Source organism: Humiphilus diazotrophicus, assembly GCF_059726315.1.
The window spans coordinates 115,343-346,028 of sequence record NZ_AP040871.1; the positions used below are offsets into that span (position 1 = coordinate 115,343).

The 230,686-nt window shown below is 51.5% G+C and carries 184 protein-coding genes, 1 tRNA gene and 2 pseudogenes (2 of these 187 cut by a window edge); 108 read left to right on the forward strand and 79 right to left on the reverse strand.

Going from position 1 to position 230,686, the window contains the following annotated elements:
- Positions 1-604 carry the 5' portion of a PP2C family protein-serine/threonine phosphatase gene (locus tag AC6I7T_RS30555; protein WP_497795172.1) on the reverse strand. It extends 479 nt beyond the left edge of the window, so the window shows 604 of its 1,083 coding nt (coding positions 1-604); its start codon is at positions 602-604; the stop codon falls past the left edge of the window.
- Between the two features lie 458 nt (positions 605-1,062).
- Between AC6I7T_RS30555 and AC6I7T_RS30560 the strand changes: the two genes are divergently transcribed.
- From AC6I7T_RS30560 to AC6I7T_RS30575, 4 genes are all read left to right on the forward strand, one after another.
- Positions 1,063-1,230, forward strand: a complete 168-nt coding sequence (locus AC6I7T_RS30560; protein WP_497795174.1) for a ribbon-helix-helix protein, CopG family — start codon at positions 1,063-1,065, stop codon at positions 1,228-1,230.
- Positions 1,220-1,579 carry a hypothetical protein gene (locus AC6I7T_RS30565; protein WP_497795175.1) on the forward strand — a complete coding sequence of 120 codons (360 nt, stop codon included), beginning with the start codon at positions 1,220-1,222 and terminating at the stop codon, positions 1,577-1,579. The genes AC6I7T_RS30560 and AC6I7T_RS30565 overlap by 11 nt, the downstream gene beginning before the upstream one ends.
- A gap of 186 nt (positions 1,580-1,765) precedes the next feature.
- On the forward strand, positions 1,766-2,626 hold the full coding sequence (locus tag AC6I7T_RS30570; protein ID WP_497795177.1) for a class I SAM-dependent methyltransferase: 861 nt from the start codon (positions 1,766-1,768) through the stop codon (positions 2,624-2,626).
- A 485-nt stretch (positions 2,627-3,111) separates the two neighbouring features.
- Positions 3,112-5,028: a GGDEF domain-containing protein gene (locus AC6I7T_RS30575; protein ID WP_497795178.1), complete on the forward strand. Its 1,917-nt coding sequence runs from the start codon at positions 3,112-3,114 to the stop codon at positions 5,026-5,028.
- Positions 5,029-5,336: 308 nt separating this feature from the next.
- On the opposite strand, the gene AC6I7T_RS30580 is transcribed toward AC6I7T_RS30575, so the two are convergent.
- From AC6I7T_RS30580 to AC6I7T_RS30590, 3 genes are all read right to left on the reverse strand, one after another.
- On the reverse strand, positions 5,337-5,789 hold the full coding sequence (locus AC6I7T_RS30580; protein WP_497795180.1) for a hypothetical protein: 453 nt from the start codon (positions 5,787-5,789) through the stop codon (positions 5,337-5,339).
- Positions 5,790-6,783: 994 nt separating this feature from the next.
- Positions 6,784-8,526: a glycoside hydrolase family 13 protein gene (locus tag AC6I7T_RS30585; RefSeq protein ID WP_497795182.1), complete on the reverse strand. Its 1,743-nt coding sequence runs from the start codon at positions 8,524-8,526 to the stop codon at positions 6,784-6,786.
- A gap of 431 nt (positions 8,527-8,957) precedes the next feature.
- The gene (locus tag AC6I7T_RS30590) at positions 8,958-9,860 is read right to left on the reverse strand and encodes an aldo/keto reductase family oxidoreductase (RefSeq protein ID WP_497795184.1); all 903 of its coding nucleotides are present in this window, start codon (positions 9,858-9,860) and stop codon (positions 8,958-8,960) included.
- A gap of 118 nt (positions 9,861-9,978) precedes the next feature.
- Between AC6I7T_RS30590 and AC6I7T_RS30595 the strand changes: the two genes are divergently transcribed.
- Positions 9,979-10,566 (forward strand): TetR/AcrR family transcriptional regulator, encoded by a 588-nt coding sequence (locus AC6I7T_RS30595; RefSeq protein WP_497795185.1) that lies wholly within the window; start codon positions 9,979-9,981, stop codon positions 10,564-10,566.
- 161 nt (positions 10,567-10,727) lie between these two features.
- Here the strand turns inward: AC6I7T_RS30595 and AC6I7T_RS30600 are convergent, their stop codons facing one another.
- Positions 10,728-11,213: a DUF2000 domain-containing protein gene (locus tag AC6I7T_RS30600; RefSeq protein WP_497795187.1), complete on the reverse strand. Its 486-nt coding sequence runs from the start codon at positions 11,211-11,213 to the stop codon at positions 10,728-10,730.
- A gap of 96 nt (positions 11,214-11,309) precedes the next feature.
- Here AC6I7T_RS30600 and AC6I7T_RS30605 point away from each other — a divergent pair, with 96 nt between their 5' ends.
- The 5 genes from AC6I7T_RS30605 to AC6I7T_RS30625 all read left to right on the forward strand — a co-directional run bounded on the left by AC6I7T_RS30605 (position 11,310) and on the right by AC6I7T_RS30625 (position 14,838).
- Entirely contained in the window at positions 11,310-11,765 is a 456-nt protein-coding gene (locus AC6I7T_RS30605) for an Lrp/AsnC family transcriptional regulator (protein WP_497795188.1), read from the forward strand.
- 182 nt (positions 11,766-11,947) lie between these two features.
- Positions 11,948-12,880 carry a hypothetical protein gene (locus tag AC6I7T_RS30610; RefSeq protein ID WP_497795190.1) on the forward strand — a complete coding sequence of 311 codons (933 nt, stop codon included), beginning with the start codon at positions 11,948-11,950 and terminating at the stop codon, positions 12,878-12,880.
- Between the two features lie 16 nt (positions 12,881-12,896).
- Positions 12,897-13,226, forward strand: a complete 330-nt coding sequence (locus AC6I7T_RS30615) for a hypothetical protein (protein WP_497795192.1) — start codon at positions 12,897-12,899, stop codon at positions 13,224-13,226.
- 101 nt (positions 13,227-13,327) lie between these two features.
- The gene (locus tag AC6I7T_RS30620) at positions 13,328-13,753 is read left to right on the forward strand and encodes a pyridoxamine 5'-phosphate oxidase family protein (protein WP_497795193.1); all 426 of its coding nucleotides are present in this window, start codon (positions 13,328-13,330) and stop codon (positions 13,751-13,753) included.
- A gap of 278 nt (positions 13,754-14,031) precedes the next feature.
- A complete protein-coding gene (locus AC6I7T_RS30625; RefSeq protein WP_497795195.1) occupies positions 14,032-14,838 on the forward strand; it encodes a TIGR03435 family protein in 807 nt (268 codons plus the stop codon).
- Between the two features lie 175 nt (positions 14,839-15,013).
- Here the strand turns inward: AC6I7T_RS30625 and AC6I7T_RS30630 are convergent, their stop codons facing one another.
- From AC6I7T_RS30630 to AC6I7T_RS30650, 5 genes are all read right to left on the reverse strand, one after another.
- On the reverse strand, positions 15,014-16,315 hold the full coding sequence (locus AC6I7T_RS30630) for a metal-dependent hydrolase family protein (protein WP_497795196.1): 1,302 nt from the start codon (positions 16,313-16,315) through the stop codon (positions 15,014-15,016).
- 403 nt (positions 16,316-16,718) lie between these two features.
- The gene (ampH, locus tag AC6I7T_RS30635) at positions 16,719-17,966 is read right to left on the reverse strand and encodes a D-alanyl-D-alanine-carboxypeptidase/endopeptidase AmpH (protein ID WP_497795198.1); all 1,248 of its coding nucleotides are present in this window, start codon (positions 17,964-17,966) and stop codon (positions 16,719-16,721) included.
- Positions 17,967-18,108: 142 nt separating this feature from the next.
- A complete protein-coding gene (locus tag AC6I7T_RS30640; RefSeq protein WP_497795199.1) occupies positions 18,109-20,760 on the reverse strand; it encodes an ABC transporter permease in 2,652 nt (883 codons plus the stop codon).
- Entirely contained in the window at positions 20,757-21,104 is a 348-nt protein-coding gene (locus AC6I7T_RS30645) for a PadR family transcriptional regulator (RefSeq protein ID WP_497795201.1), read from the reverse strand. The genes AC6I7T_RS30640 and AC6I7T_RS30645 overlap by 4 nt, the downstream gene beginning before the upstream one ends.
- Positions 21,105-21,288: 184 nt before the next feature.
- Positions 21,289-21,918: a trimeric intracellular cation channel family protein gene (locus AC6I7T_RS30650; protein ID WP_497795202.1), complete on the reverse strand. Its 630-nt coding sequence runs from the start codon at positions 21,916-21,918 to the stop codon at positions 21,289-21,291.
- A 324-nt stretch (positions 21,919-22,242) separates the two neighbouring features.
- On the opposite strand from AC6I7T_RS30650, the gene AC6I7T_RS30655 reads away from it, so the two are divergent.
- Positions 22,243-22,641 (forward strand): (R)-mandelonitrile lyase, encoded by a 399-nt coding sequence (locus AC6I7T_RS30655; protein ID WP_497795203.1) that lies wholly within the window; start codon positions 22,243-22,245, stop codon positions 22,639-22,641.
- A gap of 210 nt (positions 22,642-22,851) precedes the next feature.
- On the opposite strand, the gene AC6I7T_RS30660 is transcribed toward AC6I7T_RS30655, so the two are convergent.
- Complete coding sequence (locus tag AC6I7T_RS30660; protein ID WP_497795205.1) at positions 22,852-23,811, reverse strand: AraC family transcriptional regulator; 960 nt, start codon at positions 23,809-23,811, stop codon at positions 22,852-22,854.
- Between the two features lie 268 nt (positions 23,812-24,079).
- On the opposite strand from AC6I7T_RS30660, the gene AC6I7T_RS30665 reads away from it, so the two are divergent.
- The 10 genes from AC6I7T_RS30665 (at position 24,080) to AC6I7T_RS30710 (ending at position 33,688) form a co-directional block, all read left to right on the forward strand.
- A complete protein-coding gene (locus tag AC6I7T_RS30665; RefSeq protein WP_497795206.1) occupies positions 24,080-25,138 on the forward strand; it encodes an NAD(P)-dependent alcohol dehydrogenase in 1,059 nt (352 codons plus the stop codon).
- Positions 25,139-25,239: 101 nt separating this feature from the next.
- Positions 25,240-25,569 (forward strand): carboxymuconolactone decarboxylase family protein, encoded by a 330-nt coding sequence (locus AC6I7T_RS30670; protein ID WP_497795207.1) that lies wholly within the window; start codon positions 25,240-25,242, stop codon positions 25,567-25,569.
- 67 nt (positions 25,570-25,636) lie between these two features.
- Positions 25,637-26,173, forward strand: coding sequence for a flavodoxin family protein (locus tag AC6I7T_RS30675; RefSeq protein ID WP_497795208.1), 537 nt, complete (start codon positions 25,637-25,639; stop codon positions 26,171-26,173).
- Between the two features lie 146 nt (positions 26,174-26,319).
- Positions 26,320-27,315, forward strand: a complete 996-nt coding sequence (locus AC6I7T_RS30680; protein WP_497795210.1) for an aldo/keto reductase — start codon at positions 26,320-26,322, stop codon at positions 27,313-27,315.
- A gap of 396 nt (positions 27,316-27,711) precedes the next feature.
- Positions 27,712-28,947: a cupin domain-containing protein gene (locus AC6I7T_RS30685; RefSeq protein ID WP_497795211.1), complete on the forward strand. Its 1,236-nt coding sequence runs from the start codon at positions 27,712-27,714 to the stop codon at positions 28,945-28,947.
- Between the two features lie 322 nt (positions 28,948-29,269).
- Positions 29,270-29,671, forward strand: coding sequence for a response regulator transcription factor (locus AC6I7T_RS30690; protein ID WP_497795213.1), 402 nt, complete (start codon positions 29,270-29,272; stop codon positions 29,669-29,671).
- A 22-nt stretch (positions 29,672-29,693) separates the two neighbouring features.
- Positions 29,694-30,713, forward strand: a complete 1,020-nt coding sequence (locus tag AC6I7T_RS30695; RefSeq protein WP_497795214.1) for a sigma-54 interaction domain-containing protein — start codon at positions 29,694-29,696, stop codon at positions 30,711-30,713.
- A 372-nt stretch (positions 30,714-31,085) separates the two neighbouring features.
- Entirely contained in the window at positions 31,086-32,273 is a 1,188-nt protein-coding gene (locus AC6I7T_RS30700) for a multicopper oxidase family protein (protein WP_497795543.1), read from the forward strand.
- Between the two features lie 145 nt (positions 32,274-32,418).
- Positions 32,419-33,030, forward strand: a complete 612-nt coding sequence (locus tag AC6I7T_RS30705; RefSeq protein ID WP_497795216.1) for a response regulator transcription factor — start codon at positions 32,419-32,421, stop codon at positions 33,028-33,030.
- Between the two features lie 277 nt (positions 33,031-33,307).
- The gene (locus AC6I7T_RS30710) at positions 33,308-33,688 is read left to right on the forward strand and encodes a hypothetical protein (protein ID WP_497795218.1); all 381 of its coding nucleotides are present in this window, start codon (positions 33,308-33,310) and stop codon (positions 33,686-33,688) included.
- 10 nt (positions 33,689-33,698) lie between these two features.
- Here the strand turns inward: AC6I7T_RS30710 and AC6I7T_RS30715 are convergent, their stop codons facing one another.
- Positions 33,699-35,432, reverse strand: a complete 1,734-nt coding sequence (locus AC6I7T_RS30715) for a PAS domain S-box protein (RefSeq protein WP_497795219.1) — start codon at positions 35,430-35,432, stop codon at positions 33,699-33,701.
- A 385-nt stretch (positions 35,433-35,817) separates the two neighbouring features.
- Between AC6I7T_RS30715 and AC6I7T_RS30720 the strand changes: the two genes are divergently transcribed.
- The 5 genes from AC6I7T_RS30720 (at position 35,818) to AC6I7T_RS30740 (ending at position 47,667) form a co-directional block, all read left to right on the forward strand.
- The gene (locus AC6I7T_RS30720) at positions 35,818-36,459 is read left to right on the forward strand and encodes an IS630 family transposase (protein ID WP_497788089.1); all 642 of its coding nucleotides are present in this window, start codon (positions 35,818-35,820) and stop codon (positions 36,457-36,459) included.
- 438 nt (positions 36,460-36,897) lie between these two features.
- Positions 36,898-39,993 (forward strand): glycoside hydrolase family 2 protein, encoded by a 3,096-nt coding sequence (locus tag AC6I7T_RS30725; protein WP_497795221.1) that lies wholly within the window; start codon positions 36,898-36,900, stop codon positions 39,991-39,993.
- A 353-nt stretch (positions 39,994-40,346) separates the two neighbouring features.
- On the forward strand, positions 40,347-41,717 hold the full coding sequence (locus tag AC6I7T_RS30730) for a DUF3863 domain-containing protein (protein ID WP_497795223.1): 1,371 nt from the start codon (positions 40,347-40,349) through the stop codon (positions 41,715-41,717).
- Positions 41,718-42,641: 924 nt separating this feature from the next.
- Positions 42,642-43,289, forward strand: coding sequence for an RNA polymerase sigma factor (locus AC6I7T_RS30735; RefSeq protein ID WP_497795224.1), 648 nt, complete (start codon positions 42,642-42,644; stop codon positions 43,287-43,289).
- Between the two features lie 664 nt (positions 43,290-43,953).
- Complete coding sequence (locus AC6I7T_RS30740; protein WP_497795226.1) at positions 43,954-47,667, forward strand: outer membrane beta-barrel protein; 3,714 nt, start codon at positions 43,954-43,956, stop codon at positions 47,665-47,667.
- Positions 47,668-47,796: 129 nt separating this feature from the next.
- Here AC6I7T_RS30740 and AC6I7T_RS30745 read toward each other — a convergent pair whose 3' ends face one another.
- The 3 genes from AC6I7T_RS30745 to AC6I7T_RS30755 all read right to left on the reverse strand — a co-directional run bounded on the left by AC6I7T_RS30745 (position 47,797) and on the right by AC6I7T_RS30755 (position 52,679).
- Complete coding sequence (locus AC6I7T_RS30745) at positions 47,797-50,067, reverse strand: glycoside hydrolase family 65 protein (protein WP_497795227.1); 2,271 nt, start codon at positions 50,065-50,067, stop codon at positions 47,797-47,799.
- Positions 50,068-50,392: 325 nt separating this feature from the next.
- On the reverse strand, positions 50,393-51,214 hold the full coding sequence (locus tag AC6I7T_RS30750) for an IclR family transcriptional regulator (protein ID WP_497795229.1): 822 nt from the start codon (positions 51,212-51,214) through the stop codon (positions 50,393-50,395).
- Between the two features lie 55 nt (positions 51,215-51,269).
- On the reverse strand, positions 51,270-52,679 hold the full coding sequence (locus tag AC6I7T_RS30755) for a hypothetical protein (RefSeq protein WP_497795231.1): 1,410 nt from the start codon (positions 52,677-52,679) through the stop codon (positions 51,270-51,272).
- 267 nt (positions 52,680-52,946) lie between these two features.
- Here AC6I7T_RS30755 and AC6I7T_RS30760 point away from each other — a divergent pair, with 267 nt between their 5' ends.
- The 4 genes from AC6I7T_RS30760 to AC6I7T_RS30775 all read left to right on the forward strand — a co-directional run bounded on the left by AC6I7T_RS30760 (position 52,947) and on the right by AC6I7T_RS30775 (position 61,218).
- Positions 52,947-55,562 carry a glycoside hydrolase family 3 C-terminal domain-containing protein gene (locus AC6I7T_RS30760; protein WP_497795232.1) on the forward strand — a complete coding sequence of 872 codons (2,616 nt, stop codon included), beginning with the start codon at positions 52,947-52,949 and terminating at the stop codon, positions 55,560-55,562.
- 119 nt (positions 55,563-55,681) lie between these two features.
- On the forward strand, positions 55,682-58,438 hold the full coding sequence (locus AC6I7T_RS30765) for a glycoside hydrolase family 31 protein (protein WP_497795234.1): 2,757 nt from the start codon (positions 55,682-55,684) through the stop codon (positions 58,436-58,438).
- Positions 58,439-58,461: 23 nt separating this feature from the next.
- A complete protein-coding gene (locus AC6I7T_RS30770; RefSeq protein WP_497795235.1) occupies positions 58,462-60,321 on the forward strand; it encodes a glycoside hydrolase family 2 protein in 1,860 nt (619 codons plus the stop codon).
- Between the two features lie 336 nt (positions 60,322-60,657).
- Positions 60,658-61,218 (forward strand): sigma-70 family RNA polymerase sigma factor, encoded by a 561-nt coding sequence (locus tag AC6I7T_RS30775; RefSeq protein ID WP_497795237.1) that lies wholly within the window; start codon positions 60,658-60,660, stop codon positions 61,216-61,218.
- Between the two features lie 3 nt (positions 61,219-61,221).
- Here the strand turns inward: AC6I7T_RS30775 and dinB are convergent, their stop codons facing one another.
- Together dinB and AC6I7T_RS30785 are read right to left on the reverse strand one after the other, a co-directional pair.
- Positions 61,222-62,367, reverse strand: a complete 1,146-nt coding sequence (gene dinB / locus AC6I7T_RS30780; protein ID WP_497795238.1) for a DNA polymerase IV — start codon at positions 62,365-62,367, stop codon at positions 61,222-61,224.
- Between the two features lie 198 nt (positions 62,368-62,565).
- Positions 62,566-65,214 (reverse strand): protein kinase domain-containing protein, encoded by a 2,649-nt coding sequence (locus AC6I7T_RS30785; RefSeq protein ID WP_497795240.1) that lies wholly within the window; start codon positions 65,212-65,214, stop codon positions 62,566-62,568.
- A 244-nt stretch (positions 65,215-65,458) separates the two neighbouring features.
- On the opposite strand from AC6I7T_RS30785, the gene AC6I7T_RS30790 reads away from it, so the two are divergent.
- The 5 genes from AC6I7T_RS30790 (at position 65,459) to AC6I7T_RS30810 (ending at position 69,208) form a co-directional block, all read left to right on the forward strand.
- Positions 65,459-66,304, forward strand: coding sequence for a hypothetical protein (locus tag AC6I7T_RS30790; RefSeq protein ID WP_497795241.1), 846 nt, complete (start codon positions 65,459-65,461; stop codon positions 66,302-66,304).
- 117 nt (positions 66,305-66,421) lie between these two features.
- Entirely contained in the window at positions 66,422-66,709 is a 288-nt protein-coding gene (locus AC6I7T_RS30795; RefSeq protein WP_497795242.1) for a hypothetical protein, read from the forward strand.
- A gap of 36 nt (positions 66,710-66,745) precedes the next feature.
- Positions 66,746-67,831 (forward strand): methyltransferase, encoded by a 1,086-nt coding sequence (locus tag AC6I7T_RS30800; protein ID WP_497795244.1) that lies wholly within the window; start codon positions 66,746-66,748, stop codon positions 67,829-67,831.
- Between the two features lie 275 nt (positions 67,832-68,106).
- Positions 68,107-68,754: a flavin reductase family protein gene (locus AC6I7T_RS30805; RefSeq protein WP_497795246.1), complete on the forward strand. Its 648-nt coding sequence runs from the start codon at positions 68,107-68,109 to the stop codon at positions 68,752-68,754.
- A gap of 100 nt (positions 68,755-68,854) precedes the next feature.
- Positions 68,855-69,208 carry a hypothetical protein gene (locus AC6I7T_RS30810; RefSeq protein WP_497795248.1) on the forward strand — a complete coding sequence of 118 codons (354 nt, stop codon included), beginning with the start codon at positions 68,855-68,857 and terminating at the stop codon, positions 69,206-69,208.
- Positions 69,209-69,266: 58 nt separating this feature from the next.
- On the opposite strand, the gene AC6I7T_RS30815 is transcribed toward AC6I7T_RS30810, so the two are convergent.
- The 3 genes from AC6I7T_RS30815 to AC6I7T_RS30825 form a co-directional block, all read right to left on the reverse strand.
- Positions 69,267-70,757 carry an alpha/beta hydrolase family protein gene (locus AC6I7T_RS30815; RefSeq protein ID WP_497795250.1) on the reverse strand — a complete coding sequence of 497 codons (1,491 nt, stop codon included), beginning with the start codon at positions 70,755-70,757 and terminating at the stop codon, positions 69,267-69,269.
- 174 nt (positions 70,758-70,931) lie between these two features.
- Positions 70,932-72,275: an Nramp family divalent metal transporter gene (locus AC6I7T_RS30820; protein WP_497795251.1), complete on the reverse strand. Its 1,344-nt coding sequence runs from the start codon at positions 72,273-72,275 to the stop codon at positions 70,932-70,934.
- Positions 72,276-72,351: 76 nt separating this feature from the next.
- A complete protein-coding gene (locus AC6I7T_RS30825) occupies positions 72,352-73,023 on the reverse strand; it encodes a metal-dependent transcriptional regulator (RefSeq protein ID WP_497795253.1) in 672 nt (223 codons plus the stop codon).
- A gap of 199 nt (positions 73,024-73,222) precedes the next feature.
- Here AC6I7T_RS30825 and AC6I7T_RS30830 point away from each other — a divergent pair, with 199 nt between their 5' ends.
- From AC6I7T_RS30830 to pgm, 3 genes are all read left to right on the forward strand, one after another.
- Positions 73,223-73,903 carry an HAD family hydrolase gene (locus AC6I7T_RS30830; protein WP_497795254.1) on the forward strand — a complete coding sequence of 227 codons (681 nt, stop codon included), beginning with the start codon at positions 73,223-73,225 and terminating at the stop codon, positions 73,901-73,903.
- A gap of 241 nt (positions 73,904-74,144) precedes the next feature.
- Complete coding sequence (locus AC6I7T_RS30835) at positions 74,145-75,788, forward strand: S10 family peptidase (protein WP_497795255.1); 1,644 nt, start codon at positions 74,145-74,147, stop codon at positions 75,786-75,788.
- 674 nt (positions 75,789-76,462) lie between these two features.
- Entirely contained in the window at positions 76,463-78,100 is a 1,638-nt protein-coding gene (gene pgm / locus AC6I7T_RS30840; protein ID WP_497795257.1) for a phosphoglucomutase (alpha-D-glucose-1,6-bisphosphate-dependent), read from the forward strand.
- Between the two features lie 114 nt (positions 78,101-78,214).
- Here the strand turns inward: pgm and AC6I7T_RS30845 are convergent, their stop codons facing one another.
- Positions 78,215-79,207 (reverse strand): LacI family DNA-binding transcriptional regulator, encoded by a 993-nt coding sequence (locus AC6I7T_RS30845; protein ID WP_497795258.1) that lies wholly within the window; start codon positions 79,205-79,207, stop codon positions 78,215-78,217.
- Positions 79,208-79,226: 19 nt separating this feature from the next.
- The gene (locus AC6I7T_RS30850) at positions 79,227-80,447 is read right to left on the reverse strand and encodes an MFS transporter (RefSeq protein WP_497795260.1); all 1,221 of its coding nucleotides are present in this window, start codon (positions 80,445-80,447) and stop codon (positions 79,227-79,229) included.
- 541 nt (positions 80,448-80,988) lie between these two features.
- Between AC6I7T_RS30850 and AC6I7T_RS30855 the strand changes: the two genes are divergently transcribed.
- Both AC6I7T_RS30855 and AC6I7T_RS30860 read left to right on the forward strand, forming a co-directional pair.
- Entirely contained in the window at positions 80,989-84,108 is a 3,120-nt protein-coding gene (locus tag AC6I7T_RS30855; protein ID WP_497795261.1) for a TonB-dependent receptor, read from the forward strand.
- 22 nt (positions 84,109-84,130) lie between these two features.
- A complete protein-coding gene (locus AC6I7T_RS30860) occupies positions 84,131-85,141 on the forward strand; it encodes a 4Fe-4S dicluster domain-containing protein (RefSeq protein WP_497795263.1) in 1,011 nt (336 codons plus the stop codon).
- 61 nt (positions 85,142-85,202) lie between these two features.
- On the opposite strand, the gene AC6I7T_RS30865 is transcribed toward AC6I7T_RS30860, so the two are convergent.
- From AC6I7T_RS30865 to AC6I7T_RS30920, 12 genes are all read right to left on the reverse strand, one after another.
- Positions 85,203-89,420, reverse strand: coding sequence for an FG-GAP-like repeat-containing protein (locus AC6I7T_RS30865; protein WP_497795264.1), 4,218 nt, complete (start codon positions 89,418-89,420; stop codon positions 85,203-85,205).
- A gap of 270 nt (positions 89,421-89,690) precedes the next feature.
- On the reverse strand, positions 89,691-90,497 hold the full coding sequence (locus AC6I7T_RS30870; RefSeq protein ID WP_497795266.1) for a DUF1223 domain-containing protein: 807 nt from the start codon (positions 90,495-90,497) through the stop codon (positions 89,691-89,693).
- 180 nt (positions 90,498-90,677) lie between these two features.
- The gene (locus AC6I7T_RS30875; protein ID WP_497795267.1) at positions 90,678-92,993 is read right to left on the reverse strand and encodes a xanthine dehydrogenase family protein molybdopterin-binding subunit; all 2,316 of its coding nucleotides are present in this window, start codon (positions 92,991-92,993) and stop codon (positions 90,678-90,680) included.
- Positions 92,994-93,009: 16 nt separating this feature from the next.
- A complete protein-coding gene (locus AC6I7T_RS30880; RefSeq protein WP_497795269.1) occupies positions 93,010-93,534 on the reverse strand; it encodes a (2Fe-2S)-binding protein in 525 nt (174 codons plus the stop codon).
- Complete coding sequence (locus tag AC6I7T_RS30885) at positions 93,519-94,271, reverse strand: hypothetical protein (protein ID WP_497795271.1); 753 nt, start codon at positions 94,269-94,271, stop codon at positions 93,519-93,521. The genes AC6I7T_RS30880 and AC6I7T_RS30885 overlap by 16 nt, the downstream gene beginning before the upstream one ends.
- The gene (locus AC6I7T_RS30890) at positions 94,238-94,567 is read right to left on the reverse strand and encodes a PadR family transcriptional regulator (RefSeq protein WP_497795272.1); all 330 of its coding nucleotides are present in this window, start codon (positions 94,565-94,567) and stop codon (positions 94,238-94,240) included. The genes AC6I7T_RS30885 and AC6I7T_RS30890 overlap by 34 nt, the downstream gene beginning before the upstream one ends.
- Before the next feature lie 429 nt (positions 94,568-94,996).
- A complete protein-coding gene (locus tag AC6I7T_RS30895; protein ID WP_497795273.1) occupies positions 94,997-96,730 on the reverse strand; it encodes a methyl-accepting chemotaxis protein in 1,734 nt (577 codons plus the stop codon).
- A gap of 1,955 nt (positions 96,731-98,685) precedes the next feature.
- Positions 98,686-99,123: a DoxX family protein gene (locus tag AC6I7T_RS30900; RefSeq protein ID WP_497795275.1), complete on the reverse strand. Its 438-nt coding sequence runs from the start codon at positions 99,121-99,123 to the stop codon at positions 98,686-98,688.
- Positions 99,124-99,296: 173 nt separating this feature from the next.
- Positions 99,297-99,926, reverse strand: coding sequence for a response regulator (locus AC6I7T_RS30905; protein WP_497795276.1), 630 nt, complete (start codon positions 99,924-99,926; stop codon positions 99,297-99,299).
- A complete protein-coding gene (locus AC6I7T_RS30910) occupies positions 99,923-102,994 on the reverse strand; it encodes a sensor histidine kinase (protein ID WP_497795277.1) in 3,072 nt (1,023 codons plus the stop codon). Before AC6I7T_RS30910 ends, AC6I7T_RS30905 begins: the two co-directional genes overlap by 4 nt.
- Positions 102,991-104,073 (reverse strand): LamG domain-containing protein, encoded by a 1,083-nt coding sequence (locus tag AC6I7T_RS30915; protein WP_497795278.1) that lies wholly within the window; start codon positions 104,071-104,073, stop codon positions 102,991-102,993. Before AC6I7T_RS30915 ends, AC6I7T_RS30910 begins: the two co-directional genes overlap by 4 nt.
- 525 nt (positions 104,074-104,598) lie before the next feature.
- On the reverse strand, positions 104,599-105,078 hold the full coding sequence (locus AC6I7T_RS30920) for a DinB family protein (protein WP_497795279.1): 480 nt from the start codon (positions 105,076-105,078) through the stop codon (positions 104,599-104,601).
- Positions 105,079-105,171: 93 nt separating this feature from the next.
- Between AC6I7T_RS30920 and AC6I7T_RS30925 the strand changes: the two genes are divergently transcribed.
- The 4 genes from AC6I7T_RS30925 to AC6I7T_RS30940 all read left to right on the forward strand — a co-directional run bounded on the left by AC6I7T_RS30925 (position 105,172) and on the right by AC6I7T_RS30940 (position 108,621).
- Positions 105,172-106,170 carry a helix-turn-helix transcriptional regulator gene (locus AC6I7T_RS30925; RefSeq protein ID WP_497795281.1) on the forward strand — a complete coding sequence of 333 codons (999 nt, stop codon included), beginning with the start codon at positions 105,172-105,174 and terminating at the stop codon, positions 106,168-106,170.
- 1,074 nt (positions 106,171-107,244) lie between these two features.
- The gene (locus AC6I7T_RS30930) at positions 107,245-107,535 is read left to right on the forward strand and encodes a hypothetical protein (protein ID WP_497795282.1); all 291 of its coding nucleotides are present in this window, start codon (positions 107,245-107,247) and stop codon (positions 107,533-107,535) included.
- A 237-nt stretch (positions 107,536-107,772) separates the two neighbouring features.
- Positions 107,773-108,003: a hypothetical protein gene (locus tag AC6I7T_RS30935; protein WP_497795284.1), complete on the forward strand. Its 231-nt coding sequence runs from the start codon at positions 107,773-107,775 to the stop codon at positions 108,001-108,003.
- 96 nt (positions 108,004-108,099) lie between these two features.
- Positions 108,100-108,621 (forward strand): AAA family ATPase, encoded by a 522-nt coding sequence (locus AC6I7T_RS30940; protein ID WP_497795286.1) that lies wholly within the window; start codon positions 108,100-108,102, stop codon positions 108,619-108,621.
- Here AC6I7T_RS30940 and AC6I7T_RS30945 read toward each other — a convergent pair.
- The 6 genes from AC6I7T_RS30945 to AC6I7T_RS30970 all read right to left on the reverse strand — a co-directional run bounded on the left by AC6I7T_RS30945 (position 108,557) and on the right by AC6I7T_RS30970 (position 112,500).
- Positions 108,557-109,786, reverse strand: coding sequence for an MFS transporter (locus tag AC6I7T_RS30945; RefSeq protein WP_497795287.1), 1,230 nt, complete (start codon positions 109,784-109,786; stop codon positions 108,557-108,559). The two genes, AC6I7T_RS30940 and AC6I7T_RS30945, sit on opposite strands and share 65 nt — an antisense overlap.
- Complete coding sequence (locus tag AC6I7T_RS30950; protein WP_497795289.1) at positions 109,783-110,112, reverse strand: hypothetical protein; 330 nt, start codon at positions 110,110-110,112, stop codon at positions 109,783-109,785. Before AC6I7T_RS30950 ends, AC6I7T_RS30945 begins: the two co-directional genes overlap by 4 nt.
- A complete protein-coding gene (locus AC6I7T_RS30955; RefSeq protein WP_497795290.1) occupies positions 110,109-110,681 on the reverse strand; it encodes an isochorismatase family protein in 573 nt (190 codons plus the stop codon). The genes AC6I7T_RS30950 and AC6I7T_RS30955 overlap by 4 nt, the downstream gene beginning before the upstream one ends.
- A gap of 49 nt (positions 110,682-110,730) precedes the next feature.
- On the reverse strand, positions 110,731-111,183 hold the full coding sequence (locus tag AC6I7T_RS30960) for a MarR family winged helix-turn-helix transcriptional regulator (protein ID WP_497795292.1): 453 nt from the start codon (positions 111,181-111,183) through the stop codon (positions 110,731-110,733).
- 264 nt (positions 111,184-111,447) lie between these two features.
- Positions 111,448-112,056 carry an FMN-dependent NADH-azoreductase gene (locus tag AC6I7T_RS30965; protein WP_497795293.1) on the reverse strand — a complete coding sequence of 203 codons (609 nt, stop codon included), beginning with the start codon at positions 112,054-112,056 and terminating at the stop codon, positions 111,448-111,450.
- A gap of 12 nt (positions 112,057-112,068) precedes the next feature.
- Entirely contained in the window at positions 112,069-112,500 is a 432-nt protein-coding gene (locus AC6I7T_RS30970) for a nuclear transport factor 2 family protein (RefSeq protein ID WP_497795294.1), read from the reverse strand.
- A 110-nt stretch (positions 112,501-112,610) separates the two neighbouring features.
- Between AC6I7T_RS30970 and AC6I7T_RS30975 the strand changes: the two genes are divergently transcribed.
- On the forward strand, positions 112,611-113,006 hold the full coding sequence (locus AC6I7T_RS30975; protein ID WP_497795296.1) for a winged helix-turn-helix transcriptional regulator: 396 nt from the start codon (positions 112,611-112,613) through the stop codon (positions 113,004-113,006).
- 186 nt (positions 113,007-113,192) lie between these two features.
- Here AC6I7T_RS30975 and AC6I7T_RS30980 read toward each other — a convergent pair whose 3' ends face one another.
- Positions 113,193-113,801, reverse strand: coding sequence for a TetR/AcrR family transcriptional regulator (locus AC6I7T_RS30980; protein WP_497795297.1), 609 nt, complete (start codon positions 113,799-113,801; stop codon positions 113,193-113,195).
- 91 nt (positions 113,802-113,892) lie between these two features.
- Between AC6I7T_RS30980 and AC6I7T_RS30985 the strand changes: the two genes are divergently transcribed.
- The 3 genes and pseudogenes from AC6I7T_RS30985 to AC6I7T_RS30995 all read left to right on the forward strand — a co-directional run bounded on the left by AC6I7T_RS30985 (position 113,893) and on the right by AC6I7T_RS30995 (position 116,164).
- Entirely contained in the window at positions 113,893-114,780 is an 888-nt protein-coding gene (locus AC6I7T_RS30985; RefSeq protein WP_497795298.1) for an NmrA family NAD(P)-binding protein, read from the forward strand.
- A gap of 121 nt (positions 114,781-114,901) precedes the next feature.
- Positions 114,902-115,645, forward strand: a pseudogene (locus AC6I7T_RS30990) (SDR family NAD(P)-dependent oxidoreductase).
- Between the two features lie 51 nt (positions 115,646-115,696).
- A complete protein-coding gene (locus AC6I7T_RS30995) occupies positions 115,697-116,164 on the forward strand; it encodes a nuclear transport factor 2 family protein (protein WP_497795300.1) in 468 nt (155 codons plus the stop codon).
- A gap of 170 nt (positions 116,165-116,334) precedes the next feature.
- On the opposite strand, the gene AC6I7T_RS31000 is transcribed toward AC6I7T_RS30995, so the two are convergent.
- The 5 genes from AC6I7T_RS31000 to AC6I7T_RS31020 all read right to left on the reverse strand — a co-directional run bounded on the left by AC6I7T_RS31000 (position 116,335) and on the right by AC6I7T_RS31020 (position 121,293).
- The gene (locus tag AC6I7T_RS31000; protein WP_497795301.1) at positions 116,335-117,159 is read right to left on the reverse strand and encodes an SDR family oxidoreductase; all 825 of its coding nucleotides are present in this window, start codon (positions 117,157-117,159) and stop codon (positions 116,335-116,337) included.
- Between the two features lie 89 nt (positions 117,160-117,248).
- The gene (locus AC6I7T_RS31005; RefSeq protein ID WP_497795303.1) at positions 117,249-117,815 is read right to left on the reverse strand and encodes a TetR/AcrR family transcriptional regulator; all 567 of its coding nucleotides are present in this window, start codon (positions 117,813-117,815) and stop codon (positions 117,249-117,251) included.
- A gap of 264 nt (positions 117,816-118,079) precedes the next feature.
- Positions 118,080-118,865: a hypothetical protein gene (locus tag AC6I7T_RS31010; protein WP_497795304.1), complete on the reverse strand. Its 786-nt coding sequence runs from the start codon at positions 118,863-118,865 to the stop codon at positions 118,080-118,082.
- Between the two features lie 398 nt (positions 118,866-119,263).
- Positions 119,264-120,391: an IS91 family transposase gene (locus AC6I7T_RS31015; protein ID WP_497795305.1), complete on the reverse strand. Its 1,128-nt coding sequence runs from the start codon at positions 120,389-120,391 to the stop codon at positions 119,264-119,266.
- Positions 120,388-121,293, reverse strand: a complete 906-nt coding sequence (locus tag AC6I7T_RS31020; RefSeq protein ID WP_497795307.1) for a tyrosine-type recombinase/integrase — start codon at positions 121,291-121,293, stop codon at positions 120,388-120,390. The genes AC6I7T_RS31015 and AC6I7T_RS31020 overlap by 4 nt, the downstream gene beginning before the upstream one ends.
- Before the next feature lie 900 nt (positions 121,294-122,193).
- Here AC6I7T_RS31020 and AC6I7T_RS31025 point away from each other — a divergent pair.
- The 3 genes from AC6I7T_RS31025 to tcmP all read left to right on the forward strand — a co-directional run bounded on the left by AC6I7T_RS31025 (position 122,194) and on the right by tcmP (position 127,058).
- Entirely contained in the window at positions 122,194-124,755 is a 2,562-nt protein-coding gene (locus tag AC6I7T_RS31025) for an ABC transporter permease (protein WP_497795308.1), read from the forward strand.
- A gap of 584 nt (positions 124,756-125,339) precedes the next feature.
- Positions 125,340-126,095, forward strand: coding sequence for a DUF5131 family protein (locus AC6I7T_RS31030; RefSeq protein WP_497795544.1), 756 nt, complete (start codon positions 125,340-125,342; stop codon positions 126,093-126,095).
- A gap of 69 nt (positions 126,096-126,164) precedes the next feature.
- Positions 126,165-127,058, forward strand: a complete 894-nt coding sequence (gene tcmP, locus AC6I7T_RS31035) for a three-Cys-motif partner protein TcmP (RefSeq protein WP_497795309.1) — start codon at positions 126,165-126,167, stop codon at positions 127,056-127,058.
- Between the two features lie 569 nt (positions 127,059-127,627).
- On the opposite strand, the gene AC6I7T_RS31040 is transcribed toward tcmP, so the two are convergent.
- Entirely contained in the window at positions 127,628-128,185 is a 558-nt protein-coding gene (locus AC6I7T_RS31040; RefSeq protein ID WP_497795311.1) for a hypothetical protein, read from the reverse strand.
- Positions 128,186-128,776: 591 nt separating this feature from the next.
- Here AC6I7T_RS31040 and AC6I7T_RS31045 point away from each other — a divergent pair.
- The 12 genes from AC6I7T_RS31045 to AC6I7T_RS31100 all read left to right on the forward strand — a co-directional run bounded on the left by AC6I7T_RS31045 (position 128,777) and on the right by AC6I7T_RS31100 (position 140,731).
- Positions 128,777-129,391, forward strand: a complete 615-nt coding sequence (locus tag AC6I7T_RS31045) for an amino acid permease (protein ID WP_497795312.1) — start codon at positions 128,777-128,779, stop codon at positions 129,389-129,391.
- Positions 129,392-129,905: 514 nt separating this feature from the next.
- A complete protein-coding gene (locus AC6I7T_RS31050; RefSeq protein ID WP_497795313.1) occupies positions 129,906-130,112 on the forward strand; it encodes a hypothetical protein in 207 nt (68 codons plus the stop codon).
- Positions 130,113-130,400: 288 nt separating this feature from the next.
- A complete protein-coding gene (locus AC6I7T_RS31055) occupies positions 130,401-130,802 on the forward strand; it encodes a hypothetical protein (protein ID WP_497795315.1) in 402 nt (133 codons plus the stop codon).
- Between the two features lie 149 nt (positions 130,803-130,951).
- Positions 130,952-131,740 carry a hypothetical protein gene (locus AC6I7T_RS31060; protein WP_497795316.1) on the forward strand — a complete coding sequence of 263 codons (789 nt, stop codon included), beginning with the start codon at positions 130,952-130,954 and terminating at the stop codon, positions 131,738-131,740.
- Positions 131,737-133,110: a TolC family protein gene (locus AC6I7T_RS31065; protein ID WP_497795317.1), complete on the forward strand. Its 1,374-nt coding sequence runs from the start codon at positions 131,737-131,739 to the stop codon at positions 133,108-133,110. Before AC6I7T_RS31060 ends, AC6I7T_RS31065 begins: the two co-directional genes overlap by 4 nt.
- Positions 133,107-133,487 (forward strand): hypothetical protein, encoded by a 381-nt coding sequence (locus tag AC6I7T_RS31070; protein ID WP_497795319.1) that lies wholly within the window; start codon positions 133,107-133,109, stop codon positions 133,485-133,487. The genes AC6I7T_RS31065 and AC6I7T_RS31070 overlap by 4 nt, the downstream gene beginning before the upstream one ends.
- A gap of 2 nt (positions 133,488-133,489) precedes the next feature.
- Positions 133,490-134,953: an efflux RND transporter periplasmic adaptor subunit gene (locus AC6I7T_RS31075; RefSeq protein WP_497795320.1), complete on the forward strand. Its 1,464-nt coding sequence runs from the start codon at positions 133,490-133,492 to the stop codon at positions 134,951-134,953.
- Between the two features lie 11 nt (positions 134,954-134,964).
- On the forward strand, positions 134,965-135,459 hold the full coding sequence (locus AC6I7T_RS31080) for a hypothetical protein (RefSeq protein WP_497795322.1): 495 nt from the start codon (positions 134,965-134,967) through the stop codon (positions 135,457-135,459).
- Complete coding sequence (locus AC6I7T_RS31085; RefSeq protein WP_497795323.1) at positions 135,456-138,761, forward strand: efflux RND transporter permease subunit; 3,306 nt, start codon at positions 135,456-135,458, stop codon at positions 138,759-138,761. Before AC6I7T_RS31080 ends, AC6I7T_RS31085 begins: the two co-directional genes overlap by 4 nt.
- The gene (locus AC6I7T_RS31090; RefSeq protein WP_497795325.1) at positions 138,754-139,572 is read left to right on the forward strand and encodes a lytic transglycosylase domain-containing protein; all 819 of its coding nucleotides are present in this window, start codon (positions 138,754-138,756) and stop codon (positions 139,570-139,572) included. Before AC6I7T_RS31085 ends, AC6I7T_RS31090 begins: the two co-directional genes overlap by 8 nt.
- Positions 139,573-139,581: 9 nt before the next feature.
- Positions 139,582-140,121 (forward strand): Fe-S-containing protein, encoded by a 540-nt coding sequence (locus AC6I7T_RS31095; protein WP_497795326.1) that lies wholly within the window; start codon positions 139,582-139,584, stop codon positions 140,119-140,121.
- 28 nt (positions 140,122-140,149) lie between these two features.
- On the forward strand, positions 140,150-140,731 hold the full coding sequence (locus AC6I7T_RS31100) for a hypothetical protein (protein WP_497795327.1): 582 nt from the start codon (positions 140,150-140,152) through the stop codon (positions 140,729-140,731).
- 570 nt (positions 140,732-141,301) lie between these two features.
- Here AC6I7T_RS31100 and AC6I7T_RS31105 read toward each other — a convergent pair.
- On the reverse strand, positions 141,302-141,595 hold the full coding sequence (locus AC6I7T_RS31105) for a hypothetical protein (RefSeq protein WP_497795329.1): 294 nt from the start codon (positions 141,593-141,595) through the stop codon (positions 141,302-141,304).
- A gap of 721 nt (positions 141,596-142,316) precedes the next feature.
- Here AC6I7T_RS31105 and AC6I7T_RS31110 point away from each other — a divergent pair.
- Complete coding sequence (locus tag AC6I7T_RS31110; protein WP_497795330.1) at positions 142,317-142,676, forward strand: hypothetical protein; 360 nt, start codon at positions 142,317-142,319, stop codon at positions 142,674-142,676.
- Positions 142,677-142,887: 211 nt separating this feature from the next.
- On the opposite strand, the gene AC6I7T_RS31115 is transcribed toward AC6I7T_RS31110, so the two are convergent.
- Entirely contained in the window at positions 142,888-144,183 is a 1,296-nt protein-coding gene (locus tag AC6I7T_RS31115) for a type II restriction enzyme NmeDI-related protein (protein ID WP_497795331.1), read from the reverse strand.
- Between the two features lie 45 nt (positions 144,184-144,228).
- Positions 144,229-144,390, reverse strand: coding sequence for a hypothetical protein (locus AC6I7T_RS31120; RefSeq protein ID WP_497795332.1), 162 nt, complete (start codon positions 144,388-144,390; stop codon positions 144,229-144,231).
- Positions 144,391-144,565: 175 nt separating this feature from the next.
- On the opposite strand from AC6I7T_RS31120, the gene AC6I7T_RS31125 reads away from it, so the two are divergent.
- Together AC6I7T_RS31125 and AC6I7T_RS31130 are read left to right on the forward strand one after the other, a co-directional pair.
- Complete coding sequence (locus AC6I7T_RS31125) at positions 144,566-145,654, forward strand: two-component system sensor histidine kinase NtrB (protein WP_497795334.1); 1,089 nt, start codon at positions 144,566-144,568, stop codon at positions 145,652-145,654.
- 20 nt (positions 145,655-145,674) lie between these two features.
- Positions 145,675-147,075, forward strand: a complete 1,401-nt coding sequence (locus AC6I7T_RS31130) for a sigma-54-dependent transcriptional regulator (RefSeq protein WP_497795335.1) — start codon at positions 145,675-145,677, stop codon at positions 147,073-147,075.
- Between the two features lie 362 nt (positions 147,076-147,437).
- Here AC6I7T_RS31130 and AC6I7T_RS31135 read toward each other — a convergent pair whose 3' ends face one another.
- The 13 genes from AC6I7T_RS31135 to AC6I7T_RS31195 form a co-directional block, all read right to left on the reverse strand.
- Entirely contained in the window at positions 147,438-147,785 is a 348-nt protein-coding gene (locus AC6I7T_RS31135; RefSeq protein WP_497795337.1) for a DUF5666 domain-containing protein, read from the reverse strand.
- A 16-nt stretch (positions 147,786-147,801) separates the two neighbouring features.
- Complete coding sequence (locus tag AC6I7T_RS31140; protein ID WP_497795339.1) at positions 147,802-148,419, reverse strand: c-type cytochrome; 618 nt, start codon at positions 148,417-148,419, stop codon at positions 147,802-147,804.
- 5 nt (positions 148,420-148,424) lie between these two features.
- A complete protein-coding gene (locus tag AC6I7T_RS31145; protein ID WP_497795341.1) occupies positions 148,425-149,090 on the reverse strand; it encodes a multicopper oxidase domain-containing protein in 666 nt (221 codons plus the stop codon).
- Positions 149,091-149,189: 99 nt separating this feature from the next.
- Entirely contained in the window at positions 149,190-149,609 is a 420-nt protein-coding gene (locus AC6I7T_RS31150; protein WP_497795342.1) for a hypothetical protein, read from the reverse strand.
- Positions 149,610-149,898: 289 nt separating this feature from the next.
- Positions 149,899-150,306 (reverse strand): hypothetical protein, encoded by a 408-nt coding sequence (locus tag AC6I7T_RS31155; protein ID WP_497795343.1) that lies wholly within the window; start codon positions 150,304-150,306, stop codon positions 149,899-149,901.
- 608 nt (positions 150,307-150,914) lie between these two features.
- Positions 150,915-151,916 (reverse strand): ATP-binding protein, encoded by a 1,002-nt coding sequence (locus tag AC6I7T_RS31160; protein WP_497795345.1) that lies wholly within the window; start codon positions 151,914-151,916, stop codon positions 150,915-150,917.
- Positions 151,917-152,102: 186 nt separating this feature from the next.
- The gene (locus AC6I7T_RS31165; protein WP_497795347.1) at positions 152,103-153,275 is read right to left on the reverse strand and encodes an IS4 family transposase; all 1,173 of its coding nucleotides are present in this window, start codon (positions 153,273-153,275) and stop codon (positions 152,103-152,105) included.
- Between the two features lie 72 nt (positions 153,276-153,347).
- Positions 153,348-153,908, reverse strand: a complete 561-nt coding sequence (locus AC6I7T_RS31170; protein ID WP_497795348.1) for a hypothetical protein — start codon at positions 153,906-153,908, stop codon at positions 153,348-153,350.
- A 373-nt stretch (positions 153,909-154,281) separates the two neighbouring features.
- A complete protein-coding gene (locus tag AC6I7T_RS31175) occupies positions 154,282-154,524 on the reverse strand; it encodes a hypothetical protein (RefSeq protein ID WP_497795349.1) in 243 nt (80 codons plus the stop codon).
- Between the two features lie 731 nt (positions 154,525-155,255).
- Positions 155,256-155,639: a hypothetical protein gene (locus AC6I7T_RS31180; protein ID WP_497795350.1), complete on the reverse strand. Its 384-nt coding sequence runs from the start codon at positions 155,637-155,639 to the stop codon at positions 155,256-155,258.
- A gap of 192 nt (positions 155,640-155,831) precedes the next feature.
- On the reverse strand, positions 155,832-158,540 hold the full coding sequence (locus tag AC6I7T_RS31185; protein WP_497795352.1) for an NHL domain-containing protein: 2,709 nt from the start codon (positions 158,538-158,540) through the stop codon (positions 155,832-155,834).
- A 302-nt stretch (positions 158,541-158,842) separates the two neighbouring features.
- Complete coding sequence (locus tag AC6I7T_RS31190) at positions 158,843-158,989, reverse strand: hypothetical protein (RefSeq protein WP_497795353.1); 147 nt, start codon at positions 158,987-158,989, stop codon at positions 158,843-158,845.
- Positions 158,990-159,392: 403 nt separating this feature from the next.
- Positions 159,393-160,610 (reverse strand): IS256 family transposase, encoded by a 1,218-nt coding sequence (locus AC6I7T_RS31195; protein WP_497795355.1) that lies wholly within the window; start codon positions 160,608-160,610, stop codon positions 159,393-159,395.
- A 240-nt stretch (positions 160,611-160,850) separates the two neighbouring features.
- Between AC6I7T_RS31195 and AC6I7T_RS31200 the strand changes: the two genes are divergently transcribed.
- From AC6I7T_RS31200 to tnpA, 4 genes are read left to right on the forward strand one after another with little or no spacing between them, the layout of a single operon-like run.
- Positions 160,851-161,132 (forward strand): hypothetical protein, encoded by a 282-nt coding sequence (locus AC6I7T_RS31200; RefSeq protein ID WP_497795356.1) that lies wholly within the window; start codon positions 160,851-160,853, stop codon positions 161,130-161,132.
- Positions 161,122-161,367, forward strand: coding sequence for a hypothetical protein (locus AC6I7T_RS31205; protein WP_497795358.1), 246 nt, complete (start codon positions 161,122-161,124; stop codon positions 161,365-161,367). The genes AC6I7T_RS31200 and AC6I7T_RS31205 overlap by 11 nt, the downstream gene beginning before the upstream one ends.
- A 28-nt stretch (positions 161,368-161,395) precedes the next feature.
- Positions 161,396-161,596: a hypothetical protein gene (locus tag AC6I7T_RS31210; RefSeq protein ID WP_497795359.1), complete on the forward strand. Its 201-nt coding sequence runs from the start codon at positions 161,396-161,398 to the stop codon at positions 161,594-161,596.
- Positions 161,597-161,639: 43 nt separating this feature from the next.
- Positions 161,640-161,810, forward strand: a complete 171-nt coding sequence (gene tnpA / locus AC6I7T_RS31215) for an IS66 family insertion sequence element accessory protein TnpA (RefSeq protein WP_497795361.1) — start codon at positions 161,640-161,642, stop codon at positions 161,808-161,810.
- A 138-nt stretch (positions 161,811-161,948) separates the two neighbouring features.
- On the opposite strand, the gene AC6I7T_RS31220 is transcribed toward tnpA, so the two are convergent.
- A complete protein-coding gene (locus AC6I7T_RS31220) occupies positions 161,949-162,509 on the reverse strand; it encodes a TetR/AcrR family transcriptional regulator (RefSeq protein ID WP_497795362.1) in 561 nt (186 codons plus the stop codon).
- Positions 162,510-162,878: 369 nt separating this feature from the next.
- Here AC6I7T_RS31220 and AC6I7T_RS31225 point away from each other — a divergent pair, with 369 nt between their 5' ends.
- Together AC6I7T_RS31225 and AC6I7T_RS31230 are read left to right on the forward strand one after the other, a co-directional pair.
- The gene (locus AC6I7T_RS31225) at positions 162,879-163,598 is read left to right on the forward strand and encodes an NADPH-dependent F420 reductase (RefSeq protein ID WP_497795364.1); all 720 of its coding nucleotides are present in this window, start codon (positions 162,879-162,881) and stop codon (positions 163,596-163,598) included.
- A gap of 90 nt (positions 163,599-163,688) precedes the next feature.
- Positions 163,689-164,107 (forward strand): annotated as a pseudogene (locus AC6I7T_RS31230) (nuclear transport factor 2 family protein).
- 678 nt (positions 164,108-164,785) lie between these two features.
- Here AC6I7T_RS31230 and AC6I7T_RS31235 read toward each other — a convergent pair.
- The 5 genes from AC6I7T_RS31235 to AC6I7T_RS31255 all read right to left on the reverse strand — a co-directional run bounded on the left by AC6I7T_RS31235 (position 164,786) and on the right by AC6I7T_RS31255 (position 167,671).
- Positions 164,786-164,959: a hypothetical protein gene (locus AC6I7T_RS31235; RefSeq protein WP_497795366.1), complete on the reverse strand. Its 174-nt coding sequence runs from the start codon at positions 164,957-164,959 to the stop codon at positions 164,786-164,788.
- Positions 164,960-165,051: 92 nt separating this feature from the next.
- The gene (locus AC6I7T_RS31240) at positions 165,052-165,720 is read right to left on the reverse strand and encodes a J domain-containing protein (protein ID WP_497795368.1); all 669 of its coding nucleotides are present in this window, start codon (positions 165,718-165,720) and stop codon (positions 165,052-165,054) included.
- Complete coding sequence (locus AC6I7T_RS31245) at positions 165,717-166,115, reverse strand: ATP-binding protein (RefSeq protein WP_497795546.1); 399 nt, start codon at positions 166,113-166,115, stop codon at positions 165,717-165,719. The genes AC6I7T_RS31240 and AC6I7T_RS31245 overlap by 4 nt, the downstream gene beginning before the upstream one ends.
- A gap of 169 nt (positions 166,116-166,284) precedes the next feature.
- Positions 166,285-166,857 (reverse strand): Mu transposase domain-containing protein, encoded by a 573-nt coding sequence (locus AC6I7T_RS31250; RefSeq protein WP_497795370.1) that lies wholly within the window; start codon positions 166,855-166,857, stop codon positions 166,285-166,287.
- A 232-nt stretch (positions 166,858-167,089) separates the two neighbouring features.
- On the reverse strand, positions 167,090-167,671 hold the full coding sequence (locus AC6I7T_RS31255) for a carbonic anhydrase (protein ID WP_497795371.1): 582 nt from the start codon (positions 167,669-167,671) through the stop codon (positions 167,090-167,092).
- 724 nt (positions 167,672-168,395) lie between these two features.
- Here AC6I7T_RS31255 and AC6I7T_RS31260 point away from each other — a divergent pair.
- On the forward strand, positions 168,396-169,019 hold the full coding sequence (locus tag AC6I7T_RS31260; RefSeq protein WP_497795373.1) for an HD domain-containing protein: 624 nt from the start codon (positions 168,396-168,398) through the stop codon (positions 169,017-169,019).
- A 516-nt stretch (positions 169,020-169,535) separates the two neighbouring features.
- Here AC6I7T_RS31260 and AC6I7T_RS31265 read toward each other — a convergent pair.
- The 6 genes from AC6I7T_RS31265 to AC6I7T_RS31290 form a co-directional block, all read right to left on the reverse strand.
- Entirely contained in the window at positions 169,536-170,165 is a 630-nt protein-coding gene (locus tag AC6I7T_RS31265; protein WP_497795374.1) for an HD domain-containing protein, read from the reverse strand.
- A 406-nt stretch (positions 170,166-170,571) separates the two neighbouring features.
- Entirely contained in the window at positions 170,572-171,399 is an 828-nt protein-coding gene (locus AC6I7T_RS31270; protein WP_497795375.1) for a helix-turn-helix transcriptional regulator, read from the reverse strand.
- Positions 171,400-171,567: 168 nt separating this feature from the next.
- Positions 171,568-172,434, reverse strand: coding sequence for a helix-turn-helix domain-containing protein (locus tag AC6I7T_RS31275; protein ID WP_497795376.1), 867 nt, complete (start codon positions 172,432-172,434; stop codon positions 171,568-171,570).
- 141 nt (positions 172,435-172,575) lie between these two features.
- A complete protein-coding gene (locus tag AC6I7T_RS31280; protein WP_497795377.1) occupies positions 172,576-172,827 on the reverse strand; it encodes a hypothetical protein in 252 nt (83 codons plus the stop codon).
- Positions 172,828-173,144: 317 nt separating this feature from the next.
- Entirely contained in the window at positions 173,145-173,807 is a 663-nt protein-coding gene (locus tag AC6I7T_RS31285) for a response regulator (protein ID WP_497795378.1), read from the reverse strand.
- On the reverse strand, positions 173,771-176,884 hold the full coding sequence (locus AC6I7T_RS31290) for a sensor histidine kinase (protein WP_497795380.1): 3,114 nt from the start codon (positions 176,882-176,884) through the stop codon (positions 173,771-173,773). Before AC6I7T_RS31290 ends, AC6I7T_RS31285 begins: the two co-directional genes overlap by 37 nt.
- Positions 176,885-177,026: 142 nt before the next feature.
- Here AC6I7T_RS31290 and AC6I7T_RS31295 point away from each other — a divergent pair, with 142 nt between their 5' ends.
- From AC6I7T_RS31295 to AC6I7T_RS31305, 3 genes are all read left to right on the forward strand, one after another.
- Positions 177,027-177,386, forward strand: a complete 360-nt coding sequence (locus tag AC6I7T_RS31295; protein ID WP_497795381.1) for a hypothetical protein — start codon at positions 177,027-177,029, stop codon at positions 177,384-177,386.
- Positions 177,387-177,557: 171 nt separating this feature from the next.
- On the forward strand, positions 177,558-178,382 hold the full coding sequence (locus tag AC6I7T_RS31300; protein WP_497795383.1) for an alpha/beta fold hydrolase: 825 nt from the start codon (positions 177,558-177,560) through the stop codon (positions 178,380-178,382).
- 398 nt (positions 178,383-178,780) lie between these two features.
- Entirely contained in the window at positions 178,781-178,948 is a 168-nt protein-coding gene (locus tag AC6I7T_RS31305; RefSeq protein ID WP_497795385.1) for a hypothetical protein, read from the forward strand.
- 480 nt (positions 178,949-179,428) lie between these two features.
- On the opposite strand, the gene AC6I7T_RS31310 is transcribed toward AC6I7T_RS31305, so the two are convergent.
- A complete protein-coding gene (locus tag AC6I7T_RS31310; protein ID WP_497795387.1) occupies positions 179,429-181,816 on the reverse strand; it encodes a tetratricopeptide repeat protein in 2,388 nt (795 codons plus the stop codon).
- A gap of 325 nt (positions 181,817-182,141) precedes the next feature.
- Here AC6I7T_RS31310 and AC6I7T_RS31315 point away from each other — a divergent pair, with 325 nt between their 5' ends.
- From AC6I7T_RS31315 to AC6I7T_RS31335, 5 genes are all read left to right on the forward strand, one after another.
- Positions 182,142-184,472: a glucosidase family protein gene (locus tag AC6I7T_RS31315; protein WP_497795388.1), complete on the forward strand. Its 2,331-nt coding sequence runs from the start codon at positions 182,142-182,144 to the stop codon at positions 184,470-184,472.
- 15 nt (positions 184,473-184,487) lie between these two features.
- On the forward strand, positions 184,488-188,258 hold the full coding sequence (locus AC6I7T_RS31320) for an outer membrane beta-barrel protein (protein ID WP_497795389.1): 3,771 nt from the start codon (positions 184,488-184,490) through the stop codon (positions 188,256-188,258).
- 250 nt (positions 188,259-188,508) lie between these two features.
- The gene (locus AC6I7T_RS31325) at positions 188,509-189,804 is read left to right on the forward strand and encodes a DUF3472 domain-containing protein (RefSeq protein ID WP_497795391.1); all 1,296 of its coding nucleotides are present in this window, start codon (positions 188,509-188,511) and stop codon (positions 189,802-189,804) included.
- A gap of 118 nt (positions 189,805-189,922) precedes the next feature.
- Positions 189,923-190,957 (forward strand): L-threonine 3-dehydrogenase, encoded by a 1,035-nt coding sequence (gene tdh / locus AC6I7T_RS31330; protein ID WP_497795392.1) that lies wholly within the window; start codon positions 189,923-189,925, stop codon positions 190,955-190,957.
- 59 nt (positions 190,958-191,016) lie between these two features.
- Complete coding sequence (locus tag AC6I7T_RS31335; RefSeq protein WP_497795394.1) at positions 191,017-192,201, forward strand: glycine C-acetyltransferase; 1,185 nt, start codon at positions 191,017-191,019, stop codon at positions 192,199-192,201.
- A gap of 149 nt (positions 192,202-192,350) precedes the next feature.
- Here the strand turns inward: AC6I7T_RS31335 and AC6I7T_RS31340 are convergent, their stop codons facing one another.
- On the reverse strand, positions 192,351-192,536 hold the full coding sequence (locus AC6I7T_RS31340) for a hypothetical protein (RefSeq protein ID WP_497795395.1): 186 nt from the start codon (positions 192,534-192,536) through the stop codon (positions 192,351-192,353).
- Between the two features lie 839 nt (positions 192,537-193,375).
- Between AC6I7T_RS31340 and AC6I7T_RS31345 the strand changes: the two genes are divergently transcribed.
- The 3 genes from AC6I7T_RS31345 to AC6I7T_RS31355 all read left to right on the forward strand — a co-directional run bounded on the left by AC6I7T_RS31345 (position 193,376) and on the right by AC6I7T_RS31355 (position 195,236).
- On the forward strand, positions 193,376-193,660 hold the full coding sequence (locus AC6I7T_RS31345; protein WP_497795397.1) for a hypothetical protein: 285 nt from the start codon (positions 193,376-193,378) through the stop codon (positions 193,658-193,660).
- Positions 193,661-193,688: 28 nt separating this feature from the next.
- On the forward strand, positions 193,689-194,141 hold the full coding sequence (locus tag AC6I7T_RS31350; RefSeq protein ID WP_497795398.1) for a hypothetical protein: 453 nt from the start codon (positions 193,689-193,691) through the stop codon (positions 194,139-194,141).
- A gap of 138 nt (positions 194,142-194,279) precedes the next feature.
- A complete protein-coding gene (locus AC6I7T_RS31355; protein WP_497795400.1) occupies positions 194,280-195,236 on the forward strand; it encodes an AAA family ATPase in 957 nt (318 codons plus the stop codon).
- A 106-nt stretch (positions 195,237-195,342) separates the two neighbouring features.
- Here the strand turns inward: AC6I7T_RS31355 and AC6I7T_RS31360 are convergent, their stop codons facing one another.
- Positions 195,343-195,555, reverse strand: a complete 213-nt coding sequence (locus AC6I7T_RS31360) for a pyridoxal-phosphate dependent enzyme (RefSeq protein WP_497795401.1) — start codon at positions 195,553-195,555, stop codon at positions 195,343-195,345.
- A gap of 1,368 nt (positions 195,556-196,923) precedes the next feature.
- On the opposite strand from AC6I7T_RS31360, the gene AC6I7T_RS31365 reads away from it, so the two are divergent.
- The 18 genes from AC6I7T_RS31365 (at position 196,924) to AC6I7T_RS31450 (ending at position 223,281) form a co-directional block, all read left to right on the forward strand.
- Positions 196,924-198,183 (forward strand): anaerobic sulfatase maturase, encoded by a 1,260-nt coding sequence (locus AC6I7T_RS31365; RefSeq protein WP_497795403.1) that lies wholly within the window; start codon positions 196,924-196,926, stop codon positions 198,181-198,183.
- Positions 198,184-198,311: 128 nt separating this feature from the next.
- On the forward strand, positions 198,312-200,657 hold the full coding sequence (locus AC6I7T_RS31370; RefSeq protein WP_497795404.1) for an arylsulfatase: 2,346 nt from the start codon (positions 198,312-198,314) through the stop codon (positions 200,655-200,657).
- Between the two features lie 456 nt (positions 200,658-201,113).
- A complete protein-coding gene (gene thiS / locus AC6I7T_RS31375; RefSeq protein ID WP_497795406.1) occupies positions 201,114-201,326 on the forward strand; it encodes a sulfur carrier protein ThiS in 213 nt (70 codons plus the stop codon).
- The gene (locus AC6I7T_RS31380) at positions 201,323-202,606 is read left to right on the forward strand and encodes a PLP-dependent transferase (RefSeq protein WP_497795407.1); all 1,284 of its coding nucleotides are present in this window, start codon (positions 201,323-201,325) and stop codon (positions 202,604-202,606) included. Before thiS ends, AC6I7T_RS31380 begins: the two co-directional genes overlap by 4 nt.
- The gene (locus AC6I7T_RS31385) at positions 202,590-203,402 is read left to right on the forward strand and encodes a HesA/MoeB/ThiF family protein (protein WP_497795409.1); all 813 of its coding nucleotides are present in this window, start codon (positions 202,590-202,592) and stop codon (positions 203,400-203,402) included. The genes AC6I7T_RS31380 and AC6I7T_RS31385 overlap by 17 nt, the downstream gene beginning before the upstream one ends.
- Before the next feature lie 3 nt (positions 203,403-203,405).
- Positions 203,406-203,801 carry a M67 family metallopeptidase gene (locus tag AC6I7T_RS31390; protein WP_497795411.1) on the forward strand — a complete coding sequence of 132 codons (396 nt, stop codon included), beginning with the start codon at positions 203,406-203,408 and terminating at the stop codon, positions 203,799-203,801.
- Between the two features lie 297 nt (positions 203,802-204,098).
- A complete protein-coding gene (locus AC6I7T_RS31395; RefSeq protein WP_497795412.1) occupies positions 204,099-206,432 on the forward strand; it encodes a ferredoxin-like domain-containing protein in 2,334 nt (777 codons plus the stop codon).
- A gap of 327 nt (positions 206,433-206,759) precedes the next feature.
- Positions 206,760-206,835, forward strand: a tRNA-Cys gene (locus AC6I7T_RS31400).
- A 19-nt stretch (positions 206,836-206,854) separates the two neighbouring features.
- Positions 206,855-207,925, forward strand: coding sequence for a sulfate ABC transporter substrate-binding protein (locus AC6I7T_RS31405; protein WP_497795414.1), 1,071 nt, complete (start codon positions 206,855-206,857; stop codon positions 207,923-207,925).
- Between the two features lie 112 nt (positions 207,926-208,037).
- The gene (cysT, locus tag AC6I7T_RS31410; protein ID WP_497795415.1) at positions 208,038-208,799 is read left to right on the forward strand and encodes a sulfate ABC transporter permease subunit CysT; all 762 of its coding nucleotides are present in this window, start codon (positions 208,038-208,040) and stop codon (positions 208,797-208,799) included.
- Complete coding sequence (gene cysW, locus AC6I7T_RS31415; protein WP_497795416.1) at positions 208,796-209,677, forward strand: sulfate ABC transporter permease subunit CysW; 882 nt, start codon at positions 208,796-208,798, stop codon at positions 209,675-209,677. Before cysT ends, cysW begins: the two co-directional genes overlap by 4 nt.
- Entirely contained in the window at positions 209,674-210,762 is a 1,089-nt protein-coding gene (locus AC6I7T_RS31420) for a sulfate/molybdate ABC transporter ATP-binding protein (RefSeq protein ID WP_497795417.1), read from the forward strand. The genes cysW and AC6I7T_RS31420 overlap by 4 nt, the downstream gene beginning before the upstream one ends.
- Before the next feature lie 401 nt (positions 210,763-211,163).
- Complete coding sequence (locus AC6I7T_RS31425; RefSeq protein WP_497795418.1) at positions 211,164-212,132, forward strand: LysR family transcriptional regulator; 969 nt, start codon at positions 211,164-211,166, stop codon at positions 212,130-212,132.
- An 86-nt stretch (positions 212,133-212,218) separates the two neighbouring features.
- Entirely contained in the window at positions 212,219-214,540 is a 2,322-nt protein-coding gene (locus AC6I7T_RS31430; protein ID WP_497795420.1) for an arylsulfatase, read from the forward strand.
- Between the two features lie 712 nt (positions 214,541-215,252).
- A complete protein-coding gene (locus AC6I7T_RS31435) occupies positions 215,253-216,374 on the forward strand; it encodes a sterol desaturase family protein (RefSeq protein WP_497795421.1) in 1,122 nt (373 codons plus the stop codon).
- Positions 216,375-216,655: 281 nt separating this feature from the next.
- A complete protein-coding gene (locus AC6I7T_RS31440) occupies positions 216,656-219,991 on the forward strand; it encodes a TonB-dependent receptor domain-containing protein (protein ID WP_497795423.1) in 3,336 nt (1,111 codons plus the stop codon).
- Positions 219,992-220,243: 252 nt separating this feature from the next.
- Positions 220,244-221,566, forward strand: coding sequence for a sulfatase family protein (locus AC6I7T_RS31445; protein WP_497795424.1), 1,323 nt, complete (start codon positions 220,244-220,246; stop codon positions 221,564-221,566).
- 41 nt (positions 221,567-221,607) lie between these two features.
- A complete protein-coding gene (locus AC6I7T_RS31450; protein ID WP_497795426.1) occupies positions 221,608-223,281 on the forward strand; it encodes an arylsulfatase in 1,674 nt (557 codons plus the stop codon).
- A gap of 120 nt (positions 223,282-223,401) precedes the next feature.
- Here the strand turns inward: AC6I7T_RS31450 and AC6I7T_RS31455 are convergent, their stop codons facing one another.
- Positions 223,402-223,803 carry a hypothetical protein gene (locus tag AC6I7T_RS31455; protein WP_497795427.1) on the reverse strand — a complete coding sequence of 134 codons (402 nt, stop codon included), beginning with the start codon at positions 223,801-223,803 and terminating at the stop codon, positions 223,402-223,404.
- Positions 223,804-224,408: 605 nt separating this feature from the next.
- On the opposite strand from AC6I7T_RS31455, the gene AC6I7T_RS31460 reads away from it, so the two are divergent.
- The 6 genes from AC6I7T_RS31460 to AC6I7T_RS31485 form a co-directional block, all read left to right on the forward strand.
- Positions 224,409-224,801 (forward strand): hypothetical protein, encoded by a 393-nt coding sequence (locus AC6I7T_RS31460; RefSeq protein ID WP_497795428.1) that lies wholly within the window; start codon positions 224,409-224,411, stop codon positions 224,799-224,801.
- A gap of 169 nt (positions 224,802-224,970) precedes the next feature.
- Positions 224,971-225,882 (forward strand): NmrA family NAD(P)-binding protein, encoded by a 912-nt coding sequence (locus AC6I7T_RS31465; RefSeq protein WP_497795429.1) that lies wholly within the window; start codon positions 224,971-224,973, stop codon positions 225,880-225,882.
- A 113-nt stretch (positions 225,883-225,995) separates the two neighbouring features.
- Positions 225,996-226,754 carry an SDR family NAD(P)-dependent oxidoreductase gene (locus AC6I7T_RS31470; protein WP_497795430.1) on the forward strand — a complete coding sequence of 253 codons (759 nt, stop codon included), beginning with the start codon at positions 225,996-225,998 and terminating at the stop codon, positions 226,752-226,754.
- Between the two features lie 221 nt (positions 226,755-226,975).
- Complete coding sequence (locus tag AC6I7T_RS31475; protein WP_497795432.1) at positions 226,976-228,442, forward strand: efflux transporter outer membrane subunit; 1,467 nt, start codon at positions 226,976-226,978, stop codon at positions 228,440-228,442.
- 74 nt (positions 228,443-228,516) lie between these two features.
- A complete protein-coding gene (locus AC6I7T_RS31480) occupies positions 228,517-229,605 on the forward strand; it encodes an efflux RND transporter periplasmic adaptor subunit (protein ID WP_497795433.1) in 1,089 nt (362 codons plus the stop codon).
- Positions 229,602-230,686 carry the beginning of an efflux RND transporter permease subunit gene (locus tag AC6I7T_RS31485; protein ID WP_497795435.1) on the forward strand. 2,044 nt of this gene lie beyond the right edge of the window, so 1,085 of the gene's 3,129 nt are visible here — the first part of the coding sequence; it begins with the start codon at positions 229,602-229,604; the stop codon falls past the right edge of the window. The genes AC6I7T_RS31480 and AC6I7T_RS31485 overlap by 4 nt, the downstream gene beginning before the upstream one ends.

Here is a 230,686-nt window from a genome sequence, read left to right on the forward strand (position 1 = left end):
TTTCGCGGGTGGTATCTTGTTCGCTTCGACCGAGGGCATTCCGAGCTGTAACGGATTGGGCTAGTCGGAGGTTGATCTTTTCGAACAACTCCGGAGTCGTCTTCCCTCTACGATCGAGTTCGGAGAGCATGAAGGCGTGGAAGGTATCGTGTACCGTCGAGGCAATCTTCGCAGAAATGATCCCATGCCCCTGGGCATCTACCAGCAGCACACCTGCAGTGGTATAGAGGTCTTTTAGAACCTCTGCGACCCGCACTTGCTCCGAACTGCGGGCATTTCTGTACTCAATCTCCATCCTGGGCTCATAATCCGGTCTGCACTTTAGCCATTCGACATGGTCATCGACAGAATTGCGGGGTAACTCGCCGGGCGGTAACGGTTCCAGATATTCTTGTGACAGCTCCAGTGCACGCTGGATGCGGGCATCTATGTCATAGCGCTGTTGGAAGTTGATGTATTCAAATAGGTCTCCACCAACGCTTTCTGCAGGAATGGAATTCCCATACATCTCGATTCCCGGTATACGGGGAATCGCTCCCTCGACCGGCATTAACCGTTTGCGCAGATACTCGTCGATGTTCAGTTCGCCGTAGGGGCTTTCCATAGAAGAATTCTATGGTAAGGGAGATGATCGGTTTCTGGCAGTTAAGTGCCAGATTGTTTGTCCCTGATCCCTATATTCTCGAGTTGATTGGCGGGGCGGCATTAGATATCTCAATCATTATCAACGAGTTACGATCTAATCATCTTTGCGGCGATTGGGGATAACGCCGTTGATTACCGCAATACAGATTATGCCGTTCTTTTCACCACTTAAGAGTTGCGAATGCATCGTGGGCCGGTTTAGAGCAAAACCAGCGTTACTATGTCCTATCCAAATTCCGCGATGTGCAGGTTTTCTCGACGGAAAACCTGCGTAGGGAGTTGTGGCTCGGGATACACCTACGCTGGTTTTGCTCTAGGCATGAAGTTCGGCTGACGTGTCGACGGCTCAAGGTCGTTATATCGAATACGTAAACTCCGAATCTTGACGTTGCGATGCTAGATTGCTAGCATGCTAGCATGTCGGACGACGTGAAACAGTTCAACGTATATCTGCCGGCCGAGCTGATTCGCGAGGTCAAACATCACGCCGTCGAGACCGAGCAGTCGCTGTCGGCAATTGTTGCGGAGGCGCTGCGCTCCTATCTCGACGAGTACCGGAGAAAACGGAGGAAGCATGAAAACTAAAGGCATCGACGGCATTCTGATCGAAACCCACAATTGGGGTAGCACTGTTGCCTTTTGGCGCGATCTGGGTTACGAACTCGAATTCGAGACCGATCACAACTCGGGCCGCCTGCGCCATCCGAATGGAGGTCCCTACATCTTCGTTGCTGAACGGCCGCACGATCATCCTCTTCAAGTCACGTTAGGTCTGGCTGTCGAGGATGCATCGCAGTTTACACCCCCTCATAGCGGCACTGTCGTACAGCCATTCGAGAAACAGCACTGGCCTGCTCTGCAAATGCTGCTAGCCGACCCCGATGGACGGAATATCGCCGTAGAAGCCCCATTGCAATCAATAAAGAAGCGTTAGCGCTTTTATGTTTGGGAATAGAGCAGAACGAACACAGGCGGGATCATTCCTCCGAAGTATCGGTCTCCTCTTTGTCTGCAATTGACAAACTAAGAGGGAAGGGAATGATTACACTTCCTCGTTCTGTGATCGAACACATTAAAGCCTGAATGTTCTGGAACTCGTAAACCAGAGGAGAAGTGGCTTATGCCTGATACGAGGATAGCGATGCCGGATAGCACGGCAGTACGAGTTGCTCTATGGCGGGCCATGCACGTACAGGTCGATTCGCCGCCACATGTAATTGAAGATGAGATCGGTTTGCAGTTGGTAGCTCCCGACGAGGGATGGCGTAGCCGCCCGGATATGGATCCGCATGCAACGAGCCTTTTCCGTGCTTCTATCGTGGCTCGTGCTCGCTTCATCGAGGATTTGGTCGTCGAACAGGTTAGCCAAGGTGTCAGCCAGTACGTCATCCTAGGTGCCGGGCTGGATACGTTCGTTCAGCGCAGACCGGAAATTGCCTCCCGCATGCTCGTATTTGAAGTCGATCAACCGGGGCCTCAAGCTTGGAAGAAACAACGCTTAATCGAACTTGGCTTTGGCATTTCGGAATATCTAAGATTTGTACCCATGGACTTCGAGGCGGGCGATACTTGGCGTCAGCGGTTGGATCCTGCCGGTTTCAATTCCGGTGAATCCGTAGTCGTGGCCTCAACCGGAGTCAGCATGTATCTCACCAGGGATGCCGTAATAGCCACGTTGCGCCAGGTAGCGGAACTCACTCCGCGAGCGACGTTCGCGATGACATTCTTGCTACCACTGGATCTCGCAGATCCCGAAGTACGACCGGGGCTTCAGCTGGCGGAGAAGGGCGCACGTGCAAGTGGAACACCTTTCATCAGCTTCTTTACTCCGGAGGAAATGGTGAGATTAGCTCGTGAAGCTGGCTTCAGAGATGCTCGACATGTGTCGGCAGATACTCTTGCCCAGCGTTATTTTGCCGATAGAGCAGATGGCTTTCGCCCGCCGAATAATGCGGAAGAACTCTTGGTGGCGGCTACCTAGTAGGTTCCAACACGAATGGTGTTGTGGCCTGTTAGCCCAGGCATGACATGTTTTTTCGAACAAAGCGATAGGCCCAGGTTGTTGGCGGCTGAGAATCAGCAATTGGAAGTCTGAAGGTGTCTGCTGACACTCCTACCATTTTACATGGAGGAGGCTTTGTCCTGGCCTTCTGTTTTACAGCGGAGGTGCTTTCGGCTAAAATCCCAGCCCGATTAACTTGATATGAACAGAGAGAAGTCTACAGGCTACTTTGTTTGTATTTTTTATGTTAAAACCTCAGTGCCTTGTGTCTACTATGATTACGAGTTGTATCTATAAACGCTACCGGCCCCGAGAGGTACGAATTCTGGACTACGCATGTTCTGTTGGTTCAGCTTCGTCTCCGGGATCTGACAGATTTCCCCTGTGCCATTGAATCTATATATGCCTTGAGGATATGAACCAATCCAAATTGCTGCATAAATCTGAATCTGTAAGCTGAGCATATGCCTTCATACATCTTCTCTCTTGCTCGTGTGGCTGTCATTGCGGTGGTTGTCTTCACCGCCTTTTGGGCAGATGCAGCGCAAGGGAGCACGAAGATCATTCCGAGCACTCCCATCGTCATTGAGGGACTCGGCAAGGGAACTGCCACCCTCCGTGGCCCTTGCCAATTCCATCTTGGTGATGATCGTGTATGGGCAAATCCCGCTTTTGATAGCTCTGACTGGGAGCAGCTCGCAACAGACCGGCCGTGGGTAGAGCAAGGTCATGCGCGTTACACAGGTTTCGCTTGGTACCGGTGTTCCATTGCGTTTACCCCTGCGCCCGGCATTTCATCGCAATTTTCGCTTCTAGTTCCGAAGATCAATGATGCATACGAAATCTATTGGAACGGGTCACTCATTGGGCAAAATGGCAAGCTTCCACCTCATCCGGTTTGGTACTTTTCCCAGTCAGCACAAGTCTTTGCGCTTGGGCCAATACAGCGAGGCATTCTCTCCGTGCGTGTCTGGAAGGCCCCTTTACTCTCGGATGATTCCGGCCATTGGGGTGGTTTTAGAACAGCAGCTTTGATCGGGAGCTCCGAAGCCATCGCCACCGCCAAAGCTGCTCTCGATTATCAGTGGTTGCGTAGCCAGCAATTTCTTTTTGGCGAAAATCTTCTCTGCGCTACAGTCGCCCTCTTGAGTCTCCTTCTCTGGTGGCGAAGCCCTGCTCGGGGTGTCCTGTTCTGGATGACAGGTTATGCCCTGATTCCACCTATTGGTCTCCTTCTCCTAGATGCTCACATCCAATGGCCCTACATTCTGGCGATGGGAACTGGACAATCCTTAATTTCCTTGCGTCACATATCGCTTTGGTTTCTCCTTCTCTGGCTTCTTCCACTGAAGGAAAATCGTGCGATAACCCGACTCACTCGAATTCTTGCTTGCATTTGTTTCGTCAATGGCACTTTGGACGGATTGCTAATTGCGGTCAGTTGGCAACCTCAGTGGAGCAGACTGGTTCAGACCGCTGATGGCGTTTCGGCCTGCATCAGTACTTTGCTTGAAGCTTTTCCTTTGATTCTAGCCAGCTATGCGCTCTTTAAGCGTAAGCAGCTTGATCTGGCTCCCTGGTTGGTAGCTGTTACGGCTTTCCTGGACGAGATGATTAATGTCGTTCGCAACGCACTCAAACAAGGCCGCCAATTCACCGATTGGTCTATTGCATCGAGTATTGACTCGCCGCTTTTCACTATCGGTGGCAGTGCGATCTCGGTGTACACGCTTACCGGCGCCCTCCTCCTCATTGCTATTGTTTACGCTGTTTATGTCAGTGTTCTCGAAGACCAGCGTCGTCAGGACGCGCTAGAACGCGAGAAGGTGGAACTGATGCGCGAAAGCAAGCGGATGCGCCACCATGCTGAGCATGACGGGCTGACTGGTCTTTGGAATCACCGTATCATTGTTGAGCGGTTGCAAGAAGAAATGAACCGTTCCCGACGAGAGAGGATACCACTGAGTGTGGTCCTGATTGATATCGATCATTTCAAGAAGGTAAACGATAGCTTCGGTCACTTGGCGGGAGACCTGGTATTGAAAGAGATCAGTACAATCTTTGCGCGTTTTCTGCGTCCTTACGACTGTGTGGGGCGCTATGGGGGGGAAGAGTTTCTTGTCATTTTGCCTGGTTGTGAAATGGAAAATGCGCTCATCCGTGCGGAACAACTGCGTTTGGCTATTCAGTCGGCGTGCATTATGGACGGAGAGACAATGCTACAGGTGACCGCAAGCTTTGGTGTAGCATCGGACTTTTCGCCTGATGATGAAGCTGAGGCTGTTATCCGAAGCGTCGATACAGCACTCTACCGGGCTAAAAGCAACGGCCGCAATTGCGTTATCCCTGCTGAAGGGAACGCGCCGCTTTGCGAAAGCTAACTATGTAGTTACCGCTAGCTTTTTTGATGATTAATCCCTATCTTCGTATGTAGCGTATTTTTAGCAACACTGTGAACTCCTTAGCAATTCAGGGCATTTTCGCAAAGTGTGGACCGAATTCCCGGAGGGATGTATGGCTTTTCTTTCAAAGAAAGCTGTACCTCACGGGGTGCTAGAAAGTTTACGGTATTACGAAACTGCCCTAGTATGGTTCATTAATGAACCATACTAGAGTGGCTACTCAGACATTTACCTTTGGATCTATATCAAGTCCAAACTGACTGACGCTAACGATCCGCAATTCTGTCTTACTTTGATGTATCACCTAAAAGTGAGGATTGCTCTGCGAATGCTTTTGCCGTTTGGGTCCTAACCTTTTTCACAATATTCGTCCACACTGGATTAGTCTTCGTGGAATCTCGCTTTCCATCGGCCATAGCTGCATCATACGCAGCCCCTTTTTTAAGTCCATCTTTGTAGGCCGGAAGTTCTCTTACCAGCTTGAAGGCCTCTGCGATTACGACCCCCACATCGTCTTTGAGTTCCTCCGGTACGTTAGCATAGACCTTTGGTTTATTCTCTTCTATCCACTGGAATGCGATTGGCAAAACCACCGAACTCACCCAGTCACCGTAAGCATTCAAAGCTTCCATTCCCGCAATCCACGACGGATGCGCTTCCCAATCCTGAGGAGCCTGGCGAAGCCGCGTCTCCTTGTTTTTAGGCACACAAAACCCACACAATTCCTTGACATGCTGCATGAACATTCTCCTTTTCTGATTACATTTTGGTTTTATAGAACTGTACGAAGGCAGTTACAGAAAATTGTTAAAGCTGTTGTTACCTGATTCTGAATAAAACCTGCAATACAGGCTCAGATAATCAGAGTACGTGGATTTTCCATAAAAGAGCCAGCTTCTATGAATAGTTTTCAGTGCTCAGATTCCGGATGCAAGAGTAGTACCCTAGCCCGCATTATTCATGAATAGCTGTCGGTCTCTGAAAAGCAGCAATGATGCACTTCTTTCGATTCCAGGATTTTGACCTCCAAACAGTCTGTCAGTCGCGGCCGAATGCGAAAACAGGGCTCAAGTGTGCATAGGAAGCGGGTTTCCGAGAATCCAGATCCGAAATTCATGAATAATGCAGGCTAGAGTATATAAATGCCTCCCGGGTGGGCGGCGCTTGGCTTACCCCGCGTCATCTTTAATATTGTTTATTAGGACCTTCTCCTGCGAATGATGCTTAGCAGGGATTATGCGATACCGATCGGTTTGCGGAACCATGCTTATCAACAGCTCCCGAAACAGAATTACTTTTTCTCGTCCGACTTCGCTGCTAGCGTCGTATGTGACAGCTCGACGTAGTGTTTATCGGCACAAGTTGTTTGCTACTTGAGTGATTCTTGAAAATGATTTTTGTCGACAATAGTGGCGTATGTGCTTTTGTCAATGAAGGGCAGTACTCTATCCTGATTTTGGAGATCAGTGGAGTTATATCATTTGTGTGTGGAGTTAAGTGGACGATGGAAACTTAATCTGAGAGATGTAAGCGAAATTCTGTCACCTTGGACAGTCATCAAAGTGAGGCCAGAACATTTTAGGTTTTGAAAACAAGACTCGATATTGGCATGCTCTTCTTATCAGAGATCGATCATCCTTGGCGACTCTTCGAATGCACCATCCTAAACCTAAAATGTTCTGGTGTTAAGTGATTTCGCTATAGCTTGCCTTCAGCGAAGGGAGGTCTTCGAACTTATCTGATCTCCAGCAAGATGGCGCCGTAGGCTGGAAGAACGATACGTTCGAGACTTCTCAACTCCTGTACCTGGGAGAAGTTGCTGAGAAGCATCTTTGCCTTCTTGGTTGATATACCATAGCTCGTGAGGTTAAATTTCACGTTTTGCTCCCGGTTGCTCATGTTAAGTGCGACCAGCAGACTGGATGCTTTCGCAGAGGACTGTGGGCGACGCAGGAAACTGAAGACGTTTGCATCGTCATTATTGATGGTTACAAAATCACCATATTTCAGTGCCGGCTCATTATGCCGCAGCTTCAATAAAGCTTTGTAAAAATTCAGGACACTTTGAGGATCAGTGGATTCGGTATCCACATTCACGGTACGTGCATAGGGTGGAACCGGTAGCCATGGCTTTACCTTCGGCGCGGTGAAACCGGCGTTAGGGATTTCGGAAGTCCATTGCATCGGTGTGCGCTCTCCATCCCGACCTTTATCCTTTGGCCAACCGGTAATCCCTACCGGATCTCGTACATCTTCTACTCGCTGCGGATCAGTGTTGTGCATTCCTATTTCTTCGCCGTAGTACATCTGCGGGGTTCCGCGTGGCGTTAGTTCCAGGACTGCCATCAGTTTGGCAATTTGATCGTTATGCTGTCCATCGCCATAGCGGTCCCATTGCCGCGCTTGATCGTGGTTGCTGAAAAAGTATTCCGGCCACCCGTGCGCGGGATTGTTTTCTACTTCGTTGAATAGCTGTTGGAATTTCGGTGCAGAAAGGGCGTTGACATCGGCAATCTGAAAATCCATTGGCAGTTGTATCTCATCACCCTTTGTGCCGTACATCTTGCTCAGTTCCGTGATCGTTGGCTCATCGGCCTCAGAGAGCAAGACTGGGTGCCCAGGATAGCTGTCCACAATCTTGCGAATCTCTTTGAAGATCTCATGAATTTCTGGGAGGTCGTCTGTATATTTGTGCTGAATATTGCGATCTCCAAAGGCGTTGTAGCCGGGAAGATACGGATCGTCATGCAATCCAGGGTCTTCGAATAGGCGTGAGACCGCGTCCAGGCGAAAGCCTGCGACCCCCTTATTCAGCCAGAAACGCAGTACGTCATACATAGCCTTGCGTACTTCCGGATTGCGCCAGTTTAGATCCGGTTGTTGAACATAAAAGTAGTGGTAGTAGTATTGGCCCGTTGTGGGATCGAGTGTCCAGGCCGAGTGTCCGAACCACGATTGCCAGTTGTTGGGAGGTCCTCCGTTTTTCCCGTCGCGCCAGATATACCAGTCTCGCTTCGGGTTTGTCCGGGATGAGCGGGATTCTTTAAACCAGGGGTGCTGGTCGGAGGTGTGGTTCAAGACCAGATCCATGATGACCCGGAGTCCTCTCGCTTTTGCGGCCTGCATCAATGAATCGAAGTCACCCATGCTTCCGTACTGCGGATCAATGGTTTCGTAATCGGCTATGTCATAACCAAAGTCGATCTGGGGCGAAGGGTACATCGGAGTAATCCAGATCGCATCAACTCCAAGATCTTTTAGATAGTCCAAACGGTGTTCGATTCCCTTGATGTCGCCGGTTCCGTTGTTGTCAGAATCTTGAAAGCTGCGTGGATAGATTTCGTAAATGACAGCATGCTTCCACCATTCATCATGAGTTGTGGCTGTTGTCGGTTGTCCCTTTGAGCTCCCCTGTTGGGCAAAACCGGATGGTGCAGTCAGCAGAATGGCGCAAAGTAGGAAGTAAATGAGTCTCATAAATCCCTCCCGTATACGCAGCATGGATATTCTTCCTGGAGAGATGCTCGGCGGTCAATTCAGAGATAAGGGCTGGCGAGATTTTTGTTTTTCAGTGTTTCTGAAGAGTCAGGGAGTTTTATGCAACCTGAATAGATTCACGATAGATTTTTCACTTGCCCAGAGCGCGAAGCGGGCCTGTTTATGGTGCAAAATAAAGGAGAAAGATCTCAACGCCCGGGTGGACTTGGCTTTCGTAATTTGTACCTAAGCATGTTGACTATCGGAGCGGCTTCGGATTCCGGTTATCCTCGTGTATTGCCGCTCTTTGACGGGCGATTGCGTCTGGGAGTTTGGAAACGATGGGCAGTGAGGCAAAAGGGGTGATCGACAGAGTCGATATGTCTTTCGAATCTCTGATAAATCACCCGCTTTGTCTTTGAAATCGAGGGTCAATTCGCTGTCAGCTCTGTCTTGTTGGCGTCGTTTGCTATAGAGTCGAGCTGGCTAACTACTTCGGTAGAAAGATCGATTTCAGCTGCTTGGAGGTTTTCTCTAAGATGCTGCAAATTTGCGGTACCTGGAATTAGCAGAATATTAGGACTGCGTTGGAGCAACCAGGCTAAGGCTAGCTGCATAGGAGTAGTTCCGAGAGATGATGCCGTATTGTCCAGAACAGAAGACTGTAGAGGCGTAAATCCTCCGAGCGGAAAGAATGGCACATAAGCGATACCTTGCATCGCTAGCTCATCAAGAAAGCTGTCATCGTCACGATGTGCAAGGTTGTACAAGTTTTGCACGCAGACGACTGGAGCGATCTTCTGTGCCTTTCGGAGTTGTGTAGGCGTGATGTTGCTAAGACCAAGTTCCTTAATCTTTCCCTGTTCCTTGAGTTCGGCGAGAACTGAGAACTCAGCCTCTATTGGTCCATCTGCTGGAGCTGCTAGTCCCCCGACGCGGAGATTGACAATATCGAGAGCATCTACCCCGAGATTGCGAAGATTATCGTGTACTCCGTCGATTAGCTCCTGGCGCGAAAGAGCTGGCATCCAGGATTTGTCCTCTCCCCGTCGTGCCCCGACTTTGGTTACAATGACGAGGTCCTCGCGATAGGGATGAAGCGCTTCTTTGATGATCTGATTGGTTACATGTGGGCCATAAAAATCGCTGGTGTCGATGTGATTTACTCCCGAGGCAACCGCTTCGCGCAAAACTGCGATTGCTTGATCCCGGTCGCGAGGAGGACCCCATACGTGAGGTCCTGCCAATTGCATCGCCCCATATCCCATACGGCTAACCTTCATTGAAGTTCCAGGAAAGGTAAAGGTCCCGCCGAGATGAACTGATTGTGTCATGTTACTTTCCTCCGCTGCTTGCTCGCGTTTTTCGCGATCGGATATTAGATGAAGGAAACTTCAGGTTAGGAGTTCGCATTTGCCCCGTCAGCGGTCAATCCTATTGGAGCCTCGTAAATTGCCTGTTCAGGCACGTTCGAATACCAGTGTACAGTCAATCCTTGATGCAACTATTCAGGTTTTGGTTAGTGTAGGAAAAGAACGCTTGACGACGACTCGCGTAGCACATCGTGCGGGTGTGTCCGTCGGAACCCTCTATCAGTATTTCCCGAACAAAAGTGCACTTCTTCAGGCAGCCTTAAGAAGGCACCTTGAGTCGGTTGCGGACCTGATGGAGCAGTCCTGTGCTGAAGAGAATGGCCATACTCTCTTCGAAATGGTGACGAGAATCGTGGATGCCTTTCTTGAGATCAAGATGAAGGAATTGAAGACTAGCGTGGCGCTTCACTCCGTGATGTCCGATATAGAAGGAGCGAAGATTGTGCAAGACATTGCTAAACGGATCAATCGAGCGGTTGTTTCCGCACTCGCAACCGCTCGTGAGCCGCTGCTAAAGGATCCACAACTGGTAGCTGCGATGATTCAATCGGCGATGGTTGGGGTAAGTCGAAGACTCATTGAGTCTTCCTCTCCCGGGAGACATTATGAGTCGCTGAAAAGGGAGCTTGCAGTTATGATGCGCGCCTATCTCGAAACGTGTTCTTAGCAAAATGCATCCTTGAGTCTGGCAGGAAGCGCTTTCGACGAATATGCGTTGCCGGTATCCCGTCCCACGGTGATGCCTAATGTGGTTACTCTCTCCTTCGCGAATCAAAAACGCATTGAATATGATTCCGGGGGAAGCACGAGAGGTTTTGCCGTTTTTTCTTATTGCAGCAAGCCTAATTTTTTCGTAATTGTGCTGATTGTCCTCTTTTCTCCGATCAACGCTAGACCGAGATAATCGATTTCTTCCGGAGCACAAGCTTGCATTTCAGAAACAAATTCTTCGTAGTTCATTGTTCTCTGGGCAAAAGCGGGGCAATCAACCACCTCACAGCAGCTCGATCTAGCCTTCTCTCGAATAGTCTTTAGTTCTTCAGGCAATGCTGTGAGTACCGGAATTCCAATGCGTGTAATACCCGCGTGAGATATTCCAGAATTGTCGCTCCATTGAGAGCCTACAATTTGCGGATAACGTTGGCCAATTGTGATTGAAAGGATTGCACAGGCGTTTACTAAGCGACCTATGGGCAAGCCTCTCTGCATGATCAGAACACATCGCTCCGGGCAATGAAGCTGCGAAGAATGATCGCGAGATTTCAGATTTTCTTTGATGCAAGGAGCCGTATTTTGCTCTAGAAATGTATCCATGGACTATTTATCTCTCAAGAGACTCACGGTAAGCGCTGAAAATGAGGCAAGCTGGATGATTTCAGTGTTTTCTTCTGTTCGGAGCCTTAATTGACGATGCCTACAGACAAAAATGCGGTGATAGATGCTATCGACCGAAGAATTCTTCGTGAATTGCTCGCGAATGCCCGGATAAGTTTTAGAGATTTAGGGAACAAAATACATTTGAGCCCTAATACAACAGCAGAGCGCGTCCGAAAACTCGTCGTTTCAGGCGTTATTCGAGGTTTTCATGCAGATTTCGATCAAGCCAAGCTTGGCCAATCTCTTGAAGCATACGTAGATGTCCGCTTAAAGCCGGGAACCAGCGCGAAGATGTTCGAGACAGTAGCTATGAAATTCTCGAGTGTTCTCAGCATGACAGCAATGACAGGGGCACTCGACTTTCGTCTCCGAGTTGCCTGCAGAGATCAGACAGATCTGGTTCAGCTCATTGAAGTTCTTCGCTCGAAGGCCGGTGTACAGGAAACGAATACCTCACTCATTCTCGGAGAGACCATACGATGGACGTGAGGCTGAGGTGCGATCCGCGGGATACCGTAGTATGGGTCTAAATATTAGCCGTGGTCATTATCCTGGGAATGTGTAGAGTCCTCGGGCAGTAATTGAATCGTACAAATTTGAAGAAATAGAAGATTTACTTCAAGCAATTATTTGATGTAAGCTGAGGCGCGCTTTAGGAGCAAGAGAACTAGATGAAGAAGCTTGCAGGAAGATCTCTTTTAGGATACCTCTGTACCGTCATTGTTTTCCTGTCCATTGGTTGTGCTAAGCCATCGGAGTATAAGGCTCCGGTCGGTAAATTTCGTGATGCTTCCAATGTCGTAATTCAAGCCACCAAAAGCTATTTAACTGAGATCAATAAAGTAGAGCGCGACCAATACATTTATGAGCATGCCAGCAAGATGCAGCAAATACAGCTGCGTGAAATTGAGCAAGTTCAGGTTTTCAGTAAGGAGGGAATAGCCGCAAGGCTGAAGGCGCTCGATGAGCTGTCCGACTATACCGAACTGCTCTATCAGCTGGCCAATAGCAGTGCTCCTCAGAACATCAAAACTCGAGTATCTGATCTACAGAAGGCGATGACCAATCTTTCCGGAGAGATAAAGACACTGACGGGAGAAGATGATAAACAGTTTAGATCCGCTGCAGATAAAGTATTGCCGATCCTGGGTGATATCTTGCAGTCTTTCGCCGAACAGAACATCGAGAGTGCGTTGAAGAAAGCAGTCAGCGCTGGTTCCAGTCCTGTTAATGAGTTGATCGGTGCTATTGAGACTGATGCCCAGCTTGCCTACGAACGGAAGAGGACCCAGTATTCGGCCAGACGCGTCGCACTGATCGACCAGTACAATCAGGAATTTCAAAAGGGTACCGCGGCGAACTCGGAAAAACTAAAACAATATGCCGATGCTATCTCTGCAGGAGAAGATCGCTGGGAGAATTTCTTGACTGCCCGCCCCGTAGAAGGACTGGAGGCGATGAAAAAGGCAAACGACGCCTTAGTGAAATTCGCTGCTACTCCCAGGCCAAATATAACTGATCTGGCAACCTTCGTGGATGCAGTGGAGTCCTTCGCCGATACCGCTAAACGGGTTGGACAGGCAGTACAGAATTTGCAGAAATGATCACAAGAGAAACACTATGACCAAGTTGGAATTGATCCAAATGATTGGTGATGTTATTACCGAGATCGATGTCGCGCGTGGGAGCTTATTGCCCAATGATCCTAACCGCATCCGCCTGGACGATCTTCGTCTCTTGCTAGATGATCGCCAGCGGCAGCTTTCCAAGGCTGTATTTGACGAGAATGGCGAGAAGTTCCAGGAAGCAACGAAAAAACTGGCAGAAATAGATTCGCAAATCGAGGGCAGCATCAAGAAATTGGAGGATATGGAAGCTATCTTTAAAAACATTCAACGCTTCTTGGATGCGGTTACAACTACGTTGACGGCTATCGCGCCATTTGCTTAGTTCAAAAGAGCTTCAAAGCTGCTGGAGTCCTTCGATCAGGGTACCAGCTCCTCCCATTTCTGACGGCTATTGATGTATCAAGATATCTCTGGAGACAGGAAATGGACTACGCTTCGTTGTTTTCGTTCATGTCTCGTCACCGCTATGGAGTCGTTTCAAGTATTTCGAAAGGCGGGATTCCTCAATCGGCATTAGTTGGAATTGCCGTTACCCCGGCTTTGGAAGTCATTTTTGATACTGTGAAGTCCTCCCGGAAATATGCCAATCTTGTTGAGCGATCATTCTGCTCCTTTGTAATCGGTTGGGAGGGGGAGCAGACTGTTCAATATGAGGGCATAGCCGCAGCGCCGACAGGCGAAGATCTTAAGAAATACCAGGCATCTTATTTCTCTGTCTGGACAGATGGACCATCGCGTCAAGCTTGGCCTGATATCGTCTATTTTGTTGTTCGCCCACGCTGGATCCGTTATAGCGATTTCTCTCAGAATCCGCCTCGCATTGAGGAACTGACGATTGCAATCAACTAAAGCATTTTCCCAAGAGGTAGACCAGATCTCGAATAGAGTGCTGCGTCTTCAGCTATCGCGATCCAAATTCTGAAATAACAAGCGTCGCGACTACGGAAGTCGCGGAGCGAGACCTCTATTCTGGAGGCGGAGTTATTATGTTTCCAACGTTCAAAGCGGATAGCAACAGCCGTTCTGTTCCCCCTTCGCAAAAAAGCACGAAGGATAGGGCTCGACATGTTAGCGAGAGCCAGATGCGGCTCAAAACCTGTTTTGATCATTGTTAGAGGAGCCAGATTATGAAGCAAGCAGCGCTGGTACGTTTCGCTGCGGGAATTGCAGTGTTGGGGGCCCTTTCGTCGAGCATCTCGATTGCACAGCAGACGCAACAGGCAAGGTCTTTGCAGTTTGAAGTTGCTGCCATCAAACCGGGCAGCCCTCAGCTGGGGGTTAATTCGTCGTTTTCGAATGGTGGACCTGGAGGGCAATTTCGGATGGTGAATATGCCTTTAAGGCAGTGGGTAAAGATGGGACTATCCGTTAGGGATTATGCTCTGAAGTCACCCTCGTGGCTCGATACAGCCAGGTTTGACCTGGATGCAAGAGTGCCTGCCAACGCGCCTCCTAACCCAAACACCACAGCCGAAATGATGAAGGCGCTCTTGATCGAGCGATTTGGATTGAAATGGCATGAACAGATCCAGAGCGTGCCCGGTTATGAGCTGGTTCCCGATAAGAAGGTCTTGATCCAACCTGCAGGCACGTTGGAACGACTGAAGGGTTCTGGAACGAGCTCCGGTCCCGGGTTGATTGGTGGCACAAATGTGCCGATTTCAGAACTTGCGGGGGCGTTGGGAGAGATACTCGGAAGACCCGTGGTAGATGCGACACACCTTTCCGGTGTATTCAGTTTCAGGTTGGCTTGGCGTCCGTCTGACAATGCGACTGTAGCCGCGGAGCGTCAATATGGAACCGATGTCGACAACCTTCCTTCTGCCGTATCTACAGCGTTACGGGAGCAGTTGGGGCTGCGGCTTCAGAGTGCCAAGGTTCCATCGAAAGTTATCGTCGTGGACTACATGAATCGCCAACCTACCAAGAACTGACGTTCCCTTTGTTGGCCACATTGAGTGGCTGGTGGGTGTGTTCTGATGCGGGTGATCCACACGGGCCTATTTCCCGTGTGTGTTCTTCCCGCTTGTCGTCACAAATTATGAGTGAGGTGTAGTAGTAATCTCTACAAATTACTTGTATCAATTCCACGATGTAAAGATTGCCGCATCAGTGTTCGTTTTTGTAAATAACGCCGCCTTTCATCACGAACTTTACATCCTGAAGCAGACGTACATCTTCTAGCGGATTTCCCTTTAGTGCAATCAGGTCAGCCCACTTGCCCGGCTCCAGTGACCCGGTTTTCGTCGACCAACCCATCAGGTCGGCTGCATTGATTGTTGCTGTCTGTAGGGCAGAGAGTGGCGCCATCCCGAGTTGATTTACATAGACGTCCAGCTCGTGGGCGTTCAATCCGTGAGGATAGACTGCTGAGTCAGTACCCATGGCAATCTTTACTCCTGCCTGCATGGCCCGCTTGATATTTGCCTTTGCGACCGAGGTTACGTCCAGCATTTTCTGGTGATAGAAAGGCGGGAGCTTGCCTGATGTAATCTGCCAATCTTCGAGATAAAGTGTCGGGACCAGATAAGTACCGCGCTTTTTCATCTCAGAGATTGCGGCATCGTTAATGTAGCTACCATGCTCGATTGAGTCGACTCCGGCCAGAGCAGCCCACAAAATGCCCTGAGCTCCATGGGCATGAGCGGCAACTTTGCGTCCGAGACGGTGTGCATCGGTCACAATGGCCTGCATCTCTTCAAGCGTGTACTGCGAGGCTTGAGGATCGTCTCCCTTACTCAGTACACCGCCAGTAGCACAGATCTTAATTACATCTGCACCGTACTTGATATTTTGGCGAACCTTTTGCTGCACGGCGGAAATACCGTCAGCTACTCCCTCATCGGTCAGGTGATACTTGAAAGGAAGCAGGTTGGTGTCGCAATGGCCACCGGTAATACCCAGCGCCGGACCGCTCACCTGCATGTGCGGTCCCGGTACCTGGCCTGCATCAATTGCATCGCGAAGGTCTACATCTGTGTATGCACTGGCGCCTACGTTGCGTACCGAAGTGATCCCGGCCATGAGCGTTGTTCGTGCATTTACGACGCCTGAGATAGCCTCCTTTGCTTCGGTCATAGTCAACTCGTGGTAAGGGTCGAAATCCGGATTGAAGGTTATATGCGTGTGTACGTCGATCAAGCCTGGCATGACTGTCATATCACCCAGATCCACTATCTGGTCACCGGGCTGTACCGGTGCCGAACCCGAGGGCACAATGGACTGGATCGTATCACCCGCTACTACAATCGTCTGAGTGTCGCTTACCTTCCCTGTTTTTACGTCGAGCACATGACCCGCACGAACCAGGGTTCGTTTGGTAGCTCCTGTTGTTTGTCCTTGAACTTGCAATGGAGTTGCACAAATTGCAATCGACAGCAGAACACCTGTAGCTATTTGCGTCACATTCATTTTTGTTAATCTCCATGATCTGCCCTGATCAGCCCGGAAGAGGTTCCCGGATGTTTATAAAAAGGCAATTTTGCGCATTGTCTTATTGATTATGTGTTGATCGCAATCAAAAAATCAGGGGCAGTAACGTGCACCTGGGGCTTTCGTATAGATCGGAAGCGGGATTTACGTGGTTATGCCCGATAGCAGTAGGAACTCCATCGTTGACAGCGACAAAGGAATAACCCTACTTCATGGATTTCTATAGAAGATAACGAGACTTCGATGCCTTGGTCTGCCAAAAAATCGTGAAGGCCTCGTTCTTCCGCACATTTTGTAAATAACAGACAAAATGGGGGCCCAGCGCTTTGATGATAGGGCCCCTCATATCGATTTCTGGTCTACACCGAACCTTTAGATGTTCTCAGCGACGGCGGTGTGGATGCAGGCCTACTTGCTTGACTACAGTCTTGTGTTTAACTGCAGGTTTATGTTTGGCTACAATTTTTGTTTCAGGTGGTGGAGGGGGGAGTGGTGGCAGACCTGCCGCCGCAAGTAGGAGCTTATTAGCGGCGTTAAAGAGATTAAAGTGAGGGTTACCAGCTCCTTCCGTAGCGGCGAGAAAGATGGCCGTGTTGCGAGAGTGGCTGATAGCGATGTAGGTCGAGAAGCCAGCACCGCCGCCCGTCTTTTGGACAATGTGCGAAGGCGAATCGATCGGTAGAATATGGATCCAGCCAAGCCCTAGACCTGTTGGCTCGCCGGCACGATCTAGTCCTTTCTGGCTGACAAGACTCGATGGAACGATGTAGACAGATTGTGCGGCAGGGTCTTGCGCCGGAATTCCTGAGCCTCCAGTTCGGAGCAGATATTTTAGCCAAATAGTCATATCTGCGGCTGTGGAGTAGAGCCCGGAACTTCCAGCTGTGGGTTCCGTGACCGTGCAAGGACCTTCGTCGTGTGTGCCGATTAGCAAACGATGGCATTGCTCAACATTCGGAAAGAAGGTCGTATGCCACATGTGGAGCGGATTGAGTGTACGCTCGGAGAGCAACGCGGCGTATTGCTTGTGTGCGGCTGACTGGAGTGCATCGCCAAGTAAGTCGAAGGCCACATTTGAGTAAAGCGCCGTACTTCCAGGAGTGCTACGAAGACGCTGATTGGACAGCCATTGCCAACGCGTGCGGTGGTTCGGATAGGTGAAGTGTGGAGTCCCGGAAGGTGCATTGCCTATTTCCCTGGGGAGGCCGGAGGTATGCGTTGCAAGATCGGCGAGCGTGATGGACTTAACCCGTTCAGGTACAGCAATGCCGGAGGGAGCAAAGCGCTGGAGCGGATCGTCGAGTCGCACAGTCTTGTCTGTAACCAGTTTGGAGAGGAGGTCGGTGGTGAAGATCTTTGTCAGTGAGCAGAGCCTCAGCAACGAATCCTGGGTCGGAATCTGATGAGAGTTGGGTGCCGTTTCACCGTATCCGCGAAAAAAGACCTGATTGTCACGTACAACTATGAGAACCATTCCGGTGGAACCGGATTGAAGAAAGAGATCTGACCCGATAGCGCCCACAGTCTGGAGATCGGGAAGAGGCGCTCTGGAAGGTGCCTGTGCAAAGGCTGAGAAAACCGGTAGCGCGAAGAAGACGAGCAAAATGCGTAGAACAATAGAACAATTCATTTTTCTTATTTGTAAGCTCTAGAGTACAAGACCAAGCGATACCGTGAAGGCAGAAATACAGTTCTCCAATGCTGGCGTACTGAATCGAGCAACCCGAATGATTGAAACGAATATTCTCAGATCAACTCTTTTTTAGTAAGGCTTAATCTTCCCGAATGAGCTTGGACAGATTGAGTGCCAGAGCTCGTCTTATTGGAATGGCAGATGCCACAAGTCCAAGAGCGATCATCGTCAATATTGTTCCAAATAAAACTATCGGGTCCCATGTGTTTGCTTGATACACAATTTTCTGCATTAAATGGTTTGTCGTGATTGCCGCCAGAAGACCTAGCATCGATCCCATTATGAGGAGAATCAAGGGTCGTCCTAGAGCTGCATAAATCACATGAGCCTTGCGTGCGCCCAATGCCATGCGGATGCCTAATTCTTTCATCCGGCGGCTTACGCTATAGGCTGCCATACCGAAAATCCCGGTTACAGCCAGCATCGCCGCCAAAGCTCCCAAGATCCCGAGTGATACCGTTGCAGTCCTCGCCGGGAAGAGTAGCCAATCCAGCTCATCAGTCCAGCTTCGCAGTGTCAAAGGGACATTCGGTTCTACGCTGCCGAGTGTGTGCCGCAGTGCAGCTGCAATTTCGTTCGAAGTCAGTTTCGATCGAACTACAAGAGTCATCTCGCTATCTTTGTTCTGTGCCAGTGGTACGTACATTGCAGGCATTGGAGATTCCGCGAGATCGTGGTATTTCCCTGTTTCCGTTACCCCAACTACTTCCATCAGTTTGTCTTTGAGATAGAAGTGCTGTCCGATTGCCGGAGTGTTGCCCCACATCTTTTGTGCGAAGGTCTCATTTACGATTGCTACTGCTGGAGCGTCTGCAGTGTCATGCCAAGAAAAATCGCGTCCGCTCAAGAGCCGGGTACCGGCTGCTTTCATATAGCCAGGAGAGCTTGCATATAACCGACTTTCCAGTACGGAGTTTGTCAGAATAAATTCCGTTGTTCCGGGGCGGAAAATAGGTAGACCTTTTGCTCCTCCGCCGATTACCTGGGAGTTGATGATTCCTACCGCGGTGACCCCGGGGATGTTTCTGGCCGCTTCAATCAGCTCTTGCTGTTTCTCCAGTGCTGCATCGTCTGTTTGTTTTGCCTGCTTCAGGTCCATGTGAGCCAGCATTACGCCTTGAATCTCGACACCTAGAGGAACCTGTAGCGCCCGTACTATGCCACGTGCTGCGACAAGGGAAGCTGTTACCAGTAGTGTGCAGATTGAGATCTGAAGTCCTAGAAGGAGATCGCGCAGAGCAAAACGACGCAGATGTAGGGATTCCTCCGTGCCATTTTTCATCGTTTGCAAGGTGCTGCTACGCCATGCCTGGCGTGCAGGAATCATTCCTATCAGCAGTCCGCTTCCCAGTGTGAATATCAGAGCGGCTAGGTATACACGGGCATCTAGGTTAATTGGTGGATGCTGGCCGAGGAAACTCCAATGGTCAAGCATCCTCAGTAATAGGTAGGCACAAACCAGCCCCGCCGCTCCACCTATGAGCGATACCAGGATGCTTTCCGTAATGAGTTGCCGTATCAGGCGACTTCGACTTGATCCCAAAGCTACCCGAAGTGCCAACTCACGGCTGCGGTCTGCGGCGCGTGCGGCAAACAGACTGGCAAGGTTGGTGCAGGCTGCAGCCAATACTAATAATACGAGTGCGGTAAGCCCGAAGAGAAATCCGCGAATAGCCTCCCCATCGTCACCCATAAGCCCAGGATGGATGAGGCGCATTTCCTGCCCCTTATCTGTAAGTGGATATTCTTTTGCCAATTCGGCAGCAATTGCATTCAAATTCTCTGTAGCTTGTTGTTGGGTTACCCCTGATCTTAACCGGCCAATCACGGTGACCGTTGTAGATGCCCGGTTATGTAAGTGATCCCAACCGTCTACCTGATCCCCATTTGCCATGGGGATCCAGTAGTCGGGCCGGCGGAACTTTTCTGTTCCCTGGAACTCAGCGGGAGCGACGCCGATTACAGTAAAGGGCTGGTTGTTGAGTTCCACGCTCGTACCGATCACACCTGGATCGGCCTGAAATATGTTTCGCCACAAGGCATCGCTCAATACTACATAAGGAGCGGATCCCGCACCGTGCACGTCATCTAAATGAAAAAAGTGGCCTGCTTCTGCCTGTACACCCAACAGATCGAAATAATTCCCGGTGACCTCATATCCGGAGAGCGCCTTGATTGCATTTCCGTGCCAGCTAAGTCCTGCATTGGAATATCCGTAAAATCCAGCTATGTCACTGAAAGTTGTGTTTCTCTGTCGAATGTCCTCAAAGGCTGGATATGATGTCGTAAGTAGTCTTCCACTAACCCTTGTTTTGGGGCGAATCTGATAGAGATTCTCAGGATTCTTAACGGCCAGAGGCCGGAGCACAATTGCATTCAATACCCCGAAGACGATGATGTTCGCGCCAATACCAAACATCAGCGTAATGAAGGCTACGATTGTGAAAGATGGAGATTTGCGAAGTACACGGAGAGCATAGCGGATATCAAGCAACAGCGTTTCAAGGAACGGCAATCCTTTCTCTGAATGATAGTCCTCGCGAATTGTTTCTATCGATCCGAACTTTAGCTTTGCTTGCCGATGTGCTTCCTCGGGAGACATTCCGGAGCAGATGTAGTCTTCTGTCAGTGCCTCGATATGGCATTCAATCTCTTCTCGAAGCCGTTCATCGTTACGATGGCGGAAAGTGAAATTGAGAAGACGTGTGACTATCCGATTCGGCGTCTTCATGACAGATCCTGTGCCTTTACTGCAAAGAAGCGAGCGATGATTTCCGAAGTCTGCTCCCAATTGCATCTTTCGGCTTCCAGAAGTTTGGTCCCAGCACGCGTAAGCCGGTAGAAACGAGCTCGGCGGTTGTTTTCCGATGGCCCCCAATCCGATGCGATGGCTCCTTCTTGCTCCAGTTTCAATAAGACGGGATAGAGTGTGCCTTGATTGACCGAGAGCAACTCGCCACTGATCTGTTCGATCCGTCGAGCAATTCCATACCCATGTAATGGTCCCAAAACGTCCAAAGTCTTTAGTACCATCAGCGTAAGCGTTCCTTGCTGAACATCCCTCTTCTGTTTCATCTGTAGTGGCATTGCTTTCATTTGGTTACCAACAGGAGAATGACATAGTTCTATTGGGAAAGCAACAGGTAGACCTAAACGATTGATAGATTGATGGTTGTTCTTGTTGATTGGCAATGCCATGATGTGAATTTGCCTATGGTCGCCATTCTGATTGTCTTTGGGAAAACCAATTGCATCTCGGTCAAGATAGCATCACTTTAGGCAGGTTCCAGTGCTGCCAAACGCTCACCACTCGCAGCGCGAAGCAAGTAACTCCACCTAGCGTTGCCGCCCAGGCAGGCGGTAATCCCAACCTTCGACCAATGATCATGGCAGCAGCTCCAGCCATGGCTGCAGTAGCATAAATATCGGCGCGTAGAACCATGGGAATTTTCGCTAACAAAATATCTCTTAATGTACCTCCGCCAACGCCGGTTATGGTGCCCAATAGGATTGCAATGAAGGGATGCATCCGATGATCGAGAGCCTTCTCTGTACCTGCTACAGAAAACAACCCCAGTCCTGCCGCATCGAGTATCAGAATGACTCCGCTGGGAACCTCTTGAATAAGGTGGTGGAAAAGAAAGACCATTGCGGCACCCAGGAAGGCCATAGCTGCATAACGCCAATCACGTAGCGAACTCGGAGGAACAGCACCAATTAGAAGATCGCGAATAATTCCTCCAGCTAATGCGGTGGCAAACCCGAGTACCAGAAGACCCAATAGATCAAGGTTGCTGGTGATGGCAGCAGTGGCGCCTTCTATGCCAAACAGAATGGTTCCAGACAAATCGACAACCAATAATAGGTTTGTGGCGTGATCTTTCATCATGACCTCTCAGTGGTGCCCTATTTGATATCTGTGAGTTATAAGTCTTTACCTGCCAGGCGGATCCAGGTCAACACTGTACGGTATGCCGATCGGACAATGCGAAGATCATAGTAATGTGAAATATTGTGTAGGCGAAGCTTTTCTTGTTTTCTCTATTCGAGCGTTCCTGGAAAAGGCATGTTCGGAGGATATCTACAAGTCGCAGGAGTTGGCATTTTTATATACGAGAAAAGATGCGGATCGCATGACTGCTTTAAAACAATAATTTTCGGCGCAGATAGATTCTCGTTATATCCATTAAATCCTAGATGAGGAATAGCAAACATGGAAATCAAGAGAGTTGGCACACAGCCTTCCATCCAGGGATCTTCTGAGTGGTTTACGGGTACAGTGAGGATTGATCCATTGTTTCAAGCACCTGATCCGGCATTTGTGCAAGCAGCAAGTGTCACATTCGAGCCAGGTGCACGAACAGCTTGGCATACGCACCCGCTTGGCCAAACCCTTATTGTTGCTGCAGGCTGTGGCTGGGCTCAGCGTGAAGGTGGTCCTGTTGAGGAAATTCGTCCGGGTGACGTGATTTGGTTTGCTCCGGGAGAACGACACTGGCATGGGGCAACCGCGACAACAGCGATGACGCATATTGCCATTCAGGAGATGCTGGACGGCAAAGCTGTCAACTGGATGGAACATGTTACTGATGAGCAATACAAAAGGCTATAGCGCAGTTCTTTCAATATGCGTCAACGAGTCCGGAGTGTCTTTCTCAATTTGACATGCATTGAGGGGCGCACTTCCAATACATCTGACCATACAAAATCTACGATGGGGTAAAACACTTCCATCCTCCAGCTTGGTTGTCTCGCTATGTGTCTCAAGAACATTGGGCGAAGGAGAGTTGTAGGCTCAATTTTGTTACGTTCTCGTCTAGCTTCAGATTTCTTCTAGATTGGGGCTTCCTCCAGAAATGGCGAGTCTGCGTGCTTTGACATCACGCATCGGGGGCTGGCCGAAGAATCGGCTGTACTCGCGATTGAATTGACTTGCACTTTCGTATCCGACTTCGAAAGCAGCGCTCGCAGCATCCAGCCCCTCATTTATCATTCGTTCCCGGGCGACATGCAGTCGAAGATGCTTTTGGTATTGAAGAGGGCTCATAGCGGTGAGCGTACGAAAATGGTGATGCAAGGTGGAGACACCCATTTGTGCCATCGCAGCCAATTCATCGACGCGTAGCGGTTTTGCATAATTGACCCGGAGCCAGGAGACAGCTTTGGAGGTCCGTTGGCTCTGTTCTCCGAGGGTCGCAATAGAGCGTAAGTGCTTTCCTTGCGGACTTCGAAGTAGACGATAGGTGATTTCTCTCAGAATCAGATTGCTGAGGAAGGGAATATCTTGTGGAGTTTTCAGAAGGTCTATAAGCCGGGAGCATGCGTTTATGAGTTCGGCAGAAGCTGTACCCACAGCCATTCCGCAAGTATCGAAAGACTCTTCCGGCATATGAAGATCTTCCTGACTAAGTATTCTGCGAATCTCTGGTATTTCCAGCTTGAGTATCAAGCCGAGAATCGGTCTCTCTGGAGTTGCCGCGACGACCTGGCTGATAACAGGCAGATCGATTGAAGTGAGAAGAAAAGTCGATTCGTTGCAGGTATAGGTTGTTTTTCCTAGGGTGATGCGCTTTTCTCCCTGCAGGAAGAAAATCAGACTTGGTTCATATGTAGCTGAAGTACAGACACTAGGCTCGCTACGTCGATAGAGGCTCAAAGATGGAATCTTTGTCTCCTGTACTCCCTCGTCCTCTATGTAGGCAAGACATTTACGTACCAATTCCGCCCTGAGCTCCTCCAGGTGCGGTTGCGTTTTCCCGTTTGTCTGACTTTGTTTTGCCACCCCTCACTCCTCCAAAGACAGCCTATCGCCGAAATTCCGATTCTGTGTACAAAATTCTCCTGGGCAAGAGAATTAGGCAAGAAAAAGGAAGGATCAGGATATCGCTCTAGAGCGGCTTTTCCGTATTCTTGGGAACGAAAGAACGGCCAGGATGGCCACTGCAAGAACGGCCTACTCTAAAATTTTTCTGTAGACCATGCCGAACCCAAATGGCTTTCCAGTTCTGGCGGATCTTGCCCAACGAATTTTTGCTAAGAGGTTTACACAAATGTACAACGCGAAAGCTTATTCTGCCGCCAGTGCGACATCACCGCTAGCCACTGCTACGATTGTGCGGCGTGATCCAACAGAACACGATGTGCAGATCGAAATCCTTTTCTGCGGTATCTGCCACTCCGATCTTCATCAAGTGCGAAATGAATGGAGCGGAGTGATGCCTACTGTCTACCCCTGCGTTCCAGGGCATGAGATCGTTGGACGCGTTACAAAAGTAGGCTCTGCAGTGAGCAAGTTCAAACCCGGAGACCTCGCTGCGGTAGGGTGCATGGTCGATTCCTGTGGGACCTGCTCTGAGTGCAAGGTTGGACTTGAACAATTTTGCCCAAGCCTCACCCTAACCTATAACCTTCCCGACAAGCATTTGGGAGGTGTTACCTACGGCGGCTATTCCGACAGCATTGTTGTGGATCAGAGATTTGTGCTTCACGTCCCTTCGAATCTCGATTTGGCTGGAGTTGCTCCGTTGCTGTGTGCCGGAATTACTACGTACTCTCCGATGCGGCATTGGCAAGTAACCAAAGGTAAGAAGGTCGGAGTCGTTGGTCTTGGTGGATTGGGCCACATGGGTGTGAAGTTCGCTCATGCATTAGGTGCTCATGTTGTTGTCTTTACAACTTCGCCAAGCAAGAAAGAAGATGCACTCCGCCTTGGCGCCGATGAAGTTGTTCTCTCGCGAAATGCAGATGAGATGAATAAACATATGGGGAGCTTCGATTTCATCCTCGATGCTGTGGCCGCTGACCATGACATCAGTGCTTATATCAATCTGCTGCGACGCGACGGAAACATCACTTTAGTTGGGGCTCCGGAAAAGCCTCTCCCTGTCTCAGCTTTCGGACTCATCATGGGAAGGCGTAGTTTGTCCGGTTCTCCGATTGGTGGTATCCCCGAGACTCAGGAAATGCTTGATTTCTGTGGACAGCACAATATTACCGCCGATGTTGAAGTCATTCCGATTCAGAAGGTTAATGAGGCCTATGAGCGCTTGTTAAAGAGCGATGTGAAGTATCGCTTCTCGATTGATATGGCTTCTCTCAAATCTGAGTAGAGGTTAAATCTGACTGCGTTTTCGGTTGCAGCTTTGCTATCCATGGAAAAGGTCGTCAGCCGAAACGCAGTCAATAGTTAATAGTTGAAGGATACAGAAGTATGAAGAGTGAACCACAATCCACTGCGGCTCAAAGAGCTATAGGCGATTTTTCTCCGGAGCTTGTTCGCTTAACGGATGATGTCTTGTTTGGGGAAGTTTGGGAGAGGGCTGCTCTCTCCAGGAGGGACCGTAGCCTTGCGACAATTACTGCATTGATTGCTCTACGGGCTTCAGAACAGCTTCCTTTTCATATCAAGAAAGGCGCAGAGAACGGCCTGGAACAAGATGAGATCGTAGAGCTGATTACGCATATGGCTTTCTATTCGGGATGGCCAAGCGCGATGTCTGCAATTGCTGTGGCAAAGAAGGTCTTTGCAGAGATTGATTAATCTCCTCGCCGAAGGTGGATGTGTATTTCGTATATCCAGCCCCGCCGGTTGGTAGAGAAAGTAAGATATGAGCAAAAAAGTACTGATTCTTTCCTCTAGCCCAAGGAAAAAGGGCAATTCCAATACGTTATGCGATCAGTTTTTAGATGGAGCAAAAGCAGCAGCTCACGAAGTGGATCGTATATTTCTTGCAGAAAAGAAGATCAATTATTGCACTGGCTGTTCTGCTTGCAGTAGAACCGGGAAATGTGTGCAGAAGGATGATATGGCACAGATCCTCGAGCGCATGGTAACAGCCGATGTGATTGTCCTGTCCACTCCTGTTTATTTTTATACGATGTGTGCACAAATGAAGACCCTCATTGATAGAACGGTTGCGAGATATACGGAGATTTCCAACAAGGAATTCTATTTCATCGTTACTGCAGCGGACACTAATCAATCAGCTTTGGATCGGACAGTGGAGGGATTTCGAGGGTTTACTTCCTGTTTGCATGGCGCGAAAGAACGAGGGATCGTTTATGGTACAGGTGCCTGGAATATTGGGGATATTAAATCCAGTTCTGCTATGAAGCATGCATTTGAAATGGGAAGAGCTCTATAAGCTTCAGCGGCGCCAAGGGCAGCGGATTTCGGATTTACATCATAGGACGAGATCTTAAGAGTGGTGTTCGCCTCTCTACCGATGAATATTACCGTCCATCTTTCGTTGCTCTATGCCGATCGTCGCACAATGCACAAGGAGGGGAAATGCGGAAGCGCAAATTAGGTAACAGCAATCTGGAAGTTTCGGCTCTTGGACTTGGCTGCATGGGCATGAGCTTCTCGTATGGTGCGGTTCACGATAAGCAGGAGATGATTTCTCTTCTGCGCACAGCTGTGGAACGAGGCATCACGTTCTTTGATACTGCTGAGGTTTATGGTCCATTTACGAATGAGGAGTTGCTTGGTGAAGCGCTTTCTCCCGTTCGCGATCAGGTAGTAATTGCTACCAAGTTCGGCTTCAATCTCAAACCGGATGGGAGCCCCGGGTGGCAGGGATTAAACAGTCGCCCTGCGCACATCAAGGAAGTTGCAGAGGCTTCACTTAAGAGACTCAAGACAGATGTTATCGATTTGTTCTATCAACATCGTGTCGATCCGGATGTGCCAATCGAAGAAGTTGCCGGGGCTGTAAAGGATTTAATTCAGGAGGGCAAGGTAAAGCACTTTGGCCTTTCCGAGGCGGGTGTGCAGACCATCCGTCGGGCACATGCTATTCAACCTGTAACAGCACTTCAAAATGAGTACTCTCTTTGGTGGAGACAACCAGAAGTTGAAGTGCTACCCACACTCGAGGCACTTGGTATTGGCTTGGTTTCTTATAGTCCTTTAGGCAGGGGTTTCCTCACCGGCAAAATGGACGACAAGACCGAGTTGAGTAGTTCCGATTTCCGCAGTACTCTTCCTCGTTTTACACCGGAGGCCCGGAAGGCAAATCAGGTTTTGGTCGATTTGCTCGGTACCATCGCAAAACAGAAAAATGCTACACCGGCACAGATTGCTCTCGCCTGGATACTTGCCCAAAAACCATGGATTGTTCCAATTCCAGGTACGACCAGGTTGGAGCGTTTGGATGAGAATATGGGATCCGTTGCCATTGAGCTTACGTCGAGCGATCTCAACGAAATCAATACCGCAGTTTCAAAAATTCCGGTGCAAGGGAATCGCTATCCCGAGCATTTGGAAAAAATGACTGGCCACTAGACAGTTTCGTGTTTATTCGAAACATATTAGAAAACGCCAAAATGCCGGCTCAAAGGGAGTCGGCATTTTGGCGTTTGGGCCCAGCAGGCAATTTTTCTACTTAGCCCAATTGTGACTGTGGAGCTCTCCCTCTGTCGCAACTGTCGAAGGTCCGACAATTGAGTGCCCGAAGATAGACAGTTTCGAAAATCTCTGTGCTCCTCATCGAGAGGCGAAATCATCAATCTGCTGAAAAGAGGGAATTTATTGCTTTGAGTTGTAATACTCAATTTTGGCAGAACGCTTGCTTAGACTCCAGCAGATCGCTATGAGGCAACAAACGGCTCTGCGGAAACCCGGCCGTTTATTCCTACTCGAAAGGCACCTATGATGAACGATCCAACAAGAGAAAGATCGATGCTTGAGCACCCCTCCCGACGTAACTTCCTGGGCCTTGGTTCGGTAGCTCTAGCTACTGCAGCGTTTACCAGTCTGGCTGCTAATGCGCAAACTAAAGAAAGCACGCAGAGAGCAGAACACGATCATTCTATTAGTGACCCTGGCCAAGAGAATAAGGCGCTACTAGCTGAGAACCCGGATTCTAATAATCCGCCTCCGACAGATCATGGAGATGTGGGCCCCATCTGGTATTCCTTCGATCTTGTCAAGAAGCGTGTGCAGGAAGGCGGATGGACCCATGAAGTGACCGAACGTGTGCTTCCTTCTTCGAAAGATATTGCTGGTGTCAATATGCGTTTGACGACTGGTAGCTATAGGGAACTGCACTGGCACACTGCAGACGAATGGGCTTATGTACTCTACGGCCATGCTCGGGTTACGGTGATGAATCCCGATGGGACGATGTTTATCGACGATGTCGAGGAAGGGGATCTTTGGGTTTTTCCTGCCGGGTATCCGCACTCTATCCAGGGGCTTGGGCCTGACGGTACTGAGTTTTTACTTGTCTTCAATCAGGGGAACTTCTCTGAAGATGGCACTATGCTTCTTTCTCAGTGGATCGCTCATACACCACCCGAAGTGCTTGCAAAGAATACCGGACTCGATGCCAGTGTATTTGCCAAAGCTCCCCAGCCTCCGCTTTATATTTTCCCGGGAACAGTTCCCGGTTCATTGGAGAAAGATAGGGGTGAGATTGGTGGAAGTGCGGTAGCATCCCGGTATCAGTACACTTTCAAGATGAAGTCGATGACTCCGACGAAATCAAGCAAAGGTGGAAACGTACGGATCGTTGATTCCCACATATTTCCAGCTTCGAAGCATATAGCAGCTGCTTTGGTGATAGTAAAGCCAGGCGGCATGCGTGAACTCCATTGGCATCCTAACGCTTCGGAGTGGCAGTTTTACATCGCTGGAAAAGGGCGAATGACTGTTTATTTCCCTGTCGATAATGCACGTACCATGGACTTCAATGCCAACGATGTTGGCTACGTTCCCTCCAATGCACCGCATTACGTGGAAAATACTGGAGACACAGATTTGGTGTTTCTAGAAACCTTTGCAAGCGAAGAATTTATGGATGTCTCGCTCAATCAATGGCTGCGGCGTGTTCCCAGCGAAATGCTCAAGGCACACCTCAATATCGACAAGGATTTGGCACTTAAGATCCCCGCGGAAAAGTTGGCCGTCATTTAACAGCTGGTGAATGCTGCTTTTCTCCACCCTGCGGGCAATGATTTATCCGCGGGGTGGATACGCTCCCAATTTCTCCTCGTAGAGCCTCTCTTCCTCTCAAAGTCTTAACTTGAATCATAAATACCTTTCTGGCGAGTAGCTGACTTCCACCTGTTTTCAAGATCGCTTCAAAATCAGTTTTCCTGCCAACCGCGCCCAAACCAAATTAAGATTACCTGGCCTTCCTGTACCGGTCTTTTCCAGGGGCGTGGAACGATACAAAGAGATAATTGGCAACCCTGACGGGGATAGCTACGATGAATGTGGATTGGAGGATTAGCCCGTGGGAGGCACTGTTCAAGGTTGTAAGGTGGCTGTCGTTGACGACGATCAGAGAATTTGTGAATCGATCAACGATCTGTTGGCTTCCGCCGGCTTTTGTTCCAGGACTTTTAATTCAGCTGTGGAACTTCTCAAAAGCAATGAATTGAAGTCCCTATGCTGTCTTATCACGGACGTACGGATGGAGGGAACCAATGGATGGGAACTGCAGAGACTGGTAGCGGCGCAATATCCTGACCTTCCCGTCATTATTATCACAGCTCATCACGATGAGCAGGCGCGGCAACAAGCTTTGACCGCCGGAGCTTTTAGCTTTCTCTACAAGCCTTTCGATGGTGAAGAACTGCTGGAGATTGTAACTGCCGCTATAACCCGACCTTACGATATACACCAATCCTCATAGTTTGCCTGAAAAGGATGTTGAGATGCTTTCGAAAACTCTGATTGGATCAAGCAAGGCGTTCTCTTCTGTTATCGATGAAATCTGCATGGTCTCTCCTCTGGAATGCGCTGTATTAATTCAGGGCGAGACCGGGACCGGCAAAGAAGTGGTTGCAAGAGCAATCCATGACAATGGTGCACGCCGTGATAAGCCATTTGTCGCTATCAATTGCCCGGCAATTCCTGCAACGCTTCTCGAAAGTGAGCTTTTCGGACACGAAAAGGGCGCATTTACCGGCGCAATCACTCAAACGTCTGGCAGATTTTTTGCCGCTCATGGAGGCACACTTTTTCTCGACGAGATTGGGGATCTCCCCCTCGAATTGCAGCCTAAACTGCTGCGTGTTCTTCAGGAGCAACAGTTTGAACGCATAGGCAGCACACGCACTACGCATGTGAACGTCAGAATTATCGCCGCTACAAATCTGAATCTCCAGGAAATGGTCGATGAGAAGGCTTTCCGGGCGGATCTCTTCTATAGGCTGGCTGTGTTCCCGATTAAATTGCCGGCGTTGCGTGACCGCAAAGAAGATATACCCTCTCTTGTCCGCCATTTTGTAGACCGGCTTGGCCCCAGAATGGGTCGGCGAGTCGAACACATCCCCGCCGATCTTCTGGAGAGGTTGGGCCAATATCATTGGCCGGGTAACATCCGGGAGTTGCAGAATTTTGTCGAACGTTCCCTGATTACCTCTTCTGGGGACACTCTTATGCCCCGTCCCGGTGAGCTTCAGGCTCTTGTTACTTCATCTCAATATAGAGAACCGATTACGCTTGCCGATGCTGAGCGCGTACACATCGAGCGGGTGCTCAATGAAACAAACTGGCGACTCAGCGGAAGAGACGGTGCTGCTACCCGGCTCGGTATTCCTCGTACTACCTTGATCTACCGTATGCAAAAGCTGGGAATTTCGAGGGCACCAAGAATCCCTGCTGAACATATTCGCGCGGGCTCCAAGCTTCTTAAGATCCGCGAAGTTCCCAATGTATTTGCAATCAGTTGAAGGCAATCAGCTCCGTGATTTGTATCTGGATGGATATCGAGGAATGATTTTGTGGCACACATATTCAAACGCGATTTTCGTTTTGGGCTATGTACTCTCGTCGTATTCCTAGTCTTTACGAATATATTTCTCTCGGGACAGTCTCGTGAGCTGCAACCTTCAAGAGTTCTTCTTGAACCTCCGGAAGTACGATCACCGCTTATCTTGTCAGCTGTGACTGATCCTGCTACCGGAAAGAGTGCTTTTTCTTTCAGAGACAAGGAGATTCCACCGGTGATTCGTACCGTTCCTGGTGGCCGTATCCAGATCAGCTATGAAAACCGGATGTCAAGGATCTCGTCGGAAACCTGTGTTGATGGCGTTTGTCACAACATGACCAATCTGCATTTTCACGGTCTCCATGTTTCTCCTAATGCGCCTCAGGATGATGTCATAACCATGATGGCTATGCCTGGGGAATCGCTGCGCTATGTTGTGGAGATTCCATCGGATCAACCGCCAGGATTGTACTGGTACCACACTCATCCGCATGGAGAAAGCTATCAGCAGTCGCTTGATGGAATGTCCGGTGCAATTGTAGTTGATGGAATTGAACGCTACGTCCCCGAAGTTACTTCGATGAAGGAGCGGATTCTTCTTCTTCGCGATCTCGTGATTGGAGAAGGGGATCAAGCTTTACGTAGTACAGTGAATATTCCTGCCGGAAAATGTGGAACAGCCAAAGAGCAGCCAGAGCGCATTTTTACTGTCAATGGTTTGCTTCGACCAAAAATTGAAATTGCTGCGGGGGAGAAGCAATTCTGGCGAATTGTCAATGCCTCTCCTGATTTATACGCAGATCTCATGGTTGATTCCGTACAGATGAAGGTGATTGCTCTGGATGGTATGCCATTGGCCTTTCACGATCCTAATCGCAAGAATGAAACAGTACAGCATGTCCTCATCGCCCCGGCCGGCCGTGTTGAAGTAATCATTGAAGGACCGCCAACCGGAGCTAAAGCCTCATTGCGGAGTCTTTGTATCGACACCGGGCCTGATGGGGACCCAAACCCCGAAATGATTCTTGCCGATCTCGTGCAACCACAAATTCCAGCTAAGCGTGGCAGTCATCCTCAGCAGAAGATCTCAAGTCAAGTACAGCCGGTATACAAGATTGCTCCCAAAGAGATGATGGAAAAGCTGAAGAAATATGAGCCTAGTTTCTCGGTAGTATTTACCGAAGACAAAAAGGGTTTTTATATAAACGGCAAACGTTATGATCCGAGCGATGGGCCGATGGCGACAGTTACAGTCGGTGAATACGCACATTGGAGAGTCATCAATCACACTCACGAAATTCATCCTTTCCATATTCATCAAGTCCATTTTCTTTTTTTTAGTGAAAACAGCTCAGCCATTCCACAGCCGGTGTGGATGGATACCGTCAATGTCCCTTCGGAAGGAAGTGTCGATCTCATTATGGATTTTACTGATCCAATTATTCGTGGTATGTCTATGTTTCATTGCCATCTGTTGAAACATGAAGATAAAGGGATGATGGCCAAGATTCTCTTTCGCTGAAATCAGATTGCTCCGGGATGGTATTTAAGAGCAACTGTTTGGCAAAATATCGCAGGTTGTGACAGATTAATGATGCAGTCCCGTAATTCCGGGGCAGTACTTTACGAATGTATTCTCATCTTGATTGAACAAGAAAGATTCCAAGATGCAGGCATCTCAACCAGTCGTGTACGTGCTTGATGATGATCCACGGGTGAGGCAAGCTCTTACCAATCTTCTAGAGTCCGCCGGCTATCATTGTGTCGTTTTTGAGAGCGCGAAAGACTATCTGTCATTCAAGCGTTCCGATAAATTTTCCTGCCTCATATTAGACCTCGATATGCCTGGCATGAGTGGTCTTGAACTGCAGAAAGAGATCTCCGGTATGGAAGCACCACCGATTATCTTTCTGACCGGTCATGGGGACGTGCCTTCCTCTGTTAAAGCAATGAAGGCCGGAGCAGCAGAATTTCTCTTGAAGCCGTTTGATGAAGAAGAACTTCTTTGTGCTGTGAATTCTGCTTTTGATCTGGATCGTGAGCAGCGGCGCAGGCGCGATGAGCTTAGTGATCTGAAAAGGCGGTATGAATCTCTTTCTCCAAGGGAGCGTGCAGTTTTGCCTCATATCGTATCCGGTTTGCTGAATAAGCAGACCGCGGCTGAGCTGGGGAAAAGTGAGATTACCATCCGCGTTCAGCGCGCACAAATTATGAAGAAGATGGAAGCACAGTCTCTCGCCGATCTTGTCAAGATGGCAACCAAGCTGGGTATCGATTGATTGGCAATCCTGAAGCATTCCCCGCCGTAGTATAGAGCACAAACCACAAAGGTTTTACGCCGTTTTCTAGCGAAATCCGGGAGTCCGGCAAAACCATTTTCTCGAGGAGGCAACTCAACATCCTGCTTGCGAATTCCACTGCTGGCAATGCTTATCGCCGAGCTATCTCCGGAAGGAAATATTTCTTCTAACCGATACAAAGAGATAATTGGCACCCAACATTCTTCTCGGTAGGATCGATCCTGTTAAGCAATCTCGTCAGCTCCGGGAGGTTGTTGTGATTACTTTAGTCGAAAAAAGCTCTGCAGTCCGACACGCATGCTATGAAGCCTTAATCGCCGCCGGCTTTCATGTTTCGGTCTTCTGTTCTGTCGAGAGCTTCGTCAATACTGGCGCGCTTTTTGGTACAGATCTACTTATTATCGGAAAGGCAAGTACTCCGTTGCACGAATGCGAAGCATTCTTGTGGGCAAGCAAGGTGCGTCCGGAATTAAAGGCTTACTGTCTGAATGGGAGATGTAGCGATCTGCGATATTTGTCGCAGCTATGTGAAGAGGCCGTTTGGGCGGCTAACTCTGATGCATTGTCGATTGACATTCATCATCTTGCGGTTCCTCTGATACATGGATTAGCAAAGAGCACAATTCTACAGGACTAAAACTCTGCTGTTATTGCAGGGCTGTAAACGCAGGAAGTGTAAACGAAAAGCTCATCCCATAAGGTGTATTTCGGACCGCCTGCAAGCGGCCGCTATGGGCTTCGATGATAGACTTGCAGATTGATAACCCCATTCCCATGCCATTTTCTTTTGTGGTGAAAAAAGTTTCAAAAATCTTGTCCAGATTTTCGACCCCAGCTCCCGTATCGACGACATCGGTTGCAACCGAGCCATCTCGTTCCTCAATGCGAATGGCGATGAGACGAGTCCTTTCGCAAATATCTTGTAGTGCATCTATGGCGTTGGAAACCAGATTAAGCAAGACCTGCTGAACCTGGATGCGGTCGGCAAAGACCATGGGCAGGTTAGGGACTATATCAACCTTAAGTGAAATTCCATGTCGTTCTGTTCGTCCACGGGTGAGAAGTACCACTTCATCCACAACCTGCCGAAGATCGAACGGGCCCTTTTCTGGAGCAGATCTTTTAAACAGAGTTCGAAGACTTTTTACAATTTCCCGCGCATCTTTGCCATCGCGAACCACCCTTTCGATGGACATCATTCCATTTTCAATATTAGGTGGATTTGCCAAAAGCCATCGGAGACCTGCCTGTCCGTTTGCAACCATCGCTGCCAACGGTTGACTAATCTCATGAACAATAGCTGCGGACATCTCAGAGGCCATTGCCAACTGAGCTGCATGCGACAACCGATTCTGAATCTGGCGCAAGGATTCTTCAGCGGCTTTTCGGTCGTGAATATCCGTCAATAAGCCATACCAGCGGAGGACCTCGCCTGTCGCAGTTCGCAGAGGTTGAACTTTGGTCTCAAACCACCGGTATTCTCCATCAAATCGCCTGCGCCGGTATTCCATGCTGTAGGGTTCTCCTTTTGCGAAGTTCTTCTCGATGGCGGCCAGAACCCATTCCCGTTCGTCAGGGTGCAAGGCCTTGACCCATTCTCCTTTACCAATTTCTTTGGAAGTTGTGCCAAAGTAGTTCATAGCTAGGCCGTTTACGTACTCTACTCGGCCATCGGGGTTTCGCGCATAAACCATTCCGGGAATGGTGTCGAGGATGAGTCTTAGCTCTCGTTCACTGTCTTCCATCTTTTCCTGTGCCTTCTTTCGGTCGCTGATATCACGCAGGAAAATAGTCATTTTCCGGTCAAAGTTTCCACAGGTAGCTTCGACGGGAACAAATGTGTCTTTTGAAGTGCGGGCTAGAAATTCTCCATGGGGTTGCTGGTCTGTTTTGAGGTCTGTCAGCAGAAATGAAGCAGGTTTTCCTTCGACGTCTGGAGCAGAGTATCCAAAAAGCCTGGTGAGAGAAGGGTTGGCAAATCGAATGATTCGGTCTTTATCTACGATCAGAATGCAGTCAGGGCAGGTTTCGGTCAGTAGCCGAAAATCTCTTTCGCGTTGGACTCTGGCTTCGTCAGAATGCCGTTTGGCGGAAATCAACTCCGTGGCAAATAGCATGGCAGTAACAAAAGAGATAAAGCGAACAAGAGAGCCATGGGCAATAGCGAGTTGATGTGTAGGTTGAAGGAAGAGCACATCAAAACAAAGCGCAAGCAATACGGCAGCAAAGAGTCCAGCTATCCTTCCTGCAAAAAGAGCGGTGGACATGGCCGCCAATAGAAAGGCTGAGGATGGGGAGTCAAAGCGTAGAGCAACCGGTATTGCAATTCCGCAGAACACGATAGCTAGTCCGATGTTCTTTAGTGCTGTTATTGTTTTCACAATATCTTCCTCTCTAGAGCATTTTTCGAATTAGTGTAGACTGAGCATGGCGAAACTCAGCGACAAGCAAAGCAATGGCGAAAGCCTACGAAGATGATCTGCGACGTAAGTTCCTAGCAGCCTATGATGATGGGAATGGGACGCTGGAGGAATTGGCAGAGCTATTTGGAGTAAGTGTAGGTTGGGCGAAGAAGGTTTCCAGCCAGCGGAAGCATAGTGGTCAAGCCGAGCGAGTTGTTCATCGTCCCGGGAGAAAACCACACGTCGGAGCCAGAGAGCAAAAGCAGGTAATAGCGTGGGTGGAAGCGGAGCCGGATTTAACGTTGGCTGAAGTGCAAGCAAAGTTGCACAATGAAGCAAGCGTGGAACTGAGCTTGGGGCGGATTTGGTTTCTACTTCGGAAACTGGGTTTACGGCTGAAAAAAAGTCGCTCTATGCCAGTGAACGCGATACCGAAGCGAACCGCCAGCGACGCCAAGAATTTGTCGCCAAGATCCAGGCGACAAGTCTGGAACGGCTGATCTTCCTTGACGAGAGTGGTGTGACAACTTCGATGACGAGGCGTTATGCCCGTTGCCTCGGAGGCACTCGTATACACGAATCTACTCCTGGAGGACAATGGAAAATCATGACCATCCTGGGAGCAATGAGTTTTCGTGGCATGGTAGCAACGATGACCATCGAAGCCGCTACCGATGCGGAGATATTCCTAGCCTATGTCGAACACATACTCTGTCCGGCACTGACAGCTGGCGATGTGGTGGTAATGGACAACTTGAGTTCCCATAAGGTCAACGGCGTACGGAGGCTGATCGAGGCCGCTGGAGCAGAATTGCTATACCTGCCGCCTTACTCGCCCGATCTGAATCCGATCGAAAAGGCTTGGGCTAAGCTCAAACAACTGCTTCGGGCTGCCAAAGCTAGAACCAGAGAATCCCTTGAGCAAGCTATAGCCGACGCTCTCAAGCTTATTTCCCCTGATAATGCTCAGGCTTGGTTCCGTCTCTGTATAAATGGTCTACACTAATTCGAAAAATGCTCTAACCGGAGTGATTGCCGGATTTTGGGCTCAGCTCTCGGACGGTCTGTACTTGACTGCATCAACGCATGCCACGATTCCAGCGTTTATTGCAAATCCATTGCAAGTTGAGGGCGCATAAGCTGAAAGAGCCATCAGAAGGCAACGCGTGTCGCGATCGACATCGGTGCATAAATCGTAAATTTCAGCACGTTATGCTTGGTATCTGACTTTGGTCTGATGACAAACTTCGGGCTGATGAATTAAAAGCAATTCAGACAGATGCAGAGAAAACTTATTCTCCGTATCGTCAGTCCGCTCTGTCTCAGATTCTGGATAGCTAGAGCGAGCTGATGGCAAGAACGGCATAAAATGCGCAATTCGTTTTGCGTATTTCGGGATCAATGTGTTTATGTCTATATCACACGAAGAGGGCTCTCTCAGATTATGCGCCGCTGTTTTTTTGTCATTTTCTTGATGATGTGTAGCTTTTGCGGGAATGCGCAGCGCTCCCGGTACAATTTCAATTCAGCTTGGCTACTATCGGAGGGAGACACTCCAAAGGCAGCCGATCCCCTCTTTGATGATTCCAAGTGGAAAACAGTTACGCTTCCTCACGCGTGGAACGAAGATTTTGCCTACCGTGTTTCCATTCACGATCAGCCCACAGGTGTCGCATGGTACCGCAAGCACTTCCGTTTGCCTGCGTTAGCTCACGACGGCCGTGTTTTTATCGAATTTGAAGGTGTTCGTCAGGCCGCCGAGGTCTTTCTCAATGGCCATCGTCTCGGTCTTCATGAAAACGGTGTTATGGCGTTTGGTTTTGATCTCACTCCTTATCTCATTCCCGGTGAGAATGTCATCTCCGTTCGCACTGACAATAGTTGGGAATATAGGGAAAAGGCTAGCAATTCGACTGTTCAATGGAATAACACTAACTTTTATTCGAATTTTGGTGGTATCAATAAGCGGGCCTGGTTGCATGTAACTCCGGCTGTCCATCAAACGCTTCCGCTCTACTCTTCCTTAGGGACTACAGGGCTGTATATTTGGGCTGACAATTTCGATATCCCTGCGCATGCCGCTACGATCCATATTGAATCGCAAGTAAGGAATGACAGCTCCGTTTCTCAAACGCTCCGTCTGCGTGCTCAAGTCTCGGACTTGAGCGGTAAGGCCATAGCCATTGCGACTTCAGATCCTGTTGTCCTGCCGCCCAATGCCACCCAGACCATCAGGACCAAAACTGTGGCGAACGATCTTCATTTCTGGAGCTGGGGTTATGGATATCTTTACAACGTTACTACGACACTACTGATCAACGGTAAGCCAACCGATGCCGTGATAACCCGCACTGGGTTTCGCCAGACTACTTTCCGCGACGGCATGATTTATCTAAACGGTCGCGTTATCCAGATTCACGGCTATGCCGCTCGCACGACGAATGAGTGGCCGGCTCTTGGTACCGACGTCCCACCGTGGGTTTCCGACTTCTCTAATGGCTTGATGGTCGCTGATAACGCAAATTTGGTGCGCTGGATGCATGTGACTCCTTCGAAGCAAGATATAGAGTCGTGTGATCGCGTTGGCCTTCTGCAATCCCTACCAGCGGGTGATGCTGAAGGCGATCCCAAAGGACGGCAGTGGCAGGCGCGTGTCGAGTTAATGCGCGATAGCATCATCTACAACCGGAATAACCCCTCTGTTCTCTTCTATGAATCGGGTAATAAGGGAATCAGCGAGGAGCATATGCGAGACATGCTTGCCGTTCGGGATCAGTTCGATCCGCACGGGGGACGCGCTATTGGGTCCCGCGAAATGCTTGCCTCTCAAACTGCCGAGTATGGTGGCGAAATGCTCTACATCAATAAGTCTGCGTATAAGCCGGTGTGGGCTCATGAATATAACCGCGATGAAGGAGCCCGTAAATTCTGGAACGAACAGACGCCCCCATTTCATAAGGACTCACCGCTTTATAACCGTAACCAGGATAGTTTCACCCTTGAGGACATCCTTCGGTGGGATGATTATTTCCGCGCGCGCCCGGGTACTGGAAGGCGTGTCTCTTCGGGTGGCGTCAACATTAGCTGGATTGACGAGAATTCGCATTTCCGGGGGGACAACAACTACCGTCGTTCCGGCGAAGTGGATGCGATGCGGATTCCTAAGGACGCCTTTTTCGCGCATCAGGTCATGTGGGATGGCTGGGTTAATCCGGAGCGTCCGCGGGTGCATATCACCGGTCATTGGAACTACCCTGCCGGTACAAAGAGAACACTCTATATTGTTGCAAATACCTCAACGGTCGAAGTCAAGCTGAATGGCAAATCGTTGGGCGTACAAAAGCCCACGCACGACTTCCTCTTTTGCTTTCCCGACGTATCCTTCGAATCCGGAATGCTTGAAGCAATAGCCTATGACGGGCAACATCATGTGGTTGCTACCGATAAGCTTGAAACAACAGGTGTAGCGGCTGCGATCCGCCTTACATTGCATACTGGTCCTGGCGGACTTCATGCCGACGGCTCCGATCTAGCCCTGGTCGATGCGGAGGTCGTCGATGCACAAGGGCGTCGCGTTCCTACCGCGCTCAACATGATTCATTTTTCGCTCTCTGGTCCAGCAGAGTGGCGTGGAGGTATTGCTCAAGGCTCGGCCAAACCTGTGCCGATCAATACTGCCGCGACAAATAATCATGGGCTCTCCTCGACGCCAATTGCTCCCTATCTGCATCAAGATAACTACATTCTTTCTCCCGATCTTCCTGTTGAGGGCGGTATCAACCGCATTTCAATACGTTCTACAACAATGCCTGGTCCAATCACGGTCACGGCAGAAAGTGAGGGCCTGCTGGCAGCACACCTTGTCCTGACTTCGTTGGCCATGAAGCAGGATAGTGGCTTATCGAATTGTGACGCTTCTGCAGTATTGCCCGTCAATTTGGAGCGCGGACCAACACCTGCCACGCCATCTTTCGTTGTAACTCGTACACCGGTCAGGATCGTTTCCGCTGTCGCAGGAACGAATACTTCAGATGCGGCGAAGTCCTATGATGACGATGAGACAACTGCCTGGACGAATGCTTCTGTGACTCGGTCCGATATTGATTCCGATGGCTTGCCGATTCGACATGCGGAGCCAGATATCAGGCTAGTTGAGGGAACGCTGGAGTCGGCCTGGATCGAATATACTTTTGGTGATCCAATTATCCCCTCGGAAATTGAGTTGAAGCTTGCCTCTTTCCGCCTTCGTCGCTATCCACTCCAAATTACTCTTGATGATGAGACGGTTTATCAGGGGACTACTTCCACTAGCCTTGGATATGTTTCCTTGCCTCTGGCTGCCACCAAAGCTGGAACGAAACTGCGCATTCGGCTTGTTGCTCCTTCGTTTGACATTCAGGAAACACATGCTTTGGTGGAAGTAAATGGAAAGATAGATCAAGCAGAACCAACGGCAAAACAGGGGAAACCCATCTTGGGTATTCTTGAAGCAGAGGTCTACACTAAGGCAGTTTTAGGTGATGTAGCGCCAAAACAATGAAGGTACTAAGTAGCCCGACGCCCTGCTCGATTGGGAAAGATAGCTCCACGGTTGTCTGATCGAGGTATTGCGTCGGGTGGGACAAGATTGTGAAGCTGAAAGCTGATTGCCTGTGCTCTGATTCGAAAACGGGGCTGATGGCCATTCCCTCCCGGAAGCGATATCGAACCTCCGCTTGATTGCGCTGGTTTTGATTTTGTGTGCGTCAATCGAAAGATGTTTTGCCCAACTGGGTATGGAGGGATATACCTGGTATTGCAAAATATGACAACGTTGGAACTTTGTCGTACGATTAGCTTTTTATATCGGTATTATGTGTTTGCGGGTAAAAAGCTCTGCTGAGGGGGCAATCAATGGGCAGTAAATGGAGCCGACGCGAAGTCCTTGCAGGTATTGGTTCAGCATCATCTTTGCTTCTGTGGGAAGCAGTCCAGCCCTCTTTTCTCCGTGCAGCGACCAGTGCGGCAGCTCTTACCGGCAGATTCCTTACCCATGTTTCGATAGTACGTGTAAATCAAGTTGAAGTGACTCCTACACGGTCAATTGGCGAGGACGAGAGCGCTGATAATAGTCCCGCACATATTCGTTCCCGACGGGATGCTTTTGCTCGCGGGTGTCCCGATGGCAAGATGACTTGGGCCATTTCATGGCTCGCGCTGAATGACGATAGGAAGGAGTATCAAGAAGCTCGGCGGTTGCTGGCCTCCTATCATGATCGTTATGGAGACGAGATCACTTTTATTCCCGGGGGCTTTTTTGCTCCAATGTATGACACCCGCGAACACAATCGGGAGACCATTCATAAGTCGCTTAAGCTGATCTCCGAGATGGTGGGGAACGGCTATCGGCCTCAGTGTATTGTGGCGGGATTTCTGGACGCAGAAAACCAGAGATTCCTTGCAGCGGATGAAGGTATTCATGTTTGTCAGGGGCAGATTTGGAGCCAGCATGGTATCGATCACGGAGATGGGGATGGAGGAATTTGCTATCCCTATTACCCCAGTGTCGAACACTATTTGAAGCCAGCACAAGGAAAGGCTGATTTCATTGACAGTGTTTGCCTGGATGGCTGGACTTGCGATTTTCTCTCGGCGCGGAAAGAAGGTGTTGGGCCCAAACATAATAGCAGACTGGGCGTAGGTCCGATTGAGTCTGTCGGCAACATGGGTACAACAGCTGGTCGCAAGGAGATGATGGATACCACCGCGATGCATTTTGATCGCGGGCACGCTTTGAATGGGTTCGGCTGGGTGACCTCGATATGGGAGGTTTCAGTAGGGCACGATGAAGATCTGACCTATTGGTTACAGGCGGTACGGGATCGATGGCCGGATACGAAGGTGATGACCGAGGGTTCGTTTGGTCTGGAATGGAGAAAGCACAATTCAAACAATACCAGGTTGAACTATCGATTTGACGCTAAGGGGACCGGTGCTCCTGGTTCAGAGCGGGAGCTGGAAATCGAATGGTTCATGAACGGCAACTTTCGTCTGGCCCTGTTGCATGATTGGACAAAGAATAGCTCTCCTCTCGTTATCGACTTTACCCGTTATGATTTGAAGGCAGAAGAGCCCAAAGGACTACAGCGAGATTGGAGTCTGATGAATGTGCTAAACCAGAAAGGGATGAGGCCTCAGGATAAACCGATTGGTCTGAGGGAACTCAGTTCTGAAGATCAGAAACGCATCTTTACCAAATATCCGAAGCTCAAAAATCGAGCCTGATTGGAAGGTATTTAGACTTCGGCTAATGGCGTAAGCTTGAGTTTTGGCTTTCGCGGATAACAGATATTTCAATATTCTTTCTGATCTTCTTTCCTGGAGCTATAGCTGTACGCAATATGCTTTCGGGACGCGATGGTTCTGGACTCCAGTTTTCCGCGCCGATAGCTTTTCCAAGGACTACAATCTCTAACTTTCCCCCGTAACCATCGGGTTCCTAATGGGTTACAAACTCCCAACCCAACTATCGATGCGAACAGCTTTCGGTATGCATCCCTCTACTAACAGGTGATTTCGGAGGGGGAAATTGCTAAGCCGTCATATCAAGCATCTACCCACGCTATATCGGCTGACAGTTGCAGGTCCTGTCTTGCTATCTGTCGGATTTGTCTAGCTCCATTGAATACTAATGAAGGAGAAGGCTCTACTCCAGCAAAGTGAGCCGACGCTTGTAATTCAAATTTGAACCCACAATATCCCGCCATTCATGCATATGGGCGCATACCTCGAAAGAGTTGTTTGACTATTACTACATCTAGGGACTCTAGATCAGAGGAAAAGCTCTACGCTTTTAATAGGTCATTTATCGGCGATGATGATGATTGAGCTGGCGAATATGACACCCTGGCGCACTTAGGTTTTTAGTGTGGGACCTCAAGGATCGTGAAGTGTGGCTATTCGTAGAATCATGCCGATTATCAGCACACGAAATTGACAAAGAGCCTAGACATTAAGAAACAGAGAAACAATTTTGCCATACCTGATAGCCGTTCCGTAAGCGGAAGTATTGTTCTCCCGATTTGATGGAGCGCTATTTCCGTCAAGGGAGACGAAGCATTTGTTGATCGTAGTTTTAGGTTACAGAGCATACACGCAGATTTGGCCATATTGCAAAGATGTCGAGATGAAAGTGAGGAGTGAGCGAGGATGTCCCCAATCAATAGCTCTGTCTATGATGAAGTTCTTGTTCAAACACGCACTGCTAACGAAGGTCGCGATGACTCTTTCCTTATCGAGATGGCGAGACGGGGAGATCCGGGTGCTTTTGAGACACTTGTCGAGCCGTATAAGCGGAAGTTGTTCAAAATGATTCTGAAGATTACCCAGCATCAGGAAGACGCCGAGGATGCACTGCAGGAATCTTTACTTCGTGCTTATCTGAAGCTGGATCAATTCAAAGGGCATTCCCGCTTTTCAACCTGGTTACTTAGCATTGGAATCAATCAAGCTCTCATGTGCCTCCGGACGAGGCGGCATCGGCCAGTTGTTTCGATCGAAGAGATGATGCAAGGGGAAGATGGATTCCGTGTTTGGGATTTGCCGGAAACTCGAGCCACACCAGAGGAGCAATATCAAAGTACAGAGATAAGGGAGATACTCGAAGACGCAATCAGAAGATTGCCGTTATTTCTTCGCACGGCATTTGTTATGTGTCATGTGCAGGAACACAGCAGGGCGAAAGCTGCTACGACTCTCGGCATTAGCGTCGGTGCGCTAAAATCCAGATCCTTCAGGGCGCGCCGCAGAATCCAAGACGATCTTCAGGAACAAGTATCTTTGCTGCGGCATGGATAGATATGTCTCCGGTAATTGGGCGAAAGCCTCTCTGGACGGATCTCTCAGAGGGGTTTCTTTGCCGATCCTGTTAAGTATCTGAAAACAAGCTGCTAGTACCTCATCAGCAAGGGGGCTGATACTGTTTGACTGCTCTATCAAAGCACCTGGGTCTCAGATTGAGGCTGCAGTTGTCGAGTACTGCCATATTCCCATTCTGTCTGAGAGACTATCCATTCTTCAAGTTTCTACCTGCCTTTACTTCCTTGCTCGTTCGGCTAAGAAGACGATTCGGTAGCAATCCAGTTCTCTGCGCCAGGGAGCCGGAGCGTCAGTTTTTTCGCAAGCTTTAGCCCTCAATATCAACAAGCTGAGGAATGGTAATCGGCAATGATTCTGCCGATAGATCTGTGTCTCTGGCGAGACATAGTGGTAGCTAGTCAATTGATTCTAAAAATCGTTTACGTAAATTGTTTGTTGCTTTACCGTGAATTCCCTTGCAGGTGTGACGTATTGACAATAACGATCTGCGCCGGTGGGGAAACCCTACCTGAAAGCGTTGAAGTAGTAGAAGGACCTGCACAAGAACACCAGCTGCTCCTAATGGATGCCACGAGCGGAGTGAAGAGATACCCCAATAATCCGATCGATGCGAGGGCGACAAGGCAGATGGTGGAGGGAAAAAATGAGAAACACGATATTTCATTGGAAGGCGGTGGCCGCAGTACTGTTGCTCGTGTTTTGTCTGTCGAGCGCGTTTGCGCAAACCGGAGCAGGAAGTATTCAAGGAACTGTTACAGACCCGAAAGGAGCTATGGTTCCCAATGCGACAGTTACTGTAGTTAAGACTAGCACGAACGAGCAATTCACTACGGTGACGAACTCGGTCGGCTTTTATAGTGTCCCCTCGTTGTTTGTTGGCGAATACACAATTACTGTTGCTGCCTCTGGTATGAGCAAGTGGGAGACAACCTTGACACTTCAGGTTGGCCAAACCGCCGTGTTGAATGCCGGTCTCCAGGTAGGCAGTGTGACAAGTCAGGTGACGGTAATTGCCGATCAGACCACTCTGATCAGTACAGACGCTCCGTCACAAGGTACTACTCTTGAACGGCAGAGGCTTGAGCAGATTCCCATGAACGGGCGCTCGATCGCCGGCCTGATCAGTTCTACTGTTCCAGGATATGAAGGCGGGAGCGGGGCACAACCTCGTGTAAATGGCCTGAACTGGGGAGCTTTCTCCTGGATTCAAGATGGCGCTTCTCTCGATAATCGTGATGGTGGAGGTCTCGATCAGAAACAGCCAGATCCTGATTCGATTCAAGAGGTTCGCATAGAAACCAGTAATTCCTCTGCAAAGTTCGATCGTCCGGGTACGGCTATTATCTCGACCAAAGCAGGGTCTAACCAATTCCACGGTACAGCTTTTGAGACGAATCGCGATAACGCCTATGGTATTGCGAGAAATCGTCAAGACACCTATAAGACGGCGCCGAAGTACATCCGCAATGAGTATGGCTTCTCAATTGGCGGGCCGATCCTTCTTCCTAAACTCTATAACGGAAGGAACAAGTCCTTCTTTTTCTTTAGTTGGGAAAAATTGTCCTTGCGGCAAGGATCATCGCAGCTCTTCCGTGTTCCGACGGAAGCAATGAGAAACGGCGATTTTAGCAATATAACAACCGGCAATCTATCTACTCCCGTAACTATCTACGATCCACAGACGACAACGCCCTATAATGCATCTTCTCCCAAGAGCTCATGGCAGCGCCAAGCTTTTTCAGGGAACCAGATCCCAGGGAGCCGGATAGGGCCGCTGGCCAAAGCTCTTTACGCAATTACTCCCAAGCCCTCTAATAGCAACAATCCGTATCAGGCAAGCAATCTGACTCTTCCGGTTCCTAATAACAATGACAATCCAGGCTATACCTTCCGTCTGGATCATCATTTTTCCGATAAAGATACCACTTTCTTCCGCTATACCTGGGGTAAAGTCAACTATGCCAACGGCTATTCCGGAAACCATCTTGGAGCGCCGACGACAGATGGCAATTGGAACATATCCTATTTCCCGGTAAAGACTCAGAGCGGTGCTTTATCCTGGAATCACGCATTCTCGCCTACGTTTTACAACGAATTTGTTACTTCCATGAATTACGAGGCTGATATTACCGAAGCCTCATTGAATCCGAACATCAACTATTCGTCACAACTGGGGATAGAGAACAACTTCGGTTCATTGGGTTTTCCCAATATCGTCGGTACAGCAACCAATAGTGGTGCATCGAATTCTATCCTTCAGGCTTATGGGCAGAATGATAACCCACGTAGAGATAATGATTATGTGAATCTCTTTGACGATAATCTGACTTGGATTCGTGGGCGCCATACAATGCAATTTGGAAGTCGATATCGTCACGAACGTCTCAATATCCAGCCGGATCAATCCGTTCCTGCCGTCGTTTCTTTTAGCGGCATGGCTACGGCTAATCTTGATCCCAATACGATCAGCTCTAAAGCTGACAACGCTCTAAACAATACAGGGCTTGCAGCCGCCGATTTCTTTATGGGCTATGCGCAGGGCTATCAGAACAACCTCATGGCCCACTACCTGCATATCCGCTATCAGGAAGTTGGCACTTATTTCCAGGATGATTATCACATCAAAGATAATCTGACCTTGAATCTGGGGCTTCGCTGGGAAGTCCATCCTGCTATACACGAAGCTCACAATCAGTTCATCGGTTTTGACGTGAAAAATCACGCGATGGTATTGGGAAACACTATCGATGAACTCTATAAGTATGGTTTCTCACTTCCTGCTATTGTGAATGGTCTGAAGGGGCTCGGGGTAACGTTTGAAACTCCAAAACAGGCGGGATTTCCAAGTTCAGGAACCGAAAGCCAATACTTCAATGTAGTACCCCGGCTCGGTGCCGCCTGGCAACCATTCGGAACCAAGAGAGGGCTGGTGCTCCGCGGTGGATATGGAACCTATATCTATCCATCTCCAACACGCAACTTCTACGGTTCAATGAATGGATTGCCACCTTACACAGGCGGATGGTCGAGAGATTTTGCTAATGCTGCTCAGAATGACGGTCTTCCTAACTACATTCTTCGTTCTCAGCAGACTGTTGTAGCTGGACAAAATAGCACGAACATTATCGACTTCAGCAGCTCATCCTACACTCCGGGAACCTGGGGCAATCTGAATGTGCTCGATCCACACTATCCTTCCGCCTCTTACCGCGAATGGAATGTCACGGTCGAGAAATCACTTCCACAACACACAATTCTCAGTGTTGCTTATCTTGGGAATCATGGTGTGAATCTTGAGCAGTACTGGTACACGAATCCCAAACCCAGCGACTATGTCTGGTATACAACTACCGGGAAGGCGAAGCCCAGCGGCTTCTATTCCAATACGCTGCAACGTCCTTACGATAAAACCACGTATGCGGATGTCCAGATCCAGAAGAAAACAGGTTGGTCAAACAGCAATTCAATGCAGATCAATTTTCAGAGACTGTATAACCGGGGATATGCTTTTCAGATCTCTTATGTTTTCGCCCGGAATTTCCGCATCGGTGGAAACGGATCTCGCGACTCAATTGTTTATGATGCATCGACCTTCCTGCCTGGACTCAGCGCAACTACTCCACATGGAATGAATTATCAACAGGACTATATTCGCGACACCTCCCAACCCACCCATCACGTCAAATATAACTGGGTCCTGGATTTACCAATAGGCAGAGGTAAGTGGCTATTGCCGGGTGCAAATCGCTTTGCCAACCAGCTCGTGGGTGGATGGCAGATTGCAGGTACTGGCGATATGTCTCAGTCGATGTGGCATCCCTCAACCAGTGATTGGGGTAGCTTTACTCCACTGCACTATTATGGCCAGAAATATAAGGTGCTCGATTGCCATGGAGGTGGAGTCTGCTACAAAGCATACCTTGGCTATAACGGATATATTCCAGCCAGCCAAAGGAATACGCCCAAGGGATATCAAGGACTTCCTGCAAGCTATACACCAGCCCATCAGCCACTGAATTCGGCTCAACAAAATCAGTGGGTGAACATTCCCTTGGCTGATGGCACTGTTGCTTCCAATGTGTCGTATGCTCCTGGGCCCGGAACCGACGGTGCGGTTGGCATTCATCCTTACTACAAAACCTATCTGCCTGCTCCTTGGGGATTCCAGACGGATGCCTCCCTGTTCAAGAGCTTCTCTATCCGGGAATCGGCTTTTATTAAGTTCAATGCCGATTTCTTCAACGTCTTTAACCAGCAGGGAACGAATAGCCCCGATGCCTATTCGGGTATCATCAGCACCACGCGATCTGCCAAAACTGCACGTCAGGTGCAGCTGACTATCCGTTTGACCTTCTAGACCTCATTCCAAAGTCGAAGGGGGCTTCCTTCAGGAAGCCCCCTTCGACTGCATCATGGAGCGGTACCTCACTTGAAGGCCCTCTTGTTAGCATTTGTGGGTCTCCGTCCCCTCCATTCAGAAACTTCGCTATTCTGCATCCTTGCGAATCAGTGAAATCTTGCCCTGTGGATCTTGTTGCACAATGAAGTCAAACCGCTTTCCTTTATTGGCAACATTACGGAGCGTAATTTGTCGAACGTTGCTTGGGAGCAGCGGGGGATAGACTGCCTTCAGTCCGTCATCGGTATAACGTAATCCGGTGAAGCCGTAGAGGAAGTTTTCTACAAAGCCGCCTGAAACACAAAGAATATAGAGTGTGTTATTACGCGGCGTCTCACTGCGAACGTCAAAAGGCGGCTTAAGAAATCCATTAAGGCTGAAGCGAAGCCATTTGTCCGCTTCTTCCGGATTGCCCAACTCCGCAGCTTCTATGCCTAGCATCACCGGGACCATATCGTTCGCATCGGGTGTCAATTCGCGTAGGGCTTTGGTTGCGAAGTCAAAATCATTCTGCCGAACAGTTCTGCTCATAGGCAGATCAAGCTGAGGATACGCCAGCCAGGAAATTGAACTTCCCATCCATGTTTGCTTGTTGTGAGGGATGGTCTCATCGAAATCCAGATGCCTCTGTTCCGTTTCGGAGAAAGGAATGTACATCTGTTCGGCAACCTCCGACCATTTAGGATCTGCGGCTTCATTGAGGATCTTTGCAGCATTGACAGCTATCCGTAGGGCTTTCTGCGCAACAGCATTTGTAAAGGAATCGTTGGATACATCGTCGTAAGCTTCATCAGGAGAAGTCACGTGCAGAATTTCGTAACGATTATTCGCGGAACTAAATGTGGCGCGGCTTACCCAGAAATCTGCAATGCTTCGTATTACCGGATAGCCGTAATGATGCAGCCATGCTTTGTCTCCCGTAGCAAGGTAATATTGCCATTGAGCAATCGCGACATCAGCGGTCATATGAACTTCCCGGTCAGCGAAGCCTTTGGCAAAGAATGGTGTTGTCTCGGTACCATCTTCCGGATCTGCTTCCCAGGGATACATCGCTCCTCGATAGCCGTGACGACGCGCATTCTCCTCTGCTTGAGGTAGAACACGATAGCGATAGTTGACAACAGAACGGGCACGTTCCGGATGTAGTAGAAGAAGAACTGGAAAATGCCAGGAGTCGCAATCCCATGCGACATGTCCCCCATAGATAGGGCTAAGCCCCATTCCTTGGATCGCCCAGCGAGTATTGACGGTAGAGTTTTCAAGCAGGCTGAACATATCCGAATGGACAACTCGTTGCAACTCCGGATCGTTATCGATAATGATGTCGGATTTCCAGATCTTGTGCCACGCGTCTTGATGCGCTGCGAGTAGAGTAGAGAATCCTCTCTTCCGTGCTTTTTGAGCCCAGCCGCGAGTTTTATGAATGTTGCCCCAATCGGTTCTGGCAGCAGAGACGTATTTTGCAAATGTATAAGGGACATTGCGCATTGCCTGGAAGCTGACTTCCAGTTGGACCAGTTCTCCCGAGCGTACTACCTGTATGGAATCTGGTTTTAGACCTGAGGGAAGCTCTACTGCTGCTGCTTCCGAGAAGTCTTGTCCCAGGAGGCTATGGCCCTGAATCCATAAGAGCTTCTTCTTAGGATCGGCATCATAAGAATCGATTTTGACTTCTCCGGGATACCATTGGCCTACACGATTTGGCGAGGTATGTGGATCGGCTTCGGGGCGGCGCGCTGCTAATCCATCCGTGATGTCCGGAGCGGTGAGATCGGCTATTTGGTGCTTTCGCGCTGCTTCCTGGATGGCTCTATCTTTTTCGGCCCGCGTCATCGTGGCTAGTTGCAGCCGATAAAGCGGTGCGGGATAGGGGCGCAGTGTGAAGCGGAGAGTAACGGCACCGTCGAAATTAGGCGTCATCGTTAAGGCTGTTGCCGCCAAATGAGGAGATGCCTCGCTGACAAATGTTTGAACCTTAATTTGTGTTTCGTGTGCGTTGTTCCGCCAGACATAATTTGTATTGAGCGTGCCGTCATAACGATTTAACGTTTGCCGGTAATTGAGAAATGCTGTAGCGGTTACGACACTTGAATTCAACCAGGTAGCACCATCGAAATAGTTGATCTCTCCCCAACTGGGAATGGCACTTGGCCGTGAAATATCTTCCTTCGTGTGATCCATGAGGCCAATCATGTAGGAAGGAGTTGAATCGGTGGCACGTAGTGAGGTCGTGATGCTGAAATATCCGTTAGCCAGATAGGCTGGGAAATAGAGACCAAAATTTTCTTGGGTGGCAACGGACTCAAAAGAAGAGAGGTCGGCTGCAAAGGCCTGTATGCCGATCGAGAGGATTGACACGAATCCAAAGATGCAGTTCTTCAACCGTTTAGAGATAGCGCTTTGTTTGGAGACAAGATTATGAGAGGTGTTGGTTATCATTCGAGGAGTCCGTGGTTGTTTATGCTGTAAATCAATAGCAAAGGATAGCTCTTCGTGTACAAAAGGGCAGAGCGACGACCGGATTTCCGTCATAGCTTATTGATTATTCGGATGTTGAAGCATCGTCCTCAAGACAATTAACGGTGAAAGCTGGAAGGTTTACGTAAAGGTGAATAAACACACCATAAAGGCAATAGAGATTCGTTATGTCCATCTCTTGGCCGTACTAACCTTTTGGCTTAGCCTAAAGGCCCTTCAGCGAAGCAGTAATATGTTCTGCTGCAGCTTTGACGGATTGTACGATATGATCCCTGCCTTCTTGAGATTCGGGGAAACGGGATTTTGGCATCGAAAGACTAACTGCTCCTATTACACGATCAGGTTGTATATAAATGGGTGCACCAAGGCAATGTGCGCCAAGAATGCTCTCTTCCACGTCACGCGCGAAGCCTTGTTTGCGAATCTGATCAAACTCCATTTGTAAAAGATTCTCGTCAGTGATTGTGCCGCTTGTAATGCGCAGGAGGCCGTAATTGCAGATCAGGTATCGTTGCTCTGCTTCCGGCTGAAATGCGGTGATTGCCTTTCCCAAAGAACTTGCGTGAGGCGGAAGAATACGGCCTACTATGTTTGTCATTCTCATCAGGTGTGGGCTGTCGATTACATCGATTACCTCTATTCTGTTTCCTAGCAGAGCAGCCAGGCTAACGGTTTCCTGAAAAGTACGATTCAGCTTTTCCATCGGCTCCCGGCCCGCGACCAAGAGGCGTGTTGTGAGTTGTGACAGAGCAAAATAGCTGCCTTGAGCAATCAGGAAGCTGCCATCTGCCGAACGGGAGACATATTGCAGTGATTCGAGTGTGCGCAGAATACGAAAAGCAAAGCTCTTCGTCAGTTCCGTTCGCTCTGCTACTTCGTTTATAGACAAGGTGCTATGTGCGGTGCTGAGTACGGACAGAATCTCGAAAGCTTTACTGACAGATCTGGAGAAGTAAGGATCCTTTTCTTCCGTTGTACTGTGGTTTGACGATTTAGCAATGTGTCCGTTCGTGAGAGACTTTGGCATTGTGGCTCCGGTCTTGCTATTTCTATAAAGTGGTTCGCGGAGATTCTCTCACCGCTTAGCCCAGTTTTCGAACCGCTACTACGTCGAATCCGCTTACGACACCGTCAATAGCATGATCCCGCAGAAAAATTTCGAAGGATTGGGTCCCTGCAGGTCCCAGTATTTCCTGCGTTACCAATTTCGATAATGCCGCCGGCAATTCGTTTCGGAAGATCAGCTCAGTTGCTGCTTCGTTGGCATCCATGGTTGCTGCATTGAGCAACAATACGTAACCGGTTCTGGAGAGGTTCGGCACCATAGCGATATCGACATAGCTTGTGGTCGATCCGTCCTTTTCCGGTTGCGCCACATAGAGGTTCTGTTCTCCCGGCATTGGATTCTTGTTACGAAAACGAAAGACCTGCGTTGCAGGATCTTTCTCATAGGCGAAGTTAAGCTGCGGCTCGAACAGGCCAACCCAAGGATCTGCCGTCCGGCTCCCTATCAGGATGAAATTGCCGCGTTCAAAGTCCCGGGCGTTCATGTTGCGGGCATAGCGAATGGCCATTCGTGATCCAAACTCTTTGCTCAACTCGGCACAGCGGGTTGCGACATTTACATCTGCCAGGCTTGTAAAACGCCGGAGAGCGATTTGTTTCAGCACGTTATGTTCTTTGGGGTCGGAGGCGTAGCGCAGAATATTTTCGGGATACTCTTTGCTGATGTAATCATTCACCGAAATATCTGTGTGCAGCATGTTTTGCAGCACTACCAGATTGGTATCGGCTACTACGACCGAGATAGGAAGATCGCTGACAAAGACGCGATTCAGCAGGAAATTCTGTCCCGTTTTGCGGACAGCAGCCCGCGCCGGATCTGGGAGGCGCGTGAATCTTCCTACACTGAACGAAAGGAGGGCAAAAAGCGATATCACTACGGCTAGCCAGATTCTTTTTAGCCTCTGTGAGGTGACGAAATCCTGGTGCGGTGAATCTGGCATGGTCGGCAAATGCGCAGATACAAGAACCGGCTCTATCGTTGTCATTGCGGGAGCGGCTGGTATTTCAGGCTTCTCGGACCGCTTTTCGAAGCGCGGTACATAGCTCCCCTTGGGGATGTTTAATTCGACGGGTTCCAGTACTCCCTCGGTTGCGAAGTACTGTTCTAGTTTCTTACGCAAATGTCGGATTTGAACGCGGACGATATTGTCTTCTGCGGGGTTAAAGTCATCCCTGCGTCCCAGAACGCTGCAGGCGATGTCTTGTTCGTGAATGCTTACGGTTTCATCCAGGAGCCAAGAGCGGGTGATGTAAAGCAGGATTTCACGAAGCTGTGTGGCTTTCGCAAACTGCTGGCTCGAAGTAATTCGAAGTATCAGCTGCCACCGTTCGTCTTTTGCAAGCGCAGCTGTTGTGGAATGAGAATCTATTGTTTGAGTAGCCATAGGCGCAAATTGAAACGACACAGAGTAAATTGAAACGAGCAAGTGTAGTTCCGCACAGAAGGTTCAGTCCAGCAGAAAGTGGAGATTGGCTGTTCCAGAAGCGGAATATCTTGTAAGTCGCTGATCTATCTATGTCTTTACGTAAAGAAGGGTGTCTTCACAGTGAATTTGTCTTGAGGCTCGGTGCTCACAAAGTAAGCATGGCGCTTGGTTCCCTCGGAATGCGCCAAGCGCGAAGGGGGCCACGACGACCCGGTTGTTCACAGTCAATGCCAAACCTGAGAGAGGTTGGCCGTCGTCTTACGAGGGATGATGCGCAGGAAAGAACGACAATTTGCTGTTGTATCCAGAGTATTTCGGTGTCTAGCCTTCCTTGTTTGGCTCTTGAGTGTCTTGTCCTATGCTCAGACGACAAGAGTGCCTCCGGTTGAAGAGCGGGTGAACGCGCTGATTGCCAAACTTACTCTTGAACAGAAAATCGATCTGATCAATGGCATAGATAAGTTTTATATTCGGGGAATCCCCTCCATTAATTTGCCGCGCCTTCGCATGTCAGATGGTCCCATGGGGGTTCGGGAATGGGGTCCGTCGACTGCCTATCCAGGAGGTATGGCTCTTGCCGCAACCTGGGATCCTCAACTGGCCGAAAAAATAGGTGCGGCAATTGGAAGAGATGCACGTGCACGTGGCGTTTCTTTACTGTTGGCTCCCGGAGTCAATCTCTATCGTGCACCTCTTGCAGGTCGCAACTTTGAGTATTTCGGCGAAGATCCGATTCTTGCCTCCGGTATCGCTGTGGGTTTCATCAAAGGTGTTCAGCAGCAGGGTGTTATTGCCACAATCAAACACTTCATAGCAAACAATCAGGAGTTCAATCGAGTAGAAGTTAGCTCCGACATTGATGAACGCACTCTGAGAGAACTGTATTTGCTGGTTTTTGAGGCAGCGGTCAAGGATGGCCATGTCGGTGCTGTCATGGATGGCTACAACCCGGCAAATGGATTGCATCCGACTGAGAACGCCAAATTGAATTGTGAGGTCCTCAAGAAAGAGTGGGGATTCGACGGAATCATCATGTCAGATTGGGGCGGGACTCATCATGGTATTGCCGCTGCCAATGCATGTCTCGATCTAGAGATGCCCTCGGGCGAATACATGAATCGTGACACTTTGCTCCCCGCCATAAAGGATGGAAAGGTTTCGATTGCGGTTATCGATGATAAGGTGCGCCGCATTCTCCGGAAAGAAATTGAATTCGGTGTGTTGGATCGTCCTGAGACAGACTTAAGAGAAGATCTTTATAGCTCTGGGAATCGAGAGATTGCACGGGAAGGCGCACTGGAAGGTGCGGTCCTGCTGAAAAATGACAATGCTTTATTGCCGCTAGACAAACGCTATATCAAGAAACTCGCGGTCATCGGTCCAAACGCGACACCTGCCATCTATGCCGGTGGCGGTAGCTCGAAGGTGAATCCCTATGAGGCAGTTAGCGCACTCGCAGGCCTAATGCAGTTTCTCGAAGGTTCGGCGGAGGTGGAATATGATCGTGGCCTTCCAGAACTAAACGAACTTAGCAGGCAAACGCGATTCACTTTCCAGGACAAGCCGGGAGTACAAGCGGAACTTTTTGCGAACAGCGATTTCCAAGGGCAGCCTTTCAAATCACTGATTGTTCCTAATATCGATCCTGGTTCACTTTCTTTCATCCTCAAGCCAGATGGAACTCTTCTTGATGGAATCAAAGCAATCCGGTTCACGGCTACTTATCAACCGCATGAGGCCGGAAGGTATTTGTTCCTGACTTCAGGCGGCGGTTCTGAGGCCTATCTCTCAGGACAGGATAAGTACAAGCTTGTTGTGAATGGTGCTCAGGTCGTCGCCGTTGCGCCCTTTGAGCAGCAAGCTCCTTTAGCAACCTATCGGGATCTTTCGGACAACAAGCCGATTGAAATCCACTTTGACTATGTTCCTAGAAGCAAGCGTGCTTTCCCACGGTTAGCTATCAGCTCGATGCGAGATCTGATTTCTGAGAGAGCGAAACGGATTGCTGCAAGCGCTGACGTTGTTGTACTTTCCGTTGGATTTGATCCGACAACCGAGCGGGAGGGCATGGATCGTAGCTTTGAACTCCCTTACGGCCAGGAAGAGCTGATACGCACGATTTCCCGGATCAATGCAAAGACGATCGTAGTTCTCAATGGCGGCGGCGGGATTGATATGCATGATTGGATTACATTGCCACCCGCAATTCTAGACACCTGGTATCCGGGACAAGAAGGTGGGCGCGCTTTGGCGCAACTTCTATTTGGAGAACATAATCCCTCGGGTAAGTTGCCATTTACTATCGATCGCACTTGGGAAAGCAGTCCGGTTCATAACACTTATTATGCCTCTGCGCGCAAAGAGGCATCCTCCGAAGCGACATTCCCTTTTGAAATGGCTGGCGAGAATCGACTCGGAAAGATTGACCGAGGAGTTGCGTATACAGAAGGGTTGTTCAACGGATACCGATACTATTCCGGATCGCAGAGCAAGCCTCTTTTCCCTTTTGGTTTTGGCCTTTCCTATACGTCTTTTCACTTCAGCAATCTACATATCGGCCAACTTCAAAATGACGGTATAGAAATTTCGCTGGATCTGACAAACACAGGAAAACGAGAGGGCGCGGAGGTTGCGCAGTTGTATCTTGGATTGCCTTCTTCCATGGTTCCCATGCCGGTTCGGGAATTGAAGGCGTTTCGGAAGGTCAACCTCCATCCGGGCGAAACGTCGCGGATCACCTTGCACGTAGATAAGCGTGCGCTCTCCTATTACGACGTAGCAACGAAGAGTTGGAAGCTCGACAGCGGAGAAGTCAGAGTCGTTGTCGGAGATTCCGCCGAAGACACCCCCTTAGCGGGAAGCTTCATTGTTCCGCATGAATGAATCCAGTTATCGACAAGCCCCTAGTCCGATTGAAGGGTCAAGGAAGGGATACTAACTTGCGCTCTATATCTGAAAATTATGCTCCATTCCGTTGCGGCGTTCTCCTTCTGTCGGGAGTAATGACTTGCTGCTCTCCGCAATTTTCTCGAGCAGCCACCCATGCCGTACCTGCCAGTAAACCTACTAACGTCTTCAATTCTGCCGCCGATCCGGCAGCAATTGTCACACTGGAACAAGCACGTTTTACTGTGTTGACACCTCAGCTGATTCGTATGGAATGGGCGGCTGACGGCAAATTCGAGGATCACGCTTCGCTCGTTTTCCTGAATCGCAGGATGCCCGTACCTCAATTTACGCATAAGCAGGATGGCGAGCAACTTACTATCGATACCTCCGCTCTCCATCTCGCCTATAAGCCGCATACAGGTGACAACGGCAAATTCTCCGGAGAGAATCTTCAGATCACTTTCAGCCTCAATGGCAAGCAGGTCGTCTGGCATCCGGGTCTGGAGGATACCGGTAATCTGCTTGGAACCACACGGACACTGGATGAAGCAAAAGGCAGCAATACGAAAGAGCCGATTGAACCCGGCTTGCTTTCGCGTGACGGTTGGACTCTAGTCGACGATTCTCAACGCGCTCTTTTCGATTCCGACAAGTTTAATTTCGCTCAAGGGGAGAATGGTGTCTGGCCATGGGTGATGGTTCGCCCCCCGGGTGATCGTCAGGACTGGTATTTCTTCGGCTACGGTCACGATTACAAACAAGCGCTCTCCGATTATGTCCGTGTGGCTGGGCGCATTCCATTGCCGCCGCGCTTTGCCTTTGGAACCTGGTGGTCCCGGTATTGGGCTTACAGCGATCAGGAGCTGGACAAACTGGTCGATGAATTTCATCAGAACAATGTGCCACTCGATGTGCTTGTAATCGATATGGATTGGCACTTGAACTATAGCCAGCTTACGGAGCGTAATCTGGTCGATCAGGCGGGCGAGCGGTTGGGCTGGACGGGGTATACATGGAACCCTCTACTCTTTCCCGATCCCCAGGCCTTTTTGAGCCATATTCATCGCGAGGGACTAAAGGCAACATTGAATCTACATCCGGCTTCCGGGGTGCAGCCTTGGGAGAAGGTCTACCCTGAGATGGCTAAGGCGATGGCTATTGATCCTGCAAGTAACAAATATGTACCTTTCGATATCACTGATAAGAAATTTGCCACCAATTATATGGATCTACTGCATCATCCTTTGGAGCATCAAGGGATAGATTTCTGGTGGTTGGATTGGCAACAGAATCCAAATACAAAGATTCCTGGATTGAATCCGACATGGTGGTTGAACTATGTTCACTTCACTGACCAAGAACGTGAAGGGAAACGCCCCTTGCTCTTTCATCGTTGGGGCGGTCTCGGCAATCATCGCTATCAGATTGGCTTTTCTGGAGATACGATTTCGGTTTGGGAGTCGTTGGATTTTCAGCCCTGGTTTACAGCTACTGCTGCGAATGTTGGGTACGCCTATTGGAGTCATGATATAGGCGGGCACATGCCTGGTCCTATTGATCCGGAACTCTATACACGATGGGTGCAGTTTGGAACCTATAGTCCCATTCTACGTACACATACAACCAAGAATCCTGCATCCGAGCGTCGTATTTGGGCTTATTCTGAGCCTTTTGCCGATATTATGCGAGATGCCTTCCGTCTTCGTTATGCGCTGGAGCCATATCTCTATACGGAAGCGCGTCGCACCTATGACACTGGAATAGCGTTTCTCCATCCTCTCTACTACGATTGGCCCGAAGAAAATGCGGCCTATTCCTACAAAGGGGAGTATATCTTTGGCAGCCAGATGATTGTGGCTCCGATAACTAAGCCCGTCGATGCTACTACTCAGCTTGCAGAACAGAAAATCTGGATTCCTAAGGGCGAGTGGATAGAGAGTGCGACGGGAAAACACTTTACTGGGCCAAAGGAGATTTCCCGAAGCTTCGCTATAGATCAGATCCCTGTTTATGTGCGTGCCGGAGCCATTATTCCTATGCAGCCGGCGATGGACTACACAGCGCAAAAGCCCGTTGATCCTCTTATTTTGAACGTCTATCCACTTGCTGACGGACAGAGTAGCTCTTATACCCTTTATGAAGATGCGAGCAAATCTGAAGCATATAAAGAAGAGATTTGTTCGTGGACAAAGCTCGATGCCAAGCAGACCGGAGATGATCTTGTCGTGCAAATAGAACCTGTCCGTGGAAGCTATCCTGGTATGCTTACATCCCGTGCTTACGAAATCAGGCTCCCTTCCGACTGGCCTCCATCATCGGTTACTGTAAATGGTAAACCTCTCACCTTTGTCGATCGCGAAGGAAATAAATCCGGCTGGCGCTATGAAGGAAATACATTAACTACTGTCATTGCAACTCCTCACTTTCCTGTTTCAGCGGAAGTTCGGATTGAAGTTCGGCGCTCTGCAGGATCAATCGCCAGAAGATCACAACTTGATGATTTCGCTGGAGCGACCGTTCGCTTACGCAGCGCATACGACACCCTGAATACTCTGCATCCTGTTGTTTGGTCTCCCAACACGTTGATCGATGTCATGCAGACGGGAGATCGCTTGTCCTATCACCCGGAGAGCATACATGCGGAAATGGAGAACTTCTCTAGGAAATACGCGGCTGCGGCAGACAGTCTTGAGCAGTTGTCTGCAAGCATTCTTTCCTCCGGGAAGAAACTTGTGTCGGAGCGTAAGAAAGAGATTGCGTCCCAATTTCAGCGTGCCGAAGCACAGTTGAAGGATGGTCGGCCTGCCAGTATGGGGCAGCAGCATCAGACGGCGGCGGCCATGCGGATGCCGTCAGGAGCCCAGAAATAGGGGTTACGGAATAAGAGAGTGAGATGAAATCTGTGAGATCGCGGTATTTCGGCAGAAGTCTATGTCTATTTGCCTGCGTGGTGGGTCTTTTGCCGTTGGCAAAATCTGTAATTGCTCAGGATACCTTCACCAAGGGAACCACACTCTTGGTGGGAGTAGATCGTCGTCCTCAGATTAATCTCGACGGCGACTGGCATTACATTCCAGATCCTTATGGCTCGTTTCTTTACCAGTACAAAGGTGGTGTTCGCGATAACGGATATGCAAAGAATGAGAAGCCGCGCAATGAGGGTGTTCCCATTGAGTACGATTTCTCAACCTCACTTACGCTCAGAGTGCCCCAGGATTGGAATACACAAAAGGCAGACTTGTTCCGCTATGAAGGGCCACTCTGGTACGAACGGGATATTATCTACAGAATGCATCAGGAGACACGGGTCTTTCTCCATATCGGTGCGGCAAATTATCGTTCCGTGGTGTGGATGAATGGACATAGGGCTTGCCAGCACGAAGGGGGATTTACTCCTTTCGACTGTGAGGTTACCGATACGATTCATGATGGTGCAAATTTCATCGTTATAGCCGTTGACTCAACACGAAAGGCAGATGGTGTTCCTGCCCTCCACACGGACTGGTACAACTATGGCGGAATAACCCGTGATATCTCTTTGATCGAGTTGCCCAAGAAGTTCGTCGACGATTATGACATTCATCTTGAGAATCAAAGTACATCCGAAATCAGCGGGACGGTTCATGTCGTTGGAGCCGATAGCGGAACCGAAGTACAGCTTGCTGTTCCAGAATTGAACCTTGCCATGAAGGCACGCTGTGACGCGGAGGGGAACGCGAAATTCCATCTGCACCCAACTGGCCTGCAACTATGGTCTCCGGAAAAGCCCAAACTTTATCAAGTCAGAATGGAAGCGGGGCCGGACCTATTAGTGGATGAGATTGGTTTTCGCATGGTTGAGGTGAAGGGATCGCAGATTCTGCTCAATGGGAAGCCCATCTTTTTGAAAGGTATCAGTATTCATGCAGAGGCTCCTTTCCGGACGGGAAGAGTAGCCACAGATGAAGATGCTCAGACTCTTTTCCAGTGGGTTCAGGAATTGGGCGCAAATTTTGTGAGATTAGCGCATTATCCTCACGATGCGCGTATGACTCGTCTTGCAGACCGGCTTGGTGTTTTGGTTTGGTCTGAAACTCCCAATTGGCAACAGATAGACTTTAGCGATCCACGAGTGCTGCAACTCGCGAAGCAAGAACTGACAGAGATGATTCGTCGAGATCGGAATAGAGCCTCTGTGATCCTCTGGTCAGTTGCCAATGAGACTCATCCATCTCCGGAACGTACGCAGTTTTTGAAAACCATTGTGGAAGAGACTCGCCGTCAGGATCCGACGCGATTAGTGACAGCTGCTTTCTTAACCCCTCGCAGCCGGAGCCCCAAAAAGACGTTTGACGATCCGCTTGGTGCTGTACTGGACGTGATCGGCATGAATGAATATATCGGATGGTATGAAGGCAAGCCCGAAGATGCCGAGAAAACTCAATGGGAATTTGCCTACCAGAAACCCGTGATCGTTAGTGAGTTTGGTGCAGAGGCGAAGGCTGGATTTCATGGAGATCCAGGTACTCGCTGGACAGAGGAAAGTCAGGCCGAAATTTATCGCCATCAACTCAAAATGTTGGAGAACTTCCCTCAGCTGGTCGGGGTGAGTCCCTGGATCTTGATGGATTTCCGCTCTCCAGACCGCAATCTGCTAGGTCTGCAGGATGGATTTAACCGCAAGGGCATCGTCTCAGACCGTGGCGAGAAGAAGCTGGCCTTTCGGATTCTGGAAGAGGCCTACAAAAGTAATTCTCTCAGTCCTGGGAAATAGTGCGCCTGCTTAATTGGGCCGGCAAGACAGTATCTACATGCTGGTATCACGGTATCAAGGTACCAATACCGTGATACCGTGGTACCAGTATTATGTTTCACTGAGCAGAACTTGCGATCTTTGCTACAAAACGTCTGTAGCTACGAGTCATCGTTCGAGAACGCTCGTCCTACTGGAAACAGATTGAACCGATCTGCTTCCTCCTCAGCAGAATTGCCGGTAGAGAACATTGACAGAGCTATGGGGCCTTGCTATTCATGAGTTCTCTGTTGTGTGCCTCTTTTCGTTTTGCTGGCTGATTCATGCTTCCCAAATTCATCTTGTAGGTAATGAATAATGAACGTACCGGCGAGATCCGATGCAACGCGTCTCCTCCTTCGTTGGAATCAAGGAGATCAACGAGCTGTCGACGAGCTCCTGCCGCTTGTCTACGATGAGTTGCGCAAGCTTGCGAGGGGATATCTAAATCGAGAACGGCCAGGTCATACTCTTCAAAGCACAGCTCTGGTGCATGAGGCCTATCTCCGGCTAGTGGACCAGAATACGGATTGGCAGAGTCGAGCGCATTTCTTTGGAGTGGCAGCGCAAATAATGCGGCGCATTCTTGTCGATCACGCGCGTGCTCGAAGCGCAGCTAAAAGAGGAGACGGCCTGAAAGTTACTCTGGACGAGGGAATGGCGGTTACCGAGCAGCGGAGTATCGATGTATTGGAGCTGGACCGTGCACTCGAGGGACTTTATGCGATCGATGCGCAACAAGGCAAAGTAGTCGAACTCCGATTTTTTGCAGGTCTTTCAATTGAAGAGACTGCAGAGGTGTTATCTATTTCCCCGGCGACGGTAAAGCGAGATTGGAATGTGGCTAAGGCTTGGCTTGCTCGCGCAATGCAGGCGTAGGCTTCATTGATTTTCTATAGCCAAAAGGGAGAGATCGGATTCCAATTCTGTGTGCCCTGTTTGTTCTTGTTGTTCGATTTGAAAGTTACTCAATCCGACACCAACCAGCCGATAGAGCTGTTGAGGCCCCAGATTGACGCGTTCACGCAACGAGAGTGCCATCTCCGTAAATGATTCCAAGGATGTAGGCATCTTGTCTGGGGTGAGACTTCGTGTAAGTGTGTTGAATTCTTTTGTCTTTAGCTTAAGTACGATGGTGCGCGCCAATCGAGCGTTTTGGCGGGAGGCATTCCAGACTTTCTCTGCCAATTTGCGGATCAGCGGTTCGGTTTCATCGAGTGGGATGTCGTGCTCAAAGGTATCCTCTGCCGAAATCTGTTTTCTTATTCGGTTCGGGACGACGGGGTTGTGGTCGATACCCCGGGCGAGTTCGTAGAGACGCGATCCGTATCTCCCAAAGTGAGTTTCCAGGAGCGATAAGTCCATAGCTCGGATATCTCCTACTTTCGAGATACCGATCTGGTTCATACGTGCTTCGGTGACATGCCCGACGCCTGGAATACGTCCAACAGGAAGGTCTATAAGGAATGACTCCACCTCGTGAGGCTGGATAACAAAAAGGCCATCCGGCTTGCGCCAATCCGACGCAATCTTCGCGAGAAACTTATTCGGAGCAACTCCTGCGGAAGCTGTAAGGTTCAGTTCCTCCCGTATTTGACGACGTATCGCTATGGCCACCTTCGTAGCTGTCGGAAGTCCTATTTTGTTTTCGGTGACATCGAGATATGCCTCATCCAGAGAGAGCGGTTCGATCAGATCCGTATGCCGCCGAAAGATCTCCCTGATTGCTAAAGAGACAGCTTTGTAACGTACAAAATCCGGTGGAATGAAGATTGCTTTTGGGCATAGCCGTTCAGCCCATAATGCTGGCATAGCGGAGTGGATACCAAATCGACGAGCTTCATAGGATGCTGCGCAGACAACGGACCGATTTCCCCGCCAGGCTACGACTACGGGTTTTCCGCGTAGACTGGGATTGTCTCGTTGTTCTACTGACGCATAAAACGCGTCCATATCCACGTGCACAATTTTGCGGGTTCCCAGCTGGGAGAGGTATTCGGTCTGAAGATTGGTAGATAACGAAGCCATGGGATATCCGCTAAAACTCAAGTCAGAGTCTGTCGAAGATTACTTTGGGCGGCTCCTTGGAAAACATTCAGGCGGTGTTTCTCCTAACAGACTTCAATTGTGACATATTCTCCTTATCTTCGCCTAGACTCTGAAGCGGTTTTATTGAGGGGTTTTCCCGGAAGAGATAAACATTCTGGCCTCTTTGAGTTCCTGGGTTTACGATTTCCGGCCAATGCCCTTTACGCACTGTGCTAATTCTTCCGCGACTCTGTCTGGTTCCTGCGAATCGGTGGACTGTAGCGCACCGCGATTGCGGAGATCAATCCATATATCAAGACTCTTGCGGTAGAGATTTTGCGCTGTGGTGAGGCTGGTTTTCTTGTCTGCTTCTTTTGAATTGTTGTTGGCTACCGAAGCGTAATGAGCCTTGGCGAGCTTGGCATATACCCGTGCCAGCTCTGATCGCATCAAGGCGTTGTCCGGATCAGATTTTGCGTTCTCTTCGGCACGGGCAGCAGCAATCCGATAGCTGTGCATGGCCGCATTCGTATCAGAACTCTTCAACTGCGCATCACCAAGCCGATACTGATCGTAAACAAGATAATAACGAGCAGAAGCATCCCTAGGATCGAGTTCAGCCAAGCGGGTATCGATGACCATTGCCTGCCGGTACTGTTGCATCGCTTTTACTGTATCGCCGGCTTTGAGAATGGAGTCCCCTAGATTGCTATAGTCCACGGCCAGGTCTCGCTGGGCGGAGGCGTCCTCGGGGTGTTTCTTCGCCAGTTCTGCGTCAATCGCAAGAGCAAAGCGATATTCGCGTAACGCGTGATTCAGATTTCCTTGAGCCTCGAAAATGCCACCGATCTTTTTCCGTTCAAGGCCCCAGTTTCTGCGAAATCTTTCTTGCTCGGGATGACGGTCAGCCAGGGATTTGAATACAGCGGAACCAGATTCATAATTGCTCAGACTAGCGTTCCATTGGCTGAGAGATGCCAGAATATCTCCCATGCCGTCGTAGGAAGAGGCTAGCTTTGCCTGCGCCTTGGTATCTGTCGGGGCTTCTGCTGCCAGCAATCTTCTGATTTCAAGCTGATCCTGTTGGTATTTGAGCGCTTCCTGGTAACGACCCAAGTCCTGCAGAATTTCTCCCATCCCTTGATATGCGCTGGCGAGACCTGCACGAGCAATATTATCTGCGGGATTTTTCGCCAGGATTTCTTTTCGGATGGAAACCGCTTTGAAATAGCTCTCTAATGCTCCCGTAGTGTCGCCCAGGTTCGCCTGGCCCGTTCCCCCTTGCGCACCACCAATTTTTTCGTAAGCTGTGGCGATCTCCTCTCGAAGTTCAGGACTTGCGGTGCCATCTGTCGAAAGCGCATTTAGATAACGAAGAGCATCCTGAACAATGAGCTTACGAGCCGGTGTCGCTCCGGCAAGGTACTGAATGGAATCGTGTACATCAAAGATCAAATCATGAGCGACATTCCGAATCTCATTAAAACGCTGGTCGGCAAGAGCACGTTGTTTCTCTGCAATTCGAGCCTGCCGAGTAGCAGAAACGATTCCGACGGTAAGGGAAAGTAGTATTAGTGTGACGGCAGCAAGCGAGACTTTATTTCGGCGCGCGAACTTTACGGCCCGATAACTGATTGTGTCCGGGCGTGCGAGCACCGGCCTTCCATCGAGGAATAAGCGTATATCGTTTGCAAATTGCTCCACCGAGGCGTATCGGCGAGTTGCGTCTTTACGTAGGGCCTTCAATACGATGGTGTCTAGATCGCCTTGAAGATTGCGCCTGAGCACTGAGGGACGACCATCGCGGACGCGTGCAATCTCTTCTGATGTGACAGTTGTTTTATCTTTCCCGTAGTCCAGAATTTCCAGAGCACGCTCGACCACTACACTGGGTCGCTCCGGTTCTACTTCATTAATAATGCGCGCCCACTCCAAAGGGGTCGAAGTGGGCAGAACATAAGGTGGATGGCCGGTAAGCAAACGATAGAGTATGACGCCCAGCGAGTAAACATCGGTGGTTGTCGTAACTCCTTGTCCCTGTGTCTGTTCCGGGCTCGCATATTCCGGAGTCATGGCTCTGGCGAATGTGCCTTCCACTGTTGCAGTTTGGAAATAAAGGTCAGGATCAACCAACTTAGCAATACCAAAATCAAGTAACTTTGGTGTGCCGTCAGTAGTTACCAGGATGTTGGCCGGTTTTAGGTCTCGATGAATCACCAGCTTTTGATGTGCATACTCTACTGCGGAACAAACTTGTAGAAATACGTTGAGGCGTTTAGCTGTGTTAAGCGAATGGGCATCACAATATTCATCGATTGGCTTTCCCTCAATGTATTCCATTACCAGATAAGGCAAACCTTCGCTGGTTGCGCCGCCATCCAGTAAATGTGAGATGTTTGGATGATCAAGGCTCGCAAGAATCTGGCGCTCGCTCCTGAAGCGCCGCAAATATGGACGGGTTGCGAATCCCGTTTTGACGATCTTGATGGCAACTTTCTTGAGATAGTGATCGTCCAGCCGGACGGCCTGATAAACAGTACCCATGCCTCCTTCTCCTATGACCGAGGCCACGCGATAAGGACCAATATCCCGCCCTAGCCAGGGATTTGGGTATTCCGGCTGTAAGAGGCTTATATTTATAGGATTTTTGGTTCCCCAGAAATCCTGTGTTTTTCCGTGATGACGCAGAAGTGATTCAATTTCTTCATGAAGATCGGGTTCGGAGTCTCGAAGGTTGTGGAGGAAGCTGATGCGCTCCTCTGGACTGCATTCGAGTGCAGCCTGGAATAGATCTTTTATCCGTTCCCACTCCGGCGGAGTTTTGGAGCTAAAGCTCGATTCGTACATTCGAGTTGCCTCGGATTACTATGGAGCCCGCATTCTAAATGCCCAATATAGTGAGCGCGCTTCAAAAGCGTAACGATGCAACTTTTCAAAGTCAACAACTTTGGAAATACAGTATGACTTTTCTGGAATTTTGCTGAGCCTTTTCCTGGTCAATTTCCGCGTTATCTGGTGAGGCGTTGATTGCTTGGGTTCACGGGACCTAGATTTGATCCTAAAGTGATCAACTCCAGGAGAGAAGCTCTTTATGAATAAATCTATTTTTGTTTTCAAAGCCCTTCTTTGTATAGCTGTTCTATCCCTACCCGGATTGCTTCGGGCCGATTGTCCTGATGGCACTCGTCCTACGAACGCTGAAGAGCAGCAACTTTACATGAATCAGATGTCTGCATTGAAAGCCTCTTTGCCGATGTCCTTGCCAGGATGGCAGGTTAGCGCTCCACCCCTGTTTGCAAAAGCCCCCTCATCTGTTTGTAGAGGGTCGAAGTTAATCGCTGGATATGAAGCCACCTACACTTCGATCGAGCAACGCAAGCAAAATCAGGAGAAAGACAAGCAGTTTGAGGAACGCATTCGAGCTATTCGCGAACTCCCACCTGATAAGCAAAAAGAGGCAGACGATTTTTACCATCAAGGCAGTCAGCTTGGCTATAAATCCATAGCCGAACTCAAGAATAAGAACCAGGCTGAAGCAGATCGCCTTCGAGCTGAGGCCAATAAGCTTTATGCAGCTTCAAAGGCGATTCGCACTGCCCATATGGATGCAATTGCTCCTCAACTAAGAGCGATTACCGAGGAGCAGAGAGCGGCATATGTCACTCCCGATGTAAAGGTCCATCTCCTAGTTCGTGACGAGTCTGGAGATCCAGATATATCCGGCAGCGAAAGGATTCAGCTGGCGGGTATTACAAAATCATACTTTACACGCGAACACTCGCTGCTACTGCTTCTAGGTCCTGTTGCACAAGGACATCCGGTATGGGCACGGCTTGAAGGAAATCGTGAGCATATGCAGTCGATTGCGCGACTACTCTTTTCGGGGACTCGGGATATCTCACTAAACACGGCTAAGTCCGAGGAAGGCAGCAGGTAAAAATGATTCTTCGGTGTGAGCTATTTTTTAGCCGTTTCTCGCTTTATGAATGGAAGGGAATTATCGGGTTCAAAGAAAGCATCGGCCGGGTTCCCCTCCACCAGGAGGCCATCTTAAATGACTGATCGCGTTCGCGATAGAGCCGCTTTGTCACCGCCGAGCGAGGCCCGAAAGAAAAATTATCTCGAATGCATGGCCTTGAGACTCGGTATCAACTTTCAACGTAAGGAACAGCACTCGGATTCAACTTTGGCAATAGATTCAACGCACACAACGCCGGGACAAAAGGATGTTTCCGAACTTCCTTCCAGTAATGAATCCGATGCACAAAGGATCGCCCGCCAACTTGTAGGAGAGTTTCTAACCCCATCTGCGAATATCTCGCGCATCTTTTTCTGCTGGTAAGCGCGAACATACCAGCAAACAAATAAGGAATTGAATATGTCTACAACGATCACAGAGCAGTCTGTTCTTCCCCAGCCGTCCCTAAACACGGTTCTCAACGAGAGCTCTGCGGTTCCTAACCCGCAGGAGGTCGTAATCGCAGCATCCCTTGGCTATGTTACTTCTGCTTGTCTGCAGGTCACAGCCAAGCTCCATATTGCCGATTTAATCGGTAACGGAGTATGTGACTTGGCAGCTTTGTCTCAACAGGCTGGAGTCGATGCCGATTATTTATTCCGCGTTCTACGTGTTCTAGAGATGAATCAGTTGGTTAGTCGTACAACCCCAACTAGCTTCGAACTTACTCCTGCCGGGGAACTGTTGCGAAGCGATACCTCCGGCTCTCTGGCTGGAGCCGTTGAGTGGATTACAGATCCATTGCATTTTGATCTGTATTCCGAATTGCATTGGAGCGTGAAGACAGGGACTACCACTTTCGATAGTATTCACGGTCAGCCCTTCTTCCAGTGGTTATCGCTACCGCAGAACAGCGCGGAGGCTCGGATCTTTAATAATGCGATGACCAGCTTCAGCAAGTTGTGTGTTCCTGCGTTTCTCGAAGCATATGATTTCGGAACTTTTAAGAAAATCATTGATATCGGTGGAGGTCACGGAGCTTTGCTGCGGGCTATTCTTCGGGAGTACTCAAAGGTAGAGGGCGTGATCGCCGAGATGCCTGCGGTTGTTCCGGATGCGAAAATGGCTATCGAACAGGACGGTCTTGCGGGGCGGTGTGACGCGGTCGAATGTGACTTCTTTTCTTCGGTACCTGCCGGAGGAGATGCTTACCTGATGAAGCATATTGTTCACGATTGGGCCGATGCTCAAGCTCTGCAACTGCTTCGAAATATCCGGGCTGTAGTTCCTCAGCACGGAAAACTCATTTTGGCTGAAATCGTACTTGACGATGCACCAACACCGCATCCGGGTAAGCTGCTCGATATCGAGATGATGACCTTCGTAGGTGGGAAGGAGCGGACCAAAGGTCAATTTCGTCAGCTGCTTCATGATGCCGGTTTTTCTCTGGTCAAGGTCATTCCTACCAAGTCTCCTCTCTCGCTTCTTGAAGCGACGCCCTTTTGATTCTCTAGACAGAGGTGCACGGTTGAAGGCCATTCGTTACTTTGCGGATGGCCTTTTTCGTTGGGAAAATATCGGCAGCTTGGGTCCATTTCCGTGATGACGATCAATGATCTTTAGCTTCAAGACACAGGATGCCTGCAGCTGCATTCAGAAGGCGAAACGGATAGTTATGCGATGATATAAATCAATGGGCTCAGTAATATCGGCTCTGTGCTCTTGAAGATCTGAGACAGATTCGAGGAAGACTATCCAGAGCCTCAGGAGTGCGCCAACACATGTACTACGATCTTGAACGGATTCCTTCCAGCCACAGCTACAAACTACTGGTGGGACTTGTGGCCCCACGACCGATAGCGCTGATTACAAGTATGAATGAAAATGGACAGCTCAATGCGGCTCCGTTTAGTGCATACAACTATCTTTGTACAGATCCGCCCATCGTTGGAGTTGGGGTAACGAATCGCCCGGACCAGCCATTTGTCCCTAAGGATACAGCGCGCAATATTCGCCGGACGGGTGAATTCGTGGTCAATGTGGTTACCGAGGACATTGCGGCCAAGATGAATCTCTGTGCTACGGACTTTCCTCCAGAGATGAATGAGGTGGAGCTTGCCGGTTTTACCACTGCTCCCTCACAGATCGTGAAACCTCCACGCCTGGCTGAGGCACATGCTGCACTGGAGTGCCGCGAGCACACTACGCTGGAAATTGGCCGGTCGCGCATTATTCTGGGACGTGTTGTGGCTATTTATGTTGAAGACCAGTTTGTCGATCCTGCAGGACCTTATATCAAAGCCGATGAACTGCATGCTATCGGACGAATGAACGGGTTAGGAAATTATGTACGTACTCGCGATGCATTCATGACAATTCCACGGACTTCCTATGAGGAGTGGGGAGGAAAGAACTCCAGGAATGAGTAAACATAAAACTGCGTCGACAAGCCCTCACTCTATTATTACGCGTGAATAAAAGGATGCATGATAATAGCAAGGTACAGGTTGTTTTTGTTTCGAGGCTGGAATGAAGATTGAAGATTTTTCCTTCGGCTCAATTCGTATCAACGGAGTCGACTATGTAGATGATGTTGTGATCGATGGTGGAGCGGTTTACGTGCGAGACAAACAGCCATCCAGAAAGTTTCGAGACAAATATGGGCATACCCCTCTTTCTGCCGAAGAAGATATACCGTGGGATTGTGCGCGGTTAATTATCGGCAGCGGAGTGGAGGGGAAGATGCCCGTACTGGCGGAAATAACCAGGGAAGCAGAGCGTCGTAAGGTTGAGCTCCTTGTCATTCCGACAGCCAAAGCAATTGAAGAGCTGATGCATGCTCAGCATGGGCCCACGAATGCTATCTTGCACATCACGTGCTAATTTAGTTGGTTTGTCATCACAGCTATAGAGAAGAGCGTCTTTTAGATTGGTTTTTCCCTTAACGTATCACTGATATTGCCTCAAGTCCTCGAGTTTTGGCCGCCCATGCTGCATAGGTTAGCTGAGATTCGTGAGCTTTCCATTCCTCGAGTGAGAACACCATCAGGTTATCTCGTGGAATTCCCGGAAAGCCAGCACCCACTGCGTTCAGTCCTCCTTCACGATCTTCAGGGATGTAATTCGGAGATATGTCAACGTGATTGTTTGTGATCCAATCGGATATGTGCGTAGTTCCTACCTGGCGAATCATGGCCTCATCCCACAAGGCAAAATGCAGCTGACGGTTCAACCACAGCATGCCGTCCAGATTAACCCAGCTGGTTCGATGACTGATCCCTGGATACAAAATGGTGGTAAAGAGACCATCTTCCGATCCATGCAAGACTGCAGCTCGTTTCCGTACTTCTTCAAACCACTTTGGAGGATGTTCGGACATGCGCATAACTGTATCTGCATCTCCGTTCATAACCAGCATCGATCCTCGTTCCGCGTTCAGAGCGTAGAGAATGGCCGATCGGTCACCTAGTACGCCGAGCGCTCTCCAGGGTGGTGCTTGGCAGGGGAGCTTCCCTGTATCGAAATATTCGTGCGGGCCGTCGAAGGTTCCTCCACCGCTCAACAGAACTGCATGGATACGGGTGTCAACCATTCCCGTAATTCCCGTGATGAAGGCCCCCATGGAATAACCGACTGTTCCGATTCGCGCAGGATCGACCTCTGGCAGAGAGCGGAGATAGCTGACAGCCTGCATCACATCGACCTGCATCAAGCCTGCCAGTCGCTGCCCCCAATGCGGAGTATCAACCACTTTGTCGTGTTCTGAGGGAAATGCTCGACTGGTGCGCTGACTATTGCGTTCTCCCTCTCCAAGCGGATCATAGGTGACAGCAACTGCTCCGGCTTTGGCAAAGAGCATTCCGCTATAGAAGGCATACCAGCTGAACTTGTCTCCGCCATGACCATTCACGACTACAATTCCGGGCAATTTGCCGTGCCAGTGGGTAGTACGGGGATCCGGCCGATAGACAATTGCCGGTACGATCATGCCATCCGCGGTTGAATACGTAACTCGATCAGCCAACACTCCGGCCAAGGGAGAAAATGTTGAGTGGACCTGGGCATTAAGGCGTGGCAGCTTTGAGGGGATAAAGAGCTGTTTCCGAATTGCGGAGCGCCAGGCATCGTTGCGTGCTCGACGCTGTTTCGCTGATAGCTGTGCTTCGGGCGTGAATTGCCTCGCTGTGAATTCTGGGGCTATCTGGAAGTACTGATCGGAGCGTGGTTCGCCTCCGCCTCCTGCGCTCACTTGGGCTAAGGAACATCCGCAGGCAAGCAGACCAACAGCGACGTACCTGAAATGGACTAGAGCATTTTTCGCAAAGGAGTAGACCAAGTCACAACAGCTTATGCGGCTTTCCGCTAAAGAAAGCCGCTCTTCGCGGCCAACAGCAAGTCTATACATATGCGAAAAATGCTCTAGAAAGCGCATGGACTTCTCCGGTTAACTCTGGACTGATTAGTGATATTGCAAGTGTAGCTGCTTTGCACAACCCAGAGCCTCAAAAAGGCCAAGCCTGACAGAGTGGATTTATCTTTGGGAAGAGAACCGAGAAGAGATATTTCGTACAGGTTTCCCGTTGAGAAACCTGTACGAAATCACAATCTATTTGCTGAGGAAGGTTTGCAGGAGTAACCAGATATTCAAACCTGCGATTAATAGAGCAATTACCCATCCGCTTACCCGGACCAACCTGGAATTCACGAAGGGGCCCATCTTGCTCCGGTCGTTGGTAAAACGGATCAAGGGAAAGACCGCGAAGCTCAACTGCATACTGAGAATGACTTGGCTCAAGACCAGCAGTTTTGCCGTGCCTCCTTCTCCATAGAGAGCCGTAACTACTATCGCGGGAATGATGGCCAACGACCGGGTGATCAGACGGCGTAGCCAGTTGGGAACTTTCAGGTCCAGGAATCCTTCCATAACAATCTGTCCAGCCAGAGTGCCGGTAATAGTGGAATTTTGTCCCGAAGCCAGAAGCGCCAGTCCAAAGATCATGCTTGCCCCTGTAAAGCCGAGTATCGGAGTCAAAAGACGGTAGGCGTCTCCGATTTCAGCTACCTCCGTGTGTCCGTTACTGTGAAATACCGCTGCTGCGACAACCAAGATGGCCGCATTGACAAAGAGCGCTAAAGTCAGCGCGACTGCCGAGTCGATATTTGCCAGTCGGATAGCTTCCCGCTTTCCCTCAACACTTCTCGAAAATGCTCGTGTTTGAACAATCGAAGAGTGCAGGTAAAGATTGTGGGGCATCACCGTCGCTCCCATGATGCTGATGGCGATGAACAGCATATGCGAGTCCTTCAATAGGGACGATGATGGAAGAAACAGGTGCTTGGCGATCGGTGCCCATCCGGGATGGGAGAAGAACATTTCAACGCAGAACAGCGTTGCAATGGTTCCAATCAGCACCATTACAAAGGACTCAAGGTGCCGAAATCCACGTCGCTCCAGCAGCAGGATGATAAATACATCCAGACTTGTGACCAACACTCCAATTAGCAGCGGTAAACCGAAAAGCAGCTGTAGGGCGATTGCCGAACCTACAACTTCTGCCAAATCGCAGGCAGCTATTGCGATTTCGGCAAAGATCCATAAGGCAATCGTAACGGGACGGCTATAGCTTTCCCTGCATGCCTGAGCCAAGTCTCGCCCTGTTGCTATTCCCAGCTTTAGTGACAGGCTCTGAAGCAGAATGGCCATCAACGAAGAAATGGTTATTACGAATAAGAGCGTGTAGCCGTATTTCGAGCCGGCTGCCAGGTCTGTTGCCCAATTGCCCGGGTCCATGTAGCCCACCGAGACCAGGAATCCAGGGCCGATGAATGCTGAAATTCGCCGCCAGAACTTGGAGGAACTCGGTATATGAACACTTGCAAAAACATCCGGAAGAGACGGCCGGTAGATTGCGGCTTCAGATTGGGATGTGAGCGATGTGGCAAGTTCCATAGCTAAATGGCCTTCCTTTAGCCTTAGTATGCCACATGTTGTTAACCATGGTTAACAAAAATTGGTATGCATAGATTTATTTTGCGGAGTGGCCCTGGACCCAGACATTTTCTGCGGCCGGTCCGCCGAGAACGGACGTACCTTTCGGAGTTTCGATACTGATCGTTTGATCGTAGTTTTTCGAGATGACCTTTATAGAGGTTTTGGGGGCGATACCCAGGCTGTGCAGGAAAACGAGCAGTTTGGGATCCCGCTCATAAATGCTGGTTACAACGTATTCCTCTCCCTCGCCAGCTTCAGAAAGCTGGATCAGACCTCTTTTTCTACGCTGTGCCGGAGTTTCGGAGAGAACGGGATTGCCGTGAGGGCATGTTCCCTTATCTCCTAATTTTTCAATGAGTTTGGCTTCGAATGCCGAAGAAACGGCATGTTCCAACCGCTCCGCTTCCTCGTGGACCTGGTACCACTCCATACCAAAGATTTCCGAAAGCATGCGCTCAATCAGATGGTGCCGGAGCGCCGTTTTACAGGCAATCTCTTTCCCGCTGGCAGACAATCGGATTGTTCCGTCGGTCTTGACCTCAACATATCCATCTCGTTTGAGCCGTTTCAGTGCCATGGTGACGGCAGGAGGAGAGACGGACAGCCAGTGTGCCAACGTGGCTGAAATTACATGCTTACCTTCCGATTCTGCTTCGAGAATGGCCTTGAGGTAGTCTTCCTTGGAGACGGTGATAGAGTCTGTCATTGGTACAACCTTAACTATAGCTAACAATTTCGCTCGGATTCGTTAGAGCACCTTAGGCTCGATGTACTAAAACCTGCAAGGCTCTAAACAGCCCAGAGCGAATTATAGTGTGCGGCAAAGTTGCCAGAATTTTGGATCGCACTTCCTGCCTGTTTGGCGATCACAGCCCTGGTTGAGCCTCAAGGTTATTCTGAAAACAATGTCATATTCATTTCCCGCTGTTGCCATCCGCTGCCGAGGTTTGCTTTTCGATAATGATGGCATATTGATCAGTTCAATAGCTTCGGTCGAGCGTGCCTGGACGCAATGGGCTCTTTTGCAGAAGTTGGATCCCACTCAAGTTCTTGAGGTCGTCCATGGGCGTCGAGGGATCGAATGTGTGCAGCATTTTCGCCCGGATCTCGACGCGACACGCGAACTGCGTGGCATTGAGGATATCGAGATGAAGGACACTGCGGATATCGAGGTGCTTCCTGGAGTACTTCCGCTTTTGTCTTCTCTGCCAGAAAAGTACTGGACTGTTGTTACGTCAGCGAGCGACCGGTTGGCTCGTGTGCGTTTTGCTGCCGCTAAGACGCCTCTCCCCGCTCGAATTATCACCGGTGACGACGTCGTAAATGGAAAACCCCATGCTGAGCCCTATCAAAAGGGTGCGGAGTTGCTTGGATTCTCTCCGGAAGAGTGCATAGTGTTTGAGGACTCTCCCTCAGGCGTTAGGGCCGGAAAAGCAGCTGGGTGCAGTGTGATTGCAACTACCTTTTCTCATTCGGCAGCGAGTCTTTCCGGAGCAGATTGGATTGTGAAGTCGCTTGAAGATGTTCGAGTGAAGACCTTGCCTGAAGATCAGGGGCTTGAGCTGGAATTGGCTCCAGTCGAGTAGCTTTCAGGAAGATGATTTTGCTTCATCGTCCGCTGGCGAATGGATGCCTGAGTGAAAAATGCTCTGGAAATTAGCGTATCGGAACGGCTCATCTCTGTGACGAAGCGTCAATAGTGTCGAAACACTAGCCGTCGGTCCGCTAGTACCGACGGCCATTTTCAATGGCAACGTAGCTGCTTCCCAAAATTGCATTGGGGTTGTACGTTTATGACCAAGTAGCAAATCCCTTCGGAGATTCCAGATGCATTCCATTGCGAGGTTTCCGGTAATAGTGTGTGCGGCAGCATTGTGGCTGCTGCCTGCTGTCGTAAGCGCAGAGGATCAGAAGTCCGAGCCAAAGCCTGCAACACAAGAAAAGGCGGAACCTTCCGCTGCGGCTGACGTTGCCACTCAATCGACGGTGGATGCTGGCGGTCATCACATTGCTTATACCGCCATTGCGGGAACGATCACAGTTGGGGCTACCGATGCGCAAGATGCACAACTTGGCATGGATGGAAAGCCGCAAGCGGGCACTCAGCTTGCTATTTCCGCTCCGAAAGAGCCGGGAGAAGCGCCGTCCGTGGCGAGGATGTTCTATGTGGCCTATTTTAAGAAGGACGCAAAACCGGAAGATCGGCCGGTGACGTTTTTCTATAATGGCGGCCCGGGTAGCTCCACAGCATGGCTGCACATGGGATCTTTAGGGCCTAAGCATGTGGTGACTGACAGTGATCAGCACCTGCCCGCAGCTCCTTACAAGCTCATCGATAATCCCAATACGCTGCTCGATACCAGCGATTTGGTATTTGTCGATGCGCCCGGCACAGGTTTTGGGCGCTTGATCGGAAAAGACGCAGAGAAGGCGTTTTGGGGTGTAGATCAAGATGGTGGCGCGTTCACGCGGTTTATTGCGCGATTCATCACCAAGTACAGCCGCTGGAATTCGCCAAAATTTGTCTTTGGCGAGAGCTACGGGACTACGCGTTCAGCCGTGATTGCCAACATGCTGGGAGACAACAAGTCGATTGACCTCAATGGGGTAATCCTTCTCTCCCAGATCTTCAATTTCAATACCTTTATCGATACGGCAAATCACAACCCCGGTGTCGATCTACCCTACGTGCTAGCTTTGCCCACCTATGCAGCTACTGCGTGGTATCACAAAAAACTGCCTAATCAGCCATCGACTCTCGAGCCCTTGCTTAAGGAAGTGGAAGCCTATGCGGTAAGTGAATATGCACACGCACTGGCTCAAGGTTCCGATCTGAGCGACCAGGAAAAGCAGGCCGTCGCAGAGAAGCTTCATCGTTATACCGGTTTGCCCGAGGCCTACCTCATCAAGGCCAATCTACGTGTGGATGGGGGAGAGTTTGAAAAATCATTCGCGGACAGCGAAAATCTGACCACCGGACGTTTTGACACCCGCTTCACCGGTCCTACTATCAATCCGCTGAGTGAGTCGGCAGATTACGATCCCCAGAGTGCAGCTATTTCGTCTGCCTATGTTTCGTTATTGAACGACTACATGCGCCGCGAACTCAAATATGGCGAGGGGCAAACCTACCTGCCTGACGTCAATGTGTGGGATGGCCCTGCCCAGTGGGATTTCAAGCACAAGGGTAACCCTTTTGGCCTGAATGTCTCTACCGATCTGGCAGATGCCATGAAGAAGAATCCCCGATTAAAGGTGATGCTGAATGGCGGCTACTACGATCTCGCCACCCCGTATTTTGCCGCTATGTATGAGGAAAAGCATCTGCCGATTCCCAAGTCTTTAACGAAGAACATCGAATATGACTGGTACGAATCCGGGCATATGGTATACGTGCGCGACGAATGTCTGAAGCAGCTCCACGACCGGGTTTCGGCGTTCATCAGGGGTGCCGTTGCGGGCGCCAAGTGATGAAAATCGATTCCCCGGCATTGGGCCGAATTGACGAAGCCTTTTTCGCGAAGGTGTAGGCCAAACCGGAGAAATTTACTCAGCTTTCCGCCAAAGCCGAAGACCCGGTGATCCCGTCTTCGTCTTCTGTGGTGGAAGGAAAAGTGCCCCTTCGTGTTCAGCTGGTCGACAAGAACGGCGTGAGATCCGTTCTTATGGATACATTTGGGTCTTGGAACCGGTGCTGAGGTGCCACGACTCCGTTGAAAGTTCGGGGAGGGAGTTTTGACTGGCCAATCTGACCTGTGCATACACAGTGCAGCCACCCGCTCTAATCATAGGCATTGGGGAAGTCGATCTTTACAAAGAATGATTGGCTGTCGATACGATTCCTGGGCCACAACGAGTGACGTTTCATTGCTCTCATTGCGTGTCGGAAGCGGTTCCTGGTTGGCGAAGATCGCAATCCGGGTTCTTAAGTGTGCCGTCTCCTCTAGATCTGAGGGCGGGTGCGTTAAAGACGTTCGGTTCCTGAGCGGGTTTCCATCCATAGAGCTATTCTGAATATGGCGGTCTCTGAGAAGTTCCCAAGTAATCGGACCCTAGCAGAATGTGCATCAGAGTATTCGGGCAGGTTTAGACTTGCGATATTTCGGGGAATTTGCCTTTAGCAACTACTCATTAAGGATCAAGAGATGATCTCACCCCTTGCAGGTAAGCCCGCTACGAAAGAATTATTGGTGGACGTAGCTCGTTTGGAGAAGGAGTACTTTGAACGAATTCCCGATGTTGAGGATTCCAACCAGTTGGTTAGCTTCGGTACCAGTGGGCATCGTGGCACTCCATTTTTAGGTACTTTCACTGAAGCTCATATTCTGGCGATCACTCAAGCAATCTGCGAATACAGACGTGAGCAAGGGACCGATGGTCCCCTCTTTATGGGGAAAGATACCCATGCATTGTCTGCACCTGCGCAGCGAACTGCTCTTGAGGTACTGGCTGCCAATGGTGTGGAAGCCATCATTCAGCAGAATGATGGGGTCACTCCTACGCCCGTCGTTTCACATGCAATTCTTGCCTTCAATAGGGAGCATAAGAAGCATCAGGCTGATGGTGTCGTGATCACTCCGTCACATAACCCTCCTGAGGATGGTGGCTTTAAGTACAATCCTCCCCACGGTGGACCGGCTGATGCGGATGCAACACGCTGGATCCAGTCACGGGCTAATGAGCTTTTGCGGGCTGGGAATGTTGCTGTGAAGCGCATGCCCTATGAATCCGCACTGAAGGCAAATACAACTCATCACCAAGATTTTGTTCTGCCCTATGTGCGCGATCTCATCAATGTAGTGGATATGGAGATTATTCGTTCTGCGGGGCTAAAGCTGGGAGTGGATCCTCTCGGTGGCGCTGCTCAGCCCTATTGGGAGCCGATCAACTCCGTTTACGGTCTGGACATCGCGGTTGTCAATAAGACAATTGATCCGACATTCTCGTTTATGTCCGTTGATCATGATGGAAAGATCCGGATGGACTGCTCAAGTCCTTATGCCATGGCCAAACTTGTAGAGTTGAAAAACCAATATCAAGTTGCCTTTGCAAACGATCCAGATTCGGATCGCCACGGAATCGTAACTCCTACCGCAGGATTAATGAATCCAAATCACTATTTGGCGGTTGCAATCCAGTACCTGTTAACGCATCGCCCGGAGTGGTTGCCGACATCTGCAATTGGTAAAACGCTGGTGAGCAGCAGCATGATTGATCGTGTAGTGGAAAAGCATGGGAGGCAGCTTAAGGAAGTCCCCGTAGGCTTCAAGTGGTTTGTCTCGGGCCTGGTAGATGGTTCCTATTGTTTTGGGGGAGAAGAGAGCGCAGGTGCCAGCTTCCTCCGGCGCAATGGTACTACCTGGACCACCGATAAAGATGGGATCATTATGGATCTTCTTGCAGCTGAAATTACAGCGCGTACAGAAAGAGATCCAGGGCAACACTTCCAGGATTTAACCGATGAGTTTGGCACTCCATACTATACGCGGATCGATGCTCCAGCGACTCCCGAGCAAAAGGCAAAGCTGCAAAAGCTTACTCCTGACGCCGTAAAGGATTCTGTCCTGGCTGGCGATCCCATTGTGGCCAAGCTAACTCGCGCTCCCGGGAATGACGCTCCCATCGGAGGACTAAAGGTCACAACGAAAAACGGATGGTTCGCTGCCAGACCTTCCGGCACGGAAAACATCTATAAGATCTATGCCGAGAGCTTTAAGGATAAGGGGCATCTTGAGGTTCTGGTAACTGAAGCGAAAGAACTGGTCAACAAATCAATGAGCTGAGTGCGATTTTGTATCGCTCAGGGATTTAAAAGACAGAGCATTTTCATTCAGAGGTAATAAAAATGAAAGTGCTCTGGCTCTTTGCTCAGAACCGTGAATTCTGTTTATGGATTCCTACATGCACCCGCAGGAGCGCCGCAAGATCAACTCACCCGGAAGTGAAATCGACTGAACTCCATCAACTCCTTCCCCATTTATGCGACGGAACAGAGCATTCAATGCGTACTTTACCATTGTTTCTATTGGCTGGCGCACGACTGATAATGGAGGATCCATTAAGGGCGCAAAACTAAAATCATCGAAGCCTACCATTGGTAGTTTTTGGTTTGGTCTAAGCCCGAGTTCCTGAAATGTCATGAGAATGTTCAGCGTGGCGAAGTCACTCAAGGACAATATTGCATCAGGCCGTTTTTTCCCGCGAATGGCAGTTCCTAAAGCAAAGCGCAACTGTTCATAATCTGGAGCGGAGATGACATTGTCTTTCAACCGCTTTGCTGCCATGGCCTCTTTGTATCCAGCTATACGCTCTTGAAAGCTGTAGATTTCGGGTTTCGCTGTTACACACGCCACATTTTTGTACTGGTGTCTTAATAAATGTTCAGTGGCGGACCGAGCCGCTTCACGATTGCGTAGCAGCACTGAATCGATCTCCTTCGATAAGAAGCTGTCAAAGACGACCATCGGGACATCCGCTAAAATGGCCATGATTCCCTGAGAGGTAGAGCCGGGAGCAGCCGTAATAATGACTCCATCCGCGCGATATCGCTTCAAGGTCCCGAGATGTTCTCTCTGTAGCGTCGCGTCATCCTGGTGGGTTAGCAGAATAACAGAACATCCTCTTCGACGAGATTCCTCTTCAATCAGTTGGGTGGCTTCGCTAAAGAAAACATTAGTGACCTTCGGGACGATGATCCCAATGACTCGACTTTGTCCGCCTCGCATCGAACGAGCTGCTTCGTTGGGCTCATAGCCGAGTTTCTTGACCGCAGCAGCTATGCGTTCTGCAGCTCCTTTACCGACCTGCACTCCTCTCAAGTAACGTGATACTGTAGATGCTCCAACGTTTGCCAAGCGAGCCACGTCAATTACTGTTGGTCTTTTTGCCATCTGGTTAATGCCTCACGTTCTATTTCGAAAGACTCAAGTAGGATTCAGCACGTCGACGGAAAGAAATAGCATAAACTAATGCCGCGCCGACTGCGGTTGCAGTCATTGTTGTGGTTGTGATCAGCTCCGCGGCGTTTGCAAAGCGAGATATTACAAAGCTAAGAAATCCGCTTATTGTGAATCCAAATATCATCAGGATGCAACGCAAGGTCCCCGAGCCTGTACCGGGAATTCCAGGAAGTTCCTCTAAAGCTCCAAGCGTAATGGCAGATTCCGTCATTCCAAATCCAAAGAAGGAAACAAATATCTCGGGAAGAATCGTGGCTGGCAAGCTGGCATGCATAATCGCAATAATTAATGCCACCAAGGATGCCAGGATAGAAATCGATAAGCCGGCAAGAATGACTTTGCTGACAGCGATTTTCCTCTTATGAAGTCTTGCTCCTACCCATGCTCCAAACATTGTTCCCGTTGAGTTCAGTCCAAACAGAACGGCATAGGTTGAAGGGGCGATAGCCATTCTCTGCATCAGGATCAGGGGTGATGTAGAAACAAACGAAAATATGCTCCCAAAGTACAGACCGTAGACGATTGCGTATGTGCGAAAACGGTGATTTAACAAAAGCCGAAGGTAATCGCGATATAGAGATAAGGGAGAAATATCGGCGCGTCGCGTCGTAGGCTGGAGCGGGTCAAAGTAACAAACCAGAATTGCCACCAGGCAAAGGACAAACGTGGCTTGTGCCAAGAAAGGAAGTCTCCAGTCGTGCCGGAACAACAAAAGTGAACCAAATGAAGGTGCGAGGATCGGCATCAGGTTTCGAACACTGAGGACCTCAGACATCCTTTGACGTGCAATATTTCCCTGCAGAGAATCATGAATAATCGCAAGTGGAAGGGTCGTTGCCGTTCCTGCAAAGCATCCCTGAAAAAAGCGAAACACGAGCAGCAATCCGAAAGTTGGGGCGAAAGCGCACGCGAAAGAGGCGCAAGCGTAAAGGATCAACGAGAATAACAAAATACGAAAACGGCCAAAGTGATCACTAAACGCTCCCCCGACCAGTGGCATACAGGGGAAGCCAGCAAGAAATAGACTGATTGCCAGGCTCCCGCGTCCTTGAGGCAGTGCGAATCTTTCCTCTATGAGAGGGGTAGTGGGCAGGCCAACATCAATTGAAAGTGAAGTTAAAGATCCAATTGCTGCAAGAAAACAGACAAAGAGAATTGGCGAAATTCGCATACCTTGGCTATCCGGCCGCCCAACCGAGAACGATCTGTTTTCTGGCAATCCAAAGACAGATGTTTAATATATGTCCGGTCAAAGCAAATCTCCTGGAGGAGTAACAGACGGAACCGGCGTGTTCCCAATAGCCCCCAGGGATTTGGAACAGCCTCCGATAGACGCCTGTGGCATCGGCAACCTTGAGTTTCGGGGAAAGATCATCAATATGATAGCTCGGTTTCGGCAACGTTGCCAATACTGTCTGGAGCATCTCGGAACACAGGCAAAGTATGATATCCCCGCACCTCTCCATTCCAAGTACAAGGGTCACCTGCCGCCTCAGATATCTCGATGTCATAATGAACCCCCTCTCCCGGCATTTATCAGGAAAGTGTGGTGTCATCGATTTGCCTTATGCCCGCCGTCCATCAATGGGTGGAGAAAAATATCCCACATTGGAAGGTTTTCAATGACCATATAAATTCGTAAAAATCCGCTCTGCGCCAGGTTTTGTGGTTGATTCTGGGCGTAACGTCTGAACGACATGAGGACTTCCCCGATGGCCACCGAGTGGCACGATACCTCCTGCACGTTTCTTAAGCGCGGATTTAGATTAGTATCACTAATTGTTGCGTTGATTCTCTCGACAAGCCCTTCGGTTAAGGGACAGCAGTTTGCCAGTCTCAACCTGCGGGTTGATGATCCGAATGGCGCAATAATAGCCCAAGCGAATGTATCGATTCGCAATATTGACACCGGAATAGAACGAAAAGCACTATCCGATGAAACCGGAATAGCAATAATTCCTGGTTTGCCGGCGGGGAATTATCGGCTCTCTGTCGAGGCCTCCGGATTCAATGTCTATGAAACGTCCCTTTCTTTAACCCTTGCACAGCAGGCACGACTTCACGTGGTTCTACGTATTCAGGGTGCCTCTGAGAATGTGACTGTTATCGATACCGGATACAGCATGGATACCGGCAGTCCCGAAAACGGAGGACTAATTACTCCCGATCAGATTACTAAACTTCCGATCCTGGAACGCGACTTCATCGACTTTATCCTGCTAACACCTACGGCAACTATCGGACGCAGTACAACTACCGCGGCGCAGTCTGCTTTTCAAGAGACCGAGCTGATGATTAGTCTTGGGGGATTGCGAGAGACTCATAGTGTCTTTTATGGACTCGATGGGGTTGACTACAACACGAGTACCTCAGGTGTGCAACGTGTTAGCCCGTCTCTCGACTGGGTTCAAGAATTTCGTGTTACCAATGCTCCAAGAGCCGCCGATGCAGGTATGAATCTGGGAGGTGCGGTCAACACCATCACTAAGTCGGGAACGAAAGATCTTCATGGCAGTGTTTACGACTATTTGCGCAACGATCAGTTGAACGCGCGAAACTTGCTGTCCGCTCCCGGTTTCTCTACTCTCAGGTTCAATCAGTTTGGATCTACGTTGGGTGGCCCCATACAACGAGATAAGTCTTTCTACTTTCTCGGGTATCAGGGACAGCGACGTGCAGAATCCCCGATTTTCTCGCGTTTTATTCTCAAGTGCATCGATACAAAAGGTTGTCTCGGAGCCGGGACACCCAGCATTAATGATGTGAAGAAGAGCTTAGGCCTTTCGCCGGAACATCTTGGTTCTATTCTTCTTATCCAGGATTACGACAATGCTTTTACGAAAATCACTACTGCTCCAAATACGACGACAACTTTAGCTCTCGGCTATCTCATTACCAACGTACGAAACCACAACACTCCCGCAGCGTCACCGGGGCAAGGGTTGCCTTCGAGCTATAGGGATAATCTCATACATGATCAAACGCTCTATGGCAATTTATTCCAAACTCTGAATGCCCATTGGTCAACGGAAACTTCACTCAGTTTTGGACGCCGTATCTTTCATATGAATCCAGTCGGCGTCGGCTATGAACCGGCTATTCAGGTTGCTGACGAGCTGTATAGCGGCGGTTTTCTGGGTGGTGTGAGCTATTACGGAGAACATTACTTTCAAGTTAAAGAGACCTTATCCTGGACGCACGAGGCACATGCTGTCAAATTGGGGGTTGAGTTTCAACCAATCTGGTTTGAAGCACAAACCCCCTATTTCACTCCGAGCGTGGGAATCTTCAGCCCGCAAAGCTTCTTTGGGACAGGTTTATTTGCAGGCGCACCTTTTGGGCCCGGAACCGCCGTCCAATTCATATTTCAGGAACCTCGTAGTGAGTTTGGGCAGCAAGTTCCACAACGCCGTTTACCATTTCAGCTTGGTTTTTACAGCGGTTCCGATGCTAACCTGCGCAACCGTGCTGATCAGGTTCATTTCTGGCATAAGCTTCTTGGCGCCTATGGAGAAGATCAGTGGCGGGTACGGCCCAATCTCGTGCTTTCATTAGGTGCTCGTTATGATCTGGACCTGTTACCCTCGGCCAAAGATCTGCAGTTGCTCGGTCAAATGAATGGCAGTGATTTCACAAAGGTGCAACCCCGTATTGGTTTGGCCTATGCACTGCGTAATGGCAAAACGATAGTAAGGGCAAACTTCGGCCTCTATACTGGCAGCTTTGAGTACAGCAGTACAGTGAACAATTGGCATGGTGCTTCGCCCTTTACAGCAATGAACCAGCCAATGCTGACTGAGTTTAGCGATCCTTCGAACAACCTGATCGGCTTTGCTCCTGCAGGTATGGTTGGAGCTGTTGGGCCAGCCGCCGCTGGAGGTGCTTTTCGCAATTTCTCCCGCAATGGGATCTATCCTGCGCCAGCAAATCTTAAGCAATTTCCGCTTGGTTTTATGAAGCGCAAGTTCCCTAAGCTCTATTCCGAGCAAGCGAACTTTGAGATCGATAATGATCTGAATAATAGTTGGCATCTCACTCTTGGCTACCATTACCTGCATGCTCTCAGGCTGAACAGTTCGAAATCCATCAATGGAATTCCGAATGGCTTTTTGAGCGATGGACGGCAGAAGTTTTCCCCTGCGGATACAAACTTCGGTTTTGCTCTTTTCGCTACGCCTACCGGTTGGGCTATCTATAACGCCGGAACTGCAGTTTTGCGCCGTAATTTCGCTCGTCACTACAGCGCGATGGCTAGTTACACTTTCTCCAAATCTGTTGATGTAGCCACCGAAAATCAATTACAAGACGAGCCTCAGAATTATCTTGCTCCCCAACTTGACCGTTCCGTAGGAGACAATGACGTCCGCCATCGCTTGGTTATTACCTTTATCGCAGAGTCTCCTTCGGGTTGGATCCCGCCACTACGCAATCTCGAATTTTCTACTGTAAATACGCTGCAGAGCCCTCAACCGTATAGCATCCTGGCTGGCTCAGATGTTAACGGCGATGGGTTCCCGTTTAATGATCGTGTCGGGCCTATCGGACGTAACAGCTATAGCGGCGCCTCTTATTACGATACAGATGTTCGGTTACAAAAGAGCTTTCATCTTACCGAGAAGATAAAGGCCAATGTGAGAACTGAGGCTTTGAATCTCTTAAATCGTGTCAATGTTCAAGCCATAGATCAGGTCTATGGGGCCAGTGAATTTGCTGGCCCCCTTCCCCACCACTTTGGCGATGGGGTGGTGAGCCCTTCCAATCCAACTTTTGGAACTCCTACCTATGCTGGAGCGGCAAGGCAATTCCAGTTTTCGCTAAAGCTCGAATTTTAAGCAGGTATCGGAAAACAGGCAGATGACTACTCCCAAAAATCCACGGCGTCCCGATCGAGGTACCTATCATCCGAGGGCAGAGACCCTCGCATTACTGAGTGTTTCAGGCAATGCCATTAATGGTGTGGGAGAGACACAGGTCAGAAGACCTTCACCGTTCTTTTGGCATCCTCCTGATAAACATCCTTGGGGGGCGCTGCAGGTTCTTGCTCGGGAGAGTTCGAGGCGTTGTCCTGGAGCTGCGGCGGCATTTCAGGCGGCCTACAACTACCCGGAATTGATTCCTATCGCGGAGCGACACCGTGTGTTGAGTGCAAAACAATGGAGCGAGGAGATTCATCGTTTTGTTCTTGCACATGAGGCCGATTCCATCGGAATTACGAAAATGGATCCGATGTATGTTTTTGAGGGATACGTAATCGAAGAGCCATGGGTGATAGTCCTGGCTTTGGCACACAATTATGAGCGCTTGAAGGAAGTTCCTTCCGACGAGACGAACGGCATCGGAGTTTCTGATGTTGGCGACCAATATGCGCGAGGAACACGGTCATCTTATGCTCTAGCCAACTGGATTCGTGCACAGGGGTATAAGGCTGATCCACATCCGGGTCCAATGGCCAGCGCCCTGGCGCTGATTCCCCCGGCGATTGCAGCAGGCTTAGGAGAATTGGGCAAGCACGGTTCGCTTATCAGCAGACAGTTCGGCGCAGGTGTACGCCTGGCGGCAGTTACCACTGATCTGCCACTTCTTCCTTCTGTTCCGGACTCCTTTGGCGTGGATGAATTCTGTTCTACCTGTCAGATCTGCACGCAAGCCTGTCCTCCGGGAGCTATTAACTCTGAGAAACAGATGGTGCGCGGAACTGAGCGCTGGTATGTGGACTTTGATAAATGCATCCCTTTTTTTGCAGAGGCAGCTTCGTGTGGCATCTGTATAGCCGAATGTCCCTGGACTCGTCCCTCAGTGCGTCCCAAACTACTTGAAACTATGGCGAAGCGGCTGGAACGCAAAGTATCGAAGAAAATGGAGTGAATAAATCTCCTGAAGGAGCTGTGCGCCCCTTCAGGGATACAGTACTTGAGTAGAAGCCATCTTACTGAGCTAAAGTCATGAGAGATTGCTGCGGTGAGGTTGAGCTCCAGTGCGTACAACTGTCGAAGAATGCCGTCGATTGTACTTGAAAGTAATACAGAGTCTTTGGTTTCAAATTAACGAGTTGGAAGGAATGTGTTGTAGTGGGTATTTGTTCCCAAGGCGTCAAAGTGCCCATCGTAGCGGTTGTTCCGTAGTTTACGGTCCCATTCGTAGGAATACTGCTGGTCCAGCTAATCGTCGCTGAACTCTTGCTTATTGCAGAGACCGTTATGTTGGTGACCACGGGAGCTTGTCCTGTACTACCAAGGCCAAAGGCTATAACACAGGATCTACCTCCTGAGTAGATACTATCTCCAGAATATCTTGCTTCAACGTAGTCTCCCAAAGCTTGAGTAGAGACATCCCAGACGTACAGATTAGTGAATTTAGGTCTCTTGCCCAGCAGCACACTGATCTCACTACTTCCGGGAATCATGGCATCCATTATGCTGTCTCCGTTGAAGTCAGCAAGAGCGAGAGGCGCTGCCACGGTGCCGGAGATGAAGGTCGTACTTGACTGGTATTGGCCAGGATTGGAAGGATCTCCGGGCAATACAACCAGATTTTCGGAGTTTACTGCGACCAAGTCAGAAAGATTGTCTCCAGTCACATCGCCGATCGCTATAGAAGATGCATTACCACCAGTTTGATACGTTGCTAGTGTGGAGAACTGTCCGGGATGTGTCGGATCTCCGAGCAGTACTCCCGCCTCTCCATTTACGGCCATTGCCAAATCGGATATGCCATCTCCATTCAGGTCTGCTACGGCTATAGAGTCGGGAGCGGCAGGAAGCGTGTAATAGGACGGATTCGGTAAGAAGTTTCCTAGATTAATCGGGTCTCCGAAAACTATCACGAGAGTTCCTTGAGATCCCGAATAACCTGCAACAAGATCAGGTACTCCATCCCCATTGAAGTCTCCTGTGGCTAAAGAAGATTGAACATTAACGGCCAACGGGGTTACAGGATTAAAGGTTCCCGGATGCACAGGATTGTTCAAAAGAATTGCCAGTGTGGTCTGTGCACCATTGATTGTTCTAGCAGCTAAATCAGGTAGTCCATCTCGGTTGAAGTCTCCAGTGACAATGAGATCTGTCTGATTTGCAGAACTATTTCCTATAGGGACTATAACTGGAGACAGGAATTGACCAGGATGTGACAGATCGGCAAAAAGCAGTGTGACATTTCCGACGGAGCCATTGTTCGTTAATGCAATGTCCGGCGCTCCATCTCCGTTGAAATCTGCCACGGCAACACCAGAGTATTTCGTATCCGCTAATGGCAACGTGGTTGTCACAAATTGACCTGGATGTGTCGGGCTTCCCAACAACACATTTACGGGACCGGAAGTTACGACGGCATCCAGTATGCCGTCTCCGTTTAGGTCTGCTGTAGCAATACTCTTCCCAGCTGTGATGCCAGTTGGTGTCAGCAACGGAGATCTAAAATCAAAACTCGACTGAGTGAAAATCTGGGATGAGGTGGCCAGTACTTGGCCCCTAGTTACATCGAAAAAGGAGACGGATCCATTTGGGGGATCAACTCCTTGACCTCCATCGGCGGTAATTCCTGCTACTAGTCCATAGCGGCCAAAAGTGCCATAGAGACTGCCGATTGTGATTGCAGTGGGGAACTGGCAGCATACTTTCAATGCTTGCGGTGCAGATATGCTGGGTGTAAATGGACTCGTTCCATTGAAGACAGCATAGATGTTGTGCGATCCGATTCCGAGACGCGCTTTTATCGGGATTGTTCCTGTTGGAGTCAGCGATGCCACTCCTAGCATGTTCGAGCTTGTGCACGGTATTCCTGAACAGAAACTTACCTGTCCCGGGCTCACAGGAGTTCCTTGAGAAACGACGGTCGCTGTCAGTGATACTGGCGTTCCTAAATTCACAGAGGTTGAAGAAAGGTGCAGTGTGGTTGTCGAAGGAAGACGGATTGTGCTGAAGGGTGCTAAAGGAGAAGTCACGCTCCAATGAGTGCCGTCGTCAAAAAGAACGACCGATCTGACTTCGTAATTGTAGGTTGTAAGGGGCGTTAGGCCTGTTAATACAATGGTATGGGTGAAAGAAGGGGAACTCGGCCAAGGTGTGATCTCCCCCAATGCCGAAGTTGGTCCATAGTCCACAACGCCATAAGTCGGAACATTACTTGTCCAGCTTATTGTTGCAGAATCCGTCGTGATGTTTGATACCGTAGCTGAACCAATCGTAGGCATTTCGATGTTGGCCCAGCCAGTATGGCTACCGAGGTAATTTCGATCGCCGGAATAGATTCCCCTGACATAATTGCTTTGAGGATTCGGGAGAGAGATTCCGCTGACCGATTCTGTCGAAGTCTGACTGATTTGCGAGAAAACCGTTCCCCGAAAGTATGTGGAATTATCTGCACCATTAGTGACGCCGACGGCAAGATCGGTCATGCCATCTCCATTTAGGTCTGCCGCACCCAGAAAGGGTACATATCCTCCAAGCGGGAAGCTGGTTGAGGGAAGAAGCGTCCCCGGATGGGTTGGATCGCCCAAGAGGATCGTGGCGTCAAATTCACCGATGGCTACATCAGTAATTCCATCTCCGTTAAAGTCACCTAACGCCAGAGGAAAGGATCCAAAGGTATTTCCTCTAGTCGGATAGGAGACAGGTGTAAGAAAGCTTCCTGGTGTAGAAGGATCGCCAAGCAATATGCTTACCGCAGCTTGGCTATTCTCGGAGAGTGGTGGTGCGCCGAGATTGGCTACTGCCAGATCAAGGGTCCCATCCCGGTTGAAATCTGAAGTCACGATGCCCGCAACTTCTTCACCAACCATATAGGAAACCGGTGGCAGAAACTGACCGGGATGAGCAAAGTCTGAAAGGAATACTTCGATACTGTCGCCGGGGGCCGCTGGATAGCCGGATGTTGTGTAGTAGTTTGTGGTGATAACCAGATCATCTATTCCATCATGGTTAAAGTCACCTGTAGTCATCGATGTAACTCCGACACCTCCAGCAGGCAGCAGAGAAGTGTAGGGTAGAAACTGGCCCGGATGAGATGGATCGTTCAACAGAACGTTGATAGTGGGCGTGCTATCGAAGTTGGTAGGATACTGTCCGACAACTAAATCCGGCAGCCCATCTCCATTGAAATCTCCAACAGCTATTTGCCACGCATATGGCCCATAGAAGTTTTGGAGAATCCCTGCTGGATAGAGCGCTTCTGGCAAAAATTTCCCCGGGTGTGCCAGATCACCCAAAAACACGCCAATGAAGCCGCGAGAGACACTGTCTGTTGATTGGCTGAGATCACCTACGATTATGTCCAAGGCCCCATCTCCATTGAAATCAGCCACTACTGGAGGCCCCGCTGCACCCGCTGTGGGATATACCGTCGGAGAAAGGTATTGTCCCGTGTGCGCCGGGTCGCCCAAGAATATGCTGAGATCGCCGGTAAACGGACTGATATAGATATTTTGATCTGCAACCGCAAAATCCAGAATGCCGTCGGAATTAAAATCACCAATAGCTAATCCTCCAACACCTCCTCCTGTGGCGACGGTTTGCATGGGCAGGAGTTCGGATTTTATCGCAGAGGAACCTACTGCAGTCGAGCCCAAGAGTTTACCTTTAGGATCAACGATCGATACAGTTCCGGTTGGAGCTGGTTTAGTCACGCCATTGGGATGGCCGATGACTGTTGACGTAACCTTATAGTTTCCTGGCTGTCCAGAGTTAACAAACGAAATTGCACTTGGGAATTTGCCTAGAACTTGTATCGCTTCTGTCTGCGAGCTGCTACTGCCCAAGGAAAGCGTTGCTCTAAACATCGCTTTTACACTATAGCTACCGATTCCCAGACGCAGATTTACGGTAGCTGTTCCATTGCTTGTTAGCTGCGCTGTTCCCAATACAGATGTAATATCGTCGCAATACGGTACAGAAGCACTGCAGAACCTCACCGTTCCCCGGGAGACGGGATTACCGTTCGATGTCACAGTCGCTGTGAGTGTTACTGCCGTTCCCGCGACTAGAAGGTTGGAGGATGTAGTCAATGTTGTAACTGTGGATGCAGCTAAGATCTGCGGTGAATTGGTGACGACGGTGAACGAGATTATGAGGCAGGGAAGAATCGAGAGAATACGGCAATTTTTGCGGGTTCTCTGGAAACTAAGATGGGGAAGTGAAGTGTAGCAAAACATTGAAGAACTCCAATGCTGGAGAACAATATGACGAGAGTCCTAGAAGAAAAAGTCATCCTTTTTCTGAGGACAGGTAGGAGAGATACTCCTTCCTGAAACCAACTTATATTCAAAATTCCTCTAGGAACTCTTCGGGCCTATTTAAACCGGTGAAAGAAGAAATCAGAAAACCAGGCTTACCAAAACAGAAGGGCTCTCGCCTACAGTGATTCCAGCGCAGAAACTCTACCACATGTTGTATCGGAGAAGTCAATCGTTGTTTATAGGTATTCAGAATGAGGTGATTGTTGCTCCAAGAATGGCGCCTTGGTACTGTTTCTGAGCAAAGAGCACCAGATGATGTCCAGAATTGCCTGCGATGTGAAAGTCTTCAGGTATTGATAAATAAGTCGATTGTTCAGCATTCCCCATGGTAACTGCGACGCGGGAGAGAATGCGAGCAACCGATATATGCTGCAATGACTTTCCGGAGTTTTCTCCTCGGAGCACCTTTGATTGGACTGTATCGTCGGTTAGTACAGCGATGATGTCCAGCGGTTCCTGCGTCGTCGCATTCCTCAATGCAAATCGCAGGTCTAACTTCTTTTCTGAGAGTGTTGCAGAAAGAATCTGCAGCTGTATGTGTGTTTCTCGCAAATCTTGTCTGAGAGCTTGCCTCAGAGTGATGCTGTCGCTGCCGACAAACTCCTTTCGACCATTGACAACCATTTGCGGAGTGTAAGGTCCATCAACAGAAAAGCGGGAAGCATAGGCATTTTGCCGGTCTGTGAATACCTCTGATGAATATGGGTCCTTCCATCCGAGTCTATTCCAATAGGTTACGTGCTCACTGATGCCAATGATGAATTGTCCTGTCGGAGCGTACTTCCCGTGAATCTCACGTAAGAGGGTGTCAGCTGGTGGACAACTAGAACAGCCTTCGGAGGTAAATAACTCGACGACTGCAGCTGCGGCTGGTGGTCCTGAATTTAGTTTTAGAGTAGCTGTGTGTGACTCGGTATTTTGAAGTATAAATACTGCAAATAGAAGCGGTAATGACAAAATGGTTGAAATCGCATGAGCTTTGTCTCCAGTCACGTAGCCTCTATTTGAGTGTGAGAGTACGGAAAGGTTACAGTTCCACGATACGGGGCTGGGGTAGCTTTAACTTCCTTCTTTTCTTCCAAATGCTGCAACGCCATAGCGATTGATTATTATGGAATACGGCTGGTTGAATGTAAGCGCTAGTGACATTGTTTCACAAGGTCGTCCGTTGGATCAGTTCTTCAGCAGCGCTATTACATATGCGGGGGTCAAGGGAATCCTGCGTGGATGAATTCCGGTGGCGTCAAAGAACGCTGCTGCAATTGCTGGTGGGCAGAGCGCGTTGGCAGCTTCTGAACCTCCACCATATCCTTTATCCTCTTGCGAGATTTTCACGGTCTTGATTTCCGGTGTTTCCGCCATTGTCAAGATCTTGTAGCGGTTCCACGTAGTGCTGGTGATTCTTCCGCTATCAAAGGTTACCTCTTCTTTGAGAGCTTCGCTGATGCCCATCACAACGCCGCTCTTCATACAGCGGTCAAGTTGACGCGGATTGATTATTTTGCCGCAGTCGACACCAATGGTGAATTTTGTGACTTGGATTGCGCCTGTATTGGGGGTTACTAAAATCTCGGCTATTCCTGCCCAGTAGGCATTCTCGCGAATCATAATGCACACACCTCGACCAGGGATAGACTCTGTTCCCGTGCGTCGGGCTTGAGCATTGGGGGCTGGACGTGATTTCCATCCGGCAGCATTGGCTGTAGCTCGAATCACCTCTGTTAAACGTTGATCTGTCGTGTGTTGAAGCCTGAACTCAATGGGATCGACGCCTGCCGTGGAAGCCGCTTCGTTCATTGAGGATTCGAGCGCAAAGTTTTGTTGGCGCTGGCCGGGAGTGCGCATAATCAATCCCCTCAAGCCTATGGCAGAGGAATCGGCTCCGAGATTCGGCATTCCGTAGACTTCCTCCAAGCGGTATTGAATCTTGTCGTAAGGCCATTCTGTGGCGATCCAATATCCAGGCTTAGGCTCACTACAGGGCATTCCTGCCAAAACCGCGCCAACTATACGAGCATCGTTTGATTGAGGCGAGTAAAAGGCGCTGTGAATCGCGGCTACATGGTTGCTACTATCGAGTGCACAGGTAATGTCTTCAACCCAACCGGGAGAGGAAGCAGACCATGCAAAGTCTTCCTGCAAGGTCCATTGCACACGTACGGGTCTTCCCGTTATTTGCGAAAGAATAGCCGCATCACCTTCGGCGCCGTCGCCTCCAAAGGTTGTACGTCCAAATTGTCCGGCGTGCTCGAGCCAACGAACAGTTACCTTTTCTACAGGCACACTCAGGGTATTTGCAATTTGTGCGCGAAGTCCTTGCGAGTTTGCTGAATGTGTCCATACCGTGACCGAGCCATCATTTCGCACATCGGCTGTCGCTACGAAAGGACCGATTGGGGCATGTTTCACATAGGGCTGCTCGTATGTAGCTGAGATTGTTTTTGAAGCTTGAGCAAGTGCAGTCGTGACTGCGGAGGCATCTCCGCGGCTTGCAGATGGCTTGTCCCACTTAAATGCACGGATTGTTTTTGTAAGGTTCTCGCTGCCAGGAAGTCCGGACCATTCGGTCCATTTGGTTTCAGAGGTTACGAGACGAGCTGCGCTGATTGCTTCCCACTCATCTGCAGAGAGCACCGCAACCAGATTCTTTTTCGTGATGATCTGTGCACCAGGAAAACGCGCTTTGTCGAGCTTGCCAACAGAGACTAGAGTTGACCCCAAGGTTGGGGGGCGCACCATGCGAGCATGCAACATTCCTGGTAGCCTGACGTCGCAACTCCATTGTGTTTTGCCTGTCACTTTGTCTGGAGTACCGGGCATCGGGTGCGACTTGCCTATGATCTTGTACTGGCTCATCGGCTTTGTAGGTGGATTGCCGAGTACTACGATTCCATCTAGGCCTGACAAACCATTCCATGAAGCCGGGTCAATTCGGGCAGGTTCCCCAGAGACCGGGATTTTCAGGTCGAGATGTTGGTTCTGAACCAATTCTCCATATGACATATTCTTACTTCCGCCAGAAACGATGCCGTCTGTGGCCTCAAGCGCGGAGATGGGAACAGCGAGGGTTTCCGATGCGAGCTTCAGCAGCGCTTGATATGTATAGGCGCTAACTTTACGGAGATTTGCTGCGCCGGTGCGGAATCCAGCAGAATAACCTCCATCCGGCGTGCTGTCTGTGTCTCCCATAATGAGCGTGATGGTTTCAGGGCGCACATTCAATTCTTCGGCTACCACTTGTGCATAGAATCCACTCATGCCAGTACCTATTTCAGTGCGTCCAGTGCGAACCACGATGGTATTGTCGTGGTGAATTTCGAGCCATGAAGAAAGCTTTTGGGGATCGGGGGGTGAGGTGTGTCCGATGTTGTCACTTACGGCGAGTCGTGGAAAAGTAAACGAGACCATCAGTACTCCGCCTATCTGAAGAAAGCCCCGTCGTGTCAAGGTAGGCAAGACGATCGAGTTTTGGGAGTTATCCGTTCTCATCGGGAGGGATTCCTCTTCAGGCCTTCATTGCCTCGGCTGCATGTTGTACTGCTTCGATAATTGCTGCATAGGTTCCACAACGGCAAAGGTGTGGTGAGGGCGGCTTATTTGTGAAGGCTTCTTTTATTTGTGCTGTTGTGGGGTTGGGATTGTTGGACAGCAATTCGACGGCGGCAATCAACATTCCACTTTGACAGTAACCACATTGCGGAACCTGTTCGTCGATCCAAGCCTGTTGTACTGGATGAAGTGTTTTGGCAGATTCCTCGGAGCTTAGTCCTTTCTTAGCTGCCCAGACTCCGGGAAGTCCCTCAACTGTTGTTATCTGTTTGCCTATAGAAGAGGAGACTGGCGAGACACAGGAGCGGACCTCTTTGCCATCTACAAGGACCGAGCATGCACCACATTGAGCTATTCCACAACCGAAGCGGGGACTCGATAGTTTGAGTGCATTGCGTAGAACGAATAGCAAGGGTGTTTCCGGAGACGCAGAAACTTCGTGTTCGCTTCCATTTACCAGGAGTTTTAGCTTATTTGCCATTTTCTGTCTTCCTGTCCAACTGAACCTCTTGATGCAGTTGCAACCAGGTACCAAGCAGGCCAGCTCAGCGCCCAATTGGGAATCCATGTGCCATGGTTGGACCATGTAGGAATTGTCAATGCAGTAATACCAGCTGCCAGCAAAAGGGCCGATCTCAATTGGATCTGTGCGATTCGAAGACCTCGACGAACACCCCAAATCGCCGGAGGCAGGAACAGCAGAAGGCAAAATCTGGAGATTGTTTCCACATGAAACCTCTCCAGACAGAATAGACATGGCAAAAAGGAAAAAATAGCACTCGCGGTTACAGTTCGTCTGGACAGCGATCCTATAACAAAGCCGCCGGTCCATGACCAGCCTAATAAAAGAAGAAGATTACAGAGCAATAAGGTGAATCCGCCACCTAGCCTTAGTCCTATACTCTCGAAAAGTGCGGGTGCGAGGATTTGCTGATATGACCGGCTGACAGAAAGAGAGAAACCCATTAGAAGAAAGCTTCCGGGCAGTGCCAGCCCGAAGGATGCAATCCATGGTCGCCAATTGCTCCATGCCGCAGCCTGCTTACGGAAAAGGAAGCCAAGCACCGCGAGGAATGCCTCCGAAGCGCTCTCGTTGGCTTCCATCAGATCTCCCAAAATCGCGTCGCGTTCCTCTGAATCAAGCAAACGGGCAAAGATTTCAACGACCTTCCACCCGGAGATTGTCATGATAAACTCCTGCCTCGATTTGTCACCCATGATGCTCTCTGGCTTACGCGTATAACGGCCTCATAAAAGTCCTTTGCTTCGCGTACTCCTTTTGCGGTTACCTGAACCATTCGCTTAGATCGGCCACCCCGCTGCGCGGTAGATTCTCCCATCCAAGTCTTCAACAGGCCTTTTTTTTCGAGACGCTCAATTGTCGTATACATTGCGCCAATAGAGCATTTTCGGCCTGTGGTCGATTCAATCTCTTCCCGAATTGCGGCTCCATAGGCATTTTCGCCAAGTCCAGCAGCCGATGTAATTAAGAGGTATTCGAATTCACCAAGCATATAACAACTACATTGTGATAGTAATGATTCAATAAAGTCAATAGACAATGAAACTCCTTGGGAAGAGAGAAGTGGATCTTCCCAAGCCAAACCAGCGTTGCTGTGATCCTTCCAGAATTAGTAATATGCAGGTTCTCTTGACTGAAACCTTTGTAAATCTTTGTTTTTCGGGGATATACCTACGCTGGTTTCTGCGAATTGCTCATCCTGAGGCATGGAGCATTTTCCCTCATAGGTATAGATTCTTCAGCGATAGAGTGGTGCAGCCTTCTTTGAGGGAAAGCTGCTTAAGCCTCTGTGCCTTGGTCTACATCTTTGCGGGGAGTGCTCTTGGTGGTAATTGGAAGGTATGACCGGAAAGTGGAGCGGGAAAGAAACGGGACAGATATTTTTATTTTCCGAGATCACTGGCTTGAGTTTTGCCGCAGTTCACTTACTGCGGCAAACATCAAAGCTTCGGATAGTGGTTCTTACGTTGGGATAGCCGATAGTGCTTAGTTCTTTCTTGTTAGACAAGCTCGGTGTAATGGCAACTGGTGTTTTTTGCTGCAAGCGGAAGCGGCCAACCAGCTGAGTCAATTCTCCGGAGAGAACAGACAACTCCTTACTGGTTATGGCTGATTTCTGAACCATTGCTTCTGAGTGCATAGCGATATTGGCTATTTGCTCTATGTTTGAATTGATCTCGAATACAGCGCTGTTTTGTTGGGAAGCAGCTGTGGCGATATGAGCAATCATTCCACCGACACTTTCGGCAGCAACAATGATCTCATTCAGGGCTGTTCCAGCTTTTGAGGTTTCCGCAACGCCGACTTGTACGAGCTCAGTTCCAGCGTTCATCTGGAAGACGGCAGTATTGGTTTCACGCTGTACCGATTCAATCATCGTGACAATTTCATGGGTGGCAGAGGTTGTTCGTTCTGCCAGTCTGCGAACTTCATTGGCTACAACTGCGAAGCCCCGACCATGTTCTCCAGCGCGAGCAGCTTCAATTGCAGCGTTGAGGGCCAACAGATTGGTCTGATTCGCGATATCTTCGATTACAGCGATAATCTTGCCGATCTCATCCGAATGTTTTCCCAACTCCTTCATGCGCTCGGCGGTGGCCCCAACGGAGTCAGCAATGGCACTGATTCTGGCTAAGGCTCCATTGACAATTTCCCCACCATTGCGGGCGATATTGGCTGCCCTGCTAGCATTTTTTGCAGCCAACTCGGAGCTGGTAGAAATTTCTCCAATCGTAGCTGACATTTCCAGCATTGCGGCGGCGACCTGGGAAACCTGTTTACTTTGCTCTTGTGCCTCTTTTGCACTTTCGCCAATGTTCGAAGACATGTCCTGGGTATCGGTGGTCACTTTCGAAGTGCCTTCATTTACCTTGAGAATTATGTCGTGCAAGGTATCCATGAATGTATTGAACCATTGCGCTACAACGGCTATTTCATCATGGGAGCTGATTTCAATTCTCTTGGTTAGATCACCTTCCCCTTGTGCGACATCCCGGATACGTTCAGCTAAAATATCTAGTTTCCTGAAGATAGAACGATAGATGTTCCAGGACACAAGGAAAAGAACTATCAGGCAGATCGCCGTGATAGCTCCAGATTGTATGGCTCCCATACGCCAGGTAGCGTTAACGTCATCAATATAATTTCCTGTCCCGATGACCCATCCCCAGGGCTTGAATTGCTGGACATAGCTGATCTTCTTTACAGGTTTATTTTGGCCTGGTTTGGGCCACATGTAATAGACACTTCCACTGCCTGTGGTTTGGACTGCCTTTACAAATTCGATGAATAGATGCGTTCCCTCCGGATCCTTGATACTACTCAGATCCTTGCCCTCAAGTTCCGGCTTGAAGGGATGCATGATCATGACCGGACGCATGTCATTAATCCAAAGATAGTTATTACTCCCGTATCGCATAGAACGGAGGGCTTCTCGGGCATTTTTCTGGGCTTCTTGTTCGCTGATGACTCCCGCTTGTGCTTTTTCATACTGTGCTAATACCGTGGAATAGCCCAACTCCACTAGCGAGCGTGCCTGGTCTTCTTTTGTTGCGAGCAGGCGTGTACGTTCGGTCTTCAGCCAGTAGGTCGATAATGCTACAAACCCGATCATCGCCAATGTAATCAACAACCTGAATTTCTTTTTCAGTGTCATTTAAGGTCCTGCTGCCAACTCAATAACTCGCATCATTGCCCATTGCGACTTTCATAAGAGGCGGCGAATTTTGGCAGAATGTGTATTCCATATCGGCCTATTTATGTTTGTTATGCGTTCTGATTCGTCATATTTTTGCGTGCTCGACCACTTTGGTACGGACGTGAGTTTTGATTGGAGTGGCCGTTATGAGCCGGAAACATCCTGGTCCAGATTGTTTCAAACAAGCTGAAGACAGCAGGGCTCTGGACTAGAGTCGAGATAAAAGGCTCAGCCGCTGGTCGTTGATGATTTGATGAATAGGTAATTTGACTTCTGTTATCAGATCCGAATTGCCTAAGGCTATCTATGTCTATTGTGGAGCATAATTTAGCACATCATTGAATTTCTCCGAGAGAAGTCAGGGAAGCGCGAGAATTCTTCAATTGTTGAGCTGATCAAATTTTCCTGCTTGCTCAAGAATATCGTCGTTTCAATTTCAGAAAATTGTTCTTTCCACTTTTCCTCCTTGTGTCTTGGTTCCTAGACTGACTGAGTTGAGCGATAATCCTAGAGGCGGTGCTGATGCGGGTAATTGTGCAAGTTGCAGTGGGGGTGTTCCTTTTTGTCTTAGCGATCTTGTGGTGGCGATATTCCTCCCGCCGCTCATTATCTGCGCAGAGGCGCGATGAATCTATGCGTCGGCATGTGAATCAGAATTATTAGCGAAATATCGGCTCAGAATTATTATTTATAATAGCAGCCATCGTCTGGATGAAGGAATAGATATCGCTAGGTTTCTAAAAGGATATCTGTCAGCAAATAGATGGGGACAGACTTGAAACGCAAGATAGTTCGCTGCTATCGATGGTTGCACTTGGACTGTGAGTGGAAGACGGAAGGCGGCAGATTGCCATCCTTCAGCTGGCTTGTTTGGCCTTGGCCCATCTTCTGCGTTGTCCTTCTCTAATTCGTTCAAGAGCTTCTGGGTTCAAAAAACGCTTACGGGCTTTTGCTCCAGGTTTTGCAACTGAAAAGGCTTTTCTTCCATATCTATGGCTGTAAGTATGTTACGGTCTTCCATCTCGATTTCCCCCGAGCACTCCTAGCATGTACCTAATATGCGGCATAGATAAGCTTATGGGATAGATCCTAGATCGGTGGACCGCGGATTATCTGGTAGTCTCACTATCTTACAAATGTCTTCTGTTGGTCTATTTTCAGAGCAGAGAATAGATTAGATTAGTATGCTGCTCGTAGAGTAGCTCTTCGCGATCCCCACCAAATGTGCTCACGTATATCTATATATAGGGTTGAAGATGGAATTTGCTTGGCTGCATTGGTTCCTCAGCTGCTGTCATAAGCTAGCCCTCAAACACTACAAAATGGTTAGTATTGGCCATCCCAATATTGCGTCTCTAGCTTCCTAGGCTGCCAGGAGGTAGGACGGAGGCATCCAGGCATACAGGCAATCTTCGCGCAGAGGTTAGGGCGAGACGAAGCCGCTGATTTTCTTCTAGCAACTCACAGACGATTGCCGACAGACTTTCGATTCTTACCAATAGCTCCTTGTGGGAGTAGTCTTCTGCTCTTGTCGCTTCACTTGGAGAGTTAAGAAACATAACAGCACCCGATCATTAGGTATTCAGCTTGCACATCCCGCACAATATGGTGACTAAGGGCATCTGCGTCCTACGGCAGGAGACGGCTCATCTTATTTTTTGTTGCCTTGCTATGGTTTTTCCGGAACAGGAGTTCGTTGGACCAGGTTATGAATGAAACCCAGTCATCGTGTCCGAGAATATGAAGGAACACTTCAGTGGCGTTATCTGTATTCTTGCAGAAGCAAGTTTGTCAAAACGGGAACTGACGTACATCCCCAATTAGAAGCTTTTTTAAGTAACACAATCGTGGTAACGATCTGTTCGGGGGCTGTCAGTCGGCGGAAGGCGGTAATAATCGGCCTTTTTTACGGTTTATGCATCCGGCGAAGGATGAGTGGGAGGAATGATAATCTCGCGACGGCCGAAAAAGCGAGCATCCATAGAAAACGCTCCTGGGCCAAGCAAGAGTAATGCGAACGATGTTACGGCAATATGGGTTACGATTAGATTTTCAAAAAAGAAGTTCGTTGCAGAAGCCAGCAATCCGCAAAGTCTAGCGCCAACAACTCCTACTGCCACAAGAAGACTCACGACAGGAGTGAACAATCCTAGCACGAGGCAGAGTGCGCTTAGCATAGCAACAGCTCCGACAATCCAGACTTCGACTCCCGTTCGTGAACTAAGCTGAGTCGTTCCTTGCATTACCAGGGTGCAGCTGATCATTGTGCGCAGGAGCAGCAAACCGAGGCCGGGAGTACCGCCGGGAAACGTAGAAAATAGCCTTTGCAGTCCGTTCTCCTTTGCGACCAAGCGCTATATAGTAGGCTATCTCGGCCAATTCATAAGGGAATCCCGAGATCAGGGCAAGTTTGTATACCTCTTTCTAGGTATTACACGGTCCTGGGTGCGGCTTTCCTGTCACGAAAAACCGCTCTTTGGGACATTTCCCAGACCGAATGCGGTATGTATATGTGAGAAGGGGGCTAGAGATGAATAATCCCGCGGCGAATTCCAATGGCGACAGCCTGAGTGCGATCATTCGCCCCCAGTTTTTCCATGATGTGCTTGATATGCACTTTGACGGTTTCTTCCGAAATAAATAGTCGGTTCGCAATATCTCGATTGCGATTTCCACTAGCAATTTGCTGGAGAACTTCAATCTCACGATCAGTAAGGAACTCGTCTCCAAGATGTTCCGCCAATTGAGCTGCGATCTCAGGTGGAATACGCTTCTTGCCTGTGTGAACCTGGCGAATCACGTCTAGCAATTCCTTCGGGGGCATGCTCTTTAGCATATATCCGCGAGCCCCGGCTCCAAGTGCGCGTTGGATTTCAACGTCTCCTTCGAAGGTGGTCAGCATGATAACCCGGGCGTCAGGAAAATTCTTGCGGATGGCAATCATTGCATCGATACCATTCATATCTGGCAAACGAATATCCATAAGCGTGATGTCGGGGCGATGCTTCTGAAATTCATTGATGGCATCTTGGCCCGAAGATGCTTCAGCAATCAATGTCATGTCGGGTTGGTTTCTGATGAGCGTGGCAATCCCCTCACGTAGCAGTGGATGATCATCAACGCTGAAGACGCGAATTTTATTGGCGCTGTTCATTTTCTTGTACTTGTTTTCAGGCTTCCGATTTTGTACAGAATTGCTTGTGGACAAATCCGTGCAAGCCACCTTGGTAGTTGTCCGGGGATACTCGATTGGAATGCAAGGTGACCAGGTACCGAGAGCTCGATCTCCGTTCCTGCCGAAGTGCGGCTCCACACTTTGAGCTTTGCACCGATTTTCTCCGCTCGCTCGCGCATTCCTGGAAGTCCCCAGTGTCCATCACGTCCTGCTTGTAGAACTAGGGGATCGATGCCACAGCCGTCATCACGAACAATAACATGAAGATCAGTGGCAGCGTAGTCAATCTCTACTTCAATCTTGCTTGCGTGCGAGTGGCGAAAGGCATTCGCTAAAGACTCTCGGCCTATGCGGTACACCTCATCGCGAATCATCGGATGCAAGATCTTGGGGGTACCCTCAATGATGACCCGAAATTCAACCTCCGCATGGTTACCAAGATCATGGGGAAGGCGGGAAAATGCCTGACCCAGATCGTAGGAAGCATCGTTTATCGAGCGGAGCCCCCGGACTGCATTACGACCCTCTTCGATGACTTGTCCCATGAGCTCAAGGACACGGGTTACCAGGGGCTTCGCTGCTGAATCTACGGGAAGCTGATCGTCTGCAACGTGAAGTTGTATGGATGCACTGATAAATCCCTGCAATAAAGTGTCATGCAATTCTTGGGCTATGCGGGTACGCTCTGCAAGTCGCTCCTGAAAACGCATGTTCAGTTCTTGAGTTAATCGGCGTAGGTGAATTCGGTATAGAACGAGCCCTATGCCTGCAATAAACAGGACGCATATGGAACGAAACCACCACGTCTGCCAGGATGCAGGTTCAACCTCGAAAGAGATATCGCTTTCCTGTCCATTCCATTCTCCATAGCTATTGCTGGCCTGGAGACGGAAACGATAAGTTCCGGGACCTAGATTTGTGTAGACAGCTTCTCGCGCTGCGCTGGGTTCACTCCATTGCCGGTCGAAGCCGTCCAGAAAATAGCGATAGCGAATTCTCTCCGGTATGGCAAGACTTAGAGCTGTATAGGTGAAGGTGATTCGTTTGCGTCCACTGGGGACATGTATGGAATTGACAAGACTGATTCCAGTTCCATCTGCCATTAGCCCCTCAATGTGGGGGATAGCTGGCGGCCAACTGGATGGCAAGTGTGACGGATCCGCTACAGCAAGGCCCCCTTTGAGGGCGAGCCAGATTTTCCCCCCAGCATCATTAATGATCGATCGGCTTCGATTGACGCCTTCGCTACTAGGGAGACCATCGGCTGTTCCATATTCGCGGATATCCTCCGGTTCAATCTTGCCACGGAGTAATTTGTTCCGGGCTATCTGTAGTACATGGTTAAGGGTTGCTATCCAGAAGAATCCGTTTCTATCTTCTGCGATTCCGAAGATCGGCTCCCGTAAGACATCAGGGCCGGATAGAAGGTTAAAGCTCCCAGAGGTGAAAAATGCTAGCCCTCCCGATGTTCCGCTCCAGAGAACTCCTGATGAATCTTCGAATAAAAAGCTGATGCTTGCAGATGGTAAGCCGTCTCGTGTTGTATAGGTCTTCCAACGATTCTGAAAGAAGGCGGTGAGTCCACCTGGTGTGGCAAACCACATGGTTCCATCGCGAGCTTCGAGTATAGAGGAGATCGTGTTCGCTGCTAGACCATTGGCCATGGTGTAAGTTGTGAACCGTCCTTGTTGGAATCGGCTTAAGCCACCGCTTAAAGTTCCGGCCCATACCGCCCCATCTCGACTTTCCAGCACAGAGTAGACGCTATTTTGAGCTAGTCCATCTTTCTCTGTATAAGTGATGCTTGTTATTCTCCCATTCCGTTCTTGAAGATGTGTCAGTCCGCCACTCTGCCGTCCAACCCATATGTCATGCCCACGACCTTCGATGGAATAGACCACATCCTTTGCGGGTATCGCTGTTGTAGCAGCTCGAATGTGATTATTTTCGAGAACATATAGTCCACCTTCGCTAGGTGCTAGCCAGGTGCGACCCTTCGAGTCAATGTAGATAGGACCTGTGTGTTCAAGGCGCGGATCTGTACTGGATGAGTAGGTTGTGAAAACCGTATCCCGGATACGTCCGAAGCCTCGGGCTCCGCCAACCCAGATATTTCCTTCTCGATCTTCAAACAGAGCATTGATCGCTCCTTTCCCTCGAAGCTCCTTTTCTTCGGAGAAAGATATGCCTTTTGCATTCATGCGGATAAGACCCCGATCGGTTCCAACCCATACATTTGCATCGTGATCGTGCAGAAGGCTCAGTACTTGTGCGTTGGCAAGCGTCGCAGGTAATGGCTGACGGTTAAAGTCCTTGCCGTTCCAGTGATACAAGCCGTTATCTGTACCGATCCACAAATCTTCTCTGCCAATTGCTAACAGGCAGTTGATTTTTCTCTCAGGAAATCCGGAGTCAATTGCGATAGGCTGGTTTTTTGAAAGATGAAATAACCCACCTCCTAAGGTACCTAGCCAGATAATTCCATCGAGAGTATCTGCAATCGAAATTACGGGGGATGCTCCGGGCAGAATGTTCGGTCCAGCAATTAGTAGACGATTTTCTCCCTGAAAGCGGAATGTACCTTTGACAACATCCGAAATCGATACAGCACCATTCTGATCTTTTGAAAACGCGGTGACCTGCGAGGTCAGTGGTCCTGCACCATATGCAACAACTTCAAACGTGCCGTTTTCCCGCCGCAGAATATCCGAACCCTGGACGCGTACCCAAAGGTTTCCGCTTGCATCGGTAAGTAAACCTAAAATAGAAGGTTTTCCAGAACCGAGAAGGGAAGAAAGCACTATCTGCTCGAAGTGGAAGCCGTCGAAACGAAAAAGTCCATTATCTGTGCCGATCCAGAGATATCCGTCATTTGTTTGCCCGATTGCATTAACGTTACCTCCAGAGAATTTGCTTTTGATATTCCATTGTTCACGGACGTATTGGGACAGGTTACGATTGGGATCAAGTCCGTATGCGCAGCTGACAAGACATAGCAGCGAAATTCCAATCAGTGCTTCGCGATATCGTTTCAGCAATGGAATCACGGGAGATACTCAAATTTTTCGATCACGACTTCGTTTGCGTTCTTTAGTGGCACTTGCCCTTTACTAAACACGTAAAAAGATATGCGAATAGATTCGTTCCCGGCGGCAGGGACTCCAGAAGTAAATACGTGTTGCTTGAGCAATGTCGATGCCGCGGTGCTGGATCCCGCTGCAGTCGAAAATGCTACCTGTCCAGGTTCCCAGTGGAAGGAGTACGTAAAGACTCCACCTGGAACTCGAAATCGCACAATGTTGGCGGGAACGTAATAAGGTTGGACGACATAATGAGCATTGTCGTTATTGACGTAACCCCAGCGGCTCAGCTCAATATCCAGTTCTCTCCGGTTCTGCTCTGTGCCTATGCCATCCCAGCTGACAAAGGTTAATACGGCTGAAGGCTCGAGCTGAGAGATGTCGCGCACCCTGAAACGGTATGTTCCGTAACCAAGGCTGCGTGTAAGCTTCACCTCTGCTGCTGTCCATTTATTTTGAGTTCCCGAAATACGGAGATGAAGTGCTCCGCCTGTGTCTGTCCAGGCGTTTGCTGTGTCAAAGCTGTTTATTGAACCAGCACGGTAATTGGTGCCGTTACTTATATCCCACTCATAACCGCTGAAATTGAGTTTTTGGGACGGAGGGAATACAACTGGGGTGCCTTGGGGATTGACGATCAACAAGGCGGCTACTCCAGCACCAATGGAGGGAAGGGACTCCGTCAACTCGGGAGGGTTGTAGTTGGGCTTGACCAAGAGTGCGGCATATTCCGATCCCTGCTGGGCAGAAATTGCCCAACGTCCGTCTTTATCGATATTTGTAAATGGCTGTCCGTCCCGTAGCTGCAATCCCCACCGTCCATTATTTCTTGCATATAGTACGATTCGATCTTCTGATCGAGCACCTGAGACTCGTCCTGTGACGGTATGGGGAACAAGGGAAATTGTTTCTGGTACCTGATCAAAGACAATGGTCGGCGCAGATACCATCGTGTGAGAATGGCAAGCATAGAGCGCAAGGCATAGGACGCATACCAGTAATGCTTCACCGATTGCGATTTTGACGGTATTGGCCTGTCGTTTCATTAACTTTCTCGTCCTGAAAGCAAGCATCGGTTAGCGGCTAAAAGTGGCCGGACCAAACTACAATTCAGCAGTCATATGCGATAAGCAACATCGGAAGGGTCTAGTTGAATTTACGAAGAAAGCTTTTTGTGCGCCCAACTTATTTGTTAATTGTATACACAGGTTAGGGGATACGCATCCAGAACATTTGCGGGACGTGGTTCGAGGCCAGTTTTAAAAGAACATGAAAGTGCCAACTGAGAAGCCTTCCCGAATGTGGGGCCTCCCACTATTAGGATCTGTAATGCCAGATTCTGGAGTCCCTCAATGAATCATTGGAGGTGTAGTGGCATTGAGCATTGAAGGGCGCACGAGAAGAATTGTTTGCTGAATGGCCTGGTGGGCCAACTGCCGCTAGTCCTTATAGGACTGCTTAGGGGGAGGAGCGCTTGTCAGCCTTGCGCTCCTCAAGGGTTGAGCGGAAATCAACCTGGGCTCGGAACAGCTTTTGAGACCAATGTTGGCTATGGGTAGATGTTCTTGTAGTTAGCGCTCCCAGAACGGAGGGGGCTCAATTCCAAGAGCGCGCAGATACACGTAACCCTGGCCTCGATGATGAATCTCGTTGTCGATAGCGTACTGAATTGTCGTCAGACCAGGAGCTTCCCATTGACCGAATGCCTTGTCCACTTCTGTAAACCGGTGTGAAGGAATATCCGGAAATGTCTCATCGAGTTCCTTTGTTTGTATATCCCAGAGACGTAGAAGTTCGCTCTTGGTATCGGGTTTTGTTCCCTTGAATTCCTCCCATTTCCCCGTGGATACTCCCTCTACGATTGGAATGGCCATGCGAATGAACTCCCAGACCATTTCTGCAAAAGGCCGCATTCCTCCAACGGAAAAGTGGAATAGTTTGTCTTCTGGGAAAGCCTCGATCACCTTTCGCGTAAGCCTTCTGTGTCCCTGCCAATGCTTCAGAAGTTCCTCTGCTGTCAACACGTTCACTGATTTTATCTCGGTTGCCATTTCATACTCCGTATGGCCCGTCCGGGCTCACTCTTAAGGTACTTGCTATTCCCGACAGTTTCTGTCGTAAATTTTATAGAGGATAGCCTTCATATGTATGACCCAATCATGCGCGTCCTTACAGTTCTTGAGATCCTGCAGGCGCGTGATCACGTGACTGGTGCGGAATTGGCCGAACGGTTGGAAGTCGACTTGCGCACTGTGCAACGCTATATCGTCCGTCTGAAGGACTTGAGCATACCGATTGAATCTTCACGTGGTGTGGGCGGAGCATATCGTCTGCGGCCCGGATTTCGATTGCCTCCACTTTTACTGACGAATGAAGAGGCATTTGCACTTTCATTAGGACTACATGCTTTGCGACAAATAGGTTTATCTGCGTTTGCTCCTGCTACGGAGGGCGCCTTGGCCAAACTTGGTCGTGTATTGCCCGAGGTGCTTCGCGAAAATATCCGGACAGTACACGATGTGGTAGCGATCGAGCCTGGGCCTTGGGTGGTTACAACTTCTGTAGAGGGCCTGATTCGAGTTGCATCAGCGATTCGCACGTGTCGGCGAGTTCGCTTTGCATATAAGTCACATGGTGGCGCCGCCTCCCGACGACAGATTGAGCCGTATGCCGTGATGCATACCGATGGGCGATGGTATTTGATCGGCCATTGTCTTTCGCGAAAGTCGTTGCGTACGTTCCGTCTGGATAGAGTGTCGGATCTTGAAGTATGTGCCGGGACGTTCAGGCGCCCAAAGGACTTCGATGCACGTCGCTATCTCCAAGAAAGAATGCCTTTTATCCAATCGGATTATCAAATCGATGTTTGGATCGATATGCCCGTGGAAGAAGCCGAGTGCACATTTGCTCCATGGAGAGTCGCTATCGAAAAGTATGAGGAGGGAACGCGTCTGCGTTGTGGACGTGATCGTCTGGATACGTTTGCAGCAATGCTGCTTAGCGTGGGACGTCGAATTGTGGTTCACCATCCAGCAGAATTGCGTAACACCTTTCGGAAGTTGGCAGATCAGGCCATGATGGCTGCCGACGAGCCTTGCTCTTCGAATCTTCCTGATTCGTGCCAAGACAGCTCCGAACGCTAGAGCATTACTTGCACAGATGCACATCGAAACACAAAGGCCGGACGTAAGAAGGGCAAGATATACTTGTTTCCCTGAGCAGGCAGGAGGTATTCATTGTCGAATGCCATTTCAAGTAATTAAGTGGAAGCAGCTCCTACCGACGACTTGTTGTCGTTATCGAGAGCTTTATATTAAGGATTCAGCAAAATTCTGAGTGCTTGGTGAGACCCATTTGTGAGAGCCTCATGCTCGCATTCATCCGGAAGTTTTCATCAAACTGCTGCCCGTAGTTTCAGCGGTGTCCTTCTGCTCATTTCGACTTCGATGATTGGATGCTTGAATCCGCGCTTTACGAACGGGTGCTTTCTTCAGCGGCCGGATAGGCGGCTTTTCGATTAAGCGAGTAAGACTGAGAAAACTCTGGGTATGGGGCTGGTCACTGTCCCCATGTTTTGCTAGGCAAAAACATGGAAAACCCGTCTATGTCCCGCTTCGGAAATTGTCGAGGCTCTCAAGAATCTTCCAGATGAGACCAAGCCCATTCTAAATATTTTCGCTGGAGAGGCAATGGGGGCTTCTTAAGAGCGCCGTCGTCAATTAGCAACAGAACTTCGCAACCATGATCTGTGTAGATATACCCATAGGCGGATCCTGTCGGTTCTCTCCATTGTTTGTTCGGCCCGGATGTCCCACTCCGTGCTGCGACATAGTGTCAACCCATCGATACTTGTTCTCAGCAGAGAGCGATGGCCTACCCAAAATGAGAACAGGATGAACAGTCTCTTCCTGGTCGGGCTTCTGCCCTCTTATCTGTGGGCGGGGATGCAGTTTTCCCCAATTGCGCACTTCGGTACAAACCCAACCAAGTTTTCCTCACCATTCCGGGGAACAATAGACAGAGCGCAGTTAGATACATCCCTGAGGATGTTTATGCTCACGTGAACATGTCGTGAGCCAATCTGTCTAGTTGCTTGCAAGTTGTTCTTATACCCGACAATTTCCGCGAAACTTAGGTGTCAACGGTTCCCGTCTGGAAGGGGATTGCCAGCCTGCAAATCTATCAAGGAGGAAGAGCCGTTTGTATCGGCTAGCACTATGATGCGAAGACATTTTTCTGAGGAAGAAGAAAACCGGCGTCTTGAATCTACCAAGCGCATGGTGGAAGCGTTGCAGGATACATTTCTTCAAATGGTTGAAACATTTGCCGACGAACATCCTGACTGTGATCCTTCCGCTTACCCTGTTGCACTAGGCCAGGCATTTGTCGCTCAGTGTCTAAAGGCCTATGGAACTCAAGGGTTCGATGCTGCGCGGCAACAGGTAACTCTCATTATTGACGAGATGGAAAAGGCATTTCGCGAAAGCGAAGGTGGTTACACGATGTAAATACGGAGGTGATTGAAATGAAGTCAGGATCGGCTGCTCCTATTCTCCTTGCCGCTCTGTTTCTGGCGGGTTGTAAGTCTGGTCCACCACAGATTGCGGTAAGTGACATGGTTCTGATCAACTGAATGCAAGTTATTCGATAATACTCAATCCAAGGCCTCACACCCAGACGGCCCCGTCAGAGATTCCGCTCATGTTGATGCAGACTGGCGGCAATGTTCAGGGGAGGCTACCCTTGTGCTCATTAAGGACAGTACCTACCGCATACCTCTCCGCATCGGTGTGGTCGGCGAGGATGGCAAGGTCAATCTGGAAGGCGATTCGGATTCGACTTTGAGCAAAGCGCACTTTAGCTTCGATGGACGGGCGGATGGGGACAAGCTGACGGGTACCGTTGGATTCGGGTTTAGCAAGGTGGGCGGTAAGGCGGATAGCAATGGCCAGATACAATTCTCTCGTGCGCAGTAGATACAAACTGGACTGCGATCGCCGGCGAGAAGTTTGACCGAAGACCGATTGTTTCTCACACTCACCTCAGCGCAGATGACTGTGCGGAGGTGGCAGGTGTTCGAAAGTCCATCCCAGACACTTGATGCTCTTTCTTTGGTCGGCTACATTACCGATCCGGTTACGGCGACAACGGTCTACCTGGCAGATCAGCTGCACAAGCCTCTTCTGCTCGAAGGCCCGGCGGGCAGTGGCAAAACAGAGTTGGCCTACGCCGTTCAGAGGGCGATGAACGTGCCCCTTGAGCGGTTACAGTGTCTTGAGGGAATCACCCCGGCACACGCGATTGGCAAGTTCGACGAATCGCTTCAGCGCCTATATCTTGGACTCGCTACTCGAAATGCGACACCGGATTGGAAAGCTCTGGCCAAGGAAATCAGTTCGCTTGACTTCTTCATCGCCGGGTCTCTGCTTAGAGCCTTGCTGTCAAATGACCCGCAGGCGACTACACAGCCATGTGGCTCAAGGTGTGTCGATGAGTGCGATTTAGCGTCCATCGATTTTGATCGCTCAACTACTGTGCGAGCTGCCGCTCTTCGCGACGACTCAGAACGTAGACGGCGGCCGCTGCGGCGCTGAATCCCGCCCCAGCGCCAATGCCGAGCGACCAGCGCGGGCCGAAGTGGTTGGCAACCCACCCGGTGATCGGTGCGCCAATTGGGGTTCCTCCCAGTGCGATCGCGACACGCAGGGCCATCACCCTGCCTCGCATTGCCGGTTCTGTCGAGAGTTGCATGATGCTGTTGGTGCCGTTGCCGAAGATCAGGCCAGCCGCGCCCATGATCATGAGAGAGGCCGCAAACCACCAGTATCCTGGCGCGAACGCACCCAGCGAACAACCAAGCCCAAATACACCCGCCGCGGTCATAAGAGACGACAAGGTTTGTCTCCGCCGATTGGCGGCGAACAAAGCTCCCGAGATAGTGCCCACAGCCATCAACGAGGAGAGCAGGCCGAATGCGCGCGCATCGGAGTGGAAGACATTCACGGCCATAGTGGCGATGAAGATGGGAAAATTCAGACCGAAGGTGCCAATCAGAAACAGCATCATGAGGATCGCCCTGAGATCCCACCTCTTCCACACGTAGCGAAGACCTTCCCGAAATCCGGATGCAGTGCGATGCGCTCTGGCGCTTCTGTGCAGTTCCGAGAGCCGAAAGAAAGACATCGAAAGAAGTACTGCCGCAAACGAGAGCCCATTCAGAAGAAAGGCCCATGCCATTCCGACGTCTGCGATCACTAAGCCTGCGACAGCGGGTCCGATCATCTGGGCTGCGGTAAATGACGTTGAATTCAACGCCACCGCATTCGAGAGATCTTCATCGCCGACCATCTCCGCCACGAATGTTTGCCTTACCGGAGCATCGAGAGCCGCAGCGCAGCCGGACAGAAACGACAGCAAATACACATGCCAAAGCAGGACGACTCCACCGAGGGTAAGCGCCCCGAGGATAAGCGCAAGCACGCCCATCGCTGCTTGGGTGAACATCAGAAGCTTGCGCTGATTGAAGCGATCCGCGGCCAATCCCGTCCAGGGTAAGAGGAGAAGGAACGGAGCGAACTGCAGGCCAATGACAATGCCCAGCGCGGCCGCATTATGATGGGTCAACTGCGTTAGTACGAGCCAGTCCTGCGCGACGCGCTGCATCCAAGTGCCGACATTCGAAATCAGGGCGCCAGCCGTCCACAAGCGGAAGTTGAAGCTCCTCAGGGAACGGAACGTACCGGATGCGAGATTGGTCATACCCGGGTGGACGTATTGCCACCGTGGAACTGCCCGAAGTGCCGCGCGCTGAACGTGCTGATGAGCAGCGCGCCCAGACCGAGCGCGAAAATGTGGGGCAACGACCGAAGATGGAACTCTCCGACGCGCACAATCAGAAAATAAGCAACGCTTGCGTTCAAGAACCCCCAAAGAACATTCACAGTTGAAGAGGAGAGTCCTTTGCCCGGCGGCTTCGCGAAGGGGCTCTGGAAGGCACGGCCCATGGTGCCCGAGACAAAATGAGGGATGGCGTTGGCTGCAAAGGCACCGCCGAAGAAGTACGAGACAAAAGGAAGCCAGTTCATACTGTAACGCTCCGTTTGATTAGCAGAGAGAGGATCTCCGGGGTAGAGCCGGTTTCGCCAAGGCGGGGAAAGACATTTGCGATGCTGTATGCATGCGCCTCTTGACGGACATCGGTCATCGCATCGAGGGCGAGAGTCACGTTGAAACCCTGCTCATAAGCCTGACGCGCGGTTGCCTCGACACCGCCTGACGTTGCCACTCCGGTTACGACGACCTGGGTGACGCCTTTTGCCTTGAGTTGGGCTTCCAGATCGGTTGTTGCGAACGCTCCCCAACTGCGCTTCGTAACAGTAATATCGGTCGATTGCTGCCCTAACTCAGGCAGAAGCTCGGTCCACCCTTCGGTGAATGTTTGGCTGCTGCGCGAGCCCTGTTCCGTACGCCCCGGCGCTCGTCCCGCTACATTGACCAACACAACGGGCAGGTTGTTTTCGCGAAAAGCATCGATCAGTTCTCGAGTCCCCTTAACGATTCCGGGGAGCGGGTGGACGAGTGGATGACCGGCTATGCCTTTCTGCAGGTCAACAACGATGAGTGCAGTGACGGGATCGAGAGCGGTTAGGGGCATGGCTTGTCCTCCGAAGACGGAATGGCTCTTATGGAGCAGGGCGGTGAGGTCAATCTTCAACAAGTTTCGTCAGCAATTCTAGGGATGCGCGTAGTTTTTCCTGCTCGCGAGCAGAGAGCTTGAGCGCGACTCGCTTCGTGAGCCAGTCTTGCCGCGCGGCGCGACTCTCTTTGAGCCACTTGAGGCATTTAGGTGTGAGAGACATCAGAGTTTGTCTTCCGTCATTCGGGTCGGGCGCACCATGGACGAGGCCTGCTTCCTGCAGCGGCGTCATCACCGCGCTCATGGATTGCGGGCGCATGCCTTCAGCCCGTGCAAGACCGGATACCGTGGCCGGCCCGCCTTCTTCCAGACGATGCACAACGGATATCTGCGACGGTGTCAGGTCGCCGTGTTGCCCTTGTTCGCGTAGATGCCGCTTGATCTTGCGGAATACCGTACGGACCTCAAGTGCGATTGCGGAAGCGAGTTCGGTGTCAGAGGGGGAGGCAGAATGGCTCACTGAACCAGTGTGGCATATATACAGTTTATCTGTAAAGGTAACCTGTAAAAAATACCTTGCATAAATAGCGACATTTCGGCTGTGCGAAACTTTAGCCCTCGGAGCTGATCCGCGCTGACCACGGGTCCGATGCTAACGGTGGTGACTTCAAGGACCCTCATCTGAGTGATTCGGCCTGTTGGCAATAGGAGAACCGAGGTGTCCGGCAACGCCCGTCGAAACGGAACTGGTGGTGCAGCGGACGTCGGTGACGGGCGCAAATCCCTACAAAACGAACTGTTCGACAGCCTGGTTAGCCTTTTGCACGGCGGCCGTCGCCAGCGGCGGGATATTCATCCCTTCGACTCGAACCGTTTGCACGTCCACGATGCCGATGAACCCCAGGATCTGGCGCAAGTAAGGCTCGACAAAGTCCCACGGACGCCACGGGCCTTCCGTAAAGACGCCGCCGGAAGCAATCACCAGAATGGCCTTCTTGTCCTTTGCCAGCCCGTGCACGACGCCATCGGCATACCGGAAGGTTCTGCAGGGCCGGACAACCAGATCGATCCAGGCTTTGAGGGCGGAGGGGATGCCGAAGTTCCACATCGGCGTCGCCACAACCAGGAGATCGGATTCCAGAAGCTCCTCGATCAGTTGGTCCGATTGGCGGGCCGCTATCTTCAGGCTGTCCGCCTCTGCCGGATCCTTTGTCGTAATGGCACGGAGGGTGACGCCATCCAAATGCGGCAGTTGCTCAGCCGTGAGGTCATGACGCAAAAGCTTTGCATGTGGATAGAGATGGATGAGGCGAGCGGCGAGTATATCGGCGACAGCTCGACTTGCCGAGTCTTTGCCTCGGGGGCTCACGTCAATCATCAAAATCTTCTTCATGGCGATCTCCTTTCAGCGAGCACTCGGCGTTAAGGCATTCCACGCCGCATGAGAGTCCATATAGTCTCTCCAGTGCGCAATCTTCCGGCCCTCGATCCTGATGACGGAGCAAAACCGATTGTCGTATCTCGCGCCTGTCGCGAGGATGGTTCCGTGGACCTCGTATTCAATGACAACGACACGCCCTGAGTCTGTGGTGTGAACCACCAGGTTGTCTGCGGATTGCAGCTTGATGGTCTCGACATAGCCCATGAATGCATTCATCAGATCGCTTCGTCCACGAATGACGCGCGGCCAGCCTAGGTCATATAAAACCTCGTAGATAGTGGCGTCGTTCACGATGTCGAAGAAGTGCTCTCCATCGACGAGGTCGCCCAACGCCCGTCGAACCAGGCTGAAGTAGGGCGCGGCGCCTTTGTAGGCAGCGTATTTTGTTGTTGGCATTTCGAAGCTCTCCGCTTGATTGACGATGATCAACGAAGTGACTGTAAAATGAGAAGCTACTCTCAAACAAGAAGGCACTTTAACATCAGTAGCTAACACCGAGGTAAGCCATGAAGAAACCGGGCAAAACTGGCTCTCTGGACCCTGCGGCTGTCTGCAAAAGCTCGGATCCGATGGCGGTCAGAGAACTCTTGACGAAGATTGGCGACAAGTGGAGTATCTTCCTGATTCTTTCGCTTGACCTGCTCGGCGGACGCGCCCGATTCTCCGAGCTCGAACGAGCGATTCCGGGGATCTCACAGCGGATGCTGTCAATCACGCTCAAGAATCTCGAACGGGATGGGTTGGTGATACGTGAACTTTTTCCGGAGGTGCCGCCGCGCGTAGAGTACGAAATCACAGGTCTTGGAAGGAGTCTGCTTCGCCCCACGCAAGGATTGGTCGATTGGGCCAAAGCAAATTGGGAGCGGGTTAGAAATGCGCAGGTCAGGTACGATTCCAGATAACCTCCACCTGCTAGCTGTAGGTGAAGACGACTGGTTTATCTACCGATCTTGGAGTGCGAGTCTGCCAATGTTCAAATTGTTTCTTCGCTCGCTCCAGCACGTGTTCGCTGAGACATTCCCATAAGGGTTGTTCTGAAGTAAAGAACAACGGAAGATCTGCCGATTTCGGGATCTCCAAGGTACTCGTTACCGTGTGATCACAGGCAAAAGGTAGCGAAGCACCGCCTCGTGCATTGCCTGCTGCAGGCGCGGGCGGCTGCGACGCGTCGCTCGACTCAGTTCGTCCAGAATACCCCGGAAAATCATGAGCGCTACCTCCCCGTGTTGTTCAGCTTCTGTGCGCGTTAAGGTCGGCTTTTCCTTCCGAAGCCGCGCCGCAATGAACTCGACGAAAACGCGTCCCAATGCTTTCTTCTCTTCACGTGCCGCATCCGAAAGAGGAGCGTCGAGCACCAGTGTGTGGAACTCCGGACGTTTACGGTTATAGTCCATACAGAAGTCCAACAATTTACCGACACCTTCCCCGAACCCGAGATGCTCCTCGGCTTCAATCGCTCGTTCCGCATCTGCCATCTCACGTGCGTATCGCTCCGCTAGAGCACTCGCAAGCGCCTCTTTATTCGGAAAGAACTGATAGAGGGTCGCCGGCGAAACGCCTGCTTCTGCTGCAATGGCATTCGTCGTGGTTTCGTGATAACCCAGTCGACCGAAAACCGCCGCTGCTGCACGCAGAAGATCATCCCGCCGTTGCTCTCCACGTGCATTTCGCTTTCGGTTTGGATCAAAAACCGGCATCAGCTGATTTTCGCAGACTCGTAGTATATAAGCAAACACTTGCATCTAAACACAAGATACAAGTATCTACTTGTATAGGAGGTGGACGACGATGTTCACGATCATGGGAATTACAGGCAACGTAGGCGGTGCGATTGCAGAAAACCTGCTCGCGGCCGGAAAAGCGGTCCGCGGGATAGTGAGAAACCCCGAGAAGGCAAAGTCATGGGCACAGCGCGGCGTCGAGTTGGTCCAAGCGGATTTCAACGATAGGCTGCTTCTGAAGGAAGCGTTCAGGGGAGCCGAAGGCGTGTTTGCGATGATTCCGCCTAACTTCGCACCCGCCCCGGATCTGGCCGAACAGAAGGAAACTATCGAGGCGATTCGGTCTGCAATCGAAGCGGCAAAACCGGGCAAGGCGGTGTTCCTTTCTTCCATCGGTTCTGAACAGACGAAGGGGCTTGGGCTTATCACCGCAACGCATCTGTTCGAAGTGGCCACACGTACGCTGGATCTTCCAATCGCCTACCTGCGTGCGGGCAGCTTTATGGAGAACTGGCTGGGTGCGCTCGACCACATCCGCAGCACGGGGGAGATGCCATTCTTCTACGGCCCACTGGATCGAAAGTTCCCGCTCGTCGCCACGCGCGACATCGGTCTGATCGGAGCACAGGTGCTTCAGGAAGACTGGACTGGAGAACGCGTCATCGAGGTGGACGGACCGAGGGGCGGCACGGATCTCTATGAGACAGCAGCTGCGTTTGGGCAGACTCTCGGTCGTGACGTGAAGCCGGTACACCTACCGGAGGACACCTGGCAGAACCTTCTCGAAGGGATGGGCATGCCAGCGGACAGAACCGGTTTGTATATGGAAATGGTGAAGAGCTTCAACTCCGGCTGGATTCACTTTGGCAACGAAGGAACTGAGGTCTTCAATGGACCTACGACGGCTGAAGCATTCTCAAAGTGGCTAAAGGACCGTTTGAAGAATGGCCAATAGGCGTCGACTGCATCTCGTCACGTGACCTGACGAGGTGCAACTCCACCTGAAGAGACAGTCACCATCCGTCGGAATGCTTAGTTCTTGCGAAGAACAGAGAAGCATAATTGAGAGGAGAACAATGTCGCGCATTTTCATCACCGGATCGGCCGATGGGCTTGGGCTTATGGCAGGACGACTGCTGCTAAAGCAACAACACGAAGTAGTCCTCCACGCGAGGAATAAGCGTCGGGCCGATGACGTTCGGCAGGAATTGCCGGGAGTCCGAGTTGTTATTGGGGACGTGACGACGATCAGGGGTACCTGTGAGGTGGCGAATGAAGCCAATCAGTGTGGACGCTTCGACGCGATCATTCACAACGTCGCTGTAGGTTACCAGGACCCCATGCGAGTTCAGACTGAAGACGGTCTGCCTCATGTCTTCGCGATCAACGTTCTGGCGCCCTACATACTCACAGCTCTCATCACCAGACCTGATCGGCTGATCTATCTCAGCTCAGGCTTGCACCGGAGCGCGAAAGCGCACCTTGAGGATCTGTTGTGGACGGAGCGCCCCTGGAATGGAACGGAGGCTTATTCAGCGAGCTTTATGACGTGACGCTCGCGTTTGCCATAGCGCGGAGGTGGAAGGATGTGTATTCCAACGCGCTGGAGCCTGGCTGGGTCGCTACAAAGATGGGCGGACCAGGCCTACCTGACGCAAGCGTGGCTGGCAACGGGGGATGATCTAGCGGCGCGAGTGAGTGGACGCTACTTCTACCACCTCAAACCACGAGAGGTGAATCCCAGTGCGGAAGACGAGGCGGCTCAAGACTCACTCATCTCCGCATGCAAAGAGATCTCCGGCATCAGTCTGCCTGATTAAGACCTTACTCGAACAGCAACTGGGCCACTGGCTCACTAGGAGCAGAACATCATGACTAATGCCGTCGCGATCGCAGAACAGGCTTTAGACATCCTTCTTATTCAGCAAACGATATCAAGAATCGGCATCTTCTCCGACCAGAAGAGGTGGTCGGAACACCGCCAATTGTTTGCAGACGAAGTGACCATCGACTTCGGTGGTGTTAAGCCTTCTCAAACCATCAAGGCGGATGATCTTGTTGGTTGGGCTGAACAGCAATATGCCAAGCTCAAGACCCAGCATATGTTTACGAACTTCGACATCCTCATCGAAGGTGACACGGCCAGGGCGAGCTCGTACGGACGAGCTTTACACAGAAGAACTGACACCGGGGAAGAGTGGATGATCTATAACCGATACGAACACGAACTTGTCAAAGACTCTGGCACATGGAAGGTGACACGGCTCTTGATGGAAGTAACCTTCCAAACAGGCAACGAGAAGCTGATCGAGGAAGCGTCTTCCGCTGAGAGCCGCTAGCGCTTCGTCGCAAGGACCCGCTTTAAATATTGACGGCAATGGCTGATACCTCAAGGGCCATGCCGAGTTGGCCTTTGGAAGCCGATCTGTGCGCGGACATGCGTCGGTGAGTGACTCGGCGAACCTCTTCGTCGACAACATATTCAACGTTTTGTTGAAAGGTTGAGAGACTACCTCGTCCCGCGCTTCCTGCAGCGCATCATGACGCTCACCGCAAGCTTTGCGTCTTTTTCGCCTTCCGCGATCATTCGCTCAGCTTCAGCCTTCATAAAGACCGTGTGAGGCGCCACGCGCCCTATCAAGCGTGCCACCGGGCTCAATCCCGGCAGTATCTCTTCCTGGCCGCGCTCCAGGCCGCGTATAGACGCTTTCGCGAATTTGTTCACGTCCATGGCCGCGGAGGAATTTAATTCCTCCTGCCCCTTGTTGAAATTGGTTTTTACCGCCGGCGGTGCAAGCTCGACGACTTTGACCGACGAGTTTTTCAACTGCACGCGAAGAGACTGCGTGTACGAGTGCACGCCCGCCTTGGTCGCGCAGTAGATCGGCTTCACCGCCAGCGGAACGAACGCGAGCCCCGAACTGACATTCACGATCGCAGCCGTTTTCTGGCGCTTTAACTGGGGCAGAAACTGATTGATCATCTGAATGGGGCCGATCAAGTTGGTTTTGATTTCCCTATCCAGATCCTCTAGCGGGCCCGTGGTGTCGTTCAGGTTACGCTTCAGGCCAATCCCTGCGTTATTGATGAGGACATTGAGGTCTGGAAACGCGCGGGTAACATCGGAGTAGAGCTGCCTGATTGCCGCTGGATCGCTGACGTCGCTGATATAGGTGTGAACGCCCGGTAGAGACTGGCGAACCGTCGCCAGTTTCTCTTCTGTTCTTCCAGTGATGAGGACCGTATTTCCACGCTCGAGCAACTGAGCGGCAAGCGCGTAACCGATGCCACTGGTTCCACCGGTGATGAGGATCGTGTTGTTGGACATTTTCATAAGCACTCCGGGCATTCCATGATTTCCAGCGTTCGTCAGGCTCGTCTTTTGTTGTTTTCTGTCTGGACAGTCATCTACAGAGAGAAGAATTACGCGAGCATTCTCCACAAAGCTTCCACGCCGTTTTTGCAGTGAGTCTTTGCGTGCCCTGGATCCTGAATCATCTGATCCATGGTTGCGTCGGCAACCGAGTTCATGAGTGCGGCAACAAAGCTCATTGGGACCCTACGCATAGGCCCGGCAACGCGAATGCGTTCCAGCAAAGCACCGATGGCAGCCATCATCTTGTGCCCCGCCATACGGGTTTCAGGCGTAATCTCATCCGAAACCGTGAGTTGCGCCAACGCTTTCCGTTTCTCAGGGAAGCGAACCGCCCAGTTGCCCCAATTTCGCCAGATGTGGAAGAACTGTTCTCGAAGTTCGGCCTCCGCTGGAAAATCCTTCATGGCGACGGACGCCATCTCCTGCTTCAATTCAAGGTACAACTGGTTAAAGAGCTCCGACTTGGTTTCGAAATAGGTGAACAGCGAACCGTTGGCAATACCAGCTTCTTTAGCAATCCCCATCGTCGGCGCGCTCAATCCTTGTGTGACGATGACGCGCGTTGCCGCATCCAGAATTCGATTTCGCTTGTCGTCGCTGCGAGGCCTTGGCACAAATCAATCGTACGATGTAAGTGTCTAGACAGTCAAGTATCAAATGATCGCATTGGATTGCACACATCCCGTGTTCACGATCTATTTATGCAAAATCGCCATAACCGGCCAATCGGTGCCCGTTTTGATTTTGTGTTCGGATGAGCCAAATTAGTCGGCCCGGTTACTCCGAAACCGCACTAAGACTTATGGCGAGCTATCACGTCAGGGCAGTATCAGCGACGGCGATCACACCTCCGCTATACTGCCCGCCTCCCGCTTTCCCTAATTAAGCTCGAACACCATAAGAACAGTGGTAGTGGACCCCAGGTTTGTTTCGGAATGGGTCGTTCCCCGCGGAATCCATTTAGTCTCTCCGGCTTTCATGTTCCAATCTACGGAGCCTTTTCCCGGTATAACTTCGCGAATGCTTGAATCAGTTATAGCAATAGCAAGAGCATCGTACGCCTCTGTATGTTCTTCTAGTCGACCGCCGGATCCAATTGCTACGGTATACACTCGCATGGTCGGCCCGGCGTACCGCTCGATGATTCCGGCTTCGTGCATGGGAATCGCAAGGGGCCCTACGAACCCATCTCCAACCACTTTTACAGGTTGGACAACGAAGACATCCGCCCGTTCGTTGGATTTGTTCCGTTCGGCCACATGAAACCCACCCTTTGAGGTACGAAGTTCTCCCTGTTCAAGCTGGGTGATAACTGGAGCATGGCCTGCGACCTCGTTTGAAATCGTTACCTGCCGTAGCGAGAAATAGGCGTAAAACGAGGGGTGCAGATGAGTTTTCGTTACTTCATCTGGTTGCAACTGAAGATGGAAAACCCGTAGGCGGTCGTTTTCAAACGCCAGGCTGTGGTGAGCTTCTTTTTCGATCGAAATCCGAGGCGTCTCGACCGTCTGCGACCTGACTGAAATCGAGCACGTAAACAAAGCAGACATCAAAAAAATACAAAATTTCATTCTTTGGAACTCTGACTTTCCTTGGGCATGCTCATTCGATCGGCCCAAAGTGATGATGCATCTGATTCTATTTAAAAAAAGGCGATCTGCCATTGTTCCGACAATTCGGAAATTGCACTAAGATGTGCTGGATTGTCCTAAAAGTCGTTAGCCTTGATCGGAAATGCTTCGGGGCGAATCCGCGCAGCCAAATCCCTTTACCGCAGCTGCGGCCCCGAAGCATTTCCGATAAGGAGACTAGAAGGAAGGCGGTGGCAGTGGTGGGCGCTGCTATGGAGCTACGATGGCCAATTGGCCCGCATGGTTGCGGCAAAGAGGCTGGAAGAGCCAGGTTGGATAAGACGGGAAGGCCGATACATCGTTCAGGAAGGAGCGATATTGTGAACTGCATGCGAGAAGGAATTGGTGAGAAGTTCGCAGGTTCGCTCTGAAGACGCAGATGCCCCGAGACATGAGGTCATATCTTCGCGGGCCGTTGGATGGATTTGGAATCATGAAGTGTCGGGACATCGAAATGCCAGTTGTTGCGCAGTGAGGTTGGGACCGATGTTCATGTTGGCTCCGCAGCGCGGGCAACGCCAGGTAGCTTGCGAAGAGTTGTTGAGATGAGAAGTTGCGGGAGGCTGACAGGCAAGCTGCTGGCGAGCGAGCGCGATGAGAACATCCCGGCGAGCGTTGGCGAGATAGCCGAAGTGGCGGATGCGGACGAAGCCCCTGGGCAGCACATGTTGGCAGAAGCGGCGCAGGAACTCGTTTGCGGTGAGCGTCATGATGCGCTGCTTGTTGCCATGTGCGTAGTCTTTCCATCGGAAGCGTACGTGGTGACCATCGAAGCTGAGCAGACGCTGGTTGCTGATGGCGACGCGATGGGTATAGCGGCCGAGATAGCTCAGCACGCGAACGGGATCTCCGAAGGCAGGCTTGGCATAGACCACCCAGTCGTCCTTGAGCAGGGCGCGCACGAGTATTGAAGGACAGTCGATGCAGCGCTGCCGCAGCGCGCGCTGGAGTAGCGCGAGGTACTTGCCGCGGAAGACACGGCTCAGCACCTTCACGGGCAGGAAGAAAGCATACTTGGGATGAACCCAGCGCGAGTAGTCTGGGTCGAAACCGCCGGCGGGAATAACGCAGTGGAGGTGCGGATGCAAGCGCAGGTTCTGTCCCCAGGTGTGCAGGATGCTGAGGAAACTGATCCTGGCTCCGAGATGCCTGGGATCGGCTGCGACTTCAAGCATGGTCTCGGCGGTGGCGCGGAACAACAGATCGTACAGTAGCCTGGGATGTCGCTGACACAGCGGGTTCAACGCATGAGGCAGAGTAAAGACGACATGGAAGTAGGGTACGGGAAGCAGGTCCTGCTCTCGCCGCGCGAGCCAGCGCTGGCGCGCCTGAGCCTGACACTTCGGGCAGTGCCGGTTGCGGCACGAGTTATATGAGATAGCCTGAAGATCGCATCGCGGGCAGGAGTCCAGATGACCTCCGAGCGCAGCAGTGCGGCATCTGGTGATGGCCCGCAGCACGCTGAGCTGCTGGTAGCCAAGCCAGGAGCGGTTCTGTTCTCGAAAGCTGTCACCCTGGACGCGAAGGATGTCGGCCACCTCCACGGCAGGCCGGGTCACTTATCTGTTTTCCGGTGATACTCGCGGGATACCTGCCTGACGCTGGAAAGTTGCAGATGCTCCAGCGGATTCGATACCGCCTGCAGGTGTCGTTGTGACAGATGGAGATACCTGGCCGTGGTCTCCAGGTCCACATGGCCGAGCAGGACCTGGATGGTGCGCAGGTCTGTTCCGGCTTCAAGCAAGTGCGTCGCCCAGCTGTGGCGCAGGGTGTGAGGCGTTACGTGCTTCTTGATACCCGCATAGCGGGCGGTTTCTTTACAGACGTACCAGACAACCTTGTCCGACATGGGTCTGTCTTGTCCGCGGTGGCCTGTACTGCTGGGGAAAAGGTAGATGCGAGGCTTCTTCCAGCGCCAATACTCTCGCAACGTCTCCAGAAGAGCCGGACTGAGTGGGATGTCGCGACCGCCGCCACCCTTGCCGCGCTCCACGCGGATCATCATGCGCCTGCTGTCGATGTCGCTCACCTTGAGCAGCGATACCTCGGTCCGCCGCATGCCCGTGCCGTAAAGCGTCATCAGCAGGGCGCGTTGCATGAGGTTGCCGGCGGCATCAATGAGCTGGGCGACCTCGTCCAGGCTGAGCACTGTCGGCAGTCGGCGCCGATCCTTCGGGTCCTTCGGATAAGGCAGCTCTTCCCAGAAGTCGCGCCGCTTGAGGGTACGAACAAAGAAGAACCGCAGCGCGGCGACCCGGCCCACCACACTTCCCACGGCTAGCTTGCGCTCCGTGAGCAGATAGGCCTGATAGCTTCTGAGCTCGTCGGGCCCCAGCTTGTCGGGGGATTTTCCAAAGTGTTTAGCAAACTGCTCAACGGCAAGTAAATAGCCACGGATCGTGGCCGGTGAATAGTTGCGCCGCTGGAGCTCTTCCAGCATCCGCTTGCGTAAGTTGGTCACAAGGATCTCCTTCCTTGTGAATCAACCTACCTCAACCAGTGCTGCTCATAGCTGCACGCCAAGGCAGTGTCCGCCGCGCCAGCGGCTTCGTTCAAGTCCGCTTCGAGTCCAAGATGCCGGTTTTCGGCTCCCTACGGGCAGATGTCCGATTGGGCGCCTTTACGTCAAGATGAGGCTTGGAATTTGGCTCGTTTGCGGATAGTTTTCCTGAAAAACATGCAAACAAATTGTTCTTGCGTCAGATCCTCCAGTTTGATTGAGCAAGACACTCCATAGTGTGGTAAACGCGGAGTAAGCCTCTTGATCACAAACTGGTGCCCGGCAGACGCAATCTGATCAGATGCTTCGACATGATGCCCTGGGGCAGTTTCGATAAACGCCGTGTATCCCACTTCGCCAAACCCCGACGACGGCGGCTATCCGAACTCAGAGATAACCGCGCTACACGTCCACCTGCGCAAAACATAGGCCAATCCACTGAGCGAACTGGCGATGGGCGGTATGCGCGTCGGTGCACCCAACTTACTTCGAAGATCCGACGTCCCTTTTGAAGCGATGCAGATATTCATGAGCAGTGACCCCGAATACCGTAAGCTTCTTTGTCCCCGGACAGAAACGCCGGATCAGTGCTTGGTCGCCTCTTCCCATGCGCGTATTAGATCGGACTATGCCCCTTCGGTTAGGAAATCTATCCGTCGCTGCCGAGAGTCGCAACCTGAGCCGCCCGGCCAGGCGTGACTGTTCACTTTCGCACACATCATCCTGAGATTGGACGAAGTCCCAGGTCTTGGTTTGCTCCGCTTTTCATTTCTCTTCAGAAAACAGGCGAGTTATTGCATAAATGGTTTGGCCGATCGATTGCCCGTGTCCAGCTGGGAAATCCTTGCACGGAGGCGATTCGTGACCAATCTTTTTCAGGACCTACGTCATGCGGTGCGTCAGTTGCGCAAATCTCCTGGCTTCGCCATCACCGCCATCCTCACGGTCGCTCTCGGAGTCGGCGCCACTACCGCCATCTTCACGCTGGTGCATGCCGTACTTCTCAAATCCCTTCCTGTGGCGAAACCCGATGAACTCTACCGCTTCGGCGACAAGGAGCACTGCTGCAACTGGGGCGGCTACACCCAGTGGGAAGAGTTCTCCCTGTTCAACGGCGAACTCTATCACCGTTTTCGAGAAAACACCCCGGCATTCATCGACCTGGCTGCTTTCCAGGGTGGAACCGCGGGGTTGGGCGTACGCCGTGTCGGAACTACTCAGCCCGCCGATACCCGCAGTGGCCAATTTATCTCCGGTAACTTTTTCAGGACCTTTGGCGTTGGCGCCTGGATCGGACGCGTCTTTACCGACGCCGACGACCAGCCCGGTCGAGCCCAGGTCGCGGTCATCACTTACCATACATGGGTAACGAAGTACGCCAGCGACCCCTCCGTTGTCGGTTCAGTATTCCAATTCAACGGAAAGCCCTTCACCATCGTTGGCGTCGCTGCCCCCGGCTTTTTCGGGGGAGAACTACGAGGCTGGGGCAATCCCGATTTCTGGATGCCCTTGAACGCTGAATTGGTTATCAGCGGCGATCGCGCTCGCCTAAATCTTCCCGATGCCAATTGGCTCGATATCATCGGCAGAGTTAAGCTTGGCACCGATCCCAAGGCTCTAGAAGCGCAACTCAAGCTCGAACTCCGCCAATGGCAAGCTAGTCACCTGCCCGACATGGGCACCCAGGACAAAGAATATCTGCCGAAGCAAGTCTTCCACCTCACCCCTGGGGGCACCGGTGTCTCCGGGATGCGCGAGCAATTCCAGGAGGGCCTTACTGTCCTGCTGGTAGCTGCCGGCTGCGTGCTCTTGATCGCGTGCGCCAATCTTGCCAATCTTTTGCTTGCGCGCGGATTGAGAAATCGCCAGCAGACTTCGGTGCGGGTTGCGCTGGGTGCGTCGCGGCGTCGCCTCATCACCAAGGCCTTCGTTGAAAGCCTCCTTATTGGTCTATTGGGAGGCGCAGCGGGCTTGGCCTTTGCCTATTCCGGAACCACATTGATCCTGCATCTGACCTTTTCCGGCCCCGAAAGTTATATCCCGATTGAAGCTTCTCCCTCGGTGCCCGTTCTGCTGTTCGCTCTCGTCGTTTCCTTGCTCACCAGCATCTGCTTCGGAATCGCTCCAGCATGGATGACAACTCATGCTGAGCCCGTTGAAGCTCTGCGCGGAGCCAATCGTTCCACCGCCCACGGCGCAAAATGGCCACAAAGAATCCTTGTCATCGCGCAGGCAGCCGTGTCGCTCGTTCTGTTGAGTGCCGCAACCATGTTAAGTCTCAGTCTGCGCAATCTTGAGCATCAGAAGTTCGGCTTTGAGGTCAAAGATCATTACCTCGCAGCCATCGATCCCAACCGCGCCGGATACCAACCAGAACAACTTGATTTGCTCTATAGAAAGATGTTGGATCGTTTGCAGCGCATTCCCGCCGTCAAGGGAGTCGCCGCCGCCACCTATGCCCCTATGAGCGGCGACAGCTGGAATGAAGGTATTCGCATTCAGGGTAAGCCGGAACCGCATGCCGCTGATGACACTGGCGCGACCTGGACCCGCGTCACTCCCGGCTTCTTCTCCACCCTTGAAAACCCCATCGTGATGGGTAGGGCCATCACCGAGCAGGATACGGCCAAATCGCCGCTGGTCGCCGTCGTCAACGAGACATTCGCGAAGAAATTCTTCAAGAGTGAGAATCCCATTGGCAAGCACTTCGGCCTGAACGAAATGACTCATGCCAGCGATTACGAAGTGGTGGGTGTGGCGGCGGACATGCGCTACGTGCTGAATGATATGAAGGAACCGGTGCGGGCCATGTTCTTCCTGCCTGCAGTCCAGCACACCCCCTACACCAAGAAGACCGAGATCACCGGCGAGATGGGGGCCCATTATCTCTACAACCTCATCTTTTCTGTGGCGGGCAAACCCGACCATCTCGAAACCCAGGTACGGAACGCCATCACCGAAATCGATCCCAACCTGTCGCTTATCGACTTTACGGACTATCAAGAGCTCCTGCACCGGGACTTCAGCCAGCAGGACATGATCGCCAAACTGACCCTCATGTTTGGCGCACTTGCCCTCATCCTCGCCGCCGTGGGACTCTACGGCGTGACCGCCTACGCCGTAGAACAACGCACCAGCGAAATCGGAATCCGGATGGCGCTTGGCGCGGACCGCAGCACAATTCTCGGCATGATTTTGCGCGCCGCATTCACGCAGGTTGGAGCCGGATTGGTGATCGGGGTTCCGGCAGCAATCGGCGCAGGACGGCTAATCTCCAATCAACTCTACGCGGTCAAGCCGTATGATCCCATAGTTCTGATTCTTGCCGTGGTCGCGCTCGCGGCAGCAGCCTTCACAGCCTCGATGATTCCTGCGCACAAAGCCGCCACCACCAACCCTGTGAACGCTCTTCGCACCGAGTAGGCCGACAACAACAATCGTTCGGTGCGCACAAATTCCGGAGAGTCAAGATTTTGTTCGATGGAGGTGTGATTCGTTCGTCCGACGATTTGACTGGTATCGTGCGTTGAAACCCGGCAAACTCGCCGAGGTGATGGCACAGTTGCCGACATCCTCCATTTGGTATGATCCGGACCTAAAGGATCACAGCATTCAAGGAGCACAATCCTTCGACAACATAGCGGCTTCTGATCAGCATAGAACGGAGTCTAAATGTTGCTTTTCGCACTTCCGATTCTATAAGTTCGTACCTTGCGATCGTGCAAAGCGCAGACCTACGGATGACAGAGCGACTCGTTTGTGCGTAAACCAGACGAACTCCACGCGGATCAGCCGGTTGATCTCGTCAATCGAGATATCCGAAAGCCGTCGCAGCAGGATGCTGTGGCGACGCGCCACCAATTCAGCGCCTGCAGTGAAGTCCTGGGTGCTAACGGCGATGGTTCAGGAAGCTCCGATGGCGTCTCGTTTAGCCGCGAGTTGTTCTATCCATGTCACGTCCTGCTTAGTGTGCCTCTTGCGGCACTCGATAGTAATGAGTACGTCAGCTGTCCCAATCTTGGAATCCAGTGCGTGGCTGCACGAAGATCAGCCCCGGATGTAAGCACTGTTATACGAAGACGTTCGCTGAGCGATTTCGCGGTGTTCCCGGCCATCCCTATGAGCAAGGTTTCGATCTGCGGCTCGTTCCCGAGAAGCTCGGTGATCCTCTGAAGTGGAAGAAGCCTCGCAAGATTTTTGTTAACTCGATGAGTGATCTATTTCATCCGGAAGTGCCAGATGACTTCATTGTGAAGGTTTGTGAGGTCATGCTCCAAGCCGATTGGCACACCTACCAAGTGCTTACGAAGCGACCTGATCGTATGGCCAAGCTCTTGAACTCGCAGCTCTCCTTCGCGGCGAAACATGAACACATCTGGTGGGAGACGAGCGTCGAGAACCGGAAACACGGTGTTCCCCGCATCGCACAGTTACGGAAAGCACACGTCGCGGTGAGGTTCCTGTCTGTCGAACCTCTCCTGGAGGATCTAGGCACTCTCAACCTCCGCGACATACATTGGATGATCGTGGGTGGTGAGAGCGGTACCGGTGCTGGCCCCATGCGGCCCGAATGGGTGCGATCATTGGAACTGCAATGTCGCCAATTCGAGGTGCCCTTCTTTTTCAAACAATGGGGTGGAGTGCGAAAGAGCGAAACCGGTAGGTCCCTCGATGGCGTTACCTATGACGAATTGCCCATTGTGATTCAAATGTCTGCAGGTTCCACTGGCGAGCATGACGGAATCGGATTATCAAGATCGTGAACAGTCCGAAATCAAGCATTATGCTATTCGGCTCTACCTTGAGACCGCAGCCCGAATTCTAGGATCGGCTTGGCTTACGATATCAAGTATGTCGACTGCTGCGCCGGTCCGTGGAACTCAAGAGACAGCGAATATCAAGACACTTCGTTCGGTATTGCATTCGAAGTGCTAAAGGCAATTCGCGCGGAGCTATCGAACCGAAGCAGGGTTCCTTCGATTGAATTGCTTTTTATCGAAAAGGATCCAAAGCCCTTCCGCCAACTGGACGCCTTCGCGAAGAGACAGAACTCCCCAGATATCAAGATACGTGCCGAAAACTGGGATTTCGCCGAACACATCGATGAGATTGTTAGTTATTGTTCGATGCGGCGGACCTTTCCATTCATCCTGATAGACCCGACGGGATGGAAGCTTGCAGGGATTTCACAGATTTCTCCCCTCTTGAAGTTGAAGCCTGGCGAGGTCGCTATCAACCTCATGTCCTCATTCATCACGCGATTCGTGAACAACACCGCTACGGACCTGAGTGACCTCCTTGGTGAGGATTTCCCGGAATTGCGGAGCTTATCCGGAACCGAACTCGAATTCGCAGTGGTGCGGAAGTATTGCGACCTAATTAAGTGCGTAGGAGGATTTTCCTACGTGTGCGCTTTGCCAGTCATGAAACCCGATTCCGATGCTTTCAACTTTTACCTCATTTACGCCACGCGTCATCCAAAAAGCGTCGAGGTCTTCAAGAGTGTGGACAGCGCCAAGAGAAGACTGGGAACTTCGAGCTATTTGGCGCTCCAGTGTTGTATCGAGAGAGAAAGTATCAGCAGCTCGCTGAAGATAACCGTGTGCGCGCCAAGAAGCGTGTCTGGGATCTTCTATCCGTCTCGGGCGCGCTCTCGTACGATGACTGCTGGGCGGAAGCACTTCAGTTCCCAGCCGTCTACCAAACGGATTTGCGTGAGTGGCTGACCGAGTGGGAAAAAGCCGGGAGAATCCAGGTGAGGGGCCGTAAGAAGCCAACTGAAGTGTTGAAGAGAGGCTGCGGTCACAGTCTCGTGCAATCCCCCGAAAGTCAGTGAACTTCGTTGCCCCGACATCTCAATATGAGTTCCGATAAGTCGGCTAGCCTTCAGGGACCTATTGTCGAAACTCAATTGTTCATAAGTCCGGTTCGAGGAGATCTGGTGCGTCTGGGTACGGCAGAGCGCCTGTGGTTGAGGCCACGGGATGCAACGCAAGCATGTCCTTGCAGTTTTTGCACAACTTGTCGCCATCATGGAGTGCATTGCTATAGGTATCTGACCACTCTTTGAGAACTCATTCAAAGTATCTCTTTTCCTAACTTCTGCTTCCGGATTCTTGCAGCCATTCCTAGATAAATCCCTTGATACGACAAATGGCCTGCCATGATTTCAATTCGTGTGCATGCCTTTAAGAATCCTTGTGTGCTCCATGCGCACGGAAAGAGAGAACAAGTCATGGCAACTCTATTGGCAGACAGGATTGTTGTGCCTGATCGCGATCTCAGCCAGACCACTCTATGTCTCAAAGTTCAGTTCGGAGTGATCGGCGACAGCCGCAAGATCAGCTCCGCTAATATCGACGTGGATGCAGACAAGCGGCTCATTCGTGTTTCGAAGAAGCTGTTGGATGCGGCAGAACTGAAAGCCATCCGTCGCTTCGACAGCCAATTGCGGCCCTCTCTCTAGGAGATTTGCCTGCCGTACGACATTGGCATTCATCTCGTTCCCTATCAGGCGGTCGATACCCTGGAGGAAATGCTCCTGAATGCCGAGAGAGAACGTCCTGCGCTCGTCGAAGCATTTCTGTTCGTTTAAGGCAACCATCAGGTATCGATTTGGCACCGGCAGGTAAGCCACGATCATCGCTCCCATTCCAATAAAGCCGCCGGGGATCATCGCCTCCATGGAGCCAATCAGGTTGCCAATGAAGTACGACAGGAGGGATTGAAGAACCATCACAAGCGACATTGAGGCCAGGAACGACCACCAGAGGGCCCACTTGTCTGGAATCAAGTATTCGTGGAATTCGATAACCAGGACGCCAAGGAACGTTCCAAATACAGCGTCGAGCACCCAAAATTTTACTGAGTTCCGTCGGTCGCTGTGACATCGGCCGATTTTATCCTTCGGCGAACCGCATCTTAGGCAATCAGGTTGTGCCGTGGTGCTACAGCTCATATAGACCAATCTCCTTTTTCAAACCTTCAACGTAGCTGCACGTGTCGCACCATTTGCAACCTTGCGCGATGCCGATAAATGAGGCCGTACTTTACAGCCCGAAAGTCTGAAGGCGTTCCCCATGTGCCAAATGCGTCAGTCGGTGGACGATATGAGGCAGCATGGCGTGCTTCGCAATGATTGTCTGCGTTTCACATCCGCGAAAGGACGATATCTCGATCATTGCCAAAACCAAACTGGGAGCTCACATCGTGCTTCTCGCTTATATAAGTTCGCGAGGTCTCTAGCGGAGGAGAAGATTTGGCACTGCACATGCTTTTATGGACTTGGAAAGTACGAGGGAGATAGCAAAAGAGAGTCATTGGGAAAGAGGCAGTTCCTGAGCCTTTCCGAACCGCAACGCTTGGTCCAACTGGTCGCTGAACCGAGGACAGAACAATAAGCTCAATTGGGGTTGTTTGATGCTGAGGAGGCTTCCCCTCGTCTATGTCTAGTCTATTTCGTGTTAAGCCCATGTCATTGCTTTCAGCCGAAGCGAGTGAAGAGGGTACCCATACTCTCAAGTGGTCGCTGGGAGCACTGAATCTGATCACTCTGGGCATCGGTGCCGTAATCGGAGCGGGCATCTTCGTGCTCACAGGGCAAGCCGCGGCGCTTTATGCGGGACCTGCGGTAGCGCTAAGCTTTGTACTGGCCAGCATCACCTGCGCGTTTGCCGGACTGTGCTACGCGGAGTTTGCGTCGATCATTCCGATTGCGGGTTCGGCGTACACCTACGGATATGCGACGCTCGGAGCGTTGGTGGCATGGATCATCGGCTGGGATCTGGTACTCGAGTACGCGTTTAGCGCGGCGACAGTCGCCTCGGGATGGTCGGGATATTTCAACAGCCTTCTGCAGCAGTATGGGATATACATTCCCCCGCAATTAACCGCCACTACGGGAACGCGGCTGGTTTTCTATCAGCATCAGTGGCTGCCGCCCGGTGTGAGTACCGCGGGACTGCAGCATGCCACCGGAACGTTCATCCTGATTGCGATGTTGGCGATTCTGGTGATTACGGCATCAAGGAGTCAGCTAACTTCAACTCCGCTATCGTGATTGTCAAGCTTGCGATCGTTGCCATCTTTTTGGGTGGTGGGTGGTTGGTTCCTCTTCAAGCATCCAGCATCTCCGGAAAGGCACCGATTTGGCGCCTCGGCAGTTTATGCGACTCTCAAGAAGATCGCTGATGAAACGCGAGCGCGCTTCGTGGGAGCGTCGCGACTGCTTCATCAGCACTTTGTGAAGCGCGAACCAATTCTGACCGACATTCTGCGTGTAGCCCACCTTCAGCGCTAGATGAGTGTGTACTCACCATCCAGAGGTTCGAATAATACGCTCGGTAATGGTTCCTCTGTGCCAAATGCTCCAACTGATGGACGAAATCAGGCAATCAGGCGGGGTATGAAACGAGGGCGTAGAAGTCGCAGAGTGGAAAGACGATCTCTCAAATGCCTATCAAAACGTGTCCTGGACTGCATTTTGCGCGTTGAGGTTGTCAAATTGGTATGCCTTCTTGCAGGAGCATAGGTTTGGCATCGCACGTGCTTTTCAATGGGACGTGGGCAGCCGAATGACTATCATCGCACCGCCGGACAACGTCATCGCCGACAGCGTCAACAAAGATATGGCCACAGCACTCTCCGAAATTGCGAAGAATTCTGGACAGATCCTCGACAAGAAACTTCTTGTCAAGACGCTCCAGAGAACGGAGAAGGCGATTGCGGACGAACAACAGGAGCAGCAAGAGTTGGCGCGCGAAATGGGAGTGACAGTGTAGCGCGCAGAGGGTCGCGGATTATGCAGCGAGAGAAACGGGCACCACGCCTCAACATACTATGGCGCTGGATTGCCTCAATTCTCAGGGCGTGGCCCGCATCCCTCCAGCCCTCATTGCCGGGCAATGGAATAGGCAGCAATATCAAAATGTTGCAGGAATTTTCGATGCAAAGCACTTTGATCTGCGAATAAATGCTTCCGGAGTTCACGGATTCGAAAAACAAAGGTCCAGTATGTGATCTAAATCACATACTGACCCGGAAAGGATTGGCAAACTCGGTACACTGGCATGAGATTCTTCTCCAAAATCGTGACGACGCTGCTCCTTGTAGCTTTGGGAGCCGGGCCTTTGCCTCTGTTCGCGTCGTCGACCCTGTGCCAGACCCCGGCAAAGTCTTCCGCGTGCTGCGCACCGGATTGCCACATGACCATCGCCAAGGCAGTGAGCAGCGTTCAATCCCTCACTCAATCCGGCAGTGTTAATCAGTGCAACTGCCAGATATCGCCAAGCGGGCCTTCCTTGGCGGCGGTTGCATCGGCGCCAGAGGGATCGCACGAAATGATGCTCGTGGACGATACGTTTGCCAGCATTGCATCCATCGTCGAGTTTCGGCCGGAAGAATACTATGCTCCGCCCGATCGCGAGTTGAACAGACACTCTCAGTCTGTTCTTTGCACTTTCCAAATCTGATCTTCTCTTTCAGCTACCACTTTTTCCGTGTGTACTGCTGATCTCATTGCGCGTTAGCCTGTCCACGACAGGAGAACTCTGTCGCTTTGAGTCGGCGAAGACTCTCCCCTTATTACGTTTCAATCTGAGTTGCAGGAGTTAGATCCGTCATGAATCGAAATCGTTTCAAGCGGTGCGTATTGTCTGGTCTGGTATTTTCCGCCGGCCTGTGGTTCTCTCTTCAGGGCGCAGGCGTCAGCCTTGCACAAGATCTCAGCCAGGCTGACACCGAACAATCAAGCATCGGCTGGCACTCGACCGCTAAGCTGCGCCACATCGTGGGAAGGGAGAAGGGCGATCTCAGCATCGACGCCACTGGAATTGAATTCCGTTCGGGGAAGCAGACGACGAGATTGCATTATCTGGAAGTGCAGTCCTTCTTTCTCTCGCCACACACTCTGGTCATCGAAACCTACCAGAACAGAAAGAAGCATCTGCCGGGAGTCGAACGCTACAGATTCGATGTAACCGAGACTGTTCCTCCTAAGGTTGCGACTAAGCTGGCCAAGGCTGTTCAACGCCCATCGCAAAACTCCGTACCCGATCCATCGGCACAGGGTATCGCAATCCCCGCTCATCATCGGACCGTCAGGGGCGGCACAAATGGCATTTTGCGGCTCCGCGATAGCGGCATCGACTATGTGACCGCTGTCCCCGGTGACAGCCGCAGCTGGCGCTGGACGGATCTCCAAACTCTATCCGCTGTCGATCCCTATCACCTGCTTGTGTTCGGATACCGCGACACATACACCTTCGACCTGAAAGAGGCCCTGCCTCAGTCAACCTATTACCGCCTGGTCGACACACTGGATCGGCGCCATACAACCGAACCAATCCAGGGAATCGATACCCATGCTCTGAGCACACCAGCGGACAGCGGAGCGGGAGCTCAAAAATGAAGAGATTCGGCACATTTCGTATCGGGCTTTGGTTGGTTTCGCTCGCGCTCGCCCCTTTAAGTCTGTGGTCCCAAGGGACAGCGAACTCGGCACTTGGCCTTAAAGGCCCGGCGGCGGATCAATCGAGCACACAACAAGTATTGTCGCTCGACGATGTGGTCCGGGAGGCTCTCGAAAAGAGTCCGGAGGCGCAAAGCGCTCTGCACACGGTCAACGGTCTTAGGCGGCGAGTACCGCAAGTGAAGACTTTACCTGATCCGGTGGTTGGCGTCGGCTGGGCCGGCAATATCACCCCTTTCAGCATCATGTCGGGCGACGCATCAAGCTATCGCGGCGTTACCGTTTCCGAACAATTCCCGTACCCCGGCAAGCTGAAATTGCAGGGAGCCATCGCCAGCAAGGAAGCAGATGCGGCGCAAACCGACTACGAGGCGGTGCGCCGCCGCGTGACGGCCGAGGTCAAGGCGGCCTTTTACAACTACTTCTACTTCGATAAAGCGATACAGACAACGACCAGGAACAAAGAGCTTCTCGAAAAGCTTTCGAAGATCGCCGAGGCGCAGTATCGCGTGGGCAAAGCGATGCAGCAGGACTTACTGCGCTCGCAAGTGGAGGTTTCCCTGTTGATCGAAAAACTGACGCTGCTGGAACAACAAAAGGCCACGGCGCAGGCAAGGATCAATGCCTACCTCCTCAGGGCACCTGAGTCGCCGCTGCCTCCCGCCGCAGAAATACAGCCGGCGAAGATTCGATACTCGCTGGATGAACTCTACGGTCTCGCGGCCGACAACGATACCGCAGTCCTGCGCAATCGGCGAATGATCGACCGGGGCCGCCTGGGTGTTGCGTTGGCCGAAAAGCAGTACAGGCCTGACTTCGGGGTCAGTTACATGTATCAGCAGCGCACGGCGCAGCCGGACATGAACGGAGTCACATTCAGCGTCAATATCCCCGTCTTCTACAGGTCGAAGCAACGCCAGGGAGTGGCGGAGGCCGCCGAGGACTTGATAAGTGCGGAAAAGATGCGTGACAACCGCTTGAACGAAGTGCGCTTTGAGTTGAAGCAACAATACCTCGCCGCGCAGGCCTCGGAACGGCTGGTGAGCCTTTACTCGAAAGGCATTGTTCCTCAGTCTTCCCTCGCGCTTGAGTCCTCGATGGCATCCTACCAGGTCGGGAAGGTCGACTTCCTGTCGCTGCTCGCGAACTTCACCACCCTGCTCAATTACGAGACCGACTACTATCGCCAGCTTGCCGATTCTCAGACCGCTATCGCGCGGATGGAGAGCCTAACCGGAACCGCAATCAGCGAAGCTTCGAGCGCTGGGCCGGCTGCAGCCGTTTCTCAGACTGCGCAGGAGGCAAAATGATGATGGCCACTCAGTCTACGACGAAAGCAAGACGAAAGATGGCGGAAGCCAGGGCCGAATATGCACGCTCCGAGCTTGTTTTTGTGGTGCAGGTTCATCAGCCGAACCGGTATCGACTCTACCGTCTCGTGGCGCTCGCGACGCGCAAACGGCACAAGCAGAGCGACCGGATTCAGGACACCATCAATGATGTCCTGGTAAGTCTTGTGGCACCGAACGCAGAGACAGAAGCACCTGTTCCAGAGAATGATTTCGCGTCACTGGTTGCCGTCGGCATCACAATCTTCCGCAATGCGCCATCGCAAACTCAGTTTGAAAGTTCTAAATGGATGCCCATAAAGCAGGCAGCGTCCGCACCGGAAAGAAGAGGAGTTTAGTCATGTTACGGTCTGCAAAAAAACTCATTGTCGTGGTTCTGCTCATTGCCGCGCTGGGAGTGGTCTATATGGCCGCGACACATCGCTGGTTCTTCGGCCACTCTGGAACTGCCGCAGTTGGTTCCGCAGGCGCAAGCGGTGAGCGGAAGGTCCTCTATTGGTACGACGCAATGAATCCGCAGCACCATTACAACAAGTCCGGTAAGGCTCCGGACGGGATGGATCTTCTGCCGCAATATGCAGAACAGACACCGGCTCCGGTGCAGGCAGCTAACCAGCCGGCCACGGACATGGCCAACATGCCGGGCATGTCTACGAAGAGCGGCGAGCGAAAAGTTCTCTACTGGTACGATCCGATGCATCCGGCCTACAAGTCAGATAAGCCGGGCACTGCTCCCGATTGCGGGATGACATTGGTTCCGAAGTATGCCGACGACGAGAGCATGGCCAAAATGCCGATGGGCACGGTGACGATATCTCCGGAAAAACAGGTAATGGTAGGTGTGCGCACGGCAATTGTCGAGCGCAGGCCACTGGTTCGGGATATTCGCACAACGGCGCAGATCGTTGCGGATGAGACGAAGATCGCCCACGTCCACGTGAAAGTTGCGGGTTACGTGGACCAGGTGTATGTCGATTTCGTGGGACAGCTTGTCAAGAAGGGACAACCGCTCTTCACGCTTTATAGTCCCGATCTGGTCTCGGCCGAAGATGAGTATCTCATCGCAAAGCGCGGCTATGCCTCTCTCGGGTCGGCTCCTTTCCAGGAGGTATCGACGGGCGCACAATCGCTGCTGCAATCCACACGGCAGCGTTTGAGGCTGTGGGACATCTCGGACGAACAGATCCAGCAACTCGACAAAACAGGGAAGGTCAGCAAAGACCTGACCTTCTACTCGCCGATTACAGGTTTCGTAACCGACCGCAAAGTGTTTCCCCAAACCTCGGTTACGCAGGACACAGAGTTGTACACGGTGTCGGACTTATCGACGGTGTGGGCCGACGCAGACATCTACGAATACGAGGTTCCCTTCGTGCGTCTCGGTCAGCAAGTATCTCTATCCCTGAGCTATTACCCGGGCAGGACGTACAGGGGAAAAATCTCGTACATCTATCCAACCGTCGATTCACAGACGAGAACGGTGAAGGTGCGCATTCAACTGCCCAACCCGAGGTTTGATCTGAAGCCGCAGATGTTCGCCAACGTGCAACTGCGGGTCGATTACGGGGCAAAGGTTCTCATTCCACAGGAAGCGGTCCTCGATTCCGGAACGGAACAGCAGGTCTTTGTGGTGCATCCAGGGGGGATGTTTGAGCCTCGAAAGGTCACCCTCGGGCCGGTTGTTGATGGAAATGTAGCGGTGTTGGCCGGGTTGAATGCCGGTGAGACGGTTGTAGTTTCCGGAAACTTCCTTATCGACTCCGAAAGCAAGCTCAAGAACGCGATGAGCGGAATGCAGCACTGAGGAGGAACACCATGAACACTCGACGCATTGTCATAGCAGGCATTCTGATCCTTGTCGCCGGCGCCGCGGCCTTTGGCTGGTTCAGGTTTATCACTCATCCGAAATCGGTCGCGTGCGGCTATTGCAGCCGGCCACTTCACGCCAACTTGATGGTCACGGCGGAAATCGATGGCAAGAGAACGCAGGTTTGCTGCCCCCGCTGCGCCATTACGGAAGCGAACCAGCAGAGGAAGCCAATTCGCCTCATCACGGTGCACGACTATAGCACCGGCAAGGCAATTTCCCCGGAAGGTGCGTGGTACGTGGAAGGGAGCCGTTCGATGGCATGCGACCACGATGCGATGCGCATGAACGAAATGAAAGGAACCCAGGAGCTTGCCTTCGACCGCTGCTCACCGGGGATCTTCACCTTCGCTGACAGACAACAGGCGGATGCGTTCACTCAAGCGAACGGTGGAACCGTTGTTGCCTTTGAGCAGTTGATGCATGAGGCGAAATTCCAATGATGAACAAGATTATTGACTTCAGCGACAAAAACAGGTTTCTGATCTTCCTCTTCGTCGCGGTTGCCATCGTTCTGGGATGGAACTCGATGAGGAATACGAAGCTAGACGCGATACCTGATCTGTCGGATACCCAGGTAATCGTCTATGCCAAGTGGGATCGCAGCCCCGACATCATGGAGGATCAAGTCTCGTACCCGATCGCTTCGGCATTGCTCGGCCTGCCAAAGGTCAAGGACATACGTGCCTTCTCCGACTTCGGCTATTCCTACATCTACATCATCTTCGACGAAGGTACGGACATTTACTGGGCACGGTCGAGGACACTTGAATACCTGAACTCCGTCACTCCGCGGCTTCCCAAAGGCGTAAACGTCGAACTGGCAAAGGACGTAACCTCTGTCGGCTGGGTTTACCAGTACGCGCTCGTCGATACGACGGGCCAGCACAGTATCGAGGAACTGCGCTCCTATCAGGATTGGTACTTACGCTACGCACTCCAGACGGTACCCGGCGTTGCCGAAGTCGCACCAGTCGGCGGCTTTGTCCGCCAATACCAGGTAAACGTCGATCCGAACAAGCTTCTGGCCTACAAGATACCGATCAACGCGGTCAGTGATGCGGTGGGCAAATCCAATAACGACGTTGGCAGCCGATTGGTCGAATTCACCGGCCGCGAGTACATGGTGCGCGGACGGGGATACATCCGCTCCCTCGACGACATAGGCAAGACCGTCATCATGTACAACGCACAGACTGGAACTCCAGTACTCGTCCGCGACGTGGCCACGGTAACCTTCGGCCCGGACATAAGGAGAGGCTCGGGAGAACTGGATGGCAACGGAGAAGCGGTCGGCGGCGTTGTCATTATGCGCTACGGGGAAAACGCGCAAAAGGTCATCGAGCGCACGAAGGAGAAACTGAACGACCTCAAATCCACGTTGCCGCCGGGCGTCAAATTGGTTACGACCTACGACCGCTCCGAGTTGATCGACCGCGCGATCGATAACCTCCGGCACACGCTGATCGAGGAACTGGTTATTGTCAGCATCGTGATCATGATCTTTCTGTGGGACATACGGAGCGCCATCGTTCCGATTGTCACTATTCCGGTTACCGTCATTCTTGCATTTATTCCGATGCAATGGATGGGGATGACCGCAAACATCATGTCGCTCGGCGGCATTGCCGTCGCCATTGGCGCACTGGTCGATGCATCTGTGGTCATGGTCGAGCAGGTTCACAAAAAGCTCGAACATTGGGAAGCCGAAGGGCGGCCCGGTCCGTCGCACGCTGTCGTGATCGCGGCCGTAAAAGAAGTTGGAGGTCCCAGCTTCTTTGCCTTGCTGGTCATCGCGGTTGGCTTCCTTCCAGTCTTCACCCTGGAAGGCCAGGAAGGTCGCATGTTCAAGCCGCTCGCATTTACCAAGAACTTCTCCATGGCGATTGCGGCTCTGCTGGCAATCACGTTGGCGCCGGCGGCCATGCGGTTCATCTTCTCGCGGATGGACGGCTTCAACTTCCGTCCAAAACGGCTCGCAAAGATCGTCAACGCGCTCTTTGTGGGGAAGATCCACAGCGAGGAGAACCATCCTATCAGTAAGCCGATGATGAAGGTCTATCACCCGGTTGTCGAGTTTGTCCTCGATCACAAGTGGATGACCATCGGATTTGCCCTTCTCGTGATGGCGCTCAGCGTACCGGTCTACTTCAAGCTCGGATCGGAGTTCATGCCGCCGCTTGATGAAGGTACGCTGCTCTACATGCCGTCGACACTGCCCGGCATCTCTGTGACCGAAGCAACTCGCGTGCTGCAGATGCAGGACAAGATGATTCGCGCCTTCCCGGAGGTTGATCGCGTCTGGGGCAAGGCGGGTCGTGCAGAGAGCTCTACCGATCCGGCTCCCTATTCAATGATGGAAACCACCATCGTTCTCAAACCCCAGGATCAGTGGCCCAAAGTAGACCGGTGGTATTCGAAATCAGCTCCCCATTGGCTTCAACCAGTATTGCGAAGGTTCTGGCCGGATCATCTCACAACGCAGGAGCTGATTTATGGCCCTGGTGGGTTAAACGAGACTCTGCAACTGCCGGGAATCTCCAATGCCTGGACCATGCCCATCAAAGCCCGCACCGACATGCTTACCACAGGCATTCGTACTCCGCTTGGCATCAAGGTCCTGGGCGCGAACCTCGATGAGATTCAGAAGGTCGGCGAGCAGATTGAAACGGCCCTGAAAGATGTTCCCGGAACGACCAGCGTCTTTGCGGAACGCACTAGCGGCGGGTATTTTCTCGATTTCGATCTGAAACGCGATGAACTTGCGCGCTACGGACTGACGATCGACGATGCCGAAAGTGTTCTGATGTCGGCGGTCGGTGGCGAGCCGGTCTCGACCACGGTCGAAGGCCGCGAACGGTATTCGGTGAACGTCCGCTATCTGCGCGACTACCGCAGTGACGTCGAAGCTCTTCAACGCGTGCTGGTAGCCACACCGTCGGGAGCACAAATTCCTCTCGGTCAGATTGCGGACATCCACATGAAAACCGGTCCGGGCATGATCCGCGACGAAAACGGAAGGCTCAGCGGCTATGTGTACGTCGATGTCTCCGGACGCGACATTGGCAGTTATGTGTACGACGCGAAGAAAGCGGTTGCGGATAAGATAAAAGTTCCTGCCGGTTACGAGCTTGTTTGGAGCGGCCAGTATGAATTCATGGAGCGCGTCGCGCAGCGCCTGAAATTCGTCGTTCCGATTACGCTCTTCATCGTCTTCCTGTTGCTCTACTTCAATACCGGTTCGGCGATCAAAACCATAATCATTCTGCTGGCGGTGCCTTTCTCGGCCATCGGCGCAATCTGGTTCCTGTACCTGCTGCACTACAACATGAGTATTGCCGTTTGGGTCGGCCTCATCGCTCTGCTCGGAGTCGACGCTGAGACAGCCGTCTTCATGCTTCTTTACCTCGACCTCGCCTACCATGACGCTCTGAAGACGACTGGCATTCGCTCCTGGGACGACTTGCGCGAAGCCATCGTTCACGGAGCTGTAAAACGGTTGCGCCCCAAGGTCATGACCGTATCGTGCATGCTCTTCGGACTGTTGCCGATCATGTGGTCCGCGGGAACCGGAGCGGATGTTATGAAACGCATCGCAGCTCCTATGCTTGGCGGCATTATTACTTCGTTCTTTATGGAGCTTGTCGTCTATCCTCCCATCTTCGGGATATGGAAGTGGAACTGGGAGGTTAAGCCAGCCCTGAAGCGTGAAGCGGCTAAGCTTGCGGAGGCGCCTCATGCCTAACCTAGCGATCGCCGGAACCAAGTCAATCCGCTGGATGGGCGTGGCTGCGCTCCTCCTCTTGGCCACTCCAGTTTTTCTGTGGAGCCAGGAAGTGCCGCCCCTTCAGCAAGGCAGTGCAAGCAGCGAAGAGCCGTTTTCGGGAGTTGACGGCTCTCTAATCCGAGCGGCGGACGCGCTTCTTGCCTCCGCCCCGACGGCTTCAGACGATCGGCCGGGGTCTGACAGGACGCACAGTGCAAACCTTGCCGTTCTCTATGGGCCGCGGACACCTTCATGGACTGGCGGTCCAGGCCCTGCGGCGGCGCGTGTCGATCTGTTGCGTCCGGCCATCGAGCCCATTCTGCGGTATCACGGAATTCCGACCGATCTGGTTGCCGTGGTTCTCGTCGAGAGCGGAGGACGCACTACCGCACTTTCTCCCAAAGGTGCGCGCGGCCTCTGGCAACTGATGCCGGATACGGCTCGGCGCTACGGACTGCGTGTAGACAAAAACCAGGATGAGCGCCTCGATCTCTTCAAGGCTACTGGGGCCGCGGCCCAATATCTTCACGACCTGCACGCGCAATTCGGCGATTGGAAACTCGCGCTCGCCGCATACAACACAGGGGAGATCAATGTCAGCTCTGCGATTCTTCGAGCGCACTCGCAGGACTTCTACCAATTAGCCAACCTGCGGGCCCTGCCGCTTGAAACCAGAAACTATGTTCCCAGAGTATTGGCGGCAATTCGGTCCTTTGCCCCGACATCATCCCTCGCGGAACATTACGACGAAGCAGGTGCAACAGCCGTCTTCGCCTCCAGCAATCGCTAAGGTGCAGTTATGAGCAATCACCGGATACACGCAAGACCTCCCAAGGCGCCCCGGCGTAACGATTGGTACGTATTCTGGCCGGTGTGGGCGATATGCGGTGGTTTTGTGCTTCTGCTCATCTTCGTTCTTGTAAGCGCGTATGTCTCCTATCCTTCGCAGAAGAGCGACGTGCCGGTAGTCACGGTAGGTGAGGGGCAGGATCTTCACCTGGACACGACCAGGTTAAATTCGCGGCAACTCCATCTGTTTGAAGTCAGCTCTTCGGGACAAAAAGTGAAAGTCGTTGTTCGGCGGAGAACGGACGACAAGGCGGTTCAGGTGGCTCTGGCAAGCTGCCGCACCTGCTACCGCAGCCATGATCGCCATTATGCCAAGAACGGACAAATGATGTGCGCCGAGTGCAATAGCCAGATGAATTTTGAGGCGAAAGGTCACAAGCCGGGGACAAATGGCTGTGCACTTGTCGAAATACCGCACATGCAAACAAGCGGCAACATAACCGTGCTCCTACGCGATGTACTCGCGCAGGCAGCCAAGATGCCTCAATGACGGTGCCAACCATTCAAGCAGAAAGTGTATGAAGATGACAAGCAAGCTGTTCATGATCGCGACCGGAGTTGTTCTCTTAGGGCTCAGCAGAGCGCCGCTATCGGTTGGCCAAGCGCCGAAGACGCAAGCGACCGAAGTTCAAAGCGAGGAAAGCCGGAAATCACTCGATGCCGAAATTATCGATCACCAAAATTGGATGCAAGCTCTGATTGCGAAACTCAACACGAGTCTTCAAGTCATGGTCGATGCCGAAGATGCGAATGGTTTCATCCGCGACCAATCGATCGTCAAGGCACACGAAGAGAATATTGTTACGTTGCGCAATACTGTCAGAAATCAGAAGCTCTTCCTTATTCTCTACGAACAGAAGTGTGGCGCAGACGTTAAACAACATGATCACATCATTCAACTTCAGCAGCAGCTGAAGGCGGCGCTCTATGACGCCATCGACACATTCGACCTTTATCAAATCGCGAATGACACTTCCAGCGAAGCCCCTCAAACTGCGAAGCATATCCTCGGCCTGCACAGAAAAGCGCTGAAGGAAGTGGCCGTTGTTCTCAATCGGCATGAGCAGGCCATGGCTCAGAGGATGAAGAAGTGCGAGTGATTGGGTCGCTGGGGCAATTACCGGCATAGTCGAAGCGCAGATCAAAGATGTTGTTTTCCACTTCCACACGTTGAAGTTGGTGATCAATGTTACCCGCAGTCTTAAAGACGGCGGCACCTAACAATTCAACCGGGAGGATACGAACATGACGCGCAAACTGTTAGCTATCCCCACAGTATTCGCTATCACCACGACAGTCCTTGCCCAGACGCCGTCTGTGCGGCAGCCTAAGCCTGAGCCCCTCAGTAAGTAGCAGCTCAACACCTTGATCGCCACTGCAAAAACACCGAGGGACCACTAACGCATCGCCCAGTATTACAAAACGATGGCCCAGGATTACCTGGCGCAGGCGAAGAAGCATGAGGCAATGGTTGCTGCGTACGAGAGCATCGACCTGGAGAAACAGTAAGTCTCTTGACGATTGCTGGGAATCGGCGGGCCGAAATGTACGGCCCGGAATTGCAGGGACGGTTGCTAAGCTGGCCGTAGTGAATAACCGAGAACAACGGGCGTGTCAGTGCTTTCTGCGGCGGAGATGAGTTCTGCCCACTGATGACGAGTAAACCTGTATCACACCTGCATCTGAGGCGTTCCCGGAAGCGGGAGAGATTGAGTTTCGGTGGGAGGCTGACCGCGCTCCTTTTTCGCACCAAAACTCTTGCGCCATTCCCAAATGTTGTAAGCATACAAAGCGAGGCAAAACAAATTGGCAGGAATGAATCCAAGTTGCGATGTATTGACAGCAATAATACAGATCAAGGCACTGTTGATTCCTGCGACAATCCATCCTTCCCAGCGTTTCCTCCCGACAAGGACAGTGGAACTGATGGTCAAGACACAGGAGACATAGTCCAATCGAAACATGTTGGTATCTTTCAACCCGCGAATAACAATTGCTGCAAACGCGGGATTAGAAATCGATTAGGAAATTCCGGTTTCCCAGAAATCTAAGGACGATGCTGCAATTGTTGAGCCACGGTTGTGACGGTGTTTTATGTTGCCATCCAACAATGGTCGAGAGTGAAACACCTAACAGCCACTTACGCGCTATCGAATGCTAGCTTGTTCGCAACACCATCTCCACGCCTCATACAAAATGTGTCCGGTGGCCTCTACCCCCCCATACTCGGCACCGGAGCGGGCTGAAAGAGCGCCAGATTCTGTTCGCGGCCAAGTGGTGGCGGGCCGAGATTTCGAAGTCAAGGTTCGCTTACCCGGCTGGAGGCACCCGCCCGAAATGCGGCAGGAAGTGCCGGATTTGCGGCAATTCGAATGGGGTAGCGGGTTACCAGAAAGCCCAATGTGACTGAATCGTTGCGATTTATCGGCCTCTACCCCGCAGCAGCTATTTGGCAGGTTGCGTGCTTGTATGACAGACAGGGAGAGAACCGAATATCCAGTATTCTTTGTGCGAAATCGTACGGGGCCGTTGGACTTGTCGGTCTAAATAATCCTTCGATGTTCGATTCGGTGCGGAGGATATGAGAAGTGTGTGTGGCCGGGTATCGAGAACTGTCTTTGTTGCAGCCTCCGCGCTTTTGTGAAAGTTGTTCAACGTTCATTTCAACATCAATGGAGAAAAAGCATGAGAAAGATGCCGATCATCACCCTTGCTCTTCTGTCCGCCGCCATGATACCCGCATTCCAGCAGGTTCATGCTGCGTCCCAACCCATCGAAGGAGTCGTCAGCGACACAATGTGCGGCAAGAAGCACATGCTGCCGGGCAAAACCAACGCCGAGTGCATCGCCGAGTGTCTGCAGGGCAAGGCGAGCTACGCGCTCGTGGTGGGCAACAAAGTTTATACTCTCACCGCGAAGCCTCAGACCATCGCGCCATTTGCAGGCAAACATGTACAAGTTGAGGGAAGCGTAAAGGGCAACACGATCACGGTTACCGCTATTCACGAAGCAAAATTTTCCATGCCGGCTGGCATGCCCATGTAAGGACGGCCGATGCCGACCGCTGTTACAAACGGTGGTCGGCTCTTGGGCTGCGGAAGGCTTCATGATAAGAACCGCTTTCGGAATAGAACGCCACGGGCCTGAGGAACCGCCTAAATCTTGAAATGCTATTTACGCAGCAGGAACGATGATCGAGCGTGGACTCAAGGCATATTCGAAACTGTCTAGATTTGCTTCAGCAGACCGGGGTCTTTCAGAATTCTCGCGCAATCGCCTGAATTGGTTTTACTCCGCTTCCGAAGCGGGTAATCGCTTCCCTATGTTTTTCGAGTTCGCCGTAGGGGAGGTAACGCAAATGTAAAGTTGCAGCGGAGGCGCGGAATGCTGGCCGCTGAAGTTGCTCACGCACTTCTTTTTCGCGATTGTCTGGCGCGACCAGAAATAATGGGACAGCATTATCGAGCTTGGATCCCTGCGCGAGATCGAGAAGGCGAACGATCCCGGAATAAATCGAAGTGGTGTGTTCGACTTCAAACGCGGCAGCAGGAGCCCCATCCACATCGAACCAAATCACGTCAATCAGAGCGACAGCATCTCCTCCTCCCGTCACCGAGTTTGGAAGAGCCGTTAAGCAATTGTCCGAAAGCTTGCCTGATAAGTATTCTCTCGAGCGATCGTTGGCGGCGATCCAGACCTGAAATCCAAGGGCGATTCCGAGGTCACGAAGCCATCCTTGTATTTCGTTGTGAGTTCTGTCGCTTTCTCTCGCGTCTTCGGACGCGCGTCTCTCCTTGGCACTGAGATCTCGCATTTTCGCGAGATCGGCTTCCCACTCAGCGCGTCTAGCATCGTCCGCTTCTGCCGGCGGGGCGGAGTAGCGTCGCTGGCCGATGTCGAAGAGCAGTCCTCCGATTGCCCCCAAATCATTCGACAGGAAGGCGCGGTGTTCGTCGACGAGCCTGAGTATCCCATTTCGCATCGCCAAATACTCGGTCCAGCTCCCGAGTTTCACCTTCGCTCCTGTCAGAGCGTTATAGCCGTTCACAATCGCTGTGTTAAACGGTGACATAATCGTCGGATGGAGAAAATACATAAGGTTTGCCGCAGCCGGACCGAGACCTTTGATCGACTGCTGATCGAGCTTTTGAATGGCAGCAAGTAGATGAGCTTCGGTACTGCAGCACATGCAAGTGTCGAGGAAATGGCCGAACGCAAGTTGATTACTACGGTTTTCGTAGATGTCGGGAATCCGCAGCTTTGGTTTCCAAAGGAACGGATGATCAGCGCCCTTGAACATTTGGCGCTGCTCAGCGATAGATTTGACCACTATCTCCAGGGATGAGCCGCGATACGCCGTTCCGAATGTGTCAGCTTTGATCTCCGCGATAACCTGCTGAATTCCACGCCGGATCGAACGAAAGTTCTTCAACCGTTCTGGCCACAGAAACCATGTCTGGTACGTGCCATTCGGATCATCTCGCCAGCGTGAGATCAATGTAGTGATCGCTGAGCTCTGAGGCGATAAAGCGGTTGGGGAAGGAACTGACATCTTTGGCACCTTGAATTGTACTGTACCTCAAGGGTTTCAAGCTCTTTAGTCCCTGTTAGCGGCAAAATTGCTGACGGTGAAACCTGCCGGAGTAATCCATGTCTGGTATGAGGGTCGAGTGACGGTCAAGGCTTCGACGCGATATAGAGTCTCTTGAATTGATTCGAGACTCAGGAAAGACTGGATGGATAGTGCGCAGCCTTTCATAGGCTTATGTTGACTACTCCGTTGCCATTGTCGAACAACGCTAGGCAGCACCAAGTACATTGCAAGAGCAGATGGAACTCTTTGTATCCTCCTATACGATTGATGGAGCCACGCACCTACAAACGGGGAGAAGTTGAACGAATTTCAGCCCACCCACAGTGCTAGAATCGCGCTCGTGAGAGTTTCGACACGAGACTGGCGGCGGGCGGTATTTCTGGCAGCAGCAATTGCGGTAGTTGCGCTTTTGCATTACAGCACGCCTACAACCTCTATGTGGGCCCATCCGCTATTGCAGCGGGCTTACTACATCCCGATTCTGCTGGCGGCCTTGTGGTTCGGCTGGAGAGGAGGCCTGGCTGCGGCAACCCTGGCCAGCGTCTCCTATATTCCCCACATCGTCATGGCCTGGAAATTCGATCCGGAATACCGTTTGGCGCAATATATCGAAATTGGGATGTTCTTTGCCATCGCCACCTTAACGGGAATACTCGCTGACCACGAACGTGCCCAGCGGCGCAAGGTCGAGGAGACCGCAACCAAATTGGGTGAGGTCTACACGCAACTGCAGAACTCTTTTGAGCAACTTCGTCGCGCGGACCGCCTCTCCGCCCTGGGAGAGCTTTCAGCAGGCCTTGCCCACGAGATTCGTAACCCGTTGGGATCAATCGAGGGAGCGGTTCAGATTCTCGGACGCCGTGAACTGGCCGAGGAGACGCGCCAGGAATTCACGGACCTTGCCTCTCGCGAAGTCGCGCGCCTGAAAGGGCTCCTTACTCATTTCCTTGAATTCGCGCGACCGCAACGACCGCAGATTGTCGCGTCAGACATCGGGCTACTGCTCGAATCTGTGGCAAAGCTCGCGTCGGAAACTGCGAAGATGGCGCAAGTAGAGGTTCGTGTCGAGGCGGCGGCAGCTCTACCTTCTGTTTCGGTCGATCCGGAGCAGATCAGACAGGTGCTCCTGAATCTTGTCATCAATGCAATCCAGGCAATGTCTAAAGCTGGTCAGATTACATTGCGCGCGGCACAGGAAACCGACGATATTCGTATTGAGGTTGAAGACGAAGGCGTCGGAATCCCTACAGAAGATCTGGAGCGGGTTTTTGATCCGTTCTTTACCACGCGCAGTAGCGGAACCGGGCTAGGGCTTTCGATCGCTTATCAAATCGTGAACCAGCATGGGGGCCATATCGCTGCGAGGAGAAACCCGGAGCACGGCATGACGTTCTCAGTGACGCTGCCGGTTTCGGCCAGCACCACCTAATGACACTCGCGAGGAATTGAATGCCAAATCATCTTATTCTTGTGGTAGACGACGACGACAGCCAGCGACGGCTTATCGAGTTCTGGCTGAAGGAAGAAGGATACTCGGTCGTAACTGCATCGGATGGTCATGGCGGCCTTCAGAGCTTTACAGAGAAGACCCCTGCGCTGGTGATCACCGATATCCGGATGCCTGGCCTCAGTGGGTTAGATCTTCTTGGTCGAATCAAGGCGGTCAACACTGACACCCCGGTCATCCTGATCACTGCTTTCGGCACCGTCGGAGATGCGGTCGATGCGATGAAGTTGGGCGCGGCCGATTACGTGCTGAAGCCGCTGAACGCGGAGGAACTCAAGGTAAACGTTCAGCGCGCCTTGGAACATCAGCAATTGCTGGATGAAAACCGGTATCTCCGTGACTTCAGTGACACGGCATTCCGGTTTGAGAACCTGGTAACGGGCTCCAGAAAGATGCACGAAGTTTTCAAGCTAGCCGCCCAGGTGGCGCGTCGCGACTCAACGGTTCTCGTCACTGGCGAATCTGGAACGGGCAAGGAGTTGCTTGCAAAGGCGATCCACCAAAACAGCATGAGGGCCGCAAAACCATTCATCACGGTGAACTGCGGGGCTATCCCTGAAGCTTTGATCGAATCAGAGTTGTTCGGCCATCGAAAGGGATCATTCACCGGCGCGATTGCCGACCGGGTCGGAAAATTCGAAGCTGCGAATGAGGGCACTGTCTTCCTCGACGAGATCGGCGAACTTCCTATCAACCTCCAAGTCAGATTGCTGCGCGTAATACAGGAACGCGAGATTGACAAGATCGGTTTTCCAAAACCGATTCCTGTCAACGTTCGGCTGATCGCAGCTACGAACCGGGATCTCCGTACTCTCATTGAGGATGGACAATTCCGAGAAGACTTGTTTTATCGGCTGAGTGTCGTGACCGTTGAGCTTCCGCCATTGCGCGAGAGACGCGACGACATCCCTCTTCTGCTAACACACTTTCTGAAGAAACATTGCACGCGCTATCAGCTCCCTGTGCCATCAATCAATGATGATGCTCTCGAACTGCTGACGCGCTATGACTGGCCGGGCAATGTCAGGGAACTGGAGAATGTTATTGAGCACCTTGTCGTTGTTGGTTCCTCGGACGTAGTCGGCGTCAAGGATTTGCCACCACAAATCCGTCATGCGAACTCCCGGGTATCCTCGATCAGCCTCAAGCTGCCCGATGAAGGAATCGACCTCGAAGAAGTAGAGAAGGAGATACTCCTGCAAGCGCTGGAGCGGAATCAATGGAACCAGACGAAGGCCGCCCGGTACTTGAACCTTAGCCGGAAGACTCTAATCTATAGAATGGAGAAATTCGGTTTGGCTGAGGCGGCCGAATCCTCGCCCTCGGTGCAGCCCTCGGAATAGATTTCGGCCGCAAAAAGAATCCTCTGATCTGCACGCATATTCCGGCAGATCCTGCTTGTGCATGGGAGTGTGACTCCGGCCTCAACAGGCTCATGGCCTATTGATCGGTACGGGCAGATATGCTGACAGGAGAATGTCTTCCGCAGTGGCGGGCTCACCGATCCGAGCCGCGATGAAGTGAAGGAACTCTGAGTGATGTGCAGTGATCCGATCCAGAATTGCACTCTCTCGAGAACGTGTTGGCGAAATGCACGGGATGCCGTATTCATTTCATCGCCCCGCTCTGACGCGACAAGTAGTGGGGCAGCCAGGCAGCACCGCCCCATTCCATCAACACATGAGTGCTCTCGTTTGCATCAGGGTCACTTCGGTTGCGGCAATGCGCTACTTCCATTCATCTTCATGCCTGCCATCTTTCCCATGCTGACCTGCACCGTCGTAGCAATCAGCTTTCCGTCTTTCTTTGTCGCATGGATAACGACACGATCGCCGACCTTGATGTCCTTCAGCGTCATCGTGCCACTCATGTTGCTGTACTTTGTGTCTCCTGTCACACCTAAGGCTTGTGTCTTTCCGTCTGTCGTGGCCACTGTGATTGAGCCGTCAGTGAGGCTGGCCACGGTTCCCATGACGTGTTCCATCCCATTGTGCGCGTATGCGCTGCTCACCATGAGCACGAGCGCGACGAGAGTTGTGAGGATCTTTTTCATTTGTCTTCTCCTTGTATCAGTGATGGTGTATTGCGGTTGCCGGCTTAGCTGATTGCGCATTGCCCTTCAAAAATTCATCTTCTTCCTTCTCCTCCTGAATCTCGTCGGGAGATTTCGGATTGAGGTGCTGCATCTCGGTTTCTTCGGCATCCGTAAGTCGCGGCAGATGCCGTATAAAGGCCACGAGCTTCCAGCTATCCATGTCGTCATCGCCCGGATCTCCGAAAGCTGGCATTCCGCTCAAGCGCACTCCATTCTTGATGGTGTAGTAGAGTTCGCCGTCAGACATCTCCTGCGTATCCTTCTGGCGCATATCCGGCGGACGTGGATACATCGTCTTGCCATACATGGTGTCACCGCTGCCATTATTGGCATGGCAGGCGGAGCAGTGATCCGCCCAATGCGCCATCCCATCATGAATGACCTCTGGAGTCGCCGTAACAGGGTTCTTGATCGTCTTGTAGCGCGATGGAGTCGCCCGCCCACGAATCGTAGTGGCCAGTGCTTTCTCCATTGGCATGGGCTCGGTGCGCGTACTGAAACCACGCTGCATCATGTCGTGCATGAGGTAGGCGCCGAAGCCCAACGCTCCGAAGACGACTACAAGGATCGTGATCGCTATTCTCCGTTTCATGGCGGCTACTCCTGCGATCCGCCGGCATTCGGCAAGTTGATCGTTGTGGTTGCAGAACCGCTGGACATAGGCGTATCAAGTCCGCCTGTCAGCGTATAGTTCTCGAGAGCGATGGCGCTTCTCCAGACATCATGCAGAGCCATGAGATAGCTGATCTGCAACTGGAACAGCGTGCGTTGGGATACCAGCACCTGCGGATAGGCCTGTGCCATGTTCTGATATCTATTCAGATATAACTCGTACGCTCTTGTTGCCCGCGGGATGAGCTGTGTTTTGTAGCGGTCCGCCTCGAACTTTGCAGATGTGTAGGCTTGCGTTGGTTCAGGCAGGTGATTGTCGAAAATGACACGCACGCGATCACCCTGATTGACCTGAATGGTCGGTCCTGGAGCGCTTCCGTTGAAGCCCCAGGCGTCAATCGTCTTAAGCGGGCTGATCTTCTGTCTTACCACTTCTGCCACGAGATGGAAGACTTTCGTGTCGCCGTCTATCGTGTATGGCATATCTCCGATGTCGGCGGTCACGACGGGCATGTTGAAGGCTGGCCCCGAAGACGCCGGCCGGCTACCGGAGGAATGCCTGGCATGCGAATCGGCAAATAATCCGGGCGAAGCAAACAGTCCTGTACCAAGACCAAATGCCTCCTGAATGAAGGTACGGCGGTTGCTCATGAATTTCCTCGATTTGAGATAGAGTCAGCAGCTCACGGGGCGACGTGTGTAATCACACACAGTAGATCCCGCAATGATTCGAAGATGAAAGGGGCTGGACTAGATACGGAGGGAGGAACCGAGACGCTGGGCGAGTGGACTAGCCATGCTTCTTCGGCTGAGCGCTGCGAAGAATGTAGCTCTGCTCGACCCGCGATTTACCAGAAGGTCGGCTGGTAAATCGAGAGCCTGTGCCAGAAGGTTGCCTGTGACGACATCATTCTGATCAACGCTCTCGACGATTGCTGTCAATTCTCCCTTACAAGCAGCAGTGGCACAGGAATCGCTTGCAGTCACGCTGGCCTGTTTGCCTTGGTGCATCGACATTCCGTGGCAATGAGGCATCTGCACATCGGCCTGGATAACGTGGCAGTTTGTCGAAGCTCTCATCAACGAGCAGCATAAATCGCAACTTTTCGTCATCGCCTGAACGCTGACGAAAAGCAGTAATACTGCTGCGAAAAGAAGCTTCTTAATCATGCTCATTGCTCTGCTTTGCTAAAAGGACGCCTGAGCTAAACGCCCGGTCGTGCTGAAACGAGGAATAGGACCGACGTCGGTTTCGATGGTAGCACTGTCAGCTCTCGGGTCGCAAAATGCGAAATGGATTTGCCCCAGATTAGTGCTTTTTATGCATCGCACACCCATTCCTTAGTCAGTCCCAGGAGATCTCCATAGATCGTCCAGCCTATTCAGCTAGGCCGCCCTTTTGATGATTCACGACATACTGTACGAGCGGCAGAGTGTCGTTGGCGAGAGGCAAGGAAGCCTATGGGTCGTGGACTACGATGGGTTCGATCGCAGTGAAATTCCAGGGCTCAAGCGTAGACCATGCCATCATGGTGCTGATGGTCCAGTGAATGGGCCATTCGCAGTTATCTATGCTCCGTTCGGGACCGAACTGGATGCGGGTTTGCCGAGCGTCGATTGCCACCGCTTCCGGCCCGAATAAGCCATTCATGACGTCGATCTTTGCGATGCGGAACTCGTCGACAACCTGTATGGCAACTACGAAAAGTAAAGCCAGTCGCCCATACCTGTCTTTCGTTGCTATATCGCTCTTCAAGGATTCATTCAGACTGAGTTGTGTAGCCTGTGCATCGGCATAGTCATGCTTGGAAGAGTTGGTCGCCAGCTTTCGAACCCAGGGTGTGCTGCAGCCTCTGCTGGTGCGCATCTTTGATGGGACTTGCGAGTCCACCTACTCCAGGATCAGAGACAGGAGGGAACTCGTTCCTTTGCTGCCCTCGCATGAGGATCTTAACGGAAGCCATCATGGACATTTAGGTCGAGAACGATGCGGAGCATCCAAAGGAATTCGGAATCACCTTGGCCTATAAGCACAGAACACGCCTTCTCGGTTTTGCAGTCGATGTGTTCTCGCTGATTTGAAAGCTAACATCGACAGATCAGTGGCAAAAGTGACATCACCGTGAGGAATGCGGATCGAACAATACCTACGATGGCACGCAAGCACTGGTTGGACGTGCAGCAGTGAAGTCGCCGTCTGCACCAGTATGGATCTACATGGTCCTTACGAATGCCCGCCTCAGACCATCGAAGCGAGAGGGCATGATCCGGTGCCTTTCCGCTGCGTGTAGTTGTAACGACGCTTCGGTCACGAAGACTTAAGTTTCTCGATAATGAGGGCCTGCGCAACGCTAGCGAGGTAGTCCGTAAAACCGAGCTCCCTGCTCATCCATCATCGCTTTGGTCAACGTCCCAGCAACAACTCGCGAAGAAGGTTCGACAACACAGATCTACGCTCGATTGAGGTGAGAACGATCATCGTTTTCCGGACACAGGGAACCAAGATTTACGAAAGCGCTCTCGCAGTCGTGTGTATGCGATCTTGGACGGCACCGTGAACTCTACACTCGTACCCCCAGAAGGCGAGCTCTGGATAATCAGACGGCCTCCGACACTCTCTGATCGCTCTCGCATACCTGCCAATCCGAAATGTCCTGTGTTCGCTGCGGTAAGCGCATCTGGGCTTAACCCGCATCCATTGTCTTTTACCGTGACGCGAAAACCTCTGGCATGGAATGCAAGGAGAACATCAATCTCATCAGCACCAGAATGCTGTCGGGCATTCACGAGAGCTTCTTTGACGATCCAGACGGCCTCTTCTTGAACATGCTCGTTCAGCGGCTTAGGTTCTCCCTCGATCACAACATTGACTCCCGACCCTGATTCCCCGAATTCCTGATCGATGACGACAGGCAAGACTTCCATCAGACCTCCGTTGCGCAATCCTCCTTGCCGCAAGTCCCTGATACGTTCTCGACCCGAAACCACCAGCTGTTCTGCGCGGTCGAGCGACTGTTCAATTTCCTTCTGGACCTCAGCTGAAGCGGTAACGCGCGACGAGAAACTTGAGAAGTTCAACATAAGGCCCTGCAGCGCCTGCAGCAGCGTGTCGTGGAGCTCTCGTGCGATTCGCATTCGCTCGCCCATTCGCTCTTCGAATTGAAGATTCATCTCTCTTTCGATCAAGTGCATACGACGGTGATACAGAGCTGTGCCCAGGACAAGAACAATGACGATACCGAGAACGCGGAACCAGAGCGTCTGATACCACGACCGCTGGACGAAGAAGCTGAACGTCGCTCCCTGGTAGTTCCAGACGCCATCGTTGTTGCTAGCGATAACGCGGAACGTGTAACTCCCGGGCGGTAGATTCGTGTAGGTAACCTCGCGGAGCGTGACAGGCTGGCTCCAACCTCTGTCGTAGCCTTCTAATCTGTATTGGAATTGAACCTTTCGTGGCGCAACAAAGCCGTCCAAAACAGCGAAGGCTTAGTTGGACAGATTGTGCAATGAAAGGACATAGATTCCCGTCCACGATTTGAGAGCAAAGCGGGTTGGGGGTAAGTGGGGTTATGTGCCGGACTATCTGCTGTCCAATCTGATTCTCCTTTTTCTTTGCTATTGTTGTGTTGCTGGACGTATCCATTGGGGATGCTGTCCAACTCAGGCAAAGGCCAGCATCATTTGCGGCGGAGAAGTATTCTCCGGTGCTTGGAAGGGTTCGTCTATCCACTTCCAGAGGTCTCGATAGACGAACAGTTGCTGGCGCAGCAACACCATGAAGTTGGATAAATGCCAGCCGAAGCTTGATCGCATGTGCAGGATCTTGACCAGCAGCATGGCGATCAGCGCCGCCCATATCTGTGTCTTCAGCGCGTTGGCTGTGGTGCCGACGAAGGTTTTCACCTTCAGGGCTTGCTTGAGTGCCTTAAAAAATAGCTCTATTTTCCAGCGATCCTTGTAGACCGCAGCAATGGTGGCGGCAGCCAGCTTCAGGTGGTTGGTCAGGAAGACCAGCGTGCGTTGCTGCTCTTCATCGAAGAACTCGATACGGCGCAGCATGGGGGGAGTGTCGTTGTCCATGACCTGTCTGGTCATGCAGATGATCTGATCCGAAACGATCCCCTTGCCTGGAGCAAGGGGACGGTCTTCGACCACGATGCAATCCGCGTTGGACTTCAGGCGGGTAACGAAAAATACTTTTTGGCTGGTCAACTGTGCGAACCAGTCGTAATCGGTATAGCCGCGATCAAAGACCAGAATGGTTCCCGCCTCGAACTGCCACTGGCGCGTGACCTTGACCTCATGCTGCTTGCCATCGGTGATCACGCCGAAACAGGGTAAAAGGCCATCGTGATCAAGCATCAGATGCAGCTTGACCGCGCTCTTGGTACGGCGAAACTTCGCCCAATCGAAGACCGAAGCGCAGAGTTCAATCGTGGTGGCGTCAATCGATAATAGCTTGTTCTTGAAGCGGAACTTGTGGCGAACTTTTGCTTGCTGCGCATGGCTGCGGGCCGACTCCAGCAAGCGATAGAAGAGATCTTCGAAAACGGCGCTGGGCCGGTGCGCGTTGGCATAGGCCAGCGTGGAGCGCTTGGGAGCTTCTGGCAAACCAAGATGCCGCAGCTTGCCTTCGCTGGCGGCCAGGCCGTTGGTGATGTCGCGCAGACTGGAGACCGAGCCCATCTGGCAGAAGAGCATAGCCACCAACTGGCCCCACGAGGTGAAACCCTTGGCGTTGCGCTCGGCTCCGTGCTTGCGTACCGTGGCGTCGAAATCGCCACGCGGAATCAATTTCAGAATCTGCGAGAAAATGCTGGATACTGTAGACAAGGCTGTGTTCTCCTCTGACGGTCAAGTCTTCGCAAACTCAACCTATCAGAACGGCGCAGCCTTGCCACTATGTCATCCTAACTTGCACCGAATTCCTGTTTTGGACAAGAGTGGTGGCGCAACAAAGCTAAGTGCGGTATATGCAATGTGAATCGCCCCGGTTTTAGGTGGTAATGATGCATGGTCCGCATAAGGTACTTCACGTGTGTCAACCGTAACTTTCTCGATGTGCACAGGCGGCGGGAGAGAATTCTCGTTAAGTTGGAGAGGATCCAACACGCCTAATCCTGTTCGCATGGGAAACAAAATGCGGCCATCCTTGGCCATTACATTCTGTGGCGAGTACCATCCGCCGACGGAGGTATTCTCCACGCCGTCGGTGTTATCCAGATAGTGCGTGATCGTAATGGCATGCGCCGGTTGAGCGACCCACGCAGCTTGGTCGTCTTCAGAGAAGCCGACCAAGCCGCACGCTGTATACAGCCATACCTGACGATTCCGATCACGCTGCACCCAATGCACCCTGTCGCACAGGAGGCCATTCCTCGTAGTCAAGGTGTGTATCTTGCCCTCTTTGAGATGGCCCAAGCCTCCCCGAGGAGGCAATCCAAACGCCCCCATCTGAGTCAACATTAAGAATTCGCACCGGGCCGCTAACAATCCCATCGGATTGCCCGTACTTTTCTAAGATTTGTCCGGCTTTGGAGAACATCAGCTTCCCGTTGTGCAAGGAAAACCAGACGCCATCACGTTTAGCGTCGTAGACCACAGAAAGCGGAAAGTACTTTGGACACAATTGATGGGATCTCGTAACGCCGTCTGATCGCACAGCCAGTACCACCTAAAGCTTCCGAGCACTGAATTCGCCTTACAGGCTCGTCGTTGTCCGTGCGTGGAAAATCCGCAAGCACATCGAGTTGGACGACATTGCCCTCGACTCGCTTCTCGTACCGAAACGCATGGGTTCTGCTGGGTTCAAATTCCATGTCGTCGACCAGCAGCGTTCTTATCCGGTCGATGACATCGCGCTCTCGGCCGCTTGTCGAAACAGCAGATCGATATCCAGGCTCATCGCATATGCTGTTTCGTTCTCTCTTGAGAGTTGTTTCAAAAAAGGAACACCGCCACCGTAGAGCACCACCTCGATCCCTTCGGTTTCTAAGCTACGCACGACGCGCAGCAGTTCCAGGAACACGGTCCTCTCGCGCGTGGGCGGGAATCGGTTCGTGATGTCGATTGCGCTTGGCATTATTGATGGGGTCCCAGAGTGTGTTTCATCAGGAATTCTGCCTGCTCTTCGCCGCGGCCGCCTTGCATGTCCACGGACCCTTGGCGTTATTTTTCCCCGATGGCCATCTGAACCAGCTATTGGAGTGACAATTCAACGTAAGGCGGACTTCAGGTAATGCTTTCCCCTTGAATTTTGTTATTTTAGCCTCCAAAGGCTTGCTCGACTGTTCGAAAGTGATGCGATTAGTTCTGATTGCCAATGCGAACTGTTTTCCCACGATTTTCATGGATCGCGACCAGATTACCTCCGGATGGTTTATTCCATCCGACTATTTCCTCCAAGATGCTGACTCCACCGTAGGCAGCTCTCCTGCTAGATTCTATAGAGAGATTTCGGGTTTATCTTTCCCTTCAAAACCGCAAACCCGGACCTGAAACAGATTGATTGTCCCAAATAGCCGAGCGTTCCTGTAAGCAGAGAGAAGTCATTCCACTCTACAGATGGGAACACAGTCGCGTGAATCGACTTGCCACGTTGTTAGTCCTCTGCCTTCTAGTTCTTGCTACAACCAAGGCTTATTCACAATCTACTGACGCAACGATTGCAGGTGTTGTCTCGGATAGCTCTGGAAAAGCAGTAGCTCTTTTGTTGTTACAGCCAAATCACCGGTAGGCTCATCGTGGGAGTCGGATGATGCTATCTTGAACTATTGGTCACGAGGAAGGTTTTTGGTTAGGATTCGCGTCGTCCTACCCTTGGACCCCATATCTCTTCCACGGTAGACTCGACTCGTCCTTGACCGGAGTTCCCACCTCATTTCTCTCAATTCGATCAAGAAAAAATCGTGCCAGCCGCATCTCTCCGGGATGATATTCGCCGTGCATGGAACACATCTCAAGAAATTCATCGGCGAGAGGCAGGGTCTCATCGAGTTGGGCATAGAGAGATTGCAGCGCACTCGCTAGTCGGCGAAGCTGGGCAGCTTCGGGCCAGGCATTCTCATTCCCCCAGGGCTCAAAAAAGAGACCCTTTCGTCCACGTGAACATTCGTCAAGGCAGGCAATCAGCTGGTTGCGCATTGCAGAGGTCATAGAATCGAGCTCACCGCAAGCCATCGCATTGTTTATATCCATATAGAGACTTTCGCTCGTTAATTTTATAAGAACAGCTACGGCGACGAAACTATCAACCAAAACCGGACATTTCACGTGCTAAGGAAAGCGGACATTTTCACTTATTACGAACAGCTTATGTCAGCGTCTACGCATAGAACTTGCTAAAAGGTCCAGGTGAATTCCCGTAAGGGAAATCCACCTGGACCTTTATTAGTGTCCCACCACGCGGACGCGGTTGTTGTTTGCATCGGCAATATAAAGATTGCCGCTTGCATCAACCGCAACTCCGGAAGGACGATATAACTCAGCGGCGGTAGCCGCACCTCCATCTCCCGTGAAACCTGCCGTTCCATTTCCGGCCACGGTAGAAATTAGCCCGGTGGAGACATCGACCACGCGAACACGATTGTTGCCGAAGTCCGCAATGTAGATGTTCCCTGCGGAATCAACCGCCACTCCTGTGGGCATATATAATTGGGCGGCAATAGCCAGGTTTCCGTCTCCAGAGAAGCCATACGTACCGTTTCCTGCTACCGTAGTGATTTTGCCGGTAGAGAGCGTCACTTTGCGGATGCGATTATTAGATGTGTCGGCGATATAGATGTTGCCGCTCGCATCTACGGCGATGCCGTATGGAGCATTAATCTCCGCGCTGGTTGGCGCTGCATTGTCCCCGGCGTAACCTGCTACACCGTTCCCGGCCACAGTAGTAATCATGAGGTTCGAAGCCATTACTTTGCGAATGCGGTTGTTCTTTGTATCCGCAAGATAAAGGTTACGAGAAGAGTCAATTGCAATGCCCTGGGGCCCGTTCAACAGGGCGTTGGGGCCTGTTCCTCCGTCTCCTGAGAATCCAGCAGAACCGTTCATGTTTCCAGCTACCAGGTAATAGTTAATTGTTCCGTTTGAGGGAACACCTTCCAGTAGCCGGTTGTACCCGGTGTTTGCGATAAAGAAATCCCCGTAGGTGTCGACCGCGACTCCATTACCACCCAGTCCCGATCCAGCTTCGGTATAGATGTAGCCATTTGTGTAGCTTATGGCTCGAATTGCGACATTGTTGGCGTCGGCAATGTAGACGTTCCCACTCCTATCCACCGCAACGCCCCAGGGGGTATTGAGTTCCGCACTGGTTGCTGGCCCTCCATCCCCGGTGTAACCTGCGATGCCGTTTCCTGCAATGGTCGTGATAACTCCGTGCGCTGGAAGCGCATAGCTCACAACTACGGTTTGCGTTACTTGTGGGGCAGGCATGTAGGAGGCATTTCCTGCTTGATTGGCGGCGGCCACAATTATTCCAGGGCCGGTAACCCTCAACATTGTGCCGCTGATCAGACCCGGACCCGACACGATACTGAAAGTGATAGGCAGTCCCGAAGTGGCGGTCGCCGATAGCGCGATTGGCGCGACGCCATAGGTCACGGGCGATGTGGGGGCCGCAAAGGCAATGGTCTGTGTCGCCTTAATTATGAGAATGGTTGCTGCAGCACCAGGCAGGTTATTGCTATCACCTGAATACGAAGCTTCAATGGTGTGTGCGCCGTCGTTTTCGTTACTTAAGCCGCTGATGGAATCGGAACTTCCAGTGAGCGTGTGAGTTCCCCAAGCACTTCCGTTGGTGGTCCAGGTGACGGTTCCAGTTGGGTTGGAGCCGGTGATGGTAGCGGTACAGGTCGTACCCGATCCATAGCCCGTTGGATTAGGTGAACAGGAGGCCGACATGATGGTACTTGCGGTAACCACGCGGATGCGGCTGTTCGCGGTGTCCACAATGTAGAGGTTGTTGCTAGCATCCAAGGCAATATTGGAGGTTTCCGAAGCGGTATATCCCCCAAGCTCGGCGAGAGTCGCCAAACCGCCATCGCCAGCAAAGCCTGCTGTGCCGTTTCCTGCAACCGTGTAGATAGGTGTGTTAGGTGATAAAAGTAGTTCTTTATAGATGCGATTGGCTCCAGCATCTGTGATGTAGAGATTGCCGACCGTATCCAAAGCAACGCTCGTGGGAGTCACAAGCTGTTGGACATCTTCAATGATGTATCCGGAGGGAGTATAGCCGGGAGGAGGCTCAAAGCATTTTCGAGAATTAGGAGAACCGGCCGTTACCTTTCGGATCATATGGTTGGCAGAGTCGGCAATATAAAGGACTCCGCTAGAATCTACGGCGAGCCCCATGGGGCTGGATAGCTGTGCCAGCGTTGCTTCAGAGCCATCTCCGCAGTAACCTGGAAGTGTCATGCTCGAGTCATACCAACTCCCAGCATAGACATTAATGTTTCCGCTTGTGTCGATTTTGCGGACATAGTTGCCCAGATAGGAAGAGACGAAGACATTTCCCGTAGAGTCAACAGCGACTCCCGTCGGCATGGCTATAGATGCATTTACAGCAAGGCCGCCATCGCCAGAATCAAATGGACATCCGTCTCCCCCCGCAATCGCGTGAATTGTTCCGTCAGTTGTGACTTTGAATAGGCGATTGTCATCTTGGTCGGCGATGTATAGATTTCCATACTGATCGACGGCAAGGGCAGTCGGGGTGCCAAGCATGGCGCTAGTTGCTGGCCCTCCCTCGCCTATGAGGAGTGGTCCACAAATGCGAGTAATTGACTTTCCGTTGGAGTACGTTACTGTCTTCTGACGCTCCGAGTTCGCAAACCATCCGCCCCCAGCATAGACAGAGACAGCACCGGTTGTAGGATCGATCTTCTTGACAAAGTGCTTACCACTTTGTGAGTCATAGCCGGAAAAGTAAATGAAGCCGTTTCTGCGGTCCACAGCTACACCGCGAGGATTGCTTAATGAGCCTAAAATCGTGTTGATGTAGCCGTTGGATGAAAGAGAAATCTGGCCAAATGAGATAGCGCTGAATGCAGCCAGGAACAAGCTAAGGTAAGCTGTGCCGAGTAGTCTGCCACGAGACATTATTCGCCCCTTTACTCGCGAGTTGATCGCTAGTCAAAGAACGCGGACCTGAGAACAGCTAAGGAACAAACAGGATAACAATTATCAGTAACGACTCTCTGGAATCACCGACTGTTTAGCTTTGGAGACCTAATATCGCCATAAGGCTCCTTGCCCGGAAAGTATCCTCATGTGCGTGGGCACCGTCTGTATCACTGGTCACAGATTTTGCATTTTCCTTTACTGATAGTACTCCCCCTTGAGAAGGGAGTTTTGGAGGCTGTTTTGGTCTCGAGTCGTTTTTTGTCCCCACTCCATCGAATCTAGATCAAAAGCGGAATCGCTTTCGGATCGGCGAGCATAGCACGCGAGCCAGGAATACCGACATTGACTGGAACAGGTGCGATAGAAGTGATATTGGTGGTGGGGAAGTAGCGCGACAGCTGCTCTCGCTGGAAACAGGTTCCCATAGCTCCTGGTAACTGTCCCTCCGGGTGCATTGAAGGGCTCGCATAACAAATCATTAGATTTGACGGCAGGATCTGTGGTGTTGGGAGTTGCAAGCTGGGGATAGTCGAGAATCACCGCTCAAGTACACTGCCGATGATCGGTGAGCGTAAGAGCAACGCACCTACCGGAGAGGGAGTGGGTGTGATGAACTGGCCGCATAAGCAAAGAGAGGGTGGTAGGGAATAAGCAGCGATACCGGAGCCGGGAAGAAGTGGCGCAGTAGTAGCGGAGTTCGAAGCAAGTGGGTTAACTACAAGAGTTCAATCATCGGCATGGTATTCCTGTAGGGACGCTGAATGGCTATCGGAAATGGGAGTGTCAAATCTTTTGTGTAAACGACTTTAGGTTAAGGTTGATGACGAGTTAGAGACATTGCTGAGGGAGACGAGCATCCCAGAGCAATGCGAAGTGGTTGAGGGCCTCTTTCCATCCTTGGACGGCATTCCATTTCTTGGCGACGTTCTTCAGCGCCAGATACATAACCTTGAAGGCCGCCTCTTCACTGGGAAAAGGCCCGCGTATCTTGATGGCCTTGCGCAGGCTCATGTTCAGGCTCTCAATGGCATTGGTGGTGTAGATAATCTTGCGTATTTCCGGAGGAAATTGAAAGAAGGGAATGATGCCATTCCAATTGCGTCGCCAGATGGCGCTTATCGAAGGGTACTTGCGATCCCAGAGGGCGGCAAAGCCTTCCAACTCCTGCTCGGCCTGTTGAACCGTAGAGGCCCGATAAATGGCTTTCAACCCCTTGGCTACCTGCTTGCGATCCTTCCAGTTGACGTAATTCAAGCTGGCTCGCACCATATGGACGATGCACAATTGCACCGTGGTCTTGGGGAATACGGTTTCGATGGCCTGCGGAAATCCTTTCAACCCATCCACACAGGCGATGAAGATATCTTTCACTCCACGGTTCTGTAGATCGGTTAACACCTGCAACCAGAACTTGGCTCCTTCATTGCTGGTTGTCCATAATCCCAAAACCTCTTTCTCGCCACTCAAATTGATGCCTAACGCTACGTGAACAGCGCGATTCTCAACTCTCCCTTCGCTTCGCATCTTCACCACCAGCGCGTCTAAATACACTATCGGATAGATCGGGTCCAAGGGTCGGCTTTGCCAATTCTTGACTTCCTCCAGAACCGCTTCGGTTACGTTGGATATCAACGTCGGCGATACTTCTACCTGATACAACTCTTCTAGATGCCCTTGAATCTCCCGAGTCGTCATCCCCCGCGCATACAACGACAGAATCTTCTGATCAAAATCTTTCCACCGAGTTACCCCTTTGGGCACCAACTGAGGCTCAAAGCTTCCGGCTCGATCTCGCGGTACGGCGATCTCTATCGCCCCCAGATTGCCTTTCAGCTCCTTCTTGCTACTCCCATTGCGGCTGTTTCCACTCTTTCTCCCTTCGGCGGAATGCTTCTCGTAGCCCAAATGCGTTGTCAACTCTGCCGCCAGCGCCCGTTCCACCAACGCCTTCGTCAATTGCTTCAGCAGACCATTCTCTCCGGATATATCCTCCGGGCTCTTGCAATCCTTTAACAACTCATCTAGCAACTTGCCGTTCAATTCCATTCGATCTCCTCTTGCATTCTAGAAAAGATCGTTTACACAATTTGGTTTACACCCTCTCGGAAACGGCAACCCGGAACTTGATCATAAAGTTAGAATTCCTATTCAGGTTGGTTTCCTGATGGCGATTACATATCAGTTTTTGTTGCGCGTGCCCCATCTCCCAATGTAATTTTGACATCACCCGTCGGGGAATTGCCTCCGTCACTCCTACTCCTGGTCTTGATTCGTGCGGAGAATTGAGTGCGATCCGATACTTTGGATTGGAGTGTTCGCATGCCAGAGATCAGCGTATCTGATGGAGTAACGCCAAATCGGAGTGTGGAGCTTCACGACGACGCTCCCCTCGCAAAGGCCGGTCTGAAGGAATTTGTTCCTGTACTGAAAGCGTTTGGTCAAAGCCTTCTGCTACCCGTCGATCAGGTCCACGCCAGCAGATTCATGCTTGAGGCAAAGTTTATGTCATCTGATCAGCTTCCGATAAAAACAACTAGCCTGAAGCTCGGGGGGCGGCTTGAACTGTAGCATCTCGCTGTTCAATCGCGATAACGGGACTCTGTTTGACGACGATCAGTTTTCGCCGACGGTGGCCATCGGTGCTGACGAGGTCTGGATTGGAATCGAGCTTGACTCCATAATCAATGTCAAAGCGGGAGCCAAGTCCAATGGTTTGGGCATTTCGGCGGCCACGGAAAGTCTCGCGGCCCTCGCCACATACAGCCGGATAAGCAAGTCCCCAGACTGGCTTCCCACACCTTAACGAGGCAGTGAGAGTTGCGTGCGAAAGTTTGGTCCGCTCTTGGGAGCAGCTTCCCTTCGAACTCGATGCATTTGCCTCCGCAGACCTGCCGTTTAGTACTTCCGGCAGCGTCGGACCAGGCATCACGCTGAGCGTTACAGCGTCGATGAAGCTGGAAGGATCACTGATCCTCCGTTCGTATCGACTCGATGCTGACACATGCCAAGTCGGTGTTGTGAGCGCTATGTAAACCGCATCTTGTCGAAGATACAGGTTTGCAGCATTGTGGTGTTATGAGAGAGGGAGAAGAGAAAGCGCGAACGAAGTGGCGAGCGTTGGTAACGGAGCAAAGCGTAAGCAGTCAGAGCGTGGCTGTGTACTGCCGGGAGCGAGGTTTGCGTCAGTGGCAGTTTTATGAGTGGAAGAAGCCAGATTTCTGCGGATTTATCAGAAATCTTCCCTGAATGTAGACATCGGTGATGGTTATCGCTTAGCCCGTGCGAAGCCGCGTTTCAGTGTCGCTTATGGCATGAACGTGGTGCGCGACAGGTCGGCAAAACTCTTTCCTCAGGAGTCCCGACTTCAAAATAGTTTTATCAGGACTAATCATCGCTAGGCCGATTTGTCAGGATGGCGCTCGCGATGATGTGAAAGAGATGATCGGCCCGCGGCGCGAAGGAAGGTTGGTCGACCGCCCAGCCGAGCGCCGCCATCAGCGCAAACAGATCGTCTCCACTCATGTCCGCACGTGCCGTTCCTGTAGCTTGAGCGCGGAGCAGAAGTCGCGCGCTCGCCGAGTGGATTGCTGCGCATGAAGCATAAAGAGCGGAGTCCGGGTCGGTGTGGGCGGACGCCATCAGAGAGACAACGCCCTTATAGCTTTGAGCGAATGCCACCCATTCGCGAAACCAGGACACGAGCGCCTCGTCAGGTGAATCCGCTGTTTCGAGTTCGTCTGCTTTCTGCGTCAGTGTGTCCAGATTCGTACAAAGCAACGCTTCGTACAAGGCTTCTCGCGTCGGGAAGTGACGAAGCAGCGTGGCTAACCCGACGCCGGCTCGGCGGGCGATATCGCGCATGGATGCATTGACACCGTGCTCGGTGATGACGTCACGCGCGACTGCAAGCAGGTGGCTGTAATTTTTTTGGGCATCAGCTCGCATGGGTCCCCCTTGACAAATGGATCAATGAACCGGATAATCGGACCACTGATCCGGATATGGATCAGAATATGGATCGCTGATCCATATGATACATCGCCTCAGCCATTCAGAGTGCGAGTATTACCCAAGTCACGAGGAGACCGCGCATGAGCACTCTCAGCATCATCGGCTCGACACCACGCGATCCGATGTAAGGGAAATGGAGAGATTTCGGCGAGCGTCAGTACGGTTTCGAGAATTACGAAACCGTGTACGAGACTGTACGGCTTTAGCTATCCAGTTGACGCACACGATGAATGAACTTGCTTGGACAACCATTCCTCGCCTCTGATGAAAGTTCTTACATCACCGGTGTGGATCTCGCTGTCGATGGAGGCATGGCACAGGTCTGATCTCCGCGCGGTTCCGGGGCTGGCGCTCCAGCTCCGCCAGTCCTGGGATCACGCTTCTCAAACCTTTAGTTCCAACACCAGATCGGAGAACATGATGAGCTATGCAATTGTAGGATTCGGTAAGATCGGTCAGGCTCTCGCCCACGCCTTCGCTCGTAAGAACATTGAAGTCACCGTCGCTAGTCACCGGAAGCCCGAGGAGCTAGCTCCGCAGGCTCGGGAAATTGGAGCGACGGTCGTCGCCAAGTCGCTGCAGGATGCACTCGAGGCCGACACAATCATCTTGGCGGTACCGTTCGGGGAACATCGCGAGATTGCGAAAGCCCTGCCGAGTTGGAAAGGCAAGACGATCATCGATGCGATGAACTCGTTTCCAGCCCCACCTGAAGAGCTCGACGGCCTCCCTTCTTCGGCCTTCGTGGCGAAGTCGTTTGCGGGTGCCCAATTGGTGAAGGGCTTCAATCACCTGGGTGCGGCCAAGCTGGCTACCGACCCGATCGTAGAAGGCGGGCACCGCGTCGTCTTTCTGTCGAGCGACGATGAGGGCGCGATTCCTCCCGTGGCAGAACTGGCCAAACAACTTGGGTTTGCCCCCGTCATGCTTGGAAAGCTCAACGAGGGAGGTGCGCTGGTGCATGCACGAGGCCGCGTTTGGGGCCCACTCATCTACCAGGACTTATTCAAGAAGCAGCAATAGTCGTTCGCTGACTGCGCGATTTGGGCAGGAAAAGCACCTCTGAAAATGTCCGATCCGACCAGAGACGGTGTGAGGGAAAAGGAGATCTCGATGAGCATCGAAGAGAATGTCCAGACTGTGAAACGTTTCCTTGCGGCACTTGGTGACCGTGATAAGCAGGGTCTGCTGACGTTGGCTGCCGAGGATATAGAGTGGATCACTCCGGGCGAGGGCTGGCCACTGGCCGGCACGCATCGCGGACACGCTGGCTTGGAGAAGCTACTTCAGACAGCTAACGAAACGATAGAAACTTCATTCCCAGCCCCCCCCCCGAGTTCATCTCGCAGGGAGACCGGGTTCTGGTAGTCGGCTTCGCAACGGGGAAAATCAAAGCCACGAAGAAGACATTCGAGGACTACTGGGTGTTCGACATCACCATTCAAAAAGGCAGGCTCACGAAGATCCGCGAATATGTCGATACACAAGCCCTGGCGCGGGCCTCCATGCTGGACGCGAGTCCCAGGCTCTAACCCTCCGGGAATTCTGGACTGCTGAGTGCATCTCAGCCATAACTGGCTAATCATGATGCCCGCGCGTGCGTAACTCAAAGCAAAATGAGGAGATTAGAGGCGCGTGCACATATTGGACCAGTTATGGCGGAAATAACCGGCCAAACTACTTGATTATAAAAAACTTCGCTTAATACTAAGAAGCAAACAGTTTGGGCCAGTTATCTCTACCGATGCATTCACTAAACACAGTCACTGATGACAAGTCCACTTACAATCTCGACTGCGCAAGGAAGATGTCAAAGCCAACCTGGCGGACATCCTTGCGGAACTTGCGGGTATTGTTGGCACTGACGACATACATGACAGTGCGATGCACTCGCGGCAGACAATCCCTGTGCCTGCCTATCTTTGCTGTTCTGGATCGTTTTCCCTCTCGGAGCAATACGGAGAGGAGCCCGTCATCACACCAGCAGCGCTAAGACGCAAGCACAACGTGGTCTTCCGAGCCGCCTGGAATCTTGTAGGCAGGATGAACGCTGCCGGGGTATCCTCAGCGCTTCGCCCGCACCTCTGAAGGGATCCGGTATTCACTCTCTGGTCCGTGTCCTCGGCCCTCCGACGCGTGCGAACCGTAGACGCAGCCGTCGCCGTTTTTCTGCAAAAGAAGCCCGTCTTTTCCTACACGTTGCCCGACGCCTAAGTCTTCCAGGAACAAAACTTCCGTCCGGCCATGAAAGGAGCAACGAGTTCGCCCTTGCGCGGCAGAGCCGCGAGTTCTCCGAGTATCTGTCTAATACCAACGATCCGATGGATGCGTTGGGGACCGCGAGTGACGCGCTCGTGCAACAAAACTATAAGGTCAATCTTCATGCCTTCCGAACGAAGGCAGGTTTGAGAGCAGTTAAGTATTCGGCAGCAATCAGGCGTGTTCCCAGTATTGCTTCACGGTTTGATGGGCAGAATTAATTTCCTTCATCCGTGAGCTTCTGGAGTTCAGGTCCCAATCCAGCCATCTTGTCGGGGTGGTACATCTGGGCCCTGTGTCGATATGCCACGGCAACCTGCTCCAGGGTGGCACCCGAATCGACTCCTAGTACGGTCATCGCTTGCAGGATGTCTGGAGGGCAAGAAGGATTTGCCGGACGCTGTTTATTCGATGAGTTTGGCTTGCTGCTCGGCGGCAGTACTACAGACATACCACGTGCGCGACTACTTTGGAAAATCTTGAAAGTCGCAGCGAAAGAACTCGCCGCTTCCATATTGCTGGTGTGCAGAACTAGATTGAGGCCACCGGACGAAGAGGCAGAGACGACGCCATACAGCATTACGGGAAGTTGGCGGTTGTTATTGAAGCGGCGGTCGGGGCCGCCATCCATCCGGACATATCTCCAGGTCATTCCCACCTGTCTTGAATCCGACGTCTGGACAGAGTCCTCAATGAATCGTGTCGAAGCAGCATCCAGTTTAAGGTCGTTGTACTCAATCGAGGCAAAGAGTCCACGCTGCCAGTAGAGGACCTGATCCGGCAGAAAGAACAGTTTAAGTTTTCCGAGATCAAGACATTGGGGCACGATGTTGCTCTCGATCCGTGGCGGTGCGGTTCTTCGGACACTGATCTGTTCGCGTTTCACGTTGTATGCGGCACCCGCGTTCCGTTTCCAATCCAGGACGACGGACTGACTGTCCAGCCTCCAGATAGCCCCGGATTTCGTGAGGTGTCCCAGAGCACTTTCGCAGCAGCCGTGGTAAACCGCACTCGCTTTCTCTGTTTGCACGCTGCAATGGCCAGTCCAGTGGCGAGATGACTTTTCCCTGTATCGGGTTCGCCTACCAGCAGGACTGGCTCAGCACGTTCCAGATAGTCGCCTTCAGCCAGGGTTCGGATGCGCGAGGCTGGGATCTGGGGCGACTGGGTGAAGTCAAAATCTTCCAAAGTCTTCATGCGTGGCAGGTGCGCCTCCTTGAGGCGTAGTTCGATGGTGCTACGTTCCCGATCTTCCACTTCCGATAACAGCAGGGTTTCCAGTTACTGCAAGTGAGAGCGCTTCTGCTGGCTGGCTTCTTCTGCCAGCGATGCGAACTGAGTACCAATGGAGGATAGATGCAACAACTTACAGTGTTGAGCGATGCTTGCCGTTTCCATGTTCATGGTTGCGCCTCAACGATCCTGACTGAGAGCAGCTGGTTGTACTCGGTCATCGTTGGCAACGGACGCTCGTAAGCCGCCAACATACCGACACAGTCTCTGCAGCGGCGTGCTGCAACTGGTCGCGCATGAGTAGATGTCGAATCGCCATATCCGCACAGCCCAATTCAAGCGCTTGTGCGGCGGTTGTTTCCAGCTTCGTGTAGCCAAACTCGCGACCCATGCGAATCAGAGTCACCATGGCACTGGTTCCGCCTTGGCGCCCGTGCCGCTCGATCATTAACTCCCATGGCCGGTCGTAGCTCTCCGGCCAGCGTCCTTGCGCTCGCCCCTGGGCCAGCGGCTTAGATCCGCGCAGGGCACCCGGCTTGTGTTCCAGCACGTCCAGATAGTGTTCCAGATCCAGGATCTGTTGGCAGCGATCATAGCTGCGCTGATGCTGGGCGATACGGACATCCTCCTGCCGGAACTCAACCACGCTGGGGTAAAGGCGAGCCTCCACGATCGAGCCCGGCTTCAGTGGTACGGAATAAAAGTTCGTTCGCACCTTCGCGCCTTCGTAGGCGACAATAACCACCTTACGGGGCCCGTGCTGGCTTGGCGTGGCATATTTCTTGGGCATACCTCATTTATGTCGCTCGTCTCGAACCGTCTAGGACGTTCTGAGGGACGCTTGGCATAGCAAACTGCAACTTACAGGGAGCACGCCTGGTCGTGCGCTTCGGCAAGTGCTGCCCTCAGCCATGTCACATTGCAGGTCCGAGAATAAGGCTGCACATCGGCGCAAGAAACGAACCGATAGGGGGCGGCTCAAAGCAAGTTGGTCGAATGAAATCTACACCAAGTACGGGGGATTATGCAGGGATATCCCGAACGATCTCAGTCAGCTTGCCTGTATTGATGTCGTAGAAGAATCCATAGATTTTGATCTCCTTCGGCACCAATGGGCTTGAGCGAAGCAGCTCGACGTCATACTTGATCGACTTCTCGTAATCCAAGATCGCGAGGCTGTCACGATCAAACATCGTTGAGATATCCACGTGATGATGATCGCGAAACTCCTCAATGAAGAGTTCGGGTGTAAAAGCCGTCGTGCCGCAGAACGAGTGGTGAACCACAATCACGTTTTGCATTTTGAACAGATATTCCATTGCTGCTACCGACTGCAGCGCGGTGGAGGCCCGACCCCCGCCATTCGTCAGAGTGAAGAGCGTCCGCGTGTGCCCGACCCGGTTGCCAGCGTCGTCAAAAATATTCTCGCCTGGGTAGACCTCGTCTCCAAAATGCTTGGCCAATGCCTCCGGGATATTGGCCGCACGAGGATCAAAGCAATAGATCGCAAGGGTCTTCATTGGAATGGCCCAGTTGAAATCTTCAAAAGTATTCTGATCGAACCCAGGATAGTTCCGGAATTCGTATTGGCTGTAGTTCGACATTGCCTCGCTCCTTATCGGCGTTTGATTGGGCAAAAGCGACGTGTCTTGGCCCTGCCGTCGATATCCGTGGTAGGTTTCTCGGGCGTTGCCATCAATGACATTAGCACTTCGTTTTCTGCCATTCGGTTGAGTGGAAATGATCTGGTTTTCACCAGGGTTCCAAGTGCTGAATCTATATGGATCAGTGCGTCCGCTTCGATTGCAACGGAGCCATTCGAAGCCTGCGGTGAATCCATTGGAAGCCACCCGCAGAGCATGAGTCTTGGCACTGGATCGCTGAATTTGGATAAAGGGACAAGTCTCGCAAAACCGGCGTCAGTCAACTTCTCGTGATCGCGTCACTCGCTATCTTTACCTGCTGCGAGGGGTGATACGGCCACAGGTTACTGAGCGGCGGCCAGGGTGGGAATGCAACCAGGGGCGCTTTCCCCAAATCCTGCAACATTTCGCAAAGAATCTCAGCGCTATCTCGCCTACTCTTCGCTTCATTACGGTGCAGTTGCGCAAGCTGGCGGTTGAGAACATCAACGGTAGCGAAAGAGCGTGACATAGAATGCAGCCCAGAAGTTCTCTCGCGGGCGAACTCGGCCTAATCGTGCGTCGGCAGCCAGATCGCGTGCTTCACTATTGGCAGAACACGAGGGGTGGTCGTCATTTTTGGCGTAGGCGCGCGAACCTACGATAGGTGGAAGGGATTGGATTTGCTTTTCATAGGAGAAGGTCAATGATCGCGGACATCACGGTTCCAAACAGCCAGATCGTTCAGCAAGCGGAGGCGTTGGCACGCACCGTATCGAATGACGTGCTCTTCAATCACGTTATGCGTTGCTACTGGTTCGGTGAGCTCTTCGCGCAGCAGGAGGGAAAGAAGATCGACAGTGAGTTGATGTTTCTTTCAACGGTCTTGCATGATCTCGGTCTTACCGATCACGCTCCTGGTCCACACCGTTTCGAGATCGAGGGTGCAAGCGCAGCAAGGACATTTCTCACTGAGCAGGGAGTCTCGGATGATCGAGCCCAGAAGGTCTGGGACAATATCGCTTTGCACACATGGGACGTCAACGTCTTCAGGGGTGATACTAGCCGCTTGATGCAGCTTGGTTTGGCGTACGACGTCTCTGGGGTGGAGGACGCAAATCTGGATCCCGCCGACGTCAGAGAAGTGCTGCGGCGTTACCCGAGACTACAGTTCAAGCGCGCTTTCAACGAAATACTCAACCGTGAGCTCGACACCAAGCGGCCTTACCAGCACTGGTTCCACATCTGCTCGCGCATCGCGCACAATCGGTCACCGCTCACAATTGTGGATGCGCCGACCGTACTCGGCTGGGCAAAGTTCGACGAATGAGTGGATGACGCATCAGCCTGGCTGCTATTGCAGACCTGCTGCAACTGGCGTTGCGAAGGTATAGAGATACTGCCACACACGAGACACTTTTCCGCCACGTACTCTCCAAATGTCTGCGCATGAAGAATCTTCGTGCTTTGATGTCGTGCTCTCAGGCGGATTGAAGCTGCCGAGCCAGACTCCCTTATCGCCTACGGACTTCAATTCAGTGGGCGATCGTGAGAGAATCGAGTGCTCTTCCCGAAGAGTGTATTGCAGAACTTCCTCAGCCCCCGCCCCCGAGCTTGAATGCCCACCTTCTGTCAAACCGCCCCGCCAAGGTCTGATCGATGAAGGCTTGGAGTAACATGAGATCGGAATCGTCAAGCAAAGTCGACGCTTGTACTGTGATCCATTCAACGTCGTCGCTGATCAAGCCTCTCGCAGTTTTGGCATCGACGGCGGTGAACGCAGCGTAGAGCCTGCTTATTGTTTCCGCCTCAGTAACGATGAGGCGTGTCTCCTCCGCGATCCCTTCTATTCGGCAAACGGGGCATTCGCGGCGAGATCTGGACCCGAGGGCGCATTGAAACCGTCGACGAACCGCACACCGTAGTCTCTGAGGAGGTTGTCGAATGTGACCTCGGGCTTTTCGCGGGCGTCCCGAAGGAAGCAAGCAGCAATCCGTTTCTTCATTTCCAGGCGCGGAAATTCAGCGAGAATCGCCCTCAACTGGCTCTCAGGGATTCGGTCGAACCCATAACCGGCGGCGTCAACGGCAACACCTACAAATGTCGCGGCGGCCTCCGGCTCTTTGTAAAGTGCGATTGATCCGTGTGAATGCAGAGTGATCGCGTCCCACACGAGTCGGATCTGCTCCTGAGGGATCTTTTGTTCTTGGAGAAATGGTCTTGCGGCATTCGCCCTGTCTACTTCGAACCGAGCGGCGGCCCCGTGGACCTCCGTCAAGCCGAAGTCGTGGAGAGGGAATGCCACCGCGAGGAACTCCGGATCTGGAGCTTCTTTGTTTCCTTGCGAGAGAACGATCGCAAACAGCCAGGAGCGCACTACATGATTGTAGAGAAAAGGTTCCGACGAGAATCTGGCGAGATCCATTGCGTCACGGACCAAGGGAGCATCAACCGCGGTGATGCCAGCTAATTTCACAACCGTCCTCCACAGGTCGGTTCGGTGAGGTGATTACTCAAAGGGCTTGGGTGAAGCAATCAAACACCAAACGCTGAACGGTGGGTCCGAAGGAAATCAGGCCAATTGGGCGCCGCCGAGGACCGGCAGACAACAGCTCAGATTCAAAGGAGGCTCTGTGCGCAAGGTGGTCACGATCGATAGCTTCACTGCACCAGATTCGGAACTTGCCCTGAAGGCGGCGGAGTCAGCTGGCCATTCGATATATATGAGGGTCGGGGCCGATGAAGATATTGACGAGCACGGAACAAGGAGTTTCTCAAGAACAGGCGCAGGCCGTTTAACGCTCGCGGGCGATAACAGACGAAGGGAATCAGGGTAAGGATTGAATCCGTGCCATTGTGTTGGCAAATGGCAACGACCTTCGTCAAAACGCTCCAGGCTCCAAATCTCTCCGCTCTCCAGGGGCAGAGCTGCGCTTCGCAGGAGAATAATGTCCGATCGACTCAGTTCTGAGTTTGCTATAGCGCCGACGATAGCGGCCCGGTGGGCTTCCGACGGCCCTGCTAAAACTTTCTGTAAAGGTGGCTTGGTCGGAAAAACCAATGTTAAGAGCTATGTCTTTCAATGGAAGATCTGTCTCGACCAAAAATTGTTTCGCCCGCGTCAAACGAGCATTTTCCAGTTGTCTATAAAACGGAATACCGAAGCTTTGCCTGAATGCACGTGCAAAGTGGCGGCTAGACAGTCCGCATAGCTGGGCTAAAGACTGCAGGCTTGTGCCGGTCTTAAGAGGAGAATGGAGGATTTCCTCGACAAGTCGCTTATGCTGAGGAGAGAGGCCTCCGACAGAACGGTGAGCCGAGTGGCTGCCTATTCCGTATCGTTCAGTCAGGTGAGAATAGAACGACAATAAGAAGTAGTTTGAGAACTCTCTTGTCGGAGCTTCTCCAGCTCCAAGAAGAGGCCGCACTACCCGTGAAAGCAAGTGAAGAACAGGATCAGTAGTGATATGCGGTGCCTGCATCGGATCGCGTCTTGCTGTATTGTGATGAGCTGCAAATGTCGCAAGCCCAACTTTTGGAAGTTCGTACTGAAGCACTTCGCTTTCCGGAATCAGCCGATGCTCTCCAACCAATTCGGGAGGTAACAAACAAACCTCACCACTCCTTCGCAAAGCTTCTTTTGTTGATCCATCGGGGAGTGGGACTACGACGGCTTCCGAAAATATGTCAGCCATCTGAACTAGAGCCACGAAATACTCCGAATGAGAACTTGTTCGTGTTCCCGGCCGCAGCATCGAGGCTCGCATAAACACGCTTGGGATATGGGATTTGGATATGGCTTCAACACTTAAATTCTCAATTTGAGGGGAAAGATTGAAAACCCTATATGGCGACGCAGATTGACGAGTATTCACGGCTCACCTCAAACCCGTCCGAATTTTTACCGTTATCGTGAGTCCAGAACGTCTTGAGATGGATGGATTGTGTTGTTTATTCTGGCGCCTCCAGACGCCCGGGGGGATACCGATGACTCTAGTGAAGAGGCGGGTGAAGGTAGACTGATCAGCAAAACCGCACTCGAGCGCTATCTGCGAGATGGGGTCTTCGCTTTCAGCTAATTGCGTCTGTGCCTGTTTTAAGCGGTGACGCGCGAGATATTTGCGAAGAGGCATACCATACGTTGCCTTGAAGAGTCGCGAGAACTGACATACGGAAAGTCGGCATTGGGCTGCCGCGTATGCAACTGATGTGCCTTCTATAAACTGCCGAGATAGTGCTTCTTCTAATTTGGATAATTGCCAATCTTCGAATGTGTGGAGATGCACCTTCTGCATTTGTGTGAGCACGTGCGTTAGCCTGATGCAAAGCATGCCCACCATGTAAGAAATGATTGATGTCCCAAATTGCCCCGTCCCTTCTGTTGTTTGCAATACAAGTGCGAGTTCGGTGGCAGCCGGGTCCAAAAGCTCAACGCAATGCGAGTCTGCAGGTCGCAACGGCAGATGGCCATTGCGGTTCAGGAAAGTTGAATGGACCCATATCTCCATGTGACTTGAACCAAGACAGGGAGCTCTATATGAGCTCATGGTTTCCTGTTCTCTGGCTTTGCGCACAGTGAAGTGGTAGGAGTTCTGTTTGGCTCGCTGATCACTGCGAACTGTCTCTGGAAGAATCCACACTTCTTTGAGCTGGTTGTCCCGCAAAATTCGGAACGCACCAACACGGAATTTGTCGATAAGACATTCTTGGGCCAATCTATGGCTAAATTTTTGCGTGACTATCATGCAAGCTCTTTATCTACTCGTGAGACTCAGATATGAATTTGTAAGCGTAAAAACCACTTTGTCTCAATGTCGAAATCGACACCATGGTGAATGTCCAGTGCCTGTCGATTTACATTGTCTGCAGAGGGTGGCTAAAGCAGCTCAGACCTTAGTGCCATACCAATCCTCGACTGCCGTTACTCCGAGATCGCTCAGAGCATAACGAAGCTCCTGGTTTTTTCGGAGTAATTCGCAAATGCAAACCTGAAGCACACCTACCCGAGCGAGGAGTTCGATTCTGCAATCGTCACTGACCAAGCCCGCGGGCGTTTCCAGTGACGGCACGTGATTCCAGGTTGTCTTGTATAAATTGGGTTCGAATTGCCGGACCCTGTGCTCAGGGGGAATGATCATTGCACGCTCCTTCGATTATTTGTCAAGGACGATACCACGACGACTTAGCTCGTGTGGCTGCAATTCTGTGTTGACTAAATTAACGCGCATTAAGGCTGAGCCCAATTGCAATCGATAGGTAGCTAAACTCCACACCAACCTCGCGCAGCGAATTTGATGACTGGCGGCGACCTTCTGCAATATAAGTTTTATATAGATTGGAAGAAGTGAACAGACCAGATCGAGCTACACTTCGATAGCTCTTTTGGATTTTGAGGAGCTCTGGTACGCATCTTTGAGTAGTGGATAATCAGATGTTAATCTGCAGCTGAATTCGGTTATAGATCGATATAACCCCGTTTCAATGCAATCGTCACGGCATGCGTTCGATCATCAGCGTTCAGCTTGGACAGAATGCTCTTGATGTGATTTTTGACGGTAAATTCGGAAATGTCTAGTTCCACGGCGATGAGCTTGTTTGACCGCCCACGCGCGACACCGCGGAGTACGTCGACCTCTCGGTCACTCAGCGTATCGCCCGCTACGTGTTCGGCCATCTGTTCGGCAATTTCCTCGGGAACTCGCCGGCCGCCGGAGTGAATCAGTCGAATCGTCTGGACTAGTTCAGACCTTAGCGTGTCCTTGAGGAGGAAACCGACAGCGCCCGCCTGGAAGGCACGTGTCGCCTGGATATCTCCAGTGACGGTCGTCAACACAATGATGCGCGCCTGGCGAAATTCCGCCCGAATTGCCTTAAGGGAGTCGATTCCATTCATCCGAGGCATCTTCAGGTCCATAAGAGTGATATCTGGATGGTGTATGCGAAAGAGGGATAGAGCGCCTTCTCCATCCTCGGCTTCGGCTATGACACGCATGTCCCGTTGTGCATTGATCTCGCCTGCAATGCCGGCGCGCATCAAAGGATGGTCGTCAACGACAAGGACTGTGATAGTGTGATCTCGAGTCAAAATGCTCGGCTTCTCAGGAGTCTGCGAATCCATTGTTGGTATAACCTCCGCGGGGTGTGTCGATAGGCAATCATAGTCGGGATTCTAATTTCGATCTCCGTACCCGCTCCTGACCGGCTCCACAGTATCATCCGGCCCCCGATCTTTGCTGTACGCTCCCGCATGCCGGCCAATCCGAAATGGCCCTCCACCCTACCTTCGCCAAGAATTGCAGGGTCGATTCCGATTCCGTCATCTCTGAAGCGAATATGAAAATCGAACAAGCCAAAATGTATCTCGACTTCAATTTTGCTGGCCTTGGCATGTCGCCAGGCGTTGAATAGTGCCTCTCGCCCAATCTTGTGGAGTTCCTCCTGTACAAGGGTATCGAGATCACGACTCTGTCCGTCGACGATTACATCGAAATGCGCGTTGCTTAGGGAGCACAACTCACGCCCTATAGCCGCATAGGCTTCACTGAGGTTTTCCGACTTGCTTTGTTTCGTACGCAGGCGCGATAGTACGCTTCGTCCCTCTAGAATTACACGGTCAGACTGCTTGAGCGCTTCTTCGAATACCGCTCGGACCGGATGGTCTTGGGAAAGCTGCTGGGTTCCCGTATGGAATCGAAGTATCAGTCCCTGAATTCCTTGAAGAAAAGTATCATGCAAATCCCGTGCCACGGCTTCTCTCTCTAATTGCCGGTGTTCCAGTGTCATACGAGTCTGCCTGACCATGTAGCGAACTCTCAGAACGTAAATAACAACCAGCAAAAGTGCAACAGTGCAGGCTGTAGTTAGTTGGAAAAGAGGCATTGCATAGAAGTGGGGAAGCTGGGTTATCTCATATATCGCCTCAGGCGCTCCCCAGTTACCTATACTGTCGGTTTCGCGAACTAACATCCGGTGCGTACCTGCGGGAATAGTGGTATAAACAGCCACCCGGGAGGAGCCGGCGTCAAGCCAGCCGGAATCGACATTCTCCAGGAAATATTGAAGGCGGATCTTTTGCGGGTTGGCCGAACTTATGGCAGCTAAAGTCAGTTCTACATGGTGGATGCCCGGTTGTAGGACGAGTTCCGAGCCGGTACGGGATTGTTTACCGTCTGTCGAGACCCCAGCAATGAAAACCGCAGGCCTGCGGCCCTTTTGAGGAAGCAGGGCGGTGTCGATTAGAGCAAGCCCCTTAACGGTCGCGACCCAAAGCTTGCCATCGGATGCTGCCGCGATGTTCGGTGAGCCGGTACCCACCTGAGTTGTATTCAGGCCGTCTGCCCGATTGAAGATCTCATAATCGAGAGGACGACTGGGATCGTCCTTCCTCCCAAACTCCTGCTCCTGGATGCGGACAATCCCATTTCGACTGCTGAACCAAAGCGTGTGGTCCGGCGTCTCCGTCATCTCTTGCAAATCGAGAGTGGTGTTCAGTAGTGTAAGTTGGCCGTTTCTGATCTGACTCAGACCGATGGGAGTATCTGTCGTGTAGAGGTTTCCTCTCGAGTCTTCTACGAAGTGGCGTGCCAATACTTCTTCAGCCCCTTGTGTAGCTGGTACGGCTACAAAGCGCCCGGAATTCAGGCGATTGACGCCTCCCTGTGTTGCCACCCAGACTGTTCCAGTGCGGTCCTGATGGATATCAAGGATACGATCACTGGATAGTCCATCCGCAGTAGTGTAGTTGCGAATTGCACCATTCTGTATATGGCTCAAGCCGTCAGGTGTTGCAACCCATAAAGAATCGTCCTTCGCTACTCTGACCACAAAGACAATCCGGCTTGCTAGCCCTTGATCGATTGAATATTGAGTGAATGTGCCATTGCGATATCGGAAAAGCCCGCCGCCGTAAGTGCCAATCCAAATGTTTCGTTCCCGGTCTTCAGCCAGACTCCATACGCAGGAGTTTTTCAATCCATCTTTTTCGGCAAAGAAGCGGAATCGTTCTCCGTTAAGCATGGAGAGCCCACAATTGGACCCTATCCAAAGACGACCATCTTGTGCGGGTAGAACCGCAGTCACAATATCATTAGAGGGAAGACCATTCCCCGTGGTATACATCCGCACGAGACGAGGCTGTAGGTGAACCAGTCCGCTGCCGTTTGTGCCAATCCACAGGTCGCCGTCTTTGCCTGCGTAGAATCCGCGTGCGTTCAAGCCGGATTGAGGCGACGACATTTGCCCGTCAGAGATCCTGTAGACTCCGATACCGGTGCTGATCCACATGAAGCCGTCTGATCCATTGTTGATACGAAATGCAGCAGTATGAGCTGGCTGGTAAGGTTGAAGGGTCAGAGTGCGATTGCCCTGTACCGAGCGGATGCCGTCGTTGGTTCCGTACCACATCGTACCGTCGGTACCCTGAAAGACGTCGAAGATCTGGTCGTCGTGAATGCCGAACTGTGTCCCTAAGCCGGGATGCGCAATCGCATGATTGCCGGAATATTCGACGAATCCCTTATCGGTGATCAGCAGCAGTCTGCCATCTAAACCTTGATGGATGCGGCTTATATAAAAGGAGGAAAGCACGCTAAGAAACTGAGTACCGTCAAACCGATACAGGCCATGATTTGTGCCTGCCCAGATCGTCCCGTCACGGCCCTTGAAAAGGACTTCGACTTCATCGCTCTTCTGCGAGCCCAGGCGAAATGCCTCCGAGGCAGCAAGGTAGGGGGTATTCAGATCTGCTTTGGGAATTCGGACAACTCCCGCATCCGTGCCAATCCAGAGAGCCCCGTCGGATCCCTCAACAAGCGAACTGACGTTGCTCGGTGGTGGTGCTCCAGGGACCCTCAGAGATATCTTTGTGAATGTCCTCCCGTCGAAGGATGCCAACCCTGACTCAGTGCCTATCCACAGGAGACCATTATCGGTTTCTGTGATTGCCTCAATGGTGTTGTCGGGTAAACCATCGTCTAGCGTGAAATCTGTGCGCACATATTGCGAATTTACCTGTGACTCGGCAAACGCCAGTCGGACCCCACTACTGAGACCGCAGACCATAAGGAGAAAAATCAGACGTTTACAGCCTCGCGGGATGAGTGGAGCATGCCACTTTGCTGCGCAATTCAGCATAAACTGTTCGCGACCTCGGGGAGAGTCCGCGTGATCGGCGGCACGTTTCCGGGGTATAGACATAGCACCAATACGCGGGCAAACTCAGCATACACCCGGCTCAGTACTGAGACCATCTCGAAAGGGCTATTCGCCGATAGCTCGAATGGGACTGGTCACCGCTCCCATTCGCACCTAACGTAAGACGGTGCAGAGGCTTTATTCGATGTTTCCGTCAGGGGCGCCAGGCGTTGCATTACTGGTCCTGCGAGTCTGCATCTGCGTCGCTCTTGCCGACACTGCCTTTCCGCATGGCTGGGAACACGTGGCTTTTCTTGTTTTGCTCAGCTTTCTCTTCCTTGGTTTGCTGACTCCCGTTGTTTGTGGACTTGCCGTCGTTACCATTCTGCTTGATCTGTCGGAAGCGTATCGTGGCACCGGCCTATGGATGGTGATCATTGCGCTATCGACTTTGTCCTATGCCGTCCTTGGTCCAGGTGCGTATTCGGTTGATGCAAGACTCTTTGGGCGACGCATACTACTATCCACCGATTCGATTCCGCCCCGAGATGAGGACTCAACATAAAAAGGATGTGATGGATGTTTTTCATCGGGTGCCTGGTTACTGACCGTGGTGTCTTTACATCCACTCATCCAAAAATAGCTATTTGGGGGAAAGATCTCTCCCTTGTAGATTGCCTATCATCTACCCCAGAGTGAATTCCACTCGGAAACCATGCAGTAAGGAGAACCACGTATGAGCTTCGTTACGACTACGGACGGCGTCGAGATTTTCTATAAGGACTGGGGTTCGGGCCAACCCATCGTCTTCCATCATGGCTGGCCGCTCAGTTCCGATGACTGGGATACTCAGATGTTGTTCTTCGTTCAGCATGGCTACCGTGTGATCGGCATCGATCGCCGCGGCCATGGCCGATCCGGCCAGGTTTCGGAAGGCCATGATATGGATCATTACGCCGCCGATGCAGCTGCGGTTGTCGAGCACCTTAATCTGCACAACACCATCCACATCGGACACTCGACCGGTGGCGGAGAAGCGACCCGCTATGTTGCTCGTCACGGCAGGGGGCGCGTATCGAAGCTGGTCCTGGTGGCTGCTGTGCCTCCGATCATGGTGAGATCTCCGAACAATCCAGACGGACTCTCCGTTGAGGTATTCGACAATCTCCGGAAGGCTCTTGCAGAAAATCGTGCTGAATTCTTTCGCGAACTTGCGTCCAAACCCTTCTACGGCTTCAACCGTCCCAACAACGCGCCGGTGCAAGGTGTTATTGATAACTGGTGGCGCCAGGGCATGATGGGCAGCGCCAAGGCCCACTACGAGGGCATCAAGGCTTTCTCCGAGACGGACCTCACCGAAGATCTCAAAAACATTGACGTACCCACACTCGTCATGCAGGGAGATGACGACCAGATCGTACCTTACAAGGGCGCGGCGGTACTCCAGGAAAAGCTTCTAAAAAAGCCCACTGTAAAGATCTATCCTGGTTTTCCGCACGGAATGCTCACCACGTACGCTGATCGGATCAACCCGGATCTGCTCGCCTTCGTTCGCAGCTAGCATCTGTAGCCTTGGCAAAGGGGCCTCCCCTCTATCCATGCGGAGAGCCCTTTAGGGTTTTGAGGCAAATCTTCTGCTGTTGGCTGTCGATTTTTGGGCTCAATTCATCAAAGCTTACAGTGGAAACGGGATTGCCTGCACGCGGGTGGAACAGCCACAAGGCCAATCATATCTTTCTCGAATGCCACCCTAGATGAATTGCAATTGGAATAAAGCACATGCTGCTTTTCCCAAAATAAGATCGATCAAGTAAAGACAACAAAACCCTAGCAATTGTTTCATTCCTGTAGAACGAAGCTATTGTGGGACTGTCGCGCAGGTCTTTAAGAACTGTTTTAAGTTTTCGGTCTGCATCCCATTTGCTTCCGTCTGTAAGACCTTATCTTGAAGGAGCGAATATGAATTCCACTCCAACCATCACAGCTCAGCCATCGAGGGTAGCGGTACCTTTGTCCGAAGAAGTTCCCGTTACTCAAAATGCAATCGCTCAAAAGCGGTTAGTGCTGCAATCAATGCGAAAAGCCGATGAACCAGTTCTGCGTTGCCCCGCAGCACACGGTTGCTAAATGTTTCTGACAAGTGACAGGCCGAAACAGCCATGCAAAGTATCGCGAAAGAGCTGCACAAGCTAAGAAAGTGGCTTGAGGAAGATTTCGGGGCGAACGCCGGTCTGCTCGTGGCAATCTGCTGCGATCCTCAGGATGGTCGCCCCCTTTACCTTAGCCACGTCTCCCTTGCGATTAACAGCCTGGGAGCAGATATTGCGCCTGCTTCTTTCCAATTCATTGAGCGTGCATACGTCTATCTGACAGCGGCATACTACATGGCCGATGCTCTCGCAGATGGGCACCGATGTCACAACGAGGATCTTGAGGTCTCAGAAATGACGTCGATGCTCGCGATCCTGGTGGCTCTCTCCATGTCGTACTTCGCAAAGTCATGCTCTTCTTCTCTCGTGCAACAGGAAACGATGCGATTATTCTGCAAGACTTTGGATCAGAATCGATTTGCACTCAGGGCGGAGGGGCAGTCGGTTGACGTTGTTCTCAGAATGCGTGGCGCGATGCTTCTAATTGGCCACCATTGGCAATGCTGCGCCTGGCTTCAATTATCTGTGGGCTGTCCTGGTCGGCTGTGGAGTTAGCTTTCAGAAAATGGCGGAAAGAGGCGACGGCCTCCGGCCAGCGATGCTGCTTCTGTAAGGCCTGTCCCATATGGAAGTAGGCAAGTGGGTAGTTAGGATTCAGCTTGAGAATCCGCTGATATTCTCCGATGGCTTCCGGAGCCATACTCAATTCGAGGTAGGCGTTGGCCAGGCAGTCCTCGTACGAATCGATGCCCGAAGCGGTTGGCATGTGCTGTATCGCAGAGCGGAAGTGGGCGAGTGCTCCTTGCGTGTCGCCATTGCGCAGTTCGATAGTTCCGCGATAGTAAAGTTCCATCCGCAGGTTGTGCGCAGTGCCACGTTCGGGGTTGGGCAGATTCTCAAAGAGGATTTTTTCCAACGCCGCGATGCGATCTTTCTGATGTTTTGCCAGCGCAAGCTGCAAAGAACTCCAGACCGATGTGTGGTTGAAGCGCAACTCATTTCTGGCGGCCGTCTGCTCATCCGTGATACGGTTCATGGTCGCGTAGACGGTGGCGATATTGCCGTAACCCAGCGCCTTGGCGTTGCTCGATTCAGTCACCTCGATGTAGCGGCTGTACTCGCGTAGCGCATCGCGGTAACGGCCCATCTGGTAGTAGGTATCGCCGAGGTGGACAATCGATGGTTCGAACTCAGGGTCCAGTTGCAATGCTTCATTGTATTCGGCTAGTGCGTCATCGTACTGACCGGCCAGTTGGTAAGCCATGCCCAGGCTGTCGTGCGTATTGGGATTCTGTGGCGCCAGAGCCACATACTGCTTGCAGTAAACGATAGCCTCCGGATAACGCTCCATGGAGATCAGCATCAGGCCCAGCACATTATAGAGTTCTTGTGCGCTGGGGTTGGTCTGGATCGCGTGGCGCAGGAGCGTAGCGGCTTCTTCGAGGCGTTCCTGTCCACGCAGCAGACGGGCAAGCTCGCAGTCGGCTTCGGTCTCCTCCGGATACTGTTGGATGATCTGGTGCAGAATGCCGATGGCGGCGTCGTAGTCGGAGCTCGAGATGGCGAACCATGCATCGATATAGAGACGGTTCAGGGTTGGCAAAGATGCGGATAGAGCAATCGCCTTTTCCAGATAAGGGCGGCCCGTTTCCGGTTGAAAGTCCTGCACCGCGTAGGCGTAACCGATCCGCGCATAGGCCATGGCGAACTTGGGATCGAATTTGATGGCCTTCTTGAACATTTCGATGGCTTGCGCGTTCTGGAACTGCTCGGCCTTTTCCACGCCCAGCGAATAGTAACGATAAGCCTCCACATTGCTAGTCATAACGTTGGACAGCGAGGGAGGCGCATCGGTTCGAAATCCAAGCCGGTGGGCAATGTCGGTTGAGAGCAAACTCGCCGCGGATACAATCTGCAGCGGGTCGATCATTGAATCGCTATCCGAGCCCACCACATGGCCATCTTTGCCATCGCGAATTTCGATGTTAATGGTGATCTGCTGACCGGAGGCCGAAACGCTGCCGATAATATAGTCGGTTGCATGAACTGAGCGGGCAATCGCCAGTGACTGGCTCTGCGAAAGCGCGCCGGAGCGATCGCTTGCGTCTACCAGAGAGTGCATCTTCTCGCGGCTCAGCACATTCCATTTGCCGGTGTTGGCCAGGTCAGTCAGGATCATGTCCGAGAGGCCCTCCCGCAACCAATCCAGATCCTGACGTCCGGTGGCGTTGGCCAGGGGGAAGACGGCTAGCGTTGGCGGCCCTAAAACGGAAGTGCTTGTGCTGCTAGACCGCTCCGGCGCATACCTCTTGACTTCATAGAGGAGAAGAAGCGTCCCGGCGATCAATACGACCAGTACAAGCAACACCGCCTTTCGTCGCCAGACAGGGACAGGCCTAAGCGATTCCGGCCTCGGAGCCGCGTCGCTTATTGCCAACGCTGCCAGTTCTTGCCTTCTGCCGACGGCAGGAGAGCCAGAGGGCTGGTGAACCGGCGGGTTATGCTCATCGCGGATCACACTCACATCGGCAACAAAACGGTAACCGACCCGAAGAATGGTCTTAATGAAGCGGGGATTGTGCCGATCATCGTTCAGTACCCGGCGGATTTCGGTAATGCACTGCACCAGAGCGTTATCGGTGACCGCAGTCTCGTTCCAGAGCACTGCGGCTAACTCGTCTTTGGAGATCAGAGAATCCGGATGCTCGACAAAGTAGAGAAGCAGCTGAAAACTCTGATTACGGAGAGGAAGCTCCTTGCCGTCACGCGCCAGGCATCCTCGAACGACGTCAACCTTAAAGTCGCCGAAAAAATACCCGATGATAGGTGGTTCGTCGACGGTCACTACGCCCTCCCTACTCTGGTGCAAATTGAGTGCAGTCAAGTTACAGTCAGAGCGTCTGCTGTGAAGCAAACGCTTCCCGAGCTACAGAAACCTCTCACATGTCGAGCATAACTTAAACAAGTTGCAGGATTTCAGCCAAATTTCAGCTTGAGTTCACCCCGTCTCACTACTTCGCTCTCCCGGCGGAGCTATGGTCCCGATCATCAGTTTCGAATGGTTCTTGTTGAAGTTGAACCGGAGCGCCCGGTCAGCGTACGCGTCCAATGCGACTGCTCAGCACGTTTCGAGCAGCAACAACCGGGGAAACCCGTACGGAGTTTCGTTAATGTTTAAGATTAGGAATCTTTTTCTGCCGGCTGCCTTGGCTGGCGTTTCCCTCTCTCTGTCAGCGCAGATGGTGAATCCTGCCATCGATGCCGGCAACGAGCCATTTTCGTATTACAGTCAGCCAACTGACGAAATCGGTGTAATGGATGCTCCGTCCGGGACGCTGATCTCGCCGGAAGGCTTTCTTTACACCGGCTTTGGCGAGTTGATGTTCTTTACCGGGAACCCAGCCGTACCTGTTTCCCAGCGTGTCAAGACACTCCTGCGCGGTTATCTCCCGGTCATACAGTACGCGTTCCAGCGCGATGGCGTCCGATATGAGTTTGAGTGCTTTGCAGCCACGCTTGACGGCACGCCTTCGGGGGCACAGGTGGATTTTATCCGGGTGCGTATCCGGAACACCATGCAGGAGTCTCGCATGGCTTGGATTTCCAGCGGAATACGGTATGCGGGTACGGTCAACAGTATAAATGGCGAGGCCAGCAATCGCTTTTCTCGTCCCAGGGCGTCCAGCAAACCGGGGTACTACGTCCAGCCGGGGACGACCTTCAACTCCAAGTGGGCCTACAGTTCCAGCCACGACATGATCGCCCGCGATGGGCAAATTCTCTATTACTTTCCGGAAAAGCTTCCGCACACGTTGCAGTACATGCTGAATGAGGACCCGGCTCCTTCCAACGTGCTTGAGTCGAAGGTGCTCACCTCGGACCCGACCTCTCCGGTGGGAATCGTGCGTTACCAGCTTGCGCTCAAGCCCGGCGAAGAGGTGAGCCTGGACTGGAAGATGCCGGTGATTCCGATTGCGGCCGGTTCCGCTCTGGAATCGCAGATCCGGGAAGCCGGTTACGACACGTATCGCGCACGCACCATCGATGGCTGGGAACAGATCCTCAGTAAAGGCATGGACATTCAGACGCCGGAAGACAAGGCAAACGATACGTTCAAGGCGAGCCTGATCTACGACCTGATCGCGCGCAACAAAATCGGCGACGATTACGTGCAGACGGTCAACGACTTCCATTACCACGCCTTTTGGCTGCGCGACGCCTCGTTCATCGCCAGCATGTACGACCTGACCGGCTATCCCGACTACGCGCGTCAGGTGCTGGACTTCTTTGGACCCCATCAGAATCCCGATGGGAACTTCCTCTCGCAGGCCGGCCAATACGACGGCGTGGGCCAGGTACTTTGGTCCTACGGACGGCACTACGCCCTTACCCACGACCGTGCCTTCGCGGACAAGGTGTTTCCCTCCGTCGAGCGGGCGGTGGCATGGATCGAGCAGGCACGGAAGTCCGATCCGCAGCATCTGCTTCCCTCAGCCACACCCGGCGACGATGAAGCGATCACTGGCCACATCACCGGGCACAACATCTGGGGACTTGACGGCATTCAAAACGCGATCCTGCTGGCCAAGGCCACCGGCCATACGCAGCAAGCCACGCAGTTTCAGAAAGAGTATGACGACTACCACGCGGCGGTGATGCGGGCCTTCGAGCATGTCGCGAGCCGCACGGGCGGCTATATCACAGCCGGTCTCGACAATGAGCCGGGACAGGACTGGGACAATATGCTCACCCTGTATCCGGAGCAGGTGCTTCCGCCCAACAATCCGATGGTTAAGGCCACTCTCGACGCGACCCGCGCCAAATACAAAGAGGGCATCATGACCTATAGTGATGGGCAGCTTCTGCACGATTACATCGGCTTCAGCAACACAGAGGACGAACTCGTTCTGGGCGATCAGCGGCTGGCCGTGCAGGATCTCTACGCGGAACTGCTTCACACCAGCTCCACTCATGCCGGGTTCGAGACCAGCATCGTGCCGTGGGGCGATCGTGACTTCCATGACAACCTGACTCCGCATGGATGGTATGCCGCCCGCCTGCGCATCACGATGCGCAACATGTTTGTCCGCGAGCAAGGCAACGATCTGCATCTTCTTTCCGCGATCTCGCCAGCCTGGATCTATTCCGGCAGCAAGATTCAAGTGGATCGCGTACCCACGAGCTTTGGCACGGTCGATCTATCTCTGAACGTGCTTTCTTCCACAACCGCTGTACTCAACCTACACGATGCGTTTAGCGATACCCCCTCACACTTGCTTCTCCATCTTCCGTGGTTCCTGGAGATAAGCAAAATCGTCGCCGACGGAGTTTCGATTCCGGTCAAGAGCGATTCCGTTGTTCTACCCGCGCACACCCATATCGTGCAACTTGAATGGCACAGGCAGGCTGCAGAGCCAGACCTGAGCTATCAGGCCGTAGTTGCCCAGTATGTGCGTGAGTACGCGGCCCGTTACGCGCAGTTTCTGAAAACGGCGAACTGACTTTAAGGAGGTAGTATGCAAACAATGTATAAGTGGGCATGTTTTACCATGCTCATTTTGCTTGCGTCATCTCTTGTACCTTGCCTAGGACACGCACAGGAGTACCGCGCGACTATTACAGGTACAATCACCGATTCGGTAAAAGCGGTAATACCCAACGCCACAGTCTCGGTTCGCAACCTCGATACGAATGAAGTGATCGAGACAAAGACCAGCTCTAAGGGCGTCTACTCTGTTCCTTTTCTACATCCAGGCCAGAAGATGGAGGTTTCAATCAGTGCGTCAGGTTTCAAGAAAACCACGCATCCAGTTGTAGTCCTAAGCATTTCTCAGACTCTTACGATGGACTTTACCCTCCAGGTTGGAGACGCTACGGCCGAAACCGTCACAGTAAGTGCTTCTCAGGCACAAGTAGCATTGGATTCGGAAAAAGGCGACCGAGGCACGGTGGTTGACAGCAAGACGATCACCGAACTGCCGGTCGATGGGCGCAATCCTCTGGCGCTGCTCGATGCGGTTGCCGGCGTGACCAATGAAAACGGACCTGGTTCACAGGGGCCTCCAACCGACGCATACAATGCTTCCTTCTACAGTATCAACGGCGGTGCAGCGCAGAACACCGAGTACACGATCGATGGCCAGCCGGATAATTCGATTCCATGGTGGTCGAGCGGTCCATCGGCGATTCCATCTATCGACGCCATTCAGGAATTCAAGGTTGTTACTAACCCTTACGACGCGCAGTATGGACGTACCTCGGGCGGCGTAATCAGTATGGAGTTGAAGTCCGGAACCAACTCTTTGCATGGTACCGCGTATGAGTTTGCCAAGCGCGGCTATATGGATGCCAATCACTGGGTCAACGGTTTGACAAACACCAATCGTCCCGGCCACACAGAAGATCAGTACGGTTATGAAGTGCAGGGACCTGTCCGCATTCCGTTTCTTTATAACGGCCATGATAAAACCTTCTTCATGTTCAACGCGGAGTATCTCCGCCAGAAGCTGCCGAACTACGGTCTCTACGACATTCCCAACAAGGATTGGTTGAATGGCGATTTCTCCAACTTCACCGATAGCAATGGCAATCTATATCCTGTCTACGATGTCAACACGGCAAATGCCGGCAACAATTACACCCGTTCGATTTTCAAGACTGCAAGTACAGGAGCTACCACCTGCGGGAATGCCCAAGGATATAACTGCGTTCCGGTGAACCGTTTTAATCCAATTGCACTCAAGATCGTCAAGATGATCGTCGACACCGCGACGCCCACAGCAGGGGCGATCTCGGGTACACAGCCCTGGGAGAAAATCTGGGTCGATCGGCTGCCGATCAAAGCCAACATGGACAACTACATCGGCAAGATTGACCAGGTGATTGGCGGCAAGGATCATCTCTCTTTCAGTTACATTCACGACGACAATATTAAGACCTCCTGGACAACGCCTACGAATGTTCCGTACCTGAACGGCGATGTCTTCGAGGAGAATCACCAGAATGTTGGCATCGACTGGGTTCATGTCCAGCGCGACAATCTTCTGTTCGATGTGCATGCAAGCTACCAGCGCTACTGGCGGTCGGACGGCACACCTTCAACCTGGGACTACGATCCCACAAAGTTGGGATGGGGCTCGGCCTTCATCAACAGCCTTCCACTAAAGACGGGCTTCCCGCAAATCAGTTGGACGATGGCGCAGCCTGCCACGGCGCCGGGGCAGGGATACGGCTCTTGGTTGTCGACATCGAGGGATCGTTTCTGGATTCCGGACGACACGTTCAGCCTGGCGCCGACCGTGAGCTGGAACAAGAAGGCACACAACCTGCGCGCAGGAATCGACCTGCGCACCACGCACACATCGTCGAATACGAACTGGACCAACGTCATGCAGATCGGCTCCAATGGCCAAGCCACGCAAGAGTATTGGGACTCGGGGAGTTACGACGACGGCGCGCAATTGCCTTCAGGCATCAGCACGGCGGGTATGAGCGGCAACGCCTTCCTGGATTTTCTGCTCGGCCAGCCGAACAGCGTAAGCGTACAGAATTCGCTAACGCCGACCTACACTTGGCACTACATCGCTCCGTGGGTGCAGGACGACTGGAAGATCACTCTGCGGTTAACGCTGAATCTTGGATTCCGTTACGATCTGGCAACGCCGCCGACAGCTCGTCACAACTGGCTCAGCACAGGGTTCGACTTGACGGCAACGAACCCGCTGGATGCACCAGCGCTCGATGCCCAGTTCCCCAACTTACAGGGAGGCAAGCTGATGGGCGGCTATACTTTCGCTCAGACCGGAGGCCGTTCCGCAGCCTGGGATACGGACTACACCAAGTGGCAGCCTCGTATCGGATTTGCCTACACCCTCCGGCACACCACCGTTGTTCGCGGCGGCGCCGGACGTCTGGTGGTTGCGCAGATGGGCGATCAGCCCTCGGCGGTTGGGTTTTCTCAGGGACCGAACTTCGTCAACACGCAGAACGACGGCAAGACGTATGTCAACTCCGATACCACGGACGGCATGCTCAGTAACCCCTTCTTCAACTCTGGCGGCATTCCTACGATTCCGGGCTCATCCCAGGGCTTGAAGACCAATGCTGGATTGTCTGTCAGCTTCATGAACCCGCATCACAAGTGGCCCTACGTGTATCAGTACTCACTGGGTGTGGAACAGTCCATCGGCTCGACCGGCAAACTAGATGTCAGCTATGTGGGCAGCAACAGCTATGCGGCTGACGTAAAGTCGCCTAACCTTGCCATAGATGAAACGCTGCGGGCAAGCTGTAACGACCTGAACGGGACGGCATCGAATCCCCAACCGCGTATGAATTGCCAGAAAAGCGTTCCCAACCCCCTCTACAACCTCTCCGGGCTCCAGGGCTCGTGGAAGTCTTCTTCGACGATCAGCAATTTGAACCTGCACTCAAAATATCCGCTCTTTGCCAACTCCGTGACCGAAAACGGATTGAACAGGGGACGGAGCTGGTACAACTCGCTGCAGACCACCTACTTGCAACGCACCGAGTGGGAACAGTTCAGTGGTTCCTGGACATGGTCCAAAACCATGCAGTCGGGCGGATACGTGGACAAGGACTATCTGATTCCGATGCGTTCGATCGCCGGCATCGATCGCACCCACCGCTTCACGCTAACAGGAGTGATCAACTTTCCTGTCGGCCGCGGCAGGAAGTACTTTTCCAAGGTCAATCGGCTGGTGGATGCCGCGATCGGTGGATGGGAAATCGGCGAAAGCTACTTCCTGGAGACCGGACAGCCCTTCACGATGCCAAAAGACAGCAACAATTTGCCCACCTATAACCTGCAAGGAAACATTCATGGCCCGAAGATAAAACATTCGGAGAACTACCTGGCCGATCTGGGGATCAATCGTTGCGTATGGCAGTGGCATGCGTCTACGTCCAAGGCCCCCGGATACTTCGAACCCAACCCGAGCGTCGACCAGCCATCTGGTTGCTCGCAAGGTAGTGGCTGGTATCCCACCACGGCTCCGTACGCTCCGGTTACCGCACAGCCTTACACAGCCAGCATCCGTGTGCCCGGCACCAGCCAGCTCGATATGAACCTCGCCAAGATGTTCAAGCTGACCGAGCGCGTCAATCTGCAGACCCGTCTTGAAGTAACGAACGTTCCGAACCATCCGACGTTCTATTGGGATGTTTCGAACAATCCTGTGGCCGCAGACTTCGGCACCGTCGACAAGAGCTGGGGTCAAAGCAACAATCCGCGTTATGTGCAGTTAGCCGTTAAGGTCTTGTGGTAACTGTCATGCGCAAACAGTAGTCAAACCGGGCCACTCGACGTCAGAAATCGGGCGCTGAGTGGCCTTTTGGAGCATTTTCGCTTTTAGTATGGTCCAGCGGAATTCAGTGCAGTGTGTCCGTTCTTTGACGGAACGGCCACGCGGTCATCGGTTTCTGGTCTGCAGGAAAGCGAAAATGCTCTCAAGATGCTGAGGCGTTTTCGATGCCTCTGCTCACACAGTTCATTTTCTCTTTCTCTGGAGTCTGGCTGTGAAATCACAGAAACTGCATCTTACGCTCATCGTTTGCTTGACGATGTTGTTCCCCTTGATTTGCTCTCGTGCGTCGGCCCAGAAGTTTGAGTCTTCTCTGTATATCCCCGGAGCTACGGCGTATACGGAACCCAACCCGGAAGCTTTGGAAATGCCCGAATCCGGAGCGGTCAGAGGGTGGTCTGATGCCGGCGTGACGCTGGTTTGGTATGGACAAATCCGGACGCCGGGCAAGCTCAATCTTGCCGTACGGCTGCAACTTCCCGAAGGCAGTTCCTCGACACTGCGCATGAAGGTGGACGATCGCGATCTGGGTGTCCGCAAGATTCTTGGAACTTCCGGCTCGGCTCTGGTTTCTTTCGGTTCAATCGATATTCGCGAGGTGAAGGCCTATCGTTTTGCGCTCTCCGGCGTGAAGAAATCCGGGAAGGAATTCGGCTCGGTCGAATCGCTTCTGCTGGATGGAACGGCAGCCAAGAATGCTCTTTTCAATCTGACGCCGCAGCGCGGCGCTCCGTCGGTGCACTTGAGCTATCCTGTGCCCCCGGGTGACGATGTTCAATCGTTCTATAACGAAGTGACCGTGCAGAAGGATCCGCTCTGGTCCTACTACGAGGCGTGCGGATTTGCACGCGGCTATTTTGGCATTCAGGTAAACAGCCCCACAGAGCGGCAAATCATCTTCTCGGTTTGGGACAGCGGAAAGGAACCCACGGATCGCGACAAGGTGGCTGCCGAAGACCGCGTGCAGTTGCTGGCCAAGGGAGAGGGTGTGGTGACCTCGAATTTTGGCAACGAGGGAACGGGCTTTCACAGTCATCTTGTGTATTCCTGGAAGACGGGCGAGACCTATCGCTTTCTTGTCAGCGCACGGCCCGACGGAGCCTCGACGATCTACACCGCGTGGTTCTACTTTCCCGAGAAGAAGTCGTGGGGGCTGATCGCCAGCTTCCGCGCGCCGAAAGACGGCAAGTATCTGCGCGGGCTCTACTCCTTCAACGAGGACTTCAGCGGTGCAAACGGGCAGCAGCTGCGGCGCGCGGAGTTTGGCAACCAGTGGATCAAAACCGTCGATGGCCGCTGGATCGAATTGACGAAAGCGCGCTTCACTCATACCGCGCGTGGAATCTATAAGGATCGTCTCGATCGCGGCGCGGGCGTCATCGGCAACCGCTTCTATCTCACCAACGGTGGCTTCAAGGCTGAGACGATCGAATATGGAGACGAGCTCAACCGTGCTGCAGGTGGAATGGCTCCGCAGGTGTCACTCCCGATGGCGGCCGGAACGGAATGAGCGGCATCGGGAACGCGGGACGGCACACCTGTCGCAAGGGCTGTGATCAGACTTATGCCGTTGTAGATTCGCAGCGAGCCGGTAGAAATGCTGAGCGCGCTCTGATGGAGGAAAGACAATGAAGGCGTTGGTGAAGAGCAGGGCGGAACGGGGATTGTGGCTGGAAGATGTTCCGGAGCCGACAATCGGCATTAACGATGTGCTGGTGCGAGTGCGCTACACGGGAATCTGCGGTACGGATGTGCACATTTACGAGTGGGACGAGTGGTCGCAAAAGACTATTTCCGTACCCCTGATTATTGGACACGAGTTTGTCGGCGAGATTGTCAAGGTCGGATCGAACGTTAACGATTTTTTCCCCGGAGATATTGTGAGTGGCGAGGGCCATGTGGTCTGTGGCCGCTGCCGCAACTGCCTCGCCGGCAGACGTCATCTTTGCGCGACGACAAAGGGCGTAGGCGTGAACCGGCCGGGTGCATATGCCGAATACATCGCGCTTCCCATGACCAATATCTGGCGGCATAGCCCCAACATCAATCAGGAAGTTGCGGCCATCTTCGATCCTTTCGGCAATGCGGTGCATACGGCGCTTTCTTTTCCGGTACTGGGTGAGGATGTGATCATCACCGGCGCCGGTCCGATCGGCATCATGGCCCTTGCCGTCGCGCGTTATGCTGGCGCGCGCCGTATCGTGATCACGGACCTGAATCCTTTCCGGCTGGATCTGGCGAGAAAGATGGGCGCCACGATGGCCGTGAACCCCAATGAGACGCCACTGCGCGAGGTGCAAAAGAAGCTTGGAATGTTGGAAGGCTTCGACGTCGGGCTGGAGATGTCTGGCAACGCGCAGGCACTCGAAGATATGATGGCCAACATGAGTCACGGCGGCAAGATCGCCATCCTGGGCATTCCGGGCAAGGTGACGCCGTTCGATTATCGATCGGCAATTTTTAATCTACTCACCATCAAGGGGATCTATGGTCGGGAGATGTACGAGACTTGGTACAAGATGTCCGTGATGCTGGAATCGGGGGTGGATATTTCCCCGGTCATTACGCATCGCTATCCCTACAGTGAGTTCCAGAAGGGGTTCGATGTAATGGTCTCCGGCAAGGCTGGCAAAGTAGTGTTGGATTGGACGAGCCTGATCTAGAAGCCTGCTATTAGCGGCAGGAATGCGAAGTGCATTGAACGATTAAGGGAAGGACTTTCATGTACGGTAAGGTGCAAAGTTTTCTGCAGAACAGAATTGCTGAAATTAAGAATGCTGGTCTGTACAAAGACGAGCGGGTCATCGCCGGGCCACAGCAGGCAAGGGTCACAATCGCTGGCGGCGCGACCGTGCTGAATCTGTGCGCCAATAATTATCTGGGTCTCGCCAATCACCCCTCAGTGCGGGAAGCAGCGCGGCAGGCTTTAGAGGATTGGGGCTATGGCCTGGCCAGCGTGCGCTTCATCTGCGGCACTCAATCGATGCATAAGCAGCTTGAAGATCGCCTCAGCGCGTTTCTTGGTACGGAGGACACCATTCTGTACTCCTCCTGCTTCGACGCGAACGGTGGCCTCTTTGAAGTGTTGCTGGATGCTGAGGACGCAGTCATCTCCGACGAATTGAACCATGCCAGCATCATCGACGGCGTGCGACTCTGTAAGGCCGCTCGCTTCCGTTATCGCAATGGCGACATGGAGGATCTGGAAGCGAAGTTGAAGGAGGCTGGCTCAATGCGCCACCGGCTGATTGCCACCGACGGTGTCTTTTCGATGGATGGATATATCGCCAAGCTCGATAAGATCTGCGATCTTGCGGAAAGGTACGACGCACTGGTAATGGTGGACGATTCGCATGCGGTCGGTTTTGTCGGCGAGAATGGCCGCGGTACGCCGGAGTTTTGCGGCGTGCTGGGGCGCGTAGACATCATCACGGGCACACTCGGCAAGGCGCTTGGAGGAGCCAGTGGCGGCTATACCAGCGGCCGCAAGGAAATCATCGAGCTGTTGCGACAGCGCTCGCGTCCTTACCTCTTCTCGAACTCCGTGGCGCCGCCGATTGTCGCCTCATCGATAAAGGTACTCGACCTGCTGACGGAGTCCGGAGATCTGCGCGAGCATCTGCGCGAGAACACGCGCTTCTTCCGCGCCGCGATGACGCAAGCTGGCTTCAACGTTCTGCCCGGCGAGCATCCCATCGTGCCAGTCATGTTCGGAGACGCGGTTGTTGCTGCGCGGGTGGCAGAACTTCTCCTGTCCAAAGGAGTTTACGTGGTTGCATTTTCGTATCCCGTCGTGCCGAAGGACAAGGCGCGGATTCGCACGCAACTCTCGGCCGCGCACACTCGGGAAGACCTCGAGTTTGCGGTTGCCAAGTTCGCCGAAGCAAAGGCGGAACTGGGCATTTGATCGATGCTGTAAACCGCAGGGGCTCTCCATCCGGCAGAACAGGTTGCGAATCTGTGCCCCATCCATTTCGGTCCTTGTGGAATGAATGGAGCACAGACAATTCTTCCAGCGGAAATGCCTGCCCTTTCATTTCGCTTGCAGATCGATCACTACCGAGTGCTGACAGTAATGGCGAAAAGAGGGACCGAGGCGACAGGGTCCCGCATGTGCAGTAACTGGAGGGCCAGATTGATCCCAGCCCCAGCGGCGATTGCTGCGACCGCGATTTCATAGCGTAACACCGGATGCGAAAATGAATGATCATGATCTTTTAGCAAAGTACTCAATCGAAACATAGCTGTGGTCCCCGATGGAACTCCTTTATTGACGGGCATATCGACGAGTTTTGGTGTTGTATCTATTTCGCTCGCAGATGGACGGACTCCTGCGTCGTTATGCTGCCTGTGACGGCGCCATATTCCGCACACATTCAACCATTGCCAGTATGGGGCTTGTTGGTGCGTGCTCTACGTTATCAAAGACAATGCCGAGAAGAGCGATCGCTACGAACCATTCTGGATAGGTCGAATTCGTCAGCAGCAGGATTCGAACCTACGACTTCCACCGTGTGAAGGTGACGTTCCAGAAATAATTTGTTGACGGCAAATGACTTATAAGCCGGTAAAGTCGGCAAAACCGGCCCAATTGGCTATATTTGCCACAAAAATGCCACAAACTTTTTGTTCGATCCAACCAAGTGGGCGATGGGCTGACTGTGCGGGGTCAGCCCGATACCATTACCATCCGACGTTTCTTCCTTGAACTCCCGTACGGGGACCTCGAATAGAAGTTTGCTCCCCTGACAGTTGGACTACTTGGGTCCGACGCTTTCTCCTCCCTATATCCCAGTGATCGTCTTCTCGGGACGGATGAGCTTGTCCCCAATTGCGCGCTTGGGTACCAACCCTTCCGAATTTCCTCAACAATTCGCGAAACAATGAATGCAAGGGACAGACAGTAGCTCGAAGAGTACCGGCGATTGTCGTCCACGTTTGAGTGAACGCAAAACTACTGCTGGGGCTGCTCGGATTTCAAAAGGGAGCAGCTAAGTTTTGTTTCTAGTCTAGATAGCGTGGCCAATAGTTTATTTCCCTGATCTTTACCCAAAACAGGAGTTTCACAGAGAGGAAAGCTGATGGCACGTGGAAACGGTAGTGAAGACCTGGACGTCCGTCTCTTAGCGGCGACCAGGCGCGTCGTCGAAGAGCTACAGGATCGCATACTTACGTTGATCGATTTCTGCATAAAAGAGCATCCGGAATGCGATCTCCAGACATTCCCCGTGGCTGCGGGGCAAGCCTTTGTCGCCCAGTGCCTGAAGACTTATGGCGAGCAAGGCTTCGATGCGGCACGTAAACATACACAGTTGATTGTCGAGGCAATGGAGCGCGCCTTCCATGAAGAGAGCGATGCATCATGAACGCATTTGATTTATGGAGGAGAAATTTATGCGAAAAATAACAGCAGGGCTCTTCTTTCTCATCATCGGCGTTCTGTCAGGATGCAAGTCCAGCCCGCCTCAGGTATCGGGGAAATGGCATGGAACAACGCAACTGACCGCGATTTTCACTACAGCCGTAAGCAGGAAACCGCACACGGAGAATTTCCCGGCAGATTTCGTTCTGGTTCTTACGCAAACAGGCCAAAGCATTCATGGAGACGCCTCTGTCACTGCGGCTAAAGCTCCTCCGCTTCATATTCCAATCGGCACGGGCGTCATTGAGCAAGATGGGAAGATTTCACTCGAAGGTGATGGGAACTCCACCTTCTCTCGAGCACATCTCAGTTTCGATGGCAAAGCTCAGGGAGGAAAGATAGCCGGCACGGTCGACGTTGCATTGAACGGTGTGAGCGGAACTGCAGAAAACAAAGGTGCGCTTACTCTCGAACCGGCAAACTGACGTGAGCATTTGATGCTCAAGTCCGGGATCAACCCCTTGTGAGGTGATCCCCGAATCGAACGAGAACTTGAAAATTTGACCGAAGATTGAATGTGTCTCACTGTGTCCCTCGTGCAGCTATCTTGACGGAGGTGACCAGTGTTTCAGAGTCCAGCGCAGGCGCTCGAAGCGCTTGCAGAAGTCGGCTACCTGACCGACCCGATTACTGCAACTACTGTCTATCTAGCCGACCGCCTGCATAAGCCCCTGCTACTCGAGGGGCCGGCCGGCAGCGGCAAGACAGAGCTATCGTACGCGATCATGCGCGCTGTCAATGCTCCTATTGAGCGACTCTCGTGTTTCGAAGGCATTACGCCAGAGCATGCGATTGGAAAGTTCGATGAGTCTCTACAACGGCTCTATGTTGAACTCGCCACGCAATCTGGGACCCCGGATTGGCAAGCTCTGGCTCGGGAGATCGGTACACTGAACTTCTTTGTTCCCGGACCGCTGCTCAAGGCATTGCTCTCGAAAAGACGCTCCGTTCTACTTATTGATGAACTGGATAAGGTCGATCATGCTTTTGAGGCGACACTGTTAGAAATCCTCTCTGTATGGCAGTTGTCGATTCCACGTCTGGGAACAATTAGGGCTGAATCCATTCCCTTTACCGTACTTACCTCGAACGAAGAACGCCGTCTCGGCGATCCTATTCGTCGCCGCAGTCTTTATCTGAGGATTGAGTATCCGACTCCGGAACGCGAAGCGGAAATTGTCGCACGGAGAACGCCCGAAGCTTCCGATGAGACACAGCGGTTGATCGCCGGATTCGCCAAAGCGCTGCGGGCCTATCGGCTGGAGAAGCCGCCCTCTGTATCGGAAATGATTGATATCGCCTTAGCTATCGAATTGCTTTCTCTGAAGGAAGTTACGGTGGAACATCGCGATGTGTTGCTGCCGTTGTTCGCCAAAACCCATCGCGATCGTAAAAAGCTGACAGATTTGAAGGATGCCTTTGCCGCAATTCTTCATGCCGCCAAGTTCTACGCGAAAGAAACTGCCGCAAGGAGTGTCGCGGAGGTGCTTGCGGAAGTTACCGAGGAGCAACCCGCATGAAATGTTTGTTGCTTTTCGTTCTAGTCGCTTCATGCGTCTCTGCCTTTTGTTATGCGCAGCATGAAGATCCGGAGTCACGATACTACGTTAACGCCTACGCAGACCACTATGGCATTCCTTTCCGTTCTGCAGCCAAAATCATATTTACGGCGACACGGTCCTTGACGCTTCCACCTGGATTGAATGATTCCACTTTGGCACAGATAGCTGGCGCCAGATGTTTTACGGAGCGATGGAGGCGGATTAGTGGTGTTTGGCCAATGGCTTCAAGGACGTTGTCCTGAAGTCTGCTGTAATGGTTGTCTGTTGGTTCACACATGGTATTCCTCGAATTCTTTTCTTCTTACACTCACGGTGTCCGATTTGCCGCGCTTGTCTTTGAAGAGCTTGCTCCAAGTCCTCACAGAGGTCGTTTGTGTTATCCATGCCATGGAGATAAGGAAGATGTTGCTGCCTGCAAGATCGCAGGAAGGCGACAGCCCATAGAACCCCTTTCAAACAGAGGGGATGAGCGATGAAGATTCTCACCTGCATCTTTTCTGTTGAGTATGGGGTCAGTCCAATCTATACAAGATGGATTGCTGATCTAGTTGTAGGGGGTACACTCTTCTGCCCAGAAGCGGATATCGGGAGTGGCAGATAAATAGGAGGGAAATTGCATACTGAAAACCTATGACGTTTGAAGGCTGGCGTCAAGTGGAACGGCATTCGCCGAGAGCACACTGTATGTTCAGAGTCTTTTACAGATACAGAGCCGTTCGAGGCTTGGCTCCTGGCTTGGTCCGTCGCTCCAATGAATCTGGTGTTGGCAGTTAGAAAGATGCATGAATATGTTCATAACAATTATCTATTCAGAATTAGATCGGCAATTTTTGCCTTGTTCTTCCCACCGGAGCCATAACAAAATGGAGGCGTCTGGTGGCGACACAGACCGGCCTCAGGGCCGAAATCCACCCCGGAAAGGACACACCAATGGACATGATGAAGATGGATATGGATTCTATGTCTCGATGTATGGATGACTCCGGCCTGTGTATGGAAACAATGATGATCTGCAGCAGAACAGGAGAAATGACTCCAAATCCCGTGCCTACCGTGGAGTTCGGATTGTTGAACTGAGACGTATGGTATTGCGTCCTGAATTGTCCCATCGCAGCGTGCCGGGATTTGTGAAGGCAGCGGTATTGAACCCCTGCTCTAGAGTGCGTTTGTTAGGGGCTAACGATCCGTAGCCAGGATCAATTAGCGTCGCGCAGTTTGATTCCGTCGGCGATGCCAAGGGAATTGGAGCCAGCGAAGACAGAGAAGGGAATTCCATCGGAGAAAGTCAGAATGGAATCAACCGATAATTGTTCTCTGCCAAGAGGGTTTCTTTGAATTGCTCTTGACAGGTCGGGATTTAGCAGGCAACATCGGGTCATATTCGTTCTTAGGATAAGCAGGAGCTGTTGCGTTAATTCCTGCGAAGGTGATTAGCTGGACATGTATCGTGTAATGTCATCTCAAGGTTGTTGTCGCTGCTGCTTCAACACGCGGACAGTTGAGCTTCCTCGCGGAGTGGCGGAACGGATCCATTTGTAGTCGGAAAGATCGCCTGAAGAGTTTCAGATGCTCCCGTGAGTCAAGGCTCTCGGGTTTTTTATTTGGAACCGCGCGCCTTTAGGCCGCACTTCAGGATTAGATTCGGATGAAGCCTTTTCACATCATGGCCAAGCCCCACGGGCCGATTTGCAATCTCAATTGCACCTATTGCTATTACCTCGAAAAAGAGAAACTTTATCAAGGGTCGGGCCGCTCTTATCAGATGAAGGATGAGGTGCTGGAAACCTATGTGCGGCAATATATCGAGTCCCATCCTCTTTCGCACGTAAGTTTCGCCTGGCAAGGTGGGGAGCCAACTCTGCTTGGCGTTGATTATTTCGAGAAAATTGTCGCCCTGCAAAAGAAATATGCGAATGGCAAGACGATTGAGAATGCCCTTCAGACTAACGGAACTCTTCTCAATGATGCCTGGGGTGAGTTCTTTGCACGCAACCAATTCCTGATTGGGCTTTCAATCGACGGACCGGAAGAAATCCATGATGCATATCGTGTGGACAAAGGCGGTCAGCCAACCTTTACGCGTGTGATGCGTGGGCTCGATGTGTTAAAGAAGCACGGAGTCGAGTTCAACACTCTCACCGTGGTGAACCGACTGAATTCCTACCGCCCGCGGGAAGTTTATCGGTTCCTGAAGGCGATTGGCAGCAAATATCTGCAATTCATTCCAATCGTCGAGCAGCTTGCGGAGCAGCCGGACGCGAACGGGCTGGTCTTGTTGAAGCCTTTTACGCGGCAAAAGACCTCCGTATCTGAATGGTCCGTTGAGCCATTGCAGTTTGGCAAATTCCTTACCGAAATCTTCGACGTATGGGTGCGAAACGACGTGGGCAAAACATTCGTGCAGATATTCGATGTAGCCCTTGAGTCCTGGGCTCAACTCCCGCAATCGCTATGCGTGTTTGCACCAACGTGTGGACAGGCGCTCGTGGTCGAACATAACGGAGATGTTTATTCCTGCGATCATTTTGTCTATCCTGAGAATCGACTGGGCAATATCCTTCAGAATCCTCTGGAGAGTCTGATTAGTTCGCCTCAGCAAAATCGCTTCGGCTCCGTAAAATCGCTTGGATTGCCTTCCGATTGCCAAAAGTGCGACGTGCGATTTGCCTGCAATGGTGAGTGCCCCAAACATCGCTTTACGCAGACAGCTGCAGGGGAATACGGACTGAATTATCTCTGTGCCGGCTACAAGTATTTCTTCCACCACATTGATCCATATATGCGTTTTATGGCGCAGCAGTTGGCAGCGAATCGCGCTCCGGCGCGAGTGATGGAATGGTTGCATTCTGGCGGCGACAGTCTGGTGACCGCTCATGGGAGGAAGAGTTCCCATGCCCTCGTGTAGATTGCGGCATTTTTGAACTTCGGTTGAAAATCCTTCTTCCCCCCAGTTGAAGCACTACTTACGCGTAGCGAGTCTTGAGATTGATCTGCGCGCAATCATTTTCTCATTCAAATTCTTCGGAGAACGCAATGAAGATTATGCAGCACATAGGTCTTTTGCTCAGTGGAACCATGGCAATGAGTTCATGGAACTTAGCATGGGCGAAGGACAAGGAAAACGACGCTAAGCCCTCATGGCCTACCATTCCTGTTCATGAAGCTCCGCCTCAATCGTGGCCGGAGCCGCCGAAGGCTCCATCGGGAGCTCCCAATATTGTGCTTATTTTGATTGACGATGTGGGCTTTGGTGCGACGTCGGCTTTTGGCGGTCCTATTCAGACGCCGACGTTCGATAGATTGGCGCAGTCAGGCCTTCGCTATAACTCATTTCACATGAACTCGCTGTGCTCTCCCACTCGAGCTGCATTGCTGACCGGACGCAACAATCATCAAGTCGGTTTTGGCTCTATCTCGGAGTGGTCGTCGGGCTATCCGGGATATAACACTCTGATTCCCCAAAGTGCAGCTACAATTGCCGAAGTCCTGAAAGAGAACGGTTACAGCACATCAGCCTATGGCAAGTGGCATAACACTCCTACCTGGCAGGTTAGCCCCGCAGGGCCATTTGATCGCTGGCCAACAGGCTTAGGCTTCGAACACTTTTATGGCTTTAATCAGGCGGCGGACAGTCAATACTTTACACGCATCTATCGCGATACAACTCCAGTCGAACCTTCGAAGACGCCGCAGGAAGGGTATCACTTCACAACTGACATTACGAATGAGGCTATCAACTGGCTACACCAACACGATGCGGTCGCTAAGGAGAAGCCCTTCTTCCTCTACTTCGCTACGGGTGCGACTCACACACCTCATCATGTACCAAAAGCATGGGTTGATAAGTACAAAGGGAAATTCGATCGCGGATGGGATGTGATTCGCCAGGAAACCTTCGAGCGGCAGAAGTCCTTAGGCGTAATCCCTGCAAATGCAGAGCTGACTCCTCGCCCGGATGGGTTACCTGCCTGGGATTCGCTAAATCCACAACAGAAGAAACTGCTTGCACATCAGGCCGAAGTCTATGCCGGTTTCACTGAGCAGACGGACTACGAGATCGGACGCTTGCTTGACGCCATTCGCGAAGAAGGACAGGCTGACAATACGATCGTCCTGGAGATCTTTGGCGATAATGGCGCCAGTGCTGAAGGCGGTTTAGAAGGAACGGATGCTCGCGATATTAACGGCAAGCCGAAGAGCATCGAAGCGCGCCAAGATATTGCGGATCTGCTCGGAAGCGAGCTGTATATGAACCACTACGCGGCTTCGTGGGCATGGGCTCTAAATTCCCCTTTTCAAGGAACAAAACAAGATGCGTCGCACTTAGGCGGAACCACTGATCCTCTGGTGATTTCCTGGCCTGGACACATCAAGGATCGGGGTGGGATTCGTGGACAATTCTCACACGTGAACGACATCGCTCCGACGCTCTATGAGATTGCAGGCATCGCGCCCCCGGAGCAGGTGAATGGCGTAAAGCAGATTCCTCTTGAGGGCAAGAGCCTCGTTTACACCTTCGATAATCCCGCAGCTTCCACTCACCACACGCTGCAGTACTTTACGACAAGCGGCAATCGTGCTATTTACAAAGACGGCTGGTGGGCAGGCAACCGCTATCGTTCGACGTGGGAGGCAGCCGGGATTCCCAATGGAACAGATAAAGATATCGATGTGAGGCCATGGGAGCTTTACAACCTGAACGAGGATTACAGTCAGGCGCACAACCTTGCTGATAAGTTTCCGGACAAGCTGAAGGAGTTGCAGCAGGTCTTTGATAGCGAAGCTAAGCGCAATCAGGCTTATCCCATTCTTCCCGTCTTTTCCAGTTTTCCGATCGGAGTCGCGAAAGGACAAAAGGTTTTCACGTATCGCTCCGGCGTCGAACGCCTGCAACAACGCATTTCTCCCAGTCTTGCTGGACGCGCTTACACCATTACCGCAGATGTGGAGCTACCCATCAACGGTGCAGAAGGCGTAATCCTGGCACAAGGAGGCCTTCAAGGAGGTGCGAGCCTTTTCCTGAAAAATGGGCACGTCTATTACGAAGTAAATGCCCTGAACAATCGTTCCGGACAACTGGTATCTATCGATCCGCTTAAGCCCGGCAAAGCACACATTGAAATAAACGTAACGCCAGACCCGAATGAGACAAATTCCAAGGACGCGCCTCCCTATAGACCGCGGAAGCCAGTCCCCGGCGATGCGCAACTGCTTATCAATGGCCAGCCTGCCGGACAGGTGCACTTTGTAAACCTAAATGCGACAGCCAGCGAGACTCTGGACATCGGCAGCGACCTTGGCTCGCCAGTCAGTCCTGAATACAAGACGCCCTATCGCTTTACCGGCAAGATCAAAACAGTCATGATTGAAATAAAGTAAGCGAATCTGATACGTACAACAATCCAGCGGCAGGAGTACCGGGAAGATCGACACGGTGAAAATCCATCTTCAATAACATGTTCACGCGTGCCTGATTCTTCAGACACGCGTGGCATTATCCGGTACGCAAATTCTGTAACAAACTCTGGACAACAGTGCCATCGAACGTCCGATTGTGTTGACAATCACAAAAGACGCCCTGTGAAGCTGTTATAAATCGGCTATGTCGACGATCTTCCCGGCCAATCGAGCTGTCTCACTCCAGAGCCAGGATTATGCTTCGTCGACCTTCTGTTGTTGTCGCTGCGATATTAGCGCGCAACACGGATGCTCTGATTCTCTGCTTTAGTTCCGCACTTTCAGTAATCATCAGCCAATGCGCGCTCTTAACCGCGAGTGGCAGATGCGTGCGTTCTCCACTCGTTTTCATAATGAACGATTGGATGAAGATATTAGATGAACGTAAAAGTAAATGGGGAATTACTGGAGCTTTCTAGATCCAGAACAACTATCGCTGATCTTCTTGTGCTGAATCAAGTGGAGTCTCCGGAGATGGTGTCCGTTCAGCGTAATGGCGAATTCGTCGAAAAGACTGAGTACGCACAGACACTTCTTGTCGAAAATGACGAGGTCGATTTTCTATATTTCATGGGCGGCGGAGCGCGATGAAGGGATTCACGACACGCGCCATTCATAGCCGTCCGATGCGGACTGACCCGCATGGAACCCTACGTCTTCCCGTCTATGACAATGTTGCATTTGAATTCGAAAATTCCCTGAGCATGCAACAGGCCTTTGAGGGACGTAAGCTGGCTCACTCCTATAGCCGCATTTCAAACCCCACCGTAGCTGATTTTGAGGACCGCATTCGTGGTTTGGCCGGAGCCTATGGCGTGATTGCCGTGTCTTCTGGCATGGCCGCAATCAGCGCCGTGGTGCTAGCGCTCAGCCATGCAGGATCGAACATCGTCACGACACGATCTTTATTTGGCAATACCCTATCCCTATTCGAGGATACGCTGGGGCCGTGGGGACTCGAAGTTCGTTATGTCGATATGCAATGCCCGGAACAGTTGGGGTCAGCTATCGATAGCAGCACGGCTGCAGTCTTTTTTGAGGTGATTACGAATCCGAAGATGGAGGTAGCTGACACTTCCAGAATCACTCAGATCGCCCATGAACATGATGTGCCAGTGATTCTCGACGGAACGGTTACCACGCCTTACCTCTTTCAATCCAAGCAATTTGGAGTGGATATCGAAGTGATATCCAGCACGAAGTATATTTCTGGCGGGGCCACGTCGGTTGGCGGTCTGGTTATCGACAATGGAATCTTCGATTGGAAGAAAAACTCGAAATTGACGAAAGCGGCGCGCAAATATGGCCCCAATGCGCTCATTACAAACCTTCGGCGCGAAGTCTATCGCAATCTAGGTTCTTGCATGTCTCCGCACAATGCGTTCCTGCAATCATTAGGGTTGGAGACACTGGCTCTTCGCATTGATCGAAGCTGCACCAGTGCGCTGGCAATTGCGAAATGGCTGACAGCCCGGCCGGAAGTTACAGATGTTTTCTATCCCGGTTTAGAGAGTTCCGGAGCTCATGACACTGCGTCCAGGCAGTTTCCGCGCGGCTTCGGAGGTATCGTGAGTTTTAATCTAAAGGGGAAAGAGGAATGCTTTGCTTTTATGGACGCGCTGAAAGTTGTGCGTCGAGCGACCAACATAAACGACAACAAGACGTTGGTCCTGCATCCTGCCAGCACGATCTTTTGCGATTACTCGGAGGAGAAGAGGCGCCAGCTCGGAATTTCCGACACAATGCTTCGACTCTCTGTGGGGATTGAGGATTTGGAAGATATTTTCGTGGATTTGGAATTAGGGCTTGAAGCCATTCACTCCCAAGTTCAACCATCAGTGGTGGAGGCAAGACATGATGGAGCTAACTGACGAGCGAGTCGAACGATACAGCCGCCAAATCATTCTGCAAGACGTTGGCGTCGAAGGGCAACAAAAGCTATTTGAAGCCAAGGTTTTGATTATCGGGGCAGGTGGTCTTGGATCACCCGTTGCCCTCTATCTGGCAGCGGCCGGGGTGGGAACCATTGGGATCGCAGATGCGGATAGTGTAGATTTGTCCAATCTTCAACGGCAGGTCATCCATTTCACGGCCGATGTTGGAAATCCCAAGGTGGAATCGGCCGCTGCCAAAATGCGTGAGCTGAACCCCGATGTAGATGTGCGTACCTATCACGAGTTTCTTCGCGCTGATAACATTCGTCCAATTATCCGCGGATACGACTTCGTCATCGACGGAACAGATAATTTCGCAGCGAAGTTTCTCATCAACGATGCTTGCGTATTGGAAGGCGTTCCTTTCTCTCATGGCGGCATCCTACGTTTCCATGGTCAAACGATGACCATCTTTCCTGGGGAGTCTACTTGCTATCGATGTGTGTTTACAGCTCCACCGCCGAAGGGAGCCGTTCCGACCTGCTCGGAGGCAGGAATCCTTGGAGCCGTTGCTGGCATGCTGGGGACAATTCAGGCAGCTGAGGCGTTAAAGTTTATTACTGGCGCAGGAAAGCCGCTTACGGATGCGCTGCTCTCTTTTGATGCAAGAGATATGAACTTTCGAAAGGTGCAGTTTAAGCGGAATCCACGTTGCGCCGTCTGTGGAGAATCGCCCACCATCTCTGAGTTGCATGACGAGGAGCAACCTGTCTGCGAACTGAAAGTGAGATAGCCGATGAAAAAGATGACCGCAGAAGTGCTGGCAAAGATTGTTTCCCATGCCAGACAAGAGGCGCCAATCGAGGCCTGTGGATACTTAGGGGAACGGAATGGCCTCATCGGAATCAGCATTCCTCTTACGAACACGGATGCATCTCCGGAGCACTACAGTATGGACCCGGCCGAGCAATTTGCAGCTGTACGCGAGTTGCGGAGCGGCGGCTATCGTCTATGTGCGGTCTATCATAGTCATCCAGCGAGTCCAGCGCGCATGTCTCAGGAGGATATTCGACTGGCCGTCGATCCATCATTAACGTATGTGATTGTTTCGTTGATTGAGGAGTTGGCCGTGGTGAAGGCGTTTACTGTCCGCGATGGAGTTCAAGAAGAAGAGATCCGATATGAGGACTAGAGCATTTCTCGCACAGATGTACACCGAAGCACAAAAGCTTTGGCAGCTTTCCGACAAAGAAAGCTGCACCTTATTTCCCTCGGCGAGTGTATGCCTATGCGGGAAATGCTCTAGAGCAATCCCGCATAGGCATAGCCAAACCATGAAGGTTGACGCCACTTCCCGCCAAAGAATCGGAACTTAGCAGATCTTTGATGAGGCATGGTAACGCCGGAATGGCCCTGGAGAAAGTCGATAGTTCTCTTAGCGATTAAGCAGGTTGAGTTGTTTGTGTTCGCCAGCAAGGAGCGTTTTTCGATGTCGTATGAAATTCCCGTTAGCTTGAGTAGTGAACTCGACGATCTGGAAGGATACATTAACCGTCACCAAAGAGGGGAAATTGACGCTGCAACATTGAAGGTACGAAGGGTTCCCTTCGGCTGCTATGAACAGCGACAGGAGGGAACCTACATGGTTCGTATCCGCGCGACAGGCGGCGCAATTACTCCGAAGCAGCTGCGGGCCATTGGTGAAACGGCAGTTCGCCACAAAAGCGAATCGGTTCATATTACTACCCGTCAGGAGTTTCAGATCCATGATGTTTCGCTTCGAGATGTGACTGAGATTATGCGCGAGTTATTGACATACGGCCTCTCTACGCGAGGGGGCGGAGGAAATACTGTTCGCAATATCATGGTGTCACCCGATGCGGGGGTAGCCTTGGACGAGGCTTTTGATCCGAGTCCTTATGCTTTCGCTTTGACGACCCTTCTTATTGCTGAACATGACTCCTGGACATTGCCACGAAAGTACAAAATCAGCTTTTCCAACTCACCTGATGACACTGCTTATGCGCAATTCAACGATTTGGGATTCATTGCTCAGACTCGCTCTGGCGTTAAGGGATTTAAGGTCTATGTTGCCGGAGGTTTGGGCGCAAAGCCTGCGGTTGGCCACCTCCTCGAGGAATTTATCCCTGCTGAAGATATATATTTCGTGGCGGAAGCAATCAAACGTTTGTTCGACAATCACGGCAATCGAAAGAACCGTCACGCCGCACGGCTGCGCTTTCTGTGGAATAGCGTCGGAGAGGCACGTTTTCGAGAGTTATACGAAGAGCAACTGAAGAGCGTCCGCTCAGAGAATCCGGAACGAACCGTGCGCGTAGAAGATCTCGAACAGAGCAGTCAAACGCCGTTATTTCGGCCGATCGAAGGAAAGGGTGTTGGTTTTGAACGTTGGAGAAAGACGTTTGTGCAACGTCAGAGGCAACCGGGGCTTGTCTCTGTCCTTGTCCCGGTATTCTTAGGCAACCTGGAAGCAAAATCTGTAATTCGATTCGCCGATTTCCTTGAGCCCTTTGGCGATAATGTCATTCGAGCGACACTGGGGCAAAATCTCAGACTTCGGAATATTCCAGAAGAATACCTCGGCAATGTATATGAGCTGTCTCGCGAGATCTCCACATTGACGGATGGATCAGCTCTGTTAGCGAATGCAATTGCTTGCACCGGCGCAGATACCTGTAAACTTGGCATCTGTTTATCGAAGGGAGCTCTGGCTGCTGTCGCGCAAAGAATCGGGCAGTCTGATCTTGACCTCACGGAAGTCAATGACTTTCATCTGAATCTTTCGGGCTGTCCAAATACCTGTGGGCAGCACATGCTGGCCGATCTGGGTTTTTACGGAAACGTTGGTCGCAATGGGCAGCAGATGTTTCCGGCATATGCCATTGTGGCTGGGGCCAGCACGAAAGATGGAAAGGCGCGTTTGGCGCAGCTGATCGATCGAGTAAATGCCAGAGATCTTCCGGACTTTGTCGTCAACGTCATAAAAACATGGGTGAATAAGAAGGGCTCCTATTCTTCGTTCTCAGACTATATCGATGGGGAAGGGAGCGAAGACCTCAAGAGAATAGCCGATCTTTATCGAAATGTTCCTGCGTTTTCTGAAGATAAGAATTACTACTTCGATTGGGGCGCTTCCGAGGTATTCTCGCTTGTAGGGAAGGGTGTGGGAGAATGCTCTGCCGGCCTATTCGACTTGATTGAAGTCGACCTGAAGAACGCCAGACAAGCGTGGGATCGAGCGAGGAATTCAACCGTTGATCTCGGACGGACACTCTATGAGCTCACACTGTATTCTTCCCGTGCTCTTCTAATTACGCGTGGAGTCGAAGCGAAAACAGACCGCGCGGTCTTTGAAGCATTTCGCAGGCACTTTGTTGACTCTGGCTTGATTGACTCAAGATTCGATTCTCTCCTCTCCGCGGTTCAAGAGGAGCGGTTGGATTTCCTTTCCTCGGTCAGAGAGGATGCGCTTGCTTTGCTTGAAGCAGTGGAGAAACTCTATCAAAGCATGGATAACTCCCTGCGTTTTCCTACAGAGCAAAAACCGGGAGCAGCCGTTGGTGCCCAACCCGATAGTTCGGTTGATGTTGAAAGGGATTACCGAACTGTTAAGTGTCCGATGAATTTCGTCAAAGTCAAGATCGATCTTGCATCAATGCGGAGTGGCCAACGGCTAAGAGTTGCCTTGGCTGACGGAGATCCGATTCGAAATGTCCCACGTTCTGTGGAACAGGAAGGGCACAAGGTTCTTGAACAGAAGAGAGATGGTGAAGTCTGGTTTGTGTTAATTGAGAAGCGGTAACGTCTTGTAATCTGTTTGAGGTTACTTTTGATATGTTTGACAAACGAAAGCTTAGATTCTAGATTAAATTCATTCTCCTGGTTATCAGTCTCAGTTGAATGAGCAATTGGTTTCCTGCTTGTCGGAAACAATTGAGCTAAAGGAATTTGATGAACCCGATCCTCAATCCCGTTTTTTGTCTGTGCTGCTGTTGTCAACGCTGCGCCGAGCGGGCATGTGCTTCGGGCTAGATTCGGATACGAAATTCTAGATCTCGGAACCCACCCGCTATGCAGGTGGGTTTTGTATTTTCTACATATACAAACAAAATTCAGTAAGAGTTGTAAGGCACCGGTGGCGAAGTGGCTAACGCGCAGGTCTGCAAAACCTGTATTCGCGGGTTCGACCCCCGCCCGGTGCTCCATATTCTTATGAGATTGACTATGCAATTTGTGTCGAATTTAGCAGTTGACCGAGTGTTTCGCGCCAGTTTAATTCTTCAAGATAAGTTGCCCAAGACCCTTCGCGTGGCTCTTCTGCTAGCGTTCCTTTGGAGCGTTTCGTCTACGCTGATATACGGGCAGGATCATTTACTGAATGTTTCCTACGATCCAACTCGGGAGTTCTACGAGAAATACGATCAGCTCTTCGCGCAACACTGGAAGGCGATCACTGGGGCGAATGTGACAGTCAACCAGTCACATGGTGGTTCGGGGAAGCAGGCACGGGCTGTAATCGAAGGCTTAGAGGCCGATGTTGTAACTCTTGCACTCGCCTACGACATCGATGCGATTTCGCAGAATGGTGGCTTGTTGGATAAGAACTGGCAATCCAAACTGCCCTACAATAGCACCCCCTACACTTCGACAATTGTTTTTCTGGTACGCAAAGGCAATCCTCGTGGCATTCATGACTGGGATGATCTGATTCGGCCTGGAATAAAAGTTATTACACCAAATCCAAAGACTTCGGGAGGAGCGCGATGGAATTACCTTGCTGCCTGGGGCTACGCACTGCGCGAGTCTCACAATAATGAACAGGGCGCGCGGGAATACATGCAAAAGCTATTCCACAATGTTCCCGTACTGGATTCAGGTGCACGTGGTGCCACCACAACATTTGTACAGCGTGGCGTTGGAGACGTGCTAATCGCTTGGGAAAACGAAGCTTTTTTAGCATTAAAAGAGTTTGGTCAAGACAAGTTCGAAATTGTGATCCCCTCTGCTACTATCCTGGCCGAGCCTCCTGTAGCGGTCGTGGATAAGGTTGCGCGGCAGCACGGAACCGAGAAGCTCGCACGCACCTATCTCGATTATCTGTACTCTCCAGAGGCACAAGATCTAGCCGCAAAGTTCTATTATCGACCACGCCTCAAGACCGTAGCGGACAAGTACCGAAATGTGTTTCCGAAGGTTAATGTCTTCACCGTGGATCAGGGATGCGGAGGATGGAAAAACGCACAAGAGAAGCATTTCAAGGATGGTGGGACCTTCGACCAAATTTATGGGAGATAGAAGCCTCAAATACCCCGCTATCGATTTGAAGAGTCGATGGAGCTTTCAAACTCGAAGATCTCCCCTTCCCGGTTTTCGTCTGAGTCTTGGATTCACTCTGGCGTACTTAATCGTGATCGTTCTCATTCCGTTGGCAGCGATTCTCTTACACGGATTTCGCAGTGGTCCTGGTACCTTTTTTCGTACTGTTGCGGTTCCTCGCGTTGTTGCGTCATACCGAATCACATTGGGAGCGGCTATAGCATCCTCTTTGATTTCTGCAATGGCGGGAATGCTTGTAGCATGGGTCCTGGCGAGATATAGATTGCCAGGGAAACGAATTGTCGATGCCTTCATCGATCTTCCCTTTGCGCTGCCCACAGCTGTTGCCGGTATATCGTTGACGACCCTGTACTCGGAGCATGGTTGGTTTGGACACTATCTTGAATCACACGGAATACACGTGGCGTTTACCCCTTTGGGGATCATCCTCGCCATGTCTTTTGTGGGATTTCCTTTTGTGGTGCGCAGCATACAGCCTGTCCTGGAAGATATGGATCCGGCTATGGAAGAGGCCGCTGCCAGTCTGGGAGCCGGATCCTGGCAGCGATTTTGGCGGGTTATTGTTCCAACAGTCTTGCCTTCTCTCATAACCGGTACGGCGTTGTCCTTCGCGCGAGCAGCTGGTGAGTATGGTTCTGTGATTTTCATTGCTGGAAACATGCCAATGAAAACGGAAATTACCTCACTGCTCATTGTGACCAAGTTGGAGGAGTACGACTATTCGGGCGCAGCTGCAATTGCAGCTGCTATGCTGGCCCTCTCATTCAGCATTATGTTGCTGATTACTGTTTTTCAATGGCTGATGCAACGTCATCAGGGAGAAAGAATATGAGTGCTGCTGGGCATCCGCATATCGCTGGCGCGGCAAGATCATCTAGTTTGCGGAAGATTGCACAATTCGGGCTCATTCTGCTGGCGCTCCTGTTTATAGGATTATTCCTTATCGTTCCCGTAGTAGTTGTTTTTACTGAGGCCTTCTCACAAGGTTGGCAAGTGTATCGCGATGCCGTGCGGCAACCAGAGGTTCTTTTTGCGGTGAGACTTACTTGCATGGTTGCCGCTATCGCGGTGCCCTTTAATGTTGTATTTGGCCTTGCAGCCAGCTGGGCGATAGCACGGTTTGAATTTCGTGGCCGAAACCTGTTAATCACGTTGATCGATATCCCATTAATGGTTTCACCTGTCGTTGCCGGAATGATGTATGTAGAAGTTTTTGGACTGCATGGATGGCTCGGCCCCTGGCTAACGCGGCATAACTTACACGTAATCTTTTCTCTCCCCGGTATTGTGCTCGCAACGATTTTTGTAACCTTTCCCTTTGTTGCTCGAGAGCTGATTCCATTTATGCAGACTCAGGGAAGCGACGAAGAAGAAGCAGCGGCAGTGCTTGGCGCAGATGGTTGGCACATCTTTTGGCGGGTAACGCTGCCGAATATCAAATGGGCGCTACTTTATGGAACTATACTCGCCGGGTCGCGTGCATTGGGAGAGTTTGGAGCTGTCTCCGTAGTCTCTGGACATATTCGCGGCCAGACGACGACTCTGCCATTGCAAGTAGAGATGTTTTATAACGAATACAGCTTTACGGCAGCTTTTGCGTGCGCATCTCTGTTGACCTTGTCAGCAATATTCACATTGATGATCAAAAAACTTATTGAGGTGACTTCTGGAATAATTCACCGCGTGCAGGAGGACACCTGCGAGCCATGAGTATCGAACTCAAAGATATACATAAGCGTTATGGTTCGTTCACTGCTCTAGCGAATATCAATCTCGATATTGCTGAAGGCGAATTAGTAGCACTTCTTGGACCCTCAGGTTCCGGGAAAACGACCTTATTGCGCATTATCGCCGGTCTTGAAGTTCCTGATCGAGGTGCCGTGTTGCTCAATGGAGAAGACTTAACTAGATACGGCGCGGCGCAACGTGGCATCGGATTTGTGTTTCAGCACTATGCGCTTTTCCGACATATGACTGTATTTGAAAACGTCGCTTTCGGACTTCGTGTGCAACCTAGAGGGGGGCGTCCCACTCATGCCGAAATACGTGAACGGGTACAGGAGTTGCTTCATCTTGTACAGCTGGGGTCCTATGCGCGAATGTATCCGGCGCAACTTTCTGGGGGGCAACGACAACGAATTGCTTTGGCGCGAGCCTTGGCAGTAAAGCCTTCTGTCTTGTTGCTCGATGAACCGTTTAGTGCTCTTGACGCCAAGGTACGTAAAGATCTTCGCAATTGGCTGCGGAGAATTCACGATGAGTTACATGTGACAACGGTGTTGGTAACTCACGATCAGGAGGAGGCTCTGGAGGTTGCTGATCGAGTCGTGATCTTGAACAGCGGCTCTGTTGAGCAAATAGGCTCGCCACAATCAATCTATGACAGGCCGGCTTCCCCATTCGTCTATCGTTTCCTTGGCAACGTGAATCTCTTTCACAATCGCCTCTTAGAATATCTTTTGCCCAACGAAAATAAGGAAGCAAGGCCAGCAGAAAGCCAACCGGTGATCGGCTTTGTGCGGCCTCATGAACTTGATGTCTTCCGGAAGAAACCCGGAGGCGAGCCGTCTCTAGAAGCAAAGGTTTATAGAATTCATACGTTAGGTCCGATCGTCCGTCTAGAGCTTCGGTTTTCCAGCAATGACGAGCTTGTTACGGCTGAGATAAGCAAAAAACAGTTTGAGGAACTCTCTCTCTTGCTCGGAGATGAGATCTTTGTCAGACCGCATGCGATACGTCTATTTGATACTCAGGACGTAGACGAAACTGTCCTTGAGCATGGGGCCGGTATCTAGAGTATTTGTACTTCTGTGTAGGAGTGGGAGGGATGAAGAGTGGCTTCCCTTAACAAAAATCCGCCCTTTCTGCTTGCCCTGTATGCATCGGTAATGAAAACGCTCTGGTGCTACTTATGCCATGCAATCTCAATGGTGAATTGTTGACAACAAAAATAATCATCGGTAGCCTTCGATCATGCATATTCACGTAATGACGCCTCCTCCTTGTTGTCGCCACTGTTTGTGGCTGCACCGGCGACTGCGTGAAGAATCCTTTTACTTCGACACTGGATCTCTCTACCTCTGAACGGGAGATTAACAGCTCGAGAGCACGACAGGGAATCGACCTCAGCCCCGGATGCAGCCGGGGTTTTCCTTTGTATTGCCTTATTTCAAATGCAAACGGAGTGCTTACTCGAGTGGAAATCACACGGCTTAAAACTTTTCGTGTTGTCTCGGAGATGCTTAGTTTCCGCAAGGCTGCAGGGGTTTTACATCTGAGCCAGCCAGCCGTCACGGCGCAGATCAAGGCCCTGGAAGAGACATTGGGGTTAGCGCTTTTCTATCGGATGGGAAGAAGCATCAGCTTGACGAAAGCCGGGGAAACCCTTCTTATCTATGCTCGGAAAATTGAAGCATTAAACAACCAGGCATTGGCGGAACTTACTCGGTTTGGGGCAGATGAAGAGATTGAGTTGGGAGTGGGGGCTTCCTACACCTTAGCTGTCTATTTTCTTCCAAGGCTGTTGCCATTTTTACTCAAAGCGTGGCCTAAACTCCATGTTCACATTTTTGCAGGAAGTACCAGCGAGGTTTTACAGGCAATTACGACTCATCGGGTTAGTCTCGGCATGATTGAAGCTCCGGCATTTCGCCCTGACCTTAGCATCGAATCCTTTGGGGCAGACGAGCTTACGTTAATTGCCCCTGCGGGTCACCCCTGGACGAAAAGACGAAGCATTACTCCTCAAGAGCTGACAGAAGAGCCCATTCTTTTACGTGAATCTGGTTCGGGCATGCGGCGTTTTGTCGAAGACTTCCTGGAACGAAACGAGGTTCTTTCCCGACTTCGCAGCACTGTGGATATGAATTCTACCGAAGCTATCGTGGCAGCAGTTGAGGCTGGAGTAGGAGTGGGATTTGTGTCATATCTAGCCATCGAGAAGGCGCTTATTGTTGGCAGTGTTGCTATCATTCCAATTGAAAATGGTCCCATCTTAAGGCCGCTCAGCTTCGTTCTGCAGGAAGGGCCGGAGCCACAAGGGCCGGTAGGCCATCTGGTCACTCTGTTGAGAGAGAGTACGATTCCAAGGCCATACGGAACCGTACTTAACTCAGCCCTATCCACACTGGCGCTGCCGGCATTCAAGACATATGCCTCACCATAAGTATCGTGAGTGCCATAGCTGTTCTTTGTTTTCCAACTTATCTGTGTCATTCAATTTATCAAAGATTCGTCAATGTGAGGGACATAATGGACAAGCGAATTGCATCAATCATGGCAGCGGCTTTGTTGTTTCACTCGTCATCATCATTTGCTCAAAACTCCCCGGCCTCGGTCTTCAACAATCCTGTCCCCATCTCCGGTCCGGTGTGGCCAAAGGAACCTCAGGCTCCTAGAGGAGCACCGAACGTGCTTCTGATCCTCATTGATGACGCTGGATTTGGGGCAACATCGACATTTGGAGGTGTCATCAATACCCCGACTTTGGATCGATTGGCAAAAAATGGACTCCGCTACAACCAATTCCATGTCAACTCTCTTTGCTCTCCAACACGCGCATCATTGCTCACAGGGAGAAATAATCATGAGGTTGGCTTTGGAAGCGTAGCGGAGGCAGCCGCCGGATATCCCGGCTATAACGCTCATTGGGGAAAGAATGCTGCATCAATCGCAGAGGTTTTGAAGTCCAGCGGATATAGTACCGCTGCCTTTGGAAAATGGCACAACACACCTTTATGGGAAGTGAGCCCTGCGGGTCCGTTCGATCGCTGGCCGACCGGTCGTGGATTTGAGCATTTCTATGGATTCATTCAGGGATACGACAACCAGTATTTTCCGCGTCTATTCCGGGATACAGTTCCTGTAGAACCGGCAACTACTCCGAAGCAAGGTTACAACCTCACCACTGATATTACGAGTGATGCAATTCGTTGGTTACATGCTCACGATGCAGTTGCAGCAGACAGACCCTTCTTTATTTACTATGCGCCGGGAGCTACGCACACTCCGTTGCAGGTTTCTCATGAATGGATTGAAAAGTATAAGGGGAAATTCGATCAAGGGTGGGACAAGTTACGCGAAGAGACCTTCGAACGACAAAAAAAATTGGGTGTGATTCCACAGAATGCAGAACTTACTCCACGTCCTGCAGGTTTACCCGCCTGGGATTCCCTCTCTGCTGATCAGAAGAAACTACTTGCGCACCAAGCTGAGGTTTACGCAGGATTTGCAGAACAGACTGACTATGAGATAGGCCGGCTTCTGCAGGCCATCCAGGAAGAGGGCAAGAGTGACAATACGTTGGTGATTGAGATATTTGGAGACAATGGTGGTAGTGCGGAGGGTGGTCTGGACGGCATTGATCTTTTGAATAGCGAAGGTTCACGTGCGAGCATTCATGAGCGGCTTTCTGTAAATGATGATTTGGGCAGCGAAACCTTTATGAATCATTATGCAGCAGCCTGGGCCTGGGCTCAGGACACGCCCTTTCAGGGAACAAAACAAGATGCATCTCACCTCGGCGGAACACGCGATCCACTTGTTGTGTCGTGGCCGGATCGTATTAGATCCGTAGGGGGAATCCGTTCTCAGTTTCAGCATGTCAACGATATAGCGCCGACTATCTATGAAGCTGCCGGAATAGCTTTTCCAGATACCTTCGACGGCATAAAGCAACTACCGCTGGAAGGCTCTAGTTTTGTTTACACCTTCGATCACCCGGAAGAGTCGAGTCATCACCATGTTCAATACTTTGCTACGAGTGGTAATCGGGCAATCTATAAAGATGGTTGGTGGGCAGGCAATCGCTATGTGTCTACCTGGGAGCCAAGGGATGCCTTTTCGTCGGGAACTCAGGCGGATATCGACCGGCATCCATGGGAACTCTATAACCTGAATGAGGACTATAGCCAGGCTCATGATCTGGCAGCAAAGTATCCGGAAAAGCTCAAGGAGCTACAGGACTTGTTTCAGCAGGAAGCGGAACGAAACCAGGCTTTCCCTCTCCTTCTGCGACCTGAACATCAACCATCTCCTGCTGCGGAACGAACAGTATTTGTTTATCGCGAGGGAGTAGAGCGATTGCCGAACCGCGTTGCTCCTCAAATAGCTGGACGATCGCATCAGATCTCTGCTGATATCGAGGTTTCGGCGCAGAGTGGTGATGGGGTGATTATCGCGCAAGGATCACGCTATGGTGGGTTCACTCTTTATGTAAAGGATCGGCATCTCGTGTATGAAGTAAATGCCTTCGGTAAGCAGGCTGCTAGAGTGACTTCTGGAGAACCGCTTTTGGCTGGAGTTAACCATATAAAGCTCGAAGTGATTCTTGATGCGGGATCTCCCGGTAGCGCCCCCATCAATTATCTCTTTCCTCTTACACCTCGTTCCGGCAGGGTCCTGCTAGGCGTAAATGGAAAACAAAGTGAAGGAAAGTTCTCTAATGTTGTGGGGGCTTCAGGCACTGAGACGCTCGATGTAGGAAGCGATCTTGGCTCGCCGGTTAGTCCTGGATATGAAAGCCCTAATCGCTTCAGTGGAACGATCAGGAGCGTGATGCTCGAATTAAAATAGACCAGAATAGATTTTCCTTTGGGGTACATAAATCTCGGGAGTTGGTGTATGGCAATAGAAAATCCTGCTTCAGAAGTTTTCCCTTACCTCCAGAGCTGTCTGGAATAGCTTTTACTCCCATGCGCGTGTTGATATTTCTGCGTGCGTGGGAGAGCAGGCTGATTCTGTGGGGTTTATCGCCTCACGTTCTTCCAATCAGTAATCGATAATGGTTATATTTGATCAGTTCTTTCGATCAATCAATGCTGATATTGCGGTTGACCTTATCATGAGTCTGAAGTAATTTCAGTTCATGCGCTGCTTTCTTCATGCCCGTGGTTGTTGTAGCCTCTGTCCCTCACGCATTTGAAGATGTGGGAAGCGCATTCTAACGGGCAAATCCGCAGGATGATTTCCGTTTCGAGAGTATCAGTCGCTCGACCCGCCCAACTTCAATTCTAGAAATCTAGTTATCGGTGCAGCAATGTACGGACTCAGCCTCCGATCTGGAGCTTTGGTTCTTAGGCGGTGTGTCTACATTCGCTTTTGAAGAATGGATCACAATGCAGTGAAACTTTCAGATCTTACCCTGTTATTGAAAAAAGTTGTTATTGGCGTAGTGATTGCGGCAATCCCGATAATCATTATCGGTGGTGGATTATGGTTTACCCAAAAAGTATTTAGCAATCCTCGAACAATATTTTCACAAAACTAATTCATCGAGCAGAACAGTATGCAAATGGAAACGGCCGTTAAGCGAAGAATTGTGCGGAATGCAGCCCTTAGTATGTTTATCTACGCATTGCCAGTACTGCTGATGTTGCTTAGCCTTTTCTTTACGAAACAGAGACCTTGGGAAGTACATTCCCACAAAAGCATTCATATCCAGTCTCTTCGTACGAGCGCAGTCGGTATGCAAAATCGGCAGGTAACAAGAGAGGATTCACCATCCCTCTGGAGACAAAGAATTGTTCATGATCACTGGCTTATGTTGTTTATTGTCTTGCTAGGAATCATCGAGGTCTCCTTTGGGCTGTATGACTATAGATGGACACGCAACGAAAAGATTCTCGATCTTGTCTGCTTTGTCATTCCAAAGGTGCTTGTTCCCCCAATAATTACATTCTTCGGTCTTCGGATTCTTCCTGTAATTTTGCCAAATGCCAAAGATGCACTGGCCTGGACTCCTTTCTTCTGGGGCGTGCTGATTATCTGTGTTGCTGATGATCTGACACAGTACTGGTATCATCGCCTGCATCATGAAATTCCCTGGCTCTGGAGATTCCATCGAACCCATCATTCTGCTCCGTATATGGGAATGTCGATGGCCAGCAGACAAAATTTCATTTACACGATCTTCTTTTCGCAGACCTATGTGACAGCGACGCTTGTATATCTTGGTATGGGTCCCGCGGCAATTGTAGTGCACGCGGTGAAGAGTACCATTACTACGCTCGCTCATTCGAGTATTCCCTGGGACAAGCCCCTGTATCGGTTCCAGTGGCTCCATCCGTTTGCATGGGTAATAGAACGAGTGATTTCTACCCCTGCAACACATCACGCACATCATGCAGCTACGACCAATGACGGAGTCGGATATTACAAGGGGAACTTTGGAAACATGCTGTTTCTTTGGGATATGCTCTTTGGTACCGCACACATCTCTCGTCAATTTCCTTCGATATATGGGATCTCTCATTATGAGGGAGATCCCTGGTATGCTCCGTTCCTCTGGCCAATCTTCAAATCGAATATAGACGGTAGTGAATTAGCAGCCGGAGGGCCGGTTGTAAAAGAAGATGTTTTGTCGACAACGCCATTGCCTGAAAGAGTCGCAGTCACAAGCGTAGCCTGAGCCACATAGGCGAAACCACACAGAGATATCTATTATGAATTCCATCAAGACAAACGCGCGAAGCCGTTCTGAAGCTTTCAGCTGTTGTGGGGCAGCGTGTTGCTGTAGAAGAACAGGACGATCTCGGGGCTATATAAGCATGTATCGTGCGATTTGAGTGTAAATAAGGCACAGCAGCGGAATAGCCCACAGATTCGGATTTGTGGGCTATTTGCTTTTCAGCACGAACAAATCTGCAGAATTGAATCCCTACAACTTCTCACCCCAGAAAGAGTAGAAAAATGTTGCCAAATATTTTGTATTCCTATGCTCGAATCCCACTAAAGAGAGCCGTGACTGTGATCGCATTTGTATTGCTGTTGCTGGGTGCTGACCAGGCAAGAGCTCAAAGTTCCCAGGTCTCAGGGCAGGTCCTGGATATCAGTCATGGCTCTGTAGCGGGGGCTGAGCTTACGCTCACCCGCGTAGAAACCGGTGACATTCGCAAGCAGATTTCAACAAATGAAGGATATTATTCCTTTCCTCTGCTACTACCAGGCCACTACAACCTCAAGGTAGAAAGAGAGGGTTATGCTACACAGGAGCAGAAAGACATTGTTGTTCAGACCGGCGCCGTAAGCGTCGTCAATGTGACACTTTCGGTGGGCAAGATCGACCAGGTTGTGACCGTAGATACTACGGTACCTCTGCTGCAATCTGCTTCTGCTGCCGTTGGTCAGGTGATTGAAAATCAAACCATTAACAATATGCCTCTGATTGATCGCAGATCCGCACAATTACAAAGATTGAACGGCTTTGTGGTGGGCAACGGGACGGGATCTGGCGCGACATTTGCAATTGCAGGCGGTAGGGGAAACAATGCCAACTACTTGATCGATGGTGGTACGGCGCAAAATCTTCTACTCGGAGTTGCGACGTTGACTTTTGATCCTCCTATTGAATCTGTTCAAGAGTTCAACGTTGCTATCAGCAATTATGCCGCGGAGCTTGGCAGGACGGGTGGAGCGGTTATTCAGATGACGACGAAGTCGGGGACGAACAGTTTTCATGGAGCTGCTTACGAATACTTCCGTAATGACGCATTACAAGCCGTTCCATATTTCGCTTCGATAAAACCCAGGCTGCGCTATAACCTTTTCGGTGCTAGTTTGGGTGGGCCTATAAAGAGAGACAAGACGCAGTTCTTCTTTAACTATGAGGGGCGCCGGACAACACAGACGACAACGAAAATTGTAAATGTGCCGACGACTGCGGAGGTGACGGGAGATTTTTCAGCATTCTCGACGCCAGTGGTTGATCCCTATACTGGACAACAGGCGATATACAACGGCAAGCTAAATGTGCTTCCACCAAATGAGCTTGATCCAATTGGAGCGAGACTGGCTGCTCTTTATCCAAAGCCGAACGTTCCGGGAGCTTCCGCAAACAGTTCCAATTTCAGGGCAAATGATCCTGCAACAACGGTTGTAGATGTTTATGTGGCGCGTATCGATCACGTCATCAATGGATCGAATAGAATTTTCGGCAGACTTTTGGCGCAACCAGATCACACATTAACTGCGTCGATCTTTCCCACTCCAGGGACAGACAATTACGGAGTGCTCGCTCACAACTACTACTACAATGTTTCGGGGACTTGGTATCACAACTTTTCTCCGTCTGTCATTAACCAGTTTGTTGCCACATATACCCGTAGGCAGGCGCTTTCTATTTCAGCGGGTGCGAATACAAATCTTGCGTCACAGATCGGTCTTGGGGGGACCAATAGCAGCTTCTTCCCGACAGTAACTCTGTCAGGACTGGAAAGTCTAGGCAATACGAATCAACAGGAGCGGCTGCAGACTCCCATCAATAGCAACCAATACGCGGATAATCTGTCGTTCCAACGAGGGCAACATCAATTCAAGACAGGCGTCGAACTCAGGACGTCAAATAATACCGATCAATACAAGCCAACCGCGGGCGGCTCTTTCGCTTTCAACAACACCGCTATAAGCTCAAGCGCCGCAATGGGTAGTCTGGCCAATCTCTTACTCGGGAGAGTAGCTTCGGCTACGTTGCAGGAGACCGAAACACTGCTTACTACTTCCTATAGTTGGGGATTCTATTTTCAAGATGATTGGAAGGTACGACCGAATCTCACTCTGAACCTAGGCGTGCGTTACGATATCGACGAGCCGCGTGTAGAAGATAATAATCGGCAAAACTCCTTTGACCCTACCGCAATCAATCCCGTTTCCAATACGCCTGGAATTGTAACTTTTTCTGGAAGAAACGGCGTCAACAAATATGCCAATCAATGGGATTTTCACAATTTTGGACCTCATATAGGCTTTGCCTGGACGGTACGTCCCAATACTGTGGTGAGAGGTGGCGGAGCCATCCTTTATCCAGGGGAATATGATCAGGCAACCCCAATTGTGGCCTATTCCGGATTTGCAAAATCCATCAGCTTGTCCTCTCCAAATTCAGGAAAGGGAACCCCTGCTTTCCTATTGAAGAACAACGCAACAGATGGCACGGGAACAGCTTTGTATCCCAGCGAGGCTGACCGGACTCCTTCTTTCGGTGCTGTAACCGTAGGCAGCAAGGTTAAGCTGGCACCACAATATTTCAAGCGGTCTCGAACTACCGGATATCTTTATCAGGCAAGCCTGGATATCCAGCAGCAGATTAGCAAGAGCTTGCTCTTCGATATTGGATATCTGGGGACATTTGGCCATCACCTGCCTGCTACCAATGCTGAGAATATCAATCAGATCGCACCCGATAAGATGAGTTTGCTGGCAACCACGCCAAATACTCAGACCCTTCGTCCCTTTCCTCAATTTGGCAATGTCAGTATTCTGGCTGCCGATGTGGGCCAATCGAGCTACAACGGCGTGAATTTTGGGATTCAGAAAAGATATGTCTCCGGCTTGCAGTTTCAGGCAAATTACACTTGGTCGAAATTCATCGACAATCAGGTTTCGAGAAACGAGTTGGCGGGTTATCCGGGGACAGATTCATTTACAGACTACTATCATCCTCAAAATAGGCGAGGTTTATCGGGAAACGATGTTCGTAACCGTGTGATCGGAAACGTTCTTTACCAGCTTCCCGTGGGGCAGAGTGGATGGATTCACCCTAAATCTCATCTGGTGAATACAATTTTCGGCGATTGGACAGTTGGCGCAATTGCCGAGGTACATTCCGGAACCGCATTGAGCGTTATTAATGCAACCAATAACACGGGTACCTATTCTGATGGGGTTCGCCCGAATCTCGTCGGCAATCCAAACGATCTTTCGCAATCACGCTCTCGCGCGGCGAAAGTAGCGCGGTGGTTCGATACCTCGGCATTTGCACAAAATGCGGCGTATACATTTGGAAATGCGCCGAGGACATTCGGAAGAGGTCCAGGAACAACAGCAGTTGATGCATCATTGCTCAAGGATTTTCACCTCGCTGAGATAACCACTCTGCAGTTCCGTGCTGAAGCACTGAATGTCTTTAACCATGCCAACTTGGCAAATCCCAACACTACGTTTGGAAATAGCGCATTTGGACGGATCTCCGCACTACAATCCGGAAATCAGTCGCGCATTCTACAGCTGGCATTGCACTTGGCATTTTGATGCATTTCCTTGTATGGCTTGAGATGCGGATCGCTTGGTGCAGCTGCTCTTTCAAGAATAGCTGCCTTGTCGGTCCGCTCTGGATTTTGGTTTTTGAATCAGAGATTAGAGCTGGCTGACAGCTAACTCTTAGGGCGAGAGATAATGAAAGAAGCGGCAGAATTGACAGGTGTGTCGAGACGTTCTTTCCTGCAAAGCCTGGCGGCGACCGGTATCGCATCGCAAATAAGATCGTCACTTGCGGAGGGAGAAGTGCCACAACCGTTTCGGCCTAATATCATTTATATCCATTCGCACGATTCCGGGCGATATTTACAGCCTTATGGTTATGATGTTCCGACCCCACATCTGCAGAGGTTGGCACATGAGGGGGTTGTATTCCGCAAAGCCTTTAGTGTGGCTCCTACCTGTTCGCCGAGTAGAGCCGGACTGCTGACTGGACTTTATCCTCACAACAGCGGAATGTTGGGGCTGGCACATCGTGGTTTCTCTCTGAATGATTATCGCCAACACATCATTCACACTTTGCGACCTGCGGGCTACGTGTCAGTACTTGCTGGCCTTCAGCACATCGCAAGAGAGGCCGAAACAATAGGTTATGACAAGATACTTTCTCATCAACATCAAGGAGGATTTCAGAATTCAAGTGCTCGGGTTGTTGCTCCCTTAGCAGTAGAATTTCTCGATAGTCGTCCGACAGGCCCCTTTTTCCTCGATGTTGGATTTTTCGAGACTCATAGAGAGTATCCAGTGCCTACTCAGGATGATCTTGAAAGCTACGTTGCTTTGCCTCGTCCTATCCCGGATATTCCTGCGACCAGGAGAGATTTTGCCGGTTACAAGGCGAGCGCCCGAATTCTAGACGGAGGAGTAGGAAAGATTCTGGAAGCCATCGATCGGAACGGCTATCGGGATAACACATTGATTGTGAGTACTACAGATCATGGAATTGCCTTTCCTAGGATGAAATGCAATCTTACCGATGATGGTTGGGGTGTTTCGCTGATCTTGCGTGGTCCACGAATAGGGAAGGGAATTGTCTACGACACTTTGATTTCCCAAATCGATGTTTTTCCTTCAATCTGTGACTATCTTGGTATCCGATCTCCGCTTTGGCTACAGGGCAAATCTTTTCTACCTGTCCTTGCGGGCAAAAAGGAGCAGATTCATGAAGAAGTGTTCGCCGAGGTGAATTATCACGCGGCCTATGAACCTCAACGTGCTGTTCGAACTTCTCGTTGGAAATACATTCGCCGTTTTGGAGAAAAGAGAACACCTGTGCTTCCAAACTGTGATGACAGCCCAAGCAAAGATCTCTGGCTGCAATCGGAATGGAGAAACCAAGAGCTTCCTCAAGAGAGCCTGTACGATTTGCTATTCGATCCTACGGAGCATGAAAATCTCGCAACAAATCCTGCACACAGAGATATTTTGCAAGATATGCGCGGGCGCTTGCATCGTTGGATGATTTCGACAGAGGATCCACTTCTCGATGGACATGTCAAAGCTCCAAGCGGTGCTCTCGTAAACGATCCCGATGGTATTTCCCCAAAGGAACCTGTGAAGTCTGCCTAGAGAGTTCACAAGTGCTCGATACTTTCAATGAAAGCGAATTGATGAATAGAAGAAGATTCCTTCAGAGTGCCGCCGCAGTAGCCTCCGCGGCCATGACAGATCACGTCCCTGCTTTCGACGCTGCAAAGCCTCGACGCCCCAATTTTGTCATTATCTTGGCAGATGATATGGGCTTCTCCGATGCAGGTTGTTACGGTGGGGAGATCGATACTCCGAATATCGATTCCTTGGCAAAAGGTGGCATTCGCTTCACCCAGATGTATTCAACCGGGAGATGTGGTCCATCACGAAGCTCCCTTCTGACAGGTATGTATGCTCAGCAAACAGCTTCCGATGTGATGACGAAGGGAAATATTCCTGAATATACGAGTTTCCTTCCCGAACATCTCAAGCCGCTCGGTTATCGCTCCTACCATTCAGGCAAATGGCACATGAGGCTAAGCCCATTGAAGGGCGGAGTAGGGTTTGACCGCACCTATACGATGCTCGATGAGAGCAGGTATTTTACGCAAACAAAGCATGCCTTGGATGGAGTTCTTCTGCCGGTACCCCATGAAGGCTACTATTCCACTACGGCGATCGCAGATCGTGCGGTAGAGTTTCTAGCGGATCATGAACGGTTCCATACACAAGATCCATTTTTTCTCTTCCTGGCTTTTCATTCTCCACATTTCCCACTGCAGGCGCCGCAAGAAGATATCGATCGCTATAAAGGTAGGTTTGATGAGGGCTGGGATGTTGTACGCGAGCGTCGTTTGAAACGTATGCGCGAACAGGGACTGGTGAACTGTAATCTGGCAAAAATGGAATCCTCAGTATTTCCATCCTGGAGCTTATCGGAACAGGAGTTATATAGAAGGATCGGCAGAGGGGAAGTAGCTCAAGCCGTTCCCTGGAATACTCTCACGGAGGAACAGAAGAAGTTCCAGAGCCTCAAAATGTCAATTCATGCCGCCATGATCACCCGAATGGATACTGAGATTGGCAAAGTGATGCAACAGTTGAAGAAGATGGGGGTATTCAACGATACGGTAGTTGTATTTCTGTCCGACAATGGTGCGAGTGCAGAAGAGATGATTCGTGGAGACGGGCATGATCCCTCCGCACCTCCTGGATCTCGAAAGTCGTTCCTGAGTATTGGTCCTGCCTGGGCTACAGCCGCGGATACTCCGCTCCGCCTTCATAAGTCGTGGGTACATGAGGGTGGTATTGCTTCGCCGTTTGTGGTGCATTGGCCCAAGGGGGTAAAGGAGCTGGAAAAACTTCGCCATGATCCGTGCCATTTTGTCGATATGGTTCCTACCTTTGTAGGGCTTGCCGGCGGAGCCACGAAAACGGATGGTCCTGGCTGGTCGGGTGAGAGTCTTGTCCCGGCGATCATATCCAATCACTCTGTCAATCGTGAGTTTTTGTATTTCAATCACAACAATAATCGTGCACTTCGTCTGGGGGGCTGGAAACTTGTGGCGAAGGGCGAAAATGGCCCATGGGAGCTGTACGACATGGATCGAGATCGTAGTGAACAGAATGATGTGTCTTCAGCGCAATCTGTTCGTGTGCAGCATATGGCAACAGAGTGGAAAGATATAGATGATAAATTTCAGAAGGAACGTGAATCTGCTCCTGCAACTAAAAAGCTGATGATGCCAAGCGGTGAGGCTGCTGAGAATCTGTTAAGCATCCCACGAGCATCAACGCACCGTTTGCATGGATAGAGTAGCAATATTTCAAAAAGATCGAGCGAAATCAATCGAGTTCTGATGGATTGATCTCTTTATCTACTGTGAGGATAGAAAGAAAGCCCGAGCCTGAGAAGGGCTTCCTTTCGCGTAGGATTATTTTTGCGGCAACGGTTCGCCTAAGGGTGTCGGTAGATAATCGCGATCGACGATCATTTTCCCTTGAAGTGCTGTCAGATGTTCCTGGAGTACGTTTGCCGACTTTGGTTTCTCCGCTAAGTTGTAAAGTTCTGCCCGGTCATTCTCAAGATCATAGAGTTCAAGAACTGGGCGCTGCTGCGTAAAATAAGCGTAGTCAAATTGAGAGGCCAGTGTTCCTGCTTTATGCGCGGCGACCATTTGTTGCCAACCTGGATTCTGAGCGCTATCGACAGGACGATATTCCATTTGGGGTGTGCAATTGTAGATTATCTTCCAGCGATCGCTACGAACCATCCTGGATAGGTCGAATTCGTCAGCAGCAGGATTCGAACCTACGACTTCCACCGTGTGAATCAAACCTGAACTTGTAAGTTATTGATTTTAAGAGCATCGGTGGCCCAAAAAGCACTAAAAAGCATTCAAAATCAACCTTTAGCACCCTCGTCAGCACCCTCAAAAACGAAAAGGTAGAAGTCTGGCGCGGGGCAGGGAGGTGGACCAAGCGTTTTCTGCCGTAAGTGGGGAGCCAGGCGGAGAATTCGTCCATTGACTAGGCGCGGGAGAAGGCGGAAGCCGTCCCGGATTGCCTCGAAAGGCAAAAGGATGGTCGTGCGACCCCTCCTCTGTGGAGCTCAGGGAAGGGTGGAAGAGTCTGACGCTCGAGACGAGAGGACACACCCCGTCGAATTGGAATAATCAAACGCTTCCTGAATTTTCCCGAATGGCGACGAAAGAGTTAATGCCATAGACAATCACTACGGAATTTCCCGATATAGCAACCTCGGAGACATTCACGCCCGGGTGCGCTCGCAATCTGATGTTTTAGGGGCTAGCTAGATCGAATGGAATAAGCATAAAAGGGAATGGTTCCCCAAAAGCGATCGATTTGGTAAAGAAGTGATCGCGGGCAGGCATTTACCGTAGCAAACAGTCCAGATCTGCTGTGGATACAAGGAGCCTATATGCAACTGAAGGCGGCCTATCGATGGACATTGCTGTGGATCTGCTTTCTCTGTATTGGTACGGCAGCAGCCCAAAATGTAACACCTCCAGTTCCCACCACCAAGGTCCTCGCAATCGGCAGCATAACGGCCCCTTTGACGGGCCGACAAAAGTCGATCCTGTTCCGCGAAGTCCCGGAAACCGTTCGACTTTACCTCGACGGGAAGATCGATCAGTGGTATGTCCGCAAAGACAATAAGGGTGTCGTCTTCCTTATGAACGTGACATCCGCAGCTGAAGCTCACGAACTCCTCGAGCGTCTGCCGCTAGGTCAGGCCAAGCTGATGCAATTTGAACTAATGGAACTCGGTCCGTTGAATCCTCTTCGCCTGCTGCTCCAGGGCCCACAATAGCTGGATTGTTGAAGCTTTCGATTTATCCGTTAGCTTGTCGCGAATGGTCTGCCACTTAGGCTGCCTCTTCCCAGGGTTGATCTTTCGCTGTAAAAAAGTTGCTCCTTTTAGATGTAGATCGTAATCCAAATGAACGACTCTCTTGAACGACGAGAGATTGGAGATTGAAATGGCAAGAACATTCCTTGTAACTGGACCCACTGGGTCGACCGGAAGCAACACGGTTAAATCGCTGCTGGGTGCTGGGGTCAGCGTACGAGCCTTCACGCACCAAGACGATGAGCGCACGAAAGCGTTGCGCAAGCTGGGGGCCGAAGTTGTCATCGGCAACATTCTCGATTTCGACGCGGTTCGGGGAGCCGTCGAAGGGGTGGAGGGCGCTTATTTTGTATTCCCAATCATGCCAGGAATATTGCAGGCCAGTGCTTATTTCGCCCAAGCAGCGAAAGAAGCGGGGCTCCAGTCCGTTGTAAACATGTCTCAAATATCGGCACGTCGCGAGGCGAAGAGTCACGCTGCGTTTGATCATTGGCTGTCGGAACGAGTCTTTGACTGGTCTGGTGTTCCGGTCACTCACATAAGGCCAACTCTCTTTGCGGAATGGGCGCTTTACTGGGTAGACCAGATAAAAACAGGCGTCCTGAAGATGCCATTTGGCACCGGAAAACACGCTCCGATTGCCGCGGCTGATCAAGCCCGTGTCATCACAGAGATCCTGCTTTCGCCAAAAGATCACATCGGCAAAATCTATCCGCTCTACGGGGAGAAGGAATACACCTTCGCGGAGATTGTCGCCGAGATCGGCAAGGTAACGGGCCAGCCTCTGCGCTACGAACAGGTTGACGCTCAAGAAATGAAGCAGATCACGTTGGGATCGGGCTCTAAACAAACTCCTGAGACTCAAAAACGCGCCGAAAGAATTGCCGGAAATACTCTCTGGCAGCATTTCCATGAAATTGCCAAAGACCATCAGGATGGAGTGTTTGCCGGTACCAACGACACGGTCGAACGGATCACGGGAAGGCGCCCCATTAGCTTACCCGACTTCCTTGAAGCTCATAAGGCTGTGTTTACTCGCTAACGTTTGCGGGCCGGCTTTATCACGCCGGGCTGGATCTCTGCGCATACACGAAATGAGCTGGGTGGACATCCGGACCTTGAGCCCGGGATCCTGCCGCTCGGAAAGAAGGAAATATGGCTGGGAAGCTGGAAGGCAAAATCGCCCTTATCACTGGCGGTAACTCTGGAATTGGATTCGCAACCGCCAAGCGTTTTGTCCAGGAAGGTGCATTTGTCTACATCACCGGAAGAAGGCAGGCGGAACTCGAAGCTGCAGTCACGAAACTCGGACCTCAGGCGAAGGCAATTCAATCCGATGCTGCCAAGATTGAGGATCTCGATTCACTCGTAGACCAGATTCGAAGCGACAAGGGCAGGATTGATGTTCTCTTTGCGAATGCCGGCGCAGCGAGCATGGCGGCTCTCGGAGAGATCACTGAAGAGCACTTCTACAGCATCTTCGGAGTCAATGTTAAGGGCCTCCTATTCACAGTACAGAAAGCCTTGCCTCTCATGCCGAATGGCAGTGCGATTGTCTTAAACGCGTCTATCGAGTCGATCAAAGGCAAACCGGGTATGAGCGTGTACTCAGCTAGCAAGGCTGCTGTCCGTTCGTTTGCCCGGGGGTGGACAAGTGACCTGAAAGATCGCGGCATTCGGGTGAATGTAATCAGCCCTGGCTCGACAGAAACCCCAGGCCTCGAGGGTTTTGTAGGCGCTACAACCGAGGAACAGAAGCAGCGGCTATACAAGCACCTCAGCGGCGACATTCCCTTGGGGAGGGTTGCAAAGCCAGACGATATCGCTAAGGGGATCGTCTTCCTGTCCTCCGATGACGCAAGTTTTATTACGGGTATCGAACTGTTCGTGGACGGTGGCGCGGTCCAGGTTTAACGCGGATCTTCGCTCCCAGGGCAGTTGACTTGGACAGTTAACACCTTGGCCTGAGTAAGAGGGGGCTCCCCCCAAGTATCAAAGCTTGATGGGCGTAATGTGTGGCGGTGGCTCGCAGTTCAACTGCGGCCAACATTGAATTTTGTCGCTCCCGAGGACGTCACCATCGAGCGGAAAACAGACACCAACCAAAGGTTAATCAGATGGGAAGATGGCTCAACATGCTGTTGAGGTACGGTTCGATTGAAGAGCGGACTACCTCTCGCCCGCATTTTGCCGCGCTTAGCTTGGCCGCGATTCTCATATCCGGTTGCACGGTCGGGCCCCGGTATCACCCGCCACAAACACAACTTCAACCTTTTCACAATGCGCCCGGGATCGAGGCGAGGCATGCATCCCTCCCGGCACCAGCTCTCGACACATGGTGGGAAGGATTCCATGATCCGGAGTTGAATCAAATTGTCCATCGTGCGCTCGATCAGAATCTTGATCTAGCTGCGGCCCTCGCCAGGGTTGAACAAGCGCGAGCTGCTGCTAAAGCGGCTGGGGCAAAGTTGATGCCGTCTGGCGCACTGACAGCTCAATCGCAATCGTACCGTCAGTCATTGGAAAGTCCCGTTGGCCGCTACGGAACCCAGTTTCCTGGATTCGATCGAAACCAAAGCTATCTTGACCTCGGTGTCGTCGCAACATGGGAGGTCGACCTATTTGGTGGTTTGAGGCATGGCGCAGAAGCAGCAACCGCGGAGTTTCAGGCCGCCCAGGCCGAAGGTATCGGTACGCGGGTTTCTGTCGTGGCTGAAGCCGCAGATGCTTACATGCAGATTCGAGGCACGCAGGCGAGAATTCTTTACGCTAAGGAACAGATTGATACAGACGAACATCTGCTTAGCCTGGTGTCTCAGCGGAAGAAGGCGCAGATCGCATCGGACCGTGAACTTGCTCAGGCTGAAGCGGTACTCTCACAAGCACGCGCGATCCTCCCACAGCTTCAGATCATCCTCGAAGCGCAGCTAAATCGGCTCGACGTGTTAATGGGTACACAACCCGGCACATATGCTGCAGAGCTTTCAAAGCCCGCTCAAATCCCCGTTATACCCTCGATCACGTTGTTAACCGATCCATCGGACTTGCTCCGCAGGAGACCAGACGTCATCATCGCAGAGCGGCGAGTGGCCGCGTCGAATGCGCGAATCGGGCAGGCCATTGCGGAATATTATCCGAAAATTTCCCTATCCGGATTTCTGGGCAACGAAGCGATCAGTCCGGGCAATCTCTTCCGCGACAAAGGATTCCAGCCCAGTGCCGTGGCAGGTTTGCGCTGGAGACTGTTTGATTTTGGCCGCGTAGACGCAGAGGTCAAGCAAGCGAAGGGCGCGAATGCGGAAATGCTTCTCGCTTATCGCAAAGCAGTCTTGCGAGCGGCGGAAGATGTTGAGAATTCCTTCACCCTCCTCGGTCAATCCGAGGCAAGAGGGGATGAGCTTCTTCGCGAGATCTCGTCGCTACAACGCGTGCGTGATCGCTCGCAAGAAGCGTATCAAGCGGGGATCATCCCCTTGACCGATGTTCTGGACGCTGACCGACAACTATTAATTGCGCGCGACGAATTAGCGGTAACAAGTGAAACAGCTGCACAAGCTGCGGTCGGATCGTTTCGTGCTCTCGGAGGGGGCTGGACGCCGTAAGGCGACGTCGGATTCTTCGGGAGTGGGCTATAACACCGCAGCGTAACAAGAACGGCGAGGAGTGAACACACAAAATGACGAACAACGTGGTGAAGACTGGAATCTGCGCAGCAATCACGCTGCTTGGCCTCATTGGGTGCTCCAAGCACGCCGAAGATGACCCCAGGACGCAACCGGTATTGGTACGAACAACAACGCTCGATGCGCCGACTGGAGGTTATCAGGCGTTCACGGGGATTGTGACAGCACGCGTCGAGAGCGACCTGGGGTTCCGTGTCCAGGGCATGATCACGCGCCGGCTCGTCGACGTGGGACAGACCGTACATGCTGGCCAGCCGCTCATGAAGATGGACATAACTGACTTCGCGCACGCGATTACCAATCAGGAGCAGATCGTTCGAGCCGCGAAGGCGAAGGCAGACCAAACCGCAGCCGACGAAGCCCGCTACCGCCCCCTCGTTGCAACCGGTGCCGTTTCGGCGTCAACATACGACCAAGTCAAAGCCGCAGCCGACGCTGCGCGTGCCGAACTTCAGGCAGCGGAAGCGCAAGGGCGTATCGCCAATGATCAGGGAGACTACTCCGTTCTGCTAGCAGATTCGGATGGAGTTGTGGTCGATACTCTTGCGGAACCAGGACAGGTGGTTGCTGCAGGACAGACCGTCATCAAGCTGGCTCATGCTGGGCCGCGAGAAGCTGCCGTTTATCTACCGGAAACGGTTCGTCCCAAACTCGGGTCTAGTGTCCGAGCCGAACTCTATGGCTCCAAAGAATTGGTTACAGCGTACCTTAGACAACTCTCTGATGCGGCAGACAGCGCTACACGCACGTTCGAAGCACGTTATGTGCTCGGCGGCGCTGGTGCGAAGGCCCCGCTCGGCGCCACGGTGACAGTTCAGCTTCCGGCGAGCACTCCCGTGAATACGGTTGCTGTGCCGAATTCCGCTGTCACGGACCGGGGAAATGGACCAGGCATCTGGATCGTGAATAGAAGCAATTCGACCGTCTCGTTTCACCCAGTCACCGTTGTGCGAATGGATGAAGAGAGCACTTACATCGACAATGCCGCCCGCTCCGGAGATCTCATCGTTGCGCTCGGAGCACATCTCCTAAGCGAGGGCGAACGAGTGCGCGTACAGCGGAGTGAGGTAGCAGCGCGATGAGTAAATTTAACGTTGAAACTCCGAAGATCGAGAGCCCGGAGAGCCAGAAGGGATTCAATCTTTCTGCTCTTGCTGTACGAGAAAGATCCGTCACAACATTCTTCCTACTTGCAGTCATTATTGCCGGAATCGTCGCCTATTTAAGACTTGGACGAGCTGAAGATCCCGTCTTCACAGTCAAGGTCTTTACCGTTGCCGTGGCATGGCCTGGAGCAACGGCGCAGGAAATGCAGGATCTGGTAGCCGAGCCTCTTGAGAAGCGGATGCAAGAGCTGACCTACTACTACCATGTGGACACGTTCACTCGTCCTGGGCTCGCATTCCTCACCGTCACTCTGCAGGATTACACGCCTCCGGAACTGGTACAGGAGGAGTTTTACCAGGGCCGAAAGAAGATACAGGATGAAGCGTCACGGTTACCGCAAGGTGTATTCCCACCGGTCCTTAACGACGAATATACCGATGTCATCTTCTCCGTATATGCAGTCAAGTCAAAGAATATGCCCCTTCGCCAGCTGACGAGAGAGGCGGAGTCGCTGCGGCAAGACCTGCTGCATGTTCCCGGAGTCAAGAAGGTGAATATCCTTGGGGAGCAACCCGAGCGCATATTCGTCGAATTTTCCTATGACAGGATCGCCACGTTAGGCATTCGTGCGGAGGACATTTTTGCTGCTCTCGTCAAACAGAACGCGGTCACTCCTGCAGGTTCGATCAATACCAGAAACCAACAGGTATACATCCGGCTTGATGGGGCTCTGGATGATCTGAAGAAGATTCAAGAGACACCGGTCGCCTCGAAGGGACGGACCTTCAAGCTCTTAGATATTGCAAATGTCTACCGCGGCTATGAAGACCCCGCACAATTCGTAGTTCATCACAATGGTGATCCCGCGATGATGCTCGATGTTGTGATGAAGGATCATTACAACGGCCTCGCCCTCGGAAAGTCGTTGGAAGAAGAACAAAAGCGCCTGGAGACGAACCTGCCGGCTGGTATCACTTTCGTCAAGGTGATCGATCAGTCTCAGGTGATCAAGAACGCAGTCGATGAATTCCAACTCAAGTTCTTTGTCGCGCTGTC

Excerpts from the sequence above, each read along its gene's own strand:
- AC6I7T_RS31060 (WP_497795316.1), top strand. The coding sequence starts at position 130,952 with ATGAATCGAAATCGTTTCAAGCGGTGCGTATTGTCTGGTCTGGTATTT.
- AC6I7T_RS31480 (WP_497795433.1), top strand. The coding sequence starts at position 228,517 with ATGACGAACAACGTGGTGAAGACTGGAATCTGCGCAGCAATCACGCTG.
- AC6I7T_RS31365 (WP_497795403.1), top strand. The coding sequence starts at position 196,924 with ATGAAGCCTTTTCACATCATGGCCAAGCCCCACGGGCCGATTTGCAAT.
- AC6I7T_RS30615 (WP_497795192.1), top strand. The coding sequence starts at position 12,897 with ATGACCAAGTTGGAATTGATCCAAATGATTGGTGATGTTATTACCGAG.
- AC6I7T_RS30740 (WP_497795226.1), top strand. The coding sequence starts at position 43,954 with ATGAGAAACACGATATTTCATTGGAAGGCGGTGGCCGCAGTACTGTTG.
- AC6I7T_RS30670 (WP_497795207.1), top strand. The coding sequence starts at position 25,240 with ATGAAGAGTGAACCACAATCCACTGCGGCTCAAAGAGCTATAGGCGAT.
- AC6I7T_RS31285 (WP_497795378.1), bottom strand. The coding sequence starts at position 173,807 with ATGGATTCGCAGACTCCTGAGAAGCCGAGCATTTTGACTCGAGATCAC.
- AC6I7T_RS30830 (WP_497795254.1), top strand. The coding sequence starts at position 73,223 with ATGTCATATTCATTTCCCGCTGTTGCCATCCGCTGCCGAGGTTTGCTT.
- AC6I7T_RS31075 (WP_497795320.1), top strand. The coding sequence starts at position 133,490 with ATGTTACGGTCTGCAAAAAAACTCATTGTCGTGGTTCTGCTCATTGCC.
- AC6I7T_RS30695 (WP_497795214.1), top strand. The coding sequence starts at position 29,694 with ATGCTTTCGAAAACTCTGATTGGATCAAGCAAGGCGTTCTCTTCTGTT.
- AC6I7T_RS31275 (WP_497795376.1), bottom strand. The coding sequence starts at position 172,434 with ATGATAGTCACGCAAAAATTTAGCCATAGATTGGCCCAAGAATGTCTT.
- AC6I7T_RS30775 (WP_497795237.1), top strand. The coding sequence starts at position 60,658 with ATGAACGTACCGGCGAGATCCGATGCAACGCGTCTCCTCCTTCGTTGG.
- AC6I7T_RS30790 (WP_497795241.1), top strand. The coding sequence starts at position 65,459 with ATGAATAAATCTATTTTTGTTTTCAAAGCCCTTCTTTGTATAGCTGTT.
- AC6I7T_RS31135 (WP_497795337.1), bottom strand. The coding sequence starts at position 147,785 with ATGAAAAAGATCCTCACAACTCTCGTCGCGCTCGTGCTCATGGTGAGC.
- AC6I7T_RS30795 (WP_497795242.1), top strand. The coding sequence starts at position 66,422 with ATGACTGATCGCGTTCGCGATAGAGCCGCTTTGTCACCGCCGAGCGAG.
- AC6I7T_RS30985 (WP_497795298.1), top strand. The coding sequence starts at position 113,893 with ATGTTCACGATCATGGGAATTACAGGCAACGTAGGCGGTGCGATTGCA.
- AC6I7T_RS30645 (WP_497795201.1), bottom strand. The coding sequence starts at position 21,104 with ATGAAACAGAAGAGGGATGTTCAGCAAGGAACGCTTACGCTGATGGTA.
- AC6I7T_RS31430 (WP_497795420.1), top strand. The coding sequence starts at position 212,219 with ATGGACAAGCGAATTGCATCAATCATGGCAGCGGCTTTGTTGTTTCAC.
- AC6I7T_RS31345 (WP_497795397.1), top strand. The coding sequence starts at position 193,376 with ATGGCACGTGGAAACGGTAGTGAAGACCTGGACGTCCGTCTCTTAGCG.
- AC6I7T_RS30810 (WP_497795248.1), top strand. The coding sequence starts at position 68,855 with ATGAAGATTGAAGATTTTTCCTTCGGCTCAATTCGTATCAACGGAGTC.
- tdh (WP_497795392.1), top strand. The coding sequence starts at position 189,923 with ATGAAGGCGTTGGTGAAGAGCAGGGCGGAACGGGGATTGTGGCTGGAA.
- AC6I7T_RS30975 (WP_497795296.1), top strand. The coding sequence starts at position 112,611 with ATGAAGAAACCGGGCAAAACTGGCTCTCTGGACCCTGCGGCTGTCTGC.
- AC6I7T_RS30980 (WP_497795297.1), bottom strand. The coding sequence starts at position 113,801 with ATGCCGGTTTTTGATCCAAACCGAAAGCGAAATGCACGTGGAGAGCAA.
- AC6I7T_RS31070 (WP_497795319.1), top strand. The coding sequence starts at position 133,107 with ATGATGATGGCCACTCAGTCTACGACGAAAGCAAGACGAAAGATGGCG.
- AC6I7T_RS30630 (WP_497795196.1), bottom strand. The coding sequence starts at position 16,315 with ATGAATGTGACGCAAATAGCTACAGGTGTTCTGCTGTCGATTGCAATT.
- AC6I7T_RS30930 (WP_497795282.1), top strand. The coding sequence starts at position 107,245 with ATGATGCGAAGACATTTTTCTGAGGAAGAAGAAAACCGGCGTCTTGAA.
- AC6I7T_RS31465 (WP_497795429.1), top strand. The coding sequence starts at position 224,971 with ATGGCAAGAACATTCCTTGTAACTGGACCCACTGGGTCGACCGGAAGC.
- AC6I7T_RS31235 (WP_497795366.1), bottom strand. The coding sequence starts at position 164,959 with ATGAAGATTGACCTTATAGTTTTGTTGCACGAGCGCGTCACTCGCGGT.
- AC6I7T_RS31105 (WP_497795329.1), bottom strand. The coding sequence starts at position 141,595 with ATGTTTCGATTGGACTATGTCTCCTGTGTCTTGACCATCAGTTCCACT.
- AC6I7T_RS30965 (WP_497795293.1), bottom strand. The coding sequence starts at position 112,056 with ATGAAGAAGATTTTGATGATTGACGTGAGCCCCCGAGGCAAAGACTCG.
- AC6I7T_RS31255 (WP_497795371.1), bottom strand. The coding sequence starts at position 167,671 with ATGTCGAACTACAGCCAATACGAATTCCGGAACTATCCTGGGTTCGAT.
- AC6I7T_RS31195 (WP_497795355.1), bottom strand. The coding sequence starts at position 160,610 with ATGGAATTGAACGGCAAGTTGCTAGATGAGTTGTTAAAGGATTGCAAG.
- AC6I7T_RS31140 (WP_497795339.1), bottom strand. The coding sequence starts at position 148,419 with ATGAAACGGAGAATAGCGATCACGATCCTTGTAGTCGTCTTCGGAGCG.
- AC6I7T_RS30920 (WP_497795279.1), bottom strand. The coding sequence starts at position 105,078 with ATGGCAACCGAGATAAAATCAGTGAACGTGTTGACAGCAGAGGAACTT.
- AC6I7T_RS30750 (WP_497795229.1), bottom strand. The coding sequence starts at position 51,214 with ATGCCAAAGTCTCTCACGAACGGACACATTGCTAAATCGTCAAACCAC.
- AC6I7T_RS31370 (WP_497795404.1), top strand. The coding sequence starts at position 198,312 with ATGAAGATTATGCAGCACATAGGTCTTTTGCTCAGTGGAACCATGGCA.
- AC6I7T_RS30640 (WP_497795199.1), bottom strand. The coding sequence starts at position 20,760 with ATGAAGACGCCGAATCGGATAGTCACACGTCTTCTCAATTTCACTTTC.
- AC6I7T_RS30705 (WP_497795216.1), top strand. The coding sequence starts at position 32,419 with ATGCAGGCATCTCAACCAGTCGTGTACGTGCTTGATGATGATCCACGG.
- AC6I7T_RS30600 (WP_497795187.1), bottom strand. The coding sequence starts at position 11,213 with ATGGATACATTTCTAGAGCAAAATACGGCTCCTTGCATCAAAGAAAAT.
- AC6I7T_RS31350 (WP_497795398.1), top strand. The coding sequence starts at position 193,689 with ATGCGAAAAATAACAGCAGGGCTCTTCTTTCTCATCATCGGCGTTCTG.
- AC6I7T_RS30665 (WP_497795206.1), top strand. The coding sequence starts at position 24,080 with ATGTACAACGCGAAAGCTTATTCTGCCGCCAGTGCGACATCACCGCTA.
- AC6I7T_RS30880 (WP_497795269.1), bottom strand. The coding sequence starts at position 93,534 with ATGGCAAATAAGCTAAAACTCCTGGTAAATGGAAGCGAACACGAAGTT.
- AC6I7T_RS30575 (WP_497795178.1), top strand. The coding sequence starts at position 3,112 with ATGCCTTCATACATCTTCTCTCTTGCTCGTGTGGCTGTCATTGCGGTG.
- AC6I7T_RS31340 (WP_497795395.1), bottom strand. The coding sequence starts at position 192,536 with ATGTTTCGATTGAGTACTTTGCTAAAAGATCATGATCATTCATTTTCG.
- AC6I7T_RS30845 (WP_497795258.1), bottom strand. The coding sequence starts at position 79,207 with ATGGCAAAAAGACCAACAGTAATTGACGTGGCTCGCTTGGCAAACGTT.
- AC6I7T_RS31360 (WP_497795401.1), bottom strand. The coding sequence starts at position 195,555 with ATGTGTGAACCAACAGACAACCATTACAGCAGACTTCAGGACAACGTC.
- AC6I7T_RS30970 (WP_497795294.1), bottom strand. The coding sequence starts at position 112,500 with ATGCCAACAACAAAATACGCTGCCTACAAAGGCGCCGCGCCCTACTTC.
- AC6I7T_RS31185 (WP_497795352.1), bottom strand. The coding sequence starts at position 158,540 with ATGTCTCGTGGCAGACTACTCGGCACAGCTTACCTTAGCTTGTTCCTG.
- AC6I7T_RS31335 (WP_497795394.1), top strand. The coding sequence starts at position 191,017 with ATGTACGGTAAGGTGCAAAGTTTTCTGCAGAACAGAATTGCTGAAATT.
- AC6I7T_RS30950 (WP_497795289.1), bottom strand. The coding sequence starts at position 110,112 with ATGAACTGGCTTCCTTTTGTCTCGTACTTCTTCGGCGGTGCCTTTGCA.
- AC6I7T_RS31250 (WP_497795370.1), bottom strand. The coding sequence starts at position 166,857 with ATGCCCAAGAAATATGCCACGCCAAGCCAGCACGGGCCCCGTAAGGTG.
- AC6I7T_RS31305 (WP_497795385.1), top strand. The coding sequence starts at position 178,781 with ATGAATTCCACTCCAACCATCACAGCTCAGCCATCGAGGGTAGCGGTA.
- AC6I7T_RS30675 (WP_497795208.1), top strand. The coding sequence starts at position 25,637 with ATGAGCAAAAAAGTACTGATTCTTTCCTCTAGCCCAAGGAAAAAGGGC.
- cysW (WP_497795416.1), top strand. The coding sequence starts at position 208,796 with ATGAGTGCTGCTGGGCATCCGCATATCGCTGGCGCGGCAAGATCATCT.
- AC6I7T_RS31120 (WP_497795332.1), bottom strand. The coding sequence starts at position 144,390 with ATGAAAGGCTGCGCACTATCCATCCAGTCTTTCCTGAGTCTCGAATCA.
- AC6I7T_RS30610 (WP_497795190.1), top strand. The coding sequence starts at position 11,948 with ATGAAGAAGCTTGCAGGAAGATCTCTTTTAGGATACCTCTGTACCGTC.
- AC6I7T_RS30685 (WP_497795211.1), top strand. The coding sequence starts at position 27,712 with ATGCTTGAGCACCCCTCCCGACGTAACTTCCTGGGCCTTGGTTCGGTA.
- AC6I7T_RS31055 (WP_497795315.1), top strand. The coding sequence starts at position 130,401 with ATGAGATTCTTCTCCAAAATCGTGACGACGCTGCTCCTTGTAGCTTTG.
- thiS (WP_497795406.1), top strand. The coding sequence starts at position 201,114 with ATGAACGTAAAAGTAAATGGGGAATTACTGGAGCTTTCTAGATCCAGA.
- AC6I7T_RS31130 (WP_497795335.1), top strand. The coding sequence starts at position 145,675 with ATGCCAAATCATCTTATTCTTGTGGTAGACGACGACGACAGCCAGCGA.
- AC6I7T_RS30820 (WP_497795251.1), bottom strand. The coding sequence starts at position 72,275 with ATGGAACTTGCCACATCGCTCACATCCCAATCTGAAGCCGCAATCTAC.
- AC6I7T_RS30625 (WP_497795195.1), top strand. The coding sequence starts at position 14,032 with ATGAAGCAAGCAGCGCTGGTACGTTTCGCTGCGGGAATTGCAGTGTTG.
- AC6I7T_RS31440 (WP_497795423.1), top strand. The coding sequence starts at position 216,656 with ATGTTGCCAAATATTTTGTATTCCTATGCTCGAATCCCACTAAAGAGA.
- AC6I7T_RS30815 (WP_497795250.1), bottom strand. The coding sequence starts at position 70,757 with ATGCGCTTTCTAGAGCATTTTTCGCATATGTATAGACTTGCTGTTGGC.
- AC6I7T_RS31100 (WP_497795327.1), top strand. The coding sequence starts at position 140,150 with ATGAAGATGACAAGCAAGCTGTTCATGATCGCGACCGGAGTTGTTCTC.
- AC6I7T_RS31470 (WP_497795430.1), top strand. The coding sequence starts at position 225,996 with ATGGCTGGGAAGCTGGAAGGCAAAATCGCCCTTATCACTGGCGGTAAC.
- tnpA (WP_497795361.1), top strand. The coding sequence starts at position 161,640 with ATGAGAGAGGGAGAAGAGAAAGCGCGAACGAAGTGGCGAGCGTTGGTA.
- AC6I7T_RS30785 (WP_497795240.1), bottom strand. The coding sequence starts at position 65,214 with ATGTACGAATCGAGCTTTAGCTCCAAAACTCCGCCGGAGTGGGAACGG.
- AC6I7T_RS31320 (WP_497795389.1), top strand. The coding sequence starts at position 184,488 with ATGCAAACAATGTATAAGTGGGCATGTTTTACCATGCTCATTTTGCTT.
- AC6I7T_RS30895 (WP_497795273.1), bottom strand. The coding sequence starts at position 96,730 with ATGACACTGAAAAAGAAATTCAGGTTGTTGATTACATTGGCGATGATC.
- AC6I7T_RS30890 (WP_497795272.1), bottom strand. The coding sequence starts at position 94,567 with ATGCTTGGTGAATTCGAATACCTCTTAATTACATCGGCTGCTGGACTT.
- AC6I7T_RS31290 (WP_497795380.1), bottom strand. The coding sequence starts at position 176,884 with ATGTCTATACCCCGGAAACGTGCCGCCGATCACGCGGACTCTCCCCGA.
- AC6I7T_RS30655 (WP_497795203.1), top strand. The coding sequence starts at position 22,243 with ATGGAAATCAAGAGAGTTGGCACACAGCCTTCCATCCAGGGATCTTCT.
- AC6I7T_RS30875 (WP_497795267.1), bottom strand. The coding sequence starts at position 92,993 with ATGAGAACGGATAACTCCCAAAACTCGATCGTCTTGCCTACCTTGACA.
- AC6I7T_RS31000 (WP_497795301.1), bottom strand. The coding sequence starts at position 117,159 with ATGAAAATGTCCAACAACACGATCCTCATCACCGGTGGAACCAGTGGC.
- AC6I7T_RS30885 (WP_497795271.1), bottom strand. The coding sequence starts at position 94,271 with ATGGGTGACAAATCGAGGCAGGAGTTTATCATGACAATCTCCGGGTGG.
- AC6I7T_RS30825 (WP_497795253.1), bottom strand. The coding sequence starts at position 73,023 with ATGACAGACTCTATCACCGTCTCCAAGGAAGACTACCTCAAGGCCATT.
- AC6I7T_RS30735 (WP_497795224.1), top strand. The coding sequence starts at position 42,642 with ATGTCCCCAATCAATAGCTCTGTCTATGATGAAGTTCTTGTTCAAACA.
- AC6I7T_RS31395 (WP_497795412.1), top strand. The coding sequence starts at position 204,099 with ATGTCGTATGAAATTCCCGTTAGCTTGAGTAGTGAACTCGACGATCTG.
- AC6I7T_RS31380 (WP_497795407.1), top strand. The coding sequence starts at position 201,323 with ATGAAGGGATTCACGACACGCGCCATTCATAGCCGTCCGATGCGGACT.
- AC6I7T_RS31180 (WP_497795350.1), bottom strand. The coding sequence starts at position 155,639 with ATGGATATAAACAATGCGATGGCTTGCGGTGAGCTCGATTCTATGACC.
- AC6I7T_RS30590 (WP_497795184.1), bottom strand. The coding sequence starts at position 9,860 with ATGACACAATCAGTTCATCTCGGCGGGACCTTTACCTTTCCTGGAACT.
- AC6I7T_RS31460 (WP_497795428.1), top strand. The coding sequence starts at position 224,409 with ATGCAACTGAAGGCGGCCTATCGATGGACATTGCTGTGGATCTGCTTT.
- AC6I7T_RS30680 (WP_497795210.1), top strand. The coding sequence starts at position 26,320 with ATGCGGAAGCGCAAATTAGGTAACAGCAATCTGGAAGTTTCGGCTCTT.
- AC6I7T_RS31385 (WP_497795409.1), top strand. The coding sequence starts at position 202,590 with ATGATGGAGCTAACTGACGAGCGAGTCGAACGATACAGCCGCCAAATC.
- AC6I7T_RS31420 (WP_497795417.1), top strand. The coding sequence starts at position 209,674 with ATGAGTATCGAACTCAAAGATATACATAAGCGTTATGGTTCGTTCACT.
- AC6I7T_RS31435 (WP_497795421.1), top strand. The coding sequence starts at position 215,253 with ATGCAAATGGAAACGGCCGTTAAGCGAAGAATTGTGCGGAATGCAGCC.
- AC6I7T_RS31175 (WP_497795349.1), bottom strand. The coding sequence starts at position 154,524 with ATGCCAAGCGCAATCGACATCACGAACCGATTCCCGCCCACGCGCGAG.
- AC6I7T_RS31115 (WP_497795331.1), bottom strand. The coding sequence starts at position 144,183 with ATGTCAGTTCCTTCCCCAACCGCTTTATCGCCTCAGAGCTCAGCGATC.
- AC6I7T_RS31280 (WP_497795377.1), bottom strand. The coding sequence starts at position 172,827 with ATGATCATTCCCCCTGAGCACAGGGTCCGGCAATTCGAACCCAATTTA.
- AC6I7T_RS30835 (WP_497795255.1), top strand. The coding sequence starts at position 74,145 with ATGCATTCCATTGCGAGGTTTCCGGTAATAGTGTGTGCGGCAGCATTG.
- AC6I7T_RS31295 (WP_497795381.1), top strand. The coding sequence starts at position 177,027 with ATGTTTCCGTCAGGGGCGCCAGGCGTTGCATTACTGGTCCTGCGAGTC.
- AC6I7T_RS30605 (WP_497795188.1), top strand. The coding sequence starts at position 11,310 with ATGCCTACAGACAAAAATGCGGTGATAGATGCTATCGACCGAAGAATT.
- AC6I7T_RS30585 (WP_497795182.1), bottom strand. The coding sequence starts at position 8,526 with ATGAGACTCATTTACTTCCTACTTTGCGCCATTCTGCTGACTGCACCA.
- AC6I7T_RS30995 (WP_497795300.1), top strand. The coding sequence starts at position 115,697 with ATGACTAATGCCGTCGCGATCGCAGAACAGGCTTTAGACATCCTTCTT.
- AC6I7T_RS31260 (WP_497795373.1), top strand. The coding sequence starts at position 168,396 with ATGATCGCGGACATCACGGTTCCAAACAGCCAGATCGTTCAGCAAGCG.
- AC6I7T_RS31145 (WP_497795341.1), bottom strand. The coding sequence starts at position 149,090 with ATGAGCAACCGCCGTACCTTCATTCAGGAGGCATTTGGTCTTGGTACA.
- AC6I7T_RS30620 (WP_497795193.1), top strand. The coding sequence starts at position 13,328 with ATGGACTACGCTTCGTTGTTTTCGTTCATGTCTCGTCACCGCTATGGA.
- pgm (WP_497795257.1), top strand. The coding sequence starts at position 76,463 with ATGATCTCACCCCTTGCAGGTAAGCCCGCTACGAAAGAATTATTGGTG.
- AC6I7T_RS30765 (WP_497795234.1), top strand. The coding sequence starts at position 55,682 with ATGACTTGCTGCTCTCCGCAATTTTCTCGAGCAGCCACCCATGCCGTA.
- AC6I7T_RS31045 (WP_497795312.1), top strand. The coding sequence starts at position 128,777 with ATGTCTAGTCTATTTCGTGTTAAGCCCATGTCATTGCTTTCAGCCGAA.
- AC6I7T_RS30925 (WP_497795281.1), top strand. The coding sequence starts at position 105,172 with ATGTATGACCCAATCATGCGCGTCCTTACAGTTCTTGAGATCCTGCAG.
- AC6I7T_RS31085 (WP_497795323.1), top strand. The coding sequence starts at position 135,456 with ATGATGAACAAGATTATTGACTTCAGCGACAAAAACAGGTTTCTGATC.
- AC6I7T_RS30580 (WP_497795180.1), bottom strand. The coding sequence starts at position 5,789 with ATGCAGCATGTCAAGGAATTGTGTGGGTTTTGTGTGCCTAAAAACAAG.
- ampH (WP_497795198.1), bottom strand. The coding sequence starts at position 17,966 with ATGAATTGTTCTATTGTTCTACGCATTTTGCTCGTCTTCTTCGCGCTA.
- AC6I7T_RS31405 (WP_497795414.1), top strand. The coding sequence starts at position 206,855 with ATGCAATTTGTGTCGAATTTAGCAGTTGACCGAGTGTTTCGCGCCAGT.
- AC6I7T_RS31225 (WP_497795364.1), top strand. The coding sequence starts at position 162,879 with ATGGAGGCATGGCACAGGTCTGATCTCCGCGCGGTTCCGGGGCTGGCG.
- AC6I7T_RS31450 (WP_497795426.1), top strand. The coding sequence starts at position 221,608 with ATGAATAGAAGAAGATTCCTTCAGAGTGCCGCCGCAGTAGCCTCCGCG.
- AC6I7T_RS30860 (WP_497795263.1), top strand. The coding sequence starts at position 84,131 with ATGACTACTCCCAAAAATCCACGGCGTCCCGATCGAGGTACCTATCAT.
- AC6I7T_RS31475 (WP_497795432.1), top strand. The coding sequence starts at position 226,976 with ATGCTGTTGAGGTACGGTTCGATTGAAGAGCGGACTACCTCTCGCCCG.
- AC6I7T_RS30905 (WP_497795276.1), bottom strand. The coding sequence starts at position 99,926 with ATGAACAGCGCCAATAAAATTCGCGTCTTCAGCGTTGATGATCATCCA.
- AC6I7T_RS30915 (WP_497795278.1), bottom strand. The coding sequence starts at position 104,073 with ATGAAACGACAGGCCAATACCGTCAAAATCGCAATCGGTGAAGCATTA.
- AC6I7T_RS30570 (WP_497795177.1), top strand. The coding sequence starts at position 1,766 with ATGCCTGATACGAGGATAGCGATGCCGGATAGCACGGCAGTACGAGTT.
- AC6I7T_RS30955 (WP_497795290.1), bottom strand. The coding sequence starts at position 110,681 with ATGCCCCTAACCGCTCTCGATCCCGTCACTGCACTCATCGTTGTTGAC.
- AC6I7T_RS31095 (WP_497795326.1), top strand. The coding sequence starts at position 139,582 with ATGAGCAATCACCGGATACACGCAAGACCTCCCAAGGCGCCCCGGCGT.
- AC6I7T_RS31050 (WP_497795313.1), top strand. The coding sequence starts at position 129,906 with ATGACTATCATCGCACCGCCGGACAACGTCATCGCCGACAGCGTCAAC.
- AC6I7T_RS30730 (WP_497795223.1), top strand. The coding sequence starts at position 40,347 with ATGGGCAGTAAATGGAGCCGACGCGAAGTCCTTGCAGGTATTGGTTCA.
- AC6I7T_RS30700 (WP_497795543.1), top strand. The coding sequence starts at position 31,086 with ATGACCAATCTGCATTTTCACGGTCTCCATGTTTCTCCTAATGCGCCT.
- AC6I7T_RS31080 (WP_497795322.1), top strand. The coding sequence starts at position 134,965 with ATGAACACTCGACGCATTGTCATAGCAGGCATTCTGATCCTTGTCGCC.
- AC6I7T_RS30800 (WP_497795244.1), top strand. The coding sequence starts at position 66,746 with ATGTCTACAACGATCACAGAGCAGTCTGTTCTTCCCCAGCCGTCCCTA.
- AC6I7T_RS30850 (WP_497795260.1), bottom strand. The coding sequence starts at position 80,447 with ATGCGAATTTCGCCAATTCTCTTTGTCTGTTTTCTTGCAGCAATTGGA.
- AC6I7T_RS31150 (WP_497795342.1), bottom strand. The coding sequence starts at position 149,609 with ATGATTAAGAAGCTTCTTTTCGCAGCAGTATTACTGCTTTTCGTCAGC.
- AC6I7T_RS30945 (WP_497795287.1), bottom strand. The coding sequence starts at position 109,786 with ATGACCAATCTCGCATCCGGTACGTTCCGTTCCCTGAGGAGCTTCAAC.
- AC6I7T_RS30560 (WP_497795174.1), top strand. The coding sequence starts at position 1,063 with ATGTCGGACGACGTGAAACAGTTCAACGTATATCTGCCGGCCGAGCTG.
- AC6I7T_RS31190 (WP_497795353.1), bottom strand. The coding sequence starts at position 158,989 with ATGGGAACCTGTTTCCAGCGAGAGCAGCTGTCGCGCTACTTCCCCACC.
- AC6I7T_RS30855 (WP_497795261.1), top strand. The coding sequence starts at position 80,989 with ATGGCCACCGAGTGGCACGATACCTCCTGCACGTTTCTTAAGCGCGGA.
- AC6I7T_RS31155 (WP_497795343.1), bottom strand. The coding sequence starts at position 150,306 with ATGCGCACCAGCAGAGGCTGCAGCACACCCTGGGTTCGAAAGCTGGCG.
- AC6I7T_RS31065 (WP_497795317.1), top strand. The coding sequence starts at position 131,737 with ATGAAGAGATTCGGCACATTTCGTATCGGGCTTTGGTTGGTTTCGCTC.
- AC6I7T_RS31010 (WP_497795304.1), bottom strand. The coding sequence starts at position 118,865 with ATGGCAGATCGCCTTTTTTTAAATAGAATCAGATGCATCATCACTTTG.
- AC6I7T_RS31390 (WP_497795411.1), top strand. The coding sequence starts at position 203,406 with ATGAAAAAGATGACCGCAGAAGTGCTGGCAAAGATTGTTTCCCATGCC.
- AC6I7T_RS31300 (WP_497795383.1), top strand. The coding sequence starts at position 177,558 with ATGAGCTTCGTTACGACTACGGACGGCGTCGAGATTTTCTATAAGGAC.
- AC6I7T_RS31170 (WP_497795348.1), bottom strand. The coding sequence starts at position 153,908 with ATGTTGACTCAGATGGGGGCGTTTGGATTGCCTCCTCGGGGAGGCTTG.
- AC6I7T_RS31090 (WP_497795325.1), top strand. The coding sequence starts at position 138,754 with ATGCCTAACCTAGCGATCGCCGGAACCAAGTCAATCCGCTGGATGGGC.
- AC6I7T_RS31220 (WP_497795362.1), bottom strand. The coding sequence starts at position 162,509 with ATGCGAGCTGATGCCCAAAAAAATTACAGCCACCTGCTTGCAGTCGCG.
- AC6I7T_RS30770 (WP_497795235.1), top strand. The coding sequence starts at position 58,462 with ATGAAATCTGTGAGATCGCGGTATTTCGGCAGAAGTCTATGTCTATTT.
- AC6I7T_RS30725 (WP_497795221.1), top strand. The coding sequence starts at position 36,898 with ATGCGCCGCTGTTTTTTTGTCATTTTCTTGATGATGTGTAGCTTTTGC.
- dinB (WP_497795238.1), bottom strand. The coding sequence starts at position 62,367 with ATGGCTTCGTTATCTACCAATCTTCAGACCGAATACCTCTCCCAGCTG.
- AC6I7T_RS30865 (WP_497795264.1), bottom strand. The coding sequence starts at position 89,420 with ATGTTTTGCTACACTTCACTTCCCCATCTTAGTTTCCAGAGAACCCGC.
- AC6I7T_RS31110 (WP_497795330.1), top strand. The coding sequence starts at position 142,317 with ATGAGAAAGATGCCGATCATCACCCTTGCTCTTCTGTCCGCCGCCATG.
- AC6I7T_RS30760 (WP_497795232.1), top strand. The coding sequence starts at position 52,947 with ATGATGCGCAGGAAAGAACGACAATTTGCTGTTGTATCCAGAGTATTT.
- AC6I7T_RS30565 (WP_497795175.1), top strand. The coding sequence starts at position 1,220 with ATGAAAACTAAAGGCATCGACGGCATTCTGATCGAAACCCACAATTGG.
- AC6I7T_RS31315 (WP_497795388.1), top strand. The coding sequence starts at position 182,142 with ATGTTTAAGATTAGGAATCTTTTTCTGCCGGCTGCCTTGGCTGGCGTT.
- AC6I7T_RS30650 (WP_497795202.1), bottom strand. The coding sequence starts at position 21,918 with ATGATGAAAGATCACGCCACAAACCTATTATTGGTTGTCGATTTGTCT.
- AC6I7T_RS30805 (WP_497795246.1), top strand. The coding sequence starts at position 68,107 with ATGTACTACGATCTTGAACGGATTCCTTCCAGCCACAGCTACAAACTA.